At 62.8% G+C, this 225129-nt stretch carries 215 protein-coding genes, 1 tRNA gene, 1 pseudogene and 1 riboswitch (1 of these 218 only partly in view); of the genes and pseudogenes, 139 read left to right on the top strand and 78 right to left on the bottom strand.

The window, feature by feature from the left end; genetic code table 11:
* Both ACP15R_RS01085 and ACP15R_RS01080 read right to left on the bottom strand, forming a co-directional pair.
* Nucleotides 1-943 carry the 5' portion of a helix-turn-helix domain-containing protein gene (locus tag ACP15R_RS01085; RefSeq protein WP_424984516.1) on the bottom strand. Its footprint begins 458 nt before the window's first position, so the window shows 943 of its 1401 coding nt (coding positions 1-943); it begins with the start codon at nt 941-943; the stop codon falls past the left edge of the window.
* A gap of 63 nt (nt 944-1006) precedes the next feature.
* On the bottom strand, nt 1007-2221 hold the full coding sequence (locus ACP15R_RS01080; protein ID WP_424984515.1) for a multidrug effflux MFS transporter: 1215 nt from the start codon (nt 2219-2221) through the stop codon (nt 1007-1009).
* A 178-nt stretch (nt 2222-2399) separates the two neighbouring features.
* Between ACP15R_RS01080 and ACP15R_RS01075 the strand changes: the two genes are divergently transcribed.
* From ACP15R_RS01075 to ACP15R_RS01050, 6 genes are all read left to right on the top strand, one after another.
* Nucleotides 2400-3932: an acyl-CoA carboxylase subunit beta gene (locus ACP15R_RS01075; protein ID WP_424984514.1), complete on the top strand. Its 1533-nt coding sequence runs from the start codon at nt 2400-2402 to the stop codon at nt 3930-3932.
* A gap of 42 nt (nt 3933-3974) precedes the next feature.
* Nucleotides 3975-4538 (top strand): DUF6497 family protein, encoded by a 564-nt coding sequence (locus tag ACP15R_RS01070; RefSeq protein ID WP_424984513.1) that lies wholly within the window; start codon nt 3975-3977, stop codon nt 4536-4538.
* 205 nt (nt 4539-4743) lie between these two features.
* Nucleotides 4744-4887, top strand: a complete 144-nt coding sequence (locus ACP15R_RS01065; protein ID WP_424984512.1) for a hypothetical protein — start codon at nt 4744-4746, stop codon at nt 4885-4887.
* Between the two features lie 57 nt (nt 4888-4944).
* The gene (locus ACP15R_RS01060) at nt 4945-5301 is read left to right on the top strand and encodes a hypothetical protein (RefSeq protein ID WP_424984511.1); all 357 of its coding nucleotides are present in this window, start codon (nt 4945-4947) and stop codon (nt 5299-5301) included.
* A gap of 340 nt (nt 5302-5641) precedes the next feature.
* A complete protein-coding gene (locus tag ACP15R_RS01055) occupies nt 5642-5845 on the top strand; it encodes a hypothetical protein (RefSeq protein ID WP_424984510.1) in 204 nt (67 codons plus the stop codon).
* A 201-nt stretch (nt 5846-6046) separates the two neighbouring features.
* On the top strand, nt 6047-8092 hold the full coding sequence (locus ACP15R_RS01050; protein ID WP_424984509.1) for a biotin carboxylase N-terminal domain-containing protein: 2046 nt from the start codon (nt 6047-6049) through the stop codon (nt 8090-8092).
* A 48-nt stretch (nt 8093-8140) separates the two neighbouring features.
* Here the strand turns inward: ACP15R_RS01050 and ACP15R_RS01045 are convergent, their stop codons facing one another.
* Nucleotides 8141-8584, bottom strand: coding sequence for a DUF4174 domain-containing protein (locus tag ACP15R_RS01045; RefSeq protein WP_424984508.1), 444 nt, complete (start codon nt 8582-8584; stop codon nt 8141-8143).
* Between the two features lie 179 nt (nt 8585-8763).
* Here ACP15R_RS01045 and scpA point away from each other — a divergent pair, with 179 nt between their 5' ends.
* The 7 genes from scpA (at nt 8764) to ACP15R_RS01010 (ending at nt 14716) form a co-directional block, all read left to right on the top strand.
* Nucleotides 8764-10893, top strand: coding sequence for a methylmalonyl-CoA mutase (scpA, locus tag ACP15R_RS01040; RefSeq protein ID WP_424984507.1), 2130 nt, complete (start codon nt 8764-8766; stop codon nt 10891-10893).
* A 14-nt stretch (nt 10894-10907) separates the two neighbouring features.
* On the top strand, nt 10908-11378 hold the full coding sequence (locus ACP15R_RS01035) for an MAPEG family protein (RefSeq protein ID WP_424984506.1): 471 nt from the start codon (nt 10908-10910) through the stop codon (nt 11376-11378).
* A gap of 78 nt (nt 11379-11456) precedes the next feature.
* Complete coding sequence (locus tag ACP15R_RS01030) at nt 11457-12071, top strand: VOC family protein (RefSeq protein WP_424984505.1); 615 nt, start codon at nt 11457-11459, stop codon at nt 12069-12071.
* Nucleotides 12068-12592 carry an N-acetyltransferase family protein gene (locus ACP15R_RS01025; RefSeq protein WP_424984504.1) on the top strand — a complete coding sequence of 175 codons (525 nt, stop codon included), beginning with the start codon at nt 12068-12070 and terminating at the stop codon, nt 12590-12592. Before ACP15R_RS01030 ends, ACP15R_RS01025 begins: the two co-directional genes overlap by 4 nt.
* Before the next feature lie 9 nt (nt 12593-12601).
* Complete coding sequence (locus tag ACP15R_RS01020; protein WP_424984503.1) at nt 12602-13282, top strand: TerB family tellurite resistance protein; 681 nt, start codon at nt 12602-12604, stop codon at nt 13280-13282.
* Nucleotides 13282-14286, top strand: coding sequence for an endonuclease/exonuclease/phosphatase family protein (locus ACP15R_RS01015; RefSeq protein WP_424984502.1), 1005 nt, complete (start codon nt 13282-13284; stop codon nt 14284-14286). The genes ACP15R_RS01020 and ACP15R_RS01015 overlap by 1 nt, the downstream gene beginning before the upstream one ends.
* Before the next feature lie 37 nt (nt 14287-14323).
* Nucleotides 14324-14716 carry a hypothetical protein gene (locus ACP15R_RS01010; RefSeq protein ID WP_424984501.1) on the top strand — a complete coding sequence of 131 codons (393 nt, stop codon included), beginning with the start codon at nt 14324-14326 and terminating at the stop codon, nt 14714-14716.
* 9 nt (nt 14717-14725) lie between these two features.
* On the opposite strand, the gene ACP15R_RS01005 is transcribed toward ACP15R_RS01010, so the two are convergent.
* From ACP15R_RS01005 to ACP15R_RS00990, 4 genes are read right to left on the bottom strand one after another with little or no spacing between them, the layout of a single operon-like run.
* Nucleotides 14726-16270, bottom strand: coding sequence for a Ppx/GppA family phosphatase (locus ACP15R_RS01005; protein ID WP_424984500.1), 1545 nt, complete (start codon nt 16268-16270; stop codon nt 14726-14728).
* Nucleotides 16271-16319: 49 nt separating this feature from the next.
* The gene (locus tag ACP15R_RS01000; RefSeq protein ID WP_424984499.1) at nt 16320-18506 is read right to left on the bottom strand and encodes an RNA degradosome polyphosphate kinase; all 2187 of its coding nucleotides are present in this window, start codon (nt 18504-18506) and stop codon (nt 16320-16322) included.
* Nucleotides 18507-18549: 43 nt separating this feature from the next.
* Entirely contained in the window at nt 18550-19230 is a 681-nt protein-coding gene (locus ACP15R_RS00995; protein WP_424984498.1) for a chromosomal replication initiator DnaA, read from the bottom strand.
* Nucleotide 19231: 1 nt separating this feature from the next.
* A complete protein-coding gene (locus ACP15R_RS00990; RefSeq protein WP_424984497.1) occupies nt 19232-20299 on the bottom strand; it encodes an AI-2E family transporter in 1068 nt (355 codons plus the stop codon).
* A gap of 201 nt (nt 20300-20500) precedes the next feature.
* Here ACP15R_RS00990 and proS point away from each other — a divergent pair, with 201 nt between their 5' ends.
* A complete protein-coding gene (proS, locus tag ACP15R_RS00985; protein WP_424984496.1) occupies nt 20501-21841 on the top strand; it encodes a proline--tRNA ligase in 1341 nt (446 codons plus the stop codon).
* A gap of 3 nt (nt 21842-21844) precedes the next feature.
* Nucleotides 21845-22753 (top strand): glycosyltransferase family 2 protein, encoded by a 909-nt coding sequence (locus tag ACP15R_RS00980; RefSeq protein ID WP_424984495.1) that lies wholly within the window; start codon nt 21845-21847, stop codon nt 22751-22753.
* A 7-nt stretch (nt 22754-22760) separates the two neighbouring features.
* Here the strand turns inward: ACP15R_RS00980 and ACP15R_RS00975 are convergent, their stop codons facing one another.
* Nucleotides 22761-23600, bottom strand: a complete 840-nt coding sequence (locus ACP15R_RS00975) for a hypothetical protein (protein WP_424984494.1) — start codon at nt 23598-23600, stop codon at nt 22761-22763.
* A gap of 131 nt (nt 23601-23731) precedes the next feature.
* Between ACP15R_RS00975 and ACP15R_RS00970 the strand changes: the two genes are divergently transcribed.
* From ACP15R_RS00970 to ACP15R_RS00960, 3 genes are all read left to right on the top strand, one after another.
* Entirely contained in the window at nt 23732-25018 is a 1287-nt protein-coding gene (locus ACP15R_RS00970; protein ID WP_424984493.1) for a lipoprotein-releasing ABC transporter permease subunit, read from the top strand.
* Nucleotides 25011-25694, top strand: coding sequence for an ABC transporter ATP-binding protein (locus ACP15R_RS00965; RefSeq protein WP_424984492.1), 684 nt, complete (start codon nt 25011-25013; stop codon nt 25692-25694). The genes ACP15R_RS00970 and ACP15R_RS00965 overlap by 8 nt, the downstream gene beginning before the upstream one ends.
* A gap of 101 nt (nt 25695-25795) precedes the next feature.
* Complete coding sequence (locus ACP15R_RS00960; protein ID WP_424984491.1) at nt 25796-26194, top strand: c-type cytochrome; 399 nt, start codon at nt 25796-25798, stop codon at nt 26192-26194.
* Nucleotides 26195-26216: 22 nt separating this feature from the next.
* On the opposite strand, the gene ACP15R_RS00955 is transcribed toward ACP15R_RS00960, so the two are convergent.
* The 5 genes from ACP15R_RS00955 to ACP15R_RS00935 all read right to left on the bottom strand — a co-directional run bounded on the left by ACP15R_RS00955 (nt 26217) and on the right by ACP15R_RS00935 (nt 32705).
* Nucleotides 26217-26897: a hypothetical protein gene (locus ACP15R_RS00955; RefSeq protein ID WP_424984490.1), complete on the bottom strand. Its 681-nt coding sequence runs from the start codon at nt 26895-26897 to the stop codon at nt 26217-26219.
* A 68-nt stretch (nt 26898-26965) separates the two neighbouring features.
* Nucleotides 26966-27628 (bottom strand): DNA-3-methyladenine glycosylase I, encoded by a 663-nt coding sequence (locus ACP15R_RS00950; protein WP_424984489.1) that lies wholly within the window; start codon nt 27626-27628, stop codon nt 26966-26968.
* Between the two features lie 24 nt (nt 27629-27652).
* Complete coding sequence (locus tag ACP15R_RS00945; RefSeq protein ID WP_424984488.1) at nt 27653-28555, bottom strand: sugar kinase; 903 nt, start codon at nt 28553-28555, stop codon at nt 27653-27655.
* Between the two features lie 134 nt (nt 28556-28689).
* Nucleotides 28690-29136: a hypothetical protein gene (locus ACP15R_RS00940; RefSeq protein ID WP_424984487.1), complete on the bottom strand. Its 447-nt coding sequence runs from the start codon at nt 29134-29136 to the stop codon at nt 28690-28692.
* Nucleotides 29137-29174: 38 nt separating this feature from the next.
* Nucleotides 29175-32705 carry a hypothetical protein gene (locus ACP15R_RS00935; RefSeq protein WP_424984486.1) on the bottom strand — a complete coding sequence of 1177 codons (3531 nt, stop codon included), beginning with the start codon at nt 32703-32705 and terminating at the stop codon, nt 29175-29177.
* Nucleotides 32706-33016: 311 nt separating this feature from the next.
* On the opposite strand from ACP15R_RS00935, the gene ybeY reads away from it, so the two are divergent.
* The 15 genes from ybeY to ACP15R_RS00860 all read left to right on the top strand — a co-directional run bounded on the left by ybeY (nt 33017) and on the right by ACP15R_RS00860 (nt 46137).
* Nucleotides 33017-33529 carry an rRNA maturation RNase YbeY gene (gene ybeY, locus ACP15R_RS00930; protein ID WP_424984485.1) on the top strand — a complete coding sequence of 171 codons (513 nt, stop codon included), beginning with the start codon at nt 33017-33019 and terminating at the stop codon, nt 33527-33529.
* 23 nt (nt 33530-33552) lie between these two features.
* The gene (locus ACP15R_RS00925) at nt 33553-34461 is read left to right on the top strand and encodes a hemolysin family protein (protein ID WP_424984484.1); all 909 of its coding nucleotides are present in this window, start codon (nt 33553-33555) and stop codon (nt 34459-34461) included.
* Complete coding sequence (lnt, locus tag ACP15R_RS00920; RefSeq protein ID WP_424984483.1) at nt 34461-35963, top strand: apolipoprotein N-acyltransferase; 1503 nt, start codon at nt 34461-34463, stop codon at nt 35961-35963. Before ACP15R_RS00925 ends, lnt begins: the two co-directional genes overlap by 1 nt.
* 39 nt (nt 35964-36002) lie before the next feature.
* Nucleotides 36003-36052: riboswitch (SAM-SAH riboswitch) on the top strand.
* Between the two features lie 6 nt (nt 36053-36058).
* Entirely contained in the window at nt 36059-37240 is a 1182-nt protein-coding gene (gene metK, locus ACP15R_RS00915) for a methionine adenosyltransferase (RefSeq protein WP_424984482.1), read from the top strand.
* Nucleotides 37241-37405: 165 nt separating this feature from the next.
* Complete coding sequence (gene trmB / locus ACP15R_RS00910; RefSeq protein ID WP_424984481.1) at nt 37406-38107, top strand: tRNA (guanine(46)-N(7))-methyltransferase TrmB; 702 nt, start codon at nt 37406-37408, stop codon at nt 38105-38107.
* A gap of 90 nt (nt 38108-38197) precedes the next feature.
* Entirely contained in the window at nt 38198-39550 is a 1353-nt protein-coding gene (aroA, locus tag ACP15R_RS00905; protein WP_424984480.1) for a 3-phosphoshikimate 1-carboxyvinyltransferase, read from the top strand.
* A 7-nt stretch (nt 39551-39557) separates the two neighbouring features.
* Nucleotides 39558-40094 (top strand): hypothetical protein, encoded by a 537-nt coding sequence (locus tag ACP15R_RS00900; RefSeq protein ID WP_424984479.1) that lies wholly within the window; start codon nt 39558-39560, stop codon nt 40092-40094.
* Nucleotides 40091-40708 carry a (d)CMP kinase gene (locus tag ACP15R_RS00895; protein ID WP_424984478.1) on the top strand — a complete coding sequence of 206 codons (618 nt, stop codon included), beginning with the start codon at nt 40091-40093 and terminating at the stop codon, nt 40706-40708. The genes ACP15R_RS00900 and ACP15R_RS00895 overlap by 4 nt, the downstream gene beginning before the upstream one ends.
* A 133-nt stretch (nt 40709-40841) precedes the next feature.
* On the top strand, nt 40842-41129 hold the full coding sequence (locus ACP15R_RS00890) for a hypothetical protein (protein WP_424984477.1): 288 nt from the start codon (nt 40842-40844) through the stop codon (nt 41127-41129).
* Between the two features lie 273 nt (nt 41130-41402).
* The gene (gene rpsA, locus ACP15R_RS00885; RefSeq protein ID WP_424984476.1) at nt 41403-43082 is read left to right on the top strand and encodes a 30S ribosomal protein S1; all 1680 of its coding nucleotides are present in this window, start codon (nt 41403-41405) and stop codon (nt 43080-43082) included.
* Nucleotides 43083-43228: 146 nt separating this feature from the next.
* Nucleotides 43229-44197 carry a hypothetical protein gene (locus ACP15R_RS00880; protein WP_424984475.1) on the top strand — a complete coding sequence of 323 codons (969 nt, stop codon included), beginning with the start codon at nt 43229-43231 and terminating at the stop codon, nt 44195-44197.
* A gap of 1 nt (nt 44198) precedes the next feature.
* Nucleotides 44199-44615 (top strand): hypothetical protein, encoded by a 417-nt coding sequence (locus ACP15R_RS00875; RefSeq protein WP_424984474.1) that lies wholly within the window; start codon nt 44199-44201, stop codon nt 44613-44615.
* Nucleotides 44616-44848: 233 nt separating this feature from the next.
* Nucleotides 44849-45130: an integration host factor subunit beta gene (gene ihfB / locus ACP15R_RS00870; RefSeq protein ID WP_027263109.1), complete on the top strand. Its 282-nt coding sequence runs from the start codon at nt 44849-44851 to the stop codon at nt 45128-45130.
* A gap of 4 nt (nt 45131-45134) precedes the next feature.
* Nucleotides 45135-45485: a lipopolysaccharide assembly protein LapA domain-containing protein gene (locus ACP15R_RS00865; RefSeq protein WP_424984473.1), complete on the top strand. Its 351-nt coding sequence runs from the start codon at nt 45135-45137 to the stop codon at nt 45483-45485.
* A gap of 7 nt (nt 45486-45492) precedes the next feature.
* Entirely contained in the window at nt 45493-46137 is a 645-nt protein-coding gene (locus ACP15R_RS00860; RefSeq protein WP_424984472.1) for a phosphoribosylanthranilate isomerase, read from the top strand.
* 38 nt (nt 46138-46175) lie between these two features.
* Here ACP15R_RS00860 and ACP15R_RS00855 read toward each other — a convergent pair whose 3' ends face one another.
* Nucleotides 46176-46382 carry a hypothetical protein gene (locus tag ACP15R_RS00855; RefSeq protein ID WP_424984471.1) on the bottom strand — a complete coding sequence of 69 codons (207 nt, stop codon included), beginning with the start codon at nt 46380-46382 and terminating at the stop codon, nt 46176-46178.
* 167 nt (nt 46383-46549) lie between these two features.
* Here ACP15R_RS00855 and trpB point away from each other — a divergent pair, with 167 nt between their 5' ends.
* Complete coding sequence (gene trpB, locus ACP15R_RS00850) at nt 46550-47797, top strand: tryptophan synthase subunit beta (protein WP_424984470.1); 1248 nt, start codon at nt 46550-46552, stop codon at nt 47795-47797.
* An 11-nt stretch (nt 47798-47808) separates the two neighbouring features.
* Here trpB and ACP15R_RS00845 read toward each other — a convergent pair whose 3' ends face one another.
* From ACP15R_RS00845 to ACP15R_RS00825, 5 genes are all read right to left on the bottom strand, one after another.
* On the bottom strand, nt 47809-48177 hold the full coding sequence (locus tag ACP15R_RS00845) for a DUF2237 family protein (protein ID WP_424984469.1): 369 nt from the start codon (nt 48175-48177) through the stop codon (nt 47809-47811).
* Nucleotides 48178-48188: 11 nt separating this feature from the next.
* On the bottom strand, nt 48189-49352 hold the full coding sequence (locus ACP15R_RS00840; protein ID WP_424984468.1) for a serine hydrolase domain-containing protein: 1164 nt from the start codon (nt 49350-49352) through the stop codon (nt 48189-48191).
* A gap of 37 nt (nt 49353-49389) precedes the next feature.
* Nucleotides 49390-50430: a DUF2332 domain-containing protein gene (locus tag ACP15R_RS00835; RefSeq protein ID WP_424984467.1), complete on the bottom strand. Its 1041-nt coding sequence runs from the start codon at nt 50428-50430 to the stop codon at nt 49390-49392.
* Entirely contained in the window at nt 50427-51107 is a 681-nt protein-coding gene (gene pth, locus ACP15R_RS00830) for an aminoacyl-tRNA hydrolase (protein WP_424984466.1), read from the bottom strand. Before pth ends, ACP15R_RS00835 begins: the two co-directional genes overlap by 4 nt.
* Nucleotides 51108-51279: 172 nt before the next feature.
* Nucleotides 51280-51936, bottom strand: coding sequence for a 50S ribosomal protein L25/general stress protein Ctc (locus ACP15R_RS00825; RefSeq protein ID WP_424984465.1), 657 nt, complete (start codon nt 51934-51936; stop codon nt 51280-51282).
* A 485-nt stretch (nt 51937-52421) separates the two neighbouring features.
* On the opposite strand from ACP15R_RS00825, the gene ACP15R_RS00820 reads away from it, so the two are divergent.
* Genes ACP15R_RS00820 through ACP15R_RS00810 form a run of 3 tightly spaced genes read left to right on the top strand, consistent with a single transcriptional unit; the run spans nt 52422 to nt 57369 of the window.
* Nucleotides 52422-53441, top strand: a complete 1020-nt coding sequence (locus ACP15R_RS00820; RefSeq protein WP_424984464.1) for a hypothetical protein — start codon at nt 52422-52424, stop codon at nt 53439-53441.
* Entirely contained in the window at nt 53381-54748 is a 1368-nt protein-coding gene (locus ACP15R_RS00815; RefSeq protein WP_424984463.1) for a site-specific DNA-methyltransferase, read from the top strand. Before ACP15R_RS00820 ends, ACP15R_RS00815 begins: the two co-directional genes overlap by 61 nt.
* A complete protein-coding gene (locus ACP15R_RS00810; protein ID WP_424984462.1) occupies nt 54745-57369 on the top strand; it encodes a DEAD/DEAH box helicase family protein in 2625 nt (874 codons plus the stop codon). Before ACP15R_RS00815 ends, ACP15R_RS00810 begins: the two co-directional genes overlap by 4 nt.
* A gap of 91 nt (nt 57370-57460) precedes the next feature.
* On the opposite strand, the gene ACP15R_RS00805 is transcribed toward ACP15R_RS00810, so the two are convergent.
* Entirely contained in the window at nt 57461-57703 is a 243-nt protein-coding gene (locus tag ACP15R_RS00805; protein WP_424984461.1) for a helix-turn-helix domain-containing protein, read from the bottom strand.
* Between the two features lie 137 nt (nt 57704-57840).
* On the opposite strand from ACP15R_RS00805, the gene ACP15R_RS00800 reads away from it, so the two are divergent.
* A complete protein-coding gene (locus tag ACP15R_RS00800) occupies nt 57841-58575 on the top strand; it encodes a hypothetical protein (RefSeq protein WP_424984460.1) in 735 nt (244 codons plus the stop codon).
* Here the strand turns inward: ACP15R_RS00800 and ACP15R_RS00795 are convergent.
* Together ACP15R_RS00795 and ACP15R_RS00790 are read right to left on the bottom strand one after the other, a co-directional pair.
* Entirely contained in the window at nt 58572-59975 is a 1404-nt protein-coding gene (locus ACP15R_RS00795) for a site-specific integrase (RefSeq protein ID WP_424984459.1), read from the bottom strand. The two genes, ACP15R_RS00800 and ACP15R_RS00795, sit on opposite strands and share 4 nt — an antisense overlap.
* A 256-nt stretch (nt 59976-60231) precedes the next feature.
* Nucleotides 60232-60305: transfer RNA gene (locus ACP15R_RS00790), tRNA-Cys, on the bottom strand.
* A gap of 142 nt (nt 60306-60447) precedes the next feature.
* Here ACP15R_RS00790 and ACP15R_RS00785 point away from each other — a divergent pair.
* Nucleotides 60448-61101, top strand: a complete 654-nt coding sequence (locus tag ACP15R_RS00785; protein ID WP_424984458.1) for a protein-L-isoaspartate O-methyltransferase family protein — start codon at nt 60448-60450, stop codon at nt 61099-61101.
* Nucleotides 61102-61192: 91 nt separating this feature from the next.
* Entirely contained in the window at nt 61193-62608 is a 1416-nt protein-coding gene (locus ACP15R_RS00780; protein ID WP_424984457.1) for a TolC family outer membrane protein, read from the top strand.
* Nucleotides 62609-62817: 209 nt separating this feature from the next.
* Here ACP15R_RS00780 and ACP15R_RS00775 read toward each other — a convergent pair whose 3' ends face one another.
* Nucleotides 62818-63138 (bottom strand): DUF6280 family protein, encoded by a 321-nt coding sequence (locus ACP15R_RS00775; protein ID WP_068332272.1) that lies wholly within the window; start codon nt 63136-63138, stop codon nt 62818-62820.
* A 218-nt stretch (nt 63139-63356) separates the two neighbouring features.
* On the opposite strand from ACP15R_RS00775, the gene efp reads away from it, so the two are divergent.
* Nucleotides 63357-63920: an elongation factor P gene (efp, locus tag ACP15R_RS00770; protein ID WP_424984456.1), complete on the top strand. Its 564-nt coding sequence runs from the start codon at nt 63357-63359 to the stop codon at nt 63918-63920.
* A 33-nt stretch (nt 63921-63953) separates the two neighbouring features.
* Here the strand turns inward: efp and ACP15R_RS00765 are convergent, their stop codons facing one another.
* On the bottom strand, nt 63954-64688 hold the full coding sequence (locus tag ACP15R_RS00765; protein WP_424984455.1) for a YgfZ/GcvT domain-containing protein: 735 nt from the start codon (nt 64686-64688) through the stop codon (nt 63954-63956).
* Nucleotides 64689-64755: 67 nt separating this feature from the next.
* On the opposite strand from ACP15R_RS00765, the gene ACP15R_RS00760 reads away from it, so the two are divergent.
* A complete protein-coding gene (locus ACP15R_RS00760) occupies nt 64756-65439 on the top strand; it encodes a TIGR04283 family arsenosugar biosynthesis glycosyltransferase (RefSeq protein ID WP_424984454.1) in 684 nt (227 codons plus the stop codon).
* An 11-nt stretch (nt 65440-65450) separates the two neighbouring features.
* On the opposite strand, the gene ACP15R_RS00755 is transcribed toward ACP15R_RS00760, so the two are convergent.
* Nucleotides 65451-67307 carry an ABC transporter ATP-binding protein gene (locus ACP15R_RS00755; protein ID WP_424984453.1) on the bottom strand — a complete coding sequence of 619 codons (1857 nt, stop codon included), beginning with the start codon at nt 67305-67307 and terminating at the stop codon, nt 65451-65453.
* 157 nt (nt 67308-67464) lie between these two features.
* On the opposite strand from ACP15R_RS00755, the gene ACP15R_RS00750 reads away from it, so the two are divergent.
* Nucleotides 67465-68676 (top strand): pyridoxal-phosphate-dependent aminotransferase family protein, encoded by a 1212-nt coding sequence (locus tag ACP15R_RS00750; RefSeq protein WP_424984452.1) that lies wholly within the window; start codon nt 67465-67467, stop codon nt 68674-68676.
* A 7-nt stretch (nt 68677-68683) separates the two neighbouring features.
* On the opposite strand, the gene ACP15R_RS00745 is transcribed toward ACP15R_RS00750, so the two are convergent.
* Nucleotides 68684-69790 carry a pyridoxal phosphate-dependent aminotransferase gene (locus ACP15R_RS00745; protein WP_424984451.1) on the bottom strand — a complete coding sequence of 369 codons (1107 nt, stop codon included), beginning with the start codon at nt 69788-69790 and terminating at the stop codon, nt 68684-68686.
* A 42-nt stretch (nt 69791-69832) separates the two neighbouring features.
* Nucleotides 69833-70252 carry a YbaN family protein gene (locus tag ACP15R_RS00740; protein ID WP_424984450.1) on the bottom strand — a complete coding sequence of 140 codons (420 nt, stop codon included), beginning with the start codon at nt 70250-70252 and terminating at the stop codon, nt 69833-69835.
* 143 nt (nt 70253-70395) lie between these two features.
* Here ACP15R_RS00740 and ACP15R_RS00735 point away from each other — a divergent pair, with 143 nt between their 5' ends.
* The gene (locus ACP15R_RS00735) at nt 70396-71178 is read left to right on the top strand and encodes a crotonase/enoyl-CoA hydratase family protein (RefSeq protein WP_424984449.1); all 783 of its coding nucleotides are present in this window, start codon (nt 70396-70398) and stop codon (nt 71176-71178) included.
* A gap of 50 nt (nt 71179-71228) precedes the next feature.
* On the opposite strand, the gene ACP15R_RS00730 is transcribed toward ACP15R_RS00735, so the two are convergent.
* On the bottom strand, nt 71229-74339 hold the full coding sequence (locus tag ACP15R_RS00730) for a valine--tRNA ligase (protein ID WP_424984448.1): 3111 nt from the start codon (nt 74337-74339) through the stop codon (nt 71229-71231).
* A gap of 205 nt (nt 74340-74544) precedes the next feature.
* Here ACP15R_RS00730 and ACP15R_RS00725 point away from each other — a divergent pair, with 205 nt between their 5' ends.
* Both ACP15R_RS00725 and ACP15R_RS00720 read left to right on the top strand, forming a co-directional pair.
* A complete protein-coding gene (locus ACP15R_RS00725; RefSeq protein ID WP_424984447.1) occupies nt 74545-76845 on the top strand; it encodes a xanthine dehydrogenase family protein molybdopterin-binding subunit in 2301 nt (766 codons plus the stop codon).
* Nucleotides 76820-77899 (top strand): DUF2235 domain-containing protein, encoded by a 1080-nt coding sequence (locus tag ACP15R_RS00720; protein WP_424984446.1) that lies wholly within the window; start codon nt 76820-76822, stop codon nt 77897-77899. Before ACP15R_RS00725 ends, ACP15R_RS00720 begins: the two co-directional genes overlap by 26 nt.
* Before the next feature lie 9 nt (nt 77900-77908).
* Here ACP15R_RS00720 and ACP15R_RS00715 read toward each other — a convergent pair whose 3' ends face one another.
* Both ACP15R_RS00715 and metF read right to left on the bottom strand, forming a co-directional pair.
* Nucleotides 77909-78400, bottom strand: a complete 492-nt coding sequence (locus ACP15R_RS00715) for a PaaI family thioesterase (protein WP_424984445.1) — start codon at nt 78398-78400, stop codon at nt 77909-77911.
* A gap of 53 nt (nt 78401-78453) precedes the next feature.
* Nucleotides 78454-79320: a methylenetetrahydrofolate reductase [NAD(P)H] gene (metF, locus tag ACP15R_RS00710; RefSeq protein WP_424984444.1), complete on the bottom strand. Its 867-nt coding sequence runs from the start codon at nt 79318-79320 to the stop codon at nt 78454-78456.
* Between the two features lie 85 nt (nt 79321-79405).
* Here metF and ACP15R_RS00705 point away from each other — a divergent pair, with 85 nt between their 5' ends.
* Both ACP15R_RS00705 and ACP15R_RS00700 read left to right on the top strand, forming a co-directional pair.
* Nucleotides 79406-79600 carry a YqaE/Pmp3 family membrane protein gene (locus tag ACP15R_RS00705; RefSeq protein WP_424984443.1) on the top strand — a complete coding sequence of 65 codons (195 nt, stop codon included), beginning with the start codon at nt 79406-79408 and terminating at the stop codon, nt 79598-79600.
* A gap of 6 nt (nt 79601-79606) precedes the next feature.
* Nucleotides 79607-80512 carry a LysR family transcriptional regulator gene (locus ACP15R_RS00700; protein WP_424984442.1) on the top strand — a complete coding sequence of 302 codons (906 nt, stop codon included), beginning with the start codon at nt 79607-79609 and terminating at the stop codon, nt 80510-80512.
* A 10-nt stretch (nt 80513-80522) separates the two neighbouring features.
* On the opposite strand, the gene hrpB is transcribed toward ACP15R_RS00700, so the two are convergent.
* Nucleotides 80523-83000, bottom strand: a complete 2478-nt coding sequence (gene hrpB, locus ACP15R_RS00695; RefSeq protein ID WP_424984441.1) for an ATP-dependent helicase HrpB — start codon at nt 82998-83000, stop codon at nt 80523-80525.
* 99 nt (nt 83001-83099) lie between these two features.
* On the opposite strand from hrpB, the gene meaB reads away from it, so the two are divergent.
* From meaB to ACP15R_RS00675, 4 genes are all read left to right on the top strand, one after another.
* Nucleotides 83100-84077: a methylmalonyl Co-A mutase-associated GTPase MeaB gene (gene meaB / locus ACP15R_RS00690; RefSeq protein ID WP_424984440.1), complete on the top strand. Its 978-nt coding sequence runs from the start codon at nt 83100-83102 to the stop codon at nt 84075-84077.
* A gap of 234 nt (nt 84078-84311) precedes the next feature.
* Nucleotides 84312-84599, top strand: coding sequence for a 50S ribosomal protein L28 (rpmB, locus tag ACP15R_RS00685; RefSeq protein ID WP_369952952.1), 288 nt, complete (start codon nt 84312-84314; stop codon nt 84597-84599).
* Between the two features lie 166 nt (nt 84600-84765).
* A complete protein-coding gene (locus ACP15R_RS00680) occupies nt 84766-85047 on the top strand; it encodes a hypothetical protein (RefSeq protein ID WP_424984439.1) in 282 nt (93 codons plus the stop codon).
* A gap of 47 nt (nt 85048-85094) precedes the next feature.
* Nucleotides 85095-85586: a copper chaperone PCu(A)C gene (locus ACP15R_RS00675; RefSeq protein ID WP_424984438.1), complete on the top strand. Its 492-nt coding sequence runs from the start codon at nt 85095-85097 to the stop codon at nt 85584-85586.
* A 21-nt stretch (nt 85587-85607) separates the two neighbouring features.
* On the opposite strand, the gene ACP15R_RS00670 is transcribed toward ACP15R_RS00675, so the two are convergent.
* Complete coding sequence (locus tag ACP15R_RS00670) at nt 85608-86318, bottom strand: NAD-dependent deacylase (RefSeq protein ID WP_424984437.1); 711 nt, start codon at nt 86316-86318, stop codon at nt 85608-85610.
* Between the two features lie 41 nt (nt 86319-86359).
* Between ACP15R_RS00670 and ACP15R_RS00665 the strand changes: the two genes are divergently transcribed.
* Nucleotides 86360-86794 (top strand): low molecular weight protein-tyrosine-phosphatase, encoded by a 435-nt coding sequence (locus ACP15R_RS00665; RefSeq protein ID WP_424984436.1) that lies wholly within the window; start codon nt 86360-86362, stop codon nt 86792-86794.
* Here the strand turns inward: ACP15R_RS00665 and ACP15R_RS00660 are convergent.
* The 3 genes from ACP15R_RS00660 to ACP15R_RS00650 all read right to left on the bottom strand — a co-directional run bounded on the left by ACP15R_RS00660 (nt 86791) and on the right by ACP15R_RS00650 (nt 89925).
* Complete coding sequence (locus tag ACP15R_RS00660; protein WP_424984435.1) at nt 86791-87783, bottom strand: LysR family transcriptional regulator; 993 nt, start codon at nt 87781-87783, stop codon at nt 86791-86793. The genes ACP15R_RS00665 and ACP15R_RS00660 overlap by 4 nt on opposite strands.
* Nucleotides 87784-87858: 75 nt before the next feature.
* A complete protein-coding gene (locus tag ACP15R_RS00655; protein ID WP_424984434.1) occupies nt 87859-88176 on the bottom strand; it encodes a hypothetical protein in 318 nt (105 codons plus the stop codon).
* 198 nt (nt 88177-88374) lie between these two features.
* A complete protein-coding gene (locus ACP15R_RS00650; protein WP_424984433.1) occupies nt 88375-89925 on the bottom strand; it encodes a hypothetical protein in 1551 nt (516 codons plus the stop codon).
* On the opposite strand from ACP15R_RS00650, the gene lepA reads away from it, so the two are divergent.
* Entirely contained in the window at nt 89872-91671 is a 1800-nt protein-coding gene (gene lepA / locus ACP15R_RS00645; RefSeq protein WP_424984432.1) for a translation elongation factor 4, read from the top strand. The two genes, ACP15R_RS00650 and lepA, sit on opposite strands and share 54 nt — an antisense overlap.
* 458 nt (nt 91672-92129) lie before the next feature.
* Here lepA and ACP15R_RS00640 read toward each other — a convergent pair whose 3' ends face one another.
* Both ACP15R_RS00640 and ACP15R_RS00635 read right to left on the bottom strand, forming a co-directional pair.
* Nucleotides 92130-92642: a hypothetical protein gene (locus ACP15R_RS00640; RefSeq protein ID WP_424984431.1), complete on the bottom strand. Its 513-nt coding sequence runs from the start codon at nt 92640-92642 to the stop codon at nt 92130-92132.
* A gap of 130 nt (nt 92643-92772) precedes the next feature.
* Nucleotides 92773-93531 (bottom strand): alpha/beta fold hydrolase, encoded by a 759-nt coding sequence (locus ACP15R_RS00635; protein WP_424984430.1) that lies wholly within the window; start codon nt 93529-93531, stop codon nt 92773-92775.
* Between the two features lie 101 nt (nt 93532-93632).
* Here ACP15R_RS00635 and ACP15R_RS00630 point away from each other — a divergent pair, with 101 nt between their 5' ends.
* Nucleotides 93633-94007 carry a hypothetical protein gene (locus ACP15R_RS00630; protein ID WP_424984429.1) on the top strand — a complete coding sequence of 125 codons (375 nt, stop codon included), beginning with the start codon at nt 93633-93635 and terminating at the stop codon, nt 94005-94007.
* Between the two features lie 45 nt (nt 94008-94052).
* On the opposite strand, the gene ACP15R_RS00625 is transcribed toward ACP15R_RS00630, so the two are convergent.
* Together ACP15R_RS00625 and glyA are read right to left on the bottom strand one after the other, a co-directional pair.
* On the bottom strand, nt 94053-95525 hold the full coding sequence (locus ACP15R_RS00625) for an alanine/glycine:cation symporter family protein (protein WP_424984428.1): 1473 nt from the start codon (nt 95523-95525) through the stop codon (nt 94053-94055).
* A gap of 187 nt (nt 95526-95712) precedes the next feature.
* Nucleotides 95713-97008 carry a serine hydroxymethyltransferase gene (gene glyA, locus ACP15R_RS00620; protein WP_424984427.1) on the bottom strand — a complete coding sequence of 432 codons (1296 nt, stop codon included), beginning with the start codon at nt 97006-97008 and terminating at the stop codon, nt 95713-95715.
* A 183-nt stretch (nt 97009-97191) separates the two neighbouring features.
* On the opposite strand from glyA, the gene ACP15R_RS00615 reads away from it, so the two are divergent.
* Nucleotides 97192-97953 (top strand): NAD kinase, encoded by a 762-nt coding sequence (locus tag ACP15R_RS00615; RefSeq protein ID WP_424984426.1) that lies wholly within the window; start codon nt 97192-97194, stop codon nt 97951-97953.
* Between the two features lie 296 nt (nt 97954-98249).
* Here ACP15R_RS00615 and ACP15R_RS00610 read toward each other — a convergent pair whose 3' ends face one another.
* Nucleotides 98250-98981, bottom strand: coding sequence for an NAD(P)-dependent oxidoreductase (locus ACP15R_RS00610; RefSeq protein ID WP_424984425.1), 732 nt, complete (start codon nt 98979-98981; stop codon nt 98250-98252).
* A gap of 97 nt (nt 98982-99078) precedes the next feature.
* Between ACP15R_RS00610 and ACP15R_RS00605 the strand changes: the two genes are divergently transcribed.
* The gene (locus ACP15R_RS00605; RefSeq protein ID WP_424984424.1) at nt 99079-99969 is read left to right on the top strand and encodes a LysR family transcriptional regulator; all 891 of its coding nucleotides are present in this window, start codon (nt 99079-99081) and stop codon (nt 99967-99969) included.
* A gap of 12 nt (nt 99970-99981) precedes the next feature.
* On the opposite strand, the gene ACP15R_RS00600 is transcribed toward ACP15R_RS00605, so the two are convergent.
* Entirely contained in the window at nt 99982-101409 is a 1428-nt protein-coding gene (locus ACP15R_RS00600; RefSeq protein ID WP_424984423.1) for an amidase family protein, read from the bottom strand.
* Between the two features lie 247 nt (nt 101410-101656).
* Here ACP15R_RS00600 and ACP15R_RS00595 point away from each other — a divergent pair, with 247 nt between their 5' ends.
* Nucleotides 101657-102679: an endonuclease/exonuclease/phosphatase family protein gene (locus ACP15R_RS00595; protein ID WP_424984422.1), complete on the top strand. Its 1023-nt coding sequence runs from the start codon at nt 101657-101659 to the stop codon at nt 102677-102679.
* 36 nt (nt 102680-102715) lie between these two features.
* On the opposite strand, the gene prpE is transcribed toward ACP15R_RS00595, so the two are convergent.
* Nucleotides 102716-104605 carry a propionate-CoA ligase PrpE gene (gene prpE, locus ACP15R_RS00590; protein WP_424984421.1) on the bottom strand — a complete coding sequence of 630 codons (1890 nt, stop codon included), beginning with the start codon at nt 104603-104605 and terminating at the stop codon, nt 102716-102718.
* A gap of 264 nt (nt 104606-104869) precedes the next feature.
* Nucleotides 104870-107143 carry an NADP-dependent malic enzyme gene (locus ACP15R_RS00585; RefSeq protein ID WP_424984420.1) on the bottom strand — a complete coding sequence of 758 codons (2274 nt, stop codon included), beginning with the start codon at nt 107141-107143 and terminating at the stop codon, nt 104870-104872.
* Between the two features lie 150 nt (nt 107144-107293).
* Between ACP15R_RS00585 and ACP15R_RS00580 the strand changes: the two genes are divergently transcribed.
* From ACP15R_RS00580 to ACP15R_RS00555, 6 genes are all read left to right on the top strand, one after another.
* A complete protein-coding gene (locus ACP15R_RS00580) occupies nt 107294-108385 on the top strand; it encodes a cupin domain-containing protein (protein ID WP_424984419.1) in 1092 nt (363 codons plus the stop codon).
* The gene (locus tag ACP15R_RS00575) at nt 108382-108774 is read left to right on the top strand and encodes a cytidine deaminase (RefSeq protein WP_424984418.1); all 393 of its coding nucleotides are present in this window, start codon (nt 108382-108384) and stop codon (nt 108772-108774) included. The genes ACP15R_RS00580 and ACP15R_RS00575 overlap by 4 nt, the downstream gene beginning before the upstream one ends.
* A 3-nt stretch (nt 108775-108777) precedes the next feature.
* A complete protein-coding gene (locus ACP15R_RS00570) occupies nt 108778-110082 on the top strand; it encodes a thymidine phosphorylase (RefSeq protein ID WP_424984417.1) in 1305 nt (434 codons plus the stop codon).
* Complete coding sequence (locus tag ACP15R_RS00565) at nt 110082-111293, top strand: phosphopentomutase (protein ID WP_424984416.1); 1212 nt, start codon at nt 110082-110084, stop codon at nt 111291-111293. The genes ACP15R_RS00570 and ACP15R_RS00565 overlap by 1 nt, the downstream gene beginning before the upstream one ends.
* A 77-nt stretch (nt 111294-111370) precedes the next feature.
* Nucleotides 111371-112003 carry a uracil phosphoribosyltransferase gene (gene upp, locus ACP15R_RS00560; RefSeq protein ID WP_424984415.1) on the top strand — a complete coding sequence of 211 codons (633 nt, stop codon included), beginning with the start codon at nt 111371-111373 and terminating at the stop codon, nt 112001-112003.
* A 63-nt stretch (nt 112004-112066) separates the two neighbouring features.
* Nucleotides 112067-112540, top strand: a complete 474-nt coding sequence (locus ACP15R_RS00555; protein WP_424984414.1) for a hypothetical protein — start codon at nt 112067-112069, stop codon at nt 112538-112540.
* Nucleotides 112541-112572: 32 nt separating this feature from the next.
* Here the strand turns inward: ACP15R_RS00555 and ACP15R_RS00550 are convergent, their stop codons facing one another.
* The 3 genes from ACP15R_RS00550 to ACP15R_RS00540 all read right to left on the bottom strand — a co-directional run bounded on the left by ACP15R_RS00550 (nt 112573) and on the right by ACP15R_RS00540 (nt 116017).
* Nucleotides 112573-113586, bottom strand: coding sequence for a hypothetical protein (locus tag ACP15R_RS00550; protein ID WP_424984413.1), 1014 nt, complete (start codon nt 113584-113586; stop codon nt 112573-112575).
* Between the two features lie 81 nt (nt 113587-113667).
* The gene (locus tag ACP15R_RS00545) at nt 113668-115293 is read right to left on the bottom strand and encodes an AMP-binding protein (protein ID WP_424984412.1); all 1626 of its coding nucleotides are present in this window, start codon (nt 115291-115293) and stop codon (nt 113668-113670) included.
* Between the two features lie 139 nt (nt 115294-115432).
* Entirely contained in the window at nt 115433-116017 is a 585-nt protein-coding gene (locus ACP15R_RS00540; RefSeq protein WP_424984411.1) for a VPLPA-CTERM sorting domain-containing protein, read from the bottom strand.
* A 178-nt stretch (nt 116018-116195) separates the two neighbouring features.
* Here ACP15R_RS00540 and ACP15R_RS00535 point away from each other — a divergent pair, with 178 nt between their 5' ends.
* Nucleotides 116196-116843, top strand: a complete 648-nt coding sequence (locus ACP15R_RS00535) for a sulfotransferase family 2 domain-containing protein (RefSeq protein ID WP_424984410.1) — start codon at nt 116196-116198, stop codon at nt 116841-116843.
* Between the two features lie 145 nt (nt 116844-116988).
* Here the strand turns inward: ACP15R_RS00535 and ACP15R_RS00530 are convergent, their stop codons facing one another.
* From ACP15R_RS00530 to ACP15R_RS00500, 7 genes are all read right to left on the bottom strand, one after another.
* Entirely contained in the window at nt 116989-119190 is a 2202-nt protein-coding gene (locus tag ACP15R_RS00530; RefSeq protein ID WP_424984409.1) for a 3-hydroxyacyl-CoA dehydrogenase NAD-binding domain-containing protein, read from the bottom strand.
* Entirely contained in the window at nt 119183-119671 is a 489-nt protein-coding gene (locus ACP15R_RS00525) for a cupin domain-containing protein (RefSeq protein WP_424984408.1), read from the bottom strand. The genes ACP15R_RS00530 and ACP15R_RS00525 overlap by 8 nt, the downstream gene beginning before the upstream one ends.
* Nucleotides 119671-120882: an acetyl-CoA C-acetyltransferase gene (locus ACP15R_RS00520; protein ID WP_424984407.1), complete on the bottom strand. Its 1212-nt coding sequence runs from the start codon at nt 120880-120882 to the stop codon at nt 119671-119673. The genes ACP15R_RS00525 and ACP15R_RS00520 overlap by 1 nt, the downstream gene beginning before the upstream one ends.
* Nucleotides 120883-120892: 10 nt before the next feature.
* Nucleotides 120893-121531, bottom strand: a complete 639-nt coding sequence (locus ACP15R_RS00515) for a glutathione S-transferase family protein (RefSeq protein WP_424984406.1) — start codon at nt 121529-121531, stop codon at nt 120893-120895.
* A gap of 280 nt (nt 121532-121811) precedes the next feature.
* Nucleotides 121812-122951, bottom strand: coding sequence for an acyl-CoA dehydrogenase family protein (locus ACP15R_RS00510; protein ID WP_424984405.1), 1140 nt, complete (start codon nt 122949-122951; stop codon nt 121812-121814).
* A 58-nt stretch (nt 122952-123009) separates the two neighbouring features.
* The gene (locus ACP15R_RS00505; protein ID WP_424984404.1) at nt 123010-124791 is read right to left on the bottom strand and encodes an acyl-CoA dehydrogenase C-terminal domain-containing protein; all 1782 of its coding nucleotides are present in this window, start codon (nt 124789-124791) and stop codon (nt 123010-123012) included.
* A gap of 45 nt (nt 124792-124836) precedes the next feature.
* Nucleotides 124837-125238 (bottom strand): MerR family transcriptional regulator, encoded by a 402-nt coding sequence (locus ACP15R_RS00500; RefSeq protein ID WP_424984403.1) that lies wholly within the window; start codon nt 125236-125238, stop codon nt 124837-124839.
* A 572-nt stretch (nt 125239-125810) separates the two neighbouring features.
* Between ACP15R_RS00500 and ACP15R_RS00495 the strand changes: the two genes are divergently transcribed.
* Nucleotides 125811-127124 carry a PQQ-dependent sugar dehydrogenase gene (locus tag ACP15R_RS00495; protein WP_424984402.1) on the top strand — a complete coding sequence of 438 codons (1314 nt, stop codon included), beginning with the start codon at nt 125811-125813 and terminating at the stop codon, nt 127122-127124.
* Between the two features lie 76 nt (nt 127125-127200).
* On the opposite strand, the gene ACP15R_RS00490 is transcribed toward ACP15R_RS00495, so the two are convergent.
* Together ACP15R_RS00490 and ACP15R_RS00485 are read right to left on the bottom strand one after the other, a co-directional pair.
* Nucleotides 127201-127572 carry a hypothetical protein gene (locus ACP15R_RS00490; protein ID WP_424984401.1) on the bottom strand — a complete coding sequence of 124 codons (372 nt, stop codon included), beginning with the start codon at nt 127570-127572 and terminating at the stop codon, nt 127201-127203.
* 195 nt (nt 127573-127767) lie between these two features.
* Nucleotides 127768-128136, bottom strand: a complete 369-nt coding sequence (locus ACP15R_RS00485) for a MerR family transcriptional regulator (RefSeq protein ID WP_424984400.1) — start codon at nt 128134-128136, stop codon at nt 127768-127770.
* A gap of 120 nt (nt 128137-128256) precedes the next feature.
* On the opposite strand from ACP15R_RS00485, the gene ACP15R_RS00480 reads away from it, so the two are divergent.
* Genes ACP15R_RS00480 through ACP15R_RS00470 form a run of 3 tightly spaced genes read left to right on the top strand, consistent with a single transcriptional unit; the run spans nt 128257 to nt 130518 of the window.
* Nucleotides 128257-128676 (top strand): PaaI family thioesterase, encoded by a 420-nt coding sequence (locus tag ACP15R_RS00480; RefSeq protein WP_424984399.1) that lies wholly within the window; start codon nt 128257-128259, stop codon nt 128674-128676.
* Nucleotides 128676-129197: a PaaI family thioesterase gene (locus tag ACP15R_RS00475; protein ID WP_424984398.1), complete on the top strand. Its 522-nt coding sequence runs from the start codon at nt 128676-128678 to the stop codon at nt 129195-129197. Before ACP15R_RS00480 ends, ACP15R_RS00475 begins: the two co-directional genes overlap by 1 nt.
* Entirely contained in the window at nt 129187-130518 is a 1332-nt protein-coding gene (locus tag ACP15R_RS00470; RefSeq protein WP_424984397.1) for an MATE family efflux transporter, read from the top strand. The genes ACP15R_RS00475 and ACP15R_RS00470 overlap by 11 nt, the downstream gene beginning before the upstream one ends.
* A 22-nt stretch (nt 130519-130540) precedes the next feature.
* On the opposite strand, the gene arsC is transcribed toward ACP15R_RS00470, so the two are convergent.
* From arsC to ACP15R_RS00455, 3 genes are read right to left on the bottom strand one after another with little or no spacing between them, the layout of a single operon-like run.
* Complete coding sequence (gene arsC, locus ACP15R_RS00465; RefSeq protein ID WP_424984396.1) at nt 130541-130885, bottom strand: arsenate reductase (glutaredoxin); 345 nt, start codon at nt 130883-130885, stop codon at nt 130541-130543.
* Nucleotides 130882-131940 carry a quinone-dependent dihydroorotate dehydrogenase gene (locus tag ACP15R_RS00460; RefSeq protein ID WP_424984395.1) on the bottom strand — a complete coding sequence of 353 codons (1059 nt, stop codon included), beginning with the start codon at nt 131938-131940 and terminating at the stop codon, nt 130882-130884. The genes arsC and ACP15R_RS00460 overlap by 4 nt, the downstream gene beginning before the upstream one ends.
* Nucleotides 131937-132275, bottom strand: a complete 339-nt coding sequence (locus ACP15R_RS00455) for a DUF952 domain-containing protein (protein WP_424984394.1) — start codon at nt 132273-132275, stop codon at nt 131937-131939. The genes ACP15R_RS00460 and ACP15R_RS00455 overlap by 4 nt, the downstream gene beginning before the upstream one ends.
* Nucleotides 132276-132413: 138 nt before the next feature.
* Between ACP15R_RS00455 and ACP15R_RS00450 the strand changes: the two genes are divergently transcribed.
* Both ACP15R_RS00450 and mnmH read left to right on the top strand, forming a co-directional pair.
* Complete coding sequence (locus tag ACP15R_RS00450; protein ID WP_424984393.1) at nt 132414-133979, top strand: bifunctional metallophosphatase/5'-nucleotidase; 1566 nt, start codon at nt 132414-132416, stop codon at nt 133977-133979.
* Between the two features lie 55 nt (nt 133980-134034).
* A complete protein-coding gene (gene mnmH / locus ACP15R_RS00445) occupies nt 134035-135105 on the top strand; it encodes a tRNA 2-selenouridine(34) synthase MnmH (protein ID WP_424984392.1) in 1071 nt (356 codons plus the stop codon).
* Here the strand turns inward: mnmH and selD are convergent.
* A complete protein-coding gene (gene selD / locus ACP15R_RS00440; RefSeq protein ID WP_424984391.1) occupies nt 135081-137243 on the bottom strand; it encodes a selenide, water dikinase SelD in 2163 nt (720 codons plus the stop codon). The two genes, mnmH and selD, sit on opposite strands and share 25 nt — an antisense overlap.
* A gap of 170 nt (nt 137244-137413) precedes the next feature.
* Between selD and ACP15R_RS00435 the strand changes: the two genes are divergently transcribed.
* The 5 genes from ACP15R_RS00435 (at nt 137414) to mdoH (ending at nt 145272) form a co-directional block, all read left to right on the top strand.
* Nucleotides 137414-139033: a thiamine pyrophosphate-binding protein gene (locus ACP15R_RS00435; protein ID WP_424984390.1), complete on the top strand. Its 1620-nt coding sequence runs from the start codon at nt 137414-137416 to the stop codon at nt 139031-139033.
* A 229-nt stretch (nt 139034-139262) separates the two neighbouring features.
* Complete coding sequence (locus tag ACP15R_RS00430) at nt 139263-140630, top strand: tetratricopeptide repeat protein (protein WP_424984389.1); 1368 nt, start codon at nt 139263-139265, stop codon at nt 140628-140630.
* A gap of 24 nt (nt 140631-140654) precedes the next feature.
* Nucleotides 140655-141902, top strand: coding sequence for an OpgC family protein (locus ACP15R_RS00425; protein ID WP_424984388.1), 1248 nt, complete (start codon nt 140655-140657; stop codon nt 141900-141902).
* Between the two features lie 23 nt (nt 141903-141925).
* Complete coding sequence (locus ACP15R_RS00420) at nt 141926-143401, top strand: glucan biosynthesis protein (protein WP_424984387.1); 1476 nt, start codon at nt 141926-141928, stop codon at nt 143399-143401.
* On the top strand, nt 143398-145272 hold the full coding sequence (gene mdoH, locus ACP15R_RS00415; RefSeq protein WP_424984386.1) for a glucans biosynthesis glucosyltransferase MdoH: 1875 nt from the start codon (nt 143398-143400) through the stop codon (nt 145270-145272). Before ACP15R_RS00420 ends, mdoH begins: the two co-directional genes overlap by 4 nt.
* A 45-nt stretch (nt 145273-145317) precedes the next feature.
* Here the strand turns inward: mdoH and ACP15R_RS00410 are convergent, their stop codons facing one another.
* Nucleotides 145318-146148, bottom strand: a complete 831-nt coding sequence (locus tag ACP15R_RS00410) for an alpha/beta hydrolase family esterase (RefSeq protein ID WP_424984385.1) — start codon at nt 146146-146148, stop codon at nt 145318-145320.
* Complete coding sequence (locus ACP15R_RS00405) at nt 146145-146603, bottom strand: rhodanese-like domain-containing protein (protein ID WP_424984384.1); 459 nt, start codon at nt 146601-146603, stop codon at nt 146145-146147. The genes ACP15R_RS00410 and ACP15R_RS00405 overlap by 4 nt, the downstream gene beginning before the upstream one ends.
* A 392-nt stretch (nt 146604-146995) precedes the next feature.
* Between ACP15R_RS00405 and ACP15R_RS00400 the strand changes: the two genes are divergently transcribed.
* The 13 genes from ACP15R_RS00400 (at nt 146996) to ACP15R_RS00340 (ending at nt 158045) form a co-directional block, all read left to right on the top strand.
* Nucleotides 146996-147493 (top strand): Na+/H+ antiporter subunit E, encoded by a 498-nt coding sequence (locus tag ACP15R_RS00400; RefSeq protein WP_424984383.1) that lies wholly within the window; start codon nt 146996-146998, stop codon nt 147491-147493.
* The gene (locus tag ACP15R_RS00395; protein WP_424984382.1) at nt 147493-147780 is read left to right on the top strand and encodes a monovalent cation/H+ antiporter complex subunit F; all 288 of its coding nucleotides are present in this window, start codon (nt 147493-147495) and stop codon (nt 147778-147780) included. The genes ACP15R_RS00400 and ACP15R_RS00395 overlap by 1 nt, the downstream gene beginning before the upstream one ends.
* Before the next feature lie 3 nt (nt 147781-147783).
* Nucleotides 147784-148134: a monovalent cation/H(+) antiporter subunit G gene (mnhG, locus tag ACP15R_RS00390; protein WP_424984381.1), complete on the top strand. Its 351-nt coding sequence runs from the start codon at nt 147784-147786 to the stop codon at nt 148132-148134.
* A gap of 51 nt (nt 148135-148185) precedes the next feature.
* Nucleotides 148186-148701: a DUF4040 domain-containing protein gene (locus tag ACP15R_RS00385; RefSeq protein WP_424984380.1), complete on the top strand. Its 516-nt coding sequence runs from the start codon at nt 148186-148188 to the stop codon at nt 148699-148701.
* Nucleotides 148701-149141, top strand: a complete 441-nt coding sequence (locus ACP15R_RS00380) for a Na(+)/H(+) antiporter subunit B (RefSeq protein WP_424984379.1) — start codon at nt 148701-148703, stop codon at nt 149139-149141. Before ACP15R_RS00385 ends, ACP15R_RS00380 begins: the two co-directional genes overlap by 1 nt.
* Nucleotides 149135-149578 carry a cation:proton antiporter subunit C gene (locus ACP15R_RS00375; RefSeq protein WP_424984378.1) on the top strand — a complete coding sequence of 148 codons (444 nt, stop codon included), beginning with the start codon at nt 149135-149137 and terminating at the stop codon, nt 149576-149578. Before ACP15R_RS00380 ends, ACP15R_RS00375 begins: the two co-directional genes overlap by 7 nt.
* Nucleotides 149578-151110 carry a monovalent cation/H+ antiporter subunit D family protein gene (locus ACP15R_RS00370; protein WP_424984377.1) on the top strand — a complete coding sequence of 511 codons (1533 nt, stop codon included), beginning with the start codon at nt 149578-149580 and terminating at the stop codon, nt 151108-151110. The genes ACP15R_RS00375 and ACP15R_RS00370 overlap by 1 nt, the downstream gene beginning before the upstream one ends.
* Nucleotides 151111-151119: 9 nt before the next feature.
* The gene (locus tag ACP15R_RS00365; protein WP_424984376.1) at nt 151120-152604 is read left to right on the top strand and encodes a proton-conducting transporter membrane subunit; all 1485 of its coding nucleotides are present in this window, start codon (nt 151120-151122) and stop codon (nt 152602-152604) included.
* Nucleotides 152594-152941 carry a hypothetical protein gene (locus ACP15R_RS00360; RefSeq protein ID WP_424984375.1) on the top strand — a complete coding sequence of 116 codons (348 nt, stop codon included), beginning with the start codon at nt 152594-152596 and terminating at the stop codon, nt 152939-152941. Before ACP15R_RS00365 ends, ACP15R_RS00360 begins: the two co-directional genes overlap by 11 nt.
* Entirely contained in the window at nt 152934-154631 is a 1698-nt protein-coding gene (locus tag ACP15R_RS00355) for a Na(+)/H(+) antiporter subunit D (protein ID WP_424984374.1), read from the top strand. The genes ACP15R_RS00360 and ACP15R_RS00355 overlap by 8 nt, the downstream gene beginning before the upstream one ends.
* An 82-nt stretch (nt 154632-154713) precedes the next feature.
* Nucleotides 154714-156090, top strand: a complete 1377-nt coding sequence (locus ACP15R_RS00350) for an aspartate aminotransferase family protein (protein WP_424984373.1) — start codon at nt 154714-154716, stop codon at nt 156088-156090.
* 15 nt (nt 156091-156105) lie between these two features.
* Nucleotides 156106-157314 (top strand): CaiB/BaiF CoA transferase family protein, encoded by a 1209-nt coding sequence (locus tag ACP15R_RS00345; protein ID WP_424984372.1) that lies wholly within the window; start codon nt 156106-156108, stop codon nt 157312-157314.
* Nucleotides 157311-158045, top strand: a complete 735-nt coding sequence (locus ACP15R_RS00340; RefSeq protein WP_424984371.1) for a glutathione binding-like protein — start codon at nt 157311-157313, stop codon at nt 158043-158045. The genes ACP15R_RS00345 and ACP15R_RS00340 overlap by 4 nt, the downstream gene beginning before the upstream one ends.
* Here ACP15R_RS00340 and ACP15R_RS00335 read toward each other — a convergent pair.
* From ACP15R_RS00335 to ACP15R_RS00315, 5 genes are all read right to left on the bottom strand, one after another.
* Nucleotides 158042-159466: an amidase gene (locus ACP15R_RS00335; protein ID WP_424984370.1), complete on the bottom strand. Its 1425-nt coding sequence runs from the start codon at nt 159464-159466 to the stop codon at nt 158042-158044. The two genes, ACP15R_RS00340 and ACP15R_RS00335, sit on opposite strands and share 4 nt — an antisense overlap.
* Before the next feature lie 60 nt (nt 159467-159526).
* Nucleotides 159527-160549, bottom strand: a complete 1023-nt coding sequence (locus tag ACP15R_RS00330) for an extracellular solute-binding protein (protein ID WP_424984369.1) — start codon at nt 160547-160549, stop codon at nt 159527-159529.
* Between the two features lie 65 nt (nt 160550-160614).
* Nucleotides 160615-161448 (bottom strand): ABC transporter permease, encoded by an 834-nt coding sequence (locus ACP15R_RS00325; protein ID WP_424984368.1) that lies wholly within the window; start codon nt 161446-161448, stop codon nt 160615-160617.
* Entirely contained in the window at nt 161441-162376 is a 936-nt protein-coding gene (locus ACP15R_RS00320; RefSeq protein WP_424984367.1) for an ABC transporter permease, read from the bottom strand. The genes ACP15R_RS00325 and ACP15R_RS00320 overlap by 8 nt, the downstream gene beginning before the upstream one ends.
* 4 nt (nt 162377-162380) lie before the next feature.
* A complete protein-coding gene (locus ACP15R_RS00315) occupies nt 162381-163484 on the bottom strand; it encodes an ABC transporter ATP-binding protein (protein ID WP_424984366.1) in 1104 nt (367 codons plus the stop codon).
* A 322-nt stretch (nt 163485-163806) separates the two neighbouring features.
* On the opposite strand from ACP15R_RS00315, the gene edd reads away from it, so the two are divergent.
* Nucleotides 163807-165615, top strand: coding sequence for a phosphogluconate dehydratase (gene edd, locus ACP15R_RS00310; protein WP_424984365.1), 1809 nt, complete (start codon nt 163807-163809; stop codon nt 165613-165615).
* A 3-nt stretch (nt 165616-165618) separates the two neighbouring features.
* Nucleotides 165619-166266, top strand: coding sequence for a bifunctional 4-hydroxy-2-oxoglutarate aldolase/2-dehydro-3-deoxy-phosphogluconate aldolase (locus ACP15R_RS00305; protein ID WP_424984364.1), 648 nt, complete (start codon nt 165619-165621; stop codon nt 166264-166266).
* Nucleotides 166267-166279: 13 nt separating this feature from the next.
* Here the strand turns inward: ACP15R_RS00305 and ACP15R_RS00300 are convergent, their stop codons facing one another.
* A complete protein-coding gene (locus ACP15R_RS00300) occupies nt 166280-166936 on the bottom strand; it encodes a TetR/AcrR family transcriptional regulator (RefSeq protein ID WP_424984363.1) in 657 nt (218 codons plus the stop codon).
* Nucleotides 166937-167001: 65 nt separating this feature from the next.
* On the opposite strand from ACP15R_RS00300, the gene ACP15R_RS00295 reads away from it, so the two are divergent.
* The 5 genes from ACP15R_RS00295 to ACP15R_RS00275 all read left to right on the top strand — a co-directional run bounded on the left by ACP15R_RS00295 (nt 167002) and on the right by ACP15R_RS00275 (nt 171513).
* Nucleotides 167002-168318, top strand: a complete 1317-nt coding sequence (locus ACP15R_RS00295; protein ID WP_424984362.1) for a flavin-containing monooxygenase — start codon at nt 167002-167004, stop codon at nt 168316-168318.
* Nucleotides 168315-169229 (top strand): bile acid:sodium symporter family protein, encoded by a 915-nt coding sequence (locus tag ACP15R_RS00290; protein WP_424984361.1) that lies wholly within the window; start codon nt 168315-168317, stop codon nt 169227-169229. The genes ACP15R_RS00295 and ACP15R_RS00290 overlap by 4 nt, the downstream gene beginning before the upstream one ends.
* Nucleotides 169214-170146, top strand: a complete 933-nt coding sequence (locus ACP15R_RS00285; RefSeq protein WP_424984360.1) for an SDR family oxidoreductase — start codon at nt 169214-169216, stop codon at nt 170144-170146. Before ACP15R_RS00290 ends, ACP15R_RS00285 begins: the two co-directional genes overlap by 16 nt.
* On the top strand, nt 170143-170901 hold the full coding sequence (locus ACP15R_RS00280; RefSeq protein ID WP_424984359.1) for an SDR family NAD(P)-dependent oxidoreductase: 759 nt from the start codon (nt 170143-170145) through the stop codon (nt 170899-170901). The genes ACP15R_RS00285 and ACP15R_RS00280 overlap by 4 nt, the downstream gene beginning before the upstream one ends.
* 81 nt (nt 170902-170982) lie before the next feature.
* Nucleotides 170983-171513, top strand: a complete 531-nt coding sequence (locus ACP15R_RS00275) for a DUF2478 domain-containing protein (protein ID WP_424984358.1) — start codon at nt 170983-170985, stop codon at nt 171511-171513.
* A gap of 51 nt (nt 171514-171564) precedes the next feature.
* On the opposite strand, the gene ACP15R_RS00270 is transcribed toward ACP15R_RS00275, so the two are convergent.
* Entirely contained in the window at nt 171565-172041 is a 477-nt protein-coding gene (locus ACP15R_RS00270; RefSeq protein ID WP_424984357.1) for a hypothetical protein, read from the bottom strand.
* Between the two features lie 188 nt (nt 172042-172229).
* Nucleotides 172230-172883, bottom strand: a complete 654-nt coding sequence (locus ACP15R_RS00265) for a GntR family transcriptional regulator (protein ID WP_424984356.1) — start codon at nt 172881-172883, stop codon at nt 172230-172232.
* 163 nt (nt 172884-173046) lie between these two features.
* Here ACP15R_RS00265 and ACP15R_RS00260 point away from each other — a divergent pair, with 163 nt between their 5' ends.
* The 5 genes from ACP15R_RS00260 to aqpZ all read left to right on the top strand — a co-directional run bounded on the left by ACP15R_RS00260 (nt 173047) and on the right by aqpZ (nt 179488).
* Nucleotides 173047-174294 (top strand): malonyl-CoA decarboxylase, encoded by a 1248-nt coding sequence (locus ACP15R_RS00260; RefSeq protein WP_424984355.1) that lies wholly within the window; start codon nt 173047-173049, stop codon nt 174292-174294.
* A gap of 11 nt (nt 174295-174305) precedes the next feature.
* Complete coding sequence (locus ACP15R_RS00255; protein WP_424984354.1) at nt 174306-175817, top strand: malonate--CoA ligase; 1512 nt, start codon at nt 174306-174308, stop codon at nt 175815-175817.
* A 190-nt stretch (nt 175818-176007) separates the two neighbouring features.
* Nucleotides 176008-177114, top strand: coding sequence for a porin (locus tag ACP15R_RS00250; protein ID WP_424984353.1), 1107 nt, complete (start codon nt 176008-176010; stop codon nt 177112-177114).
* A gap of 181 nt (nt 177115-177295) precedes the next feature.
* Entirely contained in the window at nt 177296-178627 is a 1332-nt protein-coding gene (gene tig, locus ACP15R_RS00245; protein ID WP_424984352.1) for a trigger factor, read from the top strand.
* Nucleotides 178628-178798: 171 nt separating this feature from the next.
* Entirely contained in the window at nt 178799-179488 is a 690-nt protein-coding gene (gene aqpZ, locus ACP15R_RS00240) for an aquaporin Z (RefSeq protein ID WP_424984351.1), read from the top strand.
* A 62-nt stretch (nt 179489-179550) separates the two neighbouring features.
* Here the strand turns inward: aqpZ and ACP15R_RS00235 are convergent, their stop codons facing one another.
* Nucleotides 179551-180027, bottom strand: coding sequence for a transglycosylase SLT domain-containing protein (locus ACP15R_RS00235; protein ID WP_424984350.1), 477 nt, complete (start codon nt 180025-180027; stop codon nt 179551-179553).
* A 166-nt stretch (nt 180028-180193) separates the two neighbouring features.
* Between ACP15R_RS00235 and ACP15R_RS00230 the strand changes: the two genes are divergently transcribed.
* Complete coding sequence (locus tag ACP15R_RS00230; protein WP_424984349.1) at nt 180194-180628, top strand: DUF1330 domain-containing protein; 435 nt, start codon at nt 180194-180196, stop codon at nt 180626-180628.
* Nucleotides 180629-180634: 6 nt separating this feature from the next.
* The gene (locus ACP15R_RS00225; RefSeq protein WP_424984348.1) at nt 180635-181204 is read left to right on the top strand and encodes a hypothetical protein; all 570 of its coding nucleotides are present in this window, start codon (nt 180635-180637) and stop codon (nt 181202-181204) included.
* A gap of 87 nt (nt 181205-181291) precedes the next feature.
* On the opposite strand, the gene rplI is transcribed toward ACP15R_RS00225, so the two are convergent.
* Genes rplI through rpsF form a run of 3 tightly spaced genes read right to left on the bottom strand, consistent with a single transcriptional unit; the run spans nt 181292 to nt 182546 of the window.
* Nucleotides 181292-181924, bottom strand: coding sequence for a 50S ribosomal protein L9 (gene rplI / locus ACP15R_RS00220; RefSeq protein WP_424984347.1), 633 nt, complete (start codon nt 181922-181924; stop codon nt 181292-181294).
* Between the two features lie 11 nt (nt 181925-181935).
* The gene (gene rpsR / locus ACP15R_RS00215) at nt 181936-182163 is read right to left on the bottom strand and encodes a 30S ribosomal protein S18 (protein ID WP_005852865.1); all 228 of its coding nucleotides are present in this window, start codon (nt 182161-182163) and stop codon (nt 181936-181938) included.
* Nucleotides 182164-182192: 29 nt separating this feature from the next.
* Complete coding sequence (rpsF, locus tag ACP15R_RS00210; protein WP_424984346.1) at nt 182193-182546, bottom strand: 30S ribosomal protein S6; 354 nt, start codon at nt 182544-182546, stop codon at nt 182193-182195.
* Nucleotides 182547-182850: 304 nt separating this feature from the next.
* Here rpsF and ACP15R_RS00205 point away from each other — a divergent pair, with 304 nt between their 5' ends.
* The 3 genes from ACP15R_RS00205 (at nt 182851) to ACP15R_RS00195 (ending at nt 184771) form a co-directional block, all read left to right on the top strand.
* On the top strand, nt 182851-183438 hold the full coding sequence (locus tag ACP15R_RS00205) for a YceI family protein (RefSeq protein ID WP_424984345.1): 588 nt from the start codon (nt 182851-182853) through the stop codon (nt 183436-183438).
* Between the two features lie 124 nt (nt 183439-183562).
* The gene (locus ACP15R_RS00200) at nt 183563-184156 is read left to right on the top strand and encodes a YceI family protein (protein ID WP_424984344.1); all 594 of its coding nucleotides are present in this window, start codon (nt 183563-183565) and stop codon (nt 184154-184156) included.
* Between the two features lie 183 nt (nt 184157-184339).
* Entirely contained in the window at nt 184340-184771 is a 432-nt protein-coding gene (locus ACP15R_RS00195; protein WP_424984343.1) for a hypothetical protein, read from the top strand.
* Nucleotides 184772-184831: 60 nt separating this feature from the next.
* Here ACP15R_RS00195 and ACP15R_RS00190 read toward each other — a convergent pair whose 3' ends face one another.
* Entirely contained in the window at nt 184832-186079 is a 1248-nt protein-coding gene (locus ACP15R_RS00190; RefSeq protein ID WP_424984342.1) for a cytochrome b/b6 domain-containing protein, read from the bottom strand.
* Between the two features lie 168 nt (nt 186080-186247).
* Here ACP15R_RS00190 and fabD point away from each other — a divergent pair, with 168 nt between their 5' ends.
* The 25 genes from fabD (at nt 186248) to ACP15R_RS00065 (ending at nt 207590) form a co-directional block, all read left to right on the top strand.
* Entirely contained in the window at nt 186248-187186 is a 939-nt protein-coding gene (fabD, locus tag ACP15R_RS00185) for an ACP S-malonyltransferase (protein ID WP_424984341.1), read from the top strand.
* A gap of 18 nt (nt 187187-187204) precedes the next feature.
* Entirely contained in the window at nt 187205-187942 is a 738-nt protein-coding gene (fabG, locus tag ACP15R_RS00180; RefSeq protein WP_424984340.1) for a 3-oxoacyl-[acyl-carrier-protein] reductase, read from the top strand.
* 484 nt (nt 187943-188426) lie between these two features.
* Entirely contained in the window at nt 188427-188660 is a 234-nt protein-coding gene (locus ACP15R_RS00175) for an acyl carrier protein (RefSeq protein ID WP_424984339.1), read from the top strand.
* 138 nt (nt 188661-188798) lie between these two features.
* Entirely contained in the window at nt 188799-189335 is a 537-nt protein-coding gene (locus tag ACP15R_RS00170) for a GNAT family N-acetyltransferase (RefSeq protein WP_424984338.1), read from the top strand.
* A 103-nt stretch (nt 189336-189438) separates the two neighbouring features.
* On the top strand, nt 189439-190182 hold the full coding sequence (locus ACP15R_RS00165) for a HisA/HisF-related TIM barrel protein (RefSeq protein WP_424984337.1): 744 nt from the start codon (nt 189439-189441) through the stop codon (nt 190180-190182).
* A 131-nt stretch (nt 190183-190313) separates the two neighbouring features.
* Nucleotides 190314-191579: a beta-ketoacyl-ACP synthase II gene (fabF, locus tag ACP15R_RS00160; RefSeq protein WP_424984336.1), complete on the top strand. Its 1266-nt coding sequence runs from the start codon at nt 190314-190316 to the stop codon at nt 191577-191579.
* Nucleotides 191579-192733 (top strand): endolytic transglycosylase MltG, encoded by a 1155-nt coding sequence (gene mltG / locus ACP15R_RS00155; protein WP_424984335.1) that lies wholly within the window; start codon nt 191579-191581, stop codon nt 192731-192733. The genes fabF and mltG overlap by 1 nt, the downstream gene beginning before the upstream one ends.
* A 361-nt stretch (nt 192734-193094) precedes the next feature.
* Entirely contained in the window at nt 193095-193424 is a 330-nt protein-coding gene (locus ACP15R_RS00150; protein ID WP_424984334.1) for a hypothetical protein, read from the top strand.
* A 79-nt stretch (nt 193425-193503) separates the two neighbouring features.
* Entirely contained in the window at nt 193504-194718 is a 1215-nt protein-coding gene (locus ACP15R_RS00145; RefSeq protein WP_424984333.1) for a DNA-packaging protein, read from the top strand.
* 120 nt (nt 194719-194838) lie between these two features.
* Nucleotides 194839-196029, top strand: coding sequence for a phage portal protein (locus tag ACP15R_RS00140; RefSeq protein ID WP_424984332.1), 1191 nt, complete (start codon nt 194839-194841; stop codon nt 196027-196029).
* On the top strand, nt 196013-196312 hold the full coding sequence (locus tag ACP15R_RS00135) for a hypothetical protein (protein ID WP_424984331.1): 300 nt from the start codon (nt 196013-196015) through the stop codon (nt 196310-196312). The genes ACP15R_RS00140 and ACP15R_RS00135 overlap by 17 nt, the downstream gene beginning before the upstream one ends.
* On the top strand, nt 196305-196718 hold the full coding sequence (locus tag ACP15R_RS00130) for a hypothetical protein (protein WP_424984330.1): 414 nt from the start codon (nt 196305-196307) through the stop codon (nt 196716-196718). The genes ACP15R_RS00135 and ACP15R_RS00130 overlap by 8 nt, the downstream gene beginning before the upstream one ends.
* 33 nt (nt 196719-196751) lie before the next feature.
* Nucleotides 196752-197309 (top strand): HK97 family phage prohead protease, encoded by a 558-nt coding sequence (locus ACP15R_RS00125; protein WP_424984329.1) that lies wholly within the window; start codon nt 196752-196754, stop codon nt 197307-197309.
* A 36-nt stretch (nt 197310-197345) separates the two neighbouring features.
* Nucleotides 197346-198527, top strand: coding sequence for a phage major capsid protein (locus ACP15R_RS00120; RefSeq protein ID WP_424984328.1), 1182 nt, complete (start codon nt 197346-197348; stop codon nt 198525-198527).
* Between the two features lie 168 nt (nt 198528-198695).
* Nucleotides 198696-199295, top strand: a complete 600-nt coding sequence (locus tag ACP15R_RS00115; protein ID WP_424984327.1) for a head-tail connector protein — start codon at nt 198696-198698, stop codon at nt 199293-199295.
* Entirely contained in the window at nt 199292-199630 is a 339-nt protein-coding gene (locus ACP15R_RS00110; RefSeq protein ID WP_424984326.1) for a head-tail adaptor protein, read from the top strand. Before ACP15R_RS00115 ends, ACP15R_RS00110 begins: the two co-directional genes overlap by 4 nt.
* Nucleotides 199627-200040, top strand: coding sequence for a DUF3168 domain-containing protein (locus tag ACP15R_RS00105; RefSeq protein ID WP_424984325.1), 414 nt, complete (start codon nt 199627-199629; stop codon nt 200038-200040). Before ACP15R_RS00110 ends, ACP15R_RS00105 begins: the two co-directional genes overlap by 4 nt.
* A 25-nt stretch (nt 200041-200065) precedes the next feature.
* Nucleotides 200066-200479 carry a phage major tail protein, TP901-1 family gene (locus ACP15R_RS00100; protein ID WP_424984324.1) on the top strand — a complete coding sequence of 138 codons (414 nt, stop codon included), beginning with the start codon at nt 200066-200068 and terminating at the stop codon, nt 200477-200479.
* 4 nt (nt 200480-200483) lie between these two features.
* The gene (locus ACP15R_RS00095) at nt 200484-200804 is read left to right on the top strand and encodes a gene transfer agent family protein (protein ID WP_424984323.1); all 321 of its coding nucleotides are present in this window, start codon (nt 200484-200486) and stop codon (nt 200802-200804) included.
* Nucleotides 200801-201004, top strand: a complete 204-nt coding sequence (locus ACP15R_RS00090) for a rcc01693 family protein (RefSeq protein WP_424984322.1) — start codon at nt 200801-200803, stop codon at nt 201002-201004. The genes ACP15R_RS00095 and ACP15R_RS00090 overlap by 4 nt, the downstream gene beginning before the upstream one ends.
* Nucleotides 200997-201656 carry a phage tail tape measure protein gene (locus ACP15R_RS00085; RefSeq protein WP_424984321.1) on the top strand — a complete coding sequence of 220 codons (660 nt, stop codon included), beginning with the start codon at nt 200997-200999 and terminating at the stop codon, nt 201654-201656. The genes ACP15R_RS00090 and ACP15R_RS00085 overlap by 8 nt, the downstream gene beginning before the upstream one ends.
* 24 nt (nt 201657-201680) lie before the next feature.
* The gene (locus tag ACP15R_RS00080) at nt 201681-202313 is read left to right on the top strand and encodes a phage distal tail protein, Rcc01695 family (protein WP_424984320.1); all 633 of its coding nucleotides are present in this window, start codon (nt 201681-201683) and stop codon (nt 202311-202313) included.
* A complete protein-coding gene (locus ACP15R_RS00075; RefSeq protein ID WP_424984319.1) occupies nt 202313-203200 on the top strand; it encodes a DUF2163 domain-containing protein in 888 nt (295 codons plus the stop codon). Before ACP15R_RS00080 ends, ACP15R_RS00075 begins: the two co-directional genes overlap by 1 nt.
* Complete coding sequence (locus ACP15R_RS00070) at nt 203197-203637, top strand: hypothetical protein (RefSeq protein WP_424984318.1); 441 nt, start codon at nt 203197-203199, stop codon at nt 203635-203637. The genes ACP15R_RS00075 and ACP15R_RS00070 overlap by 4 nt, the downstream gene beginning before the upstream one ends.
* A 2-nt stretch (nt 203638-203639) precedes the next feature.
* Nucleotides 203640-207590, top strand: coding sequence for a baseplate multidomain protein megatron (locus tag ACP15R_RS00065; protein ID WP_424984317.1), 3951 nt, complete (start codon nt 203640-203642; stop codon nt 207588-207590).
* A 202-nt stretch (nt 207591-207792) separates the two neighbouring features.
* Here the strand turns inward: ACP15R_RS00065 and ACP15R_RS00060 are convergent, their stop codons facing one another.
* Nucleotides 207793-208026, bottom strand: coding sequence for a hypothetical protein (locus ACP15R_RS00060; RefSeq protein ID WP_424984316.1), 234 nt, complete (start codon nt 208024-208026; stop codon nt 207793-207795).
* Between ACP15R_RS00060 and cysE the strand changes: the two genes are divergently transcribed.
* The gene (gene cysE, locus ACP15R_RS00055) at nt 208025-208828 is read left to right on the top strand and encodes a serine O-acetyltransferase (protein WP_424984315.1); all 804 of its coding nucleotides are present in this window, start codon (nt 208025-208027) and stop codon (nt 208826-208828) included. The two genes, ACP15R_RS00060 and cysE, sit on opposite strands and share 2 nt — an antisense overlap.
* An 804-nt stretch (nt 208829-209632) precedes the next feature.
* Here the strand turns inward: cysE and ACP15R_RS00050 are convergent.
* From ACP15R_RS00050 to ACP15R_RS00040, 3 genes are all read right to left on the bottom strand, one after another.
* On the bottom strand, nt 209633-210001 hold the full coding sequence (locus tag ACP15R_RS00050) for a hypothetical protein (RefSeq protein ID WP_424984314.1): 369 nt from the start codon (nt 209999-210001) through the stop codon (nt 209633-209635).
* A 734-nt stretch (nt 210002-210735) separates the two neighbouring features.
* Nucleotides 210736-210951 carry a hypothetical protein gene (locus tag ACP15R_RS00045; protein ID WP_424984313.1) on the bottom strand — a complete coding sequence of 72 codons (216 nt, stop codon included), beginning with the start codon at nt 210949-210951 and terminating at the stop codon, nt 210736-210738.
* A gap of 631 nt (nt 210952-211582) precedes the next feature.
* Nucleotides 211583-211747 carry a hypothetical protein gene (locus ACP15R_RS00040; RefSeq protein ID WP_424984312.1) on the bottom strand — a complete coding sequence of 55 codons (165 nt, stop codon included), beginning with the start codon at nt 211745-211747 and terminating at the stop codon, nt 211583-211585.
* Nucleotides 211748-212049: 302 nt separating this feature from the next.
* Between ACP15R_RS00040 and ACP15R_RS00035 the strand changes: the two are divergent.
* From ACP15R_RS00035 to tnpA, 7 genes and pseudogenes are all read left to right on the top strand, one after another.
* Nucleotides 212050-212298: pseudogene (locus tag ACP15R_RS00035) on the top strand (DUF4062 domain-containing protein); the annotation flags it as partial.
* 189 nt (nt 212299-212487) lie between these two features.
* Nucleotides 212488-214602 (top strand): hypothetical protein, encoded by a 2115-nt coding sequence (locus tag ACP15R_RS00030; protein WP_424985248.1) that lies wholly within the window; start codon nt 212488-212490, stop codon nt 214600-214602.
* Nucleotides 214603-214691: 89 nt separating this feature from the next.
* Entirely contained in the window at nt 214692-218141 is a 3450-nt protein-coding gene (locus ACP15R_RS00025; protein WP_424984311.1) for a hypothetical protein, read from the top strand.
* A gap of 549 nt (nt 218142-218690) precedes the next feature.
* Nucleotides 218691-221384 carry a S8 family serine peptidase gene (locus tag ACP15R_RS00020; protein ID WP_424984310.1) on the top strand — a complete coding sequence of 898 codons (2694 nt, stop codon included), beginning with the start codon at nt 218691-218693 and terminating at the stop codon, nt 221382-221384.
* A gap of 20 nt (nt 221385-221404) precedes the next feature.
* Nucleotides 221405-223069 (top strand): serine protease, encoded by a 1665-nt coding sequence (locus ACP15R_RS00015; protein ID WP_424984309.1) that lies wholly within the window; start codon nt 221405-221407, stop codon nt 223067-223069.
* A gap of 120 nt (nt 223070-223189) precedes the next feature.
* Nucleotides 223190-224281, top strand: a complete 1092-nt coding sequence (locus ACP15R_RS00010) for a hypothetical protein (protein ID WP_424984308.1) — start codon at nt 223190-223192, stop codon at nt 224279-224281.
* A 413-nt stretch (nt 224282-224694) separates the two neighbouring features.
* Nucleotides 224695-225096: an IS200/IS605 family transposase gene (tnpA, locus tag ACP15R_RS00005; protein WP_424985241.1), complete on the top strand. Its 402-nt coding sequence runs from the start codon at nt 224695-224697 to the stop codon at nt 225094-225096.
* Nucleotides 225097-225129: the final 33 nt, after the last annotated feature.

Genomic DNA, 225129 nt, shown 5'->3' with positions numbered 1-225129 from the left:
CCTTGGCGCCCGGGCGTTGCATAGTGGACAGCCGGTGCGCCACCTGTTCGATCGAGGCCCCGAATTGCAGGCTCAGCCGTTCGAGATCATGGCGGCAATCCTGCGCGGCGGCGAGAAAGGCGCGATAGGGCATCAATGCGGCCCCGGCAAAATAGTTGGCCAGGCCGATCTTGGCGATCGACCGTGCCGCATCGGTCTGGAACCGGGCGAGATCGAGCGTGGCCTCCAGCAGCTTGTCCTGCGTCAGCAGGGCGAGTTGCAGCAGCATCTGGAACACCTGCGTCTGGGGTGTCGCGCGTGACGAAAGGCGCAGGATCTTGCGCTCGGCATCGAACTGGCGCAGCGGGTCCATATCGACAAAGGCCACCACCACCCCGCGCGCGGTCAATTGGGCGGTGGCGGCGGCGCGAATATCCTGCGGCGCGGCGGCGGTTCCGGCAAAGTTCTCGGCCGCCCGGTCCACCGCGTCGATATAGTTGTCGCAATAGTGAAAGAAATCCCGCACCTCGTCCCAGGGGCTGGTCTGGGTGCGGGCATCTTCGCGTCCGAGCGCCTCGTCCAGCGAGGCGAGGCGTTCCTGGGTTTGCCGATAGCTGCGATGCAGGTCGATGAACGCGCGGGCGAGCGCCGGGGCATTGGACGCGGTCAGCCGCAGATCGGCCATCGGGGGCATGGCATCGGCAAAGACCGGATCGGCAAGCGCCTCGCGCATGTCGCTGACCAGCCGCTCGCTGTCGCCGGTCGAGAGTTCAGTCACATCCATGCCGAATTCCTGCGCAAGCGCGAGCACGACCGTGGTGCTGACCGGGCGGTTGTTGTTCTCCATCTGGTTCAGATAAGGCAGGGACACGCCGAGCTTGGCGGCGAAATCCTTTTGCGTCAGCCCGAGCCGCGTGCGCATCTCGCGCAGCTTGGCCCCGGCATAGAGTTTCTGGGTCGCCATGGCGTGCCTTTGCAAAAATCAGAGCAAGCGCAAGCTAACTTTGCAAATTGCCCGGTGCAAGGCTCAGAGGCCGAGTTTACGTTGCCGCATGATCACCAGCACGATCGACAGGATGCCGAGCACCGCGGTCACCAGCATCATCCAGAGCAGCGGAAAGGCCCCGGTCTCGGAGGTCAGCAACACGCCGGCCAGCGCGCTGAGCGCGGCACCGCCCCCCAGCATGATCGACCCGCCAAGCCCCGAGGCCGTGCCGGCGAGATGCGGGCGCACCGAGAGCATCCCGGCGGTGGCATTGGGCATGGAGAGGCCGTTGCCCAGCCCGACAAAGGCCATCAGCCCGAAAAAGCTGAAATGCGTGTCCGCCCCCAGATAGGTGATGACCAGCGACAACGCGATGCCAAAGAGGCACAGGATACAGCCCCAGAGGATCATCGCGTTGATGCCCACGCGGGTCGCAAAGCGTCCGGTCAGGAAATTGCCGAGAAAATAGCCAAGGGCAGGGGCGCCAAAGTAGAACCCAAGGGCCGAGGGTTCGAGCCCGTAAACATCGGTGCCGATAAAGGGCGCGCCGCCCAGATAGGCAAAGAACGCCCCGGACGACAGCGCCATGGCCAGCGAATAGCCCCAGAAACGCGGGCTGCGCAAAAGCTCGGGATATTCGCCGAATTGCTGCGCGAGGCTGAGCCCGCTCTTGCCGCCGGTTTCGCCCATGTCGAACCGGATCAGCAGGAACATCAGCGCGGCCAGCGCGAAGAGCAGCCAGAAATTGGCCTGCCAGCCCAGCACCTCGTCGACCACGCCGCCGACCACCGGGCCGATCATCGGCACGATGGCCATGCCCATGGTGACATAGCCGATCATGCTGGCGGCCTTGTCCTGCGGGTACATGTCGCGCACCACCGCACGGCCCAGCACCATGCACACCGCGATGACCGCCTGGCACATCCGGAAGATCAGGAAAACTTCCGCGGAAGGCGCGTAAACACAGCCGAGCGTGGCCAGCAGGAACAGGACGATGCCATAGAGTGTGACCGGCCGCCGCCCCAGCTTGTCGGCCAGGGGGCCGATAAACAGCTGCAACACCGCGCTTGTCGCCAGGTACAACGCCACCGAGAGTTGCAGCACCCGGTAATCCGCCTGGAAATGCACCGTCATGTTGGGCAGGCTGGGCAGAAAGATGTTCATCGCCAACGCCGACAGCCCGGTCATCAGGATCAGCGTCGCGATATGCGGTGGCGTGCTCCTGTCAAGGAAGCGTATGTTGGGTGAATCAGGCATGATAAGACTCAACCCTATACGCCCAAGTTTTCGCAACCGCCATGCATTTCAAGTGTTAATTAGCAGTTTTGCATTTTTCAGGTGATTTGCGGCTAATGATTTGCAAATATGCGGATTAACCCTTTGGTTGCGTCGCGGGCTTCTGTAGGGTCCGGCAAAATCTGCAAGAGGACACGCCATGAAAGATATCCTTTCCGAGTTGGAGGACCGCCGCAAGGACGCCCGTCTGGGTGGGGGGCAAAAGCGGATCGACTCTCAACATGCCCGTGGCAAGCTGACGGCGCGCGAGCGGATCGAACTGCTGCTGGACGAAGGCAGTTTCGAAGAGTTCGATACATTCGTGGCGCATCGCTGCACCGATTTCGGAATGGAGAAACAGCGTCCCGCCGGCGATGGTGTCGTCACCGGCTGGGGCACGATCAATGGCCGCATGGTCTATCTGTTCTCGCAGGATTTCACCGTGTTCGGTGGCTCGCTGTCGGAAACTCACGCCCAGAAGATCTGCAAGATCATGGACATGGCGATGCAGAACGGCGCACCGGTCATCGGTATCAACGATTCCGGCGGGGCGCGGATTCAGGAAGGCGTGGCCAGCCTCGCGGGCTATGCGGAAGTGTTCCAGCGCAACATCATGGCCAGCGGCGTGGTGCCGCAGATCAGCGTGATCATGGGCCCCTGCGCCGGCGGCGCGGTCTATTCGCCCGCGATGACCGACTTCATTTTCATGGTCAAGGACACGTCCTATATGTTCGTGACCGGCCCCGACGTGGTCAAGACCGTCACCAACGAGGTTGTCACCGCCGAAGAACTGGGCGGCGCGGGCACCCATACCCGCAAGTCCAGCGTCGCGGATGGCGCCTTTGAGAACGATGTCGAGGCCATGGCCGAGGTGCGCCGGCTGGTCGATTTCCTGCCGCTGAACAACCGCGACAAGGCACCCGTACGTCCCTTCTTCGATGAGCCGGGCCGGGTCGAGATGAGCCTTGATACGCTGATCCCCGACAATGCCAACAAGCCTTATGACATGAAGGAACTGATCCTGAAGGTCGCGGACGAGGCGGATTTCTACGAGATCCAGGAGGATTTCGCCAAGAACATCATCACCGGCTTCATTCGCCTTGAGGGCCGCCCCGTGGGCGTGGTCGCGAACCAGCCGATGGTGCTGGCCGGGTGTCTGGACATCGACAGTTCGCGCAAGGCCGCGCGGTTCGTGCGCTTTTGCGATGCCTTCGAAATCCCGATCCTGACCTTTGTCGACGTGCCCGGATTTCTGCCCGGTACCGGCCAGGAATACGGCGGTGTCATCAAGCATGGGGCCAAGCTGCTCTTTGCCTATGGCGAGGCGACGGTGCCAAAGGTCACGGTGATCACCCGCAAGGCCTATGGCGGGGCCTATGACGTGATGGCGTCCAAGCATCTGCGCGGCGATTTCAACTATGCCTGGCCGACCGCCGAGATCGCGGTGATGGGGGCCAAGGGCGCAACCGAGATCATCCATCGTGCCGATCTTGGCGACCCTGAGAAGATCGCGGCGCATACCAAGGATTACGAAGACCGCTTTGCCAACCCGTTCGTGGCCGCGGAAAAGGGCTTTATCGACGAGGTGATCATGCCGCATTCCACCCGGATGCGGGTAAGCCGCGCCTTTGCCTCGCTGCGCAACAAGTCGCTTCAGAACCCGTGGAAAAAGCACGACAATATTCCGCTCTGAGCCTATCCGCGCCTAGACCCGTTTGATCGCCAGGAGACCCCTTTGGCCCAGTTCCGGACTCATCACTCAGCCGGGGATGCGCATGTCGCAGCCATTGCCGGATTGCGGCGTGTTGCGGGGCGGGGCGACCAGGGTCTGGGTGATCGCAAGGATGCGCGCACCGGACGTGCCGCGCCAGCAGCCCCGGCGGGAGGAGCCGGTCGCCGGAAGGGCCGGGGCTGTGGACTTATCATGGCGGCTGCGGTTCTGGCCGGGTCCGCGACGGCGCAGCAGGCGGTGTCGGTGCCCTCGGGGCAGGCGGTGTCGCTGAGCCAGGTGCTGGTCGAGGAGACCGGCAAGGACAGCGTCGTGCGGTTCCGTTTCGTTGCGCCCGCCATCGCGCGCGAGGGGGGATCGGTCGGCTATGACGTGGCGGCGGCGGATATCGATCACCTGTGCCGCGACCTGGTGATTCCCTATATGGCCGACTATGCGCTGGCCGCGAACCATGTGGTGATCTCGATGTCGGACCGGGATGTGCCGTTTGGCGAGGCAAATCCGCAGGCGACGCAGTTTTTCGAGGCGTATCGGCTTGAAGATGCCGACTGTATCTGGGAGGCCTATTGATGCGGACGCAAGATATTGCGCATTGCCCCGGGCATGTGGCGGCGACCCGCCACGCTGCCGGACCGGCAACAAACGAGCGTTTCCCATCTGACTGTTTCTACGCTATTCAGGACGCAAGTCGCGGCAAAGCGATTGTGGCCTCCAACGAGGGGCGCGCCGGGGTCAACGAACCTCGCAGAGCGAAGAGAGCAGTCAGGAGACAATCATGTCTACCAGCTTCAGAATTGTCGCGGCGATCGGTCTGGTCGCTGCCATCAGCGCGTGTGATACCTCGCCGCGCGAGGAATTCGTCGTGGCGGAACCCGAAGCCGTCACCATCGAGCCGACCTACACCGGCAAATACGACTAGCCAGACGGCGTTGCCATGTGCCAGAGCCGGTCACGCGCGCTGCGCGGAGGGCGGCTCATGCTGAAGCATCGCGGTTTCCCCGGACGTCTGGCGGGCACGGATTTCCAGTTCACGATCAGGCGGCCGAATCCCAAGGGTGTCACGCCGATCAAGGCGCGCGAACGCTTTGCCGATCGCCGGCCGGCCGACCGGCGGGCGGATGCAGGATTCGTCGCCGCGCTGTGGGAGCATTTCGGCGATCAGCCGTTCGAACGTGGCAATCTAGATGCCGGACGGCTGAGTTGGCTGTTTGGGCGCGAGGTTGTTCCGGCGGAAGAGCCTTTTGATCCAGAGAGTTACGAGTCACTTCTCAAGCTTGATGTCAATATTGCGCGGGTCAGCTTCCCCGAAGTGTTCCGGGGGTATTCCGCGTGATTGGTTCGCGTTTTGCATCAAATCGGCAAGAATCGGCTCAAAGTTGCCGGTCTGAAAACTATCTCTTGGCGAATGGGCAAAAGTGTACCACCGTAAAGGTTGTAGGCGGCGTTCATATTCCCGCGCTGTTTGCAGACTACCTATTCCGTACCCCTTCCCTGAGCGGGCAGGCTTTCGTCTCTGACGATGGCCTGCCCGTTTGTCTCGCCCGGCCGGTTGGCGCGCTGTTTCGGCATCGAATTGCCGATCCCCGGCGGTGGTGCGCTTTGTCGTTGCGCGGGGACGGCGGGGTGGGCCATGTAGCCACATCAGCCACCAGACCCAGAGAAGGACGGGCGAGATGCGAGCAAGCAAGCCATGGATCGCCTTGGTACTTTGTGCGGGCCTGTCGGCCTGTGGCAACACGGTCGGCAAACAGGCGCTCTACGGCGCCGGTGCGGGCGTGCTGGGGGCCGCGGTACTGCAAGGCAGCGTCGTTGGCGGCGCGGTGCTCGGTGCTGCGGGTAACGTACTCTATTGCCAGCAGCGCGGCGGCTGCCGCTAGGTTTCGCGCGCAAACCCGCCTTTCATTTCCTGACCAGACCGACCGCAACCGGTCCGATTCCGCGCACGCGTTTCACCGCTGCCGCGGGCGTCTGTATTCGCCGACGTCAGGTCAATCCCATCTGTTGCAAGACCTGTCGCCGCACCCGGCTGTGCGCGCGTTTCTTGCACCTGCCCAATCACCACAGCCAAAGGACAGTCCATGTTCAACAAGATCCTGATCGCCAATCGGGGCGAAATCGCCTGCCGTGTCATCAAGTCTGCTCGCAAGATGGGGATTTCCACTGTCGCGATCTATTCGGATGCGGACAAGGATGCGTTGCATGTGCAGATGGCGGACGAGGCGGTGCATATCGGCCCGCCGCCCGCCAACCAGTCGTATATCGTGATCGACAAGGTTATGGAGGCCATCCGCAAGACCGGCGCGCAGGCGGTGCATCCGGGTTATGGTTTCCTTTCTGAAAACAGCAAGTTCGCCGAAGCTCTTGAAGCGGAAGGCGTGGCCTTTGTTGGCCCGCCGAAAGGCGCGATCGAGGCGATGGGCGACAAGATCACCTCGAAAAAGATCGCGCAAGAAGCTGGCGTGAGCACCGTTCCCGGTTACATGGGGCTGATCGAGGATGCCGACGAGGCGGTGAAGATCTCCAACGAAATCGGCTATCCGGTGATGATCAAGGCCAGCGCCGGCGGTGGTGGCAAGGGCATGCGTATCGCGTGGAATGACGAAGAGACGCGCGAAGGGTTCCAGAGCTCCAAGAACGAAGCCGCCAACAGCTTTGGCGACGACCGGATTTTCATCGAGAAATTCGTGACCCAGCCCCGGCATATCGAGATCCAGGTGCTGTGTGACAGCCACGGGAACGGCGTCTACCTGGGCGAGCGGGAATGCTCGATCCAGCGCCGCAACCAGAAGGTCGTGGAAGAAGCCCCCAGCCCGTTCCTGGACGAGGCCACCCGCAAGGCGATGGGCGAACAGGCCGTCGCGCTGGCGCAGGCGGTGGGATATACCAGCGCGGGCACGGTGGAATTCATCGTCGATGGTGACAAGAACTTCTATTTCCTTGAAATGAACACCCGCCTTCAGGTCGAGCACCCGGTGACCGAACTGATCACCGGCGTTGACTTGGTGGAACAGATGATCCGCGTGGCCAATGGCGAAAAGCTGCCCTTTGCGCAGGATGACGTGACGCTGACCGGCTGGGCCATCGAGAACCGGTTGTATGCGGAAGACCCCTATCGCGGTTTCCTGCCGTCGATCGGGCGGCTGACCCGCTATCGCCCGCCTGCCGAGATCGCCGCCGGGCCGCTGCTGGAGAATGACAAGTGGCAGGGCGATGCGCCCGCGGGCGACAATGCGGTGCGCAATGACACCGGGGTCTACGAGGGCGGCGAGATCAGCATGTTCTATGACCCGATGATCGCCAAGCTGTGCACATGGGCACCGACCCGCGCACAGGCCATCGAGGCAATGCGCGGGGCACTGGACGGGTTCGAGGTCGAAGGGATCGGGCACAACCTGCCATTCCTGTCGGCGGTCATGGACCACCCGAAATTCGTTTCCGGCGACATGACCACGGCGTTCATCGCCGAGGAATATCCCGAGGGGTTCGAAGGGGTCGACCTGCCCGAGAGCGAGCTGCGCAGAATCGCGGCGTCCTGTGCCGCGATGCACCGGATCGCCGAGATCCGCCGCACCCGCGTTTCGGGCCGCATGGACAACCACGAGCGCAAGGTCGGCAAACGCTGGGTCGTGACATTGCAGGGCGAGCGCTATGACCTCAAGGTCAAGGCCGACCGCGAAGGGGCGACCGTCAAGTTTGCCGATGGCGGCAAGCTGCGGGTGGCATCCGACTGGACGCCGGGCGATCAGCTGGCGGTGATCCAGGTGGACGAGGCGCCGCTGGTGCTCAAGATCGGCAAGATCACCCAGGGCTTCCGCGTGCGTACGCGGGGGGCGGATCTTAGGGTGAATGTGCGCCGTCCGCGTCAGGCGGAGCTGGCGGCGATGATGCCCGAGAAGGTCGCGCCCGATACCTCCAAACTGCTGCTCTGCCCGATGCCGGGTCTTGTCGTCAAAGTCGATGTCGAAGTCGGCGACGAGGTGCAGGAAGGTCAGGCGCTGTGTTCGATCGAGGCGATGAAGATGGAAAACATCCTGCGCGCCGAGAAAAAGGGCGTGGTGTCCAAGATCAACGCCGGGGCCGGTGACAGCCTGGCGGTTGACGACGTGATCATGGAGTTCGAATGATCCGGTGCGGATGAGGGCTGGATATCACGCGACGCGACGCGGCCGGGCTCAGAGCCCGCGCCGCTGGTCGATTTCGCGCTGGCGTTCCGGCGTCTTGTCGATGGACCGGGTGATTTCCCGCACGGTCCACGGCATCGGCTTGCGCAGCTTGACGCCGCCATCCTTGCCCAGCAGCACCAGCATGAATCCGCGCGGGCGCAGTTTCTGCCGCAGCGGGGATTTGGCCGCCGGGTCGGTATCGGTCAGGATCACGACATCACGGTCGATCAGCATCCCGATGTCGTCGCCCAGGCGCTCGATCTGTTCGGCAAATCGCGGATCCGCGGGCGAGTCGGCAAACACCACCACCGGGCGTTTGACCCAGAGGAATTCGCTCAGGTCACTGTCGCCGGCGGGCTGGATCATCGCCGAGCCGGGCGTTGCCGATCCCTCCTGTGCCCCGGCCGGCACGGATAATAACGCCGCGAAAACAAATGCTAAGCAAAGTTTCATAGTCTCTCCCGTTGCTAGACATATAAGCACAAGGGCGACAATTGCGATGCCCGTTTTCGTGACCCCACACAAAAAAATGACCACGGGCGCGCCGGGCTGTGACCGGGCGCGGTGCCGGGCCTAGAAAATCTGGCGGGGCGGGCCCCTGCCTTGGACAGACACGACAAGAGGACGATCAAATGGCTGCTGACAAAGACGACTGGAAAGCCCTTGCCGAGCAGGAGCTGCGTGGCCGCCCGCTTGGCGATCTGAACTGGAAGACGCTGGAGGGCATCGAGGTTCAGCCGCTGTACACCCAGGACGACCTGGCCGACGTGAACCACCTGGGCACGATTCCGGGCAAGGCCCCGTTCACCCGTGGCGTCAAGGCGACGATGTATGCGGGCCGCCCCTGGACGATCCGGCAATATGCCGGGTTTTCGACAGCCGAGGAATCCAACGCCTTTTACCGTCGCGGATTGGCGGCCGGTCAGCAGGGGGTTTCCGTGGCCTTCGACCTTGCCACCCACCGCGGCTATGACAGCGACCACCCCCGCGTTGTCGGCGATGTAGGCAAGGCTGGCGTGGCCATCGACAGCGTCGAGGATATGAAAATCCTGTTTGACGGCATTCCGCTGGACAAGGTCAGCGTATCGATGACGATGAACGGTGCGGTCATCCCGATCCTCGCCAATTTCATCGTCACCGGCGAAGAGCAGGGGCATGACAAATCGGTGCTTGCAGGGACCATCCAGAACGACATTCTCAAGGAATTCATGGTGCGCAACACCTATGTCTATCCGCCGGAACCGTCGATGCGGATCGTGGCCGACATCATCGAGTTCACCTCGAACGAAATGCCCAAGTTCAACAGCATTTCGATCAGCGGCTACCACATGCAGGAAGCCGGCGCGAACCTCGTGCAAGAGCTTGCCTATACGCTGGCGGATGGGCGCGAATATGTGCGCACCGCGATTGCGCGGGGCATGGATGTCGACAAGTTCGCGGGGCGGTTGTCGTTCTTCTTTGCCATCGGCATGAATTTTTTCATGGAGGCCGCCAAGCTGCGCGCCGCGCGGCTCTTGTGGCACAAGATCATGAGCGAGTTCGAGCCCAAGAACCCGAAATCCATGATGCTGCGCACCCATTGCCAGACGTCGGGCGTGTCCTTGCAGGAGCAGGATCCCTACAACAACGTGGTGCGCACCGCCTATGAGGCGATGAGCGCGGTTCTGGGCGGGACGCAATCCCTGCATACCAACGCGCTGGACGAGGCGATTGCGTTGCCGACCGATTTCAGTGCCCGGATTGCCCGCAACACCCAGCTGATCCTGCAGGAAGAAACCGGCGTGACCAACGTGGTCGATCCGCTTGCCGGGTCGTATTACGTCGAGAAGCTGACCCATGATCTGGCAGAAGAGGCATGGAAGCTGATCGAAGAGGTCGAAGAGATGGGCGGCATGACCAAGGCCGTGGCCAGCGGTCTGCCCAAGCTGCGCATCGAAGAGAGCGCGGCCACCCGGCAGGCGATGATCGACCGGGGCGACGAGGTGATCGTCGGGGTCAACAAGTACCGCAAGGACAAGGAAGACCCGATCGACATCCTTGAAATCGACAACGCCAAGGTCCGCGACAGCCAGATCGCGCGGCTGAACGATGTGCGTGCGAAACGCGACGAAGAGGCCTGCATGGCGGCGCTGGACAAGCTGACGCGCTGTGCGGGCGAAGGGGGCAACCTGTTGCAGGCGGCAGTCGAGGCCGCCCGCGCGCGGGCAACAGTTGGAGAAATCAGCATGGCAATGGAAAAGGAATTCGGCCGTCACCGCGCCGAGGTCAAGACGCTTGCCGGGGTCTATGGGGCGGCCTACGAAGGCGACGCCGAATTTGCCGAGATCCAGAAAACCGTCGAGCAATTTGCCGAGGTCGAGGGCCGGCGGCCGCGTATGCTGGTGGTCAAGATGGGGCAGGACGGCCACGACCGGGGCGCCAAGGTCATCGCCACCGCCTTTGCCGATATCGGCTTTGACGTGGACGTGGGCCCGCTGTTTCAGACGCCGGAAGAGGCCGCTCAGGACGCGGTCGACAACGACGTGCATATCGTCGGCATTTCCAGCCAGGCCGCCGGACACAAGACATTGGCTCCGCAGCTGGTGCAGGCGCTCAAGGCGGCAGGGGCCGAGGATATCATCGTGATCTGCGGCGGCGTGATCCCGCAGCAGGATTACCAGTACCTTTATGACAATGGCGTCAAGGCGATCTTTGGTCCGGGCACCAACATCCCGAACGCGGCCAAGGACATCCTGCGCCTGGTGCGCGAAGCCCGCGGCTGATGCGCAGGCGGCCCATGATCGCACTTGGCATGGTGGCCGGTGCGGTATGGGCGCTGGCGGTGGTCTGGGGGCCGCAGGCGCCGGGCCTGCCGTTCCTGCCGCCGCCCTTGGCCTTGCCCGCGGCGTTCATCGCGCCGGGGCTGGTGATGATCGCGATGGTCGGCCGGCTGGCGCAGCGCCGGTTCCTTGATGACACGATCATCGATGGCGAGGATTTCCCGCCGCAAGGCCCGGCCAGGATCGATCAGCGGGTCCTGACCAACACAACCGAACAGCTTGTGCTGGCGCTGGTGACGTGGCCCTTTGTGGCGCTGAGCCTGGGCGGGGTTGTGGTGGTGGCGATGGGGCTGGGTTTTGCGGTGGCGCGGCTGGCCTTCTGGGGCGGCTATCACCTGTCACCGCCCCTGCGGGCGTTTGGGTTCGCGGCGACCTTCTATCCCACGGTGCTGGCGGCGGTCTGGTCGCTGGTGGCGTGGGTGGCGTGATCCCGGGGCCGGTCGATTTTCACCGCTGCACCGGGTTTTGCCCTTTCGCGCGCCGATTGTGCGCGGCAAGATGGTGGCATGTTGAGTTTCGATCATATCGCCGTCTCAGGAGAGACCCTGGCCGAGGCAACCGCGCGGGTCGAAGAGGCCCTTGGCGTCGCGATGCAGCCGGGCGGGCAGCATGACGTGTTTCACACGCATAACACCCTGCTGGGGCTGGCGGATGGGCTGTATCTCGAAGCCATTTCTGTCGATCCGTCATTGCCGGTGCCAGCGCGGCCGCGCTGGTTCGATCTTGATCGCTTTGCGGGCCCCGCACGGCTGACCAACTGGGTCTGCGCGACGGCGGATATGCCAGCGACACTTGCAACGCTGCCGAAGGGTGTGGGCGCGCCGGTGGCGCTGCGCCGGGGGGAACTGCGCTGGCAGATGGCGGTGCCACAGGATGGGGTGCTGCCCTATGACAACCTGCATCCGGCGCTGATCTCGTGGCAGAGCCCGGTGCATCCCAGTGCCATGCTCGCCCCATCGGGCTGTGCGTTGCGACGGCTGATCGTGTGCCATCCCGAGGCACGAGCGCTCGGGCAGGCGCTGCAACCGTTGCTGGCAGATCCGCGCGTGGTCTATGAGCCGGCCCCCCCGGCGCTGCGGGCCGAGATCGACACGCCCGGCGGGCTGCGCGTGCTGCAATGACCGTGCGACAGGCGATTGCGGCAGATGCCGGTGCGATCTGTGCCATCCTCAATCCGATGATCCGCAATTCCACGATCACCTTTACCACGCGCGAGCGCGACCCCGACGAGGTGGCGGCGGACATCCGGGCGCGCGGCCCCGCGTTCCTGGTGGCGGAATCGGCGGGCGTGGTGCGTGGCTTTGCCAGCTTTGGCCCGTTCCGCGCGGGGCCGGGATATGTGCGCACCGCCGAACATTCGATCCACCTGGCGTCTGGCGCGCGCGGGCAGGGGATGGGCCGCGCCCTGATCGCGGCGTTGCAGCAGGCGGCCATCGCGCAGGGCATTCACGTGCTGGTTGCGGCGATCAGCGGGGGCAATGCCGCCGCCATCGCCTTTCACGACGCGGTGGGGTTCGAGCGTGTCGGGCATATGCCGCAGGTCGGGTTCAAGGCCGGGGAACTGCTCGACCTGGTACTGATGCAAAAGATACTGTGCCCGAGACCAGATGGCGCACCTGACACTGCGGCGCAGCCGGGCTAAGCTGATCCCATGTCGATCTGGACCCGCATAACCGATGCGCTGGCGGCGCTGGCCAATGGCGAAAGCCTGACCGCCGTGTTTGACCGCCTGCGCACGCGCCCCGAACGCAGCGTGGCCTTTGCCATTGCCGTGATTGCCCTTGGGGCCAAGATGGCCAAGGCGGACGGGCAGGTGACACGCGACGAGGTGACCGCCTTTCGCGAGGTGTTCCGCATCGGCGAAGAGGACGAGGCCGGGGCCGCGCGGGTGTTCAACCTGGCACGCACCGATGTCGCGGGATACCGCGAGTATGCCCGCCGGATCGGCACCATGTTCGCGGATGATCCCGACACGCTCAGCGATCTCATGGAGGGGCTGTTTCATATCGCCATGGCCGACGGGTTCTATCATCCCGGCGAAAACGAGTTTCTGCAGGACGTGGCCGCGATCTTCAACCTGCCCGATTCCCAGTTCCGGGCGATGCGGGCGCGGTTTGTACCGGATGCCGAGGCGGATCCCTATACCGTTCTGGGGGTCGCGCCCGACACGCCGCTGGCCGAGATTCGCAAGGTCTGGCGGCAATTGGTGCGCGACAACCACCCGGACCGCATGGTCGCGCGCGGGGTGCCGCAAGAGGCGATCAAGCTGGCCGAGAAACGCATGATCGACATCAACCGCGCCTGGGATGAAATCAGCGCCGCGGCGGTCTGATGCGGCTGGCGACCTACAATGTCGAATGGTTCGCCAACCTGTTTGACGAGCATGATCACCTGATCGTCGACGACGGCTGGTCCGGGCGGCGTGACGTGACCCGCGCGCAACAGGCCGAGGCGCTTGGCGTGGTGTTTTCGGCCCTTGATGCGGATGCGGTTCTGGTGGTCGAGGCCCCCAATACCGGGCGCAACCAGAGCACCGTTCGAGCGTTGGAGCATTTCGCGGCGGCGTTCGAACTGCGCGCGCGCCGCGCGGTGATGGGGTTTGCCAATGACACCCATCAGGAAATCGCTCTGCTTTTTGATCCCGACATCCTGACCGCGCAGCACGATCCGGTGGGGCACACCGTCGGCGACCCCGAAGCCCCGCGCTTTGACAGCAGCTTTCGCATCGATCTGGATGTCGACGCCACCGAGGATATCGTGCGGTTTTCCAAGCCGCCGCTTGAGCTTGCGATCACCACCGGGCAAGGGACCGCGCTGCGGCTGATCGGGGCGCATCTGAAATCCAAGGCCCCGCATGGCGCGCGCAATCGGGATGCGGCCATGCGGCTGTCGATCGCCAACCGGCGCAAGCAACTGGCGCAGGCGATCTGGCTGCGGCGACGGATCGACCGGCACATCGATGACGGGGATGCGGTGATCCTGATGGGAGATCTGAATGACGGCCCCGGGCTGGATGAATACGAACATCTCTTTGGCCGCTCTTCGGTTGAAATCCTGCTGGGCGACGACCTTTACGACCCCCATGCGCGCCGGGCGCTGCAACGGCGCCTGGGCGCGCATCCGACAACCGCGCGGTTCCCAAGATATGAGGGCAATGGCTATCTACAGGCGCTGCTGGATTACATCATGCTGTCTCCCGGCTTGATGTCGCGACGCCCCGCCTGGCGCATCTGGCACCCGTTTGATGACGCGCAATGCTGGGAGATGGCGGATTTGCGCCAGGCGCTGCTGCGGGCCTCGGATCATTTCCCGGTGTCGCTGGATATCGACATCTGAGCGTTGAACGCCCGGGCGCGTGGTCTATATTGAACCCATGAAACAATTTGCTCCGCTTGTCCTTGTCGCCGCCCTCGCGGCCACGCCGCTCGCCGCCCAGGACGAGGGCGAGGGCAAGGATCTGATGCAGCGCGGCATGGAGCTGTTGTTCGAGGGGCTGCGCGAGGAAATGTCGCCCGCCCTGCAGCGGATGCGCGAACTGGCGGATGAGTATGGCCCGGCGCTTGGTTCTTTCCTCGAAGAGATGGGGCCGGCCTTTGGCCGGATGCTGGAGGAGGTCAAGGATTGGGCGGCCTATCACCCGCCGGAGATCCTGCCCAATGGCGACATCATCATCCGCAAGAAGATCGAACCGCTAGACCCGCCCGAGGCCCAGCCCGAAGCCGTTCCGCAAACCGATCCGCCGCCGCAGGGTCAGACCGATCTCTGACATTTTCCGTCAGTTGATGTTGATGACTTTCAACTCGGCGGAAAGGGACGACAGCAGCGATTGCATGCGCGCCTGCGCGACCTCGCCATAGAGGTCCTGCGTATCCTTGGAGAGCCGGAATTCGAGCAACCGCCGCTTGGGGTACCATCGCAGGCTGCTCATCGATTCGCCGTCCTGCATCAGCAGCATCGCGCCAAAGCGCATCGCCTTGCCGAGGATCTCGGCCTGAAGCTGGCTCGAGCCGTCGATCAGGCCGAACATGTCCTCAAATCGGGTGCCTTCGCGCTTGTTGCGATAGCGGTGCATCAGGGCGAGGCCCAGGAACACCCGTTCGGAATGCTTGAGCCCACCCAGATTGGCGCGGGTGGCGTTGTCAAAACAGATCTCCGCGCGGTAATCCGGATGCGCCCGCCAGCTTACGTCATGCAGCAGGCAGGCCGCCTTGACGAGCCGCTTGCGCGCGTCGGGGGCGGATTTGAACAGCGGCAGGATGAATTTGAACAGCGTATTGCCAAAACCGGGAAAGCGGGCGTCCTTGGCCTCGGCGAAATGGCAAGCCTCGATCAGCGGGTCGCGGTCGCGCAGCCGTTGCGGCATCTGTTCATAAAGCAGCCCTTCGCGAATGCCATAGCTCGACACCGCGATGTCCTTGGGTTTGAACGTATGCACCAGCCGCGCCAGCACATCCGCCGCCATCGGCACCAGCGCCATCCGCGCCGAAGACACGTTGGCATTGCCGCGCAACCAGTCGGGATCGTTCTTCTCGATGAACTTGACGGTGGCGCGCACGTCCTTGGGGCGCATCCGGTATTCATGCAGCACATGCAGCGGATAGTCGCGGCGCAGCATGTCGATCCGGGCAATCGCCCGCCAGCTGCCCCCCACCAGGAACAGCCGGTCAGGTTGCGGCCCCATGGTGTCGGCAAGCTGGGCCATCGTCTCCTTGATATGTGCCTTGCGCCCGGCGCGCCCGCCCTTGATGCTCGCCAGTTTCAGCGGGCCAAGCGCCGAGGTCACCCGTTTGCCGACGCGCCCGCCGGAGATCTCCGCAAGCTCCATGCTCGAGCCGCCGATGTCACAGACCAGCCCGTAGGAACCGGGCCAGCCAAGCAGCACCCCCTGCGCCGAAAGCCGGGCCTCTTCCTCGCCATCGATCACCCAGATCCGCAGCCCGGTTTCGCGCAACACCTCGTCGCAGAATTGCGGGCCGTCCTCCGCGTCGCGCACCGCCGCCGTGGCCACGGCGGTCAGCGGCGGCAGGTTCATGCCACGCGCCAGGTGCTGGAACCGCTGAATGGCATTCAGCGCCCGCACGCGGCCCTCGGGGTTCAGGCACCCGGATTGCGAAAGCCCCGCACCAAGGCCGCACATGATCTTTTCGTTGTAGAAATAGGCCGGGCTGCGCGCGGCCCCGTCAAACACCACGAGGCGCACCGAGTTCGAACCCACATCAACCACGCCCACCCGCGACAGCGCACGGGCACTGGGGCTGTCAAACAGCGGGCGGCCAAAGGGGTCCCAGTCCGGGCTGGCGGCGGTATTTTCGGTATTCATGCTTCCCCCGGCTGATCCGTGGTCAGGATGCGGGAAGCGGCGGCATGCGTCAATTGCCCGTTGCCTCATCCGTATGTGTCAATTTCGGCACATCGGATGCGCCGGCGGAACCGCGACCGGAGAGCGACGGGTTCTCCATGAAGAACCGGTGACAGTTGAAGGCGAATTCACCTTCGTTCACCGTCGCGCGGGTCGAGCTGCCATCCGGGCCCATGATCCAGGATTGCGCCACATCGGCGAGGTTTGCCGCCATCACCTGGCTGACGATCTGGGCCTTGACGGTGGGGTTCCCGATCTCGACCAGGGTTTCCACCCGGCGGTTCAGGTTGCGGCCCATCCAGTCGGCGGACGAGATGAAAACCCGTGCGCGCTTGCTGGGCAGGCCGTGGCCATTGCCAAAACAGACAATGCGCGAATGTTCGAGAAAGCGGCCGATGATGGATTTGACGCGGATATTCTCGGACAGACCCTTGATGCCGGGACGCACGCCACAGATGCCGCGAATGACCAGGCTGATCTTAACCCCGCCCTGGCTCGCCCGGTACAGCGCGTCGATCACCTCGCTGTCGATCAACGAGTTCATCTTGGCCCAGATCATCGCGGGGCGTCCGGCGCGGGCATGTTCGATCTCGGCTTCGATCATGTCCAACAGGCTCTGTTTCAGGGACAGCGGCGAAATCGCCAGGTTCTCGAGCTGGTCCGGCTGGGCATAGCCCGACAGGAAATTGAACACCTTGGTTGCGTCCCGCCCAAGGGCGGTGTCGCAGGTAAACAGCGACAGGTCGGTATAGATGCGCGCGGTGATCGGGTGATAGTTGCCGGTGCCGTAATGGGTATAGGTCACAAGGCTGTCGCCTTCGCGGCGCACCACGGTGCTGATCTTGGCGTGGGTTTTCAGATCGAGAAAGCCATAGACCACATGCGCCCCGGCCCGTTCGAGCCTGCGTGACTGGCGGATATTGGCGGCTTCGTCGAACCGCGCCTTGAGCTCGACAAGCGCGGTGACCGATTTGCCGTCTTCTGCCGCTTCGCACAGGGCTTCGACAATGGGCGAGTTCTTGGAGGTGCGATAGAGCGTCTGCTTGATCGCCACCACGTCCGGGTCGCGCGCCGCCTGCATCAGGAAACGCACCACCATGTCAAAGGTTTCATAGGGGTGATGCAGCAGCATGTCCTTTTTGCGGATGGCGGCGAACATGTCGCCGTCATGGTCGCTGACCCGCTCGGGAACGCGCGGCGTGAACGAGGGCCACAACAGGTCCGGACGGTTGTCGAGCACCAGTTCGTCAAGGTCGGAAACCCCGATCATGCCGTCGATCTCGACCACCTCGGCGGTTTCGACACCCAGTTCGCTCATCACCGTTGATTTGAGCTCTTCGGGCGCGCCCGCCGAATGGGTCATGCGCACGACCTCGCCCCGGCGGCGGCGCTTGAGTGCCACCTCGAATTCGCGCACCAGGTCTTCGGCCTCTTCCTCGACTTCCAGATCGCTGTCGCGCAGCACCCGGAATTCGAAATGGCTCTTGAGCTTGTAGCCCGGGAACAGGCTGCTGATATGCTCGAGCAACAATTCTTCGAGCAGCAGGAAACGCTGCTGACCCGGCCCGGAGGGCAGGGCCATGAAACGGTCGATCTGGTGCGGGATCGGCAACAGCGCCTGCAACACCCGCTTGTCCCGCGTGCGCTCGAGTTGCAGCGCCAGGCAGAACCCGGTGTTGGGGATAAAGGGGAACGGATGCGCCGGGTCGATGGCCAGCGGCGACAGGACCGGAAAGACCCGGTTCAGAAAGGCATCCGCAAGGAATGTCCTGTCGTCGTCGGTGAGCTCGGCGCGGGTGACGACGATGATCCCGGCCTCTTCCAGCGCCGGTTCAAGCTGCGTCAGCATCTGTTGCTGCGCCTGCATGAGCTTGCGCGTGTCCTCGTGAATAAGCAGCAGCTGTTCCGCGGGGGTCAACCCGTCGGCGGCGGGTGTCGTGTTGCCAGCATGGGCCAGCTCGCGCAGACCGGCGACGCGCACGGTATAGAATTCTTCGAGATTCTTGGCCGAGATCGACAGGAAACGCAGCCGCTCGAGCAGCGGCACGCGCGGGTTCTCGGCCTCTTCGAGAACCCGCCAGTTGAAGGCCAGCCAGCTGAGTTCGCGATTGTTGAACCGCTCGGGACCGGTGAGGTTGAAATCGGGCAGTTCGACAGGTTCGGGAAAGGGCGCGTCCAGGAAGTTGGCATCTGTCATCGGGGTGCAACCAATGGTTTTGAGTGACAAGTACGTGTCCATTTTAGTCAGTCCGCTCCTGAGCGCCAAGCAACTCCGCGGCCAGCCGTCGCGAGAGCGTGTGATGTCGGGACAGGGCCGCCTTGTCCAGACGGTTTACGATGTCTTCGGCGGCCCGGAACGACCGATCCATCCGCGACAGCAGAAAGGGGATGACATCCGGTTTCGGCGTGATTTGCCGGTCGGCGAACAGCTTGGCCAGCACGGCGGCCAGCAACCTGTCATCAGGCGCGAGCAGCGCGATATGGGTGGTGCCGTCAATCCGGCTTTGCAGGTCGGGCAGGGGGAGAGACCACAGGTTCGGCGCCCCCCGCCCGGTCATCAACAGGCGGTTGCCCTGCGACAGGATCAGGTTGTGCAGGTGAAACAGCGCATTCTGCGCCTCGCGATCCGACGCGATGCGCGGCACGTCCTCGACCGCGATACAGTGCCGGGCCAGCGCCGGAATGTCGCGCGATGGCAGCTCTGCGGCGGTCACGATTTCGGCGTCATTGGCGGCGGCCCAGACATGGGTCAGGTGGGTCTTGCCCGCGCCGGTGGGGCCGGACAGCACCAGCTTGCCGTTGGGCCAGCTGTCGCTGGCGTCGATCATCGCAACCGCCATTGCGTTTTCCGGCGAAACAAAGAAGTCGTCCCGCCCCAGCACCGGCATGGCTGGCAAGTCAAAGCTGAGCTGTTCGGGCATGTTATTGTGTGTCCTGGTCCGACTCGCCGCGATAGAGGCGGCTTTGCAGGTATTGATCCACCCCGAACCGCGCAAGGACGCCAAGCGCCGCCGCCACCGGCACGGCGACAAGCATCCCGATGAACCCGAAGAGCGCACCGAAAACCGACAGCGCAAGCAACAGCCACACCGGATGCAGCCCGATCGAGCCGCCGACGAGTTTCGGGGTCAGCACATTGCCTTCGACAACCTGCCCCAGGGCAAACACCCCGGCCACAAGACCGATCGAGGCCCAGTCGCCCCAGAACTGGAACAAGGCCAACCCGATGGCCAGGGAGCCGCCGATCAACGCCCCCAGATAGGGAATGAAAGTGACCAGCCCGGCGACGACGCCCACCACCAGCCCAAAATTCAGCCCGACGATCATCAGGGCGATGGCATAATAGGTGCCCAGGATCAGGCTGACCGTGCCCATGCCGCGAATGAACGAGGCCAGCGTGTTGTCGATTTCGCCCGCCAGCCTGCGGATCACCGGGGCATGTTCACGCGGCAGCAGGTCGTCGATACGCGCGATCATCCGGTCCCAGTCCAGCAGCATGTAGACCGACACCACCGGAACCACCACCAGCAATACCACGATGTTGAGCACCGACAGGGCCGAGCCGAGCACGGATTCGATCAACTCGGGCCCGCGCTCCTTGATCGCCTCGCCGATGGAATTCAGGGTTTCGCGCGCGTTCGACCCTTCGACCAGAAGCGAGGGGAAATGCGTGGCGATGAAATTCTGCAGGTCCCGGAACAGCTGCGGCATGATGTTGATCAGGTCGATCGTCTGGGAAATCAGCGTCGGAATGACCAGCAGCCCCACCAGCACCGCCAGCAGGATGGCCAGGATGGTGATCACCGCCGTCGCCGCCACCCGCGACAGCCCGGCCCGCTCGAGCCGGTCGGCCACCGGGTCGATGAAATAGGCGATGGCGCTGCCGATCACGAAGGGCAGCAACACGTCGCCAAGAAACCAGAGCACGATCGCAAAGATCGCGGTGGCGATGCCCCAGTATTTCATCTGATCCCTGACCGGCAGTGTCATGCATGACCCTTGTTTGCGTTAGCGTATCACATCGCCCATCGCCGGACCGGTTTCAAGGGGAGCCGTGGGGTGCGGCGGGTGAAATGGAGTTCTGCCTTTAAAAACTGCGCCTTTTGGCAAAATCGCTTCGCATTGGTTGATTGCCTGATCCCGCGCTTTGGCATAGACCGCGATAAACCCAGTTCCATGAAGAGACCGCACATGCGCCTGTCCCGATATTTTTTGCCCGTTCTCAAGGAAAATCCTGCCGAGGCGCAGATCGTCAGCCACCGGTTGATGTTGCGCGCGGGCATGATCAAGCAGGCCCAGGCCGGCATCTATTCCTGGTTGCCGCTGGGTTACAAGGTGCTGCGCAATATCGAGCGGATCGTGCATGAAGAGCAGGTGCGCGCCGGGCATATCCCGATGCTGATGCCAACCCTGCAATCGGCGGATTTGTGGCGCGAGAGCGGACGTTATGACGATTACGGCGAAGAGATGCTGCGGATCACCGACCGACATGGCCGCGACATGCTCTATGGGCCCACCAACGAAGAGCTGATCACCGACATCTTTCGCAGCCATGTGAGCAGCTACAAGGACCTGCCGCTGACGCTCTATCACATCCAGTGGAAATTCCGCGACGAGATCCGCCCGCGCTTCGGTGTGATGCGGGGCCGCGAATTCCTGATGAAGGATGGCTATAATTTCGACGTCACCAAGCAGGACGCGCTGCATGCCTATAACCGCCACCTCGTGAGCTATCTGCGTACCTACGAGCGCATGGGGCTCCAGGCGATTCCGATGCGGGCGGATGGCGGCCCGATCGGCGGCGACTATACGCATGAATTCCTGGTGCTGGCGGAAACCGGTGAATCCGAAGTGTTCTATGACAGCGAGATCACCGATCTGAAATTCGGCGACCGCGAGATCGATTATGACGACGTGGCGCAGTGCCAGGCGGTGCTCGAGGAATTCACCAGCCGCTATGCCCGCACCGACGAAACCCATGACGCGGCGCTGTTTGACGATGTGCCCGAGGCGCGCCGCCGCACCGCGCGCGGCATCGAGGTGGGGCAGATTTTCTATTTCGGCACGAAATATTCCGATGCCCTCGGCGCGACGGTGCAGACTCCGGATGGCAAACAGGTTCCGGTGCATATGGGCAGCCACGGCATCGGCGTGTCGCGCCTGTTGGGCGCGATCATCGAAGCGAGCCATGACGACAAGGGCATCATCTGGCCCGAGGGTGTCACGCCGTTCCATTGCGGGATCGTCAACCTGAAACAGGGCGATGACGAGGCCGACGGGGCCTGTGATGCGCTGTATCAATCGCTGACCGCGCTTGGACTCGAGCCGCTATATGACGATCGCAACGAACGGGCCGGGGGCAAGTTTGCCACCATGGACCTGATCGGACTGCCCTGGCGGATCACCGTGGGGCCGCGCGGGTTGAAAAACGGGGTTGTCGAACTGACCAGCCGCCGCACCGGCGAGAGCGAAGAGTTGCCCCCCGAACAGGCCGTGGCCAAGGTGGCGGCGATCTACGGCCAGACGGCCTGACAAATGGGGGCCTTGCCGACGATCTCGGTCATCACGGTGACCTGGAACCTGATCGAGGCCGGGCGCCGGGACGCGATTCTCGAGGTCATGGACTGTGTTCAGGGCCAGAGCGCCAGCGGCCTTGAGCACGTGATCTATGATGGCGCGTCAACCGATGGCACTCAGGCCCTGATCGAGGAAAAGATCGCCGCGTTGCAACAGGATGGCGCCCCGGTGCCGGTTCGTTTCTTCAGCGAACCGGATGGCGGGCTGTATGACGCGATGAACAAGGCGGTGGATGCGAGCACCGGCGACTATATCATCTTTCTGAATTCCGACGACCTGATCGAACGTGCGGATTCGCTGGCGCTGGTTCAGGAAAAGCTGGCCAGCGAAGATCCCGACTATGCCTTTGGGCAGACCACCTATGTCAACACCGATGGCAGCACGTTTTATGCCAGGCGCGTGACCACCAACAGCATGTTGCGCAGCATCCCGTTCTGTCACAATTCCACATTGATCCGACGCAAGGTGTTTCAGGAACTGGGCGGGCATGACCTGCAATTCAGGATCGTTGCGGATTACGACATGACCCTGCGGATCTTCATGCGCGGGCTCAGGGGCTGTGCCGTGATGGTGCCCATCGCGGTCTTCCGCAGAGGCGGGTTGTCGGCCGACCTGATACGCACGGGAACCGAGGTGGCGCAGGTGTGGCGCAAGAACTATGCGCCCTTTGTCGATATGTCCCGCTACAGCGACGAGGAATGCCTGAACTGGGTCCGTATCGGACAATTGCCCCTGCGCGTCTCATGGGGGATTTTCCTGGGCAATTTGGGCAAACCGGCGGTGCGCCGGGCGGCGCGTCACAGTTTCATCAAGACCTTGTTGCGCAGTATGCAGCCCTGGCGCAGCTGGGACAACCTGAGCGAGTGAGCCCCGCTCAGGCGGCCGGCCAGATGCCGAATTCGCGCTGCATGTACTGAACGCATTCCAGGTTGGCCTGTTGGCGGTTCAATCCCTCGATGGTGCTGTTGCTCAGGGCGTCCGCCTCCGCGCCGGAAATCTCGTTGGGCAGGTAGCCGTTATGCCCGAGAATGCGCACGTTGTTCTGTGCCACCATGCCCGAAAGCCAGATGTCATCGACGGTCCAGACCTTTGCGGGCACATCAAATACCCGTTCCGGGAAAAAGCCGGGCCGGACGAGCACGCCGCCGCAGCCCTCCATGATGTCGATCAACCCTTCCTGGCGAAAATTGCGGGTGCGGAACGGTTTGGCGGCGGGTTTGCCGCGGGCTTTCAACACCGCCTGTTTGATCCTGCGCATCCGGTAAGGCAGGTCGCGCCGCGAAGTCTGATAGACCGCTCGCGGGCGGTCTTGTGACTGGCGGTTGATCGCTACGCCCAGATTCTCAAGATCCCAGCCGGAATTGGCGATGCACATTTCGGGCTGCGCGCGCCCTGCGTCGATCAGGTCTTGCGCCCAGTGAACCGAGGTCGTTCGGTCGTCGTCGCAATAGATGATCGGTTCATCGGTCCCGGCCAGATCGGTCAGCGCGGGCAGCAGCTTGGTGGCCGGGCCGTAATCCTGTTCGGTACGGGCGATGCGCACCCCTTCGGGCATCCCGGGCAACGCGAAACTGCCCTCGGGAAAGCGCCGATAGCTGTGCGGGATATTGACCCGGATCTCCCGAATCTCGGCGGTCTGTCTCAGCAGGTCGGCCAGCGTGCGTTGCAGCATGTCAAAGCGCGGCGGAATCGAGGTAAGGGAAATGACGGTCAAGGGGCACCCATCTGTGGATTGTCCCCCTTGCTACGCAATCGCCCGGCGGCAATCAATTGCCGGTGTGCGTGGCGGGGTTGACTGTGGGGCTTGCCGGTGTATCCGTTCGCCGATCGCAGACAGGAGCCGACATGGCCAGAACGCCCGCCCCCTTTGCCCCGTTCGAATGGATGATCGCGTGGCGTTACCTGCGTGCCCGCCGTGCCGAGGGCGGTGTCAGCGTCATGACATGGATCAGCCTGATCGGCATCACGCTCGCGGTGTTCGCCCTGATCGCCACGCTGGCGGTGCGTTCGGGGTTTCGCACGGAATTTGTCGGCACCATCCTGGGCGCGAATGCCCATGTGACCGTCTACGATGTCGGTCGTGTCGGCCCGCAGGGGCAGCTTGACCGCACGATCTCGGATTACCGGGGATGGGCCGACCGCGTCGCGCAGGTGCCCGGCGTGACCCGGGTGGCGCCGCTGATCAAGGGGCAGGCCCTGATCAGCCTGCGCGACGCAAGTTCCGGGGCCGAGATTTACGGCATCACGCGCGCCGATCTCGAATCGCTGCCGGGTATTGCGGGCTCCGAACAGGCGGTGGGCGACCTGAGCCGTTTCAATCAAGGCATCGCCATCGGGTCGGGCGTCGCCCGCGCGATTGGCGCAGGGGTCGGCGACACGATCAAGCTGACCTCGCCCAACGGGGTGAAAACCGCGTTTGGCACCAGCCCGCGCGTGAATGCCTACGAGGTTGTCTATGTGTTTTCGGCGGGGCGCTATGACATCGACCGCACCCGCGTATACCTGCCATTTGCCGAGGCGCAGGCCTATTTCAATCGCGAAGGCGTGGCCGACGAGCTCGAAGTGATGGTCCAAGACCCCGAGGCAGTGAATGCCCTGACCATCGACATCCTGCGCGCGGCGGGGGATCGGGCGCAGGTCTGGACATGGCGCGACTCGGCCGGCGGGTTCTTGCGCGCACTCGAGGTCGAGGACAACGTGATGTTCATCATCCTGTCGATCCTCGTCCTGATCGCGGCGATGAATATCGTCTCCGGACTGATCATGCTGGTCAAGAACAAGGGGCGCGACATCGGCATCCTGCGCACCATCGGGCTGAGCGAGGGATCGATCATGCGGGTCTTCTTTATCTGCGGCGCGTTCACCGGGCTGATCGGCACGGTGATGGGGGTGGTTCTGGGCTGTCTCTTTGCGATCTATATCGACCCGCTGTTTTCCTTTGTGAACTACGTGATGGGGGGCGGGGTCTGGGATCCGTCGATCCGGGGCATCTATCGGTTGCCAGCGGAGCTCCGGCTGGGGGATGTGTTGTCCGCCGTCGGCCTGTCGCTTGGGCTGTCCTTTCTTGTCACCCTGTTCCCGGCGCGCCGCGCGGCGCGGATGAACCCGGTCGAGGCGTTGCGTTATGAGTGAACCGGTGCTGCAACTGCAAGGTCTGGCCAAGACCTATGGGGCCGGCTCGCCCGGTGAAATCCGGGTCTTGCAGGGTCTCGACCTGACCGTGGGCACCGGCGAAACCGTCGCGCTGGTTGCGCCGTCGGGGGCGGGCAAATCGACGCTTTTGCATATCGCGGGGCTGCTGGATGTGGCGGATCAGGGCGCGGTGCGGATTGGCGGTGTCGACCTGGCGGGCAAATCCGATCGCGCGCGCACCACGGCGCGGCGGCGCGATATCGGGTTCGTTTACCAGTTTCACCACCTGCTGCCGGAGTTCTCCGCGCAGGAAAACATCGTGTTGCCGCAGCTTGCCAATGGCGTGTCCGAGGCCCGCGCGCGGGACCGTGCGCTGCACCTGCTTGAACGGGTGGGGGTCGCGGCGCGGGCGGGCCACCGTCCGGCGGCGCTTTCGGGTGGCGAACAGCAACGGGTGGCGTTCTGCCGGGCGCTGGCCAATGCGCCGCGCCTGTTGCTGGCGGACGAGCCTACCGGCAACCTTGATCCGGCAACATCGGACCAGGTGTTTGACGCGCTGATGGCCCTGGTGGCGGATACCGGTCTCGCGGCGGTGATCGCAACGCATAACCTCGAGCTGGCGGCGCGGATGGACCGGGTGCTCAGGCTTGAGAACGGCAGGCTGACCGAAACCTGAAACACCGTGGCGGGTGCGCAACTCTGCCGCGACGCTGTCGCCGGCGGTTGACCTCGTGACCGGATTGCAGTCCATTCGGGGCACCTGAACGGAGACCCTGAATGCAGATCATTCCCCTGTCCATCCTGCCCGTGGTCGCGGTGATCGCGGCCTGCACCACCGATGTCATGCCCCAGCCCGACGAAGGGGCGGCGCTGTTTGCCGCGAATTGCAGCAGCTGCCACGGACCGCAGGGCAAAGGCGGCAAGCAACTGGCCCGCGGCACGGTTGCGCCGGATCTCACGCGGATCGCCTTTCGCAATGGCGGCAGCTTTCCCAAGGCGCAGGTGCTGTCGCAGATCGACGGCTATGGGCGCGGCAAGGCGGGGGATGTCATGCCCGCGTTCGGCGCGCTGTTGGAAGGCGAGACGGTGCCGGTGGATATCGACGGCACCCTGACGCCCACGCCCCGGCCCCTGGCCGCCCTGCTGGCCTATCTGGAGAGCATCCAGACCCCTTGACCGGCTGGGCGGGCGACCTGGCCTATGAACAGATGCCCGCAAGCTCGGCATCGCGCCAGGGCAGGTAGACATCGCTTTCGCGCGCGGCGGGCAGGTCGGAAACCGGGAAGGCCCCGCTCAGCATGTCATGCAGCCGCTTGGTGCGCGCGGCATCCGGCGCGAGTGCTCGGCAACAGACATACTCCTCGACGATCGCGCCCTGTTGTTCATAGCCATAGCTGAGGAAATCGGGCGCTTCGTTCAGGTCGAACAGATAGGGGTCATCGACGCTGCCATGTTCCGCCGCCGCGCGCAGCGGCGAATACCCGGTGCGGGCACGGTTCTGCCATTGCCAGACATGGGTCATCTCATGCGCAAGCAGCATCGACTGAACGAGGTACAGGCGCTCGGGATAGTCGCGCATGTAATCGTCCAGATACCAGTCCCTGGCGAAATAGACATGGTTGAACAGGGCGACGGCGGCGGGCTTGGTGGTCACGATCTCTTCCTTGACCGGCGGCAGGATCCGCTCGCGGCAGGCCACACGCGGGCGCGCCTTGCGGCGAAAGGTGACGGCGGCCACCGGCGCGCCCCGAACGATCCGGATGCGCGATGTGTCGAGCTGTTCGCCCTGCAATCCGCGAATGAACGCCTCTTCGGTATCGGTGAGGGGGCGGCCACAGGAACACACAAGGGCAAGGATCAGGAACAGGCGCAGGATCATGCGCGCAGGTTATCCCGCCCGCCTGCGGGGCGGTAGGGGCAAGTTGCGGCGGCGCGGCGGTTTTCCGGTCAGACGCTCATCGCGAGAACCCGGCTGATCTCGGTCAGCGAGCGGCCGGATTGATCCATCCAGGTGTTGAACGCGGCCTGCACGCTCTGCATCGCCCGCTTTGATGTCGCGGGCTTGTCGATCACCCCCTCGGCGATCAGCCGCGCGGTGACATCGCGCGACAGAATGAAACTGTCGCGTCCGGCAAAGCGCATCGCGTATTGGCCGCTCATGCCGCCAAGCCGTGCGCCGCGCGCCTTGAGAAGCGCGAGCAGGCCGATATAGTCGCTGGACGGCCAGCCTCCGAACACCACGCCGGGGCCACCCTGATCGCGCAGTTCCAACAGGAACACGGCATTGTCGCGCACGGTCATGATCTTGGGGCCATTGCGCACGATGGCCCGGTCGGCAAGCAGCGCGTCGAGCTTGTCATCATCCATGAAGGCGCATTTGCCCAGATCAAACCCGTCAAACGCCGCTTCGAACCCGTCCCATTTGTTCTCGATGACTTTCCAGTTGAACCCGGCCTGAAAGATGCATTTCGTGATGATCGACAGCCAGCGGTCTTCGGGCAGGCGGGCCAGCGCCGCCGCACTCTCGGGGCGGGAGAGCTTGCCGTTCAGGGCGTCCGCTCCGCCGTGCCGTTCGGCGGCGATGGCGTGGATGTCGTCAAAATGGCGCATGGCGGGGCTCCTGCATCATCCGGGTCAGCCGGCGCAGGGCATCAGCGCACCGCGCGACTGGATCACCCGCCCGGCCAGCGCCGCCGCGTCGATGACCGCCTGGTCAATGGGTTTGCCCGCGAGTTGCGAGGCAAGGAAACCGGCATTGAAGGAATCCCCGGCCGCCGTGGTATCCACCACGGTGGGGGCCGCGACTGGCGAAACGCGCGAGATCGCGCCGCCATCCGAGATCAGGATCTCGCCAGGGCCGTTCTTGACCACCACGGTTTGCGCCCCGGCCTTCAGATAGCGCGCGAGCGTTGCCTCGGGGTCGGCGTCGCCAAACCATGTCGCCTCGTCCTCGTGCGAGGGCAGGACCGTGTCGCTGACCTCTGCGGCGGCGGTGATGCTGGCGGTCATCGTGTCGGGGCTGTCCCAGAGGCGCGGGCGCAGGTTGGGGTCGAACACCACCGTGCCGCCGCCGGTGCGAAACGCCGCCAGCGCCGCCAGCAGTCGGGCGCGATCCTGGTCCGAGAGAATGGCAAGTGTGATGCCGGAAAAGAACGCGATCTGCGCAGAGCCGAGCGCCGCCGCAAGCTGGTCGCTGTCACTGGCCAGCATGCGCGCGGCGCTTTGTCCGCGCCAATAGCTGAAGCTGCGTTCGCCGTCCTGCAACTGGATCATGTAAAGCCCGACGGTCAGACCGGGCAGGCGCTGAATCGAATCGGTTCCGATCCCGGCCTCTTGCAGAAACTCCAGCATCTGCTCCGAGATCGCGTCCTGGCCCACGGCGCTCAGGTAATCGACCTGGTGCGCGTCGCCAAGCAACTGGCTCAGGTACCAGGCGGTGTTCATGGTGTCGCCGGCAAAGCCGATCTGGTAGGACCCTTCGATATTGGTGGGTGCAAGTTCGACCATGCACTCGCCGATGGAAACAATTCGGGTCATATCATTCTCTCCGTGAACCTTGGTGCCGGTTTGGCTGCACCTCTTCTATAGGGATCGCGGAGCGTGACAAGGGCAGGGGCCGGGTTTGCGCGGGAAAGCCGGGGCCCCGCACCATGGCGCAACCGCCCGGTCCGTCAGCCGTTCAGCGGATCGTATTGCGGGGTCAGCGCGTCGCCCTCCAGCCCCGCGCTGGCGGTGTAAACCGCGCCAAGCTGGCGATTGATGGCGAAAAAGGTCAGGGTACCGCCGCTGGTCCGAGGGGCCTTGATCGCATCGAAATCCGGGGCCGGATAGTTGCTGAGCTGGAACGTGCCCTCGACCCAATCGGCCTTCGGGTCTTCCTCGGCAAGGCGCTTGTTGTACCATGCGGCAAATTCCGCCGGGTCCTCGATAACGGCAAATGTCTGTTCATGGGCGAGATGGTTGAGCGCCTGCGCAAGCTGCAACGCCTGTCCCGGTTCCGCAAGCCCGGGGGCAAGCCCAAGCAGCGTCGCGGCATCGCCGGTTTCGGTATCGTCCACGATCACAACGGCGGTGCCCTCGTCATCGAACGAAAGCAATATCTGCGGATCCTGAGCCATTCTGCGTCCTTCTTTCTATGCCGTTTCTTCGCGGATCATCATCCGGTCCTGTCCCAAAGCGTGTCGACCCATTTGCGGTCTTCCGGCCGCAGGTCGCCGCCGGGTTCCGTGCGTTTCCACAGCCTGAGCTCTCCGGTGGTCGGGTCGGGCATCGCCACGAAAAAGGTGTGGGTCCGTTCATCGCCCCAGTTGGTATCCGCCACCATGACCTGCGGGCTGCCCAGGTCGTTGGCAAGTTCGCTGAGCATGGCGTTGTTGGTGGACTTGGCGTAGTCCTTTTCCATCTTGGCCAGCTTCTTGTTGTATTCATCCGTTGCCGCCTGTTGCTCCTTGAGCAGCTTGTCGGCAAGCTCGGTCGCGGACACGGTCGCCCCGGTTTTTTCACGCTCAAGCTTCCAGGCGTCGGCCTTTTCCTGCGGGGTTTTCTGATCGGCCTTCCATTTGTCGGCGGCGCGGCGGGCCCGTTTCTTGTCGAATTCCTCGGTGGCCCTGGTCACGGCGGCAAGGATCGCTTCGGGCTTTGCATCGGCGGTGGGACGGTGGGCCTTGGCGTCTTTCTCAAGCTCCTGGCGCAGGGCGTCGTCGCTTTCATTGTCCAGCAGGGCATTGATCTTCTTGTCGAACATATAGGCCGCGCGCTCTGCCGACAGGGCGGTGTCGGAAATCGTCTTGCCCGGATCGATCACCTTGCTCTGGATGTTCGCCGCGGTCTGGGTGGGGGTCGAGCCGTGCAGATCCTGCATCGTGTGTTCGCCGGGGCGGCTCTTGGCGGTGGGCAGGGCGTTGAACGAATGGATGCCCTCGGTGCCGATATTGATGAACTGCTCGGTGGAGCCCGCGACCATGTCGACAAGACCGGTCAGAACCTCCTTGGTGCGCAACCCTTCGTTGGGCGGGGCCTTGGGATCGGGCACCGCATCCACCACCTTTTGCGTCTTGGGCGTGCCGCCAAACAGCGCCCGCGTGGGGTCAAGTTCCATGCCGCCCGACGACAATTCCCATGGCTTGTACTTGCCGGGGCAGACCGCGTTGATAAAGGCATCGGATTTGATATGGGCAATGATCGCCTTGCCCTCGGTCGAAGTCTTGCTGACCGACAGCGCCTTGAGCGCCGAGGCGGTCATCTCCTTGATGAACTCTTCCTTGGTGGTGATCGGCCCGCCCCGGGGCGCACCGAGATTGTCCACCGGCTGGATGCGATAGCGCCCCTTGGAGGACGACCCGTCATTGGAATCGGTGATTTCCGAGGTTGGGTCATAGTAAAAGTTGAAATCCGTGCCGATGGCCATGGTCAGCTTGGCGCGGGCCGCCTGTTTCTTGAGCGTGTCCGTCCCCCCGACCGTGTCGATCACCTTGCCCAGGCCGTTGGGCGCAAGCAGGTTCTTGCGCAGCGCCTTGCGTTCGCGGCTGCCGGTCTGTGTCGCGGCGGCCGAGGCGATGCTGAATTCCCAGCTCTGGATCAGCGGGTTGCCGCCGTCATTCAGCTTGGTCACTGCCGGCACCTTGAGCCCGCTCGCCGAGGTAAAGGTGCCCTTGCTGGCAATTTCGGCAATGCCTTTCAACGCCTCTTCGGGTTTCTCATGCCGGAACCTGCGGGTGGGGGCGGTGGTAAAGCAGGAGCCGACCGGCCCCTGGTCCATCGGCGTGAAAAACGCCGAAAGCGCGGCCTGGCGGGCATCCGCGTCGGTCAACGGAGGATTGACACCCAGAACTTCGCAGACAAGCCCGGTGCCCGCCTGCCCGGTAGGGGCCTTCATGCCATTGATCACGTTGGCGCAGGCGTTTTTCGTGCCGGTGTCTTGCAGCGCCTTTTGCGTTTCAAACGCGTGCAGCGCCAGCGAAGGCGTGGCGTTGCGCAGGATGTCGGGATTGTACATCAGGTCGTTGATGGCGTTCTTGGCCTTGTCCGAAGTCGGATCGAACGCGCCGTTGCTGGCCAGCATGGCACCGCCGATCGCCTTGCTGCGCGACTCGGCCAGTTCCGAGAACGTGCCCGGCAGCGGCCCGAGCGCATCCTTTTCGTACTGGCGGCCGGATTTCAGATAGCTGTTCAGCCCGTTATAGAATTCCGGTCCGATGTGATCGCCGGATTTCATCAGGTTCTCGGCATAGCTCCGGGCCTGCTCCTCGCCCATTACCTTGCCATTGGCCTTGAACCCCTGCGCAGCGAGATTGCACATCGGTTCGATGACATGGGCGATCTGGTCCGGATCCCGTGACCGTTGGGCGAGCGCAACCGCGCTGTCGGCCAGCAGCGGGTCCTTCTTGTAGGCGGCGATCAGCTTCTCGGCGGACCCATCGGTGAACGGACGCCCGGCATCGGGGGCAAGCGGGCCAAAGGCAAGCGATTCCGACAGCTTCTGTTTGCCGATGATCGCGCTGTTGAGCTTGCTGGCGGTTTTCTCGCGGGTGCGCGCCGCGCGGTACTCGGCCAGCGCGGTCTTGATCGCCAGTTCCTTGGCCGCGATTTCCGTGGGGTTGCCTTCGGGCAGGGCCTTGGCCTTGTTCCAATCCGATGCCGCGTCGGAGGCATCCTTGCGGGCCTGTTCGATGTCTTCCTTGACCTTGGCGATCCGCTCGGGCGTCACCGGTTTGTCGCCAATCAGCGCATCGAAACTCGCAAATGTCTCGCGCGCCTTGGCGGCGGCCTTGGGGGATTTGGTGGCCAGTGCCGAGATCTTTTCCGACGTGCGCACGAGCGCTGCCAGCGCTTCGCAGGCCCGCTGCGCCTTGGCAAACTCGTCGGGCGAGGGCCAGTCACCGGCCATCGCGGTTGTCACCCGGTCGCGCTCGGCCTTCATGGCTTTCTTTTCATCCGGGGTTGCCCCGCCGGGATCCGCCAGTTGGGCGATCTTTTGCAGCATCCGGGTCTTGTCGGCGGCGATGTCCAGCTTGGCCTGTTCGATGTCCGCCTTGAGATCGGTCAGCGTCTTGATCGCGGCAAAGCTGTCCTTGGCGGTGGTCTTGCCGATCGGGTCGACAGACTTGTCGAGGATCAGCTTGACCCGCGAATCATCGGCGGGCAGCACCTTGATCGCCTGCTGGAACTGGCGCACCGCTTCGGCATGTTCCGCCATCATGACCGGCCCCAGCTTGGTCGCCTCGTCGCCAAGCAGCTTGAGCGTGTCCATCGCCGCGGGCATGTCGGCGGGGGCGGTGGTTTTCGCCGGCCCATCGGCACGGGTCGCGATGGATTTCACCCGCGGGTCCGCATCCGGCAGGTCGGCCATGACTGTGTTGAACTGCACGACCGCCTGTGCATGTTCCGAGGCGATCGTCTGGCGCAGCTGTTCGATCATCGGGATCAGCGGAGCCAGGTCTTCGCGCGCGCCATCAAAGTCGCCGGAATTCTTCTTGGCCATCGGGCCGGCGGCACGACCGCCCAGGGCCTGCACCCGCGGATCCTTGCCCGGCAGGGCCAGCAGCGCTTCGTGAAAGGTCTTTTCAACCTCGACATAGCGCTTGTAGGCATCTGTGGTTTTCTTGTTCTTGCTGCCGGTGAACCAGCCCTTGAGGATGAACCTGTCAAGAAAGGCGATCTGCTGGGTGGTCAGTTCCTTACCGGCCATAAGAACCTTGTCCTTCTCGTGAACCGGAGCAGTCTCCGGCAAGATCTATCAGTTCGTACAATGACTTGTTTGCCAGGGGCGGAAACAAGACGCGTGGCTGTGCAATCGAATACAACCTTGCGATGAACCTAGTGCGGTCAGCGGGGATCTGACAACCGTTTTCCTTCCCGGTTGCCGGATTTGCCTGCCAAACCGGTGTCCGAACCGCGACGGCGCGGCCCGCGCATGGGGCTGGCCTTGTGCCCCGCAATCGGTCTAGAGCGTGTGAAATCCCGGCAAGGGGCCGGGGCGATGCAAGCGACGGGACCCGAATGAGTATCGAGATCCACCAGAAATCTGCGCAATGGTCAGGGATCGACCTTGAGGCGATCGCCGAGGCTGCCGGGCGGGCGACCTTCGGGCGGCTGGGCCTTGATGCGGACGACGTGTCGCTGGCCATCCTTGCGACCGACGATGCCGAGATCGCCGAGCTGAACGCCGAGTTTCGCGGCAAGCCGGCGGCGACCAATGTGCTGAGCTGGCCGGCCACCGATCTCGCGGCACCGGAACCGGGCGGGCTGCCGGCGCTGCCGCAACCGGATGTCTTTGGCGAGATCGAGCTTGGCGATGTGGCGATTTCCTATGAAACCTGCGCGCGCGAAGCCGGGGCCGCGGGCAAGCCGATGAGTGAACATGTCACACATCTGATCGTTCATGGTCTGTTGCATCTTCTGGGGTATGACCACATTCGTGACCCCGATGCGGCCTTGATGCAGGGGCGCGAAGTCGAGATACTTGGCAAATTGGGTATCGATGACCCATATTGGGTAAGAGACGGGGCCTGAATGCCCCCATTTGGATAGGAACGATGGACGACACAGACGGCAGTTCTAGCGCGGCGCAGCGCGCGCAGCCACAGGACGAAACGGCACTTCCCGCGAGACACGAGGCCGATGAACAGGAGGGGACGGAACGCCCCGGCCTGATCGGACGCATCATCGAGGCGTTTTCGCCGCCCGAAGAACCGCCGGCAACATCGCTGAACGGCAAGGCCGTCGAAACCCGCGGCATGATCAACCTGCGTCGTATGCGGGTCGAGGATGTGGCGATCCCCACCGCCGAAATTGTCGCGGTGCCCAACAGCATATCCAAGGACGAGCTGGTGCAGCAGTTCCGCGAGAGCGGCATGACCCGCATCCCGGTCTACGAAGGCACGCTGGATACGCCGCTCGGATTTGTCCACCTCAAGGATTTTGCCCTCAGCCACGGGTTCAACGGCGAGACCGCGGAGTTTGACCTGGGTTCGATGCTGCGGCCGCTGCTTTTTGTGCCGCCGTCGATGCCGATCGGGGTGTTGCTGACCAAGATGCAAACCGAACGCCGCCACATGGCGCTGGTGATCGACGAATATGGCGGCGTTGACGGGTTGCTGACCATCGAGGACCTGATCGAACAGGTGGTCGGCGAAATCGAGGACGAACACGACACCGACGAGGACCGCCCATGGGTCAAGGAGAAACCCGGCTGCTACGTGGCGCTGGCCAAGACGCCGCTGGCCGAGTTCGAGGCCGAGATCGGCCAGTCGCTGACCGACCATCACGAGGTCGATGAAGAGGAAATCGACACGCTGGGCGGGCTGGTGTTCATGCTGTCCGGGCGCGTGCCCGGTCGTGGCGAGGTCGTGCCGCATCCCGAGGGGCCGGAGTTCGAGGTGATCGACGCCGACCCGCGCCGGATCAAGCGCCTGCGCGTGCGCCTTCCCGAGTATGCCGTATGATGTCACCGCCCCGCGGGCCGTTGCTGCGGATGGGCCTGGCGGCCGGGCTCGGGGGGCTGGCGGCGCTCGGGCTTGCGCCCTACGGCTTATGGCCGGTCACGCTGCTGGCGCTGGCGCTGGTGCCCTGGCTCGTGCAGGGGATCGACCGGCCCGGGCGGGCTGCGTGGCTGGGATGGGCGCTGGCGACCGGGTATTTCGCCCATGCGCTGATCTGGATTGTCGAACCGTTTCTGGTGGATGTCGCCCGGCATGGCTGGATGGCACCTTTTGCGCTGATCCTGCTGTCGGGCGGTCTCGCGCTGTTTTGGGCGGCGGCGTTCTGGGGTGCCACGTGGCTGGCGCGTTCCGGGGCGATGCGGATCGCGGCGCTTGTCGTGGCGCTGTCGCTCGCCGAAGTCGCGCGGGCCCATGTGCTGACCGGGTTTCCCTGGGCGGGGCTGGCGCAGGTCTGGGTCGGAACAGATGTTGCGCTGTGGCTCGCATGGATAGGGCCACAGGGGCTTGGCGCGCTGACCCTGTTCGCGGCGCTTGTGCCGGGGGTCGCCCTGATCTCGCACGGGGGGTGGGCGCGACGGTTGATCTCGGTCGTGCCGGTGCTCATCTTGGTGCTGGTGGGGCTGGGCCTGTCCCGCGCAATACCCGCGCAACACCCCTCCACCGGAACGGTCCGGATCATTCAGCCCAACGCGCCGCAACACCAAAAATGGGACCCGGAATTCATGCCGGTTTTCTTTCAGCGCCAGATCGACTTTACCGCCGCGCTGCCGCATCCGGATCTGATCGTATGGCCGGAAACAGCGGTGCCGGTCCTGCTGGAATACGCGGGTCCGGCGTTGGCGCGCATGTCCGATGCGGCGCGGGGCACCCCCATGGTCGTGGGCATTCAGCGCAGCGATGGGCCGCGCCAGTACAATTCGCTGGTCCAGCTGGATGCGGGTGGCGACATTGCCGCGATCTATGACAAGCATCATCTCGTGCCCTTTGGAGAATATTTCCCCGGCGGGGATTTTGCCGCGCGATTCGGGTTGCGCGGATTCGCCGCGCAAGAGGGCGATGGCTATAGCGCCGGGCCGGGTCCGGTCCTGATGGCGTTCGGGGCGCTTGGCGGGGGGCTGCCGCTGATCTGCTATGAAGCGGTGTTTCCCGAGGATGCAAGCAGCGGCGAAGGGCGCGCGGATTTCCTGCTGCAGGCGACAAATGACGCCTGGTTCGGAGAATTCGCGGGCCCCTATCAGCATCTCGCGCAGGCCCGGATGCGGGCCATCGAACAGGGCCTGCCGATGGTGCGGGCCGCCAATACCGGGATCTCGGCGATGATCGATCCCTGGGGGCGGATCACCGAAAGCCTGCCGCTGGGCGAGGCGGGGTTCATCGATGCGGACCTGCCGGCGCCATTGGGCGCGACGCCCTATGCGCGGGTCGGGGATTGGCCGGTGCTGGGCGTTCTGCTGATGGTGCTCGCGGGATTGCCGTGGGTGGGGCGGAAAATAAATCGGCCCTAGGCGATTGACCTTGCCGGTTAGCAGCCGTAACCCGGCACAGACCTGTCACAACGGCTTCCTGGCGTGGCGGGATAAACCCCAATGGAGCGCTATTCATGTCCCGTAACAATTATACCTTCACCTCGGAATCGGTTTCCGAGGGGCATCCGGACAAGGTCTGTGACCGTATCTCGGACGCGATCCTCGATGCCCTGCTGTCAGAGGAGCCCGAAGCCCGCGTCGCCGCGGAGACCTTTGCCACCACCAATCGCGTGGTCATCGGCGGTGAGATCGGGCTGAGCGATCAGGCCAAGCTGAACGACTATATGGGCCGCATCGACCAGATCGCGCGGGACTGCATTCGTGACATCGGCTATGAGCAGGACAAGTTTCACTATGCGACCTGTGAAATCACCAACCTGTTGCACGAGCAATCGGCGCATATCGCCCAGGGGGTTGATGCCTCTGGTGACAAGGAAGAGGGCGCCGGCGACCAGGGCATCATGTTCGGCTTTGCCACCAATGAAACCCCGGCCTACATGCCGGCACCGATTCAATATGCCCATGCGATCCTGCGGCGGCTGGCCGAGGTGCGCAAGGACGGCACCGAGCCGGCGCTTGGTCCGGATGCCAAGAGCCAGCTTTCGCTGAGCTACGAGAATGGCCGTCCGGTCAGCGTCCGCTCGCTGGTCTTGAGCACCCAGCATCTGGACGCGGACCTGACGAGCGACGACATCCGCGCGATTGTCGCGCCCTATATCACCGAGGTGCTGCCCGATGGCTGGCTGACCGAGGTGACCGAGTGGCATGTGAACCCGACCGGAAAATTCGTGATCGGCGGTCCCGATGGCGATGCCGGGCTGACCGGGCGCAAGATCATCGTGGACACATATGGCGGTGCCGCGCCGCACGGGGGCGGGGCGTTTTCCGGCAAGGACCCGACCAAGGTTGACCGCTCGGCGGCCTATGCGGCGCGCTACCTGGCCAAGAATATCGTGGCGGCGGGACTCGCGGATCGCGCGACCTTGCAGCTGAGCTATGCCATCGGCGTGTCGCGTCCGCTGTCGATCTATGTGGACACCCATGGCACCGGGCAGGTTGCAAATGCCGCGATCGAAGGCGCGGTGGCCAGGGTGATGGACCTGACCCCGCGTGGCATTCGCGAGCATCTGCAACTGAACAGGCCGATCTATCAGCGTACCGCGGCCTATGGGCATTTCGGGCGGGAGCCCGATGCGGATGGCGGGTTCAGCTGGGAGAAGACCGATCTTGTCGAGGCGCTGAAGGCGGCGCTCTGACGGGACGGTGTACCGGGCTTTGGGGGATGAGGGGCGCTGCCCCTCAAACTCCCCGGAGTATTTGGACAAAGATGAAGACCGCCTGGGCATTTTCAGGGCAGCGCTGCTGTCCGGTGCCGTGGGCGGGGATTGTGAACGAGGGCCCATCGGGCTAGACCGCGCGCCATGACAGAACGCACCCGCCCGCATCGAAATTTCTATGGCCGCCTGAAGGGCAAGGCGCTGAAGAAGAGCCAGCAGACCTATCTGGACGAGGACCTCGCGGCGCTGTCGCCGGGGGCGGTGGGATGGGATGAGAACCCGGAGCGCGCGCCGCTTGACCTGGAGGCGTTGTTCGGCGGGCGTCCGGTGTGGCTCGAGATCGGGTTTGGTGGCGGCGAGCACCTGGTGCATCAGGCGCGCGCGAACCCGGATATCGGGATCATCGGCGCGGAACCCTATATCAACGGCGTGGCGATGTTGCTGGGCAAGATACGCCGGGCGGGGGTGAGCAACCTGGCGGTGCATCCCGGTGACGCGCGCGATCTGATGGACGTCTTGCCGGCGGGGTCGATCCGGCGGGCGTTCCTGCTCTATCCCGATCCATGGCCCAAGACGCGGCATCATCGGCGGCGGTTTGTCACCCCCGAACATCTGGGGCCGTTGCATCGCGTGCTGGCGCCCGGGGCGATTCTGCGGGTGGCCACGGATATTCCGGATTACGTGCGCCAAACCCTGGAAGAGGTGCCCAGGGCGGGGTTCGAATGGCTTGCCGAGCGTCCGTCGGATTGGCGCGCGCCGTGGGATGACTGGCTGTCGACGCGCTATGAGCAGAAGGCGCTGCGCGAGGGGCGGGTGCCGCATTACCTGACATTCCGCCGCCTGTGAGGCGATCTGCCTGCGCGGCGATCACGGGTTGTGGACCCTCTCGCGGGCATCGGTTAAAGCGGGGGGCACCGACTTGAGGAGAGGCACGATATGTCCAGCCATGGCACCCCGATTCCGATGATGTCCGCCCCTTGCGGGGCGTTGTCCGGCGTGGCCGATGTACCCGGGGACAAGTCGATTTCGCACCGCTCGATCATCCTGGGGGCGATGGCGGTTGGCGAGACACGGATCACCGGATTGCTCGAGGGCGAGGATGTTCTGGACACGGCCAGGGCGATGCGGGCTTTCGGGGCCGAGGTCGAGCGGGATGGTGATGGCACATGGCATGTGCACGGGGTTGGCGTCGGCGGTTTTGCCGAACCGGATCAGGTCATCGATTGCGGCAATTCCGGCACCGGCGTGCGGCTGATCATGGGGGCGATGGCAACCTGTCCGATCAGCGCGACCTTTACCGGCGATGCCAGCCTGAACAAGCGGCCGATGGCGCGGGTGACCGATCCCCTGGCGCTGTTCGGGGCGCGGGCGGTGGGGCGTGCGGGCGGGCGGTTGCCGATGACCATTGTCGGCGCGGCGCAGCCGGTGCCGGTACGATACGACGTGCCCATGCCGTCGGCACAGGTCAAATCCGCCGTCCTGCTGGCCGGGTTGAATGCGCCGGGCAAGACCGTGGTGATCGAAAAGGAAGCCACCCGCGACCATTCGGAGCGGATGCTGGCGGGGTTCGGGGCCGAGATCACCACCGAGGAAACCGAAGAGGGCCGGGTGATCACGCTGACCGGTCAGCCCGAATTGCAGCCACAGGTGATCGCGGTGCCGCGCGATCCGTCCAGCGCAGCCTTTCCGGTCTGTGCGGCGCTGATCGTGCCGGGGTCGGACGTGCTGGTGCCGGGGATCGGGCTCAATCCGACGCGGGCGGGGTTGTTCACCACCCTGCGCGAGATGGGTGCGGACCTGACCTATGAGAACGAGCGCCAGGAGGGTGGCGAACCGGTGGCCGATCTGCGTGCACGGTTTTCGCCCGATATGAAAGGGATCGACGTGCCGCCCGAACGCGCGGCGAGCATGATCGATGAATACCCGGTATTGTCGGTCGTGGCGTCTTTTGCCAGCGGCATCACCATGATGCGCGGTGTCAAGGAGTTACGGGTCAAGGAAAGCGACCGGATCGACGCGATGGCAACCGGGCTGCGGGCCAATGGTGTCGATGTCGAAGAGGGCGAAGACTGGTGGTCGGTCACCGGGCATGGGCCGGGATCGGTTGCGGGCGGGGCGACCTGTGCCAGCCACCTGGATCACCGGATTGCCATGTCGTTCATGGTCATGGGCATGGCGACACAGCACCCGGTGAGCGTGGATGACGGTGGCCCCATCGCCACGTCCTTCCCGATCTTCGAGCCGTTGATGCAGCGGCTTGGGGCGGCGTTGTCGCGGCCACAGGGATAGCGGCATCGTGGGGCGGGCATGGGTTGTGCTGGCGGCGTTGGCCGCGCTGGCGGTTCTGTGTCTGCTGTTGATGTCGATCTGGACCAAGCCGGCGATCACCGAGGGGGCCAATGGCGCGCCGATGTTCGATCTGCGGCGCGACGGCTATGATTACGAAACCGCGAGAACATACGTGACCGGCCTGGACGAGCCGGCGCGGCGTTTGTACCTGGGGGCGCAGCGGGTGTTGGACACGCTGTTTCCCCTTGCCCTGGCGGGCGGGCTGGCCTTTGCAATCTATCTCGCTCTGCGGCGCAATTTCGGTCGTTGGGCAATCGCAGGGACGCTCTTGCCGGCGGCCTGTTTCTATGTGGACATGCTCGAGAATGCGGCGGTGGCGCGGATGCTGAAGGCACCGTTGTTGACGCCGGAACAGGTCGAATTGGCGAGCACCTTCACGGTGCTCAAGTTCCAGTTGTTCGAGGCGTCGGTATTGCTGCTTTTGCTCTGCGTGATCGGACAGGTCGTGCGGTGGAGCCTGGACCGGTTCAGGGGGATGACATGACATTTACCATCGCGATCGACGGGCCGGCGGCGGCGGGCAAGGGGACCATCAGCAAGGCCATTGCCGCGCGGTTCGGGTTTGATCACCTGGATACCGGTCTGCTCTACCGGGCCGTGGCTGCGCTGGTGTTGAATGGGGCGGATCCGGTAGCGGCGGCATCGACGCTGACTCCGGACCATCTGGAGGCGGGCAATCTGCGCAGCGCCGAGGTTGCGCAAATGGCCAGCAAGGTGGCGGCAATTGCCGGGGTGCGTAGGGCGCTTGTGGCGTTCCAGCGCGAGTTTGCCGCGCGGCCGGGCGGTGCGGTTCTGGATGGGCGTGACATCGGGACGGTGATCTGCCCCGGTGCCGATGTAAAGCTGTTCGTCACCGCCAGCGCCGACGTGCGGGCGCGGCGTCGGTACGAGGAACAAGCGGCACAGGGCGCGACGGACAGCTATGAGACGGTCCTGGCGGATGTGCGGGCGCGGGATGAGCGTGACATGAACCGGGCGGATGCGCCGTTGAAACCGGCAGGGGACGCGATCCTTGTGGATACCAGCGATCTGTCGATCGACGAGGCGCTGGAGCAAGTGACGCGCCTGGTCCGGGACCGGTTGCCGCGCGACCGCTGACCGTCAAGGTCGGGAAAACCTCGGTCATGTATTCCGGACTGACGCCGGTGATCGGCAATTGTTAGCGTGCTTTCACCGGCTCCCGTGCGGACCGGAAGGCAACAGGCAGTGCCATGTTTTCGCGAGGTTTCAGATGGACGTATTCGTTTTCAAGACCGCAACAACCGACACCGCGGAGTATCGCATGATCGATGACATCCCCGGAGAGAGCCGGTTTGACCCGACGGCCGTCTGGGGCAGCGGCGGTGCCTCGCGCGAGGGGATGCACGTGGATCCGGTGATCCCCGGTGCCGAGGACCAGATGGATGGGCTGACCATGCCGCGGGTTCTGGGTCGGATCGACCCGATGGACGGAGAGGCGGACCCGCATATTGCACATGTGGGGGCACCGGCCGGCTTTGAAGACCCGCTCTTTGGCTGAAGAGCGACCGGCCCGCGCGGTTTTCTCCTCCCGCCGCGCGGGCCGGACATCGGGGCAGGTTTTCGCGCGCGGGTCCGCATATGCAGGGCTTGCCAACGGCCCGGCGCTTCGTTAAGACGCACCCGTCGACAAGGTGGAAATCACCGCAATGGCAACGAGACGAGCAGGGTCGGACCATCCGGCCCTCTTTGCTTTGCGTCCTTCTGACCAATCCAAGACCGGCGGAGACAACCGCACGGCCCGCAAAAATGTGAAAAAGGAAACGACTTATATATGTCCGCTAACGCATCCATGGAGGAATTCGAAGCCCTCCTGAACGAAAGCTTCGAAATGGACACGCCCGAGGAAGGGTCTGTTGTCAAAGGCAAGGTCATCGCAATCGAAGCGGGACAAGCCATCATCGACGTAGGCTACAAGATGGAAGGCCGCGTCGATCTGAAAGAATTCGCAAATCCCGGAGAAGCCCCCGACATCGCCGCCGGTGACGAGGTCGAAGTCTTCCTGCGCCAGGTCGAGAACGCCCGTGGCGAAGCCGTCATTTCCCGCGAAATGGCCCGCCGTGAAGAAGCCTGGGATCGTCTGGAAAAAGCCTATGCCGACGAGCAGCGTGTCGAAGGCGCGATCTTTGGCCGTGTCAAAGGCGGTTTCACCGTCGATCTCGGCGGTGCCGTGGCTTTCCTGCCCGGCTCGCAGGTCGATGTGCGCCCGGTGCGCGATGCCGGCCCGCTGATGGGTCTCAAGCAGCCGTTCCAGATCCTGAAAATGGACCGCCGCCGTGGCAACATCGTTGTGTCGCGCCGCGCGATCCTCGAAGAGTCCCGCGCCGAACAGCGCGCCGAAGTCATCGGCAACCTGCACGAAGGTCAGGCCGTGGACGGCGTGGTCAAGAACATCACCGAATACGGTGCGTTTGTTGACCTTGGCGGTGTTGACGGGCTGCTGCACGTCACCGACATGGCATGGCGCCGCGTGAACCACCCTTCCGAGATCCTGTCGATCGGCGAAACCGTCAAGGTTCAGGTCATCAAGATCAACAAGGAAACCCACCGCATCAGCCTCGGCATGAAACAGCTGCAGGAAGATCCGTGGGATCTGGTTGGCGCGAAATACCCGCTCAGCTCGGTGCACACCGGTCGTGTCACCAACATCACCGATTACGGTGCCTTTGTTGAGCTCGAGCCCGGCGTCGAAGGTCTGGTTCACGTGTCCGAAATGTCCTGGACCAAGAAAAACGTGCACCCCGGCAAGATCGTGTCGACCTCGCAGGAAGTCGAAGTCATGGTGCTGGAAATCGACGGTGCCAAGCGTCGCGTTTCGCTGGGTCTCAAGCAGACCATGCGCAACCCGTGGGAAGTCTTTGCCGAGCAGTTCCCCGAAGGAACCGAGGTCGAGGGCGAGGTCAAGAACATCACCGAATTCGGTCTGTTCATCGGTCTCGAAGGCGATATCGACGGCATGGTTCACCTGTCCGACCTGTCCTGGGACGAGCGCGGCGAAGACGCGATCCAGAACTATCGCAAGGGCGACATGGTTTCGGCCGTGGTCTCCGAGGTGGATGTCGAGAAAGAGCGCATCAGCCTGTCGATCAAGGCCCTGGGCGGCGACAAGTTTGCCGAGGCCGTTGGCGGCGTCAAGCGTGGTTCGATCATCACCGTCGAAGTGACCGCGATCGAAGACGGTGGCATCGAAGTGGAATATGAAGGCATGAAATCCTTCATCCGCCGCTCCGACCTGTCCCGCGACCGTGCCGAGCAGCGCCCCGAGCGTTTCAGCGTCGGCAACAAGATCGACGTGCGCGTCACCAATGTCGACAGCAAGACCCGCCGTCTGGGCCTGTCGATCAAGGCCCGCGAGATCGCCGAAGAGAAAGAAGCCGTGGAACAGTACGGCTCCTCGGACTCCGGTGCATCGCTGGGCGATATCCTGGGCGCCGCGCTCAAGGGCGACGATTGATCCAACCGGTCATCCCGGACAAGACAGAAACCCGCCGGACGCTGTTCGGCGGGTTTTTTCGTACCCGGCAGCGGCGCGGTGCCATGGTTTGACAGGTGATCGGGGTTCTGCCACCATCGCGGCAGGTGGTTTGATCGGGCTCGCCCATGTTTCGTTTGTTCAATTTTCTTTTCCTGGCGATCCTCGCCGCTCTGGGCTCCGCGGCCACAGCGCAGACCAGCCTGTGGGAGATCGACCCCACGAATACCGACCATCTGCGTGCGGCATCGGCCCGGTGCAGCGCCTCGTGGGACAGCGCGTGGTCCGGTGACGATCTGTGTTCGCGCAGCTTTCTGTGTGGCGAGGCCGGATGTGATCCGCTCCGCGTCATCGTGCTTGTCGATGCGACGCGGCAAGACGAATTCCTGCAGCAGGCCCGGACCATGCGCTTTACCGAGATCGCCTATTGCGACCCCGCCGATCCGTTTCAGGCGCAATATTTTCAGCTGAATACAGACGCTTATGTGCCCTATATCGACGGCTTCGAAGACCGTTTTGCCGGGCGATCCTATCGGGCGTTCTGTACCGAGGTGCAGCCCGGTTACGAGATTGAAGTCACGTTGAAGGTTCGCCAATGGGGCGGGCGCGACGTGATCGCCCTGCGCCCGGGGGGTGATGCGGGATCGCCTTCGGCCCTGATGTGGGTCAGCGAAGAGCAGTTTCTGGACCTGCGCGAGAACCTGACGATCGACCTGCGCGGCCTGGTCAAGACCGCGATCGAAGAGGTGACGCAATTGACCTGCGATACCACGCCCCGGCAGACCTGCGCGCTGGTCTATCAGGGGGGCAAGCTGGCGGTGCGTCTGCTGGTCTCCGAAGGCGGGCTGACCGGTCGCCCCGGCAATTGGGAGAGCACCTATTGGGAAATCTATCCCCATTGGCTGGGCGGGCAGACGCAGTTCGCGCTCAGCTTTGACATGCCGATCACGGCGATCAAGCGCTGGCCCGCGGATGGCGACAAGCCTTCAGGCGGCTTTACCTCGCTTGATTTCGACGAGGGGTTCGAGACCTTCCGGGCGGCGGTGATGTCACGGGTCGCGGATGCGCTTGACGCCGAATACGATGGGGCCTGGTAACATGTCGACCCGCTCGGCTCGCGCCTTTTTCGCCATTCTCGTCGTGCTGGTCCATGTGGTGTTCGTGTCTTATTGCGCGATCTATCTGCAGGCCAGGATCACCAAGCCGGAAACCTATTTCTCGACCATCGCCGTGTTCCTGCCGGTCTTCGGCATCTACGTCGGTGTCGTGGTCAAGTCGGTGGGCACCGCCAAGGGGCCAAAGGGGCCAAATGTCAGCGGCACCTTCCTGGCGCTGTTGTCGATCCTGTTTTTGGCCTATGCCTGTGGCAATGCCTTTGTGCTCTATTCCTACGGCACCGGCTTTATCGCCACCGAAGATCTGTTGCCCGGCGCAATTGCAATTGTCGAGGCGGCGTTTGGCGGATTTTTCACCACGCTGTTCCTGACCCTCTTTGGGCAATCACAAGCGGATTGAGCGCATACTGGCCGATATGGGTGGCGAATCGCGCCGCTCGCGGTTTGGTGGCAAATTTCGGTGCGGGCTAAACCCATGCTTCCAACTTGCTTGCAAATTCGGGTGCCACGGTGGATCAGCGCAAATTTTTCCGTGCATATTCCAATAGTTCTGGTTCCCGCGAAAGCCATTTGCTCTTATACTCACAAAACCAGTCTTGTTAGCGCGATGCTGCCTTGGGAGGGACACGCTGAATGATCCGGTCTGAACTGATACAGAAAATCGCTGATGAAAACCCTCACCTCTATCAGCGCGATGTCGAGCGTATCGTGAACACGGTATTCGAGGAAGTCACCGGTGCCATGGCGCGCGGTGACCGGGTCGAGCTGCGTGGTTTTGGCGCGTTCTCGGTGAAAAAACGCGATGCGCGGATCGGACGCAATCCAAGGACCGGAGAAACCGTGCATGTTGAGGAAAAACATGTCCCGTTTTTCAAGACAGGAAAACTCCTGCGGGACCGTCTGAACGGAAAGTAAACTGATGCGGTATATTCGCTACGCCTTCCTGGCTTCGCTGGGTGTTTTGTTGATCTCGGTCTCGCTGGCAAACCGGGGATTCGTCACGTTGAAACTGATGCCGGATGCGGTCGCGGAACTGCTGGGCTTCAACATGACAATTTCGCTGCCGCTCTTCGTGGTTGTTCTGGGCGGGATCGCGGCCGGCCTGGTCATCGGGTTCTTCTGGGAATGGATGCGCGAGTACAAGCATCGGCGGGAAGTGGATGTGAAGGCCCGCGAGGTGCGCAAGCTTGAGCGCCAGGTGGGCAAGCTGAAAACCGAAAAGCACAAGGGCAAGGACGAAGTACTGGCCATCCTGGACGAAACGGCCTGATTTTTTCATGCCACCAGACATTCGCGTCAAGATTTGTGGGCTGAGCGATGCACAAACGCTGGCCACGGCGGTGGCCGCAGGTGCAGCCTATGTTGGCTTTGTGTTTTTTGCCAAATCACCCCGCAATGTCGATATCCCAAGGGCCACCAGGCTGGCAGAAGCGGTGCCGGACGGGGTATGCAAGGTCGCGCTTACGGTGAATGCGGATGATGCGACCCTTGAACAATTGATTGAGAGTGTCCCGTTGGACATGCTGCAATTGCATGGGGCGGAACCGCCCGAACGTGTTGCCGACATCCGTGCGCGATACGGCTTGCCGGTGATGAAGGCCGTCGGGGTCGCGGACGAGGGCGACTTGCCGGCCTTGGTGGATTATCAACGGGTTGCCGATCAGATCCTGGTAGATGCCAAACCCCCAAAGGATGCGGAACTTCCGGGAGGCAATGGCCTGGCCTTTGATTGGCGGCTTGTTTCCGGGCGGCGCTGGTCGGTTCCGTGGATGCTGGCTGGCGGATTGACAGCGGAGAACGTGAGCAACGCAATTGCCCTGACGGGTGCACAACAAGTCGACGTGTCGTCCGGTGTCGAAACATCGCCAGGCATAAAGGATGCGGAGATGATACGGGGTTTCATCAAAGCCGCCTCGCGTTAAGCCCGAATTTACATTCACGGGGCAGAACGGGTTGCATGTCAGTCTTGCCGCCACATCTTACTGCAGAAAATTGGCTTCATCAGGTTTTCGCCTCGAATGAGGCCCGGCGTGGTGGCATTGTCAAACGCCAGATCCGGGATGTTGAGCGATTGGTAGGGCGCGATGCGTTCCTTGGGGCGGTGCAAAAGCATGGCTTTCAGGCGGTGGAAAACGGTCGGCACTTTGTTGTGTTCTGCAACAACCATCCGATTCGCCGCTTGAAGTGAAAGGGCTTTCGAAAGCCCTTTGCCAAGACGCTTCAAGCGTCTTTGACGCGGGTTGAACCCGCGTTTTCAAGGCATTTCGAAATGCCTTGGCTTGCCCTTGTGCGGTCACGGCACTAGGACAGGGGAAAGACTTGAAAGGGCGCAGCATGGCCAACGATCTGTTCAACTCCTTCATGACCGGTCCGGATGAACGCGGCCGTTTTGGTGACTTCGGTGGACGCTTTGTCAGCGAGACACTTATGCCACTCATCCTCAGTCTCGAAGAGGAGTATGAAAAGGCCAAGACAGACGACACTTTCTGGGATGAAATGAACGATCTGTGGACCCATTATGTCGGTCGCCCCAGCCCGCTTTACTTTGCGGAGCGCCTGACCGACCATCTGGGCGGTGCCAAGATTTACCTCAAGCGGGATGAGTTGAACCATACCGGCGCGCACAAGATCAACAACGTGCTTGGCCAGATCATCCTGGCGCGGCGCATGGGGAAAAGCCGCATTATCGCGGAAACCGGCGCGGGTCAGCATGGCGTTGCCACGGCAACCGTTTGCGCCAAGTTCGGCCTGAAATGCGTGGTCTACATGGGCAAGCACGATGTGGAGCGTCAGGCTCCCAACGTATTCCGCATGCGGCTCTTGGGGGCCGAGGTGATCCCGGTGACATCCGGGCGGGGCACGCTCAAGGATGCGATGAACGATGCCTTGCGCGATTGGGTTACCAACGTGCGTGATACCTTCTACTGCATCGGCACGGTTGCCGGTCCGCACCCATACCCGGCCATGGTGCGCGATTTCCAGAGCATCATCGGCAAGGAAGCCAAGGAACAGATGCAGGCTGCCGAAGGCCGTTTGCCCGATACGCTGGTTGCGGCCATTGGCGGCGGCTCCAATGCCATGGGCCTGTTCTTTCCGTTTCTGGACGACAAGAGCGTCAATATCATCGGTGTCGAGGCCGGCGGCAAGGGTGTCAACGACAAGATGGAGCATTGCGCCTCTTTGACGGGGGGACGCCCCGGTGTCCTGCATGGCAACCGCACCTATCTGCTTCAGGACGATGACGGGCAAATTCTCGAAGGGTTCAGCATTTCGGCCGGGCTTGATTATCCGGGGATCGGTCCCGAGCATTCCTGGCTTCATGAAACCGGCCGTGCGAAATATGTCAGTATCACCGATACCGAGGCGCTTGAGGCGTTCCAGCTCTGCTGTGCGCAGGAAGGCATCATTCCGGCGCTCGAACCCAGCCATGCGCTGGCTCATGTGATGAAAATCGCGCCAACCCTGCCCAAGGATCACCTGATCTGCATGAACATGTGTGGCCGTGGCGACAAGGATATCTTTACGGTTGCCCGGCATCTGGGCTTCGACATGTCGGATACCGAGGGCCGCGACGCCGGCTGACCCCACCGCGATCAGCCGGCATGTGCCCGCAGCACGTCAAGCGGCACGATGTCGAGCGCGCGTTTGTGCGTTGCGCCCAGGTTGACCCTGGGCGCGCAGCCCTCGTCATGGGCTTGCAGGAACCGCGCGGCGCACAGGCACCAGAGGTCCCCGGCCCTGAGGCCCGAGAATCCGAATTCGGGGCGCGGTGTGCTCAGGTCGTTGCCCAGGTATTTGGAGAAGGCGAGGAACTCGTCGGTCATGACGGCACAGACCGTGTGGCTGCCCTGATCGGCGGCGCAGGTGTTGCAATACCCGTCTCTGAAAAACCCGGTGAGCGGATCGGCAGAGCAGGGCGCAAGCGGTTCACCCAATACGTTGATGCTGTCTTCGCGCTCCATGGCTACCCCCTTTACAGGCCGTCCGCGATCTGGCGGAACATCGCGATGTTGCCGTCGTTCACACCGGGTTCGCGAAAGGCCCGATCCGCTGCGGTGGCTACGATGACCACTTTCCGTGTTTGATCAATATAGAGATATTGCCCATAGACGCCACGTCCCAGGAATTCGCCGGGGCGGGCCTTGGCCGGGATCCACCATTGATAGCCATAGGCGGTGCGCCCCGGTTCGGTCGGCGCGGTTGCCGCGGTCGAGGCGGCGATCCAGCCGGCGGGCACAATTTGCTGGCCGTTATAGGTGCCGTTTTGCAGGATCATCTGGGCAAAGCGCGCATAGTCGCGCGTGGTGATGTTCAGACCGCCCAGGACAAAGGCCACACCGGCGCCGTCGGTCAGGTAATAGGCGTCCTGCTCTTGTCCAAGCGGCGCGATGATCTTTTCGGCGAGCAGCTCGCTCACGCTGCGTCCGGTTGCGCCGCGGATCACCATGCCGATCACATGCGTGTCGATCGAGACGTATTTCCAGACTTGACCGGGGTCGCTGAAACGCTCGGAAAAGCTCGCAGTGAAGTCGTCAAGCGTGCCGCCCAGGGCAATCACCCGCCCCATGCGATTGATGTCGGAATTGGGATCATGGTAATCTTCGTCAAAGATCACGCCGCTGGCCATGTTCAGGACGTTGCGCAGGGTTGCGCCGTCATAGGCCGTCCCGGTCAGCAGCGGCGCATAGCGCGTCACCGGATCGTCAAGCGACGCGATTGTCCCTTCGTCCAGCAGAATGCCGAATAGTGCCGAGAGATAGCTCTTGGCGATCGACCAAGAAATCCGGCGATCATCCGGCCCGGTGCCAAGAAAATAGTCTTCATGGCGGATTTCCCCGTCCTTCATCACCAGCAGCGAAGTCACTGCGCGCTGGTCGATCCAGTCCCCGATCCCCGCGGGCAGCGGGGCGGGATCGCCGATGGGCAGGGGGCTGACAGGGCCATTCCCGCGTGGCAGCGGCGCAGTCAGGAAGGCCGCGTCCATGTTCGAGAAATTGCCGACGATCCTGTCCTCGGCAAAAAGCGAGTTCACCGCCCAGAGCCGGAGGATCTCTTCGCGTTTCCAGACGCCGATCACCACCGCCGCCAGGATCAGCGACAGCAATATGCGGCCCAACCATTTGCCCAAAGTTCGCATCCGTCATCCTCCCTCGTTTGGCGCGGGCCGGCCCTGGCTAGCCCGCCCACCGTATCCAGCGGCCGTGAAAGTCCGCCCGCCCCAGGGGGATACGCAGATCGCCGGGCCACATCCGCAAGGTCAGCGCCGCGCCGCCAGTGCCCCCGTCATTCTCCATCGAAAGCCAGGCCAGGGGGCGCGTTTCGCTGGCGCGCCCGCCCGCGGCTTCGATCATCGCGGTGCCGCGTGCCTGGGATGCGGGCGGGAAATATTGCCAGGCCACGGTGTGATAGACCAGATGCACATGGCCTTCGGGCGCTGCGGACAGCCGCGACTCCAGCCAATCGATTGCGTCGCCCCGATCGGGCGGGCCATCCAGCGCGCCAATGGCTGCCCGGGTCAGGTCCATCCGGTTTGGTTGATCGGGCCAGAGATAGGCAAACAGGCGTAGCGCCTGCGCCGGGTCGCGCGCATCCAGCGGGTTCAGATCGACGCCCCGCCGTTCGGCGACAGTAATCGGCATCGTGACGGGCACCGGGCCGGTCCAGTCGGGCGCAAGGGTCAGCACGGCGTCACGCGGGCCAAGACGATCAGGTCCGATACACAGGGCATAACGATCCCATGCCAGGTTGAGCCCGGCGCTCGCACCGAGTTCAGAAGTGACAAAGGGCAGATCGTGCCGCGCGGCGATCCAGTGCGCCGCCGCGATCAGCGCGGCGCTGCGCCGGACTTCGTTGGTTTGCGGAGGGCTTTCGATCCAGTCGAGCAGGAATGCCTCATGCACGGTCAACGCATGGAGTACCGCCTTGCGCAGCTTTGCATCGGATACGCTGGCCGGTGGGTAGGCGGCTGACAGGCCGACGTCGCGACCGTCCAGCACCAGCGCATGCAGCCCGCCGGCGATCCGCAAGGGGAGTGATGCGCCGCCCGGGCCAATATCGCCGGTCCATTCGGCACAGCGCCGGGCCAGTGCGCTTTCGCTTGGCCAATGCTGCGCCAGCAGGGTCAATAATCGCTCCATGAAAGGCGATCCAAGTGCGCGACAGGCCCCGGCCTGGCTCAGAAAGGCATCGGCCAATGTCATTTGACCCAGTGTCATTTGAACCGGTCGACCAGCTTTTGCAGCGCGGTGCGGTCATCGGTCGGCACGGCCTCTGGTTTGGGGGCGGGCTTGCCCGGAGGCTTCGGTGCGCTGTTCGACGAACGTGGCGGGGCGGTGCGCAGGGCAACCGCGTTCATGAACCGCCCGCCATCCCCCTCGGCCAGATGCGGCGCGCCATCCGAAAGGCCGCGCATCAGGTCGTCCAGCCAGTCGTCATCGGCCTTGGGAAAGTCGTGCAGCACATATCCCGGCACCAGCTCCTTGCGCCCGGGATGGCCGACGCCAAGCCGGACGCGGTCATAGGCCTCACCGATATGGGCGTGGATCGAGCGCAACCCGTTATGCCCCGCATGGCCGCCGCCGGACTTGATCCGCGATTTGCCCGGGGCAAGATCGATTTCGTCATGGATCACGATCACATCCTGCGGCTCGAGCTTGAAGAACCGCATGGCCTCGCCCACCGATTGCCCGGATTTGTTCATGAAGGTCTCGGGTTTGAGCAGAATGACCTTTTCCCGGCCCAGCCGGCCCTCGGTCAGCTGGCCCTGGAATTTGGACCGCCAGGGCGCGAACCCATGGTCCCCGGCAATGCGATCCAGCGCCATGAACCCGATATTGTGCCGGTTTTTCGCGTATTTCGCCCCGGGATTGCCCAATCCGACAATCAGCTTCATGGCCAACCTCATCGTTTGATGCCTCGTCAGGGGTCTGATGCCCGATGATGCCGGAAATTGCCAGCCCCCGCACCGTGCCGGGTGATCTTGCGCGACGGGCGCGCGGGGGGGTGCGGCAAAGAAAAACGGGGCCCGAATGGACCCCGTTTCAGAACGTTCAGCAACTGGCGGATCAGTCTTCCGCGCTGCCCGCCTCGGCATCATCCGCCGCGACCTCTGCATCATCTGCGTCGTCGGCGTCATCATCTGCCGAACGCAGACCCGACGGGGCGGAAAGGTTGGCAATCACGAAATCGCGGTCAATCGTCGCCTTGGTGCCCGCGGGCAGCGAAACGGACGAGATCGTTACGCTTTCGCCGATTTCCAGCTCGGATACGTCGATGGTGATGTGATCGGGGATGTCACCGGCGGTGACGATCAGCTCGACCTCGGGACGAACCAGGGTCAGAACACCACCCTTTTTCAGACCGGGGGACACCTCTTCGCCGGTCACGGTGACCGGAATGAACAGGTTGATCTTGGTGGTGCGGCGCAGGCGCATCAGGTCCAGGTGCGTCGGCAGGTCCTTGACCACGTCGCGCTGAACATCGCGGCAGATCACCCGCACGTCGTCATGACCGTCAACCTTGAGGTTGAACAGGGTCGACTTGAAACGGCCTTGCTTGAGCTTGGTCAGCAGGGCGTTGAACGGGATGTTGATCGGCAGCGGGTCTGCGTCGCCACCAAAAACGATTCCGGGAACCTTGCCATCGCGGCGTGCCTGACGAGCGGCGCCCTTGCCTGTCCCCGTCCGTTCCTCGGCGTGAAGATCTGGGATCTCTCCGGCCATTGTATCTCTCCAAATGTTAGGGCAGGGATCCTCCAAGGCTGTATCCCCGCGTGAAGCCGCGCGTATAGACCGGATAACCGGCCTTGAAAAGAGCAAATCCGAGGGAACCCAGCACCCAATCGACCACACGAAATGTGGCGGAGGATACATGTTGCCGGGGGATGGAGGCGAGTACCGGACCCGCTACCATTTTTCTAAGCCACTGGAAGGCTTGAACAATCGAGTGCGAGGTTGAGTTGTGTGTCGCACTTCGTGTCACACTTATGTTGCTAAAGTTGCGTTTCTGTCAACCGCCGGGTGTTCTCTCAGGTGGCCTTCTATTCTCCTATAGGTGGGGCGAATGCCGCCTGTGGCCTTCTTTCCTCCTATGGTGTGCCCGAGTTGCGAACCGGGGCGTATCCCCATCCGGGCGGGTGGGGTATGGGGGAAGTCGGCGCGGCTCAGTATATGGATAGGGCCACGAAAAAATGTGTCGAGATTTTAGGATGACAGAAAAGCACCAAGGACTTCGAAAGTTTCTGACCGAGGAACAGATAGCAAACTTGCCGGATCAACGGGGGCTGCGATCTTGGGCATTCGAGCCGTACCTTAAGTTGCATAATGACAGCGCAAACGCTGCACTTGAGTCGACATTAAATTCACTGCGAGATGAATGGTTGCAGGGCTTTGAGCGGAAGCCAAATCCAAAGATGCAATGCAACTTCGTGAGTTGCCTGCGCACCTTTCTGATAAACTTGATGCGGGTCTACATTGAAGACGAAGGCCTGACGGTAGGTATTCCCAGCCAGAAAGAGCTTCTTGGGAGCCAAGTGCAGTATCGGCCAGCGTTCATGTCGGTGCATTACTACCTCAAGGCGTTGAAGTTGCTATTGGACAGTGAGCTCGTCGATATGGTCAAGCGCGGACATCGCCAAGAAAACTACGGAGAAACATCGCGGTATGCTCTCAGCGACTTGGCTCTGGAACGCCTTCCAGTAAACAAGATACGCGCTGATGACTTTGACATAGGGCGGCGAGACGAAGTTATACTGTTGAAAGATACCAAACACCGACTGATCCGGTATGAGCAAACACCAGAAACGCAATCCATGCGTGACAACCTGCGCAAATTGAATGACCTCTTGGAAAGGTCAGAGATTGCAACCACACGTCCCTCAACTGCGCATATCGACTTTGACAGCGATTTCAGCGGTCAGGCAACGGACCTGTACCGCGTCTTCAATAATGGCGATTTCAGCCAAGGTGGCCGCTTCTATGGTGGCTGGTGGATACATGCCAAGAAACACTTTCGCCGCAAGATCACGATCAACGGCGAACGCACTATTGAAGCCGACTTCAAGGCCCTTCACCCTGCGATCCTGTTTGCCAAGAATGACCTGCCAATTCCACCCGATCCCTACGCACTCATCCCCGGCGTCGCGGAAAGGCCAAGCCCGTGGGGGAGGTGTCAGAGGACGACAACCTGCTTATCAAGGGCAACAACCTGCTGGCGCTGCATTCGCTGAAAGCGCGCTATGCGGGCAAGGTGAAGCTGATCTATATCGACCCGCCCTACAACACCGGCTCAGACGGCTTCAAATACAACGACCGCTTTAACCATTCGGCTTGGCTGACGTTTATGCGCAGTCGCCTTGAGGTGTCGAAAGAGTTGCTGAGCCGCGACGGGACGATCTTTGTCAATATGGACGACAATGAAGCACACTATTGCAAAGTGCTAATGGACGAGGTGTTTGGAAGAGATTGCTTCATTGCAAACGTGGTCTGGCAGAAGCGTTATTCACGCGAAAATCGAACTGCTATTGGTGCAGCACATGACCATGTTCTACTGTTTTCCAAAGTACCCGAGGCCTACAAAGACAGCTTCAACAAACTGCCATTGGGCGAAAAACAGAAAGCGGTTTATTCCAATCCCAACGATGACCCACGCGGCCTTTGGCGCGGAGTTTCACTCTCTGCGCAAGGTTATCGGCCAAATCAGATGTATGAGATAGTCGCGCCAAGTGGCAAAGTGCATAGGCCACCTGCCGGGTCTTGCTGGAAAGTAATCAAATCTGAATACGAGCGCCTACTTGCGGATGACCGCATCTACTTTGGCAAGAATGGCGACGCTGTTCCTTCTCGGAAGCAGTTTCTCAAAGACATCGAAGGCATAGCGCCGTGGACTTGGTGGCCCCACGATGAGGCGGGCCATACTGATGAGGCGAAAAGGGAGGTTTATGAACTCTTTGGTGCAGAAGAAGCCAACAAACTGACACCCAAACCAGAACGGCTACTCGAACGCATTCTTCATGTCGCCACAAAGCCGGGTGACATTGTTCTTGACTTCTTCGCAGGATCAGGAACGACCGCATCGGTGGCATTCAAGTTGGGACGCAGGTGGATTGCAGTAGAGCAACTAGACTACATTCGTGACCTTCCGGCATCACGCCTCAAGAAAGTCATCGAAGGCGAACAAGGCGGCATTTCCAAAGCCGTTGAGTGGCAGGGCGGCGGATCGTTTGTTTATACTGAACTCGCGGCCTCCAACTCTGCCTTTGCCGACCGGATCGAAACGGCCCCGGATGTGGCCACGTTGCAAACCATCCATGCCGATATGCAGGCCACCGGCTATTTGCGCTATGACGTGGACCTAAGCGCCTTCGATATCGACGACTTCGCGGCACTTCCACTAGACGACGCCAAGCGCGTGTTGATGGACTGCCTTGATGCCAACCACCTCTATGTCAATCTCGGCTCCCTTGGCGATGCGGACTTTGACATATCGGAAGAAGACGCCCGCGCCACCCGCTCTTTCTATGGGCTGGACACATGAGCCAGACGCTTACCCAAGAGTTTGACGCGCTGGCCAAGTACGGGGCGCTCAAGGCCGACATCCCCGACGACATCACCGGCAACCTCGCGCCCAAGATTGAGTTACGCCCCTATCAGCGCACGGCGCTGGAACGTTGGCTGTTCTACATCGACAAGTACGATGGACGGCCCAAAGCCCCGCACCTGTTGTTCCACATGGCTACGGGCAGCGGCAAGACGGTGCTGATGGCGGCGCTGATCCTCGACCTGTACCGGCGCGGCTATCGCAACTTTCTGTTCTTCGTGAACTCCGCCCAGATCATCGAGAAGACCAAGGAAAACTTCCTCAACCCCGCATCGGCCAAGCACCTGTTCGCGTCCACGGTGCGCATTGATGACAAGCCCGTGGACATCCGCGCAGTGGACACCTTTGACGCTGTGTCGGGCGATGCGATCAACATCCACTTCACCACCATTCAAGGGCTGCACACGCGGATGCAGGCCCCGAAAGAGAACGCCGTCACCATCGAAGATTTCCGCGACTACAAGGTGGTGATGATCTCGGACGAAGCGCACCACCTGAACGCCGAGACTAAGAAGACGCTTACCAAGGGCGAGGCGGAGGACAAGGCCAGTTGGGAAGGCACGGTATCCGAGATTTTCCGCCAGCACCCCGAGAACATGCTGTTGGAGTTTACCGCGACCGTGGACCTGAGCCACGATGCGATCCGGGCGAAGTATGCCGACAAGATACTCTACGACTATTCCCTGCGGCAGTTTCGCGAAGACGGCTATTCCAAGGACATCGAGTTGCGGCAGGCCGATTTGCCGCCCGAAGCCCGAATGATGCAGGCGATGGTTCTTAGCCAGTATCGCCGCAAGGTGGCCGAGGCGCACGGGCTGCAATGCAAGCCGGTGATCCTGATGAAGTCCAAGACGATCAAGGAAAGCGCCGACAATGAAGCCGCGTTCACGGCGATGGTCGCGGGGCTGACGGGCGAGGCGCTGGACACGCTCAGAGCGGCCTCTGAGGGCGATGAGATCCTTTCACGGGCCTTTGCCTTCATCATGGACGAAAGGGCCATGAGCGGCGCGGATTTCGCCCGTGAGCTACAGGGGGATTTTGCGCCCGAGAAGGTGGTGAACGTCAACAACCCCAAGGATTTGGAAAACAGACAGATAGAACTCAACGCCTTGGAAGACCGCGACAACGAGATACGGGTGATCTTTGCCGTCGATAAGCTGAACGAGGGCTGGGACGTACTGAACCTGTTCGACATCGTGCGGCTGTACGACACTCGCGACGGCAAGGCCAACAAGGTGGGCAAGACCACGATGGCCGAGGCGCAGTTGATCGGGCGCGGGGCGCGGTATTTTCCCTTCATGGCCCCGGACCAGCCCGACGCGGCACGGGAAAAGCGCAAGTACGACAGTGCGGTGGACACGCCCCTGCGCATCTTGGAGGAACTGCACTACCATTGTTCTCACAACCCGAAGTACATCCAAGACATCCGCAACGCGCTGCGTGAAACCGGGATGCTGGATGAGACAGCCCGGACAGTGCGCTTAAGGCTCAAGGACAGCTTCAAGCAGACCTCCCTATATGTGAGGGAATACGTCTGGACGAATGACCGGGTGAAGAACCCGCGCGACGGTGTGGCCGGGCTGGACGCCTACAAGATCGAAGGCCCGTTCACATATCCCAACCTTATGACAGGCCGGGTAACGGAAGCCTCTGCATTTGGCGGTGGGCAGTTGACGCTGAAAACGTCGAGCAAGGAACCCGTGTCCCGCGACTTCAAGCTGGCCGATTTCGGCAGGGCCATTCTGGGCTTTGCGATGGACGCCAATGACTTCTTCCACTTCTCCAATTTGCGGACTTATTTCCCGCAACTCGCCAGTGCATCTGAGTTTATCACCTCTGACACCTATCTATGCGGCGTCACAGTAAGCGTGCGCGGCTTGCCCCGTGACTTAGATAATCTGAGCGCGCGGCAAAAACTGGACATCGCGCAATACGTCCTGCACCAGATCGAAAGTGGCGTGAAACGCGAAAGTGTCGAGTATATCGGCACCAAAGACTTCAAACCCTATCCCATCAAGGACCGCTTCACCGATAAGGTGTTGAAGCTGCGCATCGAAGGCGAGACCGGGCTAAGCTGGACGGAAAGCAACGTGCCCGGACTGGATCAGATCGACCTGAGCGGCAAGGACTGGCACGCTTATGATGACAGCTACGGAACGGATCAGGAAAAGCACTTCATCAAGTACATGCACGATCAGGAAGCCCGGTTGCGGGGCGTGTATGATGACTTCTACCTGCTGCGGAACGAGAAAGCGGTGAAGCTGTACGACTTCGACACCGGGCGCGCCTTTGAACCCGACTTCGCTCTGTTTCTGAGAAAGAAGGGCCAAGAGGCCAGCACCATCTTGCAGCTATTCATTGAACCCAAGGGCGACCAGTTGCGCCCGCAAGATGACTGGAAGCAGGACTTCCTTGTGCAAGTAAAAAGTAAGGCCAGACTTGAGACGGTATTCCAAGGGCGGGACTATACCGTTCTTGGATTGCCTTTCTTCAATGAGACGGGGCAGACCAATGCAGACTTCAAAGCTGCCTTTGAAGATGAGGCATTGGGGGCGTAAAATCACCTCTTCTGTCTATATGTGAGTAGTTCATGCATCTAATGCTGGTTCCCCCCTTTACCGGGGCAGATAAGCCGGGGTAGGAACGCGCTCAGTCCGACATCTTCGCCAGCTTGCCCACGATTTCAGCCGGATCGAAGCCAAGAACCTCGCCCAGCTTGACCAGTTCCACCACATCCACGCGGCGTTGGCCGCTTTCCAGACGTGCGATGAAGGATTGATAGACCTTCATCCGCTCAGCAAGCTCAACTTGTTTCAAGCCTGCTTCGCCCCGCTTCTCAATGAGAAAGCGGATTAGCTCATCATGCCGTTGATCTCCAAGAGTTTTAGGCATGAAAGCCCCATGCAGTTGCACTGGGCTTGTTGATTATATCTCAAAACTAGGTATCTAAAATTCAGATATTTTCGATCCTTGTCGCCCGGTTCTGCACTATGCTGGGTAGCGCGTCAGTTTCATCATCGGAGTGCGCCATGAGCCTCAACAACAAGTCTCCTGACCACCACATCGCTTACGGCGCTGCGACCGAAGGAGTGGCGGCTGCAAGTGCCAGCCTTGGCGTGATCGGGCGCTATTGGTGGAACCTGCAAATGCAGCTCTTGGTGATCACCGGGACAATGCGGTTTTTCAGGGCGTATTGGTGGCTGTTTCTTGTTGCCGGTTTCTTGCTTTTGGCTTTCGTCATGCCTTTGGGCGTGGCTTTCGTGGTGAGCGCCTTTTGTGCGGGCGCAATGAACCCGAAAGCGGCGGAAAACTTCATTGTGCCACTCAGGCATGAAGACGACGCGCCGATTAGTGAGCCTGCCGAAGCTGAACCCAATGAAGTGATTTTAGCGCCCCATTCCGATAACTTGGAGGACGTGCGACTTGCGGCGGGCATTCATCATGTCGGCTATTTGACAGCGGTCAAGCGCGACCTTGAGGACAAAGAGATTGCTGCCGCTGCGCTTGGTGCATTCGATGGCACAGTGCAGGCAATCGGTCTGAAACAGTCCGATCTGGATATGCACACCAACGGCGCGGCATTCATCGTTGCGCAACTGACCGCCCTTGAGCGCATAGACGAAGTTGACCCGGAATGGATTGCAGAAGTCACCGACGAAGCAATGACTTCCGAAACACTCGAAGCGATACGCGCCGAAGCTGGCCGCTTTGCCTACACGATGGAAGGTGCCATGCGGAATGGCCCCGACCCAAGTATCGGTTAGGCGGCTTTGCTTATGGCGAAGCGGTCAATGGCCGTCTTCAACTGAGCCAGTGTGTAGCCCTCGCGATTGTAAACCTCTTGCGTGACCCCGGATCGTGCATGGCCAACGATGCACTGCACGATAGGCTCAGGAACATCTGCTTGGCTCAGTCGCGTCACAACCGTGTGTCGCAAGCTGTGAAACACCAGACCCGGTTTTTTAACACCCAGCTTGGGTAGGAAACTCTCATTGCACCAGCGGCCCAAGGCTCGACCATAGCCGCCATTGGCGCTGTAGCTATAGTCTGGGAACAGGCGTCTGCCGTTTCGACGGCTATCCACGAAGTCTAGAAAGCCAAGGCGGATCAACTCGGAATGCAGCGGCACATTGCGCCTGCCTGCCTTCGACTTCACGCTCTTGGTGTCGTCGCCTTCATCAGTGATATTCAGGAACCATGTTTCGCCGTCCTGCTGCACATCGGCAATGTCGAGTTGGCAAATCTCGTTCAGACGTGCGCCGGTGAACATGCCCAAGAGCATCCCCCACTTGTGGCTGTCTTTGCGTACCAGCCCGGACGGGTTTTCCGTCAACTCGGTATAGATCAGGCACGCTTGGTCCTGTGTGAAGGGCTTGCGCTCACTCTCGCTGGCCTTGTCCTTCCGTACCTTCATGCCTTCAAAGAGCGTGTGCGGCGCATGTCCATGCCGCTCTGCCCAGTCGAAGAACATCTTGAACATCTGGATATGGCTGTTGATCGTCTTGGCCGCTATCTTCTTGTGTCCCGGTTCCTTGATGACCTGCATCAACGGCATGGCCTTCAACTTGGGCTTCGTGTTCCGGCTGGCCGGTAGCGCCTGCAAGATCTTCTTGACCTCGCTCGCATCCTGCTTGGTGATCGTGGCAAGCAACCGATCAGGGCCGAAGTATTCGACAAGGATATTCAGGTAAGCCCGGTTCTGGCCGATGGTCTTGGGAACCCATTGGCGCGAATGCTCAGCGATGAAGTCATCCACCGCCGCGCCCAAAGGCGATGAGGCGGGCAGAGCGGGTGCAGGAGGGGCCGGAGCGATGGCCGTGGCATCGTCATAGGAATATTGCTCAAGGCGTTCAGCGGCTTCCAGAACGCGCCTGAGCATGTCACGGCGACCTTTCCTTAGCTCAATCGTGGCGCGGGGCTGGCTGGCATCCCAATCTGCATCAGAAATGTCCATCTTGCGCTTGAAACGGGCCACAGGAAGCCATTGTGGGTGTGCTGTTTCCATATCGACATAGGTTTCATGGTCCAGCATTTCTTCGCGAACATCGACCAAGGCATTCTTCGACAAGCCTCTCCGGTCCAGCCAATTCATGTACTGGTCTAGTTGTGCCTTGAAGTAGGCTTGCACTTTTTCGCGTATCTCGTCTTGTCGCAGTCCAGCCAAAGTCTTGTTTTCCTGTATTAATCGTCCACAGGATGCAAGATGACGGGCCAAATCACCAGCCCGATCTGGGCAGCGTGTTCGCAAGGAAAGTCTGATTGTTCTTCTTGGGTGGCCTTCCAAGGCAGGGAGTGGCCAGCGAAAGTAGAAAACCCCGTGTCTTGAAGGGGATAGATAGGATGACAGCATCATAGGGTGTGTGTCCCACTTTGTGTCACACTCGACTATCTAGCCGCTAACTCATTGATTTAGATAAAAATGGAGGCGAGTACCGGAATCGAACCGGTGTACACGGATTTGCAATCCGCTGCGTCACCACTCCGCCAACTCGCCGCGCTATGGTGGTGGGAGGCGTCTAGCCGATCTGTCGCGGGGCTGCAAGTGGCACATATCGGGTTTTCGCTCCGCGGGCCGTTGCCGGGGGGCGGGCAATGTGGCAAAAGCTTTGCAACCGTGTGAACAAGAGAGTTTGGTGATGACAGATTTCGCGCTCCGCCGCCGGATGATGGTCGATACCCAGGTGCGGCCTTCGGATGTGACCAAGTTTCCCATCATCGATGCGATGCTGAAGGTCGAGCGTGAAGCCTTTCTGCCTGATGCCCTGAGAGAAGCGGCCTATTCGGGCGAGAATATCGCATTGGCGGACCGGCGTGTGATGCTCGAGCCGCGGACCCTGGCCAAGATGCTGGACGTGCTGAATATCTCGCGCAATGAGCTGGTGCTGGATGTGGGCTGTGCGCAAGGCTATTCCTCTGTCGTGGTGGCGCGCATGGCCGAGGCGGTCATCGCTGTCGAAGAGGATGCCGAGATGGCAGCGGAGGCGCAGGCGGCGATGGTGCAATCGGGTGCGGATAACGTGGTCTTGCATGAAGGGGCGCTTGCGGACGGGGCGGCAGAACATGGCCCTTATGACGTGATCCTGATCCAGGGTGGCGTGGCGCAGGTGCCCGATGCCATCGCGGCGCAGCTCAAGGACGGTGGGCGAATCGCCTGCCTGTTCATGGAAGCGGCGCTTGGGGTGGTGAAAATCGGCTACAAGACGGCGGGAACCGTGTCATGGCGCTTTGCGTTCAACGCGTCCGCGCCGGTCTTGCCGGGTTTTGAGAAAGAGGCCGCATTCGCGCTCTGATTGGCGGGGCGCGATGGCGGCTGTGTGAGGTGAATGCAGTGGGACAACACGGGGACAACCCGGGCGCGCCCGACGCGATCAGGAGACCGAGATGAGCAGGAAATCAAATTTTCGATGGGGCAGGGCCGCGGCGCTTGCCGTGACGATCGGCAGTGCGGTGTTTGCCGCCAGTGGCGCGCGGGCGGAAAACCTCGCGGATGCAATGATCGGGGCCTACAACACCAGCGGGTTGCTTGAACAGAACCGGGCGCTGTTGCGTGCGGCGGACGAGGATGTCGCGGCGGCGGTGGCGACATTGCGGCCAGTGCTGGACTTTGTCCTGACCGACACGCTGCGCGAGCCGAGGCTTTGGGCTGGCGGGGTCCGGAGCCAGAGTTCGTCGCAGGTGACGGCGGCGCTTGAGGCGTCGTGGCGTTTGCTGGACAACGGGGTGCGGCGGCTGACGGTTGCGGCTTCCAAGGAGATCGTGCTGGCCACGCGGCAGACGCTGGTGTCCATCGAACAGCGCGTGCTGTTCCGGGCGGTGACGGCCTATATGGACGTCATCCTGCAGACCGAGAACGTGTCGCTGCGGCAAAACAACGTCCGGGTTCTGGGCGAGGAATTGCGCGCTGCGCAAGACCGGTTCGACGTGGGCGAAGTGACCCGCACCGATGTGGCGCTGGCGGAATCGCGGCTGGCAGCGGCGCGCAGCAATCTTGCGAGCGCGCAGGGGCTGCTGGTCAATGCGCGGGCGGAATACGTTAACGCGGTCGGTCGCGAGCCGGGCCAGCTGGTGACGCCGACCAATTTCCCGCAGCGCCCGGCCTCGGTCGCGGCGGCGCAGGCGATTTCCGTGCGCTACCATCCCGACATCCTTTCGGCACAGCGCCAGGTGGCGGCGCAGGAAATTCGTGTGCAATCCGCGACCAAGGCGCTTGGGCCGACGGTTGACGGCTCGGTGTCGCTTGGCCTGCTCGAAGATTGGGACAGCTCGAATGACGGCTATGATGCCAACGTGACGCTCAGCCTGCGCCAGCCGATCTATCGCGGCGGTGCGCTGCAATCGGATATTCGCGCGGCCATGGCGGACCGGGACGCGGCGCGGGGCAACCTGTTGAGCGTTCAGCGGGATACGGTTCAGGGTGTGGCCGATGCTTTTGTGCGGCTCGACGTGGCCCGCGCCAACCTGACCGCAACAGCCGAGCAGGTGCGGGCGGCGAGGGTTGCCTTTGACGGTATTCGCGAAGAGGCAACGCTGGGTGCGCGCACCACGCTTGACGTGTTGACCGCCGAGCAGGAATTGCTCGATGCGTTGACCGCGCAGATTTCGGCGCGGGTGGAAGAGGTGATCGCCTCCTATCAGCTCGTGTCGAGCCAGGGTCTTCTGACCGCGGAACGGTTGGGGCTGGCGGTGCAGATCTACGATCCGACGATCTATTACAACCTGGCCAAGGAGGCTCCTGCGCGGGTGTCCAAACAGTCCAAGGACCTTGACCGCGTGCTTGAGGCCCTGGGCAGGCGCTAGGGTCTTTCACCCGGCGCTCGCAACCCGCGTTCCCGTTCAATCCGGGGCATTGTACACCGTCTGACGCGTTGAGATGCCGGGTTTGCGATGCCTCTAACGCGCCACCGTGACGGGCCCGGGATGCGTTGGCGTCGATCGCGATCGGACATGTAAAAAGCGCGGGCAACACTGCCCGCGCTTTTTTTCAGTGCCCGATGGAAAGGAGTTGGTCAGGCGGCCTCGGCCTGCTGCGCCGCGTTGCGCCGCTCGCTTTCCTCGCGGGAAAGCGCAACAGACGTGCGGACCCCACGGCCCACGAATTCCATCAGACCGGATACGACACGTTCATTCGGATCGATGCCGGCACAGGAGAGCACCTCGCGCCCGTCGCGCGAACGGGCCCAGCGGGCAATCTGTTCCGGCCCATTGCCGTATTTCTTGTCGTCGGCGATGGCGTCATCCAGCGCAGCCAGTACCACCGCCGCAAAGAGTTTACGTGCACGATTGCCTTGTTCATTGTTAAAGGCAGTGCCGTCAACGAAATCTTTCATCTCGTTTCCTTTGTTATTCTTGCTCTTGTAATTTTTCGGCGCGACGTCCCTTATGACCGATCAAAACCGATTCGGATACCCCGCATTTGCATAGCTTGCATTCTCTCAGCGCATGGCTTTCTGCATATGCAGCACGAGATATCGTTGTATTGCCAGTCTCGATCCCGCCATATATAGGAGCCTGAGCTTTTCGATCAAGCACATGCGAAGGTAAAACCATGCCCAAAATCAACGGCAATGAAATCCGCCCCGGCAACGTTCTGGAACATAATGACGGGCTGTGGACGGCGGTCAAAGTGGATCACGTCAAACCGGGCAAGGGCGGTGCCTTCGCACAGGTGGAACTGCGCAACCTGCGCAACGGCAGCAAGCTGAACGAGCGGTTCCGCAGTGCCGACAAGGTCGAGCGGGTGCGGTTGGAACAGAAGGACCAGCAATTCCTTTATGAAAATGACGGGATGCTGGTGTTCATGGACACGGCGACCTACGAGCAGGTGGAATTGCCAGCGGAAATCCTTGGCGACCGGCGGCCGTTCCTGCAGGACGGGATGACCGTGGTTGTCGAATTCCACGAGGCCGAGGCGCTGAGCGCATCGCTGCCGCAAAAGGTGACTTGCAAGATCGTCGAGACCGAACCGGTGGTCAAAGGCCAGACGGCGGCGAATTCGTTCAAACCGGCGATTTTGGACAACGGGATCAAGATCATGGTGCCGCCCTTTGTCGGGCAGGATGAACTGGTCGTGGTGAACACCGAAACCATGGAATATACCGAGCGCGCCTGATCGGTCCCGATGCGCCCGGGGCGGTTCAGCCGCCTACGCGGGCCACAGGGTTGCGTCCGCCGCCGCCATGGCGTCGGTGGCGCGGTCAAATCGCAGATAGGCCAGCGCGTGATCGCCGGATTGCGTCAACAGGGTTCCGGCGGCCTTTTCCCCGGCGGTGATCGGCGTGCCCACGGGCGCGCTGCCCTCGATGCGGACCCGGCGCAACCCCTTGCGCAATTCGGTCTTGTGCCGCATCCGGGCGGTGACCTCTTGCCCGACATAACAACCTTTGCGGAAATCGACCCCGTTCAACAGATCAAACCCCATTTCAAGGATGAACGTGTCCGGCGTGAGTTCGATGCCGGTTTCGGGGATGCAATGGGCAACGCGGATCGCGTCCCAATCGGTGCCGTCTTCCTGCGTCTGACCGGTCGTGTAGCGGCGCCAGCCAAGTGCCGGGTGGCGCGGGTCGGCATGGGCATCCGCCGGTTGCGCACCGGTGCCACGTTGCAGGTTGAGCCCGCTCTCGGCAATCGTCACATCGGCGCGCAGCTTGTACATCGTCAGACGCTTTTTCAGATCGTCCGCCAGGGGCTCGGCCACATCCAGCAGCACCGCGTCATCCTGGCGCAGCAGGAAGAAATCGGCGATGAACTTGCCCTGCGGAGTCAGCAGCGCCGCATAGATCAACCCGTCATCCAGGCGCGCGATGTCATTGGTGATCAACCCTTGCAGGAAGGTTTCGGTATCTCGACCGGCGAGCGTGAGAATGCGTCGGGCGGACATGGCGGTCTCCTGATTTGACTTGCCCCGACATATAGGTATGCGTGCGGGAAACAACAGGGAAGCCCCGATGCCTGCCGAAATCTCGATTGTCATTCCGACCCTGAACGCCCAGGCGCATCTGCCGGCCTGTCTGGCGGCGCTGATGGAGGGGCTTTCGGCGGGGTTGATCCGCGAACTGATCGTGTCCGATGGCGGCAGCACCGATGCCACCTGCCGGATTGCCGACGAGGCAGGGGCCGTTCTGATGACCGGTCCGGCCTCGCGCGGGGGGCAGCTGAGCCGGGGGATTGCCAAGGCCAGGGGGCGCTGGCTGCTGGTGCTGCATGCGGATACGCAGCTTGCGCCGGGATGGGCCGCCGTGGTCGAGGACCATCTGGCGAACGGGCAGGGGCAGAGCGCCTATTTCCGGCTGGCGTTTCGCGCACGCGGGGTGATGCCCGCATGGGTCGCGGGCTGGGCCAACCTGCGGTCGCGGCTGTTTGGGCTGCCCTATGGGGATCAGGGCCTGCTGCTGTTGCGCACGGTCCATGACCGGGTGGGTGGCTATCCCGATCAGCCATTGATGGAGGATGTGGCGCTGGTTCGTGCCTTGCCGCGCCCGCTGGTCGCGCTGCCGGTTGGCGCGCTGACCAGCGCCGAACGCTATCGCGAGGCGGGATGGCTGCGCCGGGGCGCGCGGAACCTGTGGACCCTGGCGCGGTACTTCGCGGGGGCCGACCCCGAAACACTCGCCGCCGCCTATCGGCGCTGAGCCGCCGGTTTTCAGCCCAGCAGCTTTTGCCCGAGGCGGCGAATCCACGAGGCGCGCGGTTGCGACAGGTGCGGCGCATGTGCCGCCAGGGCCGCCGCGCCTTGCGGGTCGATCACGGTTTTGCCGCCCTGGAATTGCAGGTGGTAGAGATCGGCATAGATGCCGCCGCGTTCCAGCAACTCGGCATGGGTGCCGGCATCGACCACCTTGCCTCGGTCCATCACGATGATCTTGTCGGCATTGATGATGGTCGACAGGCGGTGCGCGATGACCAGCGAGGTGCGTCCGCCCGCCAACCGGTCCAGCGCCGATTGAACCACTTTTTCCGATTGCGCATCCAGCGCGCTGGTGGCTTCGTCCAGCAACAGGATCGGGGTGTCGCGCAGCAGGGCGCGGGCAATCACCACCCGCTGCCGCTGTCCCCCCGACAGGGCCGAGCCGCGCGGGCCGACCCGCGTATCCAGCCCCTCGGGCAGCTTGTCGATGAAATCCGATACATGCGCGGCGTCGAGCACCGGCTTGAGGTCGGCGTCGGTCACATCGGTGCGGCCCAGCAGGATGTTGTCGCGCAGGGTTTCGTCAAACAGCAGCGCGTCCTGGCTGACCACGGAGAACAGGCCGCGCAGCTGAGGCAGGTCCATCGACCGCACGTCAATTCCGCCAAGTTTGACATTGCCCGATTGCGGATCGACCAGCCGGGTCAGCAGGTTGAAAATGGTCGATTTACCCGCCCCCGAGGCCCCGACAAGCGCGGTGGTCCTGCCCGCCTCGGCGGTCAGCGAAAGATCGCGCAGCACCTCGGCATCGCCATAGGCCAGCGACACATGTTCAAGTTCCACATTCGGCAGCCCCTTGGGCGCGGCAACCGGCGTATCGGGCGATGAGAGCAGGATCGGCGCGTCCATCAATTCCTTGAGCCGCTCGATCGAAGCGGCCGCAGCCTGCCACGAGCCGCTCAGGTTGGCGAGGCGGCGCATCGGGTCAAAGGCCAGGCCGATGGCGGTGAAAAAGCTCATGAACTGGCCGACCGTCTTGTCGCCCGCGATGATCTCGGCACCGCCATAGAGCAGCACCCCCATGAACCCGATACCGGCCATCATGTCGATCATCCCGGTGATCGAGGCGGTGCCGAATGTCGCGCGCAGCTGGGCGCGGCGGAAGGTGTCGGTATACCCGGCATAGCGGCCGACCTGGTAATCCTCGAGGCTGTTGAGCTTGATCGGCACGATGCCGTGAAACACTTCGTCCAGCCGGGTCGAGAGCGTCGCCCCGAGATCGCGGGCAATGGCCGATTTCTTGCGCACATAGCGTTGCGCGATGCCGATCGGCAAAAACATCAAGGGCACCCCGACCAGCATGATCGCGGTCCAGGCCCAGTCGATATTGACCGCCACCCCCAGCAGCACGACCAGCGAAACCAGGTCCTTGCCCGCCCCGGTGATGATCCCGCGCCACACGATGTCGATTGAACTCACGTCGCCCTGCACCCGCTGGATCAGGAACCCCGGCGGATGGTTCTGGTGAAACGCGGTGTCCTGGGTGATCATCCGCCTGAGCAGGTCGACCCTGAGATGCGCGCCGCTGATCTGCGACACATGCGCCAGAAGCAGTTTCTGGGTGACACCGGCAAGGCCGCGGACCGTGAAGATCACCAGGAAGGTGATGCTGACCCAGGTCAGCGCGCCACTGTTTCCGGCGACGAAGACCTCGTCGAACATGGGCTGCATCATATAGCTGATCGCGCCGATCATGCTGCCTTCGATCAGCATGAACAGCATCGCGAGGGCCATGGTGCCAGTGTGCTGATGCAGATAGCCACGCCACAACCACCCCAGCAGTTCGGCCGAGGATTTGGGAGGTGTGCTCATAAGGTATTGATCCTGTTGAGGTGCCAGGCGGATGGTTGCCGCCGACCGGGTTTTGGCCATTTAATCACCTGAGAATTTCGGCGCAACCCGTGTGATCCGCCAGATTGACCTTGGCCGCGCCGGATGTAGGCTGGGCGAAATCGGTGAAAGGGGTGACATGGCCGACTCATTGTCAGTGGCGCAGGGGCGCGAATATCTTGCAATTCCAGGGCCTTCGGTGATCCCGGACCAGGTGTTGCAAGCCATGCACCGCCCGTCGCCCAACATCTATGAAGGTGCGTTGCACAGCCTGACCGAAGCAATCATTCCCGACTTGCGGCGGGTGGCCCGCACCCGGCATCATGTCGCGCTTTATATCTGCAACGGTCATGGGGCGTGGGAAGCGGCGCTGTCGAACGTGCTGGCGCCGGGGGACAGGGTGCTGGTGCCGGCGACCGGGCGGTTCGGCCATGGCTGGGGCGAGGTCGCCAGCGCGCTCGGGGCCGAGGTCGAGTTGATCGAGTTCGGAAAATCCAGCCCGATGGACATGGACCGGATCGCTGACAGCCTGCGCGCGGATCGCCGCCACGAGATCAAGGCCGTGCTCGCGGTGCATGTGGATACATCAAGCTCGGTGCGCAATGACATCGCCGCCCTGCGCGCGGTTCTGGACGATCTGGGGCATCCGGCGCTGTTGATGGTGGATTGCATCGCCTCGCTGGGGTGTGACCGGTTCGAAATGGATGATTGGGGCGTCGACGTGATGGTGACCGCCAGCCAGAAGGGGCTGATGGTGCCGCCGGGGCTGGGTTTGGTGTTCTTCAATGACAGGGCCGCCGCCCGCCGGGCGCAATTGCCGGTGGTCAGCCGGTACTGGGATTGGCAGCCACGCGCGCAGCCACAAGAGTATTACCAGTATTTCGGCGGCACCGCGCCAACGCATCACCTCTATGGGCTGCGTGCCGCGCTTGACCTGATCCATGGCGAAGGGATCGAACATGTCTGGGCCCGCCATGAGCGGCTGGCCAATGCGGTCTGGGCGGCCTGTGCGGCCTGGGGGCAGGGAAACGGGCCCCTGCGGATGAACGTCGCCAATCCCGCGCATCGCAGCCATGCGGTGACCGCGCTTCGGATCGAAACCGGGCAGGGCACCGCGCTGCGCGAATGGCTGACCGACAATCTCGGGCTGACCCTGGGTATCGGGTTGGGCATGGCGGCTTCGGACGATCCCGCGCGGCACCGGTTTTTTCGGCTGGGCCACATGGGGCATGTGAATGGCCAGATGATCCTTGGCCTGCTGGGCGGCATCGAGACCGGGATGCGCGCGCTCGGGATTGCGCATGGCACAGGCGGGGTCGAGGCCGCGGCGGCGGTTATCGCGGGGCGCTGACGCGCGATCAGCGGCGCGCCGCCTCCAACGCCCGGGGCAGGGCGGCCTCGAAGGCGTCAAGATCGTCAGCAGTGCCACAGCTGATCCGGATGCAGCGGTTTTGCGGCACCGAAAACGGCATGCGCACGAAAATGCCCTGGGCAATCAGGTTGTCCAGAACCGCCTTGGCAAAGGCCCCGTCAGCGCCGCAATCGATCGCCACGAAATTTGTCGCCGAGTCGAGCGGCACCAGCCCATACGCCCGCGCGATTCCGGCGATACGATCCCGCCCGGCGGAAATCTCGGCGCGCACATGGTCGAGCCACGGGGCATCCAGGAGCGCGGCAACCGCCCCCGCCTGCGCGGCGCGGTTCATGCCGAAATGGTTGCGCACCTTGTTGAAGGCCGAGATCAGCCCCGGCGCGCCCAGCCCATAGCCGACACGTGCGCCTGCCATGCCATAGGCCTTGGAAAAGGTGCGCATGCGGATCAGCCGGGGATCATCGGCATCGACCTCGATCGCGGTGCCCGCCGGGGCGCATTCCACATAGGCCTCGTCCAGCACCAGCAGGCACCCTTCGGGCAGCGAACCCATCGCCGCCAACAGGTCCGCCCCGCTGTGCCAGGTGCCCATCGGGTTATCTGGATTCGCAAGGTAGACCAGCTTGGCATCCACCTCGGCAGCCTTGGCAAACAGCCGCGCCGGGTCTTCGTGATCGCCCGCATAGGGAACCTTGTGCAGGGTGCCGCCGAACCCGGCCACGTGATAGTTGAAGGTGGGATAGGCCCCGTCCGAGGTGACAACCGCGTCCCCCGGCCCGACCAACAGCCGCACCAGATAGCCCAGCAACCCGTCGATGCCCTCGCCGATCACGATATGGTCCGGTGTGACGCCGTGATGCGCCGCCAGGGCGTGACGCAGGTCGTGATTCTCGGGATCGCCATACATCCAGATGCCGGACATGGCGGCCTGCATCGCGGCAATGGCCCTGGGCGAGGGGCCAAACACGTTTTCATTCGCTCCCAGCCGGGCGGTAAAGGCGCTGCCGCGTTGCCGTTCCTGGGTTTCCGGCCCGACAAAGGGCACGGTGGCGGGCAGGGAATGGGCAAGCGGGGTGTATCGGGGCTCAGTCATGGGCGCAGATAGCCCGAGCCGATGCCCCGACGCAAGCGCCTCCTATTGTGGCCCGTCCGGGCGGCTGAGCACATAGGCCGCCGCGCCGCCAAGACAGACCGCCTGGATGATCAGAACCGTCACCGGCACCCCGGCGATCAGGCTGATCAGGAACACGCCGGCCATGATGCCACAGGCCAGCCGCTTGATCGGTCGGGCAATCGCCCCATGGGCCTCCCAATCGGCGATCAGCGGGCCGAAAATCGCGTGATCGACCAGCCAGCGGCGCATGCGGGGCGACCCCTTGGAAAAGGCAAAGGCCGCGACCAGCACAAACGGCGTGGTCGGCAGCACCGGAAGCACCACGCCGATCAGTCCAAGCAGCAGCGCCACGCCGCCCAGCGTGTTCCACGCCCCGCGCACCAGGGCACGCGACGGTGCTTTGGGCGGTGGATTGGACGGTGGGGGTGAGTCGCGTGTCACGGTTGCTGCCTGTGTGAACCGCTGCGACCATGACCGCGACCGTCGCGGTTGTAAATGCAGGTGCGCGCGGTGCCGCCACGTTCATCTGGATCCGGGCGTCGCTTTGCGGTGAGGTGAGGCGCGCAGACAACCGGAGGAATTTCATGGCACGGGTTTCCGTCGACTATCAGGATCATATTGCCCGGGTGACACTGACCCGCGGCGACAAGATGAACGCGCTGGATGACGAAATGTTCCGGGCGATTGTCGATGCGGGCCAGCAGGTTGCCGCCTCGGATGCGCGGGCGGTGGTGCTGTCTGGCGAGGGCAAGAGCTTTTGCGCGGGGCTCGATCTCGCCAGTTTCGCCAGCATGGGCCAGATCGATCCCGAGGCCTGGCTGATGGGGCGCAGCCACGGGGATACCAACCTGTTGCAGGAAATGTCGCTGGTCTGGCGGCGGGTGCCGGTGCCGGTGATCGCGGCGGTGCACGGGGCGGTTTATGGCGGCGGTCTGCAACTGGCGCTCGGGGCCGATATCCGGATTGCGTCGCCGGATGCCAGGCTGTCGCTGATGGAGATGAAATGGGGGCTGGTGCCCGATCTCGGGGGCATGGTCACCTTGCCGCCGCTGGTGCGCTCGGACGTGCTGCGCCTGATGACCTATACCGCCGAGCCGATCCCGGCAGAGCAGGGCGAACGCTGGGGGCTGGTGACACAGCTGGCTGACGATCCTCGGGCGGCGGCGCTTGCCCTTGCCCGCACCATTGCGGGCAAGAGTCCATCGGCGATCCGCGCGGCCAAGCGGCTGATCGAAACCGCCGAGACCGGGGAGCGTGCCGAGGTTCTGTTGCAGGAGAGCCGGGAATCCGCAGCCCTGATCGGCAAGCCCGACCAGATGGAAGTGGTCGCGGCACAGATGCAGGGGCGCGCGCCGAATTTCAGGTGACCGTGAATCGGCCCGGGGCAGGCGAGCCGCCCCGGCATGCCCGGTGACCGTCAGGCCAGCTCGGCGAGGCGCGCCAGGGCTTCCTTGATCTTGCCCTCTTCTTCCTCGCGCGCGGCGAGGTTGGCGCGGGTCTCGGCGACCACCTCTTCGGGGGCGGAACTGGCAAAGTTCGGGTTGTTCAGGCGTCCGCGCAACCCGCCCAGTTCCTTGGTCAGCTTGCCCAGCGTCTTTTCCAGCCGTGCCTGTTCCTGCGCGATGTCGATGATCCCTGCAAGCGGCAGACCAAAGCTCGCGCCTTCGGCGGCAATTGTCACCGTGCCCTTTGGCAGGGTCGCGGTTTCGGTCAGGTCCTCGATCCGCGCCAGTCGTTTGATCAGCGTTTCGTTGCGCGCCCATGCGGCCCGGCCCCGCGCGTCGATCTGGGTGACCAGCATCGGCACGTACAGACCGGCGGGCACGTGCATCTGGGCACGGGCCGAGCGGACGCTTTCGATCAGCGCGATCACCCAGTTCATCTCGTGATCCGCCGCGCTGTCGACCAGTTCGGTGCCATAGCTCGGCCAATCGGTCACCATCAGCATGTCGTCGCGTTTGCCGGAAGTGCCCCAGAGCTCTTCGGTGATGAAGGGCATGATCGGGTGCAGCAGGATCAGACACTGATCGAGCACCCATTTCATCGTCGCGCGGGTTTCCTCGCGGGCCGGGTTGTCGTCCTGCAAGAGCGGTTTGGAGAATTCCACGTACCAGTCACAGACCTTGCCCCAGACAAAGCCGTAAAGCGCGCTGGCGGCATCGTTGAAACGATAATTCGCAAGCGCCTCGTCCACCTCGCCCCGAACCTTGGCGGTCTCGCCGACGATCCACTTGTTCAGCGCCTGTTCGGTCTGCGGCAGGCCATCCGCCGAAACCTCGAACACGCCGTTCATCTCGGCAAACCGCATGGCGTTCCAGAGCTTGGTCCCGAAATTGCGATAGCCCTTGATCCGCTCCATATCGAGCTTGAGCACGCCGCCAAGGGCCGCCATCGCCGCCGACGAAAACCGCAGCGCGTCGGCTCCGTATTCGTCGATCACGCCCAGCGGATCGACCACGTTGCCGACCGACTTGCTCATCTTCTTGCCCTTGGCGTCACGCACCAGCCCATGCAGGTAAACGGTATCGAACGGGATTTGCCCCACGACAGACAGCTGCATCATCATCATCCGCGCCACCCAGAAAAACAGGATGTCGGTGCCGGTGATCAGGTCGCTGGTCGGGAAATACCGCGCCAGCTCGGGCGTGTCCTCGGGCCAGCCCAGCGTGCCGATGGGCCAGAGACCCGACGAAAACCACGTATCGAGCACATCCGGATCACGCCAGACCGGGTAGACCAGCTTGGTTGAATCCTGGTCCACCGCGTATTGCGCAAGGCATTCCGCCAGCGTGTGAATCGCCGCGTGACGGTCGGCCACCTCGACAATTGCCGCGTGGTTGATCGGGATCGGCGTATCGGCGATTTCATCGCGGAACGCGCCCTGCACCGCCCCGAAATCGGCGGCGCAATGGGAAACGGTGCCGGCATGTACCATACCGTCCTGCATCAGCAGTTTGTGCAATTCTACATGGTCAAGCTCGCCATCTTCGCCGATGGCCTGATCATAGCTCAGGTCCAGCCCGTACCACACCGGGATCTGGTGGCCCCACCACAGCTGGCGGCTGATACACCAGGGCTCGATGTTTTCAAGCCAGTGAAAGTAGACCTTTTCCTCGCGTTCGGGCACGATCCTGACATCGCCATTGCGCACCGCGTCCAGCGCCGGGCCGACGATCTTGTCGGTGTCCACGAACCATTGATCGGTCAGCATCGGTTCGATGACAACCTTGGAGCGGTCGCCAAAGGGCTGCATGATCGGCTTGTTCTCGACCAGCGGCTCGGAAACGGTCACGGCTTCGCCGCTCTCGGGGTCGGCGCGGGTGACATCATGTGTCACCGCCAGCCCTTCGGCGGTGATGTCCGCGACCACCCGCTCGCGGGCCTCGAACCGGTCCAGCCCGCGATATTCGTCGGGCACAAGGTTCATCGCCGCGATCATGGCTTCGTCGAAATCCTGCTCGCCATTGGCGATGGCCTGCGCGACCGCGGCTTCCTCGGCATAAGGCTTGCCGTCGCTGCGCATGGTGCCGCGTGTATCCATCAGGCCGTACATCGGGATATTGCCGCGCTTCGCAACCTGATAGTCGTTAAAGTCATGCGCCCCGGTGATCTTGACCGCGCCCGAGCCGAAATCGGGATCGGGATAGTCATCGGTGATGATTGGGATCAGGCGGCGATGCTCTTTCGGGCCAACTGGAATTTCGCAGAGTTTTCCAACGATTGGAGCGTAACGTTCATCCGATGGATGCACCGCGACCGCGCCGTCACCCAACATGGTTTCGGGCCGCGTGGTGGCGATCGCGATATAGTCGCGCTCTTCCTCGAGCACGATGTTCCCGTCTTCGTCCTTTTCCACATAGGTATAGGTGGCCCCCCCGGCGAGCGGGTATTTGAAGTGCCACATATGGCCGGCGACCTCGATATTCTCGACCTCGAGATCGGAAATCGCGGTCTCGAAATGCGGGTCCCAGTTGACCAGCCGCTTGCCGCGATAGATCAGCTCCTTGTCGTACATGTCGACAAAGACCTTGATCACCGCGTCATGGAAATTGCCCTCTTCCCCCGCCGGTGCTCCGGGCGCGCCGGACATGGTGAAGGCGTTACGCGACCAATCCAGCGACGCGCCAAGACGCTTGAGTTGGCCGATAATGGTGCCGCCGGACTTCTGTTTTTGTTCCCAGACCTTTGCGGTGAAATCTTCACGTGAAAAATCGGTGCGGCGCTTGCCGTCCTTGGCGAGTTCGCGTTCCACCACCATCTGCGTGGCGATGCCCGCGTGGTCCTGGCCCGGCTGCCAGAGCGTGTCGAACCCGCGCATCCGGTGCCAGCGCACCAGGATGTCCTGCAAGGTGTTGTTGAAGGCATGCCCCATATGCAGGCTGCCGGTCACGTTGGGCGGCGGGATCATCACGCAATAGGTCTCGGCGCGTTTGGCGTTGGCACCGGCCTTGAAACAGCCCGCGTCTTCCCAGGCCCGATACAGGCGGTCTTCGGCTTCTGCCGCGTTGAAAGTCTTGTTCATCGCCATAACGCTGATCCCTTTTCCGTCGCGCTTCATCTAGCGAAACAGCGGCGCAAGGGAAAGGCGCGTCATCAGGTTTTCTCGGTGTGCTGCGCGGATGCGGGCTATGCCTCGTCGATTTCGCGGCCCTGCGCCGGATTCGAGTGGCCGCGTGGCTGGACATTGCGCGGATGGCATCTAGTCTCCGGTCGCAACGAGAGAGGGATTTCCAATGGATAAGTTCGGCAAGAGCCAACCGGTTACGCGGACCGAGGATAACCGGTTCCTGACCGGCGCGGGGCGGTATATTGCGGATGATGCCGGCGCATCGGCGTTGCAGTGCTATCTGCTGCGCAGCGAGGTTGCGCATGGGCGGATCACCGCGCTGGATCCGGGCGCGGCGCAACAGGCACCGGGCGTGCGGCTGGTGGTGACGGCCGACGATCTGCTCGGGGCCGGGATTGCCAACAATATCGAGGCCAATCTGGTCAGAAACCGCGACGGATCGATGGGCGCGGCCCCGGTGCGGCCCGTCCTTGCCACCGACCGGGTGCGGTTTGTCGGCGAACCGATTGTCGCGGTGATCGCCGACACGCTGCACGCGGCGCGGGATGCAGCGGAATTGATCCTGGTCGAGATCGATGACCTGCCGGTCAAGCTGGATGTCTGCGCCGGTGGCGAGGCCCTGCATCCCGAAGCCCCGGACAATCGGGCCTTTGACTGGGAAATCGGCGATGAGACCGCGACCAACGCGGCGTTTGAGGCGGCGGCGCGGGTGGTCAGCCTTGACGTGGAGGACAACCGGATCATCACCAATTCGATGGAGCCGCGCGGATGCCACGCGGATTGGGACGGCGCGCGGCTGCATTTCGCCTTTGGCGGGCAGGGTGTCTGGGGCATGAAGGACCGCCTGGCCACCATGCTGGGATTATCGCCCGGAGACGTGCATGTGACGATCCCCGACGTGGGCGGCGGCTTTGGCATGAAGGCGATGCCCTATCCGGAATACGTGATCGTGGCCCATGCGGCGCGCGCCCTTGGGCGGGCGGTGTGCTGGCTGGGCGAGCGCACGGAATCGATGCTGAGCGACAATGCCGGGCGCGACCTGGCGACACTGGCCGAACTGGCCTTTGACAGCACCGGCAGGATCACCGCCTACCGCGTGCATTCACGGGTGAATCTCGGGGCCTATAACGGGGTGATGGGCCAGCCGATCCAGACCGAGCTGTTTTCCCGCGTCTTGATGGGCTGTTACGACGTTCAGACCGTGTGGATGCGGGCAGAGGGGTTCTATACCAACACCACGCAGGTTGACGCCTATCGCGGCGCGGGCCGGCCCGAGGCGATCTATGTGCTGGAACGCGCGATGGATCGCGCGGCGCGTGAGCTGGATATCGACCCGTGGGAGCTGCGCCGGCGCAATTTCATCCCCGCAGACCGCTTTCCCTACAAGAGCGCGACGGGCGAAACCTATGATGTCGGCGATTTTCACAAGGTTCTGGCCCGGGCAGCACAGATGTCGGATCATGCCGGTTTCGCGGCGCGGCGCGATGCCGACGCGGCGCGCGGGCTGCTGCGTGGGCAGGGGCTGTGTTACTATATCGAAAGTATTTTGGGAGACCCTGCCGAAGGCGCACGTATCGTGTTCGAGGAGGATGGCACCGTGAGCATCCATGTAGGCACCCAAAGCAACGGGCAGGGGCATGAAACCGTCTATGCCCAGTTCCTGGCGGATCAGACCGGCATTCCCGTCGAGCTGATCAATGTCGTGCAGGGCGATTCCGACATCATCCCGCAGGGTGGGGGTACCGGCGGCTCGCGCTCGGTCACCACCCAGGCCAATGTCACGCTGGTGGCGGTGTCACAGATGATTTCGGCCTTTGTGCCCTATCTTGCCGACAGGATGGGAGTGGCCGAGGCCGATCTGGATTTCGATGACGAGACCTTCCGCGCGCCGGGTTCGAACCTGACGCTATCGCTGCTCGAGGTGGCCGAGATGGCCCGCGCCGACGGGCGTGCCGACCTGCTCGATCACGCGGCCCGCGCAACCTTGCCCGCGCGCAGCTTTCCCAATGGCGCGCATGTGGCCGAAATCGTCATCGATCCGGACACCGGTGTGGTTCAGGTCGATCGCTATACGGTGGTCGATGACTTCGGCAACCTGATCAATCCACTGCTGGCCGAGGGCCAGGTACATGGCGGCGTGGCGCAGGGGCTGGGGCAGGCGATCACCGAACACGTGGTTCACGACGACGAGGGGCAGCTGCTCACGGCAAGTTTTATGGATTATGCCTTGCCCCGCGCCGGTGACGTGCCGATGATCGGATTCACCTCGGAACCGGTGCCCTCGACCGCCAACCCCATGGGCATGAAAGGCTGTGGCGAGGCGGGGACCGTCGGCTCGATGGCGGCGGTTGCCAATGCGGTTCAGGATGCGCTGTGGGCGCGCGGGGTGCGTCGGGCGGACATGCCGTTCACGCCGATGAGAGTTTGGAGCCTGTTGCAGAATGATCCTGTCGCGGCTGAGAAATAAGCTTTTCGGATGGCTCGGGCGGCCGCTGCGCTCCGAGCATTCCGCCGAGGTCAAACCGCGCGGCCCGCTCACGCATGTGATCATTCTCGACGGGACGCTGTCGTCGCTTGAACCCGGATTCGAAACCCATGCGGGCATGACCTATCGCCTGTGCCGCGAGATGGGGATGCAGGTCTCGGTGTTTTACGAGGCGGGGGTACAATGGAACAGCTGGCGGGGCACGGTGGATGTGATGCTCGGCCGTGGCATCAATCGCCAGATCCGCCGTGCCTATGGCTATCTGGCCTCGCGCTATCGCCCCGGCGACCGGATCTTCCTGTTCGGTTATTCGCGCGGGGCCTTTGCGGTGCGCTCGCTGGCCGGGGTGATCGACATGGTCGGCCTGTTGCGCGCCGAACAGGCCACGGTGCGCAATATCCGCAACGCCTATCGGCACTATCAATATTATCCGCTGACCCAGCAGGCGGGCCGTTTCAAGGAAACCTTCTGTCACGCGGATGTGCCGATCGAGATGATCGGAGTGTGGGATACGGTCAAGGCGCTTGGGCTCAACCTGCCGCTGCTCTGGCGCAGCGCCGGGGATCAACATTCGTTTCACAACCATCAGCTTGGCAACAGCATCCGCAACGGGTTCCAGGCGCTGGCGCTGGACGAAACCCGCCGGGCATACGCGCCGGAACTCTGGTATAGCGCACCGGATTTTCCGGGCCGGGTCGAGCAGGTCTGGTTCCGGGGCACCCATGGGGATATCGGCGGTCACCTGAACGGCTATGAACCCGCGCGCCCGCTGGCCAACCTGTCGCTCGTCTGGATGCTCGGGCACGCGCAAGATTGCGGGCTGCCGCTGCCCGAGGGTTGGCGGGCCAGGTTCCGGACCGATCCCGATGCGCCGTCGCATGGCACCTGGCGTGGGTGGGGCCGGATCTTCCTGCTGCGCGGCGCGCGCAAGGTAGGACAGGACCCGTCAGAGAGCATTCATCCGTCGGTCCGGCCCGAACTGTTGCAGCGCGGTGCGTCGATCATGCCCCGGCTGCGACCGGGCGGGGCGGAATAGGCGGGCGGCTCAGCGGTCGTTCATCTTCATGATGATACAGGTGGTCGATCCCGTGGCATAGAGCTTGCCGTCCTCGACACCGCGGATCTCGCCATGCGCCACCCCGGTCGAGCGGCCCGCGTGATCGACCACGGCGCTGCAGTCGATCTCCATCCCCAGCGGGATCGTGCGGGTGATGTTGATCTTGTATTCCAGCGTCGTATAGACCGACCCCTTTGGCACCATGGTCATCACCGCACAGGCCATCGCGCTGTCCAGAAGCGTGCCGTACCAGCCGCCATGCACGGTGCCCATCGGGTTGGTGACCCCGAATTCGGGCGTGCCGCGAAAGGTCACGCGCCCCGGTTCGACCGCATGCAGGACATAGTCGAGCGTGCCGGCAATCGGCGGGCCGGGAACGGTGCCCTCCAGGATGCCCTGCATGAATTCGAGCCCGGACATCGACAGGACATCCGCCATGCTCGGCAGGTCGGAAAAATCATTGGCAAGCTTCATGTTCATCCCCGTGCTCCTGATTGCCGCGACGGTAACAGGAGGCGGGGGGTGGACAAGCGTTACGCTACGTTCTGCAACTGCACCTTGGGCGTAACCCCAAGCGCATGACAGACATCGCGGGTCAGCTCGGGACGGTTCAGCGTGTAGAAATGCAGCTTGTCGACCCCGCCATCGATGAGGTTGCTGCAAAGCTCGGTGCAAAGCGCCGTGGCTAGCAGGTCTTCGCGCCCGTCGCGCAGGGCCTTGTCGAACGCATCCTCGACCCAGGCCGGGATGGTCGCGCCACAGCGGCGGGCAAAGTTGCGCGCGCCTTTCCAGTTCTCGATCGGCAGGATGCCGGGCGTGATCGGGGCGTCGATCCCGGCTGCGACACAGGCGTCACGGAAGCGGAAAAACGTGTCAGCCTCGAAAAAGAACTGGGTCAGCGCCTCGTTGGCCCCGGCGTCGATCTTGGCCTTGAGCCAGTCGATATCGGCCTTGAAATCGGCGGCTTCGGGGTGCTTGTCCGGATAGGCCCCGACGCGGATGTTGAATTTTCCGGTCCCGGCCAGCGCCTCGATCAGCTCAACCGAATTGGCAAACCCGTCTTCATGCGGAACAAAGGCCCCGCTGCCCTTGGGCGGATCGCCGCGCAGCGCGACGATATCGCTGACCCCGGCTTCGGCAAACCCGTCGGCAATGGCGAGGGTTTCGGCGCGGGTGGCATTCACGCAGGTCAGGTGCGCCGCGACGTTCAGCCCCGAGGATTTGTGCAGGGTGGCCACCGCGTCGCGGGTCAGATCGCGGGTGGTGCCGCCCGCGCCATAGGTGACCGATACAAAGCGCGGATCCAGCGGGGCAAGAGATTGCACCGTGTCCCAGAGCCGGAACGACCCTTCGAGGTTCTGGGGCGGGAAGAATTCGAACGAAACGGCGGGAACAGTCATGGCGGCATCCTCTGATTTCGTCCCTTGTGACACGGGGCGCGTTGTGAGACAATTTCATAATTCTCAAGAACAACATGAGCCGCGTATGAGACTGATAATCGCCATCCTGCTGCCGTTCCTGGTCTTTTTTACCATCGGGCGGCCGTTTCAGGGAATTCTGTGCCTCATCCTGCAAATCACGCTGATCGGTTGGATTCCGGCGGCGATCTGGGCGGTCTATGCGCTCAGCCAGTTCAACACCGACAAGAAGATCTCGGCAATGCGCCGGGACGGGCGATAGACGGCCATGCACCTGGAATTCCGGCATCTTCGCACCATCAAGGCGATCCATGAATGCGGCGGTCTGGCGCGCGCGGCGGATCAGTTGAACATCACCCAGAGCGCCCTGAGCCACCAGATCAAGGGGCTTGAGGATCAGGCTGGCGTCGAGCTGTTCATCAGACGGTCCAAGCCCATGACCCTGTCGGCGGCGGGGTTCCGGCTGCTGCGTCTGGCCGAGCAGGTGCTGCCACAGGTCGAGGCGACGTTGTCCGAGTTTTCCAACCTGCGCGCGGGCAAGACCGGGCGGATGCATATCGCGATCGAATGCCATGCCTGTTTCGAATGGCTGTTCCCAGTTCTCGAAGCCTTTCGCAAGACCTGGCATGACGTGGATGTAGATATTCGCCCCGGTCTGGCCTTTGACGCGCTGCCCGCGCTGCAAAAGGAAGAAGTCGATCTGGTCGTGTCCTCCGATCCCGAGGACCTGCCCGGCGTCACCTTCGTGGAACTCTTTGACTATCAAGCGGTTTTCGTGGCGGCGGCGGAACATCCCCTTGCCGCGAAACCCTGGGTCGAGGCGGCGGATTTCCGGGGCGAGACGCTGATTACCTATCCGGTCGACCGGGCGCGGCTGGATGTGTTCAGCCAGCTGTTGATCCCGGCGCGGGTCGAGCCGGCGGCGATCCGGCAGGTCGAGTTGACGGCGGTGATCCTGTTGCTGGTGGCGTCCAATCGCGGGGTGTCGGTCTTGCCCGATTGGGTGGTGCGCGAGGTCAAGTATTCCTCGGATTACGTAACCCGGCCGCTGACGGAACAAGGCGTGACCCGGCGGCTCTACGCGGCGGTGCGCAGCGAAGATTTGGACAAGCCGTTCATGCGCGACCTGATCGACCTTGCACGGGTCGAGGCGCGCAAGTTGCAGGCGCTGTGATCCGGTTGACCTATTTCCGCCGCTTGGCCCGCAGGGTCGGGTCGGCCTGGGTCGGGTCTTCGGGCCAGGGGTGCTTTGGGTATTGCGCGCGCATGTCCTTGCGCACGTCGGCATAGGAACCGGACCAGAAGCCGGGCAGGTCGCGGGTGATCTGGATCGGCCGTTGCGCGGGCGACAGCAGCGTGATCTTGAGCGGAACCCCGGCGCTTGTGGGGTGCGCGCTCACGCCGAACAGCTCTTGCAGGCGGAGCTCGATTGCCGGGTCTTCGCCGGCGTAATCGATGGGAACCTTGCGGCCCAGCGGCGTGGTGAAATGGCCGGGCGCGCGGGTGTCGATCAGCTGGGTCTGTTGCCAGTCAAGCGCGGCGCGCAGGGCCGGGAGCAGGTCGAACCGCTTCCAGTCATCGGCACTGCGCACCCCGGTGAGCATCGGCAGCAACCAGTCCTCGATCCGCGCCATCAGGCCCGGCAGCGAGAAATCCGGCAAGTCGGCCCCGGTGGCCCGCACCAGCTCCACGCGCGCGGCAAACCGGGCAGCGGCCCCCGTCAGGGTCAGGCCAAGGTCGCGGACCCCATCCAGCATCGCCCGTGCCACGCGGTCATCGGGCGCATCCTTCCATATACGGTCTTGCAGGGTCAGCGCACCGAACGCTTCCTGTTGACGCGCCACCACCCGCCGGTCACGGCGCGACCATTCGCAGACATCGCGCCAGCCGATCTGTTCGGCAAAAAGATCGCGAATTTCGCTTTCGGCGAGCTGCGCGGCCAGCCGTATGCGGGCTTCGCGCGGGTTGCCGTCCGTGTCGATGGCGACAAGGTAGGGGGCATTGGCCAGCGGGTCGCCGTCATTCAGCACCGCCCCCTTGCCGCCCGACAGGACAAACCGGGGGGCCTCGCCCTTGCGGCGTTGCCCGATCCGGTCGGGATAGGCGAGTGCGGCCATGGCGGCGGGCGAAAGCGTGCTCCGACCCGGTGCGACGGCCCGTTTCAGGCGCGCGGTTTCCGTGCGAATCCGGGCGAGAACGCCGGCATTGACCGGGTAGGGGCGCGTGCGCGCGAATCCCTTGGCATCCCGCATCGCGGCGAGGCGAAGGGCCAGGTCGCAAGGGGCGTTGCGCAATGGATCCCGCTCGGCGAGCAAGGCGGCCAGCGGGGCGGCACCGGCGCCGGCGATGGTCAGCATATGCGCAAGGCGCGGATGCAGCGGCAATCTGGCCAGGGCCAGGCCGTGATCGGTCATGCGGCCAGAACGATCCAGGGCCCCCAGCAGCGTGAGCAACGCGCGCGCCTCGGCCAACGCGCCCTCGGGCGGCGGCGTCAGAAACGCCAGATCGGCCTCGTTCGCGCCCCATTGCGCCAGTTCGAGCGCCAGCCCGGTCAGGTCGGCGGCCTCGATCTCGGCGGGTGGAAAACCAAGTAGCGCGCCGTGTTCGCCGCGGGTCCACAGCCGGTAACAGGCCCCTTCGGCGACACGCCCCGCGCGGCCCTGCCGCTGCGTGGCCTCGGCGCGGGTGACGCGCTCGGTCACCAGCCGTGACATGCCCGAACCCGGATCGAACCGCGCGCGCCGCGCTTGCCCCGCATCGACCACCACGCGGATATCCGGAATGGTTAGCGAGGTTTCCGCGATCGAGGTGGCGAGCACCAGCTTGCGGCCCGAATTGACCGGCGCGATGGCGGCGCGCTGCTGTGCAAATGGCATCGCGCCAAAGAGCGGACGGACCAGGCAATCAGCCGGTAACCGCCCCGCCAGCGCCGCCTCGGTCTTGCGGATTTCGCCTTCGCCCGGCAGGAAAACCAGAATGCCGCCGCCCATGTCGCGGGTCTCGGCCTCGGCCTGTACCACCAGGTCCGCCAGTGCCATATCACGCCGCGCCCTTGGTCCCAGCGGGCGGTCCAGCCAGCGGGTTTCCACTGCAAAACCGCGGCCTTCGGATGTCACCATCGGCGCCTGCATGAGCGTGGCCACCGGGCCGGCATCGAGGGTTGCGGACATCACCAGAAGCCGCAGATCGTCGCGCAGGGCCCCGGCCACCTCGAGACAGAGCGCCAGCCCCAGATCGGCGTTGAGCGAGCGTTCGTGAAATTCGTCAAAGATCACCATGCCGATCCCCGGCAGGTCCGGGGCCGATTGCAACAGGCGCGTGAGGATCCCTTCGGTGACAACCTCGATGCGGGTAGCGGCAGAGGTCCGGGCTTCGCCACGCATCCGGTAGCCGACGGTCTGGCCCACCGGTTCGCCCAGGGTTTCGGCCATGCGCTCGGCGGCGGCACGGGCGGCGAGGCGGCGCGGCTCGAGCATGATCAGCCGCTGGCCCACGGCAAGGAGACCGGCATCGATCAGGGCGAGTGGCACGCGGGTGGTCTTGCCCGCGCCCGGCGGGGCCTGCAACACGGCGCGGCCATGCGCGCCCATGGCCGCGATCAGGCCGGGCAGCGCGTCATCGATCGGCAGGGGGACGGGGGGCAGGGCGGAGCGGCGGTTCATGGCGATGTTATCGCCAAACCCCGGCGCAACGTCCAGCCGCGCTCTGGACAACACCCCACATGGCGCGGCATGTATCGGCAAGACAGTTGCGGAGCAGGCATGGACATCACCGATCTGGGCAAACGAATTCTGGCCGGAGAGCGCCGGGCCCTGGCGCGCGGCATCACGCTGGTCGAGAGTCATCGCGCCGATCACCGGGCACGGGCGACCGATCTGCTGGAATGGCTGGGCCAACATGGGCGGCAAGCCCTGCGCATCGGGCTTTCGGGCACGCCGGGGGTTGGCAAATCGACCTTTATCGAGAGTTTTGGCATGATGCTGATCGGGCAGGGGCAGCGGGTGGCGGTGCTGGCCGTGGATCCCAGCTCGACCCGCTCGGGCGGCTCGATCCTGGGCGACAAGACCCGTATGGACCGGCTGAGCCGGGAGCCGGCGGCGTTCATCCGCCCGTCCCCGAGCCAGACCCATCTGGGCGGGGTGGCGCGGCGCTCGCGCGAGGCGGTGGCACTATGCGAGGCGGCGGGATTCGACGTGGTTCTGATCGAGACGGTCGGGGTAGGGCAATCGGAAACCGTGGTTGCCGAGATGAGTGACCTGTTCCTGCTGTTGCTGGCGCCGGCGGGCGGAGATGAATTGCAGGGGGTCAAGCGCGGCATCATGGAGATGGCCGACCTGATCCTGGTGAACAAGGCGGATGGCGATCTGAAGCCGGCGGCCACGCGGACCTGTTCGGATTATGCCGGGGCGCTGCGCCTGTTGCGCAAGCGGATACAGGACCCCGCGGGATTTCCCAAGGCGATGATGGTCTCGGCCATGCAGGAGAGCGGGCTGACCGAGGCCTGGGACGAAATGCGGACGCTGGTTGGCTGGCGCAAGGAGAACGGCCATTGGAATGGCCGTCGCTCGGCGCAATCGCGGTACTGGTTCAACGAGGATGTGCGACAGGCGCTGCTGGCGCGATTGCAGGAGGATGGCGTGCGCGCGGAAATGCAGCGGTTGGGAGACCTGGTTGCCAGCGGTGAGATGACGCCGTCCTCGGCGGCGCGCGAAGTGCTGCAAGCGCACCTGGCGCGGTGATCCGATTCGCCGCCGCGACCCTCGATTGCCGCGCTCCGCGCCGCCCAGGGTGCTGCAGGGGCGCGGTTTTTCGCGTGACCTTGGGAACCGGGGGGTGTTTCGGCAAACGGGCGGCTTGACGGGGCAGGGCTTTGCAACTATCAGCAGCGGACAGATTTCGGGCGCGGCAAGTGCAGCGCCCTTTTGCATTGTGATACGGCGTGGCCGTATCGGACACTAGACGAGGTACCTGACATGTCGCGCCGTTGCGAACTGACCGGAAAAGGCCCGATGACTGGCAACAATGTCAGCCACGCCAAGAACAGAACCCGCCGCCGGTTTCTGCCGAACCTGAATGATGTGACGTTGCAGTCCGAGACCCTGGGCCGTGGCGTCAAGCTGCGGATCTCGGCTTCGGCGCTGCGCAGCGTTGACCATCGTGGCGGGCTGGATGCCTTTCTTGCCAAGGCCAAGGACGACGAGCTGTCGGCCAACGCCCTGAAGATCAAGAAAGAGATCGCCAAGGCGGCGGCTTCGGCCTGAGCCTGATCCGATCACGGATTTGACGTACAGCCTCGCGGTTTCGCGGGGCTGTTTGCGCTTGCGCTGCGCCGTATCCGGTGCCTATACCGGGCGCGCCATGGGCCCCGTTTGCGCAAGATATATCGCTGCAGCACTTGTTGCGCTTGTTGTCCTGACCGGGCAGGCAATGGCCATTGCCCGGGCTGCGCCGGGACCGGCCGGACAGATCGAACTGTGCACCGGCAGCGGCCCGATCATGGTCTATGTCGATGAGGCCGGCGCACCGGTCGGCCCCCCGCACCTGTGCCCGGATTTCGCCCTGTCATTACTTCTCAAGGGGGGCGAGCCGCAGCAGCAGGAATGGCAGGCCGAGGTTTCGCGCCGCCTGGCACCGGTTCGGGCGGACCTGCAAAACACGCGCATGCCATTGCCCCGGGTGCAGGCCCGCGCGCCGCCGCGTACATCCTGACCCCAAAACCCGATTCCAGACATGTTTCAAGAAAGAGGAATGGCGTTATGTCCATCAAATCCAACCTGCTGGCCGCTGTGGCCCTGCTGACGCTGACCGGGGCTGCCTGGGCTGGCGATTCCGCCGCGAAAATCACCGTGACCGACCCTTATGCGCGCAGCTCGACGATGAACTCGGTCTCGGGTGCAGCCTTCATGATGCTCAGGAATGACAGCGGTCAGGATGACCGGCTGATCGCGGTTTCGTCCGACATTGCCGAGCGTGTGGAACTGCACACCCATGCCGAAGACGCCAACGGCGTGATGAAAATGCGCGAGGTCGAAGACGGTTTCCCGGTCGCCGCGGGCGAATCCCACGCGCTCAGGCGGGGCGGCGATCACGTGATGTTCCTCGGGCTGAAGGCACCGATGAGCGATGGCGACATCATCCCGTTGACCCTGACCTTTGAGAAGGCCGGCGAGGTGGAGATCGAGATTCCGGTCGACCTCGAGCGCAAGCCCGAAGAGGGCGGCATGTCGCATGGCAGCAAGAGTAACTGATCCGGGGAACCGGGCGCGCGGCTAGCCGTTCGACCCCGGCCCCCGGGCGACCAGTTCGGCCACCCAGTCCACGACGACCCGGGTGGCCGGACCAAGCCGGGTTTCGGCAAATCCAAAGCTGACATCCGAGGGTTCGAGATTCATTTCAAGCGTATGCGCACCGGCGGCGCTGGCCTCTTGTACAAACCCGGCGGCGGGATAAACCTGGCCCGAGGTTCCGATGGCGACGAACAGGTCGGCCCGCGCAAGGTGATCCAGGATCCGGTCCATGTGATAGGGCATCTCGCCAAACCAGACCACGTCGGGCCGGGCCGAGGCACCGCCGCAGCGCGGGCACACCGCGCCCGGTTCCATCGTCTCGGGCGCGGGCCAGCGGTGAGCGCAAGCCGCGCAGAGCGCCCCGGCCAATGTTCCGTGCATGTGCACGACGCCCCGCGCTCCCGCTGCCTCGTGCAGCGCATCGACATTCTGGGTCACGATCACCACGTCGTCGGGCCACTTGTCCTGTAACCGCGCCAGCGCATGATGCGCCGCGTTGGGGCGGGCGGCGGCGGCTTGTTGGCGGCGGGCATTGTAGAACGCGTGCACCAATGCGGGGTTGCGGGCAAAGCCCTGGGGCGTGGCGACATCTTCGATCGCATGGCGCGCCCATAACCCGTCGGCATCCCGAAACGTGCCCAGCCCGCTTTCGGCGGAAATGCCCGCGCCGGTCAGAATGACGATCTTTCCCATGCTGTCTCCTTTGCCTATCACTGTGGCCAAAGGAGATCGCCATGACCACCCGCGTTCTGTTCGTCTGTCTCGGGAATATCTGCCGCTCGCCTACCGCCGAGGCGGTGTTTCGCGGGCTGCGGCCCGATCTTGTCACCGACAGCGCGGGAACGGCAGGGTACCACGTGGGTGAACCGCCCTATGGCCCGATGCAGGACGCCGCGCGCAAACGCGGGATCGGGATGAGTGACCTGCGTGCGCGGCAATTCGGGGCCGCGGATTTTTCCCGCTTTGACCTGATCCTGGGGATGGATGCCGAGAACCTGCGCAATATCGAGGCGCTGCGCCCAAAGGGGGCAGAGACTTTGGTGCGCTTGCTGACCGACTACGGATCGGGGGCCGACGTGGTGCCGGACCCCTATTACACCCGTGATTTCGAGGGTGCGCTGGATATCATCGAGGCGGCGGCGCAGGGGCTGGCGAGGGCGCTGGATTAAGCAAGTCGGAAACTGAGAGGATCCGCGGGCCTCTCGTCGATGAGCCGCAGACTGTCGCCCAGCCAGGGCAGCCGCCCAAGTGCCGGGTTGATCATCTGGGTCTGTACCAGCCGACGCACCGTGTCGGCTACATCGCGCGGCACCCGGTCGGCCCAATCCGCCCCGGCAAAGAGCGAGATCGTGCGCGCGAAAGACCCAAAGGGCAGCGCAAAGGCATCGATTTCGTCATGAAACCGTTCGGCGCGCATATAGCCCAGCGGCGTCGTGATCGCCCAGCCGATCCGCCGCGCGACCATCGCCACCAGGGCCAGGTGGCTGCCGATCTCGAACCTGTGCTCGAAACTCAGCTGGTGGCGGGCAAGATGGGTCTCGATCTGCTGCGCGATCAATTGCTCGCCCGCATAGCGCAGCAAGGGCAGGCCCTGGGTGGTGATCTGGTCAACGGCGGTGATCGCATCCTTGGGTGCAATCAGGATGAACGGGTCGCGAACCAACGGGTATTCAACGACATTTTCCGGTGTCGGGCCAGCGCTGGCGGTGACGGCGATGTGATAGCGCCCGTCCTGTACCGCCGGCCCGAGATCAAGGCTGGGCGCGGTGATCAGCTTGAACCGGCACCCCGCCAGGCTGTCCGCCAGGATCGTCGCAAGGCGCGGAGTCAGGTCATTGTCGAAATCGTCGATCAGGCCCACGGACAGGGTATCGAGATGGCCGAGATCCATCACCGTCAACTCGCTCTGCGCCAGCCGGAGCTGGGTCAGGGCAGCCTCGGCCCGCACGAGGAAACTGCGCCCTGCCGGGGTCAGCTGCATCGGCCGCCTCGTGTGATCGACCAGGTCGGTGCCAAGCGCCGCTTCGAGGTTGCGCATCTGCTGGCTGACGGCGGGCTGGCTCAGCCCGGTGCGCTCGGCCGCCTGCGCCACGGTGCCGGTCGCGGCAAGGGCTTCGAAAACTTCGATCCCGCGCAGGGTGACGCCCTTGGTCAGCATGAATCCGGCTCCTACAGTTTTACCTTTTGTGAAACTGCGGGCGCGTGCCGTCAAGCGTGCAAACCGCCGAGCCGATCAACCACAGGATTTACGGGCGCGTTCGCCAAAGGCGCGGTAATTTTTCCAGAACGTCTCGTCGCTGCGCCGGTCCGACTGGCGGATTTCCTGCGCCATATGCGGATCCCTGAACAGCTTGGCCGCCCGTTTGCGCTCGGAGCGGGACAGGCTGCCATTGGCGACACCCTGGATACAGCCGCAAAGCCGTGGCGTGGCGCTGCTGCGCCCGGATGTGCGGCAGGCTCGTTCGATGACGCCGCTGGCGGCAAAAACCGGTTCCGGTGCCGCCCAGGTGATCGTGCCCGCGCACAAGAGTACTGCAATCGCGTGTTTCATTGTCCTGCCTTTTCCGCCTTGCGGGGTCTCGCGCCCCTTGTCCGATTTGCCGGACACTATGGCGCAACGGGCCGCCGCGATCAATTCCCGAGAAATGGGGAGGTGTTGTGCTTACAGGGGCTGCCGCCATTCAGACGCTGTACCGTCGATTCCTTTTGAGTGACCAGTTGGTTTGGGACCTTCCGCCCTACTACAAGTCTATTTCCCGCCCGGTGTATCTTCATCGAAGAACCATTCTGAAATACGCTGCCCTAATTTTAGCAGCCATACCGCTTTCTTTTCAGCCTTTTGGCCTTTCTCTATGCTACGGCCCAGCGTGTTGACCCAGTTCACCAGCCGAGCGCGCCAGACGCGGGCTGGTTTATCAGTAGAGAGGATATTATCCGTTGCCTCCGCAATGGCGTCTTGTGCCTCTTCTGTTAGATCATCGCGCAGTTCCTCGGGGAGTTTTGCAATCTCCTGCCGTTCGGTCTGCGTCGGGTAGCGACGTGTTTCCAATGCCGCGAGCTTAGCAACTCTGGTACGCACCAATTCGTCTTGCTCACACAGTTCCTCAACCGATACGTAAAGCTGGTTTTTCAGGGCGATCAGGCAGGAATCTTCCGGATAATCATTGCCTATTTTTTTGTTCAGGCTCATGCAGGCGTTCCAGAACAAAGTTGCAACGGTGCTTGCGCTACGATCTGGAGTGCAGGCGGACTGAATCATGATGGTCTCGCCAGAGGTTTCCGACAGCCCGTTTGCTGTTCCACTAGCTAATGCTGCATTCAAAGAGATCTGTACGGTGTCGATCGCATATCCCAGCGGTTCCAGTGGAATGCTAACGTCTCGCTCGACCCCCCATTTGCCGTTGTCTGTCAGAACGATTGATGGACCCACGGATGTATAGAAGGATTGCTCGATCTTCTTGATAACCTTTGCCGCGACCTCTGGTCCGGCTTCCCATTCTTCATCGGTTACTTCGGTGGCGATCCGAAGGCTGAGTTCCCATGGTAGGGGTTTGCCGCTCAGAATGCCCTCGTACCACTTTAGCCAGAAGGCCCATTTCTCGGGCGCGGCTTGCAGCAGGCGTTGCAGTTCTAGCCAAAGCGGCTCCAAGGGTTGGGGCAGCTGATAGTCCGGCCAAAGTGGAGGCCATCCGCCCGCATGCGCGGCATCCGACGTGACAGCGGCCCATTCTGCCGGCCCGAGAAACTCGGCAGAGTGCTTTACCGAGTTTGCGGCGAAAGTCATGGACTTGGCCTTTTCTTCCGCTTCCCAATAGGCTTGTTTTGAGCTGTCTTTCGATGGGCCATCTGGCGTTGAGGGCGGCCTTGGATGACTGCCGGTGCGATTGGCGACGAATGACGCGAAGAGTATGGCGGCGCAAGCCGAGTGGGCGGTTGAGCCGGTGGGCGCATCGATCTCACGGCTTGTTCCCGGACGATTTAAGGCCTCTCTTTCGGTGTTTGGATCATTGGCGATGTTCGAAACAATCAGAAGCGTGCGAAAGCACTTGAGCATATTGGAATCGAAATCTGTGTCGGACATGGCTGCCAGTCCCGGCATCGCGCGCAGCGCCGCACGAGCCGCAATCCAGATCTTCGTCTGGTGCGGTTGGGGATGTAACCATGTGGTAGCACTACGCCAGCTTGTAATCTCGACCTTTGTCATGCCCGCTTGACCGCCCCGCAAAACCAAATCATATCCTGCACCATGACTGACCTCGCACATATCCGCAATTTCTCGATCGTCGCGCATATCGATCACGGGAAATCCACGCTTGCAGACCGCCTGATCCAGGAGACCGGCACCGTTCAGGACCGGGACATGAAGGAACAGTTGCTTGACGCGATGGATATCGAGCGCGAGCGGGGGATCACCATCAAGGCCAACACCGTGCGCATCGACTATGTTGCCGATGATGGCGAGACCTATGTGCTGAACCTGATCGACACGCCGGGCCACGTGGACTTTGCCTATGAGGTCAGCCGCTCGATGCGCGCGGTCGAAGGCTCGCTGTTGGTGGTGGACTCCACGCAAGGGGTCGAGGCGCAGACGCTGGCCAATGTCTATCAGGCGATCGATGCCGACCACGAGATCGTGCCGGTCCTGAACAAGATCGACCTGCCCGCGTCGGAATGCGACCGGGTGGCAGAGCAGATCGAGGACGTGATCGGGATCGACGCATCCGGCGCAATCCGTGTCAGCGCCAAGACCGGGGTCGGCATTCGCGACACGCTGGAAGCGATCGTACAGCATTTGCCCGCCCCCAAGGGCAACCGGGACGCGCCGCTCAAGGCGATGCTGGTGGACAGCTGGTATGATTCCTATCTCGGCGTGATCGTGCTGGTGCGGATCATGGACGGCGTTCTGAAAAAGGGCGACCGGGTGCGGATGATCCAGTCGGGTTCAACCCACCTGGTGGACCGGATCGGCGTGTTCCGCCCGCAGATGCAGGTGGTGGACGAGCTTGGCCCCGGCGAGATCGGCTTTCTGACCGCCTCGATCAAGCAGGTGCGCGACACCCGTGTGGGCGACACGATCACCCATGAAAAGAAGGGCTGCGAAGCGCCGCTTCCGGGGTTCAAGCCCTCGGTGCCGGTGGTGTTCTGTGGCCTGTTCCCGGTGGATTCCGCCGAGTTCGAAGACCTGCGCGATGCCATCGAGAAGCTGGCGCTGAATGACGCGTCGTTTTCCTATGAAATGGAAACCTCCGCGGCGCTTGGTTTTGGGTTCCGCTGCGGGTTCCTCGGGCTCTTGCACCTTGAGGTCGTCCGCGACCGGATCGAGCGCGAATATGATATCGAGCTGATCACCACCGCGCCGTCAGTGGTCTATCACGTCTACATGAAAGACGGCACGATGGAGGAATTGCACAACCCGGCCGACATGCCCGACCTGTCGGTGGTCGATCATATCGAGGAGCCGCGGATCAAGGCGACGATCCTGGTGCCGGACGAATATCTGGGCGATGTGCTGAAACTGTGCCAGGACCGGCGCGGCATCCAGATGGACCTGACCTATGCCGGGTCGCGGGCGATGGTGGTCTATGATCTGCCGCTGAACGAGGTGGTGTTCGATTTCTACGACCGGCTGAAATCGGTAACCAAGGGCTATGCCAGCTTTGATTACCAGCTGACCGGCTACCGGGCCGACAACCTGGTCAAGATGTCGGTGCTGGTGAATGACGAGCCGGTGGATGCGCTGTCGATGATGGTGCATCGCGACCGTGCGGAAATGCGCGGGCGGGCGATGTGCGAAAAGCTCAAGGACCTGATCCCGCGCCACATGTTCAAGATCCCGATCCAGGCGGCGATCGGCGGCAAGGTGATCGCCCGCGAAACCCTGAGCGCGCTGCGCAAGGACGTGACCGCGAAATGTTATGGCGGTGACGCGACGCGCAAGAAAAAACTGCTGGAGAAGCAGAAGAAGGGCAAGAAGAAGATGCGCCAGTTCGGAAAGGTGGACATTCCGCAAGAGGCGTTCATTTCCGCCCTCAAGATGGACAGCTAGGGCATTCCGCCTTTGCGCCGAAGCACTGATTTCCCGGAAATCAGGCTGTCCGGTTTGCCGCGTCGTCCAATGGCATGAAGCATCGCCTGTTGCTGTGGAATGGAAGCGGCAGCGCATGGATCGCCAATTGCGATCCTTGCGCTGCCTATCGCGTTCGTGAGTGTGTTGGCTTTGCGATGACGCAGATATAGGGGCTTTGGGTTATGATCCCAGCGGCGACTCTGCCAGAGTTTTCCGAGTTTCCGCCATTTGCATGTCCGCGCGTGCCGGGCGCGGTTCAACCGGATGGGCAGGGTGGAAAGACGCCGCTGTGCGGGCCAGCCAAGCCTAACACGTGCGGTTGGCTGTATTGAGAGGGTAGGGCCTATCCGCGCCGCTGGTCCCGGTGGGGACAATTGATGGTGCCGGGTGGCGGTGTCACGTCATCCCGTCTTGACGCGGGGAATGTTTCACCAGGGTCAGGAGGTGGCGCGGCGCACGCCCGCTGTTGCGGAAGCGCGAAAGGCGCTGCGCAGGATCAACTGCAACGCGACGCTGGCGATGAAACCGCCCCAGCATCCACCGATATAGCAGAGAATGACAGATCCCAGTCCAAGCCCCGTCAGCGCCCCGATCAGGGCGGCGATCAGCCCGAAGGCTATGGAAAGGACGAGATGTGCCAGCATCGGCAGTGATATCTCCGGGATCACGAGAATGTTAATTTCCAAGCATAATGGCAAAAAGCTTAACAAAAGGCTAATGCCGCTACCGGCGGGGCTCCGCCGATCGGCACGATCTTGCCGTGTGTGCAGATTTGCTTCGCAATTTATTGGCGAAACCGGAATGCGGATTCCGGTCAGGCTGGGATCAGCGCCAGAAATGAGGTCATAAGGTAAAGAAAAGATTAAGTATTTTGCGCGATTGGCGCAGAGGGTGTTTTGCGGTGGCGATGGGGCATGGTGCCTCGGTTTCAGGCACTGCAATTGCGACATGGCCTGTACTGCGCGCGAAAAGAGCTCGCGTAAAGGTTGATTTTTTTCCCGTTACTGATTCTCTTTTCCGGTCGCGTGGCCGTCATTTCGGGAATGAGGGCGCACAGGGGCGACCGATTCCCCTCTCGGATCAGGCGGTCAGGAAGTTGCGCAGCGAGGCTTCGAACTCACGCGGTTTTTCCGCGTGCAGCCAATGGCCCGTCCCCGGCAGCTTGGCAAATCGCGCATGTGGAAACAGGGCGCGGATTGCGCCGCGATGCTCGGGCAGCACATAGTCGGAGTCGCCACCGGACAGGAACAGAACCGGCCCGTCCCAATGGCTGTCGATCTCGGGAAAGCCCATGATCCGGGGCATTTCGGCGGCGAGCGTGTCGAGGTTGAGCTTCCAGCGTTTGTTGGGCAGGTCCAGGGACTGGGTAAAGAAACTCTGCAATGCCCGCTCGACACCCAGATCCGCCAATTGGGTCTCGGCCTCGGCGCGGCGGGTGATGCCATTCAGATCGACGCCGCGCATGGCGTCGATGAACGGCATCTGGGTATGGGTATAGTTGACCGGGGCGATGTCCGCGACCACCAGCTTGCGCACGGTATCGGGATGGCGCAGGGCCAGCATCATCGACGCCTTTCCCCCCATGGAATGGCCGACCACATCGGCAACACCGCCAATATGTGCGACCACTTCGGCCAGGTCATCCGCCAGGTCGGGATAGCTGTGGCTGTCGCTCCAGGGGCTGTCGCCATGGTTGCGCATGTCGACGGCAACGACTTGCCGGCTGTCGGAGATGCGCTTCGCGATGACGCCCCAGTTGCGCGCCGAGCCATAAAGGCCATGGGCAATCAGCAGCGGGGGCAGGTCGGTCGGGGTGCCGTGTGTGATCATGTTCAACATGGGTCGGTGATAGCGGCTGTTGCCGGTCAGGGCCAGACCTGTTGAAGCAGGCGCAAAGGGGCGCTATGGCAGGATGACCGGGCCGCGCAACAGGAGGCAGGATGACCGAACCGCAGGAGTTTGAAACCGTCAGCGCCGGATTGCTTGTCCTGATGCGCGACAAGCTCGGGGTGCGGGCGCGCACGCTGCGGGATGCACGGACCCCGGCCAAGCGGTTGCTGCCGCGCAAGGTGTTCAGGAGTTTCGAGACCCTGCAAAAGGCGGAACCGTTCCTGGCTCATCCCAAGCTGGCCAGAACCGTCGACCCCACGGCGATTGCAATGGCGAGCAAGGCGTTGCGCAGCCATCTGGAGGCCATCGATATTGCGGATCGGCGCAAGGGGTGGTGGCTTGGGCTTGCGGGCGGGTTGGCGTTCAACCTGTTGCTGGCCTGTGCCCTGCTGCTTGTGCTGCTGAGCTGGCGCGGCATTCTCTAGCCCATGGCGGGGTACGGCCCCGGTGGGGCCGTACCGGTTTGATATTCAGGCGCCGGTTGCCGATGTGGAAGTCGGGGCCTTGGCCTGTGCGTCCGGTTGCGGCGCGTCCGGCCATGCCGAGGGATCGGTGTTGATGTCGGCAAACTGCGCCGGGTCAAAGACCGGTCGCCCGACCCCCTGTGCCAGCTGTGCGCGATAGTCCTGCACGACACGCATGGCGACCGGGAACAGCATCATCAGGGCCAGCAGGTTCACCACCGCGAGGATGCCCATCATCGGGTCCGAGAAGGCAAAGACCGACATCGCCCCCGGTGCCACCGCGCCGAGAAAGACGATACCGATGATCGCCACACGCAACACCAGCACCGCCGCCGGGTTGCCGGTCATGAAAGTGAGGGCGTTTTCACCCAGGTAATAGTTGTATATGATCGACGAGAAGGCAAAGAGCAGGATCGCGAAGGTCAGGAAATACTGCGCCCATGTGCCCAGGTGGCTGACGATCGATTGCTGGGTCAGGGCCACGCCGTCGATCCCTTCGGCTCCGGGCTGATAGACATCACCGAGCAGGATGACAAAGGCGGTGCAGGAACAGATGATGATCGTGTCGATGAACACCGACAGCGACTGTGTGATGCCCTGGCTGACCGGGTGTTTGACATAGGCCGTCGCCGCGACATTCGGTGCCGAGCCCAGACCGGCCTCGTTGGAGAACAGCCCGCGCCGCAGACCCTGGGCAATGGCGGCCCCCATGCCGCCGGCGACCGCTTCGCGGAACCCGAACGCATTGGCGACGATGTCCACGATCACGCCGGGCAGGCTGGCGATGTTCAGCACGATGATGATCAGCGCCATCGCCAGATAGCCAAGCGCCATGACCGGGATGACGACATCCGCCGCCTTGGCAATGCGGTGGATGCCGCCAAAGATGATGAACCCGGTCACGACCGACAGCAACACGCCCGTATAGACCCGCGGAATCGACATGCTGTCGAGCGCGGCCCCGGCGACTGTATTGCCCTGGAACGCGTTGAAACCGATCGAGAAGGACGCGATCAGGCAGACCGCGTAGATCACCGCCAGCCAGCGATAGTTATCGCCAAGACCGTGGATGATGGTCTGCGCCGGACCGCCGCGATAGTCGCCCGTGTCATTGGTGCGCTTGTATAGCTGCGCGAGGGTCGCCTCGATCAACGCGGTACACATGCCCACCAGCGCGATCATCCACATCCAGAACACCGCGCCGGGGCCGCCCACCGTGATGGCCACCGCAACGCCGGCGATATTGCCGCCGCCAACGCGGCCGCCGACCGACACAAAGAGCGCCTCGCGGGCGCTGATCTTGGTCGGGTCGCCTGAGTCGTCGCGCTTGAGTACGGCGAACATGCGCTTGAAAAAACGCAGTTGCACAAAGTGGCTGGCCGCCGTGAAGAACAGCCCAAAGACCACCAGGATCGGCACCAGCGCGAACCCCCAGGTCAGATTGTTGATGAGATCGAATACCCAGTTCAAGACGTCCACGAAAACCCCCTAGGTTGAAAATGTCCTGCAATCATGCATGCCTGCGAGGGGCAGGCAAGCAGTTGACGTTACATTTGCGCCACCGGGGTCGCGCGTCCGTTGCATCGCGGGATCGGCGGGCCCCAAAAAAAACGGGGCACCGCCAGACCTGGCGATGCCCCCAACATATGCCTTGGGCGCGGTGCCCTCAGAGTTGCGGATAGACCGGGAAACGGGCGCACAGGGCGGCAACTTCGGCGCGCACCTTGTCTTCGACGGCGGCGTTGTTGTCTTCGCCATTTGCCGCCAGCCCGTCGACCACCTCGATGATCCAGTCGGCGATCTGGCGGAACTCGGCCTCGCCAAAGCCACGCGTGGTGCCCGCGGGGCTGCCAAGGCGGATGCCCGAGGTCACGGTGGGCTTTTCGGGATCAAACGGTACGCCGTTCTTGTTACAGGTGATATGCGCGCGGCCCAGGGCCTTTTCGGTGGCGTTGCCCTTGACGCCCTTGGGGCGCAGATCGACCAGCACCACATGGGTGTCGGTGCCATGGGTGACAGTGTCCAGCCCGCCCTTGATCAACTGGTCGCTCAGCGCCTGCGCATTGGTCACGACCTGTTTGATATAGTCCTTGAACCCCGGTTGCAGCGCCTCGCCAAAGGCCACGGCCTTGGCGGCGATCACATGCATCAGCGGCCCGCCCTGGATGCCGGGAAAGATGGCCGAGTTGATCTTTTTCGCCAATGCCTCGTCATTGGTCAGGATCATGCCGCCACGCGGGCCGCGCAGGGTCTTGTGGGTGGTGGTGGTCGCCACATGCGCGTGCGGAAAGGGCGAGGGGTGTTCACCCGCCGCAACCAGCCCGGCGAAATGCGCCATGTCCACATGCAGGTAGGCCCCAACGCTGTCGGCAATCTCGCGCATCCGGGCAAAGTCGATCCGGCGCGGGATGGCCGACCCGCCGGCGATGATCAGCTTGGGTTTGTGTTCGTTCGCCAGCTCCTGCACCTGGTCGTAATCCAGCAGGTTATCCTGTTTGCGCACGCCGTATTGCACTGCGTTGAACCATTTGCCCGACTGGTTGGGGCGCGCGCCATGAGTGAGGTGGCCACCGGCATCAAGGCTCATCCCGAGGATGGTATCGCCCGGTTGCAAGAGCGCGGTGAACACGCCCTGGTTCGCCTGGCTGCCGGAATTGGGCTGCACATTGGCAAAACCGCAGTCAAACAGCTTGCAGGCGCGTTCGATGGCGAGGTTTTCGGCGATATCGACGAATTGACAGCCGCCGTAATACCGACGCCCCGGATAGCCCTCGGCGTATTTGTTGGTCATCACCGAGCCCTGCGCCTCCATCACGGCGGCGCTGACGATGTTCTCGGACGCGATCAGCTCGATCTCGTCGCGCTGGCGGCCCAACTCCTGGCGGATGGCACCGAAGATCTCGGGATCACGCTCGGCTAGGGGTGTCGTGAAAAAACCGGTATCTGGATTTGGCGCGGTCATCGGGGGCTCCGTTCTGGACAGGTGTTGTTTGGGTGGCAATTTCCTGCGGGAAACTAGTTGCTGCCGCGGCAGAGTGAAAGCCGATAAACCGGCGATTTGCAGCTTTGGAGCGGCAAGGCTGGTCACCGCGCCAAAGGTATGCTTGTTTCGGAACCGAATGCGCAACACCGGAAACCCACCGCCATGACACTACGAATCGCGTTCCTGGCCAGCAGGGCACCGGTGGCACAGACCGCGCGGGCGGTTCTGATCGGGCGGTATGGCAATGTCGATCCCCAAGAGGCGGATGTCATCGTTGCCCTGGGCGGGGACGGTTTCATGCTGCGCACCCTGCACCGGGCGCAGACGCTGGCCGCGCCGGTCTATGGCATGAACCGGGGCACCATCGGTTTCCTGATGAACGAATACAGCGAAACCGACCTGATGGACCGGCTGATGGCGGCCGAGCAAGAGGTGATCAACCCCCTGTCGATGCAGGCGATGGACCAGTTCGGGCGCAAGCACAAGGCGCTTGCGATCAACGAGGTGTCGCTGCTGCGCGCGGGTCCACAGGCGGCCCGGCTCAAGATCACGGTGGACGGGCGGGTGCGGCTGTCGGAACTGGTCTGCGATGGCGCGCTGCTGGCGACGCCTGCGGGGTCGACCGCCTATAACTATTCCGCGCATGGCCCGATTTTGCCCATCGGGTCGGATGTTCTTGCGCTGACCGCGATTGCCGCCTTCCGGCCCCGGCGCTGGCGCGGGGCGCTGGTGCCCAAGACGGCCAATGTGCGATTTGACGTGCTCGAGGCGGACAAACGGCCGGTGATGGCGGATGCGGACTCGATTTCGATCACCGATATCGATTGGGTCGAAATAAAATCCGAACCGACCATCGAGCACCGGATTCTTTTTGATCCCGGTCATGGATTGGAAGAACGTCTTATTTCTGAACAGTTTACGTGATTCTGTCGCCGGGTTTTCCCGGCGGATCTGCCTCTTGCGAACAAATTGAGGCAAAAAAAATCATGAGTTTTCCATCATTTTTTCACCTTGTGTGATCATGCTCACAGATAGCAACGGCGGCTTCTGGCAAAGTGTAATCATTGTAACGAGGAACTTGGCAAAGAGTACGGAGTAAGTGAGTGGTGTTGGTAAAGAGTACCGCGTGAGTGAGTGGTTCTAGTAACGAGTAAATTTTAGCAGGACCCGGGCGCAGAGGAAACTCTGCGCCCGTATTTCATGGTAAGTGGTGACGTGGCCTAGCCCTCGGGTTCGATGTTGTAGATCACCGGCATCCGGCCCCGCCACGTTGCCCAGAGCGCGGGTTCGGTGATCAGCCGGGCCATGAGATCGGCGACATTGATGCGGCTGGTTGTACCGGCATCGAATATCGCGCTGCGCTGTGGCGAGGCGTGCAATTCGTAATCTGAAACCGTGGCTTCGTTGACCAGCCCATCCGGGCGCACCGCCACCCATTCGATCCCGGGATCGCTCTGGCCAATGGTACGGCGCAGGTAGTCGGCGGCGGCTTCGTTATCCGCATGCGGCGGCAAGAACAGGCGCAACATCGCGACGACGGCATTCTGGGTCAGCGATACCGGTTCATCAAGATCCCGGTTCCGGTTGCCCGTGGTGTTCATCAGCAGACATTTCACCGGTCGCGGCGGATTGTTCGCCCGGATCGCTTCGCATACCCGGCGCAACGTGTCGGCCACCAACCGGCGCGGATGCCCAAACAGCCCCCGCAGGGTGAGGTTATGACCAAGACAGGACGCCACGGCGTCGCAGCCCTGCACGAGGCGGGCAAGTTCCGCATCGCCGAGGTCAAGCAGATCGGCCTGCCATGCGGTGACCCGGTCATCGGTGCGAATATCGCCGGGCAGCCGGTCGAGCGCACGGACAACGAGGCGCAGGTGATGGCCGCGCCGGAGCAATTCACGCGCCAGAAGCTGGCCGGTGGCGCCGGTTGCGCCGAGCAGTAGAATGTTCATCGCTGATCTCGCCATGATGTTGGGTACAGCGGTGCTCTACACGGTTATACGTATCATGCGAATTGACCATACTTTCAGAACTGGTATGCATATTCGCATGGATTGGAGATCGGTGAAATTCGACTGGAACAGGGCGCGGGCGTTTCTCGTGACGGCGGAAGAGGGGTCGCTCTCGGCGGCGGCGCGCGCCCTTGGCATGGCGCAGCCCACGGTGGGCCGGCAGGTGGACGGGCTCGAACGGGAACTGGGGGTCGTGCTGTTTGAGCGGGTGGGGCGCGGGCTGACCCTGACGCCGAGCGGGCTGGACCTGTTGGAGCATGTGCGCGACATGGGCGAGGCGGCGGGCCGGGTCTCGCTCGCCGCCCTGGGTCAGGCGCAGGCGCTGGAGGGAACGATCTGTATCTCGGCGAGCGAGACCTATGCGACCGCGCTGCTGCCGCCGATCATCGCCCGGCTGCGCCGGCAGGAACCGGGTATCGAGGTCGAAATCGTGGTTGCGAACCATGCCAGCGACCTGCGGCGGCGCGAGGCGGATATTGCCATTCGCAACTTCCGGCCAACCGAACCCGACCTGATCGCACGCAAGATCGGCGATGCGGATGCGGTGCTCTATGCAACGCCCGACTATGTCGCGCGCATCGGAAACCCGACGCGGCCAGAAGATCTGCAACGCGCGGATTTTATCGCGCTGGATCACGGGGGGATGATGCTCAAGGGGCTGAACCGGCTGGGATTGGGTCTGACCCCGGCGAATTTTCCACTGGTCACGGAAAGCTATCTGGTGATGTGGGAACTGGTACGGCAGGGGGCGGCCATCGGCATACTCGATGCCCATATCGGCGATGCCGACCCGGCGGTGACACGCGTCTTGCCGGATCTCGAACCGCTGGTCTTTCCCATCTGGCTGGTTGCACATCGCGAGTTGACGACCAGCCGGCGGATCCGGATGGTCTATGATTTCCTCGCGCGAGAGCTTGCCCGAAGCTGAGCGCGCGCAATCCTATCCGCTGCGCGCCCATAGGGGGTCGCACATCCGTCCGACCCGATCTTCGATCGCGGCGCAGGCATCCACGATCAGGTCTTCGCGCCAGCGCTGGCCAACGATCTGGATATTGATGGGCTGGGTTCCCTGTGGCAATTCGGCCAGCCGTGTCGGCACGCTCCCTGCGGGCAGCCCCATGAAATTCATCGCATAGGACCAGAGCGCCGCGCCCAGGACCTCGCGCACCCCGTCGCTGCCCTCGGTATCGCGATCCGGGGCAAAGAACGGCTGCGGCAGGAACGGGGTGATGACCAGCGGATAGCGTTCGAGAAACAGCGACCATTGACGCGCGTAATGGCTGCGCTGTCCCATCATCTGCAACAGCTCGTCACCCTGATAGGGCGGGAATTGTTCGAAATACGCGTCAAAGATCGCCTGGATTGTCGGCGAGCCATGCGCGCGAATGTCCGGCCCCATCAACGCCTTGACCTCGCCCAGCAGCGCCTGGTAACCCGCAAGCCCGGCCTCGCGGATATCGGGCGGGGTGATCTCTTCGACCTGGTATCCCGCGTCGCGCAGCGCATCGCGCGCCATGTCCAGTGCCCCGGACACCTCGGGATGCAGGTCAAACCCATAGGTTTCGCGGGTAAAGCCCACGCGTATCGGCGCCTCCGGAGCATTGCCGCGCCAGGGCAGGGGCACGTGAAAGGGATCGCGCGGATCGGGCGCGATGATCGCGGGCATCGACAGGTGCAGGTCCGCCGCCGAGCGGGCGATCAGCCCCTGAACCGACATGGATTGCGCCAACATGCCCCGTTCCCTGGTCTGGCCGGGGTTCCACGCCGGCACGCGCCCGAGGCCGGGCTTGACCGTGACCGCGCCATTGGCCGCCGCCGGAAACCGCAGGCTGCCGCCGATGTCATTGCCGTGGCCAAGCGCGCCAATCCCGGCCATCACCGCCGCGCCGGCCCCGCCCGAAGACCCGCCGGGCGACACGTGATCGCCCCACGGGTTGTGGGTGCGCCCATGCAGGGCGTTGTCGGTATCGGCGCGGAACGAGAATTCGGGCGTGTTGCTGCGCCCGATCACCACCGCCCCGGCCCGCAGCAGGTTGCGGACAACCGGCGCGTCCTCGGGCGCGATGGCATCGGCCAGCGCGCTGACACCATTGGTCGTGGCGTGGCCCTTTTGATCGACATTCACCTTGATCGTCACCGGCACCCCGTGCAGCGGCCCGGCGGGCGCACCGTTTGCATGGTCGTCATCCAGCGCACGGGCCCGTCGCATCGCGTCTTCGCCCAGATCCTCGACCACCGCGTTCAGCGCCGGGTTCTTGTCCCGCATGCGCGCAATCGCGGCGGCGGTCATGTCCGCGACGCTGAGTTCGCCGGAGCTGGTAAGGGCGGAGATTTCGACGGCGTCGAGCTGCCAGAGCGGTTTTGTCATAAAGGTTCCTTTCGGCGACACGGTACGCATCGCTACGGTCAATGCAATGGCGAAAACCTTTTGTTCACGGGACGCCGGCAACAGGTGACAGGCCGCGACCATACTCTGGGCGATGCTGATGAATGCCTTTGACGCGGTCTCGTGACGAAATGTGAGGTTGAGCGTCAAGGGCACCGCGCAAGTCCCTTGCGTCGCGGCGGTGAAAGGTGTTCGCTTGGGGTGGGTTCGTTGGGGCAGAGGGGCGGAAATGGCCTATTACAAGGGGATCAACGACTATCCGGCAGGCGATGCCGCGCCCGGGCAACGGGGCTGGATCGCGGATGGGTTGCTGCGGTTGCGCGCGGCGCTGGCGGTCCAGATCACCGATCTGCGGCGGCCGGATTCGCTGGTAATCGGGTCGTGGAACATCCGCGCCTTTGATGGCGGGCGCAGCCGGCTGGATGAAAGCTATCACTACATTGCGGAAATCATCGACCATTTCGACATCTGCGCGGTGCAGGAGATCAAACCCGACCTTGGGCCGCTGAAGCGGTTGATGGCCCTGCTGGGCGACAATTGGGATTACTTCGTCACCGATGTCACCGCCGGGGATGCGGGCAATGACGAGCGCATGGCGTTTCTCTACAACCGCAACAAGGTCGTGTTCCGCAACCTGATCGGCGAGATCGTGCTGCCGCGCGAGGCGCTGATCGACGGGGAGCAGATCGCGCGCTCGCCGTTTTTTGCCTCGTTCCAGGCCGGGTGGTTCCGGTTCACGCTGTGCTCGGCGCATATCCGCTTTGGCGACGACCTGGGGCTGCGCGCACGCGAGATTTCGGCGCTGGCCTCGATCCTGACCGCGCGTTCAAAGAAAGAGGGCGAGGTCTATGTGATGCTTGGCGACATGAACATCGAGAGCAGCGAAGACGAAACCATGGCCGCGCTGACCGATGCGGGGCTGCTGGTTCCGGATTTCGGCGCGACCAATTTGGGGGGCGACAAGCTGTTTGACCATATCGCCTTTACAGGGGACGGAACCGAGACCCGGCTGCTGCGCAAGGGCAAGTTCGACTGGCGCGGTTCGGTGTTTCGCCCCGGCGACGTGGACGCCTATGAGCAGATCGCAAGGGACATCCGCAGCAAACCCGACGCCGGCAAGCCCTATGCCAACTGGCCCGGCACCTATCCCGGATGGGCGACGCATGAAATGTCGGATCACCTGCCGATCTGGATCGAGATCGAGGTGGATTATTCCGACGAGTATCTCGCCGGGATCAAGGCCAACCGCTAGCGTGGGCCACCCGGACGGGCCGGGTGGCCATGGGCGTCAGCCGGCATAGCCGATGGTTTGCAACGCGTCCCTGATCTCGTCCAGGATCGCGGGGTCGTCGATGGTTGCGGGCAGCTTGTAGGCTTCGCCATCCGCGATCTTGACCATGGTGCCGCGCAGGATCTTGCCCGAGCGGGTTTTGGGCAGACGATCCACCACCACCGCCAGCTTGAAGGCGGCGACCGGGCCGATCTTGTCCCGCACCCGCTTGATCACTTCGGCGACCACCTCTTCATGCGGGCGATTCACACCTGCGTTCAGGCACAGGAATCCGACCGGCATCTGCCCCTTGAGCTGGTCCGTGACCCCGATCACAGCGCATTCCGCCACGTCAGGATGACCCGCGAGAACCTCTTCCATCGCGCCGGTCGACAGCCGGTGACCGGCGACATTGATCACGTCATCGGTGCGCGCCATGATATACAGATACCCGTCCTGGTCGATCATCCCCGCATCGCCGGTTTCATAATAGCCGGGGAAGGTCGTGAGATAGGATTTCACGAACCGGTCTTCGGCATTCCACAGGTTGGGCAGGGTGCCTGGGGGCAGGGGCAGTTTGACCGCGATTGCCCCGAGTTCACCGGGTTTCATCGGGTGGCCGGCCTCGTCGAGGATCTGTACATCATAGCCCGGCATCGGGACCGAGGGGCTGCCGATCTTGACGGGCAGTTGTTCGATGCCCAGCGGATTGGCGGCGATGGCAAAGCCGGTTTCGGTCTGCCACCAGTGATCGATCACCGGGACTTTCAGCAGGTTTTGCGCCCATTCGATGGTATCGGGGTCGGCGCGTTCACCGGCGAGATACAGCGCCTTGAGACAGGAAAGGTCGTATTGCGCGGCCATCTCGCCCTTGGGGTCTTCGCGTTTCACGGCGCGGATCGCGGTGGGGGCGGTAAAGAACGATTTGACCCCGTGTTCCGCGATGACCCGCCAGAAAGTGCCCGCATCCGGCGTGCCCACCGGCTTGCCTTCAAAGACGATGGTGGTGTTGCCGTGGATCAGCGGACCGTAACAGATATAGGAATGGCCAACGACCCAGCCCACATCCGACGCCGCCCAGAACACGTCGCCCGGTTCGACATTGTAGATCGCCTTCATCGACCAGTTCAGCGCAACCAAATGCCCGCCGGTGGCGCGGATTACCCCCTTGGGCGCACCGGTTGTACCCGAGGTATACAGGATATAGGCGGGGTGGCTGCCCTCGACCGGAACGCATTCCGCCGGCTCGACCCCGTACTGGAACCCGTGCCAGTCAACGTCGCGGCCGTCTTCAAGGTGGGCAACCTCTTGCTCGCGCTGGAAAATCACGCAGAAATCCGGCTTGTGTCCGGCCAGGTCGATGGCACCGTCCAAAAGCGGCTTGTAATGCACCACGCGGCCCGGCTCGATCCCGCAGGAGGCGGCGATGATCGCCTTGGGTTTACAATCGTCGATGCGCACCGCCAGCTCGTTTGAGGCAAACCCGCCAAACACCACCGAATGCACCGCGCCCAGCCGGGCACAGGCCAGCATCGCTTCCAGCGCCTCGGGCACCATCGGCATGTAGATGATGACACGGTCGCCCTTTTCGACGCCTTTCGCCCGCAGTGCCCCTGCGAGCGAGGCAACGCGGCTGCGCAGTTCGGTATAAGAGATCTTGTGCTTGGTCTGGGTGATCGGACTGTCATAGATGATCGCGGTCTGCGCACCGCGCCCGGCTTCGACATGGCGATCCACCGCGTTGTAGCAGGTATTGACCAACCCGTCGTCAAACCAGCTGTAGATCGGGGCGTTCTGATCATGCAGCGCCTTGCTGGGCGCCTTGTCCCAATCGATGCCCTTGGCGGCTTCCATCCAGAAGCCCTCCGGATCGTTCTTCCAGCCAGAATAGACCTCTGAATAACTCATGGAATCTTCTCCTCCTGCGTTCCCGAATGTGTATGAGCGCGACGCACGGTCAGGCAAGATCGTTACCGTTACCAGTGGCAGAAGGACGCAAAAATTTTGCAATATTCCGCCGGGCCGGCGTCGAATATTTGCAAATCAACGGAATTTATACCGATATTGGTTGCATTTATAAAGCAATTGCAAATGTGCAAATCTAATAATGCAAATCAGCGGAATCTTTGGCGGGCCGCGCCGACCGGTTGGCGCGGCACCGCGGGCTCTGGCCTAGCCGTATTGCGCGACCGGTGTACCGGCGACGGCGGACATGTTGAGCAGCCCGCGCGCGGTGATCGACGGCGACACGATATGCGCCTTGTTGCCCATGCCCATCAGGATCGGACCAACCTCGAGCCCGCCGGATTTCATCTTGAGGATATTGCGCACGCCGCTGGCCGCGTCCACATGGGCAAAGACCAGAACATTCGCATTCGACTTCATCCGTGAACTGGGAAAGATCCGATCGCGCAGCTCCGCGTCGAGCGCGGTGTCGATGTTCATTTCGCCTTCATAGACGAAATCCCGCGCTTCGCTGTCGAGAATGTCGATGGCGGCGCGCAGCCGTTTGCCCGATCCTTCGGCCTGGTTGCCGAATTGCGACTGGGAACAGAAGGCGATCTGCGGTTCGATGCCAAAACGCCTCACGTGTCGCGCGGCGGCGATGGCGATTTCTGCGAGTTCACCGGCATCGGGCAACTGGTGCACATGGGTGTCGGCGATGAACAGCGGGCCGTCTTCGAGGATCATCATCGACAGGGCCCCACAGGGCGACAGCTCGCGCGAGCCGAGGATCTGCGAGACATAGTTCAGGTGCCAGCGATATTCGCCGAACGTGCCACAGATCAGGCTGTCGGCCTCGTCGCGTTGCACCATGATGGCGCCGATGGCGGTGGTGTTGGTGCGCATGATCGCCTTGGCGATGTCGGGCGTCACGCCCTTGCGCTGCATCAGCGTGTGATAGCTGTTCCAATAATCGTAGTAACGCGGGTCGTTCTCGGGGTTGACCAGTTGGAAATCCCGTTCGGGACGGATCTCGAGCCCGAACCGTTCACAGCGCTGCTCCATCACTTCGGGGCGACCAATGAGGATCGGCGTTTCGGTGGTTTCCTCGAGGATCGCCTGCGCCGCGCGCAGCACGCGCTCGTCCTCGCCCTCGCTGAACACGATCCGGCGACTGGCTTCGCGGGCGGCCTGGAACACCGGGCGCATCAGCAGGGCGGATTTGAACACGCTCTGATTCAGACGCTGGCGATAGGCGGTCATGTCCCCGATCGGGCGGGCGGCCACGCCGGTCTCCATCGCGGCCTGCGCCACCGCCGCTGACACCACCGCCACCAGCCGGGGATCAAAGGGTTTCGGGATCAGGTAATCGGCCCCGAATGTCATCTGTTCGCCGCTATAGGCGGCGGCGGCCTCGGCGCTGGTGGTGGCGCGGGCCAGTTCGGCGATGCCGTCGATACAGGCCAGCTGCATCGCGTCGTTGATCTCGGTCGCGCCCACGTCCAGCGCGCCGCGAAAGATGAACGGAAAACACAGGACGTTGTTGACCTGGTTGGGAAAATCGCTGCGCCCGGTGGCGATGATCGCGTCCGGGGCCACCGCGCGGGCGTCTTCGGGCATGATTTCCGGGTTCGGGTTGGCAAGCGCAAAGATGATCGGACGCTTGGCCATGCGCGCCACCATCTCGGGCTTCAGCACATTGGGCCCGCTCAGCCCGAGGAACAGGTCGGCGCCCTCGATCACCTCGTCCAGGCTGCGCTTGTCCGACGCCTGTGCGAAACAGGCCTTTTGCGGGTTCATGTCCTCGGTACGGCCTTCATAGACCAGCCCGTGAATGTCGCAGAGCCAGATATTCTCGCGCTTGACCCCCATCTTGACCAGCATGTTCAGACAGGCAATCCCCGCCGCGCCGCCGCCGGTGCTGACCACGCGGATATCCTCGAACTTCTTGTTTGCCACGTGCACCGCGTTCTTGGCGGCCGCCCCGACAACGATGGCGGTGCCGTGCTGGTCGTCGTGGAACACCGGGATGTTCATCCGCTCGCGGCAGATCCTTTCGACGATGAAGCAATCGGGGGCCTTGATATCCTCGAGATTGATCGCGCCGAACGTAGGCGCCAGCGAACAGACGATCTCGGCCAGTTTTTCCGGGTCGGATTCGTCGACCTCGATATCAAAACAGTCGATATTGGCGAATTTCTTGAACAGGACGGCCTTGCCTTCCATCACCGGCTTGCTGGCCTGCGCGCCGATATTGCCCAGCCCCAGAACCGCCGTGCCGTTTGAAACGACCCCCACGAGATTGGCCTTGGTCGTATAACGCGAGGCATTGGCCGGATCGTCCTTGATCTCGAGACAGGCTTCGGCCACGCCGGGCGAATAGGCGCGCGCCAGGTCACGTCCGTTGGCCATCGGCTTGGTGGCCCGGATCTCCAGTTTTCCGGGTTTCGGGTTCTCGTGATAGAACAATGCCGCCTGGCGCAGGGTTTGATTTTCGGACATGTCCGGAATCCTCCAAGAAAGATGGTTTAGCATTAAACTAACCTGTGACGCGGGGGCAACCGGGAATATCGTGCGCCGCGCCGCTGGGGCCATGCTTGCAGAATCCTTGCCCGGTCGCCAGAGTTTCGCCAAAACCCGACACGAGGTACCATGCCAGACATCCAAGCCGAGATCCGCCTGCCCACCCGCGAACTGCGCCGCGATCTACCGTTCTATACCCGGACACTGGGGATGCGGCTGGACATGATCTATCCGGCGGACGATCCGCAGGTGGCGGTGTTCTCGGGGCATGGCATCAGGCTGCGGCTTGAAAACGGGGCAACCGAACCGCCGGGAACGCTGCGCATCCTGACCGACGATCCCGGCGGCTTTGCCGATGGCGCGCGCGAACTGACCGCGCCAAACGGCACGCGGATCGAGATTGTCGAGCGCAACCCGCCGCTGGTCCTGCCGACCACCTTGCATTCCTTCGTGGTGCGCCGGCTGGCGGACCAGGCTCCCTGGATCATCGGCCGCGCGGGGATGCAGTATCGCGACCTGATCCCCGACCGGCTGGGCGGCTCGATCATCGCCAGCCATATCCGCATTCCCGATGGCGGCCCGGTGCCGGACATGGTGCATTACCACAAGGTCGGGTTTCAGCTGATCTTCTGCTATCGCGGCTGGGTCGACGTGGTGTACGAGGATCAGGGGCCGCCGATGCGCCTGACGGCGGGGGATTGTTTCATCCAGCCACCCGAGATCCGCCATCGCGTGCTTGAGGCCAGCGACAATGTCGAAGTGATCGAGATCGGCGTTCCGGCCGAGCATGTGACCGAGATCGATCACGATATGACCCTGCCGACCCCGCATCTGCGACCCGATCGCGAATGGCAGGGGCAGCGGTTCGTGTTCAACCGGGCCGAGGGGGCCGAGTGGCTGCCCTTCCGCTTGCCCGGCTATGATTGCCGCGACACGACCATCGCCGCGAATACCGGCAACGTGGCCGGGGTGCAGGTGGTGCGGCGCGGCGCGGGCGTGCCGGTCTGGGCGAGTCACGACACCGATATCCTGTTCACCTTTGTCATGGAGGGGCGCGTGACCTTGCAGGGGCAGGGGCGGGATGCGTATGATCTGGTTGCGGGGGATGCCTTTGTCATACCGCCGGGCATGAAAACGCGGCTGGCCGATCCCAGCGACGACATCGAACTGCTCGAGGTCGCCTTGCCCGGTGCCTTCAACACGGAGCTGGACAGCGAATGAGCCTGAAAGATGCCGCAACGCGGGTACGCGAGAATGCCCATGCCCCGTATTCCGGGTTCAAGGTGGGGGCGGCGCTGCGGGCGGCGTCGGGCACCGTCTATGTTGGCTGCAATGTCGAGAATGTTGCCTATCCCGAAGGCACCTGCGCCGAGGCCGGTGCCATCGCGGCGATGGTCGCGGCGGGGGAAACCGAATTGCTCGAGGCCTATGTCATCGCCGACAGCCCGATGCCGGTCACACCCTGCGGCGGATGCCGTCAGAAACTCGCGGAATTCGGTGCCGGCAGCGTGGTCGTCACGATGGGCACCACCGAAGGGCGCGAACAAGTGATGACGCTCGCTGACTTGCTGCCCGGTGCCTTCAGCGCCGATCACATGGCGGGCCGCTAGGGCATGGATGCCCGCGCCATCATCGCCAAACTGCGCCGCAAACAGGTGCCCGACGCGGCGGAACTGCGCTGGTTTGCGCAAGGATTGGCCGATGGAACCGTGAGCGATGCACAGGCCGGGGCCTTTGCCATGGCGGTCTGCATGGGCGATCTGGGCGAGACCGGGCGCGGGGCCCTGACCATGGCCATGCGCGACAGCGGCGATGTCTTGACCTGGGATCTGGACGGTCCGGTGATCGACAAGCATTCGACCGGCGGTGTCGGCGATTGCGTGTCGCTGCTGCTGGCCCCGGCACTGGCGGCCTGCGGTGGCTGTGTGCCGATGATCTCGGGGCGGGGGCTTGGGCATACGGGTGGCACGCTGGACAAGCTCGAGGCGATCCCCGGCGTGAGCACCGGCATTTCCGAGGGACGCCTGGGCGAGATCATGTCACATGTCGGCTGTGCCATCGTCGGGGCCACCGCCGAGATCGCCCCGGCGGACAAGCGGCTCTATGCGATACGCGACGTGACGGCCACGGTCGAAAGCCTTGACCTGATCACCGCGTCGATCCTGTCAAAGAAACTCGCGGTCAGCCCGGATGCGCTGGTGCTGGATGTCAAGGTGGGCAGCGGTGCCTTCATGAAGACCCGCGAACAGGCCGCTGCCCTCGCCCGGGCGCTGGTGGGGGCCGCCAATGCCGCCGGATGCCGGACCAGCGCGGTGGTCAGCGACATGAACCAGCCGCTGGCCCCGGCGCTTGGCAACGCGCTGGAAGTGGCCGAGATCATGACGGCCCTGACCGGCCGGCTCGATGGCCCGCTGGTGCGTCTAAGCGCGGCTCTGGGGGGCGTGCTGCTCGTGGGGGCGGGGTTGGCTGACGATGTACAGGATGGCGCGGACCGGATTGTCGCGGCGATCCGCGATGGCCGCGCCGCCGAACGGTTCGGACGGATGATCGCGGCGCAGGGCGGGCCGCTGGCCTTTGTCGAGGATTGGCAGCGCTTCCTGCCGGAAGCCAACGTGATCCGCGAGGTTGCGGCGCGCGAGGATGGCCATGTCACCGGGATCGATGGCGAGGCCCTGGGGCTGGCCGTGGTTGCCCTTGGCGGTGGCCGCCAGGTCGAAAGCGACGTGGTGGATCCGGCGGTGGGCCTGTCCGGGCTGGTGCGGCTTGGCGACAAGGTGGCCCGCGGCCAGCCGCTTGCGGTGATCCATGCCGCCCGCGAAGACGCCGCGCAGCGCGCCGAGGCAACGGTGCGCGCGGCAATCGCGATCGGCGCACGCCCCGCGGCGGTGCCGGATCTCATCCACGAAAGGATCGACTGATGGCACGTGCGTTTCTGGTGGTCATGGATTCCGTCGGTATTGGCGGTGCGCCGGATGCGGGGCGTTACTATAACGGCACCGTGCCCGATACCGGAGCCAACACGGTGGCCCATATCGCGCAGGCCTGCATGGCCGGCCAGGCCGAGCGCGGGCGCAGCGGCGCGTTGAATCTGCCGCATCTCGACGGGCTCGGGTTGGGGGCGGCGGTGCGGCTGGCCTCGGGGCTCTCGGCACCGGGCCTCGGGGGCGACCCGCGCGGCGCCTGGGGTGCCGCCACCGAGATGTCGCGCGGCAAGGATACACCGTCCGGCCACTGGGAACTGGCCGGGGTGCCGGTACCCTGGGACTGGCACTATTTCCCCGACAGCACCCCCGCCTTTCCCGACAGGCTGATGCGGGCGGTGGCGCAGGCGGCAGGCACGGATGGCACGCTTGGCAATTGCCACGCATCGGGCACCCGGATCATAGCCGAACTGGGGGGCGATCACCTCGAGAGCGGTTGGCCGATCTGCTATACCTCGGCGGATTCGGTTTTTCAGATCGCCGCGCATGAAGACCATTTCGGGCTATCGCGGCTGCTCGATCTCTGTGCCGCGATCGCCCCGCGCCTGCACGAGATGAAGGTGGGGCGGGTGATCGCGCGTCCCTTTACCGGGCAGGCCGATACCGGCTTCATCCGCACCTCGAACCGGCGCGATTTTGCCATTGCGCCGCCGGCCCCGGTGCTGACCAACTGGGTCCAGGATGCGGGGCGGCGGGTCTACGGGGTCGGCAAGATCGGTGATATCTTTTCGATGCAAGGCATTGATGATCTGCGCAAGGGGGATGATGCCGAGCTGATGGGCCACCTGTCGGATCTCGTGGACGAGGCCGAGGAGGGCAGCCTGACCTTTGCCAATTTCGTCGAATTCGACAGCCGCTTTGGCCATCGGCGCGACATTTCCGGCTATGCGGCGGCGCTGGAATGGTTCGATGCGGGGCTGGGCCGGATCCTGCCCCGGCTGCGACCGGATGACGTGATGGTGCTGACGGCGGATCATGGCAATGATCCCAGCTGGACCGGAACCGACCACACCCGCGAACGGGTGCCGGTGCTGATCAGCGGGCGGGGTGCGCGCTCGTTGGGTCATGTGGGTTTTGTCGACGTGGCGGCAAGCGTCGCGGATCACCTCGGGGTGCCGCCGCAGGGGCCGGGGGCGAGCTTTTTCTGACGCGGCGGTCATGTCCATGGGTTGCAGACCTGCCACCGCTGCCCCACAAGATGACGCAGAATATCCGGGAGAGTCGCATGTCAGAAGCCGTTACCGTCGTTGATCATCCGCTGGTTCAGCACAAGCTGAGCCTGATGCGGGAAAAGGATACGCCCACCGCCGTGTTCCGTCAGCTCCTGCGCGAGATCACGCAGCTTCTGGCCTATGAAGTCACCCGCGAAATGCCGATGACCAGGAAACCCATCGAGACGCCGCTGGAAGAGATGGACGCGCCGGTTCTGGCGGGCAAGAAGCTGGCGCTGGTGTCGATCCTGCGGGCGGGCAATGGCATGTTGGACGGGGTTCTGGAACTGATCCCGCTGGCACGGGTGGGGTTTGTCGGCCTTTATCGCGATGAAAAGACTCTGGAACCGGTACAGTATTATTTCAAGGTGCCCGACGGGCTGGAGGATCGGCTGGTGATCGCGGTCGACCCGATGCTGGCGACCGGCAATTCCTCGGCGGCGGCGGTTGATCTGCTCAAACAGGCGGGGGCCACCAATATCCGTTTCCTCTGTCTGCTGGCCGCGCCCGAAGGCATCGCCCGGATGCAGGAAGCGCACCCGGATGTGCCGATTGTCACCGCCTCGATCGATCGCAAGCTGAACAGCCAGGGATATATCGTGCCGGGTCTTGGTGACGCGGGCGACCGCATGTTCGGGACAAAGTGATCGCGCTTTGACACGCCTGCGGTTCTGCGGCAGAGTTTCGACACATCATTCCCGAGGGCACATATGAACGCGCATCACTTTCTGACAGGCCTGGTTCTGAGCATCGGCTTGGGAGGTGTTGCGGCCCCCGTGTCCGCCGAGGGGAACGTGGTGGCAGCGCTGCCCCAGAACACGCGGGTTCTGCCCTATCATGTCTACGAGGAACGCCAGCAGGCCCGCGATGTGATCGTGCCGCGCGGATATAAAGCGGTCTGGGATGACGGGCGGCTGAATCCGCAGCGGGGGATTACCACGCTGAAACCCACCGGAACCGGGGCCTATGCGGTTGTGCCGCGCGGCTATAAATCGGCGTGGAGCGACAACCGGCTCAATCCGAACCGGGGGCAGGGCACCCCGCGCGGCGACGCGCTGAGTGACCGGGTCTGGAACCAGACGGTGCCGCGCGTGCTCGCGCCCGTGGCCCCGCCCCAGCGGCTCTATGGCGGCCCGACTCCGCGCAAGGCGCAAAAGACCCGTACCTGGGAAACCGCGCGGTAACCCGGCCGCGACCGGGCAGATGGCGGGGTGCGTCACCCGCCACAGATATTCTGTAACTGAACCCATTCGCGATCCGGCAGGATCGGATCGGCATCGCGCCCGGCCATCGGATCGGCCTCGATCAGATCGAGCACGGATTCACCGGTGACGTCGCGCGCATAGGCATAAGGAGAAGAGGGCAGCTGTGCCGCCGCAAAGGCCGCAAGCAGCGCATCGGGGGCAAGCGGCGGGCGCGGCGAAATCAGCACCCATTCCGCATAGCTGTCAAGCGTGGCTTGCGTCACCTTTCCGGTGGTCAACAGCCGGAAACTCGCCACCGGCCCGGCATAGCTGAGCAATTGTTCCAGCGGGTCATTCTCGCTGGCCTGCACGGTTTCGGACAGGATATAGCCCGCCGCGACCGCCGGGTCTTCGTAATCCTCGATCAGCGACTTGTTCAGCAGGATGACGCCGCCGGGGAGGTTGCGGCTGTCGATCACCCCGGCGGGCAGGATGACAAGCCGCCGCGCCCCGGTCCGCCTGGCCAGCCGTGCCAGCACCGGCGTGGTCTCGGCGCTGCCGCAGGCGACGCCGGCAACCCGTTCGATCCGCCCCAGCAGCGCCTTGCCGATGGCCTCGCGCTGAATCTTGGGCACCACGTTCAGCGCATGGGTGCGCAACACGCCGGGCAACCACATCAGCAGCACCGCCAGCACGATCACCGCAAAGGTCATCGATCCGGCAAAGCGCAGGCGGCCGGGATGAGAGCGGCTGCGATCGATGGCACGCCGCAGCTTGGCGATGGCGTCCAGCATCGCGGTTTCGTCCTCGGCAATCTCGAGCGTTTCGCCAGGGTCGCCATCGGGCGAGAAAATCGCGGGAAATTCGCCGGGGTTCCGGCGCTGCACCGCGGCCAGCGACCAATGGGCCAGGGGTCGTTCGCGCATGTCGGTGATGGTCAGGGTTGCCTCGCCGATCTTGACGATCGCGTCCCGGCGCTGTTCATCGGGCGACGCGCGCCAGAGCCCCGAGGCTTCGAGCCTGTCGTATTTCTTGAGCGCCGTCATGCTGCGGGGTCTGCGAAGCCTCTGTTTTCCGCCACTCTTACCACGCCCCGCCAAGGCGGCAAACGGATTTACGCCGCTGCGTCAAAGCATGGCGGCGCGTTTGCGCAATTCGAATTTCTGGATCTTGCCGGTCGATGTCTTTGGCAATTCCTGAAACACCACCTTTTTGGGCGTTTTGAATCCGGCCAGCGTTTCACGGCAATAGGCAATCAATTCCGCCTCGGTCGGGGTGGACCCGTCCTTGAGTTCGACAAAGGCGCAGGGAACCTCGCCCCATTTGTCATCCGGCCGGGCCACCACCGCCGCCAGCAGGACATCGGGGTGCCCCATCAACACGCCTTCGATTTCCACCGAGCTGATATTCTCGCCGCCGGAAATGATGATGTCCTTGGCCCGGTCGGCGATCTGGATATAGCCATCCGGGTGCTGCACCGCGATGTCGCCGGAATGGAAATAGCCGCCCTTGAACGCCTCGGCGGTGGCTTCGGGATTCTTGTAATACCCTTTCATGGTGCCGTTGCCGCGCATCACGATTTCGCCCTGCGCGGTGCCATCCATGGGGATTTGCGCCATCTGCTCATCCACCACGGTGATATGTTCCATAAAGGGCATGGCGACCCCCTGGCGGGCCTTGATCGCGGCGCGCGCCTCGCCTTGCAGATGATCCAGATGCGGACCCCAGGTGCATTCGGTCGCCGGGCCATAAACCTCGGTCAGCCCGTAAACCTGAGTCACCTGAAAGCCCATCGGCTCGATCTTGGCGAGGGTTGCCGGGGCAGGGGGCGCGCCGGCGGTAAAGACCTCGACCCTGTGATCAAAGGGCCTGCGGTCCGCCTCGGGCGCGTTGACCAGCATGTTCAGCACGATGGGCGCACCGCCGAAATGGGTCGCGCCCTCATCCGCGATGGCATCGAAAATCGCCGGGGCGGCGATGTCGCGACAGCAGATGATCGTGCCGCCAACCATCGGCATCATCCATGTGTGGCACCAGCCATTGCAGTGAAACAGCGGCACGATGGTCAGATAGCGCGGACGCAGCACCATGCCCCAGCTGATCACCTGGCCCATGGCATTCAGATAGGCACCGCGATGATGATAGACGACCCCCTTGGGACGCCCGGTTGTGCCGCTGGTATAGTTGAGCGCGATGCTCTCCCATTCGTCGCCGGGCATGATCCAGTCGAAATTGTGCTCGGCCTCGGCCAAGAGTTGTTCATAGGTCGCGTGCCGCCCGGTGGCCGGGTATCCCGCGTCGGGGTCGGGCACCTCGATCACGACGGGCGCGGGGCCGTCCTTGCGGGCAATTGCCGCTTCGACCAGCGTGATGAACTGGGTATCGACCAGAACCGCCCGCGCCTCGCCATGCTCCAGGATATAGGCCACGGTGCCGGTGTCGAGCCGGGTGTTGATCGCGTTCAGAACCGCGCCACAGGCAGGTACGCCGAAATGCGCCTCGGCATGGGCGGGAATGTTGGGCAGCACGGTGGCCACCACGTCACCCGGCGCAACCCCAAGCCGCGCAAGCGCCGATGCCAGGCGCGTGCAACGGTCGTGATATTCCGCATAGGTCTTGCGGTGCGCGCCGTATATCACCGCCATGTCATTGGCAAAGACATGCGCGGCCCGGCGTAGCCCCGATAGCGGGGTCAGCGGAACATAGTTGGCCGCGGTCCTGTCGAGCCCGGATTCATCCTTCATCCATCCCATGTCTTGTCCTTCGCTTGCCTTGTTCCGGCAAAGCCTAGGAGGATGGCGCGGGCCTTTCAATCGGGATTGCGATCAGCGTCACGGCAAAAAGAAAAGGCGACGCATCGCGCCGCCTTTACAAAAATCTCGGGGCTGACAATCAGCTCTTGCGACGACGGCGCAGAGCCGCGATGCCGCCCAGGCCGCCCAACAGCAGCAGGCCGGACGCCGGCAGAGGCACGGCGGATACTTCCAGCGAGTTGACGCGGAAGCTCGACAGGGCACCGTCAACGCCGATGGTCAGCGAGCTGCCGACCAGATAGGGCGAAAACGAGTACGGGTTGGACGAGCTGGAATCCAGCAGCGTCATGCCGGCACCGGAATCGACATAGATGTCATAGGAATCAGACCAGCCGAAATTGGCGAAGTTGATCGCTTCCATGCTCACGTCCTGGTCGAACGTGAAGGTCATCCGCTCGTCGATGATGCCGTCCAGGCTGGGATTGTCGAACAGGTGCGAATAGGCACCCAGACCGCTGGAGTTGCGGGTGACGGACGAGTCGCGCCAGCCGTTGAAATTGTACTCAGCGGTCACGGTGACGCCGATGCCGTCCACCGAATAGCTGAGTTCGGATTGCCGGGCGTCCGCGCCGCCCAGGTTGATCGTTGCCGCGCTTGCAATGCTGGCGGTTGCTACGAGAATAGCCCCAGCCGCGCAGGTTGTAAGAAACTTTGATTTGTTCATTACCATGGTTCCCTTTTTCACACTCTCTACGTGTAATCAAATTGTACACAAGTTAGTGATATCACATTCGTAGGATGGTTCCAATTTTTTTATCCTTTATTTAGATTTCGAATAATCGAATTATTGAGAAATTAAGCTGTCATTGTTGTTGCGGCGGCGTCAAATCGCGGGTGAGGATGTGATTGTTTCCAAGGGGCGCCGATACGTATTTATCCACATCCCCAAGACCGGTGGAACCGCGCTGGCGCTGGCGCTTGAGTCGCGCGCGATGCGCGATGACATCATGCTGGGCGATACGCCCAAGGCGATCAAACGCCGCCGGCGGCTGCGCGATGCGACATCACGGGGCCGGTTGTGGAAACACTCGACACTGGCCGATATCGAAGGGCTGGTGGACCCGGACGAGCTGGATCAGCTGTTTGCCTTCACGCTGGTGCGCAACCCGTGGGATCGCGCAGTGAGCTATTACCATTGGCTCCGGGCACAGCGGTTTGACCATTCCGCCGTCAAACTGGCGCGGCAATTGACGTTTCCCGACTTTGTCGCCCATCCACGGATCATGGACTCGTTTCGCGCCTATTCCGCCGGGCGATACATGCGCCGTTCCGATGGGCGCGAACAGTGCGACGCCTATCTGCGGCTCGAACAGTTCGAGGAAGACGCCGCGCCGCTGGTGGCGCATCTTGGGTTTGGGCTGAGCCTGCCGCGTGCCAATCATTCGGATCGCGCGCGCGACTATCGCCTGTATTACACCGACACGAGCGCGGCGGCGATTGCCGATTGCTGTGCCGAGGATATTGCCCGCTTTGGCTATGGGTTTGGCTGATCTGCCCGCCGGGGCGCGCGGCGGCATGCGGTCAGGGCGCCGCTGTTCGCGCGATGGCTGAGCAGGGCGCGCCTGGCCTTGCCCAATGCGTTGAAACCGTTGATTTCCGGTCGCATCAGGCAAGGCCGGCGTGATGTCAGAGCCGTCAGGCCGCCGCGGTCTCCGGCGCAAAGCGGCCGTAGAAGGTCTGGCCCTTGTCCGCCATTTCACGCAGCAGGTCGGGGCATTTGAACCGCTCGCCATATTTCGCGGCCAGCTGGTCACAACGTTCGGCGGCATAGGGCGCACCGATGATGTCGAGCCAGCTCAGCGGGCCGCCGGACCAGGGCGCAAAGCCCCAGGCCAGGATCGCGCCCACATCGGCCTCGCGGATGTCTTCGACAACGCCTTCTTCCAGTGCGCGCACGGCTTCGAGCACCTGCACGAACATCAGACGTTCCTGTACCTCGATCAGGTCGGGCTGCTCTTCGGCGAGCGGGTATTTGTCGTGAACGCCTTTCCAGTAGCCGGTGCGCTTGCCCTTTTCGTCATAGTCGAAATAGCCGGCCTTGGCCTTGCGGCCCAGACGGCCCTGTTCTTCCATCCAGAAGACTAGGACATCCGCTTCGGAGGCGGGGTATGCGTTGCCCATCGCTTCCTTGGTGGCGCGGGTGATCTTGGCGGCAAGGTCGATGCTGGTTTCATCGCCAAGTTGCACGGGACCAACCGGGAAGCCCAGTTGCTGTGCCGCGTGGTCGATCAGCACCGGCGCGACGCCTTCGGTGATCATCCGTGTGGCTTCGTTGCCATAAGGAATGATGCAGCGGTTGCAGTAGAAGAACCGCGCATCGTTGACCACGATGGGCGTCTTGCGGATCTGGCGCACGTAATCCAGCGCCTTGGCCACGGCGCGGGGGCCGGTTTCCTTGCCCTTGATGATCTCGACCAGCAGCATCCGCTCGACGGGCGAAAAGAAGTGGATGCCGATGAACTGCTCGGGGCGCTTGGACGCCTTGGCCAGCCCGGTGATCGGCAGGGTCGAGGTGTTGGAGGCAAAAATGCAATCCTCGGGGATGATTGCCTCGACCTTCCGGGTCATTTCGGCCTTGACCTTGGGGTCTTCGAACACGGCTTCGATGATCAGGTCACAGCCCTTGAGCTGCTCGAGATCCGGCGTGGCGGTGATGAGATTCAGCATCGCCTCTTTCTTTTCGGGCGTGACCTTCTTGCGGGCGATGCCCTTGTCAAGGAACGCTTCGGAATAGGCTTTGCCCTTGTCGGCAGCCGCCTGATCCCGGTCGATCAATACAACTTCCATGCCGGCCTGCGCACTGACCAGCGCGATGCCCGCGCCCATCATGCCCGCGCCCAGAACGCCAAGCTTTTTCACCCGCTGGTCCGGCACGTCCTGTGGCCGCACAGCACCCTTTTCCAGCGCTTCCTTGTTCAGGAAGAGCGAGCGGATCATCGCGCCCGAGCTGGGGTTCATCAGAACCGAGGTGAACCAGCGCGCCTCGATCTTGAGCGCAGTGTCGAAATCGACCATGGCCCCTTCATAGACCGCGCTCAGCAGGGCCTTGGCCGCGGGGAACGCGCCCTGCGTCTTGCCATGCACCATCGCATTGGCCCCGACAAAGGTCATGAAACCGGCGGGATGATAGGGCGCGCCACCGGGCATCTTGTAACCCTTGGCGTCCCAGGGTTTGACGATGTCGCTGCCCTTGGCGTTCAGAACCCAGTCGCGGGCCGCCGCAACCGGATCATCCACCACCTCGTCGACAAGCCCCGCCGCCTTGGCCTTTTTCGGCTCGACCATCTTGCCTTCGAGCAGGAAGGGCGAGGCCCCCATCGCGCCCAGCTTGCGCACGAGACGGGTGGTGCCGCCGGCACCGGGAAAGATGCCGACCATGATCTCGGGCAGGCCGATCCGCGCCTTGGGGTTGTCGGCGACAAAAATGCGATGGGTGGCCAGCGGCAGCTCAAGCCCGATGCCCGCGGCAGTACCGGGCAGGGCGGCGGCAACCGGTTTGCCGCCCTTGTTGGTCTTTGGGTCCATGCCGGCACGCTCGATCTTGCGCAGCAGGGCGTGCATTTGCATCGTGCCCTCGAACAGGCCGCGCGCCGGATCGTCGCCCGCGTCTTCCTTCATCTTGGCCAACAGGTTCAGGTCCATGCCCCCGGCAAACGAACCGGTCTTGCCGCTGGTGATCACGATGCCCTTGACCGCCGCGTCCGCCAGCGCGTCATCGATGCAATCGGACAGTTCCGCCAGCCCGGTGATGGACATCACGTTCATTGATTTTCCGGGCACATCCCAGGTGATGGTTGCGACGCCGTCGGCGTCCTTGCTCATTGTGAAATCAGCCATGTTCGTCTCCGATCTGGTCAGCCGTCAGCGGGCTGCCATCCTGTTTCGTGAAATGGTCTCCGGCGTCGTCCGCGATGACCATCATATCTATGTCGCTGTAAAAGACCGTTTCGGTCGGGGTTCGGGTGCCGATCACGAGGAACGCGGCGCGCGATTGGGTGCGGTTCACCAAATGGTGTCCGTTTTCCACGCCCGCGGGCCAGGCCGCGCAATCACCAGGCTGCATCAGGGTTTCCCCGTCATCCTCGATCAGCACCAGCTCGCCCTCGGTGACCATCGCGAACTCGTCCTGCTGCATCTGGTAGTGCCGCAGGGACGAGGCCGCGCCCGGTTCGAGATAGACCAGGTTGACGCCATATTGGGTCAGGCCTCCGGCATCCCCCAAAGCCAGCCATGATCGCCCATCAACCACGCGCGCCAGCTTGCCGGGATAGCCGGTGCCGCTGCTGCGACTGATTTGGGCCAGGTCCAGCTTGGGCATCAGACACGCTCGATGATTGTCGCCGCGCCCATGCCCGAGGCGATGCACAGCGTGGCAAGCCCGGTTTCCTTGTCGCTGCGCTCAAGCTCGTCCAGCAGGGTGCCGATGATGATCGCCCCGGTCGCACCCAGCGGATGCCCCATCGCGATCGAACCGCCATTGACATTGACCAGTTCGGGATCAACGTCAAACGCCTGCTGAAAGCGCAGGACCACGGAGGCAAAGGCCTCGTTCACTTCAAAGAGGTCGATATCGCCGATCGCCATGCCATTGTCGGCGAGGATCTTTTCGGTCACCGGAACCGGGCCGGTCAGCATGATGGTAGGGTCGGTGCCGATCTTGGCGGTGGCCTTGATGCGGGCACGCGGTTTCAGGCCGTATTTCTCGCCGAATTCCTTGTTGCCGATCAGAACGGCCGCCGCCCCATCCACGATGCCCGAGCTGTTGCCCGCATGGTGGATGTGATTGATCCGCTCAAGATGCGGATATTTCAGCAGCGCGATCTTGTCGAACCCGGGCATCTGCTCGCCCATCATCTGGAACGACGGGTTCAGCGCGCCAAGGCTCTGCATGTCGGTCTGCGGACGCATGTATTCGTCGTGATCAAGGATCGGGAGGCCGTTCTGGTCCCGCACGGTGATGACGGATTTTTCGAACCGGTTGTCATCCCACGCGGCCTTGGCGCGACGCTGGGATTCAACCGCCAGCGCATCGGCCTGATCGCGGCTGAACCCGTATTCCGTGGCGATGATGTCGGCGGAAATGCCTTGCGGCACGAAATAGCTGTCCATGGCGAGCGTGGGGTCAACGGCAATCGCCGCGCCATCGCTGCCCATGGCCACGCGGCCCATCATCTCGACTCCACCGGCGATATAGGCATCGCCCGCGCCGCCCCTGACCTGGTTGGCGGCAAGGTTCACGGCCTCCATGCCCGAAGCACAGAACCGGTTGATCGCAAGTCCGGGAATCGACTGGTCCAGATCAGAGGCCAGCACGGCAGAGCGCGCAAGGCATCCGCCCTGTTCCATCACCTGGGTCACGTTGCCCCAGATCACGTCCTCGACGGCGTGACCATCGAGATTGTTGCGCTCTTTCACCGCGTTCAGCGTGAGCGCCGACAGCCGCAGGCTGGTGACTTCGTGCAGCGCGCCGTCCTTGCGGCCCTTGCCGCGCGGGGTGCGCAGGGCGTCATAGATATAGGCTTCTCTCATTGGTCTCTCCTTAGGCGCGATCCGACGGGTTGCCGGGCATCAGGTCATAGGGGTGTTTCCACCCCGGTGTTTCGGACAGGCGCGTGAGCCACGCGTCGATATGGGGCCAGGCCGCCCGGTCAAAACCGAACGGTTCGGGATAATAGAGATAACCACAGCAGGACAGGTCGGCATTGGTGATGCCGTCGCCCACGATCCATTCGCGGCCCTCAAGATGCGCGTTCAACAGCTCGTAGGCCGCCCGCAGACGCCCCTGGTTAAAGGCGATGACCTCATTGGGGCGCTTGTCCTCGGGAAGAAAATTCATCAGAAACCGTGTCATGCCTGCCATGGACGACAGCTTGTGATTGTCCCACAACACCCAACGGAGCACATCATAGCGCGCTGCCGCGTCCGCACCGCCGAACTTGCCGGTCTTGTCGGTAATATATTGCTGGATCGCGCCGGATTGGCTAAGGCAGATATCCCCGTCCTCGAGAACAGGTGCCTCACCCAATGCATTGACCTGTCGCCGGTAATTCGGAGTGCGCGTCGCGCCGCCGAAAAAGTCGACATAGACCGGCTCCCAGTCAAGGCCGCTCAGCTCAAGGGCCAAAGCCGCCTTGTAGGAATTCCCGCTCTCGCCAAAGCAGTGCAATTTCAAAGTCATGTGAACAAACCCCTCCCCGGGTGCCTGTGGTTCATGTTGGATTTTGAGTATTTGGACAAAGATGAAGATGCAAAGCGGCGCGCGTAACCAACTGTTAAGCATGACGCGCCATGATCGTATCCACGGTACAGGCTGGAGAGCCGATGACCGTCAAAGGTGAAGTCGCTCCCGTCCTGATGGCAGTCGCCCCGTGGCGGGAGCGCATCCTGAGTTTCATCTTTGTGCAAATACTCCCGCCGGAGGCGTCCCGAGCGCGCCACGCAAGACATCGGTGCCTGCTTCAAAACGACCTCGCAATCAGTTCCTTCATGATTTCGTTGGTGCCGCCATAGATCCGCTGTACGCGCGCATCGGTCCACATTTCGGCAATCGCGTAGTCCTGCATATAGCCATAGCCCCCATGCAATTGCAGGCAAGCGTCAAGCACCTGTCCCTGGGTCTCGGTCGCCCAGTATTTTGCCATTGCGGCCTTCTCCACGCTCAAGTCGCCGTTGATCAAGTCCGTGATGCAGCCGTCCAGGAACGCTTCGGTCACCGCAAGCCGGGTTTTGCATTCCGCGAGTTGAAAGCGCGTATTCTGAAATTGCAACAGGTTGCCGCCGAAAGCCTCGCGTTCCTTGCAATAGGCGATGGTGCGTTCGATGGCACCTTGCATGGAGCCGACGGACTCGGCGGCGATGATCAACCGCTCTTGCGGCAGTTGTTCCATCATCTGGTAGAAACCGCGACCTTCTTCGCCTCCAAGGATGTTTTCGGGCGGGATTTCAACATTGTCAAAGAACAGTTCTGATGTGTCCGAGGCGTGTTTGCCGATTTTTTCGAGATTGCGCCCGCGGGTGAAACCGGTGGTCCCTTCGGTTTCGACCGCAACCAAAGAGATGCCCTTGGCTCCGAGTGTGGGATCGGTCTTGGCGGCCACGAGGATCAGGTCGGCATGTTGCCCGTTGGTGATGAATGTCTTTTGACCGCTCAGACGATAGGCGTTGCCGTCGCGCAGGGCCCTGGTCCTGATCGATTGCACGTCGGAACCGGCGGCGGGCTCGGTCATGGCAAGCGCGCCGATCATTTCGCCGCGCGCCATCCTGGGCAGCCAGGCGCTTTTCTGAGCTTCCGATCCGAAGGCAAGGATGTAATGCGCCACGATGCCCGAGTGGATGCCGTTGCCCCAGCTGGCAAGATTGGCGCGCGCGGCCTCGATGATGATCGCGGCCTCATGTCCGAAATCGCCACCCGCGCCGCCGTATTCCTCGGGGATGGAGGCGCAGAGCAGGCCAAGCTCACCCGCTTCGCGCCAGGTGCTCTTGTCCATTTCGCCCTGTTTGCGCCAAGTCTCGATCCGTGGCACCCAGTTCTCGACAAAGAACGATCGGGCCATTTCGGCCAGCATCGCGTGTTCGTGGGTTTTCCAATGCTGCGTCATGGGGCCCTCGGTTCGTGTCGGGAGGCGCGCGGCGACGGGATACGCCGCGCGCGTTCGATCAGAAGTTTGCGGCGTCGAGCGCCATCACCGTGTCCGCCCCGCTCTGGATGCGGGTCAGGTGCATCGCGGTGGCGGGCAGGCGGCGCGCCATGTAGTAGCGCCCGGTGGCGAGCTTGGTTTCATAAAATGCTGCGTCCGAGGCCCCGCCGGACAGCGCATCGAGCGCGGCCTTGCCCATCTGCGCCCACATCAGGCCAAGGCAGACATGGCCGAACATGTGCATGAAGTCGGAGGATCCGGCCAGCGCGTTGTTCGGGTTCTTCATGCCGTTCTGCATGAAATACATGCCTGCGGCCTGCAGGTCCTTGGACGCTGCCTTGAGCGGGTTCAGGAAATCGCGGTCCAGATCATCGCTCTGGCCGGCATGTTCCTTGATGTATCCCTTCACCATCTCGAAAAACGCCATCACGTGCTTGCCGCCATCCTGCGCCAGCTTGCGCCCCACGAGATCGAGCGCCTGAACACCGTTGGCCCCTTCGTAGATCATCGCGATCCGGGCGTCGCGGGTGAATTGCGACATGCCCCATTCCTCGATATAGCCATGGCCGCCATAGACCTGCTGGGCCTGGACGGTCATGTCATAGCCTTCGTCGGTCAGGAACCCCTTGATGACCGGGGTCAGCAGCGAGATCAGCCCGTCGGCGTCCTTGTCATTCGCCCGGTGGGCCCGGTCGATCATCGTGGCCCCCCAGAGAATGAAGGCCCGCGCGCCTTCGGCAAAGCTCTTCTGGTCCATCAGGTTGCGGCGGATATCCGGGTGCACGATCAACGGATCGGCAGGGCCGTCGGGGTTCTTGACGCCGGTCACGTCGCGCCCCTGCAGGCGGTCCTTGGCGTATTCGACGGCGTTCTGATAGGCCGCGTCGGCCTGTGCGAGCCCCTGCATCCCGACGCCCAGCCGGGCTTCGTTCATCATGGTGAACATGGCGCGCATACCCTTGTGCTCTTCGCCCAGCAGGTAGCCGGTAGCACCGTCATAATTCATCACGCAGGTCGAGTTGCCGTGGATGCCCATCTTTTCCTCGATCTTGCCACAGGCCACGCCGTTGCGCGCGCCAAGGCTGCCATCCTGGTTGACGAGGAACTTGGGCACGATGAACAGCGACACGCCCTTGATCCCTTCGGGGCCGCCGGCGATCTTGGCGAGGACGAGGTGAATGATATTGTCGGCCATGTCATGTTCGCCCGCCGAGATGAAGATCTTCTGGCCGGTGATCTTGTAGCTGCCATCCTCCTGCGGATCCGCCTTGGTGCGCATCAGGCCCAGATCGGTGCCGCAATGGGGTTCGGTCAGGTTCATGGTGCCGGTCCATTCACAGGCGACCATGTTAGGCAGGTAAGTATCCTTCTGCGCCTCGGAGCCATGGGCCAGGATGGCGCTGGCCGCGCCGTGGGTCAGGCCCTGGTACATGGTAAAGGCCTGGTTGGAGGCCGAGAACATTTCGCCCACGGCGGTGCCGATGACATAGGGCATGTTCTGCCCGCCATATTGCTCGGGCATGTCCAGCCCCGGCCAGCCGCCTTCCTTCATCTGTTCGAACGCGTCCTTGAACCCGGCAGGGGTGCGCACCACACCGTTCTCAAAGGTGCAGCCCTGGGTATCGCCCACCACGTTCAGCGGTTGCAGAACCTCCGAGCTGATCTTGCCCGCCTCTTCGAGGATCGCGCTGGTGAAATCGGGTTCCAGTTCGTCATAGCCGGGAATGCCCGCCTTGGTGATGTTCAGCACGTCATGCAGGATGAATTGCATGTCCTTGGTCGGGGCTACATAGGTGGGCATTGGGATCCTCCTCGTCGGGATAGTGTCGCGCGGGGCCGGTGCGCTCTATTCGGCGGCCTTGCGTGTGGTTTCGTTGGTTTCGATGATCTTGCCGGCCCAGTCGATCTGGGTCTGCAACTCGCCGATGGCCTGGGTCAGCTCATCGCGCTTGGCTTCCATTTCGGCGAGCCGCTCGCGGGCGATTTCATAGGCGCGCAGCAATTGCGTGTGCTGCTGGTCGCCCATCTGGTAGAGATCGAGAAGCTGGCGGATTTCCTCGAGGCTGAAGCCAAACCGCTTGCCGCGCAGGATCAGCTTGAGCCGCCCGCGGTCTCGGCGGGTGAACAGGCGTTTCTGGCCGTCCCGCCGGGGGAACAGCAATTCCTTGGATTCGTAAAAGCGCAGGGTCCGGGGCGTGACATCGAACGCGTCGCACATTTCGCGGATTGTCATCAGTTCATCGGTCATGGGGTAAACTCTCATACTTGGCGTGGCGACCGTGAGATGTGTGGCTCTGGCCGCGGTTACAACATGAGAGTGACGTTGACGTAAGCGGAACGCTACGTCACGGGGAATTTGACGTGGGATAAAGCAATTCTTGACGCTGGTCAGGCGCGGTTGGCGTGATGCCCTGAAACCGAGAATGCCCGCGCCGATCCGCTTTGCCCGATGTTGCGCCTGACGCGAATGGCGGAACTTCGAAAATATGCCAATTGCCCGCCAAAGCCAGAATGCAATTTGCAACGGGAGCGGGACGCAGGGGGTTTGCAGAGGCGCATCAAGACGCGGCCATGGGGCGCGCGGATCGTGGTTTTGCCCATGCCACGCAGCTGAAAGGCCGGTCAATTCTGCTCCCGGACCTTCGTGACAAGCGGGTGTTCCGGGCAGGCACGGTGCGCGTTGCCGTTGGCGATCCCGGTCAAATGCCATGCGGCTATTCTTTTGCCTTGTGAACGAATTTTTTCTTGACGCTAAGGTTGTATTTGCCCGAGCATCGAAAATTCATGGCGTCAAAAAGTGACGATGAATGGGAGGATACTATGAACAAACAGCTATTTTCAGCTGTCACGGCACTGAGCGTGATGACTGTGGCACCCGCCGCATGGTCAGACACGCATGACGGGGCGATGGACGTCCCCAAGATTACGTCGACGGTTGTCCTGGACGAGCGGGAGGCACCATGGGACATGGCATTCCTGCCCGACGGCACGATGTTCTTCACGGAAAAATGCGATGGCCTGTCGGTCAGAACCCCGGACGGGACGGTGAACGCGCTCTATGGCATGACCGAGTCCGAGGGTTATGCGGATGCCGGCAGTGACCTGTTCTGCGAAGGGCAGGCGGGCATGCTTGGCGTGGTGCCGGACCGGCATTTCGACGAGAACCGCACGCTTTACGTCTATTCGTCCTCCACGAAATATCACGGCGATGGCTGCAAGACCAATTTCGAACGCTGCGACGGCAACATCGTCATGCGGTTCAAGGTCAGCGACGACCTGAAAAGCGTGTCGGACAGAACGGATATTGTTAACGATATTCAGTACAAGCCCTTTGACTCCGATCAGCCGTTTGGCGGGCCGGGGGCCCATAACGGCGGACGCCTGCGCGTTGGGCCGGGCGGCTATCTCTGGGTCTCTGGCGGTGACCGTCACAGAGGGGTCTGTCCACAGGATGGAACGCTGCTTTGCGGCAAGGTCCTGCGGATCGACGGGAATGGAAATGCCCACCCGGACAACGACCCGCCCGAAGGTTTCGACAAGCGTATCTACACCTACGGGCACCGAAACGTTCAGGGTATCGATTTCCGCCCGAGCGACGGCAAGGCGTTCACGGCCGAGCATGGTCCGTGGCACAATGACGAAATCACGGCACTGGTGAATGGTGGCAATGCCGGCTGGGATCCGGCGCAGAACACGGGTGGCCGGGGCGAGTGTCCGGACCAGTATTGCGGATACGAGCCGAATCAGCTCGACGCCGTGGACCCCGCGATACGTGCCGCCTATACACCGATGAGCGACACCCGCTTTGAAGACCTGATGCCGGCAACCTGGAACAATAACGGATTTTCCCAGGGCACCGGGTCCGCCGCCTTCCTGAAGGGCGGGAACTGGGGCATCTACGAGGGCCGCCTGGCGGTCGGGATCATGGGGATCGCGTTTGGCGACACGCCGGAAGGGTCGCGGATCGACCTGATCAGCATCACACCCGACGGCTTGGGGATCAACGGCATCACCCGGATGCCTCTCGGGTTCTCGGCCAGGTTCCGCGGGCTGGTCATGGGGCCGGACAATGCACTTTACGTTGCCACGGATGAGGGCCAAATCCTCAAGGTCACCGCGGAAAGCATGCAGTAACCTGTGACAAGAGACGCCCGCGCCACGTCGGTGGCGCGGGTATTGCATTGCATTGACCGGACGACATGCGCCGGGTTCAATTGCCCGTAATCAAGATATCGGGCACGTCATAGCGCTGGCCGTCAACAAGGATCACGTGGATACCGTCCGCAAGGGTCCAATCGGTATCGGTGCCAACCCCGGACATGGTGACGCTTGCCTTCAGGAACTTGCCGTCCCTGAAAAAGAGCTTGCGCTTGAACCCATTCGCAAAGATCGCCGTCACCGTGGAATTGCCCGCCTCATCCCGTTCGACATCATAGCTGCATTGCCCGATCGGCTCTCCTCGTTCCTGAGCGCAGGCGATCGAGCTGGGCGCGCCCGATGGCTCGTTCTGCTGCGCGACGGGCCCCGTCGCCGCGCCCAGCAACAGAACCATGCCCAGTCCGGTCAGGATCGGTGCCTTCATTTCAATATCTCCCCCGCAATCTTCCCCGCAAACTGGGTCGGCATCCTGGCCGGGTTGCCGCCCGCCGCGTGTCATGTGACCCCCGCCTGAACGGCGATGTTTCAACGCCCCAGGCGGTTTCGCGCGTTTCGGATCACCGGCGAAACGCAGCCGGATCACCCTGTTCCCGTCGCCAGCGGCAACGGAACACCGGGGTCACGACACCGCGCGGGCGGTCTCGTCGCGCAGGTCTTTTAACTCCTGCATGGCCTCGTCAAGCTGCGCGCGCTGGTTTTCAAGCTCGCCCATCTGCCGGTCGGCCATCTCGACAAACGCCTGCATCTGCGCCTCGGTGCCTTCCTTTTCGTAGATCAACAGCCACTGGCGAATCTCTTCCAGTGAAAAGCCGTATTTCCGCCCCCGCAGGATCAGCTTCATACGCGCGGATTCGCGGGGGCCATAGAACCTGGCGCGGCCTTCGCGGTCGGGTTGCAGCAGTTCGATATACTCGTAATAGCGAAGCGTCCGTGGCGTGACGTCGAACTCAGCGCACATTTCCTTGAACGACAATCGCATTTCGGTCATCTGTCTCTACTCCGTTCCGGGCAAAGCGTAAAATGATGTCCGCCCGAGCGCAACAGCCGGGCTTGCCCTTTTGGTCCGGGAGCGGTCATAACAAGGCCGCAACAACAAGGACGGCACCGCATGGCAGACAAGGCCACACTCGCACGGCAATTCATCGAGGCCATTCCCCATTGCCGGGCGCTTGGCATGGTGCTCACCGAGATTGGCGATGGCATGGCCCGCATCGAGATGCCCTATGACGCCAAGCTGGTCGGGGATCCCAAGACCGGCGTGGTGCATGGCGGCGCGGTGTCGGCGATCATGGATACCTGCTGCGGGGCGGCAGTGATGAGCCATCCCGCCGCGCCGGACAGCACGGCCACCATCGATCTGCGCATCGACTACATGCGGGGCGCGACGCCTGGGCAAAAGATCGTCACTACCGCCCATTGCTATCATATCACCCGCAACGTCGCCTTTGTGCGGGCCACGGCGGTTGATGACGATGCAGAGCATCCGGTCGCCACGGCGGCAGGCTCGTTCACCGTGGAGAAAAGCTGATGGCGCGTCCCCGTCCCGAACCGATGCAGGTGGTCAAGCAACGCCGCGACGCCGCGCTCAACGCGCTGGTGCAAGAAGTGCCCTATATCCAGTTTCTCGGCATCGAGTTCGAGCGGCGCGGCGATGAATTGACCGGGCTGCTGAATTTCGATGAAAAGCTGATCGGCAACCCGTTTCTGCCGGCGATCCACGGCGGGGTGACCGCGGCGTTTCTTGAGACCACCTCGATCATCACGCTGAGTTGGTCCTATCTCTGGCCCGAGATCGAATCCGGTGCCATCGACCTTGAACAGATGGCGGCGGGCGACCTGCCACGGCTGCCCAGGACCATCGGCTTTACCATCGAATACCTGCGTTCCGGCCTGCCGCGCGATGCCTATGCCCGCGCCACGGTGACCCGTTCGGGGCGGCGCTATGCCTCGGTCCTGGTTGAAGCGTGGCAGGACAATCGCGACAAGCTGTTCGCGCAGGCGTCGGGGCGCTTTCTGATGCCGCCCCGGGACGTTGCGAATGGCGGCTGAGACCGGCACCGGGATCACCCATCGGCGTGTTCTCGGGATCGCCGTCCCCATCGTGATTTCCAACGCCACCGTGCCGATCCTTGGCGCGGTGGATACCGGCGTGGTCGGGCAGCTGGGCGAGGCCGCCCCCATCGGCGCGGTCGGAATCGGCGCGATCATCCTCTCGTCGCTCTACTGGTTCTTCGGCTTTCTGCGCATGGGCACCACCGGTCTGGCCGGGCAGGCCCTGGGGGCGGGGCGGATGGACGAAGTCACCGCCATCCTGACCCGCGTGATCCTGATCGGCGCGATCGGGGGGCTGGCGATCCTGTCCTTGCAGGTGCCGCTGTTCTGGGCGGCGTTCCAGCTGTCACCGGCCTCGGAACAGGTCGAGGGGCTGGCGCGCGGCTACATGACGATCCGGGTCTGGTCGGCCCCGGCGGCGATCGCGATGTTCGGCATCACCGGCTGGTTGATCGCCCAGGAACGCACCCGCGCGGTGCTGGTGTTGCAACTGTGGATGAACGGGCTGAACATCGCGCTGGACCTGTGGTTCGTGCTTGGCCTTGGCTGGGGCGTGAACGGCGTGGCCTTTGCGACCTTCCTCGCCGAATGGAGCGGGCTGGCGCTGGCGCTCTGGCTGTGCCGGGCGACCTTTGCGACACCCGCATGGCGCGATTGGGCGCGGGTGTTTGACCGGCAACGCCTGCGGCGGATGCTCGAGGTCAATGCCGACATCCTGATCCGCTCGCTGATGTTGATGGGCATCTTCGTGTCCTTCCTGTTCCTCGGCTCGGATTTCGGCGACGTGACGCTTGCCGCCAACCAGATCCTGTTGCAGTTCATCGAGATCACTGCCTATGCGCTGGACGGGTTTGCCTTTGCCGCCGAGGCGCTGGTCGGACAGGCAGTGGGGCGTGCCAGCGTCGAACGCCTGCGCCGCAGCATCGCGGTATCGACGCTCTGGGCGTTGCTGGGAACCGTGCTGCTGACGCTGGGTTTCCTGTTCTGGGGCGGGGCGATCGTCGATCTGATGGCCAAGTCCGCAGAGGTCCGCATCGAGGCGCGCGCCTATCTGAACTACATGCTGCTGGTGCCGGTTCTGGGGGTCGCCAGCTGGATGCTTGACGGTGTCTTTATCGGCGCGACCCGCACCGCGGATATGCGCAACATGTCGATCCTGTCGACTGCCGCTTTCGTGGTGACGGTTCTGCTGCTGGTGCCGGCTTATGGCAACCAGGGGCTGTGGATCGCGTTTCTGTTTTCCTTCGTGGCGCGGGCGGTGACGCTGGGCGCGCGCTATCCGGCGCTGGAACGCGCCACGGCGGCGGGCGCGCTCTGAACGCTTTGGGGCCGGTCTGTACTCAGACCAGCTCCAGCACACGTTCGGGCGGGCGGCCAATCACCGCGCGCCGCCCGGAAATCGCCAGCGGGCGTTCGATCAGGATCGGATGGTCCGCCATGGCTTGCAGCAGCACCTCGTCGTCATCGGTCTTGCTCAGACCAAGTTCGCGAAACAGCTTTTCGCCGATGCGCATCATCTCGGCCACCGGCGGGCGGCCAAGCGCTGCATGGGCGTGCCTGACCTGTTGCAGGGTGGGGGCATCGTCCAGATAGCGGCGTTCCTGAAACGCGGCACCGCTCGCACTCAGCAAGGCCAGCGCCTGCCGCGACTTGGAGCAGCGCGGGTTGTGCCAAATCTCGATCATAGCCAATCCTCTCGTTTGCTGCCGACCGCGTCGGCGACATTGTCAAACCCGTCCCGTTCCAGCAGCCGGTCGAGCCCGGTGACGATCTCGCCAACCAGCGAAAGGCCGCCGAAAACCAGCGCGGTATAAAGCTGTACCGCCGATGCCCCGGCGCAGATCTTGGCATAGGCCTGCTCGGCCGAGCCGACCCCGCCGACCCCGATCAGGGGTATGTCGCCATTCAACAGCATACTCAACCGCGCCAGAACCCGGGTCGAGCGGTCAAAGAGCGGCGCACCGGACAGCCCCCCGGCCTCGTCCCGATGGGGGCTTTGCAACCCGTCGCGCGACAGGGTGGTGTTGGTCGCGATGATGGCGTCGAGGCCGGCCTCGCGGGCAACCTCGGCCACGTCCGCCAGTTCCGTCTCATCCAGGTCAGGCGCGATCTTGAGGAAGACCGGCAGCGGGCGTTCAAGCCCGGCACGCGCCTCCATCACCCCGGCCAGCAAAGCCGCCAGCGCCGCCTTGCCTTGCAGGTCGCGCAGTTTTTCCGTGTTGGGGGACGAGACATTGACCGTGGCGAAATCCAGATGCGCGCCGCAATGGCGCAGCACGCTGGCGAAATCGGCGGGCCGGTCGGTGCTGTCCTTGTTGGCCCCGAGGTTCAGGCCGATCACCGCGTCGCGGGGCCGTTTGACCAGCCGCGCGCCGATCGCCTCCATCCCCTGGTTGTTGAAACCGAACCGGTTGATCGCGGCGCGATCCTCGGTCAGGCGAAACAGGCGCGGGCGCGGGTTGCCGGGCTGGGCGCGCGGCGTGGCGGCACCGACTTCTATGAACCCGAAACCGGCCTGCGTCAGCGGGGACAATGCCTCGGCGTTCTTGTCAAAGCCTGCGGCCAACCCGACAGGGTTGGGCAGGTCAAGCCCCGCAACCCGGGTGCGCAACCGCGCGGACGTGACCGGCCCCGGTGCCGATGCCAGCCCGGCCTGCAACGCCCGCATCGCCAGCCCATGCGCGGTTTCCGGATCAAACCGGTACAGCGCGGCAAGGCCGAATTTCTCGACGAGGCTCACACCATGCCCTCCGGAAAGCGATGCACCCCATCGACCAGCGGCAGGGGGGCGTTCCAGAGCACATCCGACAGGCGCAGCTCGCGGTACAGATGCGGGAACAGCGCGCCGCCGCGCGACACCTCCCATTTCAGCGCATCGCCAAGGTCATCGGCGTCCAGCGCCAGCAAGACCAGCCCCTCGGCACCGGCGAAATGCCTGGCCGCCGTCTCGGCCGCCTGTTCGGCGGTCGAGAAATGCACGAACCCATCGGCAAGATCGACCGGCGCGCCCAGGGTTTGTCCATCGGTTTGCAGCGCGGCCCATTCGTCGGACCGGAATATCTTATAGATCAACATTCGCGCGGTTTGCCCTGCCGGCCATCGGGGGTCAAGCCTCTTGGCCTGTCGCCGCGTCAGCGCGGCCAATCGGCTTTGACAACTTCGCCAAAGCGGCGCAGGGTCTAGGCAAATTACAAAATGACGGGGAGTCCGACCATGATGAAAACGCTTCTGACCTCTGCCGCCACGCTGGCCCTGACAACGGGAGCCGCGTTCGCGGACTACAAGCTGCACGTGATTCACATCAACGATCTGCACAGCCGGATCGAACCGGTCAGCAAATACGATTCGACCTGTAGCGCCGAGGACAACGCGGCGGGTGAGTGTTTTGGCGGATATGCGCGGGTGGCGACGAAAATCGCGGAATTGCGGGCGGAACTGGCGGATGAAAACGTCGTGGTGCTGGATGCGGGGGATCAATACCAGGGCTCGCTGATGTACACGACCTACAAGGGTGACGTGGAAATCGAGATGATGGAAACCATCGGATTCGATGCCATGGCGGTGGGCAATCACGAATTCGACGACGGCCCCGAGGGCTTGGCAAAGCTGGTCGACGGGGTGTCATTCCCGGTGATCTCGGGGAATCTGGACGTGTCGCGATCCAACCTGCTGAACGGCAAGGTGCAGAATCACGTGGTTCTGGACGTGGGGGGCGAGAAAATCGGCATCGTGTCGGCGCTGGCAACCGATACGGTGGAAACATCAAGCCCCGGCGACGCGGTCATCTTTCAGGATGAAATCGACAGCCTGACCGCCGATGTGGCGATGTTGCAGGCCGATGGCGTCAACAAGATCATCGCGCTGACCCATGTGGGTGTGAACAAGGACATGGAAATCGCCGGCGCGGTGCCGGGCCTGGACGCGGTTGTGGGCGGGCATTCGCACACGGAATTTTCCAATACCCGGGACGGAGCCATGGCCTATCCGACGATGGTGGGTGACGTGCCGGTGGTGCAGGCCTATGCCTATTCCAAATATGTCGGGCACCTGGTTCTGACCTTTGATGACGAGGGCAACGTGACGGCGGCAACCGGGGATACGATCCTGCTGGACGCTTCGGTCGGGGAAGACCCGGCCATCGTGGCGCGGGTTGCCGAACTGGCCGGGCCGATCAACGAGATGAAAACCCGCGTCGTCGCCGAAGCCTCCGAGGCGATCGAGGGCGGACGGTCGGTGTGCCGCGCGCAGGAATGCCCGATGGGCAACCTGATCGCCGATGCCATGCTGGCCCGTGTTGCCGATCAGGGGGTCGAGATCGCGATCCAGAACGGTGGCGGCATCCGCGCTTCGATTGACGCGGGCGAGGTGACGATGGGCGAGGTTCTGACGGTGCTGCCGTTCCAGAACACGCTGTCCACCTTCCAGGTGCCGGGCGCCACGATTGTCGCGGCGCTGGAGAACGGTGCCAGCCAGATCGCCGACGGGGCCGGGCGCTTTGCGCAGGTCGCTGGCATGACCTATGCCTTTGACGCCTCCAAACCCGCCGGCGAGCGGGTGTCTGACGTAATGGTCGGCGGGGCGCCCATCGATCCGGACAAGGTCTATGGCGTTGTGACCAACAACTATGTGCGCAATGGCGGCGACGGGTACGCGATGTTCGCGGGCGATGACAAACAGGCCTATGATTTCGGCCCCGACCTTGCGGATGTGACGGCCGAATACCTTGCCGAGAACGGCCCCTATCAGCCCTATGTGGATGGCCGTATCGTCGCCAAGTGATGCCGGGTCTTGCGCCATGCCTTTCGCGGCCCCTCCGCGCGGGTTAGGGGAAGGCATGGCGCTTGCATTCGATAATCTGACCGACCTGTTCGCACATGGCTTTGACACGGTGATCGACGTGCGCAGCCCGGCGGAGTTTGCCGAGGATCACCTGCCGGGGGCGATCAATTTGCCGGTTCTGAACGACGCGGAGCGCGCCGAGGTCGGCACCATCTACAAGCAGCAGAGCCCGTTCCTGGCGCGCAAGCTGGGTGCGGCGCTGGTGTTTCGCAACGCGGCACATCACGTGGAAACCGCGCTGCGCGGGTATGACGGGGGCTGGCGGCCGCTGGTCTATTGCTGGCGCGGCGGGCAGCGGTCGGGATCGTTCACATGGATGCTGCGCGAGATCGGCTGGCGGGCCGAGGTGATCGACGGCGGCTATCGCGGTTACCGGCGGCTGGTGAACGCGGCGCTGTATGATGTGCCGCTGGCGCATCGGCTGATCGCGCTGGACGGCTATACCGGCACCGCCAAGACCGAGCTGCTGCAGCGGCTGCGGGGGCGGGGGGTACAGGTGCTGGACCTGGAAGGGTTGGCGACGCATCGCGGCTCGTTGCTTGGACGTATGGCCCGTCCGCAGCCGAGTCAGAAGGCGTTTGAAACCGCCTTGGCCCGCGCGTTGCACGGTCTTGATCCTTCGCGACCGGTGGTGATCGAGGCGGAGTCCAGCAAGATCGGCGAGCGCATTCTGCCGCCCAGCCTATGGGCCGCGCTCAGGCACGCGCCGCGCCTGACCCTGAGCGTTCCGCTTGCGGCGCGCAGCGCCTACCTGGTGCGGGCCTATGATGACATTCTGTCGGATGGCGCGCGGATGATGGAACTGCTTGGCCTGTTGCGCGCCTTTCGCGGCAATGCGGTGGTTGATGGCTGGTTCGACCTGATCCGCGCCGGGGACAAGCGCGGGCTGACCCGGGCGCTGATGGAGCAGCATTACGATCCGGCCTATGACAAATCGCGCAGGAGGGGCTCGGCCCTGGTGCTGGCGGAACTGGAGGTCGAAACGCTGGACGATGCCGGGCTGGATCATGCGGCGGCCGAGATAGCGGTGCTTGTCGAGGCTCAGCCGGGGGCAAGCCCGATATAGCCGGCATCCCTGGTCAGGACACCGATCCGCGCCGCCGGATAGCCCGCCTTGCGCAAGGCGGCAATCAGGTGCTCCGCCCGATCCGCTGCAACCGCGGCGAGCAGCCCCCCCGCGGTTTGCGGATCATGGAGCAGGTCGGATTTGCCGCCCTCGGGCAGGTGCGGAACCAGCGCGCGGTTGTCGTTGTACAAGGATGAGCGGATGCCCGCCCCGGCCATCGCAAGCGCCCCGTCCATCACCGGGATCGCATCGAGTGCCAGGGTTGCGCCGGTGCCGGAGGCCTCGCAGATCCCATGCAGATGCCCGGCCAGCCCAAAGCCGGTGACATCGGTCATCGCGTGGGCCTCTTGCAAGATACGGGACGCCCGCGATTGTGACCGGATCATGTGATTCAGCGCCGCCATCACCCAGCCGCCCTGCGCCGCCCCGGCCATGTCCGCCGCCATCAGAACACCGCTGCCCAGCGGTTTGGTCAGGATCAGCGCATCGCCCGGCTGTCCCCCCGCCAGAGTCACCGGCGGGGTGTCGCACAGTCCGGTCAGGGTAAAGCCGATGGTCAGCTCTGCGCCGACCGAGCTGTGCCCGCCGACGATCTCGGCCCCCGCGTCGCGTATTGCCGCGGTTGCGGTGGCCATGATCTCGGTCAGCATCCGTTGCTGCAGCGTGTCGGACAGGCGGGGCAGGATCACGGTGGCGGTTGCGGCCTGCGGGGTGGCGGCCATCGCCCAGATATCGCCAAGCGCGTGGTTGGCCGCGATGCGGGTCATCAGCACCGGATCGTCGATCAGCGCGCGCAGATGGTCCGAGGTCATCACCTGTTGCACGCCGCCGGTGGTCAGCAGCGCCGCGTCATCGCCGGGCAACGGGGTCACATCCGCGCGCCGGTTGCCCGCCAGCGGTGCAAGAGCGTGGCGCAGCGTGCTGCGTCCGACCTTGGCCCCGCAGCCGCCACAGAGAGGTTTGTCGCCCAGGGCCTGGCGCATGCCCGTGGTATGCACCGGCGGCAGGTCCGGCGCCCCCATGCGGGGCAGATCGCGAAACCGGTTCATGAAGGCGCGGTCGATGTGATCCTTCCAGCGCCACATCACCGGCCCGGTCCAACTCTGGCCGAACCGTTCGGCCAGCGCGCTTTGCCGCCCGAGCGAAATCAGCTTGAGATAGTCCTTTTGCGCGGGATAGCGCCGCAAATCGCCGCCGCTCAGCGCGGCACAGATATTGTCATACAGAACCGGGGCCTGCCGCACTGCAAAGACTCCGGCCTTGGGGCGTGGCGTGCCGGTCATATGGGCGCAATCTCCGGTGGCGAAAATTGCCGGATCGCTGCTCTGCAGCCGGTCATTCACCGTGATGAACCCCTCGTGCAACCGCAGCCCCGACCGGCGCAGCCAGCCATGCGCCCGCGCCCCGGCGGCGCCGGTGGTGAAACCGGACCGCAGGCGGCGCCCGTCGCGCAGGACAACCGCATCGGCGTGGATCCTGTCGATCTCGGCCTGTTCGAGCACCTCAATGCCAAGCGCCTGCATCTGGCGGATGATATGTTGCCGGGCCCGTGCCCCGATGGCGGTCAAGATGCGGTCCCGCTCGATCAATGTGACGGTCGCATCACGCGGTTGCCCCCGCAGCCGGTAGGCGATGGCCATCGCCAGCTCTGCCCCGGCCACACCGCCCCCGATGACGACAACATGTGCCGGGGCGCTGCCATTGGCGAAACGGTCCCAGCGTTCTGCGAATGTGCCAAGCGGCTTGGCGGGCACCGCGTGGTCGGCGAAACCGGGCAGGGCGGGCATGTCGGAGGTGATGCCGATATCCACCGAACACAGGTCAAAGGCGATTGGCGGGCGGTCCGGCACATGCACCAGCCGGGCGGCGGTATCGATATGTTCGGCGGCACCGATCACGATCCGCGCCCCGGCAAACCGCGCCAGCCGCACCAGGTCGATATCCAGGTCGTCGCGCCCGTAATGCCCCGCGACAAACCCCGGCAGCATGCCAGAATAGGGCGCGGTGGGGCCGGGATTGATCAGCGTCATCCGCGCTCCGGGCAGCGGACGCATGCCCCATTTCCGCAACACCAGCGCATGGGTGTGGCCGCCGCCGACAAGGACGACATCATGGGTCTGGGGCAGCGCAGGGTTCATGCTCTGGTTCTATCGCATCCGCACCCCGGCGCAAGCCACGGTCCGGTGAACTGCGGGGGTGATGACGGCCCGCGGGCCGCCATGGGCCTGTCGTCACACTGGCGTGATCGGGCTTGCGCGCGGGCGGGGATCGGTCAATCTCGGCGGCAACAGAAACGGAGCCCCCTGACATGCCGCAACCCGACATCCGCGCCGCCGATATTCTCGCCCGCCGTCTCTACGAGGCGGGGTGCCGCCACGCCTTTGGCATGCCCGGCGGCGAGGTTCTGACGCTGGTCGATGCGCTGGAGCGGGCGGGCATCCGGTTTGTGCTGGCCAAGCATGAGAACGCCGCGGGCTTCATGGCCGAAGGGGTGCATCACCGCGATGGAGCGCCGGCGATCCTGGTGGCGACGCTCGGGCCGGGGGCGATGAACGGGGTCAACGTGGTGGCCAATGCGTTGCAGGACCGGGTGCCGATGATCGTGCTGACAGGCTGTGTGGATGAAGACGAGGCGCTGCGCTATACGCACCAGGTTCTGGATCACCAGGCGGTGTTTCGCCCGATCACCAAGGCCAGCTTTCGCCTGACGGCAAAGGGCGCAGGGATCGTCGCGGACGAGGCGGTGCAGACTGCGATCGCGCCTCGCCCCGGCCCGGTTCATGTCGACGTGCCGATTGGTGTCGCCGATACCGTGGTGCCGCAAGGTTTGGCCCGGCAGAACCGCAAGCCGGCACCGGTGGTGCCGCATGGCGCCGACCTCGCGCAGGCCCGCGAATGGCTGGCCCGGGCGCGGCGGCCAATGGCCATTGTCGGGCTGGACGTGCTGGCGGACCGGTCGGCCTCGGTGGTGCAGGCCTTTGTCGAGCATTTCCGCATCCCCTTTGTCACCACCTACAAGGCCAAGGGGGTGATTGACGAGAATCATCCGCTCTGCCTGGGCGCGGCGGGCCTGTCGCCGCTGGCGGACACCCATCTGTTGCCGCTGGTGCAGCGGGCCGATCTGGTGCTGGCCATCGGGTATGATCCGATCGAAATGCGTCCGGGCTGGCGCGATGCATGGGACATCACGCGCCAGAACGTGATCGATATCGCGGCGGAACCGAACCGGCATCACATGCACCGGGCGGGGCTGAATCTCGTGGCCGATACCGGGGCCACGCTCGAGGCGCTGGCGCAGGGCAACCGGACCGAAGAGACCTGGCCCGAGGGCGAGCCGGAACAGGCGAAACAGGCGCTGGCGCTTGCCTTTCCCGCCGATGACGACTGGGGCCCGGCGGCGGTGATCGACGAGACCCGCAAGGCCCTGCCGCGCGGCACGCTGGCCACCGCCGACAGCGGCGCGCACCGCATCCTGCTGTCGCAGATGTGGACCTGCCATGCGCCGCGCGATCTCGTGCAATCCTCGGCGCTTTGTACCATGGGCTGCGCGGTGCCGCTTGCGATCGGGCTCAAGCTGGTCGCGCCGGAACGGCCGGTGGTCAGCTTTTCGGGCGATGCCGGCTTGCTGATGGTCGCGGGCGAGCTTGCGACGGCGGCCGAGTTGGGAACTGCGGCGATTTTCGTTGTGTTTGTCGATGCCAGCCTTGCGCTGATCGAGTTGAAACAACGCCAGCGGCAGATGACCAATCGCGGCGTCGATTTCGCGCGCCACGATTTCGCGGCGATGGGGCGGGCCTTTGGCGGCAACGGGGTGTCGGTGCGCAACCGCGCCGAACTGCGCGAGGCGCTGACGGCGGCACAAAAGGCGGATCGCTTTACCGTGATCGCGGCGGAAATCGACCGCACGGCATATGACGGGCGCTTCTGAAACGGGTGCTTGGGTCAGGAAACGGGCAAAAAATCCACAACCAAACCGGGTTTGGTTTCAATTCAGACGGGTTTTTGCCCAAATCACCCGGATTCTTCGGCAACATTTCTCTCATGGATCACACGGCTCTTCACCAATGCGAGAGTATGAGACATAGCGATATTTCAATGGCCTACTGTTTGTTAAGCGAGTCGCAGCGCGTGACTTCCAAGCAGAACTGGACCCCTAGATGAAGATTGACGTATTCGGCCTCAAAACCAGCCTCGACCACCCCGCCAGCCTGGCGGACTGGAATGCCGCCATGCTCGGATTCCTTGCACATGCCGCGGTCACGCCCACGCATCTGATGGCGGTGCTCGGGGCCGAGCCGGGCTTTGCGCATGGCCATGCGGTCAAGGGTATGTTCTATCTGTTGCTGGGGCGACGCGAGCTGCTGGCGGTGGCGCAAGACGATCTGGCGAATGCGAAACAGGCGTTGCAGCAGGGGCAGGCGACATCGCGCGAACGTGCCTATGTGCAGGCGCTCGAAATCTGGATCGGTGGCAAGCCAAGCGCAGCCGTGGCCCTGCTCGAACAGGTTCTGCGCGACCATCCGCAAGACGCGCTGGCGATGAAGCTGAGCCATGCCATCCGCTTTGTTCTCGGGGATGCCGTCGGAATGCGCCGGTCGATCGAACGGGTTATGCCCGCCTATGGCACCGATCACGCGGCGCATGGCTACCTGCTGGGCTGTCACGCCTTCACGCTGGAAGAGACCGGCGAATATGACCGCGCCGAGATTGCCGGCCGCCAGGCGCTCTGGACCGCGCCCGACGATGCCTGGGGCCTGCACGCGGTGGCGCATGTGCATGACATGACCGGCAACGCGCGGCGCGGGCTCGACTGGCTTGCCGGGCGCGAGGGGGCCTGGGCGCATTGCAACAATTTCCGCTATCACGTCTGGTGGCACAAGGCGCTGATGCATCTGGACCAGGGCGAGACCGACGCGGTGCTCGATCTCTATGATCGCGACATCCGTGCCGACAAGACCGACGATTACCGCGATATCTCCAACGCGACCTCGCTGCTCAGCCGGCTTGAGCTCGAAGGTGTCGATGTCGGCGACCGCTGGCAGGAGTTGGCCGATCTGAGTGCCGCGCGCACCGAGGATGGCTGTCTGATCTTTGCCGACCTGCATTATCTTCTGGCGCTTAGCGCCGACCGCCGCGAGGACGAAGTGGCCAACCTGGTGCGGCGCATTCACCGCGATGCCGCCGCCAACCAGACCGAAACCCAAGGGCGCATGGCGCGGCCCGGCGTGTCGGCGGCGGACGGGCTGGCGGCCTTTGGCGAAAGCCGCTTTGCCGAGGCCTTTGCGCATCTGTCGGCGGCGCGCGCCGACATGCAGCTCGCCGGGGGCAGCCACGCCCAGCGGGACATATTCGAACGGCTGACCATCGATGCCGGCCTGCGCGCCGGCCTGCTGGACCAGACCGAAACCATCCTGAACGACCGGCTGGCACGTCGCGGCAGCGAAGATGCCTATGACGCCGCCCGGCGCGACCTGATCAGCATCGGGCGCGGACAGGGAGGGGCGCAGAGCGTTCCCGCACAGTAACCTTTGCAGAGGCAAGACAAAGACATGGCGACCATTTCGCCCACATCGGATTTTGTTCCGTCGCCCGCCGCCGCGACGCCGGCAGGCGTGCGCGTTCGCGATCCGCGGCTGGATTTCTATCGCGGCATCGCGATGTTCATCATCCTGATCGCGCATATCCCCTCCAACGCCTGGAGCAGCTGGATTCCGGCGCGATTCGGCTGGTCGGATGCCACCGAGATCTTTGTCTTCTGCTCGGGCATGGCGTCGGCCATCGCCTTTGGCGGCGCGTTTGAACGCATGGGCTGGCGCATGGGCAGCGCCCGCGTCGGCTTTCGCGTGTGGCAGGTCTATTGGGCGCATATCGGGCTGTTCTTTTTCGTCGCGATGATGATGGCGGCGCTGGATACCTATGGCGCGTTCGACAAGAGCTATGTCAATTCGCTCAACCTGGGCCGGTTCTTTACCGATCCGACTACGCAGATCGTCGGCATCTTTACCCTGACCTACGTGCCGAATTACTTCGACATCCTGCCGATGTATCTCGTGGTGCTGGCGCTGATGCCGTTGTTCATGGCGTTGTCGCGGGGCGGGGTCGCGCCGGTGGCGGCGGCCAGTATCGCGCTGTGGCTGGCGGCGAATATCGGGCTGTTGTCCCTGCCGGCCGAATCCTGGTCGGACCGCCCGTGGTTTTTCAACCCGTTCGGCTGGCAGCTGCTGTTCTTTACCGGCTTCGCCTTCATGCGCGGCTGGATTCCCGCCCCGCCAGTGTCGCGGCGGCTGGTCTGGATCGCGGCGGCGTTCCTTGTGCTGACCGCTCCGTTCGGTTCGTGGAAAGTGTTCCAGTGGATCAACGCGGCCAGCCCCGAAACGGGGGCGTTGTTGCGCAATGTCTGGACCATGTTCGCGACGCTGGAAAAGGAAACCGGCTTCAGCCTGCGGGCCAAGACCGAGTTCGGCATCCTGCGCTATCTGCATTTCCTGTCGCTGGCCTACCTGGCCTGGGTCGCGGCGGGCGAGGGGGGGCGTCGCCTGCAGGCCACCGGCGCCGGGCTGGCGGCGGAGATCTGGCGCAGCTTGTTGAAAATCATCACTAAAGTCGGCCAGCAATCTTTGGCGGTCTTTGTCTTTTCGATGGCTGTCGCGCGGCTGCTGGGCTTTGCCCTAGACCAGCTCGGGCGCAGCCCTGCGACAATTTTGCTTGTCAACCTCGCGGGCTTTGCAATGATCATCGCCGTTGCCTATATCGCCGCTTGGTTCAAGTCTCAGCCATGGCGGAGCAAACGCGCATGACACTCACGCGCAGACAATTTCTCATGACAACAACAGCCGTAGCACTGGCAACGACTGCCGGTGCAACCACGAGCGAACAGCCGTTCGATCACACGCAGGTCATCGCGATGGCGCGGGACATGGCGGCGGCGCAATACACGCTGCGCGACATGGTTCCGCAGGCCTGGCAGGACCTGACCTATGAGCAGTACAAGCTGATCCGGTTCCGTCCGGAGGCAGCGCTCTGGTACGGCACGCAGACGCCGTTCAACGTCGATTTCTTTACGCCGGGGCTGTATTTCCCGCGGCCCATAAAGGTTGAAACGGTCGAGAATGGCAGGGCGACGCCGGTGGCGTTCGAACTGTCCATGTTCGAAAAATCCGAGTCCGTGCCCGACCTGCCGGTGGATGACACGCTGGGCTTTTCCGGCCTGCGGCTGCGCACCGAGATGCACCGTCCGGGGCTGACCGACGAATTCTGCGTGTTCCAGGGGGCGAGCTATTTCCGCGCCATCGGGCTGGATGAAATCTATGGCCTGTCGGCGCGCGGTCTGGCACTCAAGACCGGCGACCCCGAGGGCGAGGAATTCCCGGATTTCATTCGCTTCTGGCTGGAACGGCCCCGCGCCGACCAGCGCAACATGATCGTGCACGCCCTGATGGACAGCCCCAGCGTCACCGGGGCCTATCGTTTTGACATCACGCCGGGTCCGACCTGTGTGATGGAGGTCTCGGCAACGCTGTTTGCGCGCGAAGAGCTTGATCACGTGGGCCTTGGTCCGCTGACCAGCATGTTCCTGTTCGACGAAACCAACCGCAACCGGTTCGACGATTTCCGCCCCGCCGTTCATGACAGCGACGGGCTGATGATCCTGAACGGCAATGGCGAGGTGCTTTGGCGACCGCTGGCCAATCCCAGACAGCTTCAGATTTCGTCCTTTATCGACACCGACCCGCGCGGTTTTGGCCTGATGCAGCGCGCCCGGCGGCTGTCGGATTTCGCCGATCTCGAAGCCCATTACCACCGCCGCCCCGGTCTTTGGGTCGAGCCCAAGGGCGATTGGGGCAAGGGCGCGGTGACGCTGGTGGAAATCCCCGCGGATCGCGAGATATATGACAATATCGTTGCCTATTGGCGGCCCTCCACGGCCTATCCGGCGGGCGCAGAGATCGATCTGGCCTATCGGCTGACCTGGGGCGAAGAAGCGCCGGTGGTGGCCACCTATCCCAAGGTGCTGAACACCCGGATGGGCAAGGGGTTTCATGGCGACCGTGTGGTGACCGTGGATTTCGAGGCCGACCCGCTGTTTGACGATGGCCCCGAGGCGATCACCCCGGTGGTCAGCTCGCCGCATGTGGAACCCTCGGACGGGGTGTTGCAATACAACCCGGAAACCGGCGGGTTGCGGCTTGCCTTTTCATTCGAGCCCGGCGACCGCGATTTTGTCGAACTGCGCGCACAACTGCGCAAGGGCGACGCGATGGCCAGCGAAGTCTGGCTGTACCGGTGGACAGCATGACACGCGAATTCCGCAAGATGCCGCGCCGCGCACCCATGGCGATGCCGGCACAGGATTTCCGGTTGGCGTTCCAGGATCACAGCGCGCCGGGCGCGGTCCCGGTGCGTGGCACCCGGTTGTGGCGGCTGCTGGCGTTCAGCCCGGCCATCGTGGCGACGCTGGGGCTGACCTGGGTGATCCATGGCTGGTTCTCGGCCCAGGGCATCAACGCGATCGAAGCGATCCTGCTGACGCTGATCTGTTTCAACTTCTTCTGGATTGCCTTTTCGGTCAGCACCGTGGCGCTCGGGCTGGTGTCGCTGGCGCGACGCGAAGCGCCTGTGCGCCCGACCGCGATGCAGCCGCAAAAGGTTGCGCTGCTGATGCCGATCTATAACGAGGTGCCCTGGTACGTGCTGGGCAATGCGCGCTCGATGCTGGAAGAGCTGCGCGCCCGTGGCGGGCGGCATGACTACTCGATGTTCATCCTCAGCGACACGCAGGATGACGCCATCGCCGCGCAGGAACAGGAAAGCGTCAAGGCGTTGCTGGAAACCCTGTCGCCGGGGCTGAAACTCTATTACCGCCGCCGCGCGCAAAACACCGACCGCAAGGTGGGCAATATCGCCGACTGGGTGGCGAATTGGGGCGGCGCATACCCGGCGATGCTGGTGCTGGATGCGGACAGCCTGATGACCGGGCGCGCGATCCTTCGGCTGACCGATGCGCTGGCGCGCGATCCGGGGGCGGGGCTGATCCAGAGCTTTCCGCAGCTGATCGGCGCGCAGACCGTGTTTGCCCGGATGCAGCAATTCGCCAATGGCGTCTATGGCGCGGCACTGGCCGAGGGGCTGGCGCGCTGGTGCGGGCAAGAGGGCAATTACTGGGGCCATAACGCGATCATCCGCACGGCGGCTTTTGCCTCCTGTGCCGGGCTGCCGCACCTGCGCTCGTGGCGGGGGCAGGACCAGCTGATCATGAGCCATGACTTTGTCGAGGCCGGACTGCTGCGCCGGGCGGGCTGGGGCGTGCGGTTCCTGCCGCGTATCCGGGGCAGTTACGAGGAAACGCCGCAGACGCTGATCGATCATATCCTGCGCGACCGGCGCTGGTGCCAGGGCAATTTGCAGCATCTCAACCTGCTGTGGTCGCGTGGCTTCCGTTCGATCTCGCGGTTTCACATGTTCAACGGCGCGGTCGGCTATTTGATGTCGCCGATCTGGTTCGCCTTGCTGGTGATGTGGGCGCTGATCGGGATGGGGCAAGACGCCAGCGTGCTGACCTATTTCAGCGAAAGCAACCCGACCATGCCCAGCTGGCCCGAGCTGACCGAGACGCGGCATGTGCTGATCATCGTGCTGATGTACGCGATGCTGCTGGTGCCCAAGCTGATGGGGATCGCGGCGCTGCCGCTGAGCGGTATCCGGTTCCACGAATTCGGTGGCGGGCTGTGGTTTGCGCTGTCCTTCCTGTCAGAGGTGCTGCTCTCGGTGATCTATGCGCCGATCCTGATGGTGCAGCAGATGATCGCCGTGTTCCGCACCCTGCTGGGGCTGCAACGGGGTTGGTCGCCACAGGCCCGCGATGGCGGGCGTTATGGGTTGGGCACGTTGCTCACCTGTCACGCGCTGGAAACCGTCAGCGGCCTGGCGCTGATGGCGGGGATTCTTGCGGGGCTGGTTTCTCCCTGGCTCTTGCCGATCGCGTTCAGCCTGCTCTGCGCGGTGCCGTTATCCGCGCTCAGCGGCTACTCGCTGTCCGGTTGGGCACGTACATGGCTGGGCACGCGGGAAGACTATCGCGAACCGTTGATCACTCAGGCAGCGCGGCACTATCGGACCGAACTAAAATCCATCCTCGAACGCGGCAAGATCCAGACCCCTGCCGAATGAGCCCATCGCGGTGCGAGACGGCGTTGCGCGCCAGACCGGGTGAAGCTAGTTGGTCAGCCCGTCCTCGAACCAGTCAAGGATCATGTCGGTCCAGCCCTGCGGCACGCTGTGGCCGCCGGGAAACAGGGCGAATTCCAGGGCGCTGTCAGGGGCACATTCGGTCCAGGCGCGGCGCCAGAACTGGCCGGTATCCGAAAAGGCGGTGGCCTTGTCATCCGGGCACAGGTTCGCCGCCCGCCAGATTTCCAGCCCGGCAAAGATGTCGCCCTGCTGGTATTGCCCGCCGCCCAGGATGCGCCCCTCCAGCGGCACCGTGCCGTCGCGCCATCCGTGGGTGTGAAACAGCTGAACCGGACCGGCGCATTCCGTCGGATGCGGCCGCCAGAACCCGCCCGACACCGGGGCATAGGCGCTGAACGCGTCGGGTTGGGCGCAGGCAAGATAGTTCACCATGAACGCGCCGCCCGAGAAACCCGCCAGCACCGCCCGGTCGGGGTCGAGGTCGAACCGCGCGGCGGCATCGTCGCGCACCTGTTGCAGGAACGCGATTTCGTCGCGGCCTTCCCAGCCTGGATAGAACCGCCAGCCATGCCCGTTTCCAGAGCCGACGCTGCGCGAACCGGTGGGCGCGACAAGGGCGTAACCACGATCCAGCAGACCATTGACCAGCCCGGAATTCTTGAGCGTTCCCGCGCCGCTGCTGCCCCAGCCATGCAGGAACATGACCATCGGCGTTGCCGTGGTCATGTTGTCGGGCAGAACGACATGGTATTCGCCGTCTTCCAGCAGGCAGGCCTCCTGATCGGGCCCGCATTCCGCGTGGGCCGCACCCGCAAGGGCAATGAGAAACAGGGCCGGGGTGGTGATCGCTTTCATTCTGAACTCTCTGCAATTGTGGTGATCGGCAGGCTGCTGGCCAGCCAACCCGGCCCGGCGGACGAACCGAGCATGCCTTCGGGAATGTCGATGATGTTGGTATATCCCGCCTCGCTCAGCGCCAGCGCCATGCGGGCCGAGCGCACCCCCCGCGCACAGATCAGGGCGATGGGCCGGGATCGGTCGGCGCCGACGATTTCGGCAAGCGCCGGTTCGAAATCGTCGCGCCGCATATCCAGCGGCCTGGCCCCGGCGGCCAGACCGCTGTCTTGCCATTCCCGCGGGCGGCGGATGTCGATCAGGACGAGATCGCCCCGGGACACCAGGTCATGCGCCTCTGCCACGCTGAGCGAGCGGCCGGAATAGTCCGGCGGGATCAGCGACAGGCGATAGCCGATCAGCGCCGCGGCAACGGTCAGCACGAGACCGCCGATCAGGATGCGGTATCGGCTCATGCCGGCGGTGGTCCGGCGCGGTGTCTGTCAGGGATCTGGCGGTGATGAATCATGTGACCCTGCATATCACGTCGGGGGCCGGACGCACGTCATGCCGGCGCAGGCGGCGATCAAGTTCGCGTTAGACCGACGGGGTCCGGCGCACCCGAAACCATGTCGCTGCCGTGGTTCGGTGGGGCGCGATGTTTGCGAGAACATGACCGAAGCCAAGCTGTTGTGACGCATGAGGCTGGGATGCCATGCACCGGATTCCAAAAGGTTTTTCCCGATCGTGAACGGGCGCTTTCCGGTTCCGTATATACAATCAAAACGATATTTCCTAGTATTTCTACGAATCAAGAAAAGAACAATTTCCATCTGCGAAACAGATACTGTCGGGGATGGAGCAACGGGTGGGGAAACTTCAGGTGCGATTGATCGGAACCGCGATATTCCTATCGGCGCTCTGGCTCCTGATGTCCGGCCTGTTCAAGCCACTGCTTCTGGTTTTTGGCGCGGTTTCGGTGCTGCTGGTGGTCTATGTGTTGCACCGGATGGATCGGGTTGACGAGGACCGGGTGGCCTTGCCGCTGGGGCCGGTTGCAAGCCTGCGCTATTTCTTGTGGCTGCTGGTCGAGATCGCCAAGGCCAACTGGGCGGTGACCAAGATCGTGCTGTCGCCCAGGATGCCGATTACCCAGCACCTGTTTGCCGTGCCCTATACGCAGAAATCCGATGTCGGGCAGGTGATCTTTGCCAATTCGATCACCCTGACGCCGGGTACGCTGACGGTTGAAACCGATCTGGGCTATTTCCTCGTGCATGCGCTGGACTATGCGCCCGACGACCTTGCGGCGCTCGCGGATATGGATGCCCATGTCACCGCCATTGAAACCGGGCGGGCAGGCTGATGTTCGTTGTTGCAACCGTGTCGCTGCTTATCGCGATGATCCTTGTGCTGATCCGGCTGTTCGCGGGTCCGTCGCTGTATGACCGGGTGCTGGCGCTGAACTCGTTCGGCACCCATACGGTGTTGTTCATCGGGGTGATCGGGTTCCTGATGGGGCGGCCGGATTTTCTGGATATCGCGCTGCTTTATGCGCTGATCAACTTTGTCGGCACCATCGCGATCCTGAAATTCTTTCGCTACCGCGCCATCGGAGATGTGCGCCGCGACACGGGCGAGGCGGACGGATAGGCCATGGATATGCTCGTCGACATTCTCAGCTGGGTGTTCATCCTGTCGGGATCGTTCTTTACCATTGTCGGTTCGCTCGGGGTGCTGCGCCTGCCGGATTTCTGGACCCGGCTGCACGGCATGTCGATCAGCGACAGCGCCGGCGTCATCCTGTTGATCCTGGGCATGGCGATGCAGGCGGGGCTGACGCTGATCACGGTCAAGCTGTTCATCATCCTGGCCTTCCTGTTCATCACCGGGCCGACCTCGACCCATGCGGTTGCCAATGCGGCGCTGGTCTCGGGGCTCAAGCCGCGCTCTGACGTGCCGCCCGAGGATGACCCGGACTTCAATCCGAACCCCGAGACAAAGTAAGGCTGGCCCGAGATCGAGACCTATAGCGATATCATCCTGTTCATCCTGCTGGTGCTGACCGCGCTGGCGGTGGTGCGTGCGCAGAGCCTGTTTGCCACCGCGATGCTGTCGGGGGCGTTCAGCCTGTTGTCGGCGCTGCTGTTCGTGACGATGGATGCGGTCGATGTCGCCTTTACCGAGGCGGCGGTGGGGGCGGGGATCTCGACAGTGCTGATGCTGGGTACGCTGGCGTTGACGGCGCGGTTCGAGCGCCCGGCGACCCATTCGCCGGCGATTCCGCTGTTCGTGGTTTTTGTCACCGGCGCGGCGCTGATCTATGGCACGCTCGACATGCCGAGCTTTGGCGATCCCAACGCCCCGGCCCAGGTCCACCTGGCCCCGGATTTCATCCGGAACAGCCCGCACGAGATCGACGTGCCCAACATCGTCACGGCGATTTTGGCCAGCTATCGCGGCTTTGATACGCTGGGCGAGGTTGCGGTGGTGTTTACCGCCGGGGTGGGCGTGCTGCTGCTGCTCAGCGGGCTGCGCCACCGCCGCCGCCGCCAAGAGAAAGAGGATAGCTGATGCGCCATCACCTCATCCTGCGCGTGGTGACCAAGCTGTTGATCGGCGTCATCATGCTGTTCGCACTCTACGTGCAGTTTCACGGAGATTATTCGCCCGGTGGCGGCTTTCAGGCCGGGGTGATCATGTCGGTGGCGTTCATCATCTATTCCGTGGTGTTCAGCCTTGAGGATGTGCAAAAGGTGCTGCCCCCCTGGGTCGTTCACAAGCTGATGGCGGTGGGTCTGCTGCTCTATGCGCTGACCGGTGTCTACAGCATGTTCACCGGCTATAATTACCTCGACTATGACGCGATCAGCCCTCACCATCCGGTGCATGGGCAGCATTACGGCATCATCGTGATCGAACTGGGCGTGGGCATCACCGTGACCGCAGTGATGGTGACGGTCTTTTATGCCTTTGCCTCGCGCACACCTCCGATGGATGACGAAGCATGGTAGCGGCACTCGAGCAGGACTGGACCTTTGTCATCGGGCATTTGAACTATTGGCTGTTCATCGTGCTGATGATGACCGGTCTCTATATCGTCGTGGCCAAGGGGAACCTGGTGAAAAAGATCGTCGGGCTGAACATCTTTCAGACCGCGGTGTTCATGCTTTATATTTCGGTCGGCAAGGTCGATGGCGGAACCGCGCCGATCTTTCCCGTGGACATGAACATCGACCCGGATGTGCTCTATTCCAATCCGCTGCCGCATGTTCTGATCCTTACGGCGATCGTGGTGGGGGTGGCGACTACCTCGCTGGGGCTGGCGCTGGCGGTACGCATCCGCGAGGAATACGGCACCATCGAGGAAGACAGCATACAACGGATCGACCGGGAAACCTGTTTGCAGGATGCCAACCTGCATAGCGAAGTCGCGAGCGAGCCGCGCTGATGGCAACCGAGACTGTGCACCATACGGCCCTGACGCTGGCCGATCAGCTGCCGGCGCTGCAAATCGTCGTACCGTTCATCGCCGCCCCGCTGATCGTGCTGCTGGGCAGCCGTCGCTGGGCATGGCCGATTGCCTTTGCGTCCAGCGTGGCGTCGCTGGTCATCGCGGCGGCGATGCTGGCCTCGGTCCTGGACGGCAGCATCATCTCGTATCACATGGGGGGCTGGGCCCCGCCGGTGGGGATCGAGTACCGGGTGGATGCGGCCAATGCCTTTGTGCTGTTGCTGGTCGCGGCCATCAGCACCGTGGTGCTGCCCTATGCGCGCACCAGCATCGGCAAGGAAGTCTCCGAGCGGCACCATACGCTGTTCTACTCGGCCTACCTGTTGTGTTTCAGCGGGCTGATGGGGGTGGCGATCACCGGCGATGCGTTCAACGTGTTCGTGTTTCTCGAAATCTCGTCGCTGTCGACCTATGTGCTGATCGCGCAGGGGGCAGAGCGTGACCGGCGGGCGCTGACGGCGTCATATGATTACCTGATCATGGGCACCATCGGCGCCACGTTCTTTGTCATCGGGATCGGTTTCCTCTATATGGCGACCGGCACGCTGAACCTCGCGGACCTGGCAGACCGGATCGCCGACAAGGGCGACAGCCGCACCATCCGCGCGGCCTTTGCATTCATCGTCGTTGGGATCGGGCTGAAGGTGGCGATGTATCCGGTGCATCGCTGGCTTCCCAATGCCTATACCTATGCGCCCTCGGCGATCACCGCGTTCCTGGCGGCGACCGCAACCAAGGTGGCGGTCTATGTGCTGCTGCGCTTTGTCTTCTCGGTGTTCCAGCCGGCCTTCATCTTCGAGGTCAACACGCTGGAATTCATCATCCTGCCCTTTGCGATCATCGCCATGTTCGCGTGCAGCTTTGTCGCGGTATTCCAGAGCGATTTCAAGATGATGCTGGCGTTTTCCAGTGTCGCGCAGATCGGGTACATCCTGCTGGGCATCTCGTTCTTGAACGAAGCCGGAGTCACGGCGGCGGTCATCCACCTGTTCAACCACGGCATCACCAAGGCGGCGCTGTTCATGGCGGTGGGGGCCTATGTCTTCAGCGCCGGGGGCTCATTCTATGACACGATGCAGGGGCTTGGGCGGCGGATGCCGCTGACCTCGGCGGCGGTGGTGGTCGCCGGTCTGAGCCTGATCGGGGTGCCGGGCACCGCCGGGTTCATCTCGAAATGGGTGCTGGTGCAGGGGGCGCTGGAAAAGGGATGGTGGCCGGTGGCGATCCTGATCGTCGGCTCGAGCCTGCTTGCGGTGATCTATGTCTGGCGGGTGGTCGAGGTGCTCTACATGCAGCCCACCCCCGCCGCCTCGCGGGTGCGCGAAGTGCCGATGTCGATGCTGCTGCCGATCTGGATCATGACGCTGGCCTGTATCTGGTTCGGCCTGAACACCGACATGACGATGAGCGCGGCACAGGCCGCGGCACAGGGTCTGTTGTCCGGCTCGGCCGGGATGATGGGACAGTAGGGGGGCGGCATGGATACCAATACGGCCATTCTTGCCAGCATGTTGATCCCGGCGCTTGCCGCAATTGCCAACCTGCTGTTGCGCGAGGCCCCGAACCTGCGTGACGGCACGACCTTTGTTGCCGCGATCCTGACCTTTGGCTGTGTGCTGAACATCCTGTTCAACGAAGGCAGCGGCACCACCGAGCCGTTGACGCTGTTGTCGGTGATGCCGGGGCTTGATCTCGCCTTTCACGTCGAACCGCTTGGGTTGATGTTCGCGCTGATCGCCAGCGGGCTCTGGATCCTGACGCATCTTTACGGCGTCGGCTATATGCGCGGCAATAACGAGGACCACCACGCGCGGTTCTTCTGCTTTTTTTCGGTGGCGATCTCGGCGACGCTTGGCATTGCCTTTGCGGCCAACATGTTCACGCTGTTCCTGTTCTACGAAGCGCTGACGCTGTCGACCTTTCCGCTGGTTGCGCACAAGGGCAATGACGACGCGCGGGCCGGGGCGCGGGTCTATCTGGGTATCCTGATCGGCACTTCGATCGGCCTGCTGCTGGTGGCGGTGATCTGGACCTGGACCCTGACCGGAACGCTGGACTTTACCAGGGGCGGCATCCTGCAGGGGCATGTCACGGGGGCGATGGTGCCGATCCTGCTGGCGCTCTATGCGTTTGGTATCGGCAAGGCGGCGCTGATGCCGTTTCACCGCTGGCTGCCATCCGCGATGGTTGCGCCCACGCCGGTTTCGGCGCTGCTGCACGCGGTGGCGGTGGTCAAGGCGGGCGTGTTCACCATGCTCAAGGTCGGGGTCTATATCTTTGGCATCGACTTCCTCGCCGAAACCGGTGCCTCGGAATGGCTGATGTGGCTGGCGGCCTTCTCGATCGTCGCCGCCTCGGTGGTGGCGATGACCAAGGACAACCTCAAGGCGCGGCTGGCTTATTCCACGGTCAGCCAGCTCAGCTATATCACGCTGGGCATGGCGCTTGCGACCTCGATGGGGGTGCTGGGCGGCGGGCTGCACATTGCCATGCACGCGATGGGCAAGATCACCCTCTTCATGTGCGCCGGGTCGATCTATGTCGCCGTGCACAAGACCGAGATCAGCCAGATGAACGGGCTGGGCCGGGTCATGCCGATCACCTATGGCGCCTTCCTGATCGGGGCCATGTCGATCATCGGCTTGCCACCCCTGGGCGGATCGTGGAGCAAATGGCTGCTGGTGATGGGGGCGGCGGATACCGGGCAATGGGTGATGATCCTCGTTCTGATGGTCAGTTCGCTGCTGAACGTGGTCTATCTGTTGTCGATTGTCGGGCGCGGGTTCTTCATGCCCAATCCGGACATTCCGGAGGGGGCGAAATCCGCCGAGGCGGGTGTGCTGGTCTGGCTGCCGCCAGTGCTGACCGCGCTTGGCTGTGTTGTTCTGTTCTTTTACGCGGGAGAGATCGAGAGCTTTCTGACACCCCTGATTGCAGAGGCGGGGACGAGCGATGGACAATAAGACACCTGATACGCCCGGCACGCTTCCGGCCATGGGCCGCGCCCTGCTGTGGCTGGGCCGTCCGGATGGCGCGAAAAAGCTGGTCTATGCGCTTTATGTCCTCTGTGCCCTGCTGATCGTCGCGGATTTCGTGTTCTACAAGAAAAGCTATCTCGCGATCGAGGACTTCCCGCTTTTCTACGCGCTGTTCGGGTTCATCGCCTGCGCGGTGCTGCTGGTCTGTGCGGTGGTGATGCGCTTCGTGCTCGCACGGCCCGAAGCGTTTTACGCGCCCAAGGATGTCGCGCCCGAGCCCTTCCCCCAGGACCAGGCCGAAAAGGTGGATCACGATGCTTGACGCGCTGCCCACCGCCTTCCTGTTCTTTTTCGCCGCGCTGATCCTGCTGGTCCTGCCGCGCGGCCCGGTACGCGGGTTGCTGCTGCTGATTGTCCCGGTCGTGGCGGGGCTTGCGGTCTATGCGATGCCCATGGGGAACGTCATACGGGTCGAGTTCTTTGGCTTTGCCCTTGAGCCCATGCGGGTGGACGGGCTCAGCCGGGTGTTCGCGCTGATCTTCTGCATTGCCGGGTTTCTCGGCGGTCTCTTTGCCTGGCATCTGCGCGATACCGTCCAGCAGGTGGCGATGCTGCTCTATGTGGGCGCGGCCATCGGTGCGGTGTTTGCCGGCGATCTCGTTACCCTGTTCTTTTACTGGGAAGGCACGGCGATTTCGTCGGTTTTCCTGATCTGGGCACGCCGCAGCGAAGGGGCCTATCACACCGGGATGCGCTATCTCACCATCCAGGTCGGATCGGGGGTGCTGCTGCTGGCCGGTGTCATCATGCATTACAGCGCCACCAACAGCATCGCCTTTGACGCCATGACCCTGGACAACCCCGCCACATGGCTGATCTTTGTCGCCTTTGGCATCAAGGCCGCGTTTGTCCTGCTGAACAACTGGATGATCGATGCCTATCCGTCGGCCACCGTCACCGGCACCGTGATCCTGTCGGCCTTTACCACCAAGCTGGCGATCTATGCGCTGGCCCGTGGCTTTGCCGGAACCGAATTGCTGATCTATATCGGGGCGGCCACGGCGGTTTATCCGCTGATCTGGGCGCAGCTGGAAAACGACTTGCGGCGGGTGGTGGCCTATGCGCTGAACCTGCAACAGGGATTCATGTTCGTGGGCATCGGCATCGGCACCGAACTGGCGCTGAACGGGGCGGTGGCCCATGCGCTGGCCGGGGTGCTGTATGGCATGTTGCTGTTCATGACGTTGGGCGCGGTGCTCTATCGCACCGGCAGCAGCCGCGCCACCGATCTTGGCGGGCTGTTTCGCACGATGCCGCTGACCGCGCTGTTCTGCGTGGTGGGGGCGGCGTCGATCTCGGCCTTTCCGCTCTTTGCCGGTTTCGTGTCGAAATCGCTGATCATCTCGGCGGCGGCCAAGGGCTCGTTCTATGCGGTCTGGGGCTGCCTGCTGTTCGCCAGCGCCGGCGGGTTCCTGATTTGCGGCCTCAAGGTGCCGTTCTTTGCCTTTTTCGGTGCCGATCGCGGCCTGCGCCCGCGCGAGGCACCGGGGCATATGCTGCTGGCCATGGGGCTGACGGCGGCGCTCTGCGTATTGGTGGGCATCAGCCCGACCGCGTTTTACGCGCTGCTGCCCCATGACGTGGTCTATGAACCCTATTCCACCGGTCATATCATTACCCAGTTGCAGCTGTTGCTGTTCTCGGGGCTGGCCTTTGCGGTGCTGGTGCAAACCCGGCTGTACCCGCGTCCGGAGCGGGCGGTGATCCTCGATTTCGACTGGGTCTATCGGCGGTTGCTGCTGGGAGGTCTGGGTATCCTGGCGATCCCGGTGCGCGGGCTGTTTGTCGCGCTTGACGGGTTCAAGGCCGGGCCGATGAAGGGGTTGATCCGCACGCTCTACAACGCCTACGGACCGCGCGCGCGGACCTCGCAATTCTGGCCGACCGGGGCGATGGTGTTGTGGATCGCGATCCTGCTGGGCGTTACCTTGCTGGTGAATTACACGTCCTGAGACAAATCGATCCGGGGCTGGTGTCTGCGCGGGATGGGATGCATGGTGTCGCCAGATGCCCCGGCCCGAGGAGAGATGCGCCATGAGTTTTCAACCCAACTCGCCCGAGGCACGGGATGTGGCCTATCATCTGCACAGCTATACCAATGCCCGCAGCCACCAGCAGGACGGGCCGCTGATCATCGAGCGCGGCGACGGTGCCTATGTCATCGACAACAGCGGCAACCGGTATCTCGAAGGCATGGCGGGTCTGTGGAGTGCCGGCGTCGGGTTCAGCGAACCGCGCCTGGCGGCGGCGGCGGCGCGGCAGATGGAAAAGCTGCCCTTTTACCATACCTTTGGCGGGCGCTCGCACGGGCCGGTGGTCGATCTGGCCGAAAAGCTGATCCGGATTGCACCGGTGCCGATGAGCAAGGTGTTTTTCACCAATTCGGGCTCCGAGGCCAATGACACGGTGTTGAAACTGCTGTGGTATCGCGCCAACGCCATGGGCCAGCCACAGCGCAAGAAGATCATCAGCCGCCTGCGGGGCTATCACGGTGTGACCATTGCTTCGGCCAGCATGACGGGGCTTGCGAGCAATCATGACTCCTTTGACCTGCCGATTGCCAATGTGCTGCATACCGGCTGCCCGCATCACTATCGCGAGGCGCGCGAAGGCGAGAGCGAAGCCGCGTTTGCCACCCGTCTGGCCGCCGAGCTGGAACAGATGATCCTGGCCGAGGGGCCGGAGACGGTCATGGCGTTCATTGCCGAACCGGTGATGGGCGCGGGCGGGATCGTGGTGCCGCCGGAAACCTATTGGGACAAGATCCAGCAGGTGCTGCGCCGATACGACATCCTCCTGGTCGCGGACGAAGTGATCTGCGGCTTTGGCCGCACGGGGCGGATGTTCGGCTCTCAGACCTTTGACATGCAACCCGACGTAATGGTCATGTCCAAGCAGATCACGTCGAGCTATTTCCCGCTCTCGGCCTTCATGATCAACGATCGGGTGTTCGAACCGCTGGCCGATGAAAGCAACCGGATCGGGGTGCTGGGGCATGGGTTTACCGGCTCGGGGCACCCGACCGGCGCGGCGGTCGCGCTGGAGAACATCGCGATCATCCAGGAACGTGACCTTGTTGCCAATGCCGCCGAGACCGGCGGATACCTGCACGCGCGGATGGGCGGGTTTGCCGATCATCCGCTGGTCGGTGAGCTGCGCGGGGTCGGCTTGCTGGCGGCCATCGAACTGGTGCTGGACAAACCGGCCCGGACCGCCGCGGACAAGCCGGGGCAGCTTGGCAAATATGCGGCCGACCGGCTGTTTGCACATGGGGTGATCTCGCGCCCGATGGTCGATGCGCTGGCCTTCTGTCCGCCGATGATCGTCAACCGCAGCGACATTGACGGGTTGATCGACGCGATAGGCCGGTCGCTTGACGAGACCGCCGCGGCGTTCGGCATCGCGGTCTGAGGCGGAGGGCACGGGATGGCAGGGCCACTGGACGGTATACGCGTCGTTGACCTCACCACGATGATCTCGGGGCCGCTGGCGACGATGACCCTGGCCGATCAGGGGGCCGAGGTGATCAAGATCGAACACCCCGATGGCGGCGATCACAGCCGCCAGGTGGCGGACCGGCGCGGCGGCTTTGCGGCGTCGTTCCTGAACAATAACCGGGGCAAGCGGTCTGTCACGCTGAACCTCAAGGACCCGCGCGGGGTCGAGGCGGTGCTCAGGCTCTGCGAGAGGGCCGATGTGTTCATCCAGAATTTCCGCCCCGGTGTTGCCGAGCGGATCGGGGTGGGCGAAGCGGCGGTGCGCGCGGCGCGGCCCGACATCGTCTATGCCTCGATTGCCGGCTTCGGCTTCGAAGGCGACTGGGCGGGCAAGCCGGTTTACGACCCGTTGATCCAGGCGCTGTCGGGGCTGGCCAGCGTGCAGGGGGGTGGGGGGCGGCCCCGCCTCGTGCGCACCATCGTGCCCGACAAGGTCACAGCGCTTCAGGCCAGCCAGGCGATCACCGCCGCGCTCTTTGCCCGCCAGCGCAGCGGCCGGGGCACGCATCTGCGCCTGTCGATGCTGGATACCATGCTGGCCTTTCTCTGGAGTTCGGACATGGCGGGCCATACCTTTGTCGGCGACGAGCTGCCCGAGCAGAATGCCGAAACCGCGCAGAACTACGTGGAACTGATCTATCAGACCGCCGATGGCTGGATGGCGGTGTCGGCGCATACGGACAGCACCTGGGCCGGGCTTTGCGCCGCGGTCGATCGCCCCGGCTGGCTCGCGGATCCGCGCTTTGCCACGGTTGCGGCGCGCGAGGTGAACAAGACCGCGCGGCTGGAGCTGACGCAGCAGGCGCTGATCACCGATACCACCGCCAACTGGATGCGGCGTCTGCCCGAACACGACGTGCCCTGCGCGCCGGTGCTGACGCGCAGCCAGGTCTATGACCATCCGCAGGTCATCGCCAACGGCGCGATCCTGCACAGCGATCACCCACAGGCCGGCCGCCTGCGCCAGGCCCGCCCGCCGGCGCAATTCTCGGCAACGCCGCTGGATGCGCCGCGCCCGGCGCGCCGTCTGGGCGAAGACACCCGCGCGGTGCTGGCCGAGGCGGGCTATGACGACACCCGGATTGACGCGATGATCGCCCAGGGCATCGCCACCGAAGCACAGGACAGCGACAGATGATTGACCTTTATTATGCCCCGACGCCCAATGGCTGGAAGGCCGCGATCATGCTCGAGGAATGCGGCATCGACTATCACCCCAACCTCGTCCGCCTGACCGAGGGGGACCAGTTCACGCCCGATTTCCTTGCCATCAGCCCCAATGCCAAGATACCGGCCATCCTTGATCACGACCCCGCTCCGGGGTGGGGCGACGCGCCGGTGCCAGTGTTCGAATCCGGCGCGATCCTGCTCTATCTCGCGGAAAAGACCGGCCGCTTCCTGCCCGCCGCCAGTGATCTGCGGGGGCGCAAGGAGATGATGGAATGGCTGTTCTGGCAGGTCGGCAACCAGGGGCCGATGGGCGGGCAGCTCAGCCATTTCCGCAACTATGCGCCAGACGATCAAAAGAGCTATGGCTTCAATCGCTATCTTGGCGAATATGATCGCAATCTAGGCGTGCTCGAAAACCGTCTGGCGGGACGCGACTGGATACTTGGCGATTACTCGATTGCCGACATGCTGATCTTTCCCTGGGCTTTCATCGCCAAACCGCTGGGTGCGTCGCTCGATGCCTTTCCCAATGTCGCCGGCTGGCGGGCGCGGATCAAGGCGCGTCCGGCGGTACAGCGCGCCATCGACCTGAACAAGTCGGACCAGAACCGGGGACGGCACCGGGTCGACAACAACAAGGTGCTGTTCAACCAGTCCGCCGCCTCCCTGCGGTCCGGCCCCAGGGAGGGCTGTTCCTAAAGGCCGGGCCGTGTCGCTGCCGAGCCGAACCAGCCACCCACCGCGCGCTCATAGGCCAGCGCCGCCTGGAATGCGATGGGGTCGCGATAGGTGGGGGCAACGATCTGTATCCCTGTCGGCACGCCCGAGTCGGCCCGGCCCGACGGCACCGCGATCACCGGGCAGCGGCTCAGCATGTTGAACGGCGTGGTCAGCACCCATTCCAGCGTGGTGCCGATGGGGGTGCCATCGACATCGAGGCTGTCGGTGGTCGAGTCAAAATCCGCCGGCACCGCGGGCAGCGCCGTGGTCGGACAGATCAGCACATCATAGCGTTCAAGCAGCGGACCAAGTGTCTTGTAGGCGGCACCGGCGATTTCCATCGACCGCACCAGGTCGCGCCCCCGGGATTCGCCCGCGTTCTCGGCAAGGCTGCGCACATAGCTGGTCAGGTCGTCGGCATGTTCCTCAAGCAGCCCGGTCAGTTCGCCGCCAAAGATATGGCCAAGATGGGTGTGGCAGGCGTCCTGCACCTCCACGCCCCAGCCCAGGTCGACCTCTTCGACAATGGCGCCCAGCCCTCGGAAGGTTTCGGCGGCGGCAAGTGTATTGCGCCGGACCTCATCGCTGATCGTGAAGCTGCCCAGGTCCATCGACAGGGCGATGCGCCAGCCATCAAGGCCGGGATAGTCGGTGGGCAGGGTCAGTTTCGGATAGAGCGAGGCAATGTCGCGCGGGTCGGGGCCGCACATCACGTTTTGAAGCAGGATGCTGTCCTGCACGCCGCGCGCCAGCGGACCGGTGTGGCAATAATAATCGAGATTGAACGGCGTATCGTCGGGGTTGCGCCCATAGGGCGGCTTGAAACCCACGAGGCCACAGCACGAGGCAGGCACCCGGATCGAGCCGCCGATATCCGAACCGGTCGCCAGCGTGGTCATGCCCGCCGCCAGCGCCGCCGCCGCGCCGCCGGATGAACCGCCGGGGGTGAATTCCGGATTCCACGGGTTACGGGTGACGCCCCACAGGCGCGACCAAGTGACCACCGCGCTTGAAAATTCGGGCGTTGCGGTGCGTGCATGCACGATTCCGCCCGCGCGCAGGATGCGTTCGTTATTGGCCGAGGTTTCGTCGGGGATGAAATCCTGGGTGACCAGCGAGCCATAGCTGGTGGGCTTGCCGGCGATATGGCTTTCGTCCTTGATCGCGACGGGCAGGCCGTCCAGGCAGCCGATGGGATCACCTGCGGCCCAGCGGGCCTCGGAGGCCCGCGCCGCCTGCATCGCCTCGTCGAAATAGGTATAGGTGAAGGCCCGCAAGGTCTCGTGATGGGCCTCGGCGCGGGCGATCTGCGCCGACAGCAGTTCCACCGGCGACAGGCTCTTGTCCCGGAACCGGGCCAAGGCCTCGGTCGCGGGCATGTAAATCAGATCATCGGACATCGAACGCCCCCGTGTCACCCCGGCTTGCCGGGGCCGCGCAGGACGGCCCCGGCGGGCGGGTCATTTCTGAAGGTCGGTCCAGATCCGCGTATAGATCGACTGCACATCGGGCGGGCAGGTTTCGTTGAACACGCCCACGCTCCTGAGCTCTTCGGGAATGACGATCTCGGGCGCGGTCTTCATGTCCTCGGGCATGAATTCCTCGGACCCCATGATGCCGTTGGCATAGCGCGCGAACTCGGAAATCAGCGCGGCGTTTTCCGGCTCCATGATGAAGTTCTGGAACGCCTTGGCCTCGTCGACATTCTGCGCATCCCTGAGCACCGCAACCGCGTCCATCCAGACCGGATAGCCTTCCTTGGGATAGCCATAGGCGATGTTCTCGTTCTGGAGCCGCATGCGGAAGGTCGAACCGTTCCAGTTTACCCCGGCCCACAGGTCTTCCTTGGCGAATTTCTCGAGGTTGCCGTAATCCATGCCCAGCCAGGATTTCTTGGCCTCGACCAGCGTGTCGCGCACCTTCTTGAGCACGTCCTTGTCGCCGGTACAGGGTTCGCCGCCGTGATACATGATGGCCAGCGACATCACGTCGCCCATTTCGGGCACCACGTTGATCTTGCCCTTCAGCTCATCGGGGGGATCGAGGAACATGGCCGAGGTGTTGATGTCGCCGTCATAATACTTGGTGTTCACCACCACGCCGGTGGTGCCCCATTGCCACGGCACGGTGTAGTGGCGGCCCGGATCCCATTTCACATCGACCCATGTGGGGTCCATGTTCTTGAAGTTCTCCATCTGGTCGGGGCGGCTTTCCAGCAGCAGGTCTTCGCCGATCCAGATCGGCACATAGGTATGCGTGGGCACCACGATGTCGAACCCGTGGCCCCCGGCCTTGACCTTGGCAAGGGCGGTGTCGTTGCTGTCGAAATCGGTGATCGTGACCTTGATGCCGGTCTCGGCCTCGAATTTCTCGATCAGCTTGGGATTGGTGTAATTGCCCCAGTTATAGATGTTCAGCTCTTGCGCGGCGGCACCGGTTGCCAAGAGCGCAAGCGCCGATGCGGCGGATAGCAGGTGTTTCATCAGGTATACTCCTTGTTGGTCTTGGTGTGTCCGCTCCCGGTTCGTCACGACCGGGTTGGCGCTGGTCAGCGTTTTCTCATGGTGAGCAGGAAGAACAGGCTGACCAGGATTGCGCCCGCGACGAGGATCGCGGTCGAAATGGCATTGATTTCCGGGGTCACGACCCGCCTGAGCTGGCCGAGCATATAGGTGGGCAGCGTGTCCTGGCCCGCGGATTTCACGAATTCGGTGATCACCACGTCATCCAGCGAAATCACGAAGGCCAGCATCATCCCCGCAACGATCCCCGGCCACATCAGCGGCAGGGTCACGCGGCGAAACACCTGCCAGCGCGAGGCATAGAGATCGGCGGCGGCGGCTTCGAGCGACGTGTCCATGGTTTCGAGCCGGGCGCGGATCGGCAGATAGGCGAAGGGCACGCAAAACGCGGTATGGGCGACGATCAGGTAGATCATGCTGGTATGCCCGGTCCAGACCTTGACCGCGGCAAAGACGATCAGCAGGGCCACGGCGGTCACGATCTCGGGCACCATCAGCGGCTGGTTGATCAGCGCATAGATCATCGTGCGCCCGGTAAAGCGGCGGGTGCGGGTGGTGGCGAGCGCCGCCATGGTGGCGGCGACGGTGCCGATCGATGCGGCGGCGGCCGCCAGATAGAACGAGCGCAGGGCGGCATCCTGGACCTGTTCATTGGCAATGGCGCGTTGATACCAGCGCAGCGAGAACCCTTCCCAGATCGCCAGCGAGGTGCCGGCGTTGAAGGAAAAGGTCACGAGGATCATGATCGGCGCATAGAGTACCACAAAGGTAAACAGCGCCACGATGGCAAAGCCGGGCAGGGTGCGCACGGAATAGCCGCGCGCCTTTGATTTTGGGTCTGTTTGGGTTGGTTCAGCCATCGGCCTGCTCCCGCGAGGTGACGCGCACGTACCAGATCAGCGACACCATCACCGCCGCCATCAGCATCAGCGACAGCGCCGCGCCCAGCGGCCAGTTGCGCCCGGCACCGAACTGCAATTCGATCAGGTTGCCGAACATCAGGTTCTTGCCGCCGCCCAGCACGCGCGGCGTCACATAAGCGCCCAGCGACGGGATGAAAACGAGGATCGACCCGGCGATGATCCCCGGCTTGATCAGCGGCAGGATCACCCGGCGAAACGCGGTCCAGCGACCGGCGTAGAGATCATGGGCCGCTTCGACCAGCCGGAAATCGAGCTTGTCCACCGCCGCGTAGACCGGCAGCACCATCAGCGGCAGGTAGACATAGGTCATGCCAAACGCGATGGCGAAATTGGTGAACATCAGCTGGATCGGGGTGTCGATGATGCCGGTAAAGATCAGGATGTTGTTGAACACCCCTTCGGCGCGCAGCAATTCCTGAATCGCGATGGTCCGCACCAACAGGTTGGTCCAGAACGGTACGGTGATCAGGAACAGCCAGAATTCGCGCCGGCCCGGTGGCTGGGTCGCGATGAACCAGGCGGTCGGAACGCCAAAGATCAATGTCATCACCGTGGTAATCAACGACAGCGACAGGCTGCGCCAGAAGATCGAGAGATGCGCGTCGGCCCACATCAGCGTGTCGTCGAATATGTCGCGCTGAAGAAAGATGTTGACCCAGCCGTCGGTCGAGAACTCCCATTTGACGTTGCCGTAATCGCCCGGCGCGAGGAAGGAATAGATCACCATCACCATCAAGGGGCCGGTCGCGGCGCAGAGGATGATGACCAGCGCGGGCAGCGACAGCAGCCAGCGGCGGCGATTGTCCTGGCGCGTGGCTTCGGCCTCGAGATCGCCGGGCGCAAAGGATGACGCGGTATCGGTCACGGGCTCAATCCTTCAGTACGGTTATGGCTCCCGGCGCGATCGTCAGGGTGACGTCGCCGCCTTCGCCGGGCAGGTCACGCGCGGACCCCGGTGAATTGGGCATCCGCGCCTTGACCAGTTCTCCGGTCCTCAGACGCATATGCACAGAGGTCGCATCGCCCGAATAGACCACGGTTTCGAGCACGCCACCGATTTCGCCATCGCCGGCGGACCCGGCACGCACCTGCGCGTGTTCGGGGCGGACCAATACGCTGACCGGCCCATCGGCAACACCCTCGGGGACGCGGGCCTCAAAACGCCCGCCTGCGCGCAGGGCGACACCGGTGCCCGACAGGTCGGCATCGAGAAAGTTCGACTCGCCGATGAAATTCGCCACGAAGCGTTCTGCGGGGCGTTCGTAAATGTCGCGGGGCGAGCCGATCTGGAGGATCTTGCCGGCGCTCATCACCGCGATACGGTCGGACATGGTCAGGGCTTCTTCCTGGTCATGGGTGACAAAGACAAAGGTGATCCCGGTCTCGTGTTGCAACCGCTTGAGTTCGATCTGCATATCCTTGCGCAGCTTGAGATCGAGCGCCGAGAGCGGCTCATCCAGCAGCAGCACCTCGGGATGCGGGGCAAGGGCACGGGCGAGCGCCACGCGCTGTTGCTGCCCGCCCGAGATCTCGGATGTGCGCCGGTTCCTGAGCGGCTCCATCTGCACCAGCCTGAGCATCCGGTCGACCGTTTCGGCGATCTCGGTTTTGGGCTTGCCCAGCATCTCGAGGCCAAAGGCGATGTTGCCCGCGACGCTCATATGCGGGAACAGCGCATAGTTCTGGAATACCGTGTTGATCGGCCGCTGGTTCGGGGGCAGGCGCGAAATGTCCCGCCCGCCCAGTTGCAGGCTTCCCATGGTTGGCGGCTCGAACCCGGCAATCAGCCGAAGCAGCGTGGTCTTGCCACAGCCCGAAGGGCCAAGCAGGGTAAAGAACTCGTTCCGGCGGATCGACACGGAAACATCGTCAAGCGCGCGCACCTCCTGCTCTCCGGCAAAAATCTTCGACACACGGTTGACGTCAACCGCAGAGATATCAGACGCGATGTCCGGGCGTGTTGCTTGATCCATGTTCCCCGTTGGTCTTATGCGGTGCCGGAGGTCTGCCCCGGCCCGGTTTTTCTTCAGCCTATATCAATGTCCGAACGATGCAATAGATCCCGCCGCCAACCGCGCAGGGGCGGGGGATCCTGCCCGGGAAATGCGCAGCCGCGACAGGATGACCGGGGTTTGGGCTTGCCGTTTGGGGCAAGAGGTGTTAGCGCTACCATCGATCTTTGCTTCACCAGTTGCGCAACAGGTCCCGGCATTCTCGGGCGGTGTTTTCCAGACGTCGCCGATTGCATCTGTCCGGGGCTGAGACGCAACCAGACCCGAAAGAGAAAGCGCTCTCATGGTTCTACATGCCAAAATTGCCGAAGTCACGGATCGGATCATCGCGCGCAGCAGCGAGGCGCGGGGCCGGTATCTGGATCGTATGCGCGGTGCCGCCGACAAGGGCCCGGCGCGTGCGCACCTGTCATGCAGCGGCCAGGCCCATGCCTTTGCCGGCGCTGGTCCGGACCAGCAGGCGCTGGCCACGGGAAGCGGCGGCAATCTGGGCATCGTCACCGCCTATAACGACATGCTCTCGGCGCATCAGCCGTTCGAGCGCTATCCCGACCTGATCCGCGCCGCGGCGCGCGGCGTTGGCGGCACCGCGCAGGTGGCGGGTGGTGTTCCGGCAATGTGCGACGGTGTCACGCAGGGCGAGGCGGGCATGGAGCTCAGCCTGTTTTCCCGCGACGTGATCGCGCTCGCCGCCGGGGTCGCCATGAGCCACAACACCTTTGACGCGGCGGTGTTCCTGGGGGTCTGCGACAAGATCGTTCCGGGGCTTGTCATCGCGGCGCAGGCCTTTGGCCACCTGCCGATCGTGTTCCTGCCCGCCGGCCCGATGACCTCGGGGCTGCCCAATGACGAAAAGGCCAAGGTGCGTCAGAAATTCGCCGCTGGCGAGGTGGGGCGCGATGCGCTGATGGCGGCCGAGATGGCGGCCTATCACGGGCCGGGCACCTGTACGTTCTATGGCACGGCGAACACCAACCAGATGCTGATGGAGTTCATGGGGCTGCACCTGCCGGGATCGAGCTTTGTCAATCCGAACACCGAGCTGCGTGATGCACTGACCGTCGAAGGGGCGCGGCGGGCCCTGTCGCTCAGCGCGTTGGGCAACAATTATACCCCGGTTTTCGACATCCTCGACGAGCGCGCCTTTGTGAACGGGATCGTCGGCCTGCACGCCACGGGGGGGTCAACCAACCTGCTCATTCACCTTGTTGCGATGGCGCGGGCGGGGGGCATCATCCTCGATTGGGAGGATTTCTCGGACCTGTCCGACGTGGTGCCGCTGATGGCGCGTGTCTATCCGAACGGGTTGGCGGATGTGAACCATTTCCACGCGGCGGGCGGCCTTGGTTACATGATCGGCGATCTATTGTCCTCGGGCCTGCTGCATCCCGATACCCGCACCGTCGCGGGCGACGGGCTGGCGCATTACACGGCGGAACCCAGGCTCCGCGACGGCGTCCTGAGCTGGGAAGAAGGCAGCGGCACATCGCTGAACGACAAGATCCTGCGTCCGGCCTCCGACCCGTTCCAGGCCAATGGTGGGCTGAAGCGCCTGTCAGGCAACCTGGGCACGGCGGTGATGAAAATCTCGGCGGTTGCGCCGGAACATCGCACGGTTCAGGCACCGGTGCGTGTGTTCCACGACCAGGAGGCCGTCAAGGCGGCATTCAAGGCCGGGGAATTCACCGGGGATACCATCGTCGTCGTGCGCTTTCAGGGGCCAAAGGCCAATGGCATGCCCGAGCTGCACAGCCTGACGCCGTTGTTGTCGATCCTTCAGGGCAAGGGGCACCGGGTGGCGCTGGTCACCGATGGGCGCATGTCGGGCGCGTCGGGCAAGGTGCCTGCGGCGATCCATGTCAGCCCCGAGGCGCTTGACGGCGGCGCGATTGCGCGTTTGCGGGATGGTGATATCCTGCGCGTCGATGCCGAGACCGGCGCACTCGAAATCCTGACCGAAGGCGTGCTGGACCGCCCCGCTGCAGAGGCGGACCTGTCTGCCAACGAGGCCGGTCTGGGGCGCGAGCTATTTGCCAATTTCCGTCGCGCGGTTTCCGCCGCAGACAGCGGCGCAACCATTTTCGGAGTTTGATCCATGTCCCTGTCCCCCCAAGACGCCAGCCGGCGCACCCGCGAGATTTGCGCCCGCGCGCCGATTGTTCCGGTGATCGTTGTCCATGATATCGCCCACGCCCGGCCGCTGGCCGAGGCGCTGGTGGCGGGCGGCTTGCCCGCGCTGGAAGTCACGCTGCGCACGCCGGTTGCGCTTGAGGCGATCAGGATCATGTCCGAGGTACCCGGTGGCATCGTCGGGGCCGGAACCCTGGTGACGCCGCAGGATGTGCGCAATGCCCGCGAGGCCGGGGCACAGTTCGGAGTGTCGCCGGGATCGACGCCGGGTCTGCTCGATGCCTGCGAGGCCGAAGATCTGCCGACCCTGCCGGGAGCGGCGACCGCCACCGAGGCGATGCTGCTTTTGGAACGTGGTTATGACATGCTCAAGTTCTTTCCCGCCGAAGCCTCGGGCGGTGCGCCCGCGCTCAAGGGGATCGGCGCGCCCTTGCCGCAGATCACCTTTTGCCCGACCGGTGGTGTCAGCACCAAGAACGCCGCCAGCTACCTGTCGCTGCCCAATGTGCTCTGCGCCGGTGGCAGCTGGGTTGCGCCGGTCGATCTGATGCAGGCGGGCGACTGGGCCGGTATCGAAAAGCTTGCGCGCGAGGCCAGCCAGCTCTCCGCCTGAGCCGGTCCGGCGCTCAGCCCGGTTGCAGGCTCGCCCGGATGCCCGCCGCGCAAAAGCGCACCAACTCGTCCCGCCGCCCGGTTCCGATTGAGCCGGTCGCGCCCAGTGTTTCGATCCGCCATGCCGAGGTGAGCAGCGCCAGCATCGCCGAGACCGAATAGACAAATCCCGACGCGATCGCCACACGCGGCGCGTCGGGATACAGCTGCGCGAAGGCATCGATAAAACGGTTGGCCGTAGGGTCAAAACACTCGGCGGCCAGGTCGCGCCAGCGCGGATCGGCAGAGACAATGGCCACCAGCCGCGCATAGGCCAGCCATTGCGCATCGCCGCTGGCCGCACGGTCCAGATACGGCCCGAAAAAGCACCCGATCAGGTCTTCGACCGTCACCGCCCCGGCGGATTGGCTGGCGGTCAGTGTGTCGAGCCGGGCGGAGGACAGGTCATCGGCACGGCGTTTCACCGTTTGTGCAAACAGCTCTGCCTTGCCGCCCCCATGGTGATGCACCAACCCCACCTGGGCATCGGCAAGGGCCGCGATGTCACGCAGGGTTGCGGCATCGAACCCTTTGTCGGCAAACACGATTTCCGCCGCGTCCAATATCCGTTCGCGGGTTTCCATGGCCCGCCGGGACGGGGCGCGTTGACGTGGGGTTTCCGGGCTCTTCATAGAATCAGCTTGCCTTATATTGAACAGTTGTTCAAGTTAGTGTGGCGATTTAACGGAGGAAGCGGATGAGCGAGACGCGCGAACAGTTTGCCCTGATCGGCGCAGGGCCGATGGGGTTGGCTGCGGCCAAGACCTTGCAGGAGCAGGGCATCGCCTTTCAGGGGTTCGAGCTGCATTCGGATGTGGGGGGGCTTTGGGATATCGATAATCCCAAATCCACCATGTACGAGAGCGCGCATCTGATCTCGTCCAAGCGGATGACCGAGTTCACCGATTTCCCCATGCGCGACGACGTCGCGGAATACCCTTCGCATCGCGAGATGAAACGGTATTTCGGCGACTTTGCCGATCATTTCGACCTGCGCCGTCATTACAAGTTCAATGCCGAGGTTCTGCGCACCGAACCGCTGGGGCAATCGGGTGACGGCTGGCGCGTGGTCTGGCGTGATGACACGGGCGAGCACGAGGCGATCTATGCAGGGGTGCTGATCGCCAATGGCACCTTGTCCGAACCCAACCAACCGCGTTTTGCCGGAAGGTTCGACGGCGAACTGATACACGCCGCCGCATACCGCCATGCCTCGCAGTTTGATGGCAAGCGGGTGCTGGTGGTCGGCGCGGGCAATTCCGGCTGTGACATCGCGGTGGATGCGATCCACCACGGGATCAGCTGTGACCTGTCGATGCGCCGGGGGTATTACTTTGTGCCCAAATATGTCTTTGGCAAACCCGCGGACACAGTGGGCGGCGGTATCAAGCTGCCCAGGTGGCTCAAGCGCAAGGTCGACGCGCTGATCCTGGGCTGGTTCGTCGGGAACCCGCAGAAATACGGCTTCCCCAAGCCGGACTACAAGCTGTATGAAAGTCATCCGGTGGTGAATTCGCTGGTGCTGTATCACGCGGGGCACGGTGATCTGCGCATTCGTCCCGATATCGACCGGCTTGATGGGCATACCGTGCATTTCAAGGATGGCAGCCAGGCGGATTACGACATGATCCTCGCGGCCACCGGCTATCGGCTGCACTACCCGTTCATCGACGACGCGCTGTTGAACTGGCAGGGCGATGCGCCGCACCTGTTCCTGAACGCGATGCATCCGAGCCGCGATGACCTGTTTGTCCTGGGCATGATCGAGGCGACGGGACTTGGCTGGCAGGGGCGGCATGAACAGGCCGAGATGGTCGCCCGTTATATCGCCGGTCTGCGCCTTGCCCGCAACGAAGCGCGGCTGTTGCAGGCGGAAAAGGCCGACAGCTATGGCCGCGCGACCGGCGGCATGAACTATCTGAACGTCGCCCGCATGGCCTATTATGTCGACAAGGCAACCTATCGCGGCGCGATCAACGCCTGGATCAAGGCGCTGGGCGGTCAGGGCGTATGACCGGCATTGACGATATCACCCTGAATTTCAGCCCCGGGTCGCTGACGGTGCTGAACACGGTGCTGGCAATCGTGATGTTCTCGGTTGCGATCGACCTCAAGCCATCGGATTTTCGCCGGCTGGTGCAGGCGCCAAAACCGCTGGTCACGGGGCTGGTTTCGCAATTCGCGGCCCTGCCGGCGCTGACCTATTGCCTTGTCCTGCTGACGCAACCACGCCCGTCCATCGCGCTGGGCCTGATCCTTGTTGCGGCCTGTCCGGGGGGCAATATCTCGAATTTCATCACGCATCGGGCCGGGGGGAATGCGGCGCTGTCGGTGTCGATGACCGCCTTTGCCACCATTGCGACGATACTTGTCACGCCGTTCAACATCGCCTTTTGGGGCAGCCTGTACGCGCCCACACGCGCAATATTGCAGCGCACGCAAATCGATCCGCTCACCGTGGCGATCACCGTCGGGCTGATGTTGATCCTGCCGCTGGTGCTGGGTGTCACGCTGAACACCCGGCGACCGGATATCGCCGCGCGGATCCGGCCCATGCTGCAATGGATCTCGTTTGGAATCTTCATCGCCTTCGTGCTGCTGGCGCTGGCGGCGAACTGGGGGTTTTTCCTGCAATTCGCCGGGGCCGTGGCGGGGCTGGTCATTGCCCATAACGCGATTGCGCTGGCGGCGGGCTATGGCTGTGCCACGCTGGCGGGGGTTTCGTCCTTTGACCGGCGGGCCATCACCATCGAGACCGGTATCCAGAATTCCGGGCTGGGTCTGGTGTTGATCTTCGGGTTCTTCGGCGGGCTTGGCGGCATGGCCGTGGTGGCCGCGTTCTGGGGGATCTGGCATGCGATTTCGGGGCTGGCGCTTGCCGCCCTGCTGAACCGGACAGAGGCCGCGCGATGCCCGGTATCCTGATCACCGGTGCCTCTGGCATGATCGGCCGTGCGCTGGTGAGGGCGCTGGCGGGCCATGACATCATCGCCACCGATCTCGCGCCCGCCCGCGATCTGCCGCCAGATGTCACTTTCGAGCGGCTCGACGTGACGGGCGCGGATGCGGCGGAGGTGATTGCCCGGCACCGCCCCGACGTGATCGTGCATCTGGCCTCGATCGTGACCCCGCCCAGGAGGATGAGCCGCGCCACCGCCTATGCGGTGGACGTCACCGGCAGCCGCAATATCCTGAACGCGGCGATCGAACAGGGGGTGCGCCGGCTGGTCGTGACCTCGTCGGGGGCGGCCTATGGCTATCACGCGGACAATCCCGTGCCCCTGCGCGAGACCGATCCCCTGCGCGGCAACACCGCGTTTCCCTATGCCCACCACAAGCGGTTGGTGGAAGACATGCTGGCCCATGCCCGGGCAGGCGCGCCACAGCTTGAACAGGTTGTGTTGCGGGTTGGCACGGTGCTGGGCGCGGGCACTGAAAACCAGATCACCGCGCTGTTTCACAAGCCACGTCTGCTCGCGATCAAGGGCAGCGACAGCCCGTTTGTCTTTATCTGGACCGAAGACCTCGCCCGCATCCTCATGCGTGCCGCCACCGATGGGCCCGCCGGAATTTTCAACGTCGCGGGGGATGGGGCGATGGGGATATCCGAACTGGCGGAACAGCTGGGAAAGCCGGTGCTGCACCTGCCGGCGGGCGCGCTCAGAACCGTGTTGGGCCTTGCGCGGCCCCTGCGCCTCAGCCGCTATGGGCCCGAGCAGGTCCGGTTCCTGCAATACCGTCCGGTGCTGGCCAATGACGCGCTGAAATCCGTATTCGGTTATGTGCCGCAAAAGACCAGCCGCGAGGTGTTCGATCTCTGGAGACGGGCGGCGGGGCTATGAAAACGGCGGTCATCACCGGCGGCGGCGGCGGGCTGGGCAGGGCGCTGGCCATGCGGTTGCAGGGGCGCGGTTACCGGACCATCCTGCTGGACCTCGATCCGGGCGACCTTGTCGAGACCGAGCGGCAATTGCCTATCGCCTGCGACCTGACCGACCCGGTGCAACGGGGCGCTGTGGTGGAGCGGATATTGCGCGATCACAGGTGTATCGACCTGGTGATCTATAATGCCGGCATCACCCAGATCAACGCCTTTGCCGATCTGCCAGAGGCCACGCATCGCAAGCTGTTCGAGGTGAATTACTTCTCTGCCACGGCCCTTGCCGCATCGTTGCTGGGGGCGGTGCGCGCGGCGCGGGGCACCCATCTGGCGATTTCGTCGGTGGCCGGGTTTGCGCCGCTGTTTCACCGCACCGCCTATGCCGCCTCCAAACATGCGTTGGAAGGGTTCTTCAAGTCCCTGCGTTCGGAAGAGGCGCTGCACGGGGTGCGCTGCCAAATCGCCGCGCCGTCCTTTATTGCCACCAATATCGGCAATCCACAGCTACGCGCCGACGGAACTTCGCGGCCCGGGGCGGCGGCGGATGGGGTTGATTACATGACACCCGATCAGGCGGCGGACGTCATCCTGCGCGGCCTGGACCGGGGCGCGCCGCTGATCCCTGTGGGCCGGGTTGCCCGGTTTGCCTGGTGGCTCAACAGCCTGTCGCCGCGCCTGTTTCAGTGGGTGATGGAACGCAAAATGCGCGACGCCTGAGCCATCGGCGCAAAAACCGCACTTGCCCGGGCGGGCGATTTCCGGCACCACATTCCGGGAGCGGAACAGGAGAGCCTTGCGATGGCATTGGCCTATATCAGAACCATGGCGCGCGGGCAGGCGGATATGCTGCTGTCGGATTTGGCGGATCGGCTGATCGCGCGGGGGCTGCGTCTTGGCGGTGTGGTTCAATCCAACACCACCTGTTCGGACAGCGACCTATGCGATATGGATGTGCGGGTGATACCGGACGGGCCGGTGTTTCGGATTTCGCAATCGCTGGGGGCCGGATCACGCGGCTGCCGACTGAATCCCGAGGCGCTTGAACAGGCGGTGGGGCATGTGGCGCAGTCTCTTGGGGCGGCGACGGGCCCCTTGCCGCAGCTGCTGATCGTCAACAAGTTTGGCAAGCACGAAGCGGATGGGCGCGGCTTTCGTCCCCTGATCGCAGATGCGATGATGGCGGGCATTCCGGTTCTGACGGCGGTAAACCCGACCAATCATTCGCAATTTCAGACCTTTGCGCAGGGCATGGAAACCTGCCTGCCCGGTGACGTGATGGCGTTGATGGATTGGGTCGCGCAGGTGGTCCCGGCAGAGCAGACAGCCTGACGCGGCTTGCATCGGGCCGGGTGCGGCAGGCACCGCCCGATTGCAAGCCATTCAGCGTACCTGAGACGCCGCGATCGCGATCAGCGCATATGAGCCTCCGGCCAAGACCTGACCGCTCAGCGCAAGCATTACCCGTTGCGTGGAGGTCTCCAGCAGATCCGCCTGCACCACATGGGCGCAATCCGACATCAGGGTGACACGATGGGTGCGCCGCGCCCGGACCACGGCGCGGCCAACCTCGACACTGGCCTGCAACCTGATCGTGGCATCCTCGCCCTCGATCCTGACACGGGCGCGACCATCCGGGTGCATATCGGGAAAGCGATATTCATCCCCGGTAACCAGATCCTCCAAGCCACGCAGGGTCTGGCGCTGGCAGACCCCATCGGTCACCTGGATTTCATCGATGAAAACGCAATGACAGGTTTCGTCCCGCCCATCCGGGCGCGCGGGAAAATAGGCGACGGGCTGTGCGGAAACGATCACCTCATCGGCGCGTGGAACAGAAAAATCGTGAGTGGTGGCCATCCCTGCAAACCCTGCCCGAAATCGTTAATGACGTGTTAACCTAACTTCGTGAAAATGGAATATAAAATTGTTCAGAATGTGACGAAGCTGGGCATCCGTTGCAGAAAATCGTCTTTTGCAAGCGGTTGCATGGCCATTTTCCATCCCCGGAATGAGCGGGACGGGCCGTTCATCGCCCGGCCCCGGCGTTAACCGGCGGGGTTCAGGCTGCTCATCAGGTGGCGGAATTTTTCACCCTGCACGGCGACATGCCCACGCATCGCCTCGGCCGCCGCGGCTGGATTGCCGGCTCTGAGGGCGTCAAGGATGGTTTCGTGCTCGGCCATGGATTGTGCCATTCGTCCACGCAGACGCAGCTGAATACGGCGATAGGGTTTCAGCCGATGTTGCAGCCGCCGCGCTTCTTTCGCGAGAAAGCCGTTGCCGGACTGCTGGTAGATGGCGTGGTGAAACCGTTCGTTTTCGCGATAATACCCGTCCGTATCCCCGGCCTGCATCGCGGTCCGGCAATTCCGGTTGATCGCGTCCAGATCGTCCAGCGCGGTATCAGTGATCCGCAGAGCGGCAAGGCGCGCGCAAACCGCTTCGATCTCGGCCATGGTTTCAAACATCTCCATCAGCTCGACGGGGCCGGGCAGCGCCACAAAGACACCGCGCCGGGGCAACTGTACCGCCAGCCCCGAGGCAACCAGACGTTGCAGGGCCTCGCGGATCGGGGTGCGCGACACGCCGAACCGTTTGCCCAGACGAATTTCATCCAGCCGGTCGCCATCGTTGAACGTACCGGTAAATATCAGTTTTTCCAGCTCTTCCACGATCGGGTCGGCACGTCGCACGTCCATCAGGATCTCCTCTTGATGCGCATATGGTATTCTATATCGTAACTATTGTATACAAAAACCTTGACTTTGAATTCCAAATCTCCGAGGTTGCCGATCGAGGGCAGGGGCCGTTCCCGATTTCGCGGGCGGCAATCCGCTGCCTCGGTAGAGGGGGGGCATGGGGATGAGCCTGTTATCCGACCTGATGAACACGGTGTTTGCGCGGCGCTATCGCCGGGCGACCGAACCGGACCGCACCGGGCGCAGCATAGAAGAGTTGTGCGATGCGTTGCTGGGCAGTTCCGGCGAGGTGTCGGGCATGATCCTGGCGCGGCATATTCTCGATCGCTATGCGGATATGGATGACGCGGGCAAGGCGGCGTTCTTCGGGTTTCTGACAACGCGGCTTGGCATCGATTCACAGGCGGTGCGCGACGCGCTTGCGGCGTATGACGCCGCGCCCGGCAAGCCGACCTATCGTGCGTTTCTGGCCGCCTCCGAAGCCCGCCGCCAGGAGCTTGCCCGACGGCTCAACCAGGTGCCGGGCGCCACCGGGCAGTTGGTCGAGATGCGCAAGGACCTGCTGCGCCTGATGCGGGACGCGCCCGAATTCGGCATGGTCGATCTCGATTTCCGGCATCTCTTTGCGTCCTGGTTCAACCGGGGCTTTCTCGTGCTGCGCCCGATCAACTGGGAAAGCCCGGCCGAGATCCTAGAAAAGATCATCGCCTATGAGGCGGTCCACGAAATCGGCAGCTGGCAGGAGCTGCGCGGGCGGGTGCAGCCGGAAGACCGCCGTTGTTTCGCGTTCTTTCATCCCAGTATGCCAAGCGAACCGTTGATCTTTGTCGAGGTCGCCCTGACGCGTGGTATCGCGTCATCGGTTCAGACCCTTTTGAACGGCAAGCGCGAGATCATCGCCGCGGATGAGGCCGATACCGCGGTGTTCTATTCGATCTCGAATTGCCAGGACGGGCTGGCGGGGATCTCTTTTGGCAACTCGCTGATCAAGCAGGTTGTCGCGGACCTGTCGCGGGAGCTGCCGGGTCTGCGGACCTTTGTGACCCTGTCGCCGATCCCGGGCCTGTCCCGCTGGGCCAAAGACGCGGGGGCCGGGCTGCCTGACGACACACCCGAGCAACAACGGCAGCGCGCGGCACATTACCTGTTGCATGCCAGGCGCGGCGATGGCGCGCCCTATGACCCGGTGGCGCGGTTCCATCTGGGCAACGGGGCCTTGGTGCATGCGGTGCATGCCGGTGCGGATATATCCGACAACGGTATGGCGCAATCGGGCGGCGCGATGGTCAATTATCTCTATGACCTGTCCTTGATCACCCAGAACCATGAGCGCTATGCCAGCAAACAGACCATTGCCGCATCATCCGACGTGACCGCGCTGGCGCGGGCCGCACAGAAACCGACTTCGTGAGGACAAACATCATGGCAAATCCACTTTTTGACACGCTGTTCGGACGTTACGCCGGGCAGGACACCGCGTTCCTGCACCTGCCGGACGGGCGCATGATCACTCATGGCGCATTCCTCGCTCAGGTGGCCCGTTTCGCGCATGTCCTCGTGGAACTGGGCGCGCAGCCCGGTGACCGGCTGGCGGTGCAGATCGAAAAATCGCCCGAGGCGCTGGCGGTCTACGCGGCCTGTGTGCAGGCGGGGGTCATCTTTCTACCGCTCAATACGGCCTATACGGCCGACGAGGTCAGCTATTTCGTCGAAAACAGCGGCGCGCGGGTGCTGATTTGCGACGGGGGCCGGGCCGAGGCGCTTGGCCCGGTGGCGCGGGCAGCGGGGGCGGCGCTCGAAACCCTGAACGCCGATGGCACCGGAACCCTGTGCGACAAGGCGCAGGGCAAGCCATCCGCATTCGAGACCGTACCGCGCGAGGCCGGGGACCTGGCGGCGTTTCTTTACACTTCGGGCACAACAGGACGCTCAAAGGGGGCGATGCTGACCCAGACCAACCTGCTGTCCAATGCCGAGGTGCTGGCGGACTACTGGCGGTTCGGGGCCGGGGATGTGTTGCTGCACGCGCTGCCGATCTTTCACACGCACGGGCTGTTCGTGGCCACCAACATCACCCTGATCGCGGGCGGATCTATGATCTTTCTGCCCCGGTTCGATCTTGACCAGATCATCGCCGACTTGCCGCGCGCCACGGCGATGATGGGGGTTCCGACATTCTATACCCGGCTGCTGAATGACGAGCGGTTCGACCGTGACCTGGTGAACCACATGCGCCTGTTCGTATCAGGCAGCGCGCCGTTGCTCGCCGAGACCCATGTCCAGTTCGAAGAACACACCGGGCACCGGATCCTGGAACGCTATGGCATGACCGAGACCAACATGAACACCTCCAACCCCTATGACGGCGACCGCCGCGCCGGAACGGTCGGTTTCCCGTTGCCGGGGGTCGAGCTCAAGATCACCGATGCCAACAGTGGCGATACGCTGCCCGATGGCGAGGTCGGCCAGATCGAGGTGCGCGGCCCGAACGTGTTCAAGGGCTATTGGCAGATGCCCGAAAAGACCCGCGAAGAGCTGCGCGAAGACGGGTTTTTCATAACCGGCGATCTCGGGATGATCGACGCGCATGGCTATGTCCAGATCGTCGGGCGCAACAAGGACCTGATCATTTCCGGCGGCTACAATATCTATCCCAAGGAAATCGAGCTGGTACTGGACGAGCAGCCCGGCGTGCTGGAAAGCGCGGTGATTGGTGTGCCGCATCCTGATTTCGGCGAAACCGTGGTCGGGGTTCTGGTGGCCGCGCCCGGTGCAACACCCGATACTGATGCCATCATGGAGGCGGTGGGCCAGTCGCTCGCCCGGTTCAAGCATCCGCGCAAGCTGGTGGTGTTGCCCGAATTGCCGCGCAACACCATGGGCAAGGTGCAAAAGAACCTGCTGCGCGACGCGTTCGGAGGGCTGTTCAAGTAACGCAGGTTGAACGGTAATCCGGCGACAGGGGCGCTACCGCAGGTTGCGGGTGCGACGACGCGCCACAGGTTTTGCACGAGCATTCTTGCGGCTTTGATGCCACTAGGGGGCCGACCGGCGTGCGGCCCGGTATGGTGGGCATCTGCCCGGGCCCTGACGCTGGCGCATCAACACACCAGCGAGATTTGACATGCATTCCACACTTCGGACCCTGACGATTGCGTCGCTGTTGCCGCTGGCAACAACCGCCGCAGCAGAATTGAAATACGAAAACGGCAATGGCGGCAGCGTGCTGCTTTATGGTCAGTTCGACCCGGCCTACCTGTCCTTTGACGATGGCGAGGAAACCACCTCGGATGTTGTGGACAATTCGGCCTCCAACAGCCGCATCGGCCTGTGGGTGCGCCAGAGCTTTGGCGCGAACGAACTTGCCTTCAACTTTGAAACCGCCCTTGGCCTGCGGGCCTCGGGTGCGTTGTCGCAGGATTTCACACCCAAGGGCGTGAACTGGCAGCGCCGCAACATCCGCAAGGTGGACCTCAGCTACAAGACCGACCGCTATGGCACGTTCTATATCGGGCAGGGCAGCATGTCGACCGATGGCGTTGCCGAGGTCGACCTTTCGGGTACATCGCTGGCCACCTATGTGGCGATCCCGGATACTGCCGGTGCGTTCCGCTTCCGCGATAGTGCCGGTGCTTTGTCCGGGCGTTTCATCGGCGGTTCTTTTGGCGATTTCGATGGCGGGCGTCGTGGCCGTGTGCGTTACGACACGCCCAGTTTCGCCAATTTCACCTTGTCGGTCTCATGGGGCGAGGAAATCCTTGTCGAGGACAGCGATCTGGAATCCACCGCCATCGCGCTGCGCTACAAGAACACCGTTGGCGACTTCCGGATCGAGGGCGCTCTTGGATATGCCGAAATCCGGCCCGCCGAAAATGTCGACAAGTTCAACGACACCATCGGTTCGGTCAGCGTGCTGCACAGCTCGGGGGTCAGCGTGACGCTGGCGGCGGGGGATCGGTCCAGCAGTGGCACCTATACCTATGGCAAGCTGGGCTACCAGGCGGATTGGCTGAGCATCGGCAAGACGGCGCTGTCGGTCGACTATTACCAAGGCCGCGACCGGAGTGTGGACGGGGCCGAGGCCGACTCGGTCGGGATTGGCGCGGTTCAGAGTTTTGACGATGCCAATGTGCAGGCCTATCTGGGTTACCGCACCTACGAGTTGACCGAGCCTTCCGCCAGCTACCAGGACGCGTCGTCGGTGATGTTCGGCGCGCGCTGGAAGTTCTGAGGCAGCAGGCACCACATGAGACAATCGCAAACGCGCCCCTGGGGGCGCGTTTTTCGTTGATATGCACCGCTGGTGAGAGTTCGCGCCTGAATGCCTCTTGCGCCGCAGCCGCCCGACCAATAGAAGGCCCCAAATTCGCAAGGGTGCGCGGGGCGCACGCCGGAACCTATGGGGAAACATGATGCAGGTCACCGAGACGCTGAATGAAGGTCTGAAGCGCGGCTACGCGATCACCGTCACCGCCGCCGAGCTGGACGAGAAGGTCAATGAAAAACTGACCGAGGCCCAGCCCGAAGTCGAGATGAAAGGCTTTCGCAAGGGCAAGGTGCCCATGCCGCTGCTGAAAAAGCAGTTCGGCCAACGCCTGATGGGCGAAGCGATGCAAGAAAGCATCGACGGCGCGATGAACAAGCATTTCGAGGAAAGCGGCGACCGTCCGGCGATGCAGCCCGACGTCAAGATGACCAACGAAGACTGGAAAGAGGGCGACGACGTTCAGGTCGAGATGTCCTATGAAGCGCTCCCGGAAATCCCGGAAGTCGATCTGAAGTCGATCTCGCTCGAAAAGCTCGTGGTCAAGGCGGATGACGCGGCGGTTGAAGAAGCGCTGGCCAACCTGGCCGAAACCGCACAGGATTTCAAAGCCCGCCGCAAGGGCAGCAAGGCCAAGGATGGCGACCAGGTTGTCATGGATTTCGTTGGCAAGGTCGACGGCGAAGCGTTCGAAGGCGGTTCCGCCGAAGATTATCCGCTGGTTCTGGGGTCCAACAGCTTTATCCCCGGCTTTGAAGAGCAGCTGGTTGGCGTGAAGGCCGAAGAGGAAACAGACGTGACCGTCAGCTTCCCGGAAGACTATCAGGCAGCGCACCTGGCGGGCAAGGAAGCGGTCTTTACCTGCACCATCAAAGAGGTGAAGGAACCGGTTGCCGCCGAGATCGACGACGAACTGGCCAAGAAATTCGGTGCCGAGGATCTCGCCGCGCTGAAAACCCAGATCGGTGAGCGCCTGGAAGCCGAGTATTCCGGTGCCGCCCGCGCGGTGATGAAACGCGGCCTGCTGGACGCGCTGGACACGATCGTGTCTTTCGAGCTGCCGCCGAGCCTTGTCGAGGCCGAAGCCAAGCAGATCGCGCACCAGCTGTGGCACGAGGAAAACCCCGACGTTCAGGGGCATGATCACCCCGAGATCGAAACCACCGACGAGCACACCAAGCTTGCCGAGCGCCGCGTGCGCCTGGGCCTGTTGCTGGCCGAGCTGGGCCAGAAGGCCGAGGTCGAGGTCAGCGATGCCGAGATGACCCAGGCGATCATGAACCAGGCCCGCCAGTACCCGGGACAGGAACGCCAGTTCTTTGAGTTCGTGCAGCAGAACCAGCAGATGCAGCAGCAGCTGCGCGCGCCGCTGTTCGAAGACAAGGTCGTGGACTATGTCTTTGAGTTGGCCAGCATCTCCGACAAAGAGGTGAGCAAGGACGATCTGCAAAAGGCCGTTGAGGCGATGGAAGACGAATAGTCTCGTCATCAGACTGGATGCAAAGGGTCGCCCCTGGGGCGGCCCTTTTTTTGTCTTGCGCATCACCCTGTCAGCGCAGTGATACAAAATCCGGATATTTCCCAGTGTGTTTTCCCGGTTTCGCGTTACCAATGGGCGCGGAGTACACGAGAACGTGAACAGGAGTGTCCGATGTCAAAGAAGTTGATGGCCGAGTTTTTCGGCACCTATTGGTTGGTGTTCGGAGGATGCGGCAGCGCCATCCTCGCGGCCGGCGTGGCGAATGTGGGGATTGGCTGGCTGGGAGTCAGTCTTGCCTTTGGCCTGACGGTGCTGACCATGGCCTATGCAGTGGGGCATATTTCCGGCGGCCATTTCAACCCGGCGGTCACGCTTGGCCTGGTGGTTGGCGGGCGGCATCCGGCAGGGGAACTCTTGCCCTATTGGCTGGCGCAGGTCGTGGGGGCCATCGCCGCCGCGGCGACGCTATACGTGGTGTTCTCGGGCATGTCCGATTTCCAGGGCGTGGGCGGGTTTGCGTCGAACGGGTTTGGTGACGCGTCGCCGGAAAAATTCGGATTGATTTCGGCGCTGGTGATTGAAATTGTTCTGACCGCGTTTTTCCTGATTATCATCCTTGGCGCCACCTCGTCAGGTGCCCCCGCGGGGTTCGCGCCGATTGCGATTGGCCTTGGGTTGACGCTGATTCACCTGATCTCGATCCCGGTGACCAATACCTCGGTCAACCCGGCCCGGTCGACCGGCGTGGCGTTGTTTGCCGATGGGCCGGCGCTGTCACAGCTGTGGCTGTTCTGGGTCGCGCCGCTAATCGGGGGGGCCTTGGGGGCGGTGATCTGGAAAATGATGACCACCGACGACTGATTGCCGGTTTCCCCGGTACGGGCCGCAATCATCGCGGCCCGTTAAATCGTGAGCGTCCGGGATCAGGGCTGAACCAGCCCGGTCTCTACCAGCATTCCGCGCCGTTTGGCCTCGTGCCAATAGCCGCGCGAATAGTGTTTCACCGCGTTGTCATAGCTGCCATCGGAGATCAGCCATGCGCCGCGCAGGTATTTCCCGGCATATTTCAGGTTGGTTTCCGCATCGAGCAGATCCCTGGGCTGTCCCTTGAACCCCATCGAGCGGGCGGTGGCGGGCAGGATCTGCAGCAGGCCGTAATAGGGGCGGTTGATCGCCTCGGGCCGATGTGTGCTCTCGCGGATCGCGAGGCGGTGAACCAGCGGGCGCGGGATCTCGTAGAGATCGGCGTATTCGTTGATCAGCGCGCGCAGTTCCGGTGTTTCATTCGGATAGAGCGGCGGGCCGACAGGGGCAACAGGTTCGGGGGTCGTTGCACATGCTGCGGTGGCAAGGCACATGAGCAGCCCGGCCAACGCGCGACGGCGGGACAGAGTTAACATGAATCTGAGAATCCAGTTGTTGATCCGGAACGCAATCTATCCGTAACCGGGTCCACGGCAAGCCGCCCCCGGTCATCGGCGTGTTTTGCGCGGCGGATTGCCGATGCCGGTCTTGTCCCGGGCGGCGGCAGGGGCCAATCTGGGGGCAGTGACGGAGGGACGGCCAATGCCATATCTGGGGTTCGCGCGAGAAGATTACGAAGCGTTCAAGGCCAATGACCGCGAGGGACCGGTGCATATGCTGAACCTCGTGCGGCTGCGGGCGCAGGCGGCTTATCCGGATGGCACCGTTGCCACCGGCCAGCAGGCCTATGCCAGCTATGGACGACTGAGCAGCCCGGTCTTTGCGCGGGTGGGCGGGCGCATCGTCTGGCGCGGCGCGCTCGAGCAGGTGGTGATCGGCCCGCAGGACGAACGTTGGGATTTGTGCTTTATCGCCGAGTATCCGCAACCGGGCGCGTTCCTCGCAATGCTCAAGGATCCTGATTATCGTGCGGCCATGGCGCACCGGCAGGCGGCGGTCGCGGATTCGCGCCTGATCCGGATGGCACCGCTCGGCGCGGGCAGTGCTTTTTCCGGCGATCCGGCGCAGGAGGGCTGATCGCGGATGATGGCGGCGGTGATGCAATGCCTGAACCAAAACTGGTCGCCAACCATTGGCGACCCGAGCGTGATGGGATGGGTCACGGTTGCGGTCTACGGGATCGCTGCGCTGTTATGTGCGGTGGCGTTCTGGCGGCATCCGGCCGGACGGCTCAGGCTGTTTGGCTATGGCCTGGCGCTGTTGTTGGTGCTGCTGATGGCGAACAAGCAACTGGATCTGCAGTCGGCGCTCACGGCCGGAGCACGCTGCCTTGCGCAATTGCAGGGCTGGTACGAGGACCGGCGCGCGGTTCAGGCGGGGTTCATCGTCATCCTGCTGCTTTACTGTCTGGGCTTTGGCCTGCTCATCGTCTGGACCATGTGGCGGCACCTTGGCCAGGTCTGGCTCATGTTGCTGGGGCTGATCTTTCTGCTGGCCTTCATCGCGGTGCGCGCGGTGGGGTTTCACCATTTCGATGCGCTCATCAATGCACAGTTCAGCAATGTCAGGATGAACTGGATACTGGAACTGGGCGGTCTCGCGATGATTTCGGCCAATGCGCTGTGGATGATACGCGCGCGCAAAAGGCGCTAACCGACGGTTCACACCGGGTTCATGAAAAAACCGCGCGGGGCCGGGGCTCCGCGCGGTTTGAAACGTGTCGGTGATCCGGGGGCCAGATCAGGCCTTGGACGCGTCGTCCCCGGCTGTGTCGGCATCGGCATCGACGGCATCGGCGATCGCGTCGTCATCCGAAGCGGCCGAACCGATATCGTCGAACAGTTCCGCGATCTCGAATTCCGCTTCGGCTTCTTCCTCGGCGGCGAGTTCCTGGATCGACTTGCCGGAGGCCTGAAGCTCGGCCTCTTCGGGCGAGCGGGCCACGTTCAGCTTGATGCGAACGTCGACTTCGGGGTGCAGGTGCACTTCGACCTCATGCAGGCCCAGGGCCTTGATCGGGGTGCGGATCAGAACCTGCTTGCGATCGACGGTAAAGCCGGACTCTGTGGCGGCATCGGCTGCGTCACGGGGCGTGACCGAGCCATAGAGATTGCCGCCATCGGAGGCCGAGCGAATCACGACGAACTGCTGCCCGTCGAGTTTCTCGCCAAGGGCTTCGGCCTCTTTACGGGTCTCGAGGTTGCGGGCCTCAAGCTGTGCTTTCTGCTCTTCGAAGGCGGCGATATTCGCCTTGCTGGCGGTCAGCGCCTTTTTCTGCAGCAGCAGGTAGTTGCGCGCATAGCCCGGTTTGACGTCGACGACGTCGCCCATTTGGCCCAGCTTGGCAACACGTTCCAGAAGGATGACTTGCATGTGCTTTCTCCTTACTTGACGGCGTAGGGCAGCAGGGCGAGGAAGCGGGCGCGCTTGATGGCACGGGCCAGTTCACGCTGCTTCTTGGCCGAGACGGCGGTGATACGGCTGGGGACGATCTTGCCGCGCTCGCTGATATAGCGCTGCAGCAGGCGGGTGTCCTTGTAGTCGATGGCGGGAGCATTGTCGCCCGAGAAGGGGCAGACTTTGCGGCGGCGGAAAAATGGTTTGGCTGCCATGTTTTACAGTCCTTTTCTCAAGCTGTGGATCAACGGCGCTCGCGACGGTTGTCGCGTTCGTCACGTTTCTGCATCTGGACCGACGGACCTTCCTTGTGGGCGTCAACCTTGATGGTCAGAACGCGCATCACGTCGTCATGCAGGCGCATCAGGCGTTCCATTTCCTGAACGGCCGGTGCCGGTGCATCGGTGCGCAGGAAGGCGTAATGGCCCTTGCGGTTCTTGTTGATCTTGTAGGCCATCGTCTTGACGCCCCAGTACTCCTGATCGACCAGCTTGCCGCCGTTGTCGGACAGGACCGCACCGAAATGTTCGATAAGGCCTTCAGCTTGCGTGTTGGACAGATCCTGACGCGCAATCATGACATGCTCATAGAGTGGCATGTTGACTCCTGTTCTTGTTTCAAGGCGCATTTCAAAGGTGGGGCCAATGTCCTTTCGCGGCCCCGCCACGAGAGACTGCGCGGTTCAGATACGTGCGAAAGGAACGCCCCATATACACGGATCTGCCATCAGGGCAAGCCCAAGTCGCCCGTCAAGGCAACGCGCGATGGGCAAGATACCGGGCCGCTGCGCGACTGTTCGCCAATCCACAGATCCTGTGGAGTTTTCCGGGATTGGTTTTGTCCCGCGATCCCCTAGATATCGCTCATCAAACGCAGACCCCACAGAGAGGAAAACCGACCCCATGAAAGCCGTATTTTTCGCCGCCGCACTTGGCCTCGTCACCACGACCGTTGCCGCCGAGCCAGTGGCCTATACGCTTGATCCGAGCCACAGCCAGGTGGTGTTCAGCTATAACCACCTGGGATATTCTACCAGCTGGGGCATGTTCTCGGGCTTTGACGGCAAGATCAGCTTTGACGCCGAAAACCCCGAAGCCTCCAGCGTCGAGGTTTCGATGCCGGTCATGTCGATGCTGACCGGGTGGGAAGACCGGTTCAAGCATTTCATGTCGCCCGAATTCTTTGGCGCCAGCGAGGATGAGATGGTGACATTCGTGTCCACCGGCATCGAGGTCACCGGCGACAATACCGCGCTGATCACCGGCGATCTCACCCTGAACGGCGTGACCAAACAGGTGGTTCTGGACGCCAGGCTGAACCAGGCGGGCATGCATCCGATGGCGAACAAGCCCTGGGCCGGGTTTGACGCGACCACGACTCTGGTGCGTTCGGAATATGACCTCGGGATGTTCGCCCCTTACGTTAGCGACGAGGTCGAGGTTCGCATCTCGGTCGAAGCACAGGCGGCAGAGGGCGACGACGCCAGCTGAGGCAGATCAGGTTGCGGGCCCGCCTGTTGGCCCACAACATTTTTTGCGTTGCACTCTTGTCCCCCCGCCGGCAAGAGCGCAACCTTGGCTGACTTGGGCAGCGCAACCACGCCCGGAGGGATTGATGATCAGAAAGACGATAGCGGCCTGTGTCCTTGCCGCCTTTGGCTGGACCACCATGGCATTGGCGGAAACATGGATCGTGGACCCGGAACATACCGAGGTGCGGGTCTATTGGGACCATTCCGGCTTTTCCGAGCAATCGCTTGAATTCACCAAGGTGGATGGCTCGCTGAATTTTTCGCTGAACTCGGTGCCGGAGTCGTCGGCGTTTTTCACCATCCCCGTGGACAGCATGGAAACCGGGGTCGAGCGCTTCAACAACGACCTGTGGAGCGATACCTTCTTTGATCTTGAGAAATACCCGCTGATCAGCTTCAACTCCACGTCCTTTCAGCAGGTTGCGCCGATGAAGCTCAGGGTCAGGGGTGATCTGACGATCAAGGACGTGACCAAGGAGACCGAGTTCGACGTGACCGTACATGCGGTCGGCGAACATCCGGTCGGGCGCTATTTCAATTATTTCTCCGGAACATGGCTGGGCGTGACCGCCGTGGCCAACATCAAACGCTCGGAATGGAACATGGGCGCGTTCGTGCCAATGGGCTCCGACGACATCCGCATCGTGATCAATTCGGAATTGCGGGCGGTGGAGTAGGGTGGCTTTGCGTCGAGAAGCGATGTGCCAGTTTTCGTCAGCCTCATGTGTATTGGTGCGACGTTTTACAAGTGCCGGGGATCGAAGTCTGCACTGGGTTCTTGCCTTCGTGACTAGACATTCGCGCTTTGCCAAATTCGAAGATAAGCGCACAATTTTTGTTTAAAATGCGGAATCTTTGCCGTGGAAGCTAGAGAGTACTTTGAGAGAATCGTATTGCCGATCTTCGAGAGGCTCAAGAAGGATCAACAAGCGCATGACCTGCAAGTGGCAGCTACAATCGTCATTTCTCATACGGTTGACTACATCTCTGAAAGAGAAGGTGGAAAAATTTCAGCAGTTAGAGCTAGAATCCTCGAGCGAGAACCAGATTTTGAAGCAATCTACGAAGCCGCTAACGCCTCAAAGCACCAAATTGTTAAGCGTGAAAACAGTAACCATAAGGGTTTAACTAATCCCCACAGAACCACCGGTAGCTTGGTTACTCTGGGCGGCAGCATGCCTTCCAAGCTATTGCAAGCCGTCTCGGCACAGATTGTATTGCTGGACGGAAGGACACTTCCATTGATTTCGACGCTACAAAAGGTCGTAGATGTTCTAGAACAGGAAATTTAGAAAGACCCGAATATCACATTAGTCTCAATGTCCGAATAGCTGTCGCAGATGCGTTCTGGCCTATTCCCCGCTGCGCGTCGCCGTGAGCGCCACGTCTACTTCTACATCCAGGCCAAGCGAGGCGGGGTCGGTGACGGATGGGCCGATCTGGTAGTCGAGCCGTTGCAGTTGCAGGGTGCCGGTCATGGTGGCTGTGTCGTCCTGAAGGATCAGGTCAAACGGCAGGGTGACGGGCAGGGTGGTGTCTCGGATGGTGAGGGTTCCGGTGGCGTCATAGCCGGTGTCCGTGCGCAGGATGTCGGCGGTGAAGCGGGCGGTGGGGAAGGTTTCGGCATCAAAGAAGTCGGGGCCCATCGCCTGTTGCGTCACACCGCCGAGACTCAGCGAGGGGATCGATATCGTAACCTCGACCGTGCCGGCGGGGCCGGGCGCGGCGGGGGTGTCAAAGGTGATGTCGGCGTTCCAGTCGGCGAATTCGCCGGTGACGGTGCTGCCCATCTGGGTGATCGAGATCGCCAGCGTCCCTTCGACAACCTGCCAGCCGGCGGTCGTGGTGTCTGACGGGGCGGTGGCGGTTGCGCTCGCTGGTGCAGGTGGGGCCGCATGGGGTGCAAAGACCCCCGACAGCGCGGCGATGCCGAGCGCCCCGGACCAGGCGATCAGCGCGGCGAGGGCGGGCAAGGCGGAATGGGCCGCGACGGTTGCGGGCGGTTCGGTCTCGCCACCGCCGGGCCACATGCGGCGCAGCGTGGAGTCGCGGTCGATGACCACATGTTTGAGCGCGCCCGCAACATGCAGGGCAAGCGCCAGCAGCAGCACGCGGATAAAGATCATGTGCAGGCTGGCAAAGAGATGCGACACGTCTTCATCCCTGGGCACAAGCGGCAGGGACTGGCCAAAGGGCCACCAGATCGGCGCAAAGCCCACGGTTGCCGCGTGATGGATCCAGCCGCTCAGCGGCACCAGCACCAGCGACCCGTAGAGCAGCCAGTGTACGGTTTCCGCAGCGAAGGTTTCGAGCCGGCGCGCGGGATGAAGCGGCACCGGCTTGGGCTGGGTGCAGGCCCAGAGAATGCGGGCCAGCGCGACGAAAAATATCAGAACGCCGGTGGTCTTGTGCATTGAGAACAACAGCGCGGTGCGCTGGATGTCGGCTTGGGTGCTGGCGATTTCGGGAGCGTTCAGATCATGCGCCATGCCGTTGGCGATCATCCCCAGCGGGATCACCGTCAGGATCAACAGCGCGGTGAGCCAGTGAAAGACCTTGCTGATTGCGCCATAGCGGGTGGGGGTGTTGTTCAGCGGCATGGCATCCTCGGCAGGCGATTTCCGACAAAAATAGTGGATTTCCTTCCGGGTACAACCGGAGCATGGCGGCGCGGGCGCACATGGTACGCGCGTGCGCGCACAGGTGCTTGCCCCGTTGCCTCTCTCTGCGCGCCGGGCTATGCCAAAGACGGCAGATGGAGGCATAACATGAGCAGAGCATTTGTTTTTCCCGGTCAGGGCGCGCAGGCGATCGGCATGGGACAGGCGCTGGCCGCCGCGTATCCGGCGGCACAGGCGGTATTTGACGAGGTGGACGAGGCGCTGAGCGAGAAGTTGAGCGCGCTGATCTGGGACGGCGACATCGCGGAACTGACGCTGACGCGCAATGCGCAGCCGGCGCTGATGGCGACATCGATGGCGGCGATGCGCGCGCTGGAGACCGAGGGGGTCGGCATCGAAGCCGCCAGCCATGTGGCCGGGCATTCGCTGGGAGAATATTCCGCGCTGGCGGCGGCGGGGGCGCTGAGCGTGGGCGACACGGCCAAGTTGCTGCGGACGCGGGGGCAGGCGATGCAGGATGCCGTCCCGGTGGGACAGGGCGCGATGGCGGCGGTTCTGGGGCTGGACCTTGCCACCGTGCGCGAGGTCGCCGAGGCCGCCGCCGAGGGCGAGGTATGCCAGGCCGCGAATGACAATGACCCGACGCAGGTTGTGGTCTCGGGTGCCAAGGGTGCGGTCGAACGCGCGGCGGCCATTGCCAAGGAGCGCGGCGCCAAGCGGGCGATCATGTTGCCGGTGAGCGCGCCGTTCCATTGTGCGCTGATGCAGCCCGCGGCCGACGTGATGGCGCAGGCGCTGGCAGAAGTGGCGATCAAGGCCCCGGCGGTGCCCGTGGTGGCGAATGTACGTGCCGAGGCGGTCAGCGATCCGGACGTGATCCGGGCGCTGCTGGTCGAACAGGTCACGGGTGCCGTGCGCTGGCGCGAAAGTGTCGAATGCATGGGCGCGCAAGGCGTCGGCGAGGCGTGGGAGATCGGCGCGGGCAAGGCCCTGTCGGGGATGATCCGCAAGATCAACCGCGAGATCGCCTGCAAGGCGGTTGGCGCGCCGGATGATGTCAAGGCCGCTGCCGTGAGCCTCGGCTAAGCAGAAAAGGAAGTCGAAATGTTTGATCTGACAGGAAAATGCGCGCTGATTACCGGTGCGTCTGGCGGAATTGGCGGCGGTATCGCGCGTGCGCTGCACGGGGCGGGGGCAACGGTCGGATTGTCGGGGACGCGGGTTGAACCGCTCCAGGCGCTGGCCGGCGAACTTGGCGAGCGGGCCCATGTGCTGCCCTGCAACCTGAGCGATCCTGACGCGGTGGATGCGCTGCCCAAACAGGCAGCGGAAGCGATGGGTGCGGTGGATATCCTGGTCAACAATGCCGGTATCACCCGCGACAACCTGTTCATGCGGATGTCGGTGGAGGAATGGCAGGGCGTGCTCGATGTCAACCTGACGGCGACGTTCCGGCTCTGCAAGGGCGTGATGCGCGGCATGATGAAATCCCGTTGGGGCCGGATCGTGAATATCAGTTCGGTGGTCGGCGCGACCGGCAATCCGGGACAAGCCAATTATGCGGCGTCAAAGGCGGGTATGGTCGGGATGTCCAAGAGCCTGGCCTATGAGGTGGCAAGCCGGGGCATCACCGTCAACGCGGTCGCGCCCGGTTTCATCACGACGGCGATGACCGACAAGCTGACCGATGACCAGAAATCCGGTATCCTGGGGCAGGTGCCCGCCGGACGCATGGGAGATGCAGAAGAGATCGCCGCCGCGGTGCTGTATCTGGCGAGCCCCGAGGCCGGCTATGTCACCGGCGCGACCCTGCATGTGAATGGCGGGATGGCGATGCTGTAGCGTCATGACGATCGTCCCGGTGGTCGGAATTTGACGCGCCGGGACGGAGCAGGCGAAACACCAGGTAGCTGAGGATCAGCAGGGCGAGGATGAGGAGCAGGCTTTGCGCTTCGTGCAGCTGAATCATGGAACGTGCTCCTTGCGGCGTTTGCCTGGCGGCCAAGGGGGGTATGTGCATGGGTTTCATGCCGCCCCCTGGGGCCTTCGGCCCTTGTTTCGCGTATGAGGACAGTCTATCTCCGAAAAAGGACAATTTTTCGGCAGGTTCTAGACCTAATGATGAAGTGATCGGGTCTTTTCGAAAGCGTTTGCCTCTTTGCAACTCTGTGCTATAGGCGGCGCAATCTTGGCAGGCGGCGGTACAACGTCCGGCTGTCATCCCCGGAACGCCGGGAACGAGCCGCCCAATCGGGCGAAACCAACCGACCCCGAGCGGGCGAGGGCAGACTTGGGCCAAGAGCCCGCAATGGAATGAGGAAGTAACATGAGCGACGTCGCAGACCGCGTTAAGAAGATCGTTGTAGAACACCTGGGTGTTGAAGAGGACAAAGTGACCGAGAACGCTTCGTTCATCGACGATCTGGGCGCAGACAGCCTGGACACTGTCGAGCTGGTCATGGCTTTTGAAGAAGAGTTCGGCATCGAGATCCCGGATGACGCGGCCGAGACCATCCAGACCTTTGGTGATGCGGTCAAATTCATCACTTCGGCGTCCTGAACCGTTCCAGACGGATTTCAGAAGCGGCGTTTCCCTCGGGAGGCGCCGTTTTTTTATGTCCTGGGCCGTCTGCCTCTTGCGTCCGGAGGGATTCTGTAGACACCTTTGGGTTGAGGCAAGCAGACAAGAAACGGCGCAATGATCCGTTCGGTTCCCAATATCAACACGGCGCGGTTGACCCTGCGCGCGATGAAACCCGAAGACTTCAACCGTTTCGCCCAGATCTGGGCGGCGCGCGATGCGATGCGCAACAGCGGCGCGATACCGTTGAGCCGGGGCAAGGCATGGGAGGCGTTCCTGCGCAACGCGGGACACTGGGAAATGACCGGGTTCGGGCAATGGGCCGTGGTCGAGCAGAAGACGCGAATCATGGTCGGGCAGACCGGGTTCTATTTCAGCGCCTGCGCCTATGGCGAGGACTATGATCCGTTTCCCGAAGCGGGCTGGATCCTGACCCCCGAAGCGCAGGGCAGCGGGTTTGGCCGCGAGGCGGCCGAGGCCGCGCATGACTGGTTCGATCGCGTCATTCCCGGCCCGATTGTGGCGCGGGTCGCGGCCGAGAACACCGCGTCGCTGCGGCTGGCGGCGCATCTGGGCTATGAAGAGATGCGCGAAACCGAATGTGGCGGCGAATCGGTGGTGCTGCTGCGCCGCAATGGCCCCCCGGCCGCGTGAAGACGCCGCAAACAGAGCAGGTAGCGCCGAAATAGGGCGATGTTCCCTCTCGGGTTGTGCTAGCCTGTGGCTGAAACGGGTGGCCAATATCGGGGGTAAGGTCATGTTGATTTTTCCGACAATGGAATTGCAGGGCGGGCGTTGTGTCACGCTGGCCAAGGGGCGTCTGGACGAGCCGATGATCTGGCATGTGGACCCGGTTGAAACCGCGCATGGCTTTGCCGAGGCCGGGGCGAGCTGGATGCACCTGACCGATTTCGATGCGGTCGAGGGGCGTGGCGACAACGCGGCGCTGGTCGAGGAAATCATCCGCAGCGCGGGGATTCCCGTACAGCTGGGCGGCGGGTTTCACAGCCGCGAGCGGGTGGAGCATTGGATTGACAAGGGCGCGGGGCGCATCGTGGTGGGCACGCTGGCGGCGCGCGATCCACAACTTTTGCGCGAGTTGGCCAAGTTTCATCCCGACCAGATCGTGCTGGCGGTTGATGTCTGGCGCGGAAAGGTGATGACCGATGGCTGGCGCACGTCGAGCGCATGGGCACCCGAAGCCTTTGTCGAGGCGTTCGGAGAGGCACCGTTTGCCGGGATCATCATCACCGATATCGAAAACGAGCTGGACGAGGTCGAGGCGGAGTTGGGGCTGATTGCGAGCCTCGCCGCACAGGCGCGCGCGCCGGTGATCGCCAGCGGCGTGGTGCGTTCGGTCGATGATATCGCGCGGCTGACCTATATACCGAATATCGCCGGGGCGCTGGTGGGGCGCGCCCTGTTCCGCAAGACCGTGGACCTGTCCGAAGCCCTGCGGATTGCGCAGCCTGGCCCCGAACCGGTGGCCGAGTTCCAGTAGGGCGTCGATCAGGCGGGCGGCCCGGCGCGGAGCGCGGAAAGGTGCCACCTCGTGATGCGCTGTGCTCTTGCCCCGGTACCCCGGTGCAGGGTAAGAGCGGTGCGCAATGGCAAAAGGGGCAAGAGACAGTCATGCGCAGAGTAGTCGTAACCGGATTGGGGCTGGTGACACCGCTGGCGAGCGGGGTTGAGGAAAGCTGGTCCAGGCTGTTGGCCGGACAGTCGGGCGCGGGTCCGATCCAGCAATTCGATGCGGTCGCAAGCGGGGTTTCGACCACCTATGCCTGTGAAGTGCCCAAGGGTGACGGCAGCGACGGTACCTTCAATGCCGATGACTGGCTGGCCCCCAAGGAGCAGCGCAAGATCGACGATTTCATCCTGTATGGAATCGCCGCCGCCGACATGGCCTGCCGCGATGCCGGGTGGACTCCCGAGGATGAGGCCGACCGGCTGCGCACCGGGGTCATGCTTGGCTCGGGGATTGGCGGGCTGAGCTCGATTGCCGACACTGCCGTGATGATCAAGGAAAAGGGACCGCGCCGGGTGTCGCCGTTCTTTATCCCCGGGGCGCTGATCAACCTGATTTCCGGGCAGGTCAGTATCCGCTTCGGATTCAAGGGGCCGAACCATTCGGTGGTGACGGCCTGTTCCACGGGGGCGCATGCGATTGGCGATGCCAGCCGCCTGATCCAGCATGGGGATGCGGACGTGATGATCGCGGGCGGTGCCGAGGCGGCGATTTGCGAGATCGGGATTGCCGGGTTCAATGCCTGCAAGGCGCTCAGCACCAAGTATGCCGACAATCCGCAGGCCGCGAGCCGCCCCTATGACACCGATCGCGACGGGTTCGTGATGGGCGAGGGCGCGGGCGTTGTTGTGCTCGAGGAATACGAGCATGCCAAGGCGCGCGGGGCCAGGATTTACGCCGAGGTTCTGGGCTATGGCCTGTCGGGCGATGCCTATCACATCACCGCACCGTCCGAGACCGGCGATGGTGCCGAACGCTCGATGCGCGCGGCGCTTGAGGGCGCGGGGCTGACGCCTGCGGATGTGGATTACATCAACGCGCATGGCACCAGCACCATGGCCGATACCATCGAATTGAACGCGGTTGAGCGGATGATGGGGGATGCGGCGTCGAAGGTGACGATGTCATCCACCAAATCGATGACCGGGCACCTGTTGGGCGCGGCCGGCGCGATCGAGGCGATTTTCTCGATCCTGGCGATCCGTGACCAGGTGGCACCGCCGACGATCAACCTGGACAATCCGGCGGTCGAGACCTTGGTCGACCTGGCGCCCAACGCCAAGCGGGAACGCGAGATCAACGTGGCGCTGTCCAATTCCTTTGGGTTTGGCGGCACCAATGCGAGCGTCGTCTTTGGGAAAGTTGGCTGATGTGGCGTAGTCTCGCCTCGAACATGCTGACATTCCTGGTCGTCGGGCTGTTCCTGGCGGTGGGTGTCGTGCTGTGGGGGAAATCCCAGTACACGGTCCAGGGGCCGCTGTCAGAGGCGATCTGCCTGCGGGTCGAGCGTGGCTCGAACATGGGCAAGGTCAGCCGTGATCTCGAGACACAGGGCGCGGTCAGCAATGCGACGATTTTCCGGTTGGGTGCGGATTACAGCGAAAAGGCGAGCCAGCTGAAGGCCGGGAGTTTCCTGGTCAAGCCGGGCGCGTCGATGGAACAGATCGTCGATCAGTTGACACGCGGCGGGGCCAGCACCTGCGGTACCGAGATCGTCTATCGTGTTGGCGTCACCCGCACTGAGGCCCGCGTGCGCGAGCTTGACCCGGCGACGGATCAATTCGTCGAAATCGCCGCGTTTGATCCGGTTACCGAGGAGGCTCCCGAGGGCTATGTGGCGAAACGCGCCGATGCGGATACGCGGTATCGTATTGCCCTGGCGGAAGGGGTGACCAGCTGGCAGGTCGTCGAGGCGCTGAATGCCATCGATGTATTGAGCGGCGAGATCACCGAACGACCGGATGAAGGCATGCTGGCCCCTGACAGCTATGAAGTAGTGTCCGGTGCCGACCGGACGGCGCTGCTTGCGCAGATGCAACAAGTGCAGGAATTGCGGATTGCGGCCGCATGGGAGAGCCGGCAAGAGGGGTTGCCGATTGCAAGCCCCGAGGAGATGTTGATCCTGGCGTCGATCATCGAAAAGGAAACCGGGATTGCGGAAGAGCGTGGCCAGGTGGCAAGTGTTTTCGTCAATCGCCTGAACCGGGGTATGCGGCTGCAAACCGATCCGACGGTGATCTATGGGCTGACCAAGGGGCAGGGTGTGCTGGGGCGAGGATTGAGACAAAGCGAGCTCCGCAGCAACACGCCCTGGAACACCTATGTCATCGATGGGTTGCCGCCGTCGCCGATTGCCAATCCGGGAATGGCGAGCCTGGAAGCCGCCGTGGCCCCGGCGCTGACCGATTATGTGTTCTTTGTTGCGGATGGCACGGGAGGACATGCCTTTGCAGAGACGCTCGAAGAGCATAATCGCAACGTTGCGAAATGGCGTGAGATTGAGGCGCAACGGCAGAACAACTGAGCGTGTGTCGTGATGCGACAAGGTTGGTTTGGATACTCACGAGGTTGCCGGATGCAAAGCCGCTGTGAAGCGGCTTTGACAAAACGTCTTGAAAGACGTTTTGCAACGCGAATTTCAATTCGCGTTGCCCAAGGCCGTTAAAACGGCCTTGCGGCACGGCTCGAATGCAATTGTTGATTTACTATTGATAACAAACTGTTAATAGGCCCGGCCGATGGCCTGGACTTGACTCTGCGCACGGTCTCACGTATAGGTTGTGTCATGCTAGAAGACGTGGGCAACGGCCTCGGGGGTAACCCCTGGGCCGTTTTTTCGTGTCTCTCGTGCGGAGAATTTTCACGCATGAGGCAAAAGAGCAAACATGACTTTGATTACCCCGGAGGAACGCATTTCTCGGTCGGCTGATATTCTGCGGTCGCTTGAGGAATCGATACTGAGTTTGCGCAAGCGGGCGGAAGACTTGCGACTGCAGCTTGAGGCCGGGGAGGATGCAAACCTTGTGGCTGGCAGCAGAGACTTGCTGGAGGCGGAAAAGCTTATCAGCAGCTGCCGAAGAGTGGAGATGAGCCTTGACGAACATTATCGAAAACAAGCGGGAATCGTGCAGGGAAGCTTTGCCCTGGACCTCGACGCCGCCCGATCTGAGATCGGGAGCCGTCTGGCTCGCATCAGAGACAGCCGAGGTTCGTGAAGGCTTTTTGGACGGACTTGGGGAGGGAGCGCTTTTTGCGCTCCCTTTTCTTTTCGAGTTCTGGGCTTTGGAGCACCAGTTGCCGCCTGCGGGCGGCTGGCGAAGCTGGGTCATCATGGGGGGGCGCGGTGCGGGCAAGACCCGGGCCGGGGCGGAATGGGTGCGTAGCCAGGTCGAGGGCGCGCGCCCTTTGGACCCGGGAGCCAAGCAGCGCGTGGCCCTGGTTGGCGAGACCTATGATCAGGTGCGGGATGTCATGGTGTTTGGTGACAGCGGTATCCTGGCCTGTTCGCCGCCGGATCGGAGGCCGCAATGGAAATCCTCCGAACGCAAGCTGGTCTGGCCGAACGGCGCGGTGGCGCAGGTGTTTTCGGCGCATGATCCTGAAGGATTGCGCGGGCCGCAATTCGATGCGGCCTGGGTTGATGAACTGGCCAAGTGGAAGAAGGCGCGCGAGACCTGGGACATGTTGCAGTTTGCATTGCGACTTGGGGAATTGCCGCAGGTCTGCGTGACGACGACGCCACGGAATGTGGGGGTTCTCAAAGAGCTATTGGCCGCGTCTTCCACGGTTGTCACGCATGCTCCGACCGAGGCGAACCGGGCCAACCTGGCGGCGAGTTTCCTTGAGGAGGTGCGCAGCCGTTACGAAGGGACGCGTCTGGGGAGGCAGGAACTGGACGGCGTGTTGCTGGCGGATGCGGAGGGTGCGTTGTGGACGACGGAGATGCTGCAATCCGCGCGGATTGAGACTGCACCGGCCTTTGACCGGGTGGTTGTCGCGCTGGACCCGTCGGTGAGCGCGGGGGCTGCGGCGGACGAATGCGGGATCGTGGTGGTCGGAGCGCAAACCGACGGGCCGCCACAGGATTGGCGGGCTTGTGTGCTGGCCGATTGTACGGTGCAGGGTGTCGGGCCGGCCGGTTGGGCGCGTGCGGCGATCATGGCCATGGAGCGGTTCGGTGCCGAGCGATTGGTGGCCGAGGTCAACCAGGGGGGGCAGCTTGTCGAGGAGGTTCTCAGGCAGGTGGACCCGCTGGTTCCGTTCAAGGCGGTTCATGCGTCGCGGGGCAAGGTGGCGCGGGCGGAGCCGGTGGCCGCCTTGTACGAGCAGGGCCGCGTGCGCCATCTGCGGGGTCTGGGCGATCTGGAAGAGCAGATGTGCCTGATGACACCACGCGGATACGAGGGGCAGGGGTCGCCGGACCGTGTGGATGCGCTGGTCTGGGCCCTGCACGATCTGTTGATTGCCCCGGCGGCGGCCTATCGTCGGCCGCGCCTGCGGTCGCTGTAGCGGAGCCGGACCACCGTACGGTGGGTTTTTAGAATTTTACCAAAGCCACGTCAGAAAGGTCGCCAACAACCCGGCGGCGCGGAAATGGCGCGCGGTTCAGATCAAACAGGAGCATCGGGAATGGTTTTTGATTTCTTGCGCCGCGGCGCAAAGACCGAGGTGCCGAATACCAAGGCAAGCGCGACAGGACCGGTTGTCGCCTATCACTCGGCAGGGCGCGTGGCCTGGAGCCCGCGCGACACAGTTTCGTTGACGCGAACGGGTTTTTCCGGAAACCCGGTCGGGTTCCGGTCGGTCAAGTTGATTGCCGAGGCGGCGGCGGCGCTGCCTCTGGTCTTGCAGGACCAGCATCAACGCTATGATGCGCATCCGGTTCTTGGCCTGGTGCGGCAACCCAACGCGGCGCAGGGTCGGGCCGAGTTGATGGAGGCGCTGTTCGGCCAGCTGCTGTTGTCGGGCAATGCCTATGTCGAGGCGGTGGGTGGCGAAGACGGCTTGCCGCTGGAACTGCATGTGCTGCGTTCGGACCGGATGAAGGTTGTGCCCGGCACGGATGGCTGGCCGGTGGCTTATGAATACAGCGTGGGCGGGCGCAAGCATCGATTTGACGCCGCGGGGTCGGTTTCGCCGGTCTGTCACGTCAAATCGTTCCATCCGCAGGATGACCATTACGGGTTCTCGCCGATGCAGGCGGCGGCAATGGCGGTGGACGTGCACAACAGCGCATCGCGGTGGTCCAAGGCGTTGCTGGACAATGCGGCACGTCCGAGCGGGGCGCTGGTGTTCAATAGCTCTGACGGGCACGGGGCGATGGCGGATGACCAGTATCGTCGCCTGTCCGAGGAAATCGAGGCGAATTACCAGGGTGCGCGCAATGCCGGACGTCCGATGGTGCTGGAAGGGGGGCTTGACTGGAAGCCGATGGGCTTTTCTCCGAGCGACATGGAATTCCAGAAAACCAAGGAGGCGGCGGCGCGCGAGATTGCCCTGGCGTTCGGGGTGCCCCCGATGCTGATCGGGATCCAGGGGGACGCGACCTATGCCAATTACCAGGAGGCAAACCGGGCGTTTTACCGGTTGACGGTGCTGCCGCTGGCGACACGTGTTGCGTCGGCGCTGAGCGATTGGCTGTCGCAGTTCACCGGCGAGGTGTTCGAGCTGAAACCGGATCTCGACCAGGTGCCTGCATTGTCAGCAGAGCGGGACGCACAGTGGAAACGGGTGTCACAGGCGCAATTCCTGAGTGACGCGGAAAAGCGGTCGCTGCTCGGACTGCCGGCACAGGGGATTGCAGATGACGGCACCCCATGACTCCGACACTCCGCGCGGCTTTGCCGTGATTGATGGGATGAGCTCGATGCTGCACCAGCTGGAAAAGCGGGTGGTGGCGGTTGAAGCGGCGATTGCAACCATAGAAACGGATCGGGCCGTGAACGAAGAAAAACGCAAGTTCATGGAGGCCAGGTTCAACCAGATCGACCGGCGCCTGGACAAGATCGACGGGCATATTTCGCGTCTGGTCTGGCTTATCATCGCGGCCATTCTCGGCGGTTTCATGTCATTCGTGATGCAGGGAAATATCTTGAATGTTTAATACGAAGTGGATCAGTGGACCCGCTTTGACGGTGGGGATTTGCCTGGCGTTGACACCGGCGGTTTTTGGTGTCGGCCCGTGGCTGGAGAGCCGGTTGTTTCCGGTGGTGCGTGACACCCGCATCAGCCAGCCGCATGAATCCAGCGACGGGATCAGCTTTTTCGTGGCGTTTCGCAAGGTGCGCCAATGCGAGTTCATGGCGCTGGTTTGGTACGAGAACGCCACGCGGCTGGTGGTGGATTTTGAACCCGATGCCGACCAGTCGCCGCGAACGCGACCGACGGGCGAGCAATATACCGGCCCCTGGCTGGTGCGGGGGCTTCAGAGCCTCGAGCGCAGCCAGGCCTATGTCTATCACCGGTGCCACCCGCTGTGGATCACGATTTCGACCTTCCACGACGGCTGAGCGGGCCGGCGGATATCATCAAGGAGATTTGTCATGACGCAGGACTTTGGTCTTGAACACAAGTTTGCCCGCTTTGGGGACGCGCTGAGCGTCACAGAGGGTGCCGTGATCGCGGGATATGCCAGCCTTTTCGGGCAGGTCGATCAGGGTGGCGACGTGGTGCAGAAGGGGGCCTATCGGGCTTCGATCCGCGCCCTCGAGGCGACCGGCCGGCGAGTCAAGATGCTGTGGCAGCACGACCCGGCCCAGCCGATTGGCGTCTGGGACGAGGTGCGCGAGGATGACCGGGGCCTTTGGGTCAAGGGGCGGTTGCTGGACAGTACCCAGAAGGGGCGCGAGGCGGCGGCCCTGGTCGAGGCGGGGGCCATTGACGGGCTGTCGATCGGCTATCGCACGACGAAGGCAGGCAAGACAGACAAGGGCCAACGGCTCTTGACGGAACTGGAGCTTTGGGAGGTGTCGCTGGTGACCTTTCCGATGCTGCCCAGTGCGCGGGTGGCGGCGAAGGGCGATACGCTGACGACCGAAACCGTTCTGCGCGAATTGGCGGCGACACTGGAGAGTGCGCGGCTGGACCTGGCGCGCCGCTGAACGCGCCAATTTCTCACCCTTAGACAGGATGTTCCGATGAGCAATACCGAGCGGCTGGAAACGGCCCAGGAAGGTGCGCCCCTGGTTCGGGAGGTGAAGCAGGCGATGGCCGGCTTCGTAAGCGAATTCAAGGGCTTTCAAAGCGAGATGAATATGAAACTTCAGAAAACAGAAGAGCGACTGACCATGCTGGATCGTAAATCACAACTCGCGGCACGCCCGCGCCTGTCCGCTGCAACCGAGGAAGCCGCACCGCACCAGAAGGCCTTCAACGCCTATCTGCGCAGCGGCGATGACGATGGTCTGCGCGGCCTTGAGCTGGCGGGCAAGTCGATGACCACGGCGGTCAACAGCGACGGTGGTTACCTGGTGGATCCGCAGACCTCGGAAACGGTTCAGTCGGTGCTGCATTCCACGGCGTCGCTGCGTTCGATCGCCTCGGTGGTGAATGTCGAGGCGACCAGCTTTGACGTGCTGGTGGACCATTCCGATGTTGGCGCGGGCTGGGCCACCGAGACCGGTACGCAGGCCGAGACCGATACCCCGCAGATCGACCGCATCACCATCCCGCTGCACGAGCTGAGCGCGCTGCCCAAGGCGAGCCAGCGGCTGCTGGATGACAGCGCCTTTGACATCGAGGGCTGGCTGGCGTCGCGCATCGCCGACAAGTTTGCCCGCGCCGAGGCGGCGGCGTTCGTTTCCGGCGATGGCGTTGACAAGCCGCGTGGCGTTCTGAGCCATGCGACGATCGAGAACGACAACTGGGCCTGGGGCAGCCTTGGCTATGTTGCCAGCGGTGTGGACGGCGATGTCGGCCCCGGCGACGCCATTGTCGACCTGGTTTATGCCCTGGGGGCGCAGTATCGCGCCAACGCCACCTTTGTGATGAATTCCAAGACCGCCGGCCTGGTGCGCAAGCTCAAGGATGCGGATGGCCGGTTCCTGTGGTCCGATGGTCTTGCGGCGGGCGAGCCCGCGCGTCTGATGGGGTATCCCGTGGTGATCGCCGAGGACATGCCCGATGCGGCGAGCGGGTCGTTCTCGATTGCCTTTGGTGATTTCAATGCCGGCTATACGATTGCCGAGCGCCCCGATCTGCGCGTGCTGCGCGATCCGTTCAGCGCCAAGCCGCATGTTCTGTTCTATGCAACCAAGCGCGTCGGCGGCGACGTGTCCGACTTTGCCGCGATCAAGTTGCTGAAATTCGGCACGTCCTAAACCGTGCCGGACGCGGGGCCAATTGACCGGCCCCGCGGTGGGCGCGCGCCACACGAGACCCTTCATGTTGTCTAGCTGCTCCCCTCCGTCCGAGCAATGTGAAGCGGCGCGCGTCCATCAAGACAGAACGATTTGGCCCGGAGGGGTCCGAGCTTGCGGAGTGAAATGATGATGTTGATCGAAGAGACCACCGTGCCCGACGCGGCGCTGCCGGTGGCAGAATTCAGGGCGCATTTGCGGCTGGGAACCGGGTTTGGCGATGAGAGCCTTCAGGACGGGGTTCTGAACTGTTTTCTGCGGGCGGCGATCGCGGCAATCGAGGCACGGACCGGCAAGGTTCTGATTTCCCGCGAATTCACCTGGACCTTGACCGGTTGGCGCGATCGCGCGGGACAGGTTTTGCCGGTGGCCCCGGTGCGCGCCATCAACGAGGTGCTGTTGATCGACGAGATCGACAGGGAATCCGAACTGGCGCATGACGCGTTTCGCCTGGAGCCCGACAGCCAGCGCCCGCGCCTGCGTCCGGCGGGGTCGCTTTTGCCGATGATCAAGACCGGTGGCTCGGTACGCATCGCCTTTACGGCGGGTTTTGCGGAAAGCTGGGGCGGGTTGCCCGCCGATCTTGGCCAGGCGGTGATGTTGCTTGCGGCGCATTACTATGAACATCGCAACGAGACATCGCTGAGCGACGGCAGCATGCCCTTTGGCGTGAGCAGCCTGATCCAGCGCTATCGCACGATGCGCATCGGCGTCGGGGTGGCGCGATGAGCGGGGTGCATCTTGGCCGGAAGCTGCTGCTTGAGGCGCCGCGCCGGGTGCCGGATGGCGCCGGCGGGTTTTCCGAGAGCTGGGACGTGCTGGGCGAGCTGTGGGCGGATGTCCAGGCCCGGTCGGGGCGCGAACGGAACGAAGCCGGCGTGGTGGTTTCGTCGGTTGGCTACCGGATCGTGGTGCGCGCCGCGCCGAACGGGTCGGCGGCCCGCCCGATGCCGAACCAGCGATTTCGCGAAGGCGCGCGCCTGTTCGTGATCCGGGCCGTGGCCGAACGCGATAGCGATGGCCGCTATCTGACATGTTTTGCGGACGAGGAGGTCGTGGCATGAGCTATGCAATGGCGAGTGCGCTACAGGCGGCGGTTTATCAACGCCTGCTGGCCGATCCCGGTGTCAGCGGGCTGGTCGGGGCGGCGGTGTTCGACGCGGTGCCCGAGGGCGAGCTGCCCGAGATTTACGTGACGCTGGGCACCGAGACGGTTCGCGACCGCTCGGATGCCGCCGGGACGGGGGCGGAACATCGCTTTACCGTTTCGGTGGTCAGCTCGGCCGCGGGCTTTGGCGTGGCCAAGGAGGTTGCGGGCGCGGTGAGCGATGCCCTGTCCGATGCCCGTCCGACCCTGAGCCGGGGCCGCGTGATCGGCCTGTGGTTCGAGCGGGCCCAGGCGCGCAAGACCGGTACGGCAGGGCGCATCAGGCAGATCGACCTGCGGTTTCGCGCCCGGCTCGAAGACAACTGAATACTGATATTTTCGGAGATACGATATGGCTGCCCAGAACGGAAAAGACCTGTTGGTCAAAGTCGACATGACCGGCGATGGCCTGTTTGAAACCATTGCGGGGCTGCGCGCGACGCGTGTCAGCTTTAACGCCGAAACGGTGGATGTCACCAGCCTTGAAAGCCAGGGGGGATGGCGCGAATTGCTCTCGGGGGCGGGAGTCAAATCCGCTGCCATCTCGGGATCGGGCGTGTTCAAGGACGCGGGCACGGACGAGCGCGCGCGGCAATTGTTCTTTGATGGCGAGACCCCGAGTTTCCAGGTTGTCATCCCGGAATTCGGCATTGTCCAGGGACCGTTCCAGGTGACTGCCATCGAATATGCCGGGAGTCACAACGGCGAGGCGACATACGAGATGTCGATGGCCAGCGCCGGTGCGCTGAACTTTACGGCGCTGTGATCCGATGGCCAATCCGTGGACGGGAGAGGTGGCCCTGGTCATCGATGGGCAGCGGCGGGTGCTGAAGCTGACGCTTGGGGCATTGGCCGAGTTGGAACAAGTGCTTGAGACGCCATCGCTGGTGGCCCTGGTCGAGCGGTTCGAGAATTCGTCGTTTTCGATGCGTGACGTGATGGCGCTGCTGGCGGCGGGCCTGCGCGGAGGCGGAGTCGAGCTGAGTGCGGGGGAGCTGGCACGGGCCGAGATCGAGGGCGGCCCGATGCAGGCGGCGCGGGTGGCGGCGGAATTGCTGGCGCGGGCCTTCATGGTGCCCGGCGAAACATGAGCGGGTTCGACTGGCCCGCGCTGATGCGGGCCGGTGTGCAGGGGCTGCGGTTGCGACCGGACGAGTTCTGGCAGCTGACCCCTGCGGAATTGCGGCTGATGCTGGGACAGGGTGCGGCAAGTTCCGCCCTGTCGCGCAGCGGGCTGGAGGCGCTTTTGGAGGCGTATCCGGACAGGCAACGAGGAGAGGGCGATGAGTGATCGTGATGGAATAGCCAATCTCGAAGACCAGGCGGAAGCGCTGGAGGACAGCCTTGGGGCGGCGGCCAACATGGCTGCGGGTTTTGACAGCGAGCTGCGCCGGGTCCGCGATGCCCTGTCGGCGACGGGCAAGGATGTCTCGACATTGGAACGCGGCATGTCCAAGGGGTTGCGGCGCGCGTTTGATGGATTGGTGTTTGATGGAATGAAGCTGTCGGACGCGCTGGAAACCGTTGCAAAGTCGATGATCCAGACCAGTTATTCGGCGGCGGTGAAACCGGTGGCCAATCATTTCGGCGGGCTGCTGGCGGATGGGGTCAACGGGATAGTCGAGGGGCTTTTGCCGTTTGCGGATGGCGGGAGCTTTTCGCAGGGGCGCGTCATGCCCTTTGCAAATGGCGGGGTTGTGTCCGGGCCGGTGACTTTTCCGATGCGGGGCGGAACCGGGTTGATGGGCGAAGCGGGACCCGAAGCGATCATGCCCCTGGCGCGTGGCGCGGATGGCAAGCTGGGCGTGCGCAGCGCCGGCGGTCGTGCGGTCAGCGTCGTGATGAACATTTCCACACCGGATGTGCAGGGGTTCAACCGAAGCCAGGGCCAGATCGCGGCCCAGATGAGCCGGGCGCTGAGCCGTGGAAATCGCAACCGGTAACTCGGACGACAAGGGGAGAACAGGATGAACTTTCACGAGGTGAGATTCCCGGCTTCGCTGAGCTTTGGCTCGGTCGGCGGACCGGAGCGGCGCACCGATGTGGTGACGCTGGCCAACGGGTTCGAAGAGCGCAACACGCCCTGGGCCCATTCCAGGCGGCGCTATGATGCGGGTCTTGGCATGCGCTCATTGGACGATGTCGAAACCCTGATTGCCTTTTTCGAGGCACGTCACGGGCAGATGTTCGGATTCCGCTGGAAGGATTGGTCCGATTTCAAGTCGGGCCGGGCCTCGGCCGAGACGGCGTTCGATGACCAGGTGATCGCCACGGCGGACGGGGTGCAGACGGCATTCCAGCTGGTCAAGACCTACAGGTCGGGCGCGTTTTCCTATGAACGCCCGATCAGCAAACCGGTTGCGGGCACCGTGCGTATTGGCATCGAGCAGGATGAAATGCGTGAAACAGTGGATTACGAGATCGATCTGACCACCGGCGTCGTGCGGTTCGACAAGCCGCCCGCGAGCACCATGCGCATCATGGCGGGATTTGAATTCGATGTGCCGGTTCGCTTTGACACCGACCGAATCCAGACCAGCGTGGCCAGTTTCCAGGCAGGCGATGTTCCAAACGTTCCGGTTGTGGAGGTCCGTGTCTGATGGCGGGAATGGATGAGGCGTTCAGGGCGCATGTCGCGACCGGATTGACGACCCTGTGTCGATGCTGGGCGATTACCCGGCAGGACGGCGTTGTTCTGGGGTTCACGGATCACGATGTTGCGCTGGAATTCGAGGATGTGCAGTTCAAGGCCGATAGCGGCCTGTCGGCCCTCGCGTTGCAACAGAGCACCGGCCTTTCGGTTGACAATACCGAGGCGCTCGGTGCCCTGAGCGATGCGTCGGTCAAGGCCGAGGATATCGATGCCGGCCGTTTTGACGGGGCCGAGGTGCGGGCCTGGCTGGTGAACTGGGCCGATGTTGACACCCGGTGGCTGCAATTTAGTGGTTCGATCGGAGAGTTGCGACGGGTCGGTGGCGCGTTTCACGCGGAATTGCGCGGTTTGACGGAAAACCTGAACCGGCCCATGGGGCGGATTTACCAGAAACCCTGCACCGCGGTTCTGGGTGACGGGTCCTGCCGTTTCACGCTCGATACGCCCGGGTACCGGGATGAGCGTGCGGTCGAGGAGATTTCCGATGGCCGCAGCTTTGCGTGGAGCGGAATGGATGAGTTTGAGCCGGGGTGGTTCCTGCGCGGGCGTCTGACGGTTCTGAGCGGTGCGGCGCAGGGCTTGTGGGGAATGATCCGGCAGGACCACGTGATCGGCAACACGCGGCAGATCGAGCTGTGGGAGCCGATCCGGGCGGCGATCAATTACGGCGACGTGGTGCGCCTTGACGCGGGCTGTGACAAGCGCATGGAAACCTGTCGCCTGAAGTTCAACAACATTTTGAACTTTCAGGGATTTCCGGACCTGCCCTCGGAGGATTGGGTAATGGCGGTGCCCAAGCAGAGCCGCAGGAATACCGGCGGGAGCCGCAGATGAGCGATATCATTGTAAAGGCCGCGCGCGGCTGGATCGGGACGCCGTATCGGCACCAGGCCGCCTGTCGCGGGGCAGGGACGGATTGCTTGGGGCTCGTGCGCGGAGTCTGGCGCGAGATCATGGGCGGGGAACCCGAGATCCCGCCCGCCTATTCCATGGACTGGTCCGAACCACAGGGGCAGGAGCGCCTCTGGCAGGCGGCAACGCGGCACCTTTGCGAACAGCCATGCGAGGCCGGTCGCGTCGAGATTGGCGATGTCATCCTGTTCAGGATGCGCAGCGGGGCCGTTGCGAAACATCTGGGTATCGTGTCCGAGATCGGCGAGGCGGCAGCATTCATACATGCCTATGAACGGTACGGGGTGGTCGAAAGCCGGCTGAGCGATCCCTGGCGGCGGCGCGTGGTCGCACGTTTCAAATTTCCCTTGGAGGCTTAGTCATGGCGACGATTCTTCTTTCGGCCGTTGGTGCGGCTATTGGCGGTGCGGTCGGTGGGACCGTTGCCGGGCTTTCTTCGGTTGCAATCGGGCGGGCCGTCGGGGCAACGCTTGGGCAAGTGATCGATCAACGTCTGCTGGGCCAGGGCTCGGAGGCGGTCGAGACCGGGCGGGTGGATCGGTTCCGGTTGACCCAATCGGGCGATGGCAATCCGGTTGCACAGGTCTTTGGACGCATGCGGGTGGGCGGTCAGGTGATCTGGGCGTCGGATTTTCTGGAGCGGCGCAGCACATCCGGCGGCGGCGGCAAGGGGGGGAGCCCGAGTTCGCCGGAGATCACCAGCTTCAGCTATAGCGTGTCGTTGGCGATCGCCGTTTGCGAGGGGGAAATCGCCGGTGTCGGGCGGGTCTGGGTAGACGGCGAAGAGGTTGCGCCGCGGGATCTGAACATGCGGGTCTATACCGGCACCGACGACCAATTGCCCGATCCGTTGATCGAGGCGATCGAGGGCGCGGGGTTTGTTCCTGCATACCGGGGCACGGCGTATGTGGTGCTCGAGCGTGTGTCGCTGGGGCAGTTCGGCAACCGGATTCCGCAGTTTTCGTTCGAGGTGTTGCGGCCTGAACAGGCGGAGTCGAGCACCTATGAAACGGATTTGGCGCAGCTGGTTCAGGGCGCGGCACTGATCCCGGGAACGGGTGAATATGCCTTGGCCACCTCGGCGGTGCATTACACCAAGGGGCCGGGAAGCAACTGGGCGGCGAATTCCAACAGCCGCTCGGGCAAAACGGATTTCCTAACCTCGATTGAGGCGCTGCGCACGGAGCTCCCTGCTTGCCGGTCGGTATCGCTCGTGGCGTCGTGGTTCGGCAGCGATCTGCGTTGTGGGCAATGCGAAGTAAAGCCCAAGATCGAACGGGCCGCGATCGAGGGCGGAAACATGCCCTGGCAGGTCGCGGGTCTGGACCGCGCGACGGCCGATGAGATCGAACTTGAGGATGACCGGCCGATATATGGGGGGACACCCGCCGATCAATCGGTGATCCAGGCTATCCGCCATATGAATGCCGAGGGGCAGCGGGTGATGTTTTACCCCTTTATCCTGATGGAGCAGACAAGCGGCAACGGGCTGGAAGATCCATGGACGTCTGCCCAAGATCAGCCGGCCTTGCCCTGGCGTGGGCGAATAACCCTTTCAACGGCGCCGGGCCAGAGCGGTAGCCCTGACGGGACCGCATTGGCGGATGCGGAAGTTGCAAGCTTTTTCGGCACGGCACGGGCATCGGATTTCTCGGTCGTGGACGGAGCCGTGGAATATAGCGGCCCCGAGGAATGGGGGCTGCGCCGGTTCATTCTGCATTACGCGGCGCTATGTGCGGCGGCAGGGGGCGTTCATGCGTTTTGCATCGGGTCGGAAATGCGGGCGCTGACCCAGATACGCGGGGCGGCGGGTTTTCCGGCGGTTGCGGAATTCCAGGCGCTTGCCGCCGAGGTGCGCACCTTGGTCGGGCCCGAAACGCGCATTGGCTATGCCGCAGATTGGAGCGAGTATTTCGGCTACCAGCCGCAGGATGGCAGCGGGGATCGGTATTTTCATCTCGATCCGCTTTGGGCGGATGAGAACATCGATTTCATCGGGATCGACAATTACATGCCGCTGTCGGATTGGCGTGATGGCGATGCGCATGCGGATGCCGATTGGGAGAGCATCTACAATCCGGACTATCTCGCGGCGAATATCGAAGGCGGCGAAGGCTATGACTGGTTTTACCATTCGCCGGAAGCCGAGGCCGCGCAGATCAGAACGCCGATCGAGGACGGGGATCATGGCGAACCCTGGGTCTGGCGTTACAAGGATATCCGGAACTGGTGGCAAAACCCGCATCACGAGCGTATTGGCGGCGTCCGGCAGCCGGACCCGACCGCGTGGCTGCCAGCGTCCAAGCCGATCTGGTTCACCGAACTGGGATGTGCCGCGATCGACAAGGGAACAAATCAGCCCAACAAGTTTCTCGACAAGAGATCGTCGGAATCCTCTCTGCCCAAGTATTCGGACGGATCACGGGACGATCTGATCCAATTGCAATACCTGCGCGCGATGCTGACCTATTGGGGCGATCCGGAGCATAATCCGGTGTCCGAGGTCTATGAGGATGCGATGATCGATCTGGGCAATGCTTATGTCTGGGCGTGGGATACGCGACCTTACCCGACCTTTCCGAACAACCTGGACCTGTGGAGCGACGGTGAGATCCAGTCGCGGGGGCATTGGCTGAATGGACGGGCGGGGGCACGGACCCTGGCATCTGTAGTCGAAGAGATTTGCCGCCGATCCGGCGTGAACGACATCGACACATCGCAGCTGTTCGGCGTGGTGCGCGGCTATGCCGTCGAAGACGTGACCAGTGCGCGTGCGGCGCTTCAGCCATTGATGCTGCGTTATGGTTTCGACGCGATCGAACGCGATGGCGTTCTGCGCTTTGTGATGCGGGGCGCGGTGCGTCCGCATGTTCTGGATGCGGAGGATCTCGCCACGTCCAGCGAGTTGGATGATGCCGTCGAGCTTCGGCGCGAGGCCGAAGCCGAGATGAGCGGACGTGTACGGCTGCGCTTTATCCAGTCGGGGGCGGATCATGATATCGTCGCCGAGGAAGCGGTCCTGGCGGATACGGCAACGCATTCGGTCACGTCTTCGGATCTCCAGATCGCGATGACCCGTTCGGAAGGCCGGCAGGTGGCCGAACGGTGGCTGGCAGAAGCACGCGTTTCGCGCGAGGCGGCCCGGTTTGCGTTGCCACCGTCGCTGATGCATCTGGGGGCCGGCGATGTCGTGCGCATCGACACGGGTGATATGGGGGCGGAGGCGTTGTATCGGATCGACCGGGTCGAGCAGTCGGATTTGCAACTGCTGGACGCCGTGAGGATCGAGCGCGACATCTACAAGACCGCGGCGTTGCAGGACGATATTCCGGGTATCAAACCCTTTGCCGCGCCTGTGCCCGTTCAGCCATTGTTCATGGACCTGCCCCTGATGCGAGGGGATGAGGTTGAACACGCCCCGCATCTTGCGGTGACCGCGACGCCATGGCCAGGATCTGTCGCGCTGTATGGCTCATCCTCGGATGACAGCTATGCGTTGAGCGATATCATTGCCGCCCGGTCGATCGTGGGCTTGACGGAAACTGCGTTGGTTCGATCTCGGCCGGGGGTCTGGGATATGGGCGCGGCTCTTCAGGTCCGGTTGCTGAGCGGGGCGCTCGAGTCGCGCGAACGATCCGCTATCCTGAACGGTGCGAACCTGGCGGCAATCGGAGATGGAACCAGCGGCAATTGGGAGTTGTTCCAGTTCCAGGATGCCGAATTGATCGCCGAGGATACCTATCTGCTGAGGCAGCGGCTGCGCGGGCAGGGTGGCAGTGACGGGATCATGCCCGCAAACTGGCCTGCGGGGTCGTGGTTTGTTCTGATGGATGGAACCCCCGCTCAGATTGACCTGGCGAGCGCGCATCGGCGCGTTGCCCGCCACTATCGGGTTGGATCAGCGGCGCGGGGATATGATGATCCGTCCTATGTGCACCTTGTCGAGGCCTTCGACGGCAACGGGCTGCGGCCCTATGCGCCCTGCCATCTCGGGGCGATACAGGCCGCGAACGGGGACCTGGCCCTTCGTTGGGTCCGACGCACGCGCATTGACGGAGACGGTTGGGACTTGCCCGAAGTTCCGATGGGTGAAGAGATCGAATCCTACGTGGTTCGGATGTGGAACGGTACACAGTTGCTACGGGAGGTCACGGTTGGAACACCGGCATGGACCTATACGCAAGCGCAGCAGACCGCCGACGCCGCCCTCTTGCCCTTGCGGTTCGAAGTCGCGCAGGTGTCGGTGCGCTATGGTGTTGGCCCGTTTGCATCCTTTGACCTGATGGATAGCGATGACCAAGTGGAGGCTTAGGCATCAGGGTTCCCCCGGTTGACCAGTTGCTGTATGCGTTTTGAGCTCTGCCGCCTCGCACACCGGGTGTTCGGAGTGCGGGGCGCCTAGACGGAGGCCTGATCGGATCACGCGCCAAACGAACCGCGCCGGGGGCGTTTTGTCGGGGTCAACTGATAAGGTCTTTGTTGGCCGCGACCAAAGTTCTGCGCCTCGACATTCATCAATCGGGAAACGCCCCTGATAGCTGTTGAATACCTGGCCGGGCGCAGCGATTTTCCGGCACGCGCAGGCAGGTGGGCTGCTTTTTGAGGGCACGCCCCAACCGCCGGACCCGGGCGGCGATCCGCGGTTTTTCCTTTTCATTCATTTCCTGAATATACCGCATCAAGGCTTTGCGTTTTGCTTTTGCGTGGTTAGATGCGTATTCTAGACGTGGAAAAGGAAGCGATGCCATGGCTGAAACACGCAGAAAACTGTCACCTGTCGACCCTGTCTGGGACCGTATCAATCGTGAGGCGCGGCAGGCGGTTCAGGATGAGCCGCTCATGGGCGGGTTGATTCACGCCTGTATCCTGCACCACAAGACGCTTGAAAAAGCGCTGTCCTACCGGATTTCGGCCAAGCTGTCTTCCAACGAGATGTCCATGGCGATCCTGCGCGAGATTGCTGATCAGGCCTACGAGGAATCGCCAGCGCTGGTTGATTCCGCGCGCGCCGATCTGGTTGCCGTGTTCGAACGCGACCCAGCCTGTCACCGCCTGTTGCAACCGATCCTCTATTTCAAGGGGTATCAGGCCATGCAGGCCTATCGCGTCGGCCATTGGCTTTGGGAGAATGGCCAGCATGATCTCGCGTATTTTTTCCAGATGCGGGTTTCCGAAATTTTCGGTATCGACATCCATCCGGCTGCGCGGATCGGCAAGGGCATCATGATCGACCATGCGCATTCCATCGTGATTGGCGAGACCGCGGTCGTCGGAGATAATGTCTCGATGCTGCATTCGGTCACGTTGGGCGGCACCGGTAAGGAAGAGGAAGACCGCCACCCCAAGATCGAAGACGGGGTTCTGATCGGGGCGGGGGCCAAGGTGCTTGGCAATATTCGTGTCGGCCATTGCAGCCGTATCGCGGCCGGATCGGTGGTTTTGACCGATGTTCCGCCGTGCAAGACGGTTGCCGGCATTCCCGCCAAGATCGTCGGCGAGGCCGGTTGTGACCAGCCGTCGATCTCGATGGATCAGATGTTTCCGGATTGACGCCGGTCTCTGCTGCTTGATGCACGGGGGCAAAATTTGGCGCCATGGATCGCGGACCGGGTGATGAAATGGGCAGGGGAAAGCCAGATTTTCCCTTGTTCCTTAATCGCCTACGAAACCGGTGACCTTCCAGCAACAACACCATCGTGGGATCTTGCGCTGCGAGTTTTCTATCGCTAAGCAATGATCAGCCGGATTCGTGAGGTCGGCCCACCGGAAGTCGCTACGATCGAAGACGCGCCAACCCGGTGGGACGAGTTTGCCCCGGCCTGTCTCTTTGGCCCTTGGCAACATTCGAATTGCCCATCGGTCCGACAGATGCATGTCGTGTATTAGTGCCCCTATAGCTCAGCTGGTAGAGCAACTGATTTGTAGCGTCGCTTCAGGCTCGGTTACTGAAGCAAGTTGCAGCCCTCGGCGGAAACGTTGAGGTGAACTGGTGTCAAATTCGGGGAAACCTTAGCAGCATCACGCTGTTGGCAATCCCGAGCGAAGCTTTCCGGAACCTTCCGGATTGAACGTGTAGAGACTTGACGGCACCCACCTAAAGCCTCTCGGGGTCATGGTGAAGAGAAAGTCCAGACCACAAAACGCCAAGCGCGTGCGGCGAAAGTCGTAGTGGTATGAATCAGTAGGTCCGCGGTTCGAGTCCGTGTGGGGGCACCACCTTTCCTGAAAAAAATCTTGATATTTCAGAATGATATCTGGGACCGGTTCTTTCCAGCCCCATTAAAGGCCCCACTTGCGAATTTCAGTACCCACCTACCTTGCGGCTGGACAGTCGACGCGGGGCAAGGCACGACGCTATTCGCACCAAGTGGTAGGCTTTCGGAAACCAGTCACAATCCAATCCTGCCCGCTTTTCTTTCCTATCAACGTGTAGACACAAGAATTGGAGTACGGGGCATAAGTAGTGCTAGTGCCGCTTGCAGTGACTACACCACCGCTGCCGTAAGCAGTGGCTGTGTTGTAGCTGGTCAGAGGAATTACACCGCTCTGCGTCATTGCCCATTGAAAGGCTCTTTGGCCGTCCGGTAGGTCCAAGGTGTTGGTCGGCGGCCCGTAATCCAGGATGGGTTCAGTGATGGACTTGCCGACATAGCTTTGCATTACCTGTGTGGCGCAGCCAGATACTGCTGCCGCAGCGGCGATGGCGAGGAAGAATTTCCGCACTTCGTTCTCCTGTTTGGTGCCGATTCAGGTCGCGGTGATGCCCCGACCCTCAGAGAACAATCGCAAGGCGGAATTTCTGACACAAGAAAAACGTAACATCTGCGACCCTATGGCCGCCCTAAGATTTTTCGAAAGGCAACATGCGCGGTGAGTAGCCCAGGGCAACAGGCTTGGCCGCCGGACATCCAAAATGACTCAACGTCTACGTTCGCAGAGTTTCAAGAGACCCGGCAGCAAAGGAAAAACGCACCCCCACCCCGGTTCGCAAATCGGCGTCTGAGAAAGTGAAGCAGGGGCGCGGGTCTACTGTTGCCCCGCCTACAGGGTTTCAGCCTCCCCCCGCCCTTTGGATGGACTGGGCCTAATCCTGAATTGCCCTAGCAGCTCTGCGCGCGCGAGCTGATTTCTTGCGGCAGCTCGCACAGCAATACCGGGCATCGGCTCTGCGCCAGTCTGGCAAGTCATCGCCGCACCAGCGGCAAAACCAGTCCCGCCGTTGCCATCGCCTCAGAATGGCCATGGCGCGTGCTTGCCGGTGTCCGGCATTCCCAGTCCAGAAATAGGCTTCAAAGGTTGCAGTAACCCTGCCTTCGTGCCGCTCTAGCCATACGGCGTTTGGATCTGGCTCAGGCATCCCGGTATCCTCACAGCTTTCTTGCCCTCCATAGGCGGGTTAACTCATTCATCTGAGGGCGCTTTTGTGTGATGTCTCAATTCTGCACGTGCCCCAGTAGCTACAATTCGCCCACCACTGCATTTGCCAGGTTCGCAGTCTTGGTCTTGCCGAAGCCGTCGGGAGAAGCCGCGCAATAGTCCATGATGACGTCGCCCCAGGTCTTGCGCTTGCGGGCCTGGATCATGCGGTCCATCGTGCCCCTGGCGCCGAGTTCGCGTTCGCGTTGCGTGATCCAGTGTCTTGCGGCGCGTTCGTTTGGGAAGGTCTGGCTCAATGTCGGCACGACCTTGCCGGCTTTCTTCTTGCGGATGACGGCGGTGTAGCTGATCGTACCGTCTTTCTTCGCGCGTGCGAGAATAGTTCCTATCCGGGTCTCCTTTCCGAATTCATGTCGATGGTCGGAAGGTCGGATCGCCGCTATGCGCGGGGAAAAAATCCATGATCAGGGTTCGATATCTCGTAACCGGCGCCGTTTCCGGGCGTGATCACCGCCCCTTGATCGGGCCGCTCCCGCGAACCGAGAGCGGCCCGGCCCGGGGGCGGAAAACGGTGCAACAATTCGGGAAGAGTGCAACATTGTGTTGCACCCGGGGTCAAAACGGGTCCAAACGGACCCGGAAACAGGAAAGACGGGTTTGATGTCCGAGCGCGCAGAGCCAATGAAACAAGGGAAATCGAGCATCCGAAGGGCCGCTCGCCTCTCGGTTGCGCCGATGATGGATGGTAGAGATTATTACTATTTTTCAAGAGGTTGTGGGGCGTCGTGTGCAGCGAATGTTCATGTTTCGATCGAGTGATTTCGTGCTCTGTCGTGTCGATGGTTGGATCCGACCTGTGTACGCGGGGCGCGTTTGAGATGAAGCATGATAGACGGCCCAACTACGGCTGCTGCCAGGCTGGCAGGTTCACGCCGCGTGGGCGTTCCGAACGGGAAAGTCGATGTCGGTGTCGGCGACATGATTTAGGTAGTTCGTGAAGATGTTCGCCGCGACGTTGCCGACGGTTTCGACGATGTCGGCGTCGGTAAGCCCCGCCAGCCTCTCGACGCCGACTGCGCTAACTTCGTTCATGGATGGCTCCTCCAGTTGGGACAATGACACCCCATCATGGCGCACCGCGATGCCAGGAGCAGGAGCCATCCACACCATCAATTAAGAGCGACACGCTCTAACGCGGCGTTGTTCCAACGACGAAGCATGTCGATTTTGGCGCCGTGGCTCCCAATCCTACCACTTGACTACTATGGGCACCGCACCTCACCTATGAAACGCAAAGATATCTGATAATCTCAAGTTCTAATCTGCGAGCCCTTGACGACACCAGCGCATGCCAATCCTTCCTGATTTCATAAGGAGTTTAGAGCTTTAAGCCCATGGTTCGCACGGTGTTCATTTCTTCCACCTTTAATGACATGCAATTAGAGAGAGATGTGTTGGCGCGACGGGTTTTTCCAAACCTAAGGTTAGCACTCGAGAGTCCGAATTCTCCGATTCGAGAACTCGATCTAAGGTGGGGCGTGACAAAAACTATGTCGCAGGACGGCGGGGCCGTCGGCGTTTGCATCAAGGGTGTCAGGGATTGTCTGCCTTTCTTTATTGGCATTGTCGGCCATCGGCAGGGTTGGAGGCCTGATCCGTCCTTTCTGGCCCCCCATCAGGCCTCTCTGCCAGCCGATCTTCCAGCAGGCTTGGGTCTGACTGGGCTCGAAATCGCCGTAGCCGCGGAGCTTGTACAACCTCGCAACCGCCACATACCGGTTTTTTTACGTGACCAAGTCATGTCTGAGAAGCTTGGGTTTCCATGTGAGGACATGTCTCCCTTTTTAGCCTGGTCGGAGCGACATCCCAACATCAAGACAATCCGCTACAGCTCGGCGGAAGAATTCGCCGAGCTGGCCTTTGACGCCTTGGACAACCAGCTGTCGGGGCAGCATCTGACGGCCCAGCCGCGCGCTGACGAGACCCATGTGGACCGGACCTCGGCGCTGCGCGGCCTGGAGAAACGGGCGCGACCGGGGCGCACGGTCATTCTGACGGGTCCTGATGGCTGTGGCTTGTCTTGGATAGCGGGCAGATGGGTAAGCCGGGCTGGGCAGAGCCATCTCTTCGACGGGCGCCGCGAGTCGTTTGAGACGCATAACGGGTTGCGTCGAGCGCGGGCGAGCACGCGCGGTGCTATTGCGCGGCTTTGGCGGTGGCTGTGGGGGCGGCTGACCGGGCTCTTGCCCGCGTCGCGTCAGAGGCGCAGCGTCTTTGACCATTTCGAGTTTGGGTTCCGCACGCCCGACCACGCGATGCTAGGGCTGTTCGAGGCGGCCGCCGACCCGCGCGTCTCGCGTGTGGTGGTGACCCGGCACAAGCGGCTCTTGGGCGAGGCCGAGCGCCTGGGCTGGCCCATCGTCCATGTCCCCGCCCCCGCGCGCGCCGAGAGCCTCGCCTTCAGCGCCGCCTATCTGGCGGAGTTCGGCAAGGCGCTGGAGCCCGAGCAGCTGGACGCGCTGGGCGCGGCGCCCTGGCTGACCGACATCCGCCTGAACCGCATCGTGCTGGACGAGCTGCGGCGCTTCGGCTCGATCGAAGAGCTGAGCCAGCGCCTGCGGGCCCTCTTGGCGCTGCCCTCGCATCGCGAGGTGCTGGGCGACATCCTGGACGGCTTCAGATCCGCGCTGCCGCAGGATTGGGCCCATGCCATCGCACCGATGCTTGTGTCGCTTGGGTTCAGCCTGCGCGGCCTGTCAGAGCTGAATTGCCGGCAGCTCGCCGCCTTGTCGGTGGGCCGCCCGCCCTCAGAGCCCCTGCCGCCCCATCTGTGGACCGCCTTCCGTCAGGCCTTTGGCGCCGCCATGTGTGATCAGCAGGGCCGCGTCGATATCGGCTCTGCGGCCTCGTTAGCGTTTGTCAGCGACCTCGCAGAGGCTGACGCGTCGACGCGGCAACGGGCCGTTGCGGCCTTTTCGAGCTGGCTGGCCTATGCCGCGCCGGGCCAGAAGGCGCGCGAGGCGCCGCGCTTTGCCTTGAACACCGGCGGTGTGGATGGGCTGGCGCGCTGCCTGCAAGACATTGACGTCACACGCTCGGTGCTCGAGCAGGGCGAGACCTTTATCGAAGGCTGGCTTGAGACCCTGCCAGAGCCTCTGCAGCACGAGACAATGGCGCGCTGGTGCGCCGCGGACACGGCGGATGTCTTCTTGCCACACCAGGCGCTCGCTTTAGGATTGCTGTGCCTCAGGGTGTCGGCGCGCAGGACCGGCGCGGTGCTGTTGGAGCGCGCAGCGCAGTCGGATCACACCAGCGCGATGGCTGAGATTAGCCTCGCGCTCATTGACAAAGACAGCCAGCGGCTGGGCCGCGCGGTCCAAGACACGGATTGGACGGACGCAGACCCCGCGCCAGAGCATATCGCCTTCGCCGTCTTCGCCCTGAGCGCAATCGCCGAGGGTTTGGTCGAGATCGAAGGCGCCACCTTCCGCGATATCTTGCGCGCAACACCGCGCTGGGCTCGTCGTGTCCCGACTGACATCGCCGCGCAGCTCTGGCATCTGAGCGGGCAAATTTGTTTCGAGTTTTCCGCTTTGCGGCGTGCGGAACGGTGCTTCAAAGAGGCCGAAAAGCTGTGCCGGCACTCCGGCAACGCCCACGCTTTGGTGCTGGCGATAGAGCGCCGCAGCGCGGCGTGCCTCGAGCTGAATGCGTTTCGGCAGGCGCGCGCCAGCGCGGCGGACGCCAGAGATCTGGCGCGCCGCATGGGATTTCTGCGGCTGGAGGGCCTTGCCTTCGAGCGGCAAATCGAAACCGAGATCCGCACGGCGCGGCTGCTTGATGCTGATCAGCTTGCACAGGACTATCTCGACCGCGCGCGGTCCGGCGTTGGTAGCATGGATCGCGCCAAAGACCTCTATGATGAGGTCTATCAAGCCAGCCTGTAGGGGGAGATTTCGTTGCCCGGTTGTATTTGAGAAAATGCGAATGTCGTGTACACTTCTTCGCATTTGTATCAATTTGATTGGAGGCAATTATGAGCTTCTCTGTCTCTCCAGAAATCTATTATTTGGCTTTGGCCGGCCTGGCGGTCTGGATAGTTTGCCGCTGGATCCTTGAGCCGCGCGCGCGGCGGGGCCTGACCGGGGCAAGCCCGGTCAGCTATCCGCAAAACGCGGGGAAATTGGTCGTTTGGACCACGCTCCGCCAGGTTGGGGGCGCCATTGTTCTTGCCGCGGCGGTGATCTTTGCGGTCTGGGGCGCGCTCTCGGCTCTTGTTCCGCGACTGCCCGAGAGTGACGACGGCCTTAGTACGCTTGTCACTCTGCGCGCCGGTTTCGAGGAGGCCCTAGCCGCCGCGCAGAGCGTCACGGTCACAGCCTTGTTAGTGCTGCTTGGGTTCTTGGCCTTAGTTTGGCTTTTCATCAGCTATCGCGCCACGCGCAGCAAGTGGTCCAGCTCAATCGAGACCCGTCGCGCCGACGTCAAGCGAGACATCGAGGCGTTTTCGAACGCCGAAGTCCGCACTCGCGCGAAAGAGCGGTGCCCGGCGGAGCTGGCGGAGTTTCAACAGCTGGTCGATCACTTGGTAGTGGCCAACACAGCCACGCTAGACGCGGTGCGCGGCCTGCCTGTCATGACGATGGGCCAGGACGACGCGGCGCGCGCCAGTATCAACGACCTCGAAGAAATCATCCGGCATATGTCCGAGGCGGGGCCGGACGCCGACGAAGCAGGCGGAGTCGGCGAAGTCTTGGAAGAAGAGGTCCAGCAACGCGCCGACGTCATCGCGCAGCTGCAAAAGACCCTGGACGACGTCAAAAGCCAAGTGCGCGTCCCCCTCATGACCCTTCATGGAGAGCGGGAGGTCTCAGCAGAAGCCGCAGAGGCCGACCTTCTCAACATAACCGCCAGCGCGGACGCCCAGGCCTCGCGCTTGCGAGAGATCATTGCGGATGCCGAGGTCGAGCGCCAAGAGGCCTTGGCCTCAAGCAGCGCGCGGTCCGAACCCGAACTCTATCGCGAGTGGGCGGCGGCCTTCGCTACAGGCGAGACCGCCGTGAAAGGGGCCGGCCTGTTCGGTCGGTTGGCGCGTGTCGGCGTCACCGTCGTCTTGATGTTGGGCCTTGTTGGCGTGGGCGCGCAAATCAATGGCCCGATGGCCATTGATCAGTTGCGCAATCTCGAGCTCTCGCTTGGCTCTGACCTTGCGGACCAGGAGTTCGCGGCCGAGCTAGAGGCCGCGCCGAGCCCATCGGAGACGGCCGCCGAGCTGGCGTCGGACGCCGAGACCGTCGAGCAGCTCTCTAACGCCATGCGGCAGAGCGTTGTCCTGGCGATGCAAGCGGGGCATCTGGGTACAAGCCCGCGCCGCGGCTTCGCGCCGCGGCAGCGGTTCGACCTCAGCGCGGTGGGGGCAAGGCAGGAGATCCTGCGCGCCTCGACCCGCGTGGCGCCGACCCGCGCGTCTTCCGGTGCCGCGTCGGCGACCACGTTTCGGGCCAGCACTCCCTCTGTCTCGCCCGCGGTGAGCGAGTTCAACGACATTCTCGATGCTAGCATCCAGCGCCGCATTGACAGTATGCGCGCCCATGAACCGACCTGGCGGCAGATGCGCGCCGCCGCCGCGCGCCCGGCCTCGCGCGACCTGGTCTCGCAGCAATTCCTGCGCGCCGTTTTCTCCGGCGAGCGGCTGCCCGCGCCCAGCGCCATGCGCCTGTGGGTCGACCGCGCCACGGTGGATGTCGCGCGCACCGCGGTCCGGTCCGGCTCGATTCCGTCGGGCTACACGGCCTCGACCCGCGTGGAGGCCCTGCCCGGGATCATCTCGGATCGCGACCGTCGGTTATTTCACGATTTCGACTCGCGCACCCCGCGCAATGTTGCAACCCATACTGCCTCGGTCCGAAGTGGGGGGATTGACCCCGGCTCTCTGCACAGAAGCGCGCCCAACAGCTTCAGAGGGACTCCGGTGCAAAGCGCCTATGCGCGCACCTTCCCAACGTCGGCCAGCCCGGGTGGATCGGTCAGTGCGAGATCGTATACCCGTATTCGATTCAATCGCCGCGTCGGCGGTGTGGTGATTGGACGGGAGCCATCCAGCAGCGATGTCGCCCTCGACATCGTAGGCTTCGACGCCGTTTTCTCGGGCGGTGAGATGCTCGAGATCGCGCTGACCCCCGAAGGCGCGGCGCCCATCCTGATTGGCAGTTTCCATCCCGCAATTGCGCATCATGCCCTGGCCTATGCTGCCGATGGGCGCGTGGTAGCGGCGACCCTGCCGCAGATCCAACAGGAAACCCCGCCCGGCGGCCATGAGATCAATGTCCCGACCCGTCCCGTGGTCGTGCACCCCGCCTTCGAAGACACCGCTTTTGCCTGTTCCGCGATCGAGATTGATCGCTTCGTCGACCGCAATATGTTTCGGAAATCCGACGACGCTCTGATCATGGTGACCGGGCGCGAGGCTGTCTCAAGCTTCGCGCGCATTTTGGACATCGCACGCTCGCAGCAATACACCGTCGAGTCGATGGCGGAGTTTTTGCAGTCGATCCAATCCTACACAGCGGAGTGTGGGACCGGGGGCAGCTGCTTCCCGATTGAGGACTATTCGAAGGCCGGTCTGAACTACTCTGGAGCCCAAGCCCTGTTGAACTGTCTCGGCGCGAACACCGATGTGGTCGGCAACTGCCAGCCCGCGATCAGGAACCTTCGCAACGACGCCTCTTACTCAGTCGACAGCGGCGTGCGCGAGTTACCATACGCGCTGGATTCCGAGCTGACCTTCCTGCGCCGCGACGCCAACCGAGCCAATATCCTTTGGCCGATGGACTTCATTGTACAGGCGGTTCCAGTCTCGCTTTATGGCGATACCGACGTACCAGAGGACCTGGAGCCTTGGGTGTTCCCGCAATGGGAAGACGACCTACGTGCCTTGGTCGAGCTCTACGTCAAGAGCGATCCAGAGGCATCTCAGATCCTTGACCAGATACAACAGTTCACGGTGCTGCAGCGGCTGTTTCGACTGGCCTTGGACGGCCAGCTTGGGCTCGACTTCCCAATCGACGCGCTGATCGACATGCAGATTGCAACAAAACCTTACGTAAAAGATCTGCGGCACGAGCATTGGAACTTCCGGCACGACGAACCGCCCAGCGCCATCTTGGAGATGTTCGCCGAGGAAGCGTTAGGCCTGCGCGCGGCCTTGCGGCGTGAGGTCCAGGGAAAGCCAGGCTCGGCCTGCGCCACGCGCGGGGAGGCCTTGCTTGAGGCATCCGCCGGGGAGAGCTTCCCGGAGGGCGCCACGCTCTGGGCCGAGATCCAAGAGGTGGCGGCTCTGTGCCAGGGGGCATCCGCGTCCTTCTCTCTCACAGGCCTGACCCGGCGCGTCGAGGCTCTCAACCGGCTCAACTTGATCGAGGAGGCCCTTTCTGTCCATGCGGCGTCGCAAACCCCGCGAACGGGCGCAGTGTGCCCGCCGCTGTAGCATGTGGGCGGTGAGCCGATGATGCATACCACAGATAGAACATTGCTGATGAAGTTGATCGACGCAAAGCTTGGAGGCTTTTCGCGCCCTGACGGGATCGACATCAAAGCAAACAATGAACTCGAGAGTTACACAAGGAAAGAAGGTTAAGTGGACACCCAATCCAACTTGCGGGCAAGACAAAACGCGCGTGCCTTCGTGCCGAGCGTTTTTTGCTGTAGTATCTGATGATGCGTTGTCTACAACAAGCACTTCGTCTACCAGCTTGTGTTCCGATGTTCGTCTTGCAGCTTGAGCAAGGTCTCGGCCTCGTTTGTAGCTGGGATAAAGACGGTTATGCGATCAGTGTTCAATCATTGACACATTTTTTTTGTCATCATCTGGTTGATTTACCGATTCGTTTGAGCGTTTTCAGCGAGACGCAAACACGGTGTAGCTTATCTAACCTCAAGGGGAAGCCCGGTTCTGTCATCTCATCTCGTCGCGGATTCTTCTATCGAGTGAACCCCAAAATTGGTCTACTCTTGCGACACATGAATGAGGATTTTTATGCTCGAATTTCTAAGAGATGCGACGCGCGTAGCGGTGCAAACTGGACAAAAATCGTTTCCACCTGACATTTTGAGTTTTACACTGGAGTACGCCAGCAGACCAGAGCTCGATGCTGAGCGTCAGCGCTTGGAACAACTCCTAGAGGGAAGCGGTTTCGATCTTTTCGCCTATTCTGAAGAAGATGATCCGGACCTGCTTATCCTTCAATTTCAAGGCATTCAAATCCGTCAATCGCCGGGATTCTTATTCAAGGTTGCGGATGAATTGGCCTCGGAGCTTGACCTTGTGTCGGCCGTTCCCGAGGTGGGACCCGGGTGGGTCGAGATCGAGACTGTATCGGATCAACCTGAGGCCGTTGGTGACATAGTCTGGGCTGCTTGCCGTTCGGATGCACCGCCGCCAAGTGATCGCGATTGGGCAAGGAGGATGATCCAGGCTGACAAAGCGGAAAGTGAATTTTCCGTAACAGGGCATGGCGTCCTGATTGGCCAACCGGATACAGGTGTTGCGGATCATGAGGAGCTCAAAGAAGGGGTCGACAAGGCACGCGGGTTTAACTTCGTGGACAACTCTACCGATCCGACCGATCCTCTCTCTGCGAGCATGTCCTCGCCCGGTCATGGGACTAGCACATCCAGTTTGGTCATTAGTCGAAGCGGCGGTTCAGTGAACGGAAGCGCGCCCGGTGCAACACTGGTACCTATCCGCTGCATCAATGGTGTGGTGATCGGATTAGGCGTCGCTGTCGCCAAGGCGATTGATCATGCACGAAAGCAAGGGTGCAATATCGTGACAATGAGCTTGGGCGGCGGGCTCCAAGGACTGGCTCTGAAGCGGGCAATCCGGAGGGCCGTTGACGCGGATGTGATTGTTCTAGCCGCGGCAGGGAACTGTGTCGGCTTTATCGTCTATCCGGCTTGGGACGAAAACGTAATCGCCGTTGCAGGCATTGATGAACATGAAACCCGTTGGAAGGGATCAAGCCGCGGCAGGAAGGTTGATGTCTCTGCGCCCGGAGAGAACGTGACGGTGGCTCGGCGCAAGCCTGGGTCTTCAGATACGTCGGATATCAATCCCGAAGGACAGGGAACTTCTTTCGCCGTGGCCCTAACGGCTGGTTGTGCGGCGCTCTGGATCGAACGGTGTGGACTCGACGCAATTATCGCCGAGGCTAGACAGCGCGATTCCAGTGTACAGGAGCTTTTTCGTGCTGCGATCCGCTCATCGGCAAGGCGCCCGGAGAAATGGAATACGAATAAAATGGGTGCCGGAATCGTCGATGCCCATAATCTATTGAATACGCCACTGGACAAGATACCCGAACCAGAGGCCGTCACGTCGCAAGCGACAAGTGAGCTCGTTTTCGGAACGTCATCTTTTGGTAGATTTGAATCGGAAGCGACCTTTCTCGCAAGCGATCAACTCATTCGGAAGAGTGGTTCTTCGGTTCTGCTGGAAGGTGCGGACATGCCAAGACCGTCGCCTGGATTCGAAAGGCTACTTCGCGAACGGCACCCGGAAGCGCTCGGGCAACCATTTGTTGCAACCGGACCTGCAACCCCTGTTGAACTGCCCGAAGAAGTTATCGGCCGCATCTCGACCCGTAGTGGTGCCTTCCTTGAGTCACTAGGCAACTCGAATCAGGTCCTTGACCAAGCCGAAGCCGTTCTAGCCTATCATGAAGGTATTCAATCGGAGTCCTTAGGCTCTGGCGCAAGGGGCGAGTTTCTCGCCGGTATAGAAAGTACGCTGGCCGAGATCGGACGAAAGGGGACACAGGCGCTTGAGGGCATAGACCATGACCGAGATGTGCGCCTTGAGGCCTTGGTTGAATTGGTGGGTCGACCCGCGCTGAGGCTGAGCAATGGAGACACGCCGTTCGATACACAGAACCCTGGAATTGGCCGATGGGCTGAAGATTTAATGGTCTCGTTCGACAATATTCGTGAGTTATCCAGAACGGTCGGTCGGGTTGATATTGAGACAACTAATGGGTGGCAGCATGTTGGGACTGGTTTTGTCTCAGGGCCAAACCAGATAATGACGAACCGGCATGTGCTTGATGCCTTTGCAGAGCCGTTTCCGATCTCGCCCGGCACATTCGAGATGCGGCTAACCGCTAATGCCTCAATCAACTTTGATGCAGATGCGGCCGACGACAAAATGCGCTACAGGATCAAGAGCGTGATATCTAGCGGTCGAGACCGCATCGGACGTTTTGTCGATCTATCAAAGCTCGATATGGCAATTCTGGAAATTGAAACCGAAAATGGGCATTCTAGCCATCCCAATACCTTCAGCACGAAATGGCTGCCGACTTCGGGCGTTACTGAAGTTGCAGTCTTCGGTTTTCCCGCACGACCGGGACAATCGGCAGCGCCGCAGGGCCAAAGTGCTGCGCTCGAGTATTGGCGGAGGATCCGAGAAATCTATCAGCGAGATTTTGGAACGAAATACCTGAGTCCCGGGGAGATCAAGTTTCGTCCAGGTGAGTTAGAGGGGGACAAGCGAGGCTGGGCATTCAGCCATGACGCGACCACGATGGGCGGCAATTCTGGGTCGGTCGTGGTTTCAATTGGCGATCAGTTCGGTCCATGCGGCCTCCATTTCGGCGGGCGCACACTTGCGCGAAACATGGCCCACGATCTGACAAAGATCGATGCCAGTCGAGACTTGGTTACGCAATTCTGATCCAAAAAGGGTGATGACTTATGCTTGAGGACCTTGTCAGTTCAGTCTGCGAAGCAGCCAAAGACGACGATCTTGAGCGCTTGAATGAGGCTTGTTCTGTTTTGATCGCGCGACTTCCTGAGGAACCCGGAACCATCGATGATGAGCTAGCACGAAAGGCCTTAAAGTGTCTGCGTTCAAACCGTCGTTTCGAGCAAATGCGCCGCGTTGCGAACGCGTTCTTGGTTGATGGGAGTGAAGACGCGCTGGTGGTACATTTCCTCGCTCAGGGCATGATCGAGGCCGGCGAACTTCTACCTGCCATCAGGCTGTTGGAGAACGAGGTCGCCAATGAAAACCTCGCAGAAGACGATTGGGGAGAGTTGAAGGGGGCGCTTGGCCGGGCCTGGAAGGACCTGGCAATGCAGACGCGGGACCGGCGACCCGAGATCGCAAAAAACGCCATTCAGAATTCTTTCCGTCATTACAGCCAAGCTTGGATGCAGAATGGAGCAAAGTTCACCTACCAGGGAATTAACATGGTTGCCGTTGGAAATTGGGATGAACGCCAGGGGAAAGGGCAGCACCTGCTGACGACGGCCGATCATGAAGGAGCCCGAGCGGCTGCACTGAGTATCGTCGAAGACCTCACAAGCCGATCCTGTTACGAACTTGAAAATTGGGACTACGCCATATTGGGTGAAGCACATCTTGGTGCCGGTAACCATGACGAAGCTCTGAAGTGGTATGGTGCATACACCAAACGCGAGGACTCGGCATTTGCGCTCGCAGGGTCGGCCCGCCAATTGCAGCAACTTTGGGATGCGGACAAGCACGATTGGGGCGAGAAGATCCTCGCTCCGATGATTGGCAAGCTCGGGATGGAGGCAGGAGGCGGCTTTACCGTATCGCCTAAAGCTCTCGAACGCCTTGCGTCCGTCACTAAACAACAGCATCAGGCCGTCTTGGGCGACGTAGGCACGAGAACTTACAGTTGGCTCCAGGAAGGATTGCGCGCCGCCAAGTCCGTCGCGATCATATTCAAAGACGGCGCGCCCCACGGCACAGGGTTTGCCGTAGTTGGGAAAGAGCTGGATCCAAAACTTGGAGATGAGATTGTTGTACTAACCAACGCACACGTTGTGAGTGGAACTGGCTATCCTGACGCTGCTAAACCGGCGGAAGCAACAGTAAGGTTCGAACTGATCCACCAAGAAGGTCTTGGACCGTACAGCTACAGTGTGGACAAGAAGTTGATTTGGGAATCGCATCCCGACGAGCACGATGTTGCCGTGCTTCGTCTCGATCCGGCGGTGCCGAGCGAACAAATTTCAGAACGCATCTACCACGAGTTGCCGGAGCTCTCAGGGGACAAAAAGAGGGTCTATATTATTGGTCATCCAAGCGGTCGAGAGATCAGCGTTTCGTTTCAAGACAACGAATTGATTGCCTATGAGCGCGAAGTCTACGAGTCGCCGAACAGCATTGTACCCTGCCGAATTCAGTACCGCGCGCCCACTGAACCTGGAAGTTCAGGGAGCCCTGTTTACGATCAGAGTTGGCGCATCATCGGGATCCATCACGCGGGCGGGCGCTATGTGCAAAAGCTTGACGGTTCGCGCAACACTCATGCAGCGAACGAGGGTCTTTGGATCGAATCAATGCGCCGCGCGCTCAGGCAACGAAGTGACGGGCAAGATCACTGATGCCTTACTGACGACAGATCATTTCAATTGTTTGCTTGCTAGGAAAGTCCAAAGGGGGGAAATACCGTGAGATTAATAGATCCATACTCACCATCTGAGCTGCCACCTGACGTTCTCGTGATGTCTTCTTCACAGTACGAAGTAACGGAAACTGCACTAGCTGGAGTGGGCGGCGGAGCCCCCGTCCTTGATCGTTGGGATGTACTTACCCACAAATACCGGTTCACGGCTGATGCAAAACTTGGCTTTCTCGGAAAGCTGTTTAGTGGCAGTGGTAAGTCGGTAAGGGCTGGCGTTACGCAAGAGGCCAAGCAGTACCGCCTTGATCAAACGGACGACGGACGGGTGGTCGAAACGGGTGTGGCCGTCCGCCTCGCTGTCGCCACAACGAGCTTCGACGCACAAACCGAACTATCGGTGCCTAATCTCGCCGCTGCAGCCCAGTTGGGATTGGCGGAGACGCGGATTGGTATCTATGTGATGGGGTTCCGCGGCCCAATCGGTGACATCATGCCGGCACCCGCCGACCTGAATGTCGAAAACTTTGGCAGTTTCATGGACGCCTTCGAGGCGATTCAGAAGCGAGTCTTTAGTATCGAAAGTGTGCCGCTTTTGTCGCCAACGGTTCTTGGCTACCAGGACACGTCTGAGGACGCCACTGGGACCTTCACAACCGAGGCCGCTTTTGAGGTGAGTGACCAAACGGATCGCGAGAAAGAAATCGACTTGAGTGAGGACGCTCACCTCGATCCCGACGACGACGCCCGTTTATCGTTTCCGGAATACGAAACAGAAGCGCTGCGTCCATGGCGAGTGGCGGAGAGCCTTTTGCAGCTGCGCGACCAAGTGAACAAGCAAGCGCCGAACCGAAGCAAAAAGAGCGACGGTTCAATTGGCGACGCTGCCCATGCAACACGGGCATCTGACCACAACCCATGGGTCGTGGATGGGTCGCATGGCGTCGTAACTGCGATCGATATTACGCACGACCCAGACAACGGGTTTGATGCAGAGAAACTAGCAAAGGCATTGCAGTCGACCCAAGATCCAAGGCTCAAGTACATTATCTGGAATCGTCGGATTTTGAGTTCGACGAAAAAACCATGGAAGTGGAGGAATTATAGCGGAAGCAACCCTCACACGAAGCACATTCATATTTCTGTTCATTCCGAGAAGTCAAAGTACGATGGGACTGGAGCCTGGACGATTTGAGAATTTCGCGCTCTGACTCCTTGCATGGTAGGACGATAACGGCGCGCCATCTCTTATATAGTATTGGCTAGCATATCTGACTAAAGAAAAGTGGGTTGAAACAATGAGCTTTCATTGGAAATTTGCGAGTTCCGAGATTACCGAAAGATACCCCGAGGACGCCAACGGATTCTCGGCTTGGAAAGAAAGCATAGCGTATCTCGACAATCTGGATGACTATCAAAGAGATGCTTCCGACTACAGCGAGGAGCAGCGCCTAAGAGCTACACAGGCACTATCGATGTTCACTTTCCATCTAACGGATCGAAGCCACCGGCTTCCAGCCGGTCCGCTTCAGCGAATCTTCTGCTGATCTCTCCTCCTGAAATTTGAAGCCCGCTGAGGCGGTAAGGCTTCAAATTTCAGGAGGAGAGATCATGCGCTACTCGGCATCCGCGCACACGCGATTTTACCACAGATTCCATGTCGTATGGGCCACAAAGTATAGGTACAAAGTTCTACGGGGACGGATGCGCGCGCGTATCCGGGAGATCATCATGCAGACCTGCAATGAGATGGGGGTACATATTGTGCGCGGCGTTTTGGCGCGAGATCACGTGCATATGTTTCTGTCGATCCCGCCCAAGCTATCGCTGTCTGGTGTCATGCAGCGCATCAAAGGCCGATCATCGCGCCGCATCCAGATAGAGTTCCCAGAGTTGCGCAAGCGCTACTGGGGCAGGCGGTTCTGGGCCCGTGGCTACTTCTCCACCACGTCTGGGAATGTCACCGACGATATCATCCTGCAGTATCTGGAATTACATTCCTCCAAATGATGCCACCGGCGTCAGCCGGTGGGTCGTTCACTG

The sequence above is a fragment of the Microbulbifer sp. S227A genome, from assembly GCF_049800935.1.
This window is presented reverse-complemented; position numbering and strand designations above follow the sequence as displayed.

Bases quoted from the DNA above. Each gene is read 5' to 3' on its own strand.
- ACP15R_RS00745 (WP_424984451.1), bottom strand. From the start codon at position 69,790: ATGACTGAGCCCCGATACACCCCGCTTGCCCATTCCCTGCCCGCCACC.
- mnmH (WP_424984392.1), top strand. From the start codon at position 134,035: ATGGCGCTTGCATTCGATAATCTGACCGACCTGTTCGCACATGGCTTT.
- ACP15R_RS00110 (WP_424984326.1), top strand. From the start codon at position 199,292: ATGAGCGGGGTGCATCTTGGCCGGAAGCTGCTGCTTGAGGCGCCGCGC.
- ACP15R_RS00880 (WP_424984475.1), top strand. From the start codon at position 43,229: ATGTTTCGTTTGTTCAATTTTCTTTTCCTGGCGATCCTCGCCGCTCTG.
- ACP15R_RS00090 (WP_424984322.1), top strand. From the start codon at position 200,801: ATGAGCGGGTTCGACTGGCCCGCGCTGATGCGGGCCGGTGTGCAGGGG.
- mltG (WP_424984335.1), top strand. From the start codon at position 191,579: ATGTGGCGTAGTCTCGCCTCGAACATGCTGACATTCCTGGTCGTCGGG.
- ACP15R_RS00990 (WP_424984497.1), bottom strand. From the start codon at position 20,299: ATGACACTGCCGGTCAGGGATCAGATGAAATACTGGGGCATCGCCACC.
- ACP15R_RS00025 (WP_424984311.1), top strand. From the start codon at position 214,692: ATGAGCTTCTCTGTCTCTCCAGAAATCTATTATTTGGCTTTGGCCGGC.
- ACP15R_RS01010 (WP_424984501.1), top strand. From the start codon at position 14,324: ATGAAACAATTTGCTCCGCTTGTCCTTGTCGCCGCCCTCGCGGCCACG.
- ihfB (WP_027263109.1), top strand. From the start codon at position 44,849: ATGATCCGGTCTGAACTGATACAGAAAATCGCTGATGAAAACCCTCAC.
- ACP15R_RS00945 (WP_424984488.1), bottom strand. From the start codon at position 28,555: ATGACCCGAATTGTTTCCATCGGCGAGTGCATGGTCGAACTTGCACCC.
- ACP15R_RS00305 (WP_424984364.1), top strand. From the start codon at position 165,619: ATGTCCCTGTCCCCCCAAGACGCCAGCCGGCGCACCCGCGAGATTTGC.
- ACP15R_RS00935 (WP_424984486.1), bottom strand. From the start codon at position 32,705: ATGGCCGGTAAGGAACTGACCACCCAGCAGATCGCCTTTCTTGACAGG.
- ACP15R_RS00255 (WP_424984354.1), top strand. From the start codon at position 174,306: ATGGCAAATCCACTTTTTGACACGCTGTTCGGACGTTACGCCGGGCAG.
- lepA (WP_424984432.1), top strand. From the start codon at position 89,872: ATGACTGACCTCGCACATATCCGCAATTTCTCGATCGTCGCGCATATC.
- ACP15R_RS00065 (WP_424984317.1), top strand. From the start codon at position 203,640: ATGGCGACGATTCTTCTTTCGGCCGTTGGTGCGGCTATTGGCGGTGCG.
- ACP15R_RS00700 (WP_424984442.1), top strand. From the start codon at position 79,607: ATGCACCTGGAATTCCGGCATCTTCGCACCATCAAGGCGATCCATGAA.
- ACP15R_RS00895 (WP_424984478.1), top strand. From the start codon at position 40,091: ATGACATTTACCATCGCGATCGACGGGCCGGCGGCGGCGGGCAAGGGG.
- ACP15R_RS00480 (WP_424984399.1), top strand. From the start codon at position 128,257: ATGGCAGACAAGGCCACACTCGCACGGCAATTCATCGAGGCCATTCCC.
- trpB (WP_424984470.1), top strand. From the start codon at position 46,550: ATGGCCAACGATCTGTTCAACTCCTTCATGACCGGTCCGGATGAACGC.
- aqpZ (WP_424984351.1), top strand. From the start codon at position 178,799: ATGTCAAAGAAGTTGATGGCCGAGTTTTTCGGCACCTATTGGTTGGTG.
- ACP15R_RS00395 (WP_424984382.1), top strand. From the start codon at position 147,493: ATGTTCGTTGTTGCAACCGTGTCGCTGCTTATCGCGATGATCCTTGTG.
- ACP15R_RS00230 (WP_424984349.1), top strand. From the start codon at position 180,194: ATGCCATATCTGGGGTTCGCGCGAGAAGATTACGAAGCGTTCAAGGCC.
- ACP15R_RS00285 (WP_424984360.1), top strand. From the start codon at position 169,214: ATGCCCGGTATCCTGATCACCGGTGCCTCTGGCATGATCGGCCGTGCG.
- ACP15R_RS00300 (WP_424984363.1), bottom strand. From the start codon at position 166,936: ATGAAGAGCCCGGAAACCCCACGTCAACGCGCCCCGTCCCGGCGGGCC.
- ACP15R_RS00600 (WP_424984423.1), bottom strand. From the start codon at position 101,409: ATGACAAAACCGCTCTGGCAGCTCGACGCCGTCGAAATCTCCGCCCTT.
- ACP15R_RS01000 (WP_424984499.1), bottom strand. From the start codon at position 18,506: ATGACAGATGCCAACTTCCTGGACGCGCCCTTTCCCGAACCTGTCGAA.
- ACP15R_RS00580 (WP_424984419.1), top strand. From the start codon at position 107,294: ATGCCAGACATCCAAGCCGAGATCCGCCTGCCCACCCGCGAACTGCGC.
- ACP15R_RS00485 (WP_424984400.1), bottom strand. From the start codon at position 128,136: ATGACCGAAATGCGATTGTCGTTCAAGGAAATGTGCGCTGAGTTCGAC.
- ACP15R_RS00430 (WP_424984389.1), top strand. From the start codon at position 139,263: ATGAAGATTGACGTATTCGGCCTCAAAACCAGCCTCGACCACCCCGCC.
- ACP15R_RS00785 (WP_424984458.1), top strand. From the start codon at position 60,448: ATGACAGATTTCGCGCTCCGCCGCCGGATGATGGTCGATACCCAGGTG.
- ACP15R_RS01035 (WP_424984506.1), top strand. From the start codon at position 10,908: ATGATCGCACTTGGCATGGTGGCCGGTGCGGTATGGGCGCTGGCGGTG.
- ACP15R_RS00475 (WP_424984398.1), top strand. From the start codon at position 128,676: ATGGCGCGTCCCCGTCCCGAACCGATGCAGGTGGTCAAGCAACGCCGC.
- ACP15R_RS00940 (WP_424984487.1), bottom strand. From the start codon at position 29,136: ATGGCTCAGGATCCGCAGATATTGCTTTCGTTCGATGACGAGGGCACC.
- ACP15R_RS00265 (WP_424984356.1), bottom strand. From the start codon at position 172,883: ATGGACGTGCGACGTGCCGACCCGATCGTGGAAGAGCTGGAAAAACTG.
- ACP15R_RS00260 (WP_424984355.1), top strand. From the start codon at position 173,047: ATGAGCCTGTTATCCGACCTGATGAACACGGTGTTTGCGCGGCGCTAT.
- ACP15R_RS01045 (WP_424984508.1), bottom strand. From the start codon at position 8,584: ATGAAACTTTGCTTAGCATTTGTTTTCGCGGCGTTATTATCCGTGCCG.
- ACP15R_RS01020 (WP_424984503.1), top strand. From the start codon at position 12,602: ATGTCGATCTGGACCCGCATAACCGATGCGCTGGCGGCGCTGGCCAAT.
- ACP15R_RS00225 (WP_424984348.1), top strand. From the start codon at position 180,635: ATGATGGCGGCGGTGATGCAATGCCTGAACCAAAACTGGTCGCCAACC.
- ACP15R_RS00775 (WP_068332272.1), bottom strand. From the start codon at position 63,138: ATGAAAGATTTCGTTGACGGCACTGCCTTTAACAATGAACAAGGCAAT.
- ACP15R_RS00980 (WP_424984495.1), top strand. From the start codon at position 21,845: ATGGGGGCCTTGCCGACGATCTCGGTCATCACGGTGACCTGGAACCTG.
- ACP15R_RS00135 (WP_424984331.1), top strand. From the start codon at position 196,013: ATGACGGCACCCCATGACTCCGACACTCCGCGCGGCTTTGCCGTGATT.
- fabF (WP_424984336.1), top strand. From the start codon at position 190,314: ATGCGCAGAGTAGTCGTAACCGGATTGGGGCTGGTGACACCGCTGGCG.
- ACP15R_RS00140 (WP_424984332.1), top strand. From the start codon at position 194,839: ATGGTTTTTGATTTCTTGCGCCGCGGCGCAAAGACCGAGGTGCCGAAT.
- ACP15R_RS00760 (WP_424984454.1), top strand. From the start codon at position 64,756: ATGCCTGCCGAAATCTCGATTGTCATTCCGACCCTGAACGCCCAGGCG.
- ACP15R_RS00735 (WP_424984449.1), top strand. From the start codon at position 70,396: ATGGCACGGGTTTCCGTCGACTATCAGGATCATATTGCCCGGGTGACA.
- glyA (WP_424984427.1), bottom strand. From the start codon at position 97,008: ATGACCGCGCCAAATCCAGATACCGGTTTTTTCACGACACCCCTAGCC.
- ACP15R_RS01065 (WP_424984512.1), top strand. From the start codon at position 4,744: ATGTCTACCAGCTTCAGAATTGTCGCGGCGATCGGTCTGGTCGCTGCC.
- ACP15R_RS00280 (WP_424984359.1), top strand. From the start codon at position 170,143: ATGAAAACGGCGGTCATCACCGGCGGCGGCGGCGGGCTGGGCAGGGCG.
- ACP15R_RS00835 (WP_424984467.1), bottom strand. From the start codon at position 50,430: ATGACACTGGGTCAAATGACATTGGCCGATGCCTTTCTGAGCCAGGCC.
- ACP15R_RS00955 (WP_424984490.1), bottom strand. From the start codon at position 26,897: ATGATCCTGCGCCTGTTCCTGATCCTTGCCCTTGTGTGTTCCTGTGGC.
- ACP15R_RS00070 (WP_424984318.1), top strand. From the start codon at position 203,197: ATGAGCGATATCATTGTAAAGGCCGCGCGCGGCTGGATCGGGACGCCG.
- ACP15R_RS00125 (WP_424984329.1), top strand. From the start codon at position 196,752: ATGACGCAGGACTTTGGTCTTGAACACAAGTTTGCCCGCTTTGGGGAC.
- ACP15R_RS00370 (WP_424984377.1), top strand. From the start codon at position 149,578: ATGGCAACCGAGACTGTGCACCATACGGCCCTGACGCTGGCCGATCAG.
- ACP15R_RS00365 (WP_424984376.1), top strand. From the start codon at position 151,120: ATGGATACCAATACGGCCATTCTTGCCAGCATGTTGATCCCGGCGCTT.
- ACP15R_RS00680 (WP_424984439.1), top strand. From the start codon at position 84,766: ATGGCCATTGCCCGGGCTGCGCCGGGACCGGCCGGACAGATCGAACTG.
- ACP15R_RS00510 (WP_424984405.1), bottom strand. From the start codon at position 122,951: ATGACGCAGCATTGGAAAACCCACGAACACGCGATGCTGGCCGAAATG.
- ACP15R_RS00425 (WP_424984388.1), top strand. From the start codon at position 140,655: ATGGCGACCATTTCGCCCACATCGGATTTTGTTCCGTCGCCCGCCGCC.
- ACP15R_RS00530 (WP_424984409.1), bottom strand. From the start codon at position 119,190: ATGGCTGATTTCACAATGAGCAAGGACGCCGACGGCGTCGCAACCATC.
- mnhG (WP_424984381.1), top strand. From the start codon at position 147,784: ATGGATATGCTCGTCGACATTCTCAGCTGGGTGTTCATCCTGTCGGGA.
- ACP15R_RS00355 (WP_424984374.1), top strand. From the start codon at position 152,934: ATGCTTGACGCGCTGCCCACCGCCTTCCTGTTCTTTTTCGCCGCGCTG.
- ACP15R_RS01050 (WP_424984509.1), top strand. From the start codon at position 6,047: ATGTTCAACAAGATCCTGATCGCCAATCGGGGCGAAATCGCCTGCCGT.
- ACP15R_RS00965 (WP_424984492.1), top strand. From the start codon at position 25,011: ATGAGTGAACCGGTGCTGCAACTGCAAGGTCTGGCCAAGACCTATGGG.
- ACP15R_RS00520 (WP_424984407.1), bottom strand. From the start codon at position 120,882: ATGAGAGAAGCCTATATCTATGACGCCCTGCGCACCCCGCGCGGCAAG.
- ACP15R_RS00555 (WP_424984414.1), top strand. From the start codon at position 112,067: ATGAACGCGCATCACTTTCTGACAGGCCTGGTTCTGAGCATCGGCTTG.
- ACP15R_RS00750 (WP_424984452.1), top strand. From the start codon at position 67,465: ATGGCCGACTCATTGTCAGTGGCGCAGGGGCGCGAATATCTTGCAATT.
- mdoH (WP_424984386.1), top strand. From the start codon at position 143,398: ATGACACGCGAATTCCGCAAGATGCCGCGCCGCGCACCCATGGCGATG.
- ACP15R_RS00765 (WP_424984455.1), bottom strand. From the start codon at position 64,688: ATGTCCGCCCGACGCATTCTCACGCTCGCCGGTCGAGATACCGAAACC.
- ACP15R_RS01080 (WP_424984515.1), bottom strand. From the start codon at position 2,221: ATGCCTGATTCACCCAACATACGCTTCCTTGACAGGAGCACGCCACCG.
- ACP15R_RS00295 (WP_424984362.1), top strand. From the start codon at position 167,002: ATGAGCGAGACGCGCGAACAGTTTGCCCTGATCGGCGCAGGGCCGATG.
- ybeY (WP_424984485.1), top strand. From the start codon at position 33,017: ATGAGTATCGAGATCCACCAGAAATCTGCGCAATGGTCAGGGATCGAC.
- ACP15R_RS00405 (WP_424984384.1), bottom strand. From the start codon at position 146,603: ATGAGCCGATACCGCATCCTGATCGGCGGTCTCGTGCTGACCGTTGCC.
- rpsA (WP_424984476.1), top strand. From the start codon at position 41,403: ATGTCCGCTAACGCATCCATGGAGGAATTCGAAGCCCTCCTGAACGAA.
- ACP15R_RS00950 (WP_424984489.1), bottom strand. From the start codon at position 27,628: ATGCGCCATTTTGACGACATCCACGCCATCGCCGCCGAACGGCACGGC.
- ACP15R_RS00755 (WP_424984453.1), bottom strand. From the start codon at position 67,307: ATGAGCACACCTCCCAAATCCTCGGCCGAACTGCTGGGGTGGTTGTGG.
- ACP15R_RS00810 (WP_424984462.1), top strand. From the start codon at position 54,745: ATGAGCCAGACGCTTACCCAAGAGTTTGACGCGCTGGCCAAGTACGGG.
- ACP15R_RS00610 (WP_424984425.1), bottom strand. From the start codon at position 98,981: ATGAACATTCTACTGCTCGGCGCAACCGGCGCCACCGGCCAGCTTCTG.
- ACP15R_RS00660 (WP_424984435.1), bottom strand. From the start codon at position 87,783: ATGCTGACCAAGGGCGTCACCCTGCGCGGGATCGAAGTTTTCGAAGCC.
- ACP15R_RS00665 (WP_424984436.1), top strand. From the start codon at position 86,360: ATGACCACCCGCGTTCTGTTCGTCTGTCTCGGGAATATCTGCCGCTCG.
- ACP15R_RS00820 (WP_424984464.1), top strand. From the start codon at position 52,422: ATGACAGAAAAGCACCAAGGACTTCGAAAGTTTCTGACCGAGGAACAG.
- ACP15R_RS00860 (WP_424984472.1), top strand. From the start codon at position 45,493: ATGCCACCAGACATTCGCGTCAAGATTTGTGGGCTGAGCGATGCACAA.
- ACP15R_RS00200 (WP_424984344.1), top strand. From the start codon at position 183,563: ATGATCAGAAAGACGATAGCGGCCTGTGTCCTTGCCGCCTTTGGCTGG.
- ACP15R_RS00075 (WP_424984319.1), top strand. From the start codon at position 202,313: ATGGCGGGAATGGATGAGGCGTTCAGGGCGCATGTCGCGACCGGATTG.
- ACP15R_RS00315 (WP_424984366.1), bottom strand. From the start codon at position 163,484: ATGGATCAAGCAACACGCCCGGACATCGCGTCTGATATCTCTGCGGTT.
- ACP15R_RS00335 (WP_424984370.1), bottom strand. From the start codon at position 159,466: ATGTCCGATGATCTGATTTACATGCCCGCGACCGAGGCCTTGGCCCGG.
- lnt (WP_424984483.1), top strand. From the start codon at position 34,461: ATGTCACCGCCCCGCGGGCCGTTGCTGCGGATGGGCCTGGCGGCCGGG.
- ACP15R_RS00615 (WP_424984426.1), top strand. From the start codon at position 97,192: ATGACACTACGAATCGCGTTCCTGGCCAGCAGGGCACCGGTGGCACAG.
- ACP15R_RS01015 (WP_424984502.1), top strand. From the start codon at position 13,282: ATGCGGCTGGCGACCTACAATGTCGAATGGTTCGCCAACCTGTTTGAC.
- ACP15R_RS00505 (WP_424984404.1), bottom strand. From the start codon at position 124,791: ATGCCCACCTATGTAGCCCCGACCAAGGACATGCAATTCATCCTGCAT.
- ACP15R_RS00040 (WP_424984312.1), bottom strand. From the start codon at position 211,747: ATGAACGAAGTTAGCGCAGTCGGCGTCGAGAGGCTGGCGGGGCTTACC.
- ACP15R_RS00675 (WP_424984438.1), top strand. From the start codon at position 85,095: ATGTCCATCAAATCCAACCTGCTGGCCGCTGTGGCCCTGCTGACGCTG.
- pth (WP_424984466.1), bottom strand. From the start codon at position 51,107: ATGAAGCTGATTGTCGGATTGGGCAATCCCGGGGCGAAATACGCGAAA.
- ACP15R_RS00630 (WP_424984429.1), top strand. From the start codon at position 93,633: ATGACCGAACCGCAGGAGTTTGAAACCGTCAGCGCCGGATTGCTTGTC.
- ACP15R_RS00635 (WP_424984430.1), bottom strand. From the start codon at position 93,531: ATGTTGAACATGATCACACACGGCACCCCGACCGACCTGCCCCCGCTG.
- ACP15R_RS00250 (WP_424984353.1), top strand. From the start codon at position 176,008: ATGCATTCCACACTTCGGACCCTGACGATTGCGTCGCTGTTGCCGCTG.
- ACP15R_RS00360 (WP_424984375.1), top strand. From the start codon at position 152,594: ATGGACAATAAGACACCTGATACGCCCGGCACGCTTCCGGCCATGGGC.
- ACP15R_RS00525 (WP_424984408.1), bottom strand. From the start codon at position 119,671: ATGCCCAAGCTGGACCTGGCCCAAATCAGTCGCAGCAGCGGCACCGGC.
- ACP15R_RS00655 (WP_424984434.1), bottom strand. From the start codon at position 88,176: ATGAAACACGCGATTGCAGTACTCTTGTGCGCGGGCACGATCACCTGG.
- ACP15R_RS00575 (WP_424984418.1), top strand. From the start codon at position 108,382: ATGAGCCTGAAAGATGCCGCAACGCGGGTACGCGAGAATGCCCATGCC.
- efp (WP_424984456.1), top strand. From the start codon at position 63,357: ATGCCCAAAATCAACGGCAATGAAATCCGCCCCGGCAACGTTCTGGAA.
- ACP15R_RS00015 (WP_424984309.1), top strand. From the start codon at position 221,405: ATGCTTGAGGACCTTGTCAGTTCAGTCTGCGAAGCAGCCAAAGACGAC.
- ACP15R_RS00565 (WP_424984416.1), top strand. From the start codon at position 110,082: ATGGCACGTGCGTTTCTGGTGGTCATGGATTCCGTCGGTATTGGCGGT.
- ACP15R_RS00805 (WP_424984461.1), bottom strand. From the start codon at position 57,703: ATGCCTAAAACTCTTGGAGATCAACGGCATGATGAGCTAATCCGCTTT.
- ACP15R_RS00345 (WP_424984372.1), top strand. From the start codon at position 156,106: ATGGCAGGGCCACTGGACGGTATACGCGTCGTTGACCTCACCACGATG.
- ACP15R_RS00095 (WP_424984323.1), top strand. From the start codon at position 200,484: ATGGCCAATCCGTGGACGGGAGAGGTGGCCCTGGTCATCGATGGGCAG.
- ACP15R_RS00275 (WP_424984358.1), top strand. From the start codon at position 170,983: ATGGCATTGGCCTATATCAGAACCATGGCGCGCGGGCAGGCGGATATG.
- ACP15R_RS00840 (WP_424984468.1), bottom strand. From the start codon at position 49,352: ATGCGAACTTTGGGCAAATGGTTGGGCCGCATATTGCTGTCGCTGATC.
- ACP15R_RS00500 (WP_424984403.1), bottom strand. From the start codon at position 125,238: ATGACCGATGAACTGATGACAATCCGCGAAATGTGCGACGCGTTCGAT.
- ACP15R_RS00165 (WP_424984337.1), top strand. From the start codon at position 189,439: ATGTTGATTTTTCCGACAATGGAATTGCAGGGCGGGCGTTGTGTCACG.
- ACP15R_RS00720 (WP_424984446.1), top strand. From the start codon at position 76,820: ATGATCCTGTCGCGGCTGAGAAATAAGCTTTTCGGATGGCTCGGGCGG.
- tig (WP_424984352.1), top strand. From the start codon at position 177,296: ATGCAGGTCACCGAGACGCTGAATGAAGGTCTGAAGCGCGGCTACGCG.
- ACP15R_RS00550 (WP_424984413.1), bottom strand. From the start codon at position 113,586: ATGACGGCGCTCAAGAAATACGACAGGCTCGAAGCCTCGGGGCTCTGG.
- ACP15R_RS00380 (WP_424984379.1), top strand. From the start codon at position 148,701: ATGCGCCATCACCTCATCCTGCGCGTGGTGACCAAGCTGTTGATCGGC.
- ACP15R_RS00995 (WP_424984498.1), bottom strand. From the start codon at position 19,230: ATGCCCGAACAGCTCAGCTTTGACTTGCCAGCCATGCCGGTGCTGGGG.
- ACP15R_RS00085 (WP_424984321.1), top strand. From the start codon at position 200,997: ATGAGTGATCGTGATGGAATAGCCAATCTCGAAGACCAGGCGGAAGCG.
- ACP15R_RS00470 (WP_424984397.1), top strand. From the start codon at position 129,187: ATGGCGGCTGAGACCGGCACCGGGATCACCCATCGGCGTGTTCTCGGG.
- ACP15R_RS00115 (WP_424984327.1), top strand. From the start codon at position 198,696: ATGATGTTGATCGAAGAGACCACCGTGCCCGACGCGGCGCTGCCGGTG.
- rpsF (WP_424984346.1), bottom strand. From the start codon at position 182,546: ATGCCACTCTATGAGCATGTCATGATTGCGCGTCAGGATCTGTCCAAC.
- ACP15R_RS00605 (WP_424984424.1), top strand. From the start codon at position 99,079: ATGGATTGGAGATCGGTGAAATTCGACTGGAACAGGGCGCGGGCGTTT.
- ACP15R_RS00545 (WP_424984412.1), bottom strand. From the start codon at position 115,293: ATGGGATGGATGAAGGATGAATCCGGGCTCGACAGGACCGCGGCCAAC.
- ACP15R_RS00515 (WP_424984406.1), bottom strand. From the start codon at position 121,531: ATGACTTTGAAATTGCACTGCTTTGGCGAGAGCGGGAATTCCTACAAG.
- ACP15R_RS00725 (WP_424984447.1), top strand. From the start codon at position 74,545: ATGGATAAGTTCGGCAAGAGCCAACCGGTTACGCGGACCGAGGATAAC.
- rpmB (WP_369952952.1), top strand. From the start codon at position 84,312: ATGTCGCGCCGTTGCGAACTGACCGGAAAAGGCCCGATGACTGGCAAC.
- edd (WP_424984365.1), top strand. From the start codon at position 163,807: ATGGTTCTACATGCCAAAATTGCCGAAGTCACGGATCGGATCATCGCG.
- ACP15R_RS00020 (WP_424984310.1), top strand. From the start codon at position 218,691: ATGCTCGAATTTCTAAGAGATGCGACGCGCGTAGCGGTGCAAACTGGA.
- ACP15R_RS00100 (WP_424984324.1), top strand. From the start codon at position 200,066: ATGGCTGCCCAGAACGGAAAAGACCTGTTGGTCAAAGTCGACATGACC.
- ACP15R_RS00970 (WP_424984493.1), top strand. From the start codon at position 23,732: ATGGCCAGAACGCCCGCCCCCTTTGCCCCGTTCGAATGGATGATCGCG.
- ACP15R_RS01005 (WP_424984500.1), bottom strand. From the start codon at position 16,270: ATGAATACCGAAAATACCGCCGCCAGCCCGGACTGGGACCCCTTTGGC.
- ACP15R_RS00450 (WP_424984393.1), top strand. From the start codon at position 132,414: ATGATGAAAACGCTTCTGACCTCTGCCGCCACGCTGGCCCTGACAACG.
- ACP15R_RS00175 (WP_424984339.1), top strand. From the start codon at position 188,427: ATGAGCGACGTCGCAGACCGCGTTAAGAAGATCGTTGTAGAACACCTG.
- selD (WP_424984391.1), bottom strand. From the start codon at position 137,243: ATGAACCCTGCGCTGCCCCAGACCCATGATGTCGTCCTTGTCGGCGGC.
- ACP15R_RS00375 (WP_424984378.1), top strand. From the start codon at position 149,135: ATGGTAGCGGCACTCGAGCAGGACTGGACCTTTGTCATCGGGCATTTG.
- ACP15R_RS00060 (WP_424984316.1), bottom strand. From the start codon at position 208,026: ATGGCATCGCTTCCTTTTCCACGTCTAGAATACGCATCTAACCACGCA.
- ACP15R_RS00825 (WP_424984465.1), bottom strand. From the start codon at position 51,936: ATGGCCGGAGAGATCCCAGATCTTCACGCCGAGGAACGGACGGGGACA.
- ACP15R_RS00350 (WP_424984373.1), top strand. From the start codon at position 154,714: ATGAGTTTTCAACCCAACTCGCCCGAGGCACGGGATGTGGCCTATCAT.
- ACP15R_RS01075 (WP_424984514.1), top strand. From the start codon at position 2,400: ATGAAAGATATCCTTTCCGAGTTGGAGGACCGCCGCAAGGACGCCCGT.
- ACP15R_RS00105 (WP_424984325.1), top strand. From the start codon at position 199,627: ATGAGCTATGCAATGGCGAGTGCGCTACAGGCGGCGGTTTATCAACGC.
- fabG (WP_424984340.1), top strand. From the start codon at position 187,205: ATGTTTGATCTGACAGGAAAATGCGCGCTGATTACCGGTGCGTCTGGC.
- prpE (WP_424984421.1), bottom strand. From the start codon at position 104,605: ATGAGTTATTCAGAGGTCTATTCTGGCTGGAAGAACGATCCGGAGGGC.
- ACP15R_RS00925 (WP_424984484.1), top strand. From the start codon at position 33,553: ATGGACGACACAGACGGCAGTTCTAGCGCGGCGCAGCGCGCGCAGCCA.
- proS (WP_424984496.1), top strand. From the start codon at position 20,501: ATGCGCCTGTCCCGATATTTTTTGCCCGTTCTCAAGGAAAATCCTGCC.
- ACP15R_RS00080 (WP_424984320.1), top strand. From the start codon at position 201,681: ATGAACTTTCACGAGGTGAGATTCCCGGCTTCGCTGAGCTTTGGCTCG.
- ACP15R_RS00270 (WP_424984357.1), bottom strand. From the start codon at position 172,041: ATGGCCACCACTCACGATTTTTCTGTTCCACGCGCCGATGAGGTGATC.
- aroA (WP_424984480.1), top strand. From the start codon at position 38,198: ATGTCCAGCCATGGCACCCCGATTCCGATGATGTCCGCCCCTTGCGGG.
- ACP15R_RS00120 (WP_424984328.1), top strand. From the start codon at position 197,346: ATGAGCAATACCGAGCGGCTGGAAACGGCCCAGGAAGGTGCGCCCCTG.
- ACP15R_RS00875 (WP_424984474.1), top strand. From the start codon at position 44,199: ATGTCGACCCGCTCGGCTCGCGCCTTTTTCGCCATTCTCGTCGTGCTG.
- scpA (WP_424984507.1), top strand. From the start codon at position 8,764: ATGGCTGCTGACAAAGACGACTGGAAAGCCCTTGCCGAGCAGGAGCTG.
- ACP15R_RS00495 (WP_424984402.1), top strand. From the start codon at position 125,811: ATGAACAAACAGCTATTTTCAGCTGTCACGGCACTGAGCGTGATGACT.
- ACP15R_RS00730 (WP_424984448.1), bottom strand. From the start codon at position 74,339: ATGGCGATGAACAAGACTTTCAACGCGGCAGAAGCCGAAGACCGCCTG.
- cysE (WP_424984315.1), top strand. From the start codon at position 208,025: ATGGCTGAAACACGCAGAAAACTGTCACCTGTCGACCCTGTCTGGGAC.
- ACP15R_RS00845 (WP_424984469.1), bottom strand. From the start codon at position 48,177: ATGGAGCGCGAAGACAGCATCAACGTATTGGGTGAACCGCTTGCGCCC.
- ACP15R_RS00640 (WP_424984431.1), bottom strand. From the start codon at position 92,642: ATGTCGCAATTGCAGTGCCTGAAACCGAGGCACCATGCCCCATCGCCA.
- ACP15R_RS00855 (WP_424984471.1), bottom strand. From the start codon at position 46,382: ATGGTTGTTGCAGAACACAACAAAGTGCCGACCGTTTTCCACCGCCTG.
- ACP15R_RS00435 (WP_424984390.1), top strand. From the start codon at position 137,414: ATGCCGCAACCCGACATCCGCGCCGCCGATATTCTCGCCCGCCGTCTC.
- upp (WP_424984415.1), top strand. From the start codon at position 111,371: ATGTCAGAAGCCGTTACCGTCGTTGATCATCCGCTGGTTCAGCACAAG.
- ACP15R_RS00595 (WP_424984422.1), top strand. From the start codon at position 101,657: ATGGCCTATTACAAGGGGATCAACGACTATCCGGCAGGCGATGCCGCG.
- ACP15R_RS00890 (WP_424984477.1), top strand. From the start codon at position 40,842: ATGGACGTATTCGTTTTCAAGACCGCAACAACCGACACCGCGGAGTAT.
- ACP15R_RS00800 (WP_424984460.1), top strand. From the start codon at position 57,841: ATGAGCCTCAACAACAAGTCTCCTGACCACCACATCGCTTACGGCGCT.
- ACP15R_RS00330 (WP_424984369.1), bottom strand. From the start codon at position 160,549: ATGAAACACCTGCTATCCGCCGCATCGGCGCTTGCGCTCTTGGCAACC.
- ACP15R_RS00570 (WP_424984417.1), top strand. From the start codon at position 108,778: ATGGATGCCCGCGCCATCATCGCCAAACTGCGCCGCAAACAGGTGCCC.
- hrpB (WP_424984441.1), bottom strand. From the start codon at position 83,000: ATGAACCGCCGCTCCGCCCTGCCCCCCGTCCCCCTGCCGATCGATGAC.
- ACP15R_RS00455 (WP_424984394.1), bottom strand. From the start codon at position 132,275: ATGTTGATCTATAAGATATTCCGGTCCGACGAATGGGCCGCGCTGCAA.
- ACP15R_RS00715 (WP_424984445.1), bottom strand. From the start codon at position 78,400: ATGAACATGAAGCTTGCCAATGATTTTTCCGACCTGCCGAGCATGGCG.
- ACP15R_RS01030 (WP_424984505.1), top strand. From the start codon at position 11,457: ATGTTGAGTTTCGATCATATCGCCGTCTCAGGAGAGACCCTGGCCGAG.
- ACP15R_RS00340 (WP_424984371.1), top strand. From the start codon at position 157,311: ATGATTGACCTTTATTATGCCCCGACGCCCAATGGCTGGAAGGCCGCG.
- ACP15R_RS00490 (WP_424984401.1), bottom strand. From the start codon at position 127,572: ATGAAGGCACCGATCCTGACCGGACTGGGCATGGTTCTGTTGCTGGGC.
- ACP15R_RS00585 (WP_424984420.1), bottom strand. From the start codon at position 107,143: ATGTCCGAAAATCAAACCCTGCGCCAGGCGGCATTGTTCTATCACGAG.
- ACP15R_RS00235 (WP_424984350.1), bottom strand. From the start codon at position 180,027: ATGTTAACTCTGTCCCGCCGTCGCGCGTTGGCCGGGCTGCTCATGTGC.
- trmB (WP_424984481.1), top strand. From the start codon at position 37,406: ATGACAGAACGCACCCGCCCGCATCGAAATTTCTATGGCCGCCTGAAG.
- ACP15R_RS00150 (WP_424984334.1), top strand. From the start codon at position 193,095: ATGACTTTGATTACCCCGGAGGAACGCATTTCTCGGTCGGCTGATATT.
- ACP15R_RS00705 (WP_424984443.1), top strand. From the start codon at position 79,406: ATGAGACTGATAATCGCCATCCTGCTGCCGTTCCTGGTCTTTTTTACC.
- ACP15R_RS00960 (WP_424984491.1), top strand. From the start codon at position 25,796: ATGCAGATCATTCCCCTGTCCATCCTGCCCGTGGTCGCGGTGATCGCG.
- ACP15R_RS00130 (WP_424984330.1), top strand. From the start codon at position 196,305: ATGTTTAATACGAAGTGGATCAGTGGACCCGCTTTGACGGTGGGGATT.
- fabD (WP_424984341.1), top strand. From the start codon at position 186,248: ATGAGCAGAGCATTTGTTTTTCCCGGTCAGGGCGCGCAGGCGATCGGC.
- ACP15R_RS00205 (WP_424984345.1), top strand. From the start codon at position 182,851: ATGAAAGCCGTATTTTTCGCCGCCGCACTTGGCCTCGTCACCACGACC.
- ACP15R_RS01060 (WP_424984511.1), top strand. From the start codon at position 4,945: ATGCTGAAGCATCGCGGTTTCCCCGGACGTCTGGCGGGCACGGATTTC.
- ACP15R_RS00170 (WP_424984338.1), top strand. From the start codon at position 188,799: ATGATCCGTTCGGTTCCCAATATCAACACGGCGCGGTTGACCCTGCGC.
- ACP15R_RS00670 (WP_424984437.1), bottom strand. From the start codon at position 86,318: ATGGGAAAGATCGTCATTCTGACCGGCGCGGGCATTTCCGCCGAAAGC.
- ACP15R_RS00410 (WP_424984385.1), bottom strand. From the start codon at position 146,148: ATGAAAGCGATCACCACCCCGGCCCTGTTTCTCATTGCCCTTGCGGGT.
- ACP15R_RS00290 (WP_424984361.1), top strand. From the start codon at position 168,315: ATGACCGGCATTGACGATATCACCCTGAATTTCAGCCCCGGGTCGCTG.
- metK (WP_424984482.1), top strand. From the start codon at position 36,059: ATGTCCCGTAACAATTATACCTTCACCTCGGAATCGGTTTCCGAGGGG.
- ACP15R_RS00190 (WP_424984342.1), bottom strand. From the start codon at position 186,079: ATGCCGCTGAACAACACCCCCACCCGCTATGGCGCAATCAGCAAGGTC.
- ACP15R_RS00325 (WP_424984368.1), bottom strand. From the start codon at position 161,448: ATGGCTGAACCAACCCAAACAGACCCAAAATCAAAGGCGCGCGGCTAT.
- rpsR (WP_005852865.1), bottom strand. From the start codon at position 182,163: ATGGCAGCCAAACCATTTTTCCGCCGCCGCAAAGTCTGCCCCTTCTCG.
- ACP15R_RS00865 (WP_424984473.1), top strand. From the start codon at position 45,135: ATGCGGTATATTCGCTACGCCTTCCTGGCTTCGCTGGGTGTTTTGTTG.
- ACP15R_RS00780 (WP_424984457.1), top strand. From the start codon at position 61,193: ATGAGCAGGAAATCAAATTTTCGATGGGGCAGGGCCGCGGCGCTTGCC.
- ACP15R_RS00420 (WP_424984387.1), top strand. From the start codon at position 141,926: ATGACAACAACAGCCGTAGCACTGGCAACGACTGCCGGTGCAACCACG.
- ACP15R_RS00540 (WP_424984411.1), bottom strand. From the start codon at position 116,017: ATGAACAAATCAAAGTTTCTTACAACCTGCGCGGCTGGGGCTATTCTC.
- ACP15R_RS00030 (WP_424985248.1), top strand. From the start codon at position 212,488: ATGTCTCCCTTTTTAGCCTGGTCGGAGCGACATCCCAACATCAAGACA.
- arsC (WP_424984396.1), bottom strand. From the start codon at position 130,885: ATGATCGAGATTTGGCACAACCCGCGCTGCTCCAAGTCGCGGCAGGCG.
- meaB (WP_424984440.1), top strand. From the start codon at position 83,100: ATGGACATCACCGATCTGGGCAAACGAATTCTGGCCGGAGAGCGCCGG.
- ACP15R_RS00010 (WP_424984308.1), top strand. From the start codon at position 223,190: ATGTCTTCTTCACAGTACGAAGTAACGGAAACTGCACTAGCTGGAGTG.
- metF (WP_424984444.1), bottom strand. From the start codon at position 79,320: ATGACTGTTCCCGCCGTTTCGTTCGAATTCTTCCCGCCCCAGAACCTC.
- ACP15R_RS01025 (WP_424984504.1), top strand. From the start codon at position 12,068: ATGACCGTGCGACAGGCGATTGCGGCAGATGCCGGTGCGATCTGTGCC.
- ACP15R_RS01055 (WP_424984510.1), top strand. From the start codon at position 5,642: ATGCGAGCAAGCAAGCCATGGATCGCCTTGGTACTTTGTGCGGGCCTG.
- rplI (WP_424984347.1), bottom strand. From the start codon at position 181,924: ATGCAAGTCATCCTTCTGGAACGTGTTGCCAAGCTGGGCCAAATGGGC.